The following is a 230,686-nucleotide window of genomic DNA, read 5'->3' on the forward strand; positions in this document are numbered from 1 at the left end:
AGCCCTCGAGCTCGCTCGCCGCGACCGGTGGCACCGCCGAACGCCCGGCGGGCACGCAGCTGCTCGCGTTCGAGGGAGAGATCGCGCTGGTGATCGGCACCGCTGCGCGCTGGGTGAGCGAGGCGGATGCCTGGGCGCACGTCGCCTGGATCACCGCCGCCAACGACCTGGGCCTCTACGACCTGCGCGGCAATGACAAAGGGTCGAACCTGCGCAACAAGGGCCGCGACGGCTACACGCCGCTCGGGCCCGAACTGATCGACGCCCGCACGGTCGACCCCGCCGCGCTGCGGGTGCGCACGTGGCTCAACGGGCGCCTCGTGCAGGACGACACGACGGCCGGCCTCATCTTTCCCTTCGCGCAGATCATCGCCGACCTGTCGCAGCACGTGACGCTCGAGCCGGGCGACGTGATCCTGACCGGAACACCGGCCGGGTCGAGTGTCGCGGTCCCCGGCGACGTCATGGAGATCGAGGTGGATGCCCCGACCGCGCCCGGCTCGCCGACGAGTGGCCGTCTCGTCACGACGGTCGTCGAGGGCCGGGGCGATTTCGACCCCGCGCTCGGGTCGCTGCCCTCGGTCGACGAGCTGCAGCTCGAAGAGGCGTGGGGCTCGCGCGAGGCCGCCGGCCTGCCTGCCACGGTCGTTGAGGAGCCCGCGGAGCCTGCGGCCCTTCGAGACGCGGCGCTTCGCGGCGCTCCTCAGGAACCGCGCGCGTCTCGAAACGACGAGTCTCCTTCCCAGGCATCCCCCGCCCTCTCCCCCGAACTTCGCGCCAAGCTGCTCACAGCGCCGGTCGCCGGAATCTCGCAGCAGCTGCGCAAGCGCGGCTTCGACGCGGTCTCGATCGACGGGGTTCTTCCGGCGAAGCCCGGCATGAAGCTCGTCGGCACGGCGAAGACGCTGCGGTTCATCCCGGCCCGCCCCGACCTCTTCGCCGAGCACGGCGGTGGCTTCAACGCCCAGAAGCGCGCCTTCGACACGGTGGCCGAGGGCGAGGTCATCGTCATCGAAGCCCGCGGCGAGCGCGGCTCAGGGACGGTCGGCGATGTGCTGGCCCTGCGCGCTAAGGTCCGCGGCGCGGCCGGCGTCGTCACCGACGGCGGCGTGCGCGACTTCGCCACGGTGGCCGAGCTCGGCCTGCCGGTCTTCAGCCAGGGGCCGCACCCGGCGGTGCTCGGCCGCAAGCACGTCCCGTGGGAGACCGACGTGACGATCGCGTGCGGCGGGGCATCCGTTCAGCCGGGCGACGTGATCGTCGGCGACGACGACGGCGTCGTGGTGATCCCGCCGGCGCTCGTCGAGGAGGTCGTCGACGCGGCGCTCGCGCAGGAGGACGAGGATGCCTGGGTCGCAGACCAGGTCAGGAACGGCGCCGCCGTCGACGGGCTCTTCCCGATGAACGCCGAGTGGCGCGTGAGGTATGAGGCGAGCGGCGCCGAGCAGGGCGCCGGCGAGACAGGGCAGCACCTGTGACCGACACGCAACCCCGGGTGAGCAAGTCCACGCTCGCCTACGACTGGATCCACCGCCGCATCACCGCCCGCGAGTTCGGGCCGGGCTACCGGCTGGTGCTCGGCGACATCGCGCGCGAGCTCGACATGAGCGTGGTGCCCGTGCGCGAGGCGATCCGCCGCCTCGAGGCCGAGGGGCTCGTCACCTTCGAGCACAACGTCGGCGCGCGGGTGGCCCTCGTCGACCAGAGCGAGTATGTCTTCGCGATGCAGACCCTCGGCGTCGTCGAGGGCGCAGCCACCGGCCTCGCTGCCCCGCACCTCACCGAGGAGGACCTGCTGAGGGCCGAAGAGGTCAACCAGCGCCTGACCGCCCTGCTCGACCACTTCGACCCGCACCAGTTCACGCGGGTGAACCAGGAGTTCCACGCCGTGCTCTTCGAGCGCTGCGAGAACCCGCACCTGCTCGACCTCGTGCACCGGGGCTGGACCCGCCTGTCAGGCCTGCGCGACTCGACCTTCGACTTCGTGCCAGACCGCTCACGCGAGTCCGTCAAAGAGCACGCCGACATCATCCGCCTCATCCGCGACGGCGCCGACCCGCTCGAGGTCGAGCTCGCCGCCCGAAACCACCGCTGGCGAACGGTGAACGCCTACCTCGCCAGGCCGCACCACGAATAACCGAACCGACCGACCGATCAGACCGCTTCACTCGACGCAGAGGACGAAGAGATGACAGACACCGACACCCGGCTCGCCCACCGAGCCGCCCCCGAGAACCTTCCGAGCGCGATCCGCCATTACATCGACGGCGAGTTCGTCGACTCGGCCGACGGCGACACCTTCGACGTGCTCGACCCGGTCACCAACGAGACCTACATCCGGGCCGCGGCCGGCAAGCAGGCCGACATCGAGCGCGCGGTCGCCGCCGCACGCCGGGCCTTCACCGAAGGGCCGTGGCCCAAGATGCTGCCGCGCGAGCGCAGCCGGGTGCTGCACCGCATCGCCGACATCGTCGAGTCCCGCGACCAGCAGCTCGCCGAGCTCGAGTCCTACGACTCCGGCCTGCCGATCACCCAGGCGCTCGGCCAGGCGCGCCGCGCCGCCGAGAACTTCCGCTTCTTCGCCGACCTGATCGTCGCCCAGGCCGATGACACCTTCAAGGTTCCCGGCCGCCAGATCAACTACGTGAACCGCAAGCCGATCGGCGTCGCGGGTCTCATCACGCCGTGGAACACCCCGTTCATGCTCGAGTCGTGGAAACTCGGCCCCGCTCTCGCGACCGGCAACACCGTCGTGCTGAAGCCGGCCGAGTTCACCCCGCTGTCGGCGTCGCTGTGGCCGGGCATCTTCGAAGAGGCCGGCCTGCCGCAGGGCGTCTTCAACCTCGTGAACGGGCTCGGTGAGGATGCGGGCGATGCGCTGGTGAAGCATCCGGATGTCCCCCTGATCTCCTTCACGGGCGAGAGCCGCACCGGCCAGATCATCTTCGGGAACGCCGCGCCGTTCCTTAAGGGTCTGTCGATGGAGCTCGGCGGCAAGTCCCCCGCCGTCGTCTTCGCCGACGCCGACCTCGACGCCGCGATCGACGCGACGATCTTCGGCGTGTTCTCGCTGAACGGCGAGCGCTGCACGGCGGGCTCGCGCATCCTGGTGCAGCGCGAGGTGTACGACGAGTTCGTCTCGCGGTATGCCGAGCAGGCGAAGCGCGTGAAGGTCGGCTACCCGCACGACCCCGCGACCGAGGTCGGCGCGCTGGTGCACCCCGAGCACTTCGAGAAAGTCATGAGCTATGTCGAGCTCGGGAAGACCGAGGGGCGTCTGGTCGCCGGCGGCGGCCGGCCGGAGGGCTTCCCCGAGGGCAACTTCGTCGCCCCGACGGTCTTCGCCGATGTGAAGCCCGACGCCCGCATCTTCCAGGAGGAGATCTTCGGCCCCGTCGTCGCGATCACCCCGTTCGACACCGACGACGAGGCGCTGGCGCTCGCGAACAACACGAAGTACGGCCTCGCCGCCTACATCTGGACCAACGACCTGAAGCGTGCCCACAACTTCGCACAGGCGGTCGAGGCGGGCATGGTGTGGCTCAACTCGAACAACGTGCGCGATCTGCGCACGCCGTTCGGCGGAGTGAAGGCCTCGGGCCTCGGGCACGAGGGCGGCTACCGCTCGATCGACTTCTACACCGACCAGCAGGCCGTGCACATCACGCTCGGCGCGGTCCACAACCCCACCTTCGGCAAGAACTAGCCGCCGAGTTTCGACAAGGACGTCACCCATGACTGAAGAACGCATCAAATCCAGCTCGGGCTTCTACATCACGAAGGAAGCTCCGATCGAGGCATCCAACCCGATCACCACGCCGAGCGCGCCCGCGCCCGACATCCTGCGCTGCGCCTATATGGAGCTGGTCGTGACCGACCTCGCCGCCTCGCGCGCGTTCTATGTCGACGTGCTCGGCCTCACCGTGACGGAAGAGGACGAGAGCACGGTCTACCTGCGCTCGCTCGAGGAGTTCATCCACCACAATCTCGTGCTGCGCCAGGGCCCGGTCGCGGCCGTGGCCGCGTTCTCGTATCGCGTGCGCACGCCTGAGGATCTCGACAAGGCCGTCGCGTTCTATGAAGAGCTGGGATGCCGCGTCGAGCGCCGGGCCGAGGGGTTCACCAAGGGCATCGGCGACTCGGTGCGCGTCGAGGACCCGCTCGGCTTCCCCTACGAGTTCTTCCACGAGGTCGAGCACGTCGAGCGGCTCGCGTGGCGCTACGACCTCTACACGCCGGGCGCGCTCGTGCGCCTCGACCACTTCAACCAGGTCACGCCGGATGTGCCGCGCGCGGTGCGCCACTATCAGGACCTGGGATTCCGCGTCACCGAGGACATCCAGGACGACGACGGCGTCGTCTACGCCGCATGGATGCGCCGCAAGCCGACCGTGCACGACACGGCGACGACGGGCGGCGACGGCCCGCGCATGCACCACGTCGCGTTCTCGACGCACGAGAAGCACAACATCCTCGCGATCTGCGACAAGCTCGGGGCGCTGCGTCAGTCCGACCGCATCGAGCGCGGCCCCGGCCGGCACGGCGTCTCGAACGCGTTCTACCTCTACCTGCGCGACCCCGACGGCCACCGCGTCGAGATCTACACGCAGGACTACTACACCGGCGATCCCGACAACCCCGTCATCACGTGGGATGTGCACGACAACCAGCGCCGCGACTGGTGGGGGAACCCCGTCGTGCCGAGCTGGTACACCGAGGCATCCCTCGTGCTCGACCTCGACGGCAACCCGCAGCCCGTCATCGCCCGCACCGATGCGAGCGAGATGGCCGTGACGATCGGCGCCGACGGTTTCTCGTACACGAAGGACGCCGGGGATGCTTCACAGCTGCCCTCGTGGAAGGCCGGCGAGTACAAGCTGGGGCACCAGCTGTGAGCGCCGGAGGCGCCACTCAAAGGCGCAGCGAGTACAAGCTGGGGAACCAGCTATGAGTCTTTCCGCGGAGCAGATCACCGCCATCGCCGACGAGCTGGCGGCCGCCGAGCGCTCACGCACGATGGTGCCGCTGCTCACCAAGCGCTACCCCGACATGACCGTCGAGGACTCGTACGCGGTGCAGAACGAGTGGCGCCGCCGCGGCATCGAGTCGGGGCGGCGGCCGGTGGGCCGCAAGATCGGCCTCACGTCGAAGGTCATGCAGGCCGCGACCGGCATCACCGAGCCCGACTACGGCGCGATCTTCGCCGACCAGGTCTTCGAGAGCGGCGCCGTCATCGAGCACGCGCAGTACTCCAACGTGCGCATCGAGGTGGAGCTCGCGTTCGTGCTCGGCGAGGCGATCGACGGGCCGAACGCCACGGTCTTCGATGTCATGCGCGCGACGGAATATGTCGTGCCTGCGCTCGAGATCCTCTCGAGCCGTATCGAGCTTGAGGGCCGCACGATCGTCGACACCATCAGCGACAACGCGGCGCTCGGCGCCATGGTCTACGGCGGGAACCCCACGGACCCGCACTCCGTCGACCTGCGCTGGGTCTCCGCCCTGCTCTACCGCAACGAGGTCATCGAGGAGACGGGCGTGGCCGCCGCGGTTCTCAACCACCCGGCGATGGGTGTCGCCTGGCTCGCCAACAAGCTCGCGCAGCACGGCGACCGGCTCGAGGCCGGCGAGATCGTGCTCGCCGGCTCGTTCACGCGCCCGATGTGGGTGCACCGGGGCGACACGGTGCTCGCCGACTACGCAGACCTGGGGACCCTCACATGCCGCTTCAGCTGAAACCGCACCTCGGCGACCGTCTGGCCGACCCGGCCCGCGACCGCCCCCTCTTCGGTGGCTGGGTGTGCTCGGGCTCCCCCGTCATGGCCGAGCTCATCGCCGGCAGCGGCCTCGACTGGCTGATGATCGACATGGAGCACGCGCCGAACGGGCTCGAGTCCGTGCTCGCGCAGCTCTATGCGGCATCCGGCTATGACGCCACCGCGATCGTGCGCGTGCCCGCGAACGATCCCGTGCACATCAAGCAGGTGCTCGACCTGGGCGCGCAGACGATCATGGTGCCCATGGTCTCGACCGTCGCTGAGGCCGAGGCGGCGGCACGAGCCGCGCACTACCCGCCCGCCGGCATCCGCGGCGTCGGCAGCGCGCTCGCCCGCTCTGCGCGCTGGAACCGCGTGCCGGGCTACCTCGAGAACGGCGCAGACCACGTCGCCGTCATCGTGCAGATCGAGACGCCGGAGGGCGTCGAGAACGCCGAAGCGCTGGCATCCGTGCCCGGCATCGCCGGCGTCTTCGTCGGCCCCAGCGACCTCGCCGCCTCGATGGGCCTCATCGGGCAGCAGACGCACCCCGACGTCGTCGCGGCGGTGAAGCGCGCCTTCGCCGGCGTCACGCGCGCCGGCAAGCCGGTCGGAGTGAACGCGTTCGACCCGGCGGCGGCGCGTGACTATGCGGACTCCGGGGCATCATTCGTACTGGTCGGCGCAGACGTCGCGATCGTCGCCCGCGCGTCCGAGAAGCTGGCACAGGATTTCATCGAGAAGAGGGACTGAAACATGAACGAACGTGAGAGCGCGCTGCTCGCCTCTGTCGAGAACCGCCTGTTCATCGGGGGCCAGTGGCAGGATGCCTCAGGCGGCGCCACCTTCGACGTGCGCGACCCCGCGACCGGCGAGGTCATCCATCGGATCGCCGACGCGACGCCCGATGACGGCGTGCGCGCGCTCGACGCCGCCGTCGCCGCGCAGGACGAATGGGCGAACACGGCCCCGCGGAAGCGCAGCGAGATCCTGCGCCGTGCGTGGGAGCTCGTGCAGGAGCGCAAAGAGGATCTCGCGCTCGTCATGACGCTCGAGATGGGCAAGCCCTACGCTGAGGCGCTCGGCGAGGTCACCTACGGCGGCGAGTTCCTGCGCTGGTTCTCGGAGGAGGCGGTGCGCATCACGGGCCGCTACGGCCTGAACCCGGAAGGCACCGGCCGCATCATCGTCGCGCAGCGCCCCGTCGGCCCGTCGTTCTTCATCACGCCGTGGAACTTCCCGCTCGCGATGGCCACGCGCAAGATCGCGCCGGCGCTCGCGGCCGGCTGCACCGTGGTCGTGAAGCCGGCGCAGCTCACCCCGCTCACGACCCTGCTGTTCACGCAGCTGCTCGTCGAGGCCGGGTTGCCGGCGGGCGTGGTGAACGTCATCACCTCGTCGTCGTCGAGCAAGGTCGCGGCGCCGATCATCGCCGACCCGCGGCTGCGCAAGCTGTCGTTCACCGGCTCGACCGAGGTCGGTCGCAAGCTGATCGCACAAGCGGCCGACGGAGTGCTGCGCGTCTCGATGGAGCTCGGCGGCAACGCGCCGTTCGTGGTCTTCGACGACGCCGACCTCGACAAGGCGGTCGACGGAGCCATGGCGGCCAAGTTCCGCAACATCGGCGAGGCGTGCACGGCCGCGAACCGCTTCATCGTGCACGAGTCCGTCGCCGACGAGTTCGCGCGCCGCGTCACCGAGCGCGTGCAGGCGATGAAGATCGGGCGCGGCACCGAGGATGGCGTCACGATCGGGCCGCTGATCGACGACGACGCCGTTGCGAAGGCGGAGGAGCTGGTGACGGATGCCGCAGCCCGCGGCGCCACCGTCACCACCGGTGGTCACCGCCTCGACGGCCCCGGCACGTTCTACGAGCCGACGGTCATCACGGGCGTCAAGCCCGGCAGCGCGATCCTGCGCGAGGAGATCTTCGGCCCGGTGCTCGCGATCGCGACGTTCTCGACCGAGGACGACGCCGTGCGCCTCGCGAACGACACCGAGTACGGCCTCGTGTCGTACGTCTTCACCCAGGACCTCGCCCGCGGCCACCGCATGATCGACCGCCTCGAGACCGGCATGATGGGCCTCAACGTCGGTGTGCTGTCGAACGCGGCCGCCCCGTTCGGCGGCGTGAAGCAGTCGGGCGTCGGCCGCGAGGGCGGCTTCGAGGGCATCCACGAGTACCTGTCGACGAAGTACACGCTGCTGCCGGTCGACTGAGACAGCTCGCGTGCGCACCCAGCGCCTGTGCGCCCGGTTGCGCCACCAGCTTCCGCTGTGCGCTACTCGGATCCGAGTAGCGCACAGCGGATCGCAGTGGCGCAACCACACTTCGCATTCCGTCAAGAACTCGCTTTCTTGCGAGCGGATTCTTGCTCGAAGCATCCGTTCACCCGCCTAGCGTCACAGGCATGACGCTTCTTATCGACCAGGCCAAGGCCGGCGACGGCCAGCTGCTCACCCCAGACCGCAACCTCGCGATGGAGCTCGTGCGCGCCACCGAGGCGGCCGCCATCGCATCGTCCGGCTGGGTCGGCCGCGGCCAGAAGGAGCGCGCGGACGGCGCCGCCGTCGACGCCATGCGCGCTTTCCTCGGCACCGTCGCCTTCGACGGAACGGTCGTGATCGGCGAAGGCGAGAAGGACCACGCTCCGATGCTCTTCAACGGCGAGCGCGTCGGCACCGGCGACGGCCCCGCCTGCGACATCGCCGTCGACCCGATCGACGGCACCACCCTCACCGCGACGGGGCGCCCCGGCGCCCTGAGCGTCATCGCGGTCAGCGACCGCGGCTCGATGTACGACCCGAGCGCCGTGTTCTACATGGACAAGCTCGCCGCCGGCCCCGAGGCCCGCGGCGTCGTCGACCTCGGCCAGTCGATCGGCGACAACATCCGCGAGCTCGCTCGGGCGCTGCGGAAGCCGACGAGCGACATCCGCGTCGCGGTGCTCGACCGGCCGCGCCATGAGGGGCTGATCGACGAGATCCGCACGGCCGGCGCCGGTACGCGCCTGCTTTCAGACGGCGACGTCTACGGCGGCATCAGCGCCGCCTACCGCGGCTCGCCCATCGACCTGTGTGTCGGCATCGGCGGCACGCCAGAGGGCATCATCACGGCGTGCGCGATCAAGGCGCTGGGCGGGGTTCTGCAGGGGCGGCTCGCGCCGCGCGACGCGGCAGAGGCGAAGAGGGCGACGGATGCCGGGCACGATGTCACCCGCATCCTCGGGCTCGACGACCTGGTCGCCGGCGACAACACCTACTTCGTGGCCACGGGCGTCACGGGTGGCGACCTGCTGCGCGGCGTCGAGCGTACTCCCGACGTCATCCGCACCGAGTCGGTGGTGCTGCGCTCGGCGAGCGGCACGATCCGCCGCGTTTCGGCCGAGCACCTCCCCGAGAAGTGGTAGCCCCGCCCCTTGGCGCGATGCGCCACTAGGTTCCGCTTTGCGCTACTCGGATCCGAGTGGCGCAAAGCGGAAGCTGGTGGCGCGACCGGTTACTCAGCCGCGGAGTGCCGCTCGAGGAAGTCGTAGAGCTCGGCGTCGTCGACGCCCGGGAAGTTCCCTGACGGCAGCGGCGACAGGATGTGGGCGTGCGCCCGCGCCGAGGGCCAGGCGGCGTCCTTCCACCGATCCTCGAGGTCGGCCGGCGGGTTCTGGCAGCACCGCGGGTCGGGACAGGTCGACGCACGCCTGACGGTCGTCTCGCGCCCGCGGAACCACTTCGCGTCGTCGAACGGCACCCCGAAGGTGATCGAGAACCGGCCGTCGTCGCCCGACCCGACCTGGGTCTCGCACCAGAACGTTCCGGCTGGGGTGTCGGTGTACTGCGCCAGCGTCGTGGTGTGCTGGCTCGACGACAGCGCGGCCCGCGCGCCGAAGTTGCGGCAGGCGAACTGCCCCTCGACCGCCCCCGTGACATCCGCCGGCAACGGCAGCCCGTCGTTCTCGTAGACGCGGTAGATCGCGCCGTCATACCCCACGCGCAGGAAGTGCACCTTGAGGTCGAGATGCGCCGTCGCGAGATTCGTCAGGCGCATCGCCGCCGACTCGTGAGTCGTGCCGAAGGCATCCCGGAAATCATCGACAGCGAGTTCGCGGCGCTTCTTCGCCGCCTGGAGGTACGCGACGGCGGCCGAGCGCGGCATCAGGCAGGCGGCGGCGAAGTAGTTGATCTCGAGCCGCTGCTTGAGGAAGGTTGCGTAGTCGCCGGGCGCCTCGTGGCCGAGCACGCGGTGCGCGATCGCCTGGAGCGCCATCGAGCGCAGCCCGTGGCCGCCGGGAATCGACGCCGGCGGCAGGAAGATGCGGCCGTTCGCGAGGTCGGTGATCGACCGCGTCGAGCGGGGCAGGTCATCGACATAGAGCAGCTCGAAGCCGAGCTGCTCGGCCATCAGCGCCACCTCGCGGTGGGTCAGCGCACCCTGCGTGTGGCCGGTCGCCTTCACCCGCTCCTCGGCCTCCTGCTCGATGTCGGGCAGGTAGTTGTCGCGCGCGCGCATCCACTCGCGCTGCTCGGTGTTCGCACGCCTGGCCTGCTCGGGCGTCGCGATCTGCTCGCGCGTGCGCCGCGCGAGTTCGCGGTGCATGCCGACGAGCGCTTCGAGCACCTCGGTCGGCGTGCCCCGGGTCGGGCGCACGACGGGCAGGCCCGTCGATGCATACAGGGGGGATGCCTGCGCGCGCGTCAGCTCGATCTCGAGCGCGCTGCGCGGATCGGGCGCCTCGTCGGCGAGCAGCTCTGAGAGCTCGACGCCCAGCGCACCGGCGAGCGCGCGCAGCAGCGACAGCTTCGGCTCGCGCCGGCCGTTCTCGACCAGCGAGAGCTGGCTCGGCGCCGCGCCCACCTTCGCCCCGAGCTGGTCGAGGGTGAGCCCCCGGGTCGTGCGGAAGTGACGGATTCGACGGCCGACGGTGACCAGGTCGGCGTTGCCCTGTGCCATGCCTTGACCTTACGTCAAGAATCCTCGATCTTCACGACACTTTCTCTCGCACTCGGCCGAATTCCTCGTCAACAGTGGAATCACGGCACGAAATTGCTGCCGGCCAGCCCAGCCAGCCCCGACCCGCGGCACCGACCGCAGAACCGAAGGAGCCCGCCGCCATGACGATCCTGGAAGCCCGCCCCGAGCGCACCGTCGCCGCAGCCGCCCCCGGCTCCGCGCCCATTCCCGAGGCAGCCGCCGATGTTCGCGCCTGGGTCGACCAGGTCGCCGCGCTCACCCAGCCCGACCGCGTCGTGTGGTGCGACGGCAGCGACCGCGAGCGCCACGAGCTCACCCAGGTGCTGCTCGACGAGGGCAAGCTCATCCGGCTCAACGGCGAGTACCGGCCCGGCAGCTACCTCGCGCGCAGCGACCCCGACGACGTCGCGCGTGTCGAGAGCCGCACCTTCATCTGCTCCCGCGACCGCGACGACGCGGGCCCGACCAACAACTGGGTCGCCCCCGATGAGATGAAGTCCGAGCTGCTCGAGCGCTTCGAGGGCTCGATGCGCGGCCGCACGCTCTACGTCGTGCCGTTCTCGATGGGCCCGGTCGGCGGGCGCCTGTCGAAGCTCGGCGTGCAGCTGACCGACAGCGCCTACGTCGTGCTCAGCATGCACATCATGACGCGCGTCGGCACCGCTCCCCTGGCGCTCGTCGAGGCCGGGCAGCCGTGGGTCAAAGCGCTGCACTCGGTGGGCTGCCCTCTCGTCGACGCCGATGGCACCCGGCATCCGGACTCCGAATGGCCCTGCAACCCCGAGAAGTACATCGCGCACTTCCCCGAGACGCGCGAGATCTGGTCGTTCGGATCCGGCTACGGCGGCAACGCGCTGCTCGGGAAGAAGTCGTTCGCCCTGCGCATCGCGAGCGTCATCGCCCGCGACGAGGGCTGGCTCGCCGAGCACATGCTGCTCATCAAACTGACGAGCCCGGCCGGCCGCCGGTTCCACATCGCCGCGGCCTTCCCGTCGGCGTGCGGCAAGACGAACCTCGCCATGCTGCGCTCGACGCTGCCCGGCTGGAGCGTCGAGACCCTCGGCGACGACATCGCCTGGCTGCGGCAGGGCGAGGACGGGCGCCTGTGGGCGATCAACCCGGAGGCCGGATTCTTCGGCGTCGCACCGGGCACCGGCGAGGCCACCAACCCCAACGCGATCGAGACGATCTGGGGCAACACGATCTTCACCAACGCGGCCCTCACCGACGACGGCGATGTGTGGTGGGAGGGCATGACCGAGACGGCGCCCACGCACCTCGTCGACTGGAAGGGCGAGGACTGGACCCCGGGCCTCGGCCGCCCCGCCGCGCACCCGAACGCCCGCTTCACGGTGTCCGCGGCGCAGTGCCCGTCCATCGCCGACGACTGGGAGGCCCACGACGGCGTCCCGCTCGACGCGATCATCTTCGGCGGCCGCCGCGCGAGCAACGTGCCGCTCGTCGTCGAGGCGCGCGACTGGGAGCACGGCGTCTTCCTCGGCGCGACCATCGCCAGCGAGCAGACGGCCGCAGCAGAGGGCGCCGTCGGCGCACTGCGCCGCGACCCGTTCGCGATGCTGCCGTTCTGCGGCTACAACATGGCCGACTACTGGGCGCACTGGGTCTCGGTGGGCCGCCGGCTCGGCGCGAAGGCGCCCAAGGTCTTCCAGGTGAACTGGTTCCGCAAGGGCGACGACGGGCGCTACCTGTGGCCGGGTTTCGGAGACAACATCCGGGTGCTCGCGTGGATCGCTGCGCGGCTTGAGGGCGCGGATGCCTCAGCAGAAGACGGCCCCCTGGGCCGCGTCCCGGCCCCCGGCGCCCTCGACGTCTCCGGGCTCGACCTGACCGACGCAGACCTCGACGAGCTCTTCGCGATCGACGCCGCCGCCTGGCAGGCAGAGGCCGATCTCACCGAGGAGTTCTTCGACGGCTTCGGCTCGCGGGTACCGGCTGAGTTGCACGCCCAGCTCGCGGAGCTGCGCTCGCGCCTCGCTGCCGCTGCGGGCTCGGCGGGCTCGGCGGGCTTGGCCGCGACGGTCGCCGCACCGGAGGTCGAGGCGTGAGGGTCGCGCTCGTCACGGGCGTCACCAGCCGCCTGCGCCCGGGGTTCGCCCAGGCTCGCGAGCTCGGGAAGCAGGGCTATCACGTCATCATCGGGTCGAGCGAGCGCGGCTCGGCTGAGCTGCTGTCAGCCGAGTTGCGCGCTGAGGGCCTGTCGGCGACGCCGATGCGCCTCGACCTCGGTGATACGGCCGGTTACACCGAGATCGCCGCCGAGGTGCACCGCCGCTTCGGCCGACTCGACGCTCTCGTCATCGAAGACGGCCGGCACGTCAAGGCCCTGCGCGCCGCGCTGAGCCCCCTTCTCGACGCGGTTCCCGTCGCCTGAGAACACTGCGGCCGCCTCCTCGATTGTTCGGGTTTCGAGGGGCGGCCGCAGTCGTTTTCTTGGGGGGTGAGGGCGACGGATGCTCCGTCTGAAATGATCATGACTCACTTGTCCACATGGTGAGCACAGCCTCGGCTCAAGACCGCCTCAACCTTGCCTCGGCTCGCACCGCCGCGGCGCCGGGCCGCTCACCTCGAGGGGCACCGACGCAGCCGCAGCCGCGGGAGTCGAGCCGCCGCACCGTCGGCCACGTAGGCTGAGGGAGGTGCGCCGGGAAGTCTGGTCGGCAGAATCGCTCTGACTGAGCGACTTCGCGCCGTAGGAAGGACCCGTGTGGCCGCCACTGACCCGTTCGACCTCATCGTCACCGTCGTCGCCGGGGTGATCGCTCTCGCGGTGCTCTCGCAGCTGCTCAGCCAGCGAGTGCGCATTCCGGCACCGGCTTTCTTCCTGGTGGCCGCCGCGCTGGCCGCGCTGTTCCTGCCGCCGGTGTCCGCGCACACCAGGCTGCTCGATGAGCGGATCGTGAGCATCGCCCTCGCGGTCATCCTGTTCGACGGCGGCATGCACATCGGGTGGCGGCGCTTCCGGGCCGCGGCCGCGCCGATCGTCTGGCTCGGGATCCTGGGCACCGCCCTGACGGCGGCCGCAGTCGCGGCATCCGCTCACTTCATCTTCGGCTTCGGCATCACCGCGGCGCTGCTTCTCGGTGCCGCACTCTCGCCGACCGACCCGGCCGTCGTCTTCTCGGTGCTCGGCCGCAAAGAGATCGGCGGCCGCAGCGGCACGATTCTCGAGGGCGAGTCCGGGGCCAACGACCCGGTCGGCATTGCGATCATGGCGAGCCTGCTCGCCGCGTCGGGAACCGGCTGGGCGGCCGTCGGCAGCGGCGCGCTCGAGTTCCTGCTGCAGCTCGGCATCGGCGCTGCCGTCGGCATCGTCGGCGGGTTCGGTCTCCGGCTGCTGCTGCACAGGCTGGTGCTGCCGAATGAGGCGCTCGCGTCGGTGATCGCGATCGCGTGCGGCGTGTTCCTCTACGGCGCCGGTGCCGTCGCCCACGGCTCCGGCTTCCTCGCGATCTTCGTCGCGGGCATCCTGGTGGGCGATCTGCGCGCGCCGTACAAGACCGAGATCACCCGCTTCTCGTCGGGCGCGGCGAGCCTTGCCGAGATCGTCGCCTTCACAGTGCTCGGGCTCACCGTGCAGCTGGACTACGTGCTGCGACCCGAAGTCTGGCTGACCGGTCTCGGCATCGCTGCATTGCTGGTCTTCGTGATCCGGCCCGTGCTCGTCGGCCTGGTGGCCCTCCCGATTCGGATCGACTGGGGTGAGCGCGCGTTCGTGCTCTGGGCCGGCCTGAAGGGTGCCGTGCCGATTCTGCTCGGCCTGCTGGTGGTCAGCGCCGGTGCGCCGGGCGCTCACGAGCTCTATGCCGTGGTGTTCGTCGTCGTGCTGGTCTCGGTGGTGCTGCAGGGCGGCCTCGTGCCGCTGCTCGGCCGTGTGCTGCGGGTGCCGATGCGCGAGCTCGAGACGCGGCCCTGGGCCCTCGATGTGCGCTTCGCGTCGCCGCCGCAGAACCTCGAGCGGCACACCGTCGAAGCCGGATCACCGGCCGACGGCGCAGCGGCGGGCCAGCTCATCGCAGGCGATTCGGCATGGATCGCCATGGTCAGCCGCGCGGGCGAGATGGTGCCGGTGCGCAACAGCACGCGCCTCCAGGCAGGCGACGTCGTGCTCACCGACATCGACGACGACAACGACGTCAGCGCGCTGTTCGAGGGCCCGCGGGACTGACCAACCTAGAAGCGAGACGGCTCCCTCCCTTCCACGGGATCGGAGCCGCTCTGTTCTGGGGCCGTGAGGGGCCCGTGACCTCAGCAGGCGGAGCGAGCCGTCGTGCGCAACTGGTCACGTTGCGGGTGACGGATGCCTGAGGCATCCGTCACCCGTTGAAAATCGGCAGAATGAGACGGCACGCGGTTCTTGCACCGCGTGCCGTTATTGAGTTCGCGGTCGAAGGAGACGGGAATGGCCGAGCAGGTCGTCGTGGTGGTCGGAGTCGGAGGCATGGGCGAACTCATCGCCGAGCGGCAGGGCGCGGGAAAGCGGGTGCTGCTGGCCGACTTCAGCGAGGCCTCGCTCACGCGCGTGGCCGAGCGGCTGACGGGCAACGGCTTCGACGTCCTCACGCACCCCGTCGATGTCAGCGACGCGGATTCGGTGGCAGCGCTCGCCGCAGCCGCGGCCGAGGCGGGTGAGATCGTGCAGTTCGTGCACACGGCCGGCCTCTCGCCGGCGCAGGCACCGACCGAGGCGGTGCTGCGCGTCGACCTCGCCGGCGTGGCGCTCGCGCTTGAGGAGTTCGGCAGGGTCATCGCCCCCGGCGGCGCAGGCGTCGTGATCGCGAGCATGGCCGGTCACTTCGCGGCAGGGCGCTTCCCGGCAGAACTCGAGCAGTCGCTCACCACGACTCCGGCCCGCGAGCTGCTGTCGCTGCCGATCGCTCAGCCCGGCGCGCTGCCCGACGCAGGGGCCGCGTACTCGCTCGCGAAGCGCGCCAATCAACTGCGCGTCGCCGCGGCGAGCCTGGCGTGGGGCGAGCGCGGCGCGCGCGTGAACTCGATCAGCCCCGGCGTGATCTCGACGCCGATGGGTCAGCAGGAGCTCGCGAGCGAGAGCGGCGCCGGCATGCGCGCCATGATCCAGGCCTCGGGCACCGGCCGGATCGGCACCCCGAGCGACATCGCCGCCGCGGCCGCATTCCTGCTCGGCCCGGAGTCCTCGTTCATCACCGGCACGGATCTGCTCGTCGACGGCGGCGTCGTCGCGGCGGTGCGCAACGGCAGGCTCAATCTGGGGTGAGTGACGGATGCCTCAGGCATCCGTCGCACGACCTCATCGGTCCCCGAACCGCGCCACGAGTCGCCCGGTCACCTTCCCTGCCTTGAGCCGGTCGAGTCCCTCGCCGATGCGGTCGAAGGCGATCTCCTCGTAGGCGGGCCGGATTTCGCCCTTCAGCATGAGCGCGTAAAGCTCTTCGATGTCTTCGACGGTGCCACCGAGCGAGCCCTCGATCGTCTTCCCGAGGATCGACGAGGTGGCGATCGTGAACGTCGGCCTGCCGAGGCCGACCTGGACGACCTTGCCGCCGCGCTTGATGGCCGTCAGCGCCTTCTGGGTGGTGTCGAAGCCCGCGTAGTCGACGATCAGGTCGAAGCTGCCACCTGCCATCGGGTTGCCGCCGACTGTCGCCCACTCGTCGGCATCGCGAACGCAGTCGACGGCGCCGGCCGCCTGGGCGAGCGGCCAGACGTCTTCCTTCGTCTCGGCGACGTGCACCTCGGCCCCAGCGAGAACCGCCGCACGGGCGCCGATCTGGCCGAGGCCGCCGAACCCGATGACGCCGACCTTCATGCCGGCCGTCGCCTCGCCGACCTTGATCATCGCGTGATAGCTCGTCATGCCGGCATCGGTCGCCAACGCGGCCAGGGACAGGTCGAGGCCCTCTGGAACGCGGGCGAGGTCGCGGTAGTCGGCGGCCAGCTTGTCGGCGAATCCTCCGGGCGTGAACATGCCCGTCGGCAGCTGCACACCGGAGGGGCAGACGCCGACGACGTCGCCGACCTGGAAACCGGTGACCTCTGAACCGAGGGCGGAGATGACGCCCGCGTTCTCGTGCCCCTGCGTCATCGGCAGGAACGGCATCGCGCGGTCGCCGGTCTCCATGTACATGATGTCCGAGTGACACAGCCCCGCCGCGCGCATGTCGATGATCACCTGGGTCGGCGACGGCTCCGGGTCCGGAACCTCATTCACCTGGATCGGGGCGTGGTCGCCCATGTACTGCCATGCCTTCACTGCGGACTCCTTCGTCTCTCGTGTGATTGTGCGGGCGTGATGAGCTGCTGGATCGCCGCGCCGTAGAGCTCGGCGACGCGCGTTCGCTCGGCGGCCGTCACGCGGCCACCATCGATCGCATCCCATGAGTGGGTCAGCCCGAGCAGTTGGGCGGAGACAAGCCACGCGCGCGTCGTGCGGTCTTCCCCCTCGAGGCGTGCCGACAAGGTGTCGACGAGCAGTCGCTGCATGATGCCCTGCAGGTCGGTGCGCACGACGTCGTGGTCGCTGGCGTAGAGGAGAGCGGTCAGCGTGCGCCGCATCTGCGCGTGACGCGGGTCGAGCAGGTATGCCGCGAGCCGTTCGCCGATCGTCTCGAGTGGTCCGTCAAGGCGCGGTGCGAAGTGCTCGTCGAAGCCGATGACGCGCACGAAGAGCTCCTCCTTCGACCCGTAGTGCCGCATAACCAGCGCCGGATCGACGCCGGCGGCGGTGCCGATCTCACGGATCGAGACGCGCTCGTAGCCCTTCTCTTCGAACAGGGCCCGCGCCGCCCTGGCGATCGCCTGCTGGGTCGGCGTGCCCTCCCCGGCCCGGCTCCTGCCCGCTGCGGGGGTTGCGCTGACAGCACTCATGAATCCGAGTCAACACTGTTGACATTCTGGTGTCAACAGTGTTGACTCTGCAGTGTCAACACTGTTGACAGATCTTGGCACCCAAGTGTTCGGTCGGAAGGAATGGCATGAGAGTCGAAGAAGCAGAGTCCGAGCTGCGGCTCGAGAGCGAAGCCGAGCAGGTCTCCGGTGGGAAAGCAACGCTCTGGCTCGTGATCATCGGCCTCGCGGCCCTGGTCGTCTCACTCTCGCAGTCGCTCCTGATCCCCGTGCTGGCCAAGCTGCCGGCGCAACTGCACTCGAGCACCGAGACCATCCAGTGGCTGCTGACCTCGACACTGCTCGTGGGCGCCGTCGCCGTGCCGCTGCTCGGCCGGCTCGGCGACATGTGGGGCAAGCGCCTGATGCTGCTCGTCGCCGTCGGCGCGATGGCGGTCGGCTCACTCGTCACCGCGGTCTCCGACAACGTCAGCGTCCTTATCGTCGGCCGCGCGATCCAGGGCGTTGCGGCGGGCGCGATCCCGCTCGGCATCAGTCTGCTGGCGACCCTGCTTCCCAAGAAGCGCCGTGCCAGCGCCATGGCGACGATCTCGGCCATGCTCGGCGTCGGCGGCGCGCTCGGCCTGCCGTTCGCCGGTCTGATCGCCGAGCACGGCGACTTCCACACCCTGTTCTGGGTGACCACCATCGCGGCCGCTGTCGCCTTTGCCGCCATCATCATCTTCGTCCCCGAGTCGCACGACCCCGCGGGCGGCCGCATCGACCCCGTCGGTGCCGTCCTGCTGGCAGGTGCTCTCGTCGCCCTGCTCCTCCCGCTGTCCGAAGGCTCCAGCTGGGGTTGGAGCTCGGCACGGGTCATCTGGTTGTTCGTGGCCTCCGCAGTCCTGTTCGCGGCGTTCGGGTTCTGGGAGGCGCGGCACAAGAGCCCCCTCGTCGACCTCTCCTCGCTCGGCCGCCGGCCGATCCTGCTGACCAACATCGCCTCGCTGTTCATCGGCTTCGCTCTGTTCGCCTCGCTCATCGGCACGGCCACCTACGTCGAGATGCCGAAGGAGACCGGGTACGGCTTCGCCACCACGACCCTCGTTGCCGGCTTCACGATGCTTCCCAGCGGCCTCGCGATGCTGGTCTTCGCCCCGGTGGCGGCGCGCCTCATCAACAGCATCGGCGCCGGCCGCACCCTCGCCATCGGCGCGACCATTGTCGCGATCGGCTGGGTGCTGCGCATCACCATCACGGGCGAGCTGTGGGAGATCATCGTCGGCAGCGCGGTGGTCGGCATCGGCACCGGCATCGGCTACGCCGCGATGCCCGCCCTGATCAGCGCGAACACGCCGCACAACGAGCTCGCCTCGGCCAACGGCGTCAACACCGTGGTCCGCTCACTCGGCAGCTCGCTCGCCTCGGCGCTCGGCGGCTCCATCCTCGCAAGCTTCACGATCACCCTCGGCACGGTCGCCATGCCGTCGCTGACCGGCTACCGCGTGCTGTTCGCGATCTGCGGCGGCGCAGCACTGGTTGCCGCCGTCCTCGCACTGCTCGTCTCGAACACGAAGGCGTCCGTCGCCCGCTAGGCCTCACGGTGAGGCACGGTCATTCCCCCGGCGACCGATGCTCAGCTGTCGCCGCCGACGTGGCTCGCTCGCCCAGGACATCGCGAATCGCCGCGACGCCCTGGGCGAGCGCCTTCAGGTCGGCCAGCGGCAATTGCTCGAGCACATCATCACCGAACTCGGGCCGTGAGAACACGAGGCCGCGCAAGACGTCTCTGCCTTGAGCCGTCGCGTGGACGCGCGTCACTCGCCCATCCGCTGCGTCCTGGCCGCGTTCCGCCATCCCCTGGGCGACCAGCCGATCGAGAAGCCCGGACATCGAGGCCATGGAGACGCCGAAGGCCTCGGCCAGACCCTTACCCGTAGCGCCCGCGTCCGATGAAACCAGCACCGCGAGCACTTTCAGCTGCCGGATCGTGAGCTGCACCGACAGCACTGAGCTCCACATCGGCGGCAGGATGCTCGACTCGAGCTCCTCGAAGAGCGACCGGATCCGCCTAGTGAGCAGCGCACGTTCACGGGCAGCGTCATCCATGCGTTCACCGTAGATGCTTCCCAGCGCACAGGAAGTTCACTTAGCCTCATCCTAAGCTTTTGCTTGTCCCCCGAACGGGGGCAGAGGGAGAAGCGGGGAACACATGACGAACGACCAGCTCGCGGGCATCGATGTCGAGGCGCTGCGCGCCAAGTACGCAAGCGAGCGGCAGCGGCGAATCCGCCCGGACGGCGCGAGCCAGTACCAGCCGACGACCGGCGCGTTCGGCTACTACGCGACCGACCCGTACACGGAGCGCACCGAACGCGAACCGCTGACCGACTCGGTCGAGGTGCTCGTCGTCGGCGCCGGGTTCGGCGGCCTCGTCACGGCGGCGCGGCTACGCCAGGCGGGGTTCGAGTCGATCCGCCTGATGGACGAGGGCGGCGACGTCGGCGGCACCTGGTACTGGAACCGCTACCCCGGCATCCACTGCGACATCCAGTCCTACGTGTACATGCCCCTGCTCGAAGAGGTCGGCACCGTGCCCAACTGGCGCTACGCACCCGGCGAAGAGATTCGGCAGCACGCCGTCAAGATCGCCGAGACCTTCGACCTGTATCGCGACGCGGTCTTCCACACGCGCGTCACGTCGCTGACCTGGCAGGAAGACGACGCGCAGTGGCTGGTGGAGACCGACCGCGGCGACCGCATGCGCGCGACATACGTGATCACCTCCTCCGGCACGCTTTCGCAGCCGAAGCTTCCCGGCATTCCCGGCATCGAGTCGTTCCGCGGTCACACCTTCCACACCAGCCGGTGGGACTACGGCTACACCGGCGGCGACCAGTTCGGCGGCCTCACCGGGCTCGCCGACAAGCGCGTCGCCGTTGTCGGCACCGGCGCGACCGGCATCCAGGTCATTCCGTTCGTCGCCGAGGACGCCGAGCATCTCTTCGTCTTCCAGCGCACACCGTCATCGGTGGACGTGCGTGACAACGCACCGACGGATCCCGAGTGGGCAGCCGCCCTGCAGCCCGGGTGGCAGCGCGAACGACAGGACAACTTCATCAGGATGGTCTCGGGCGAACCTGTCGAGCGAGATATGACGCAGGACGGCTGGACATCGACCGCGCAGCTGCAGCGCAAGATGATCACCGGTGCGCTCGACACCTCGCTCGATGAGGACGAGCGCGAACGCATCGACGAGCTCGTCGACTTCGCGAAGATGAACGAGATCCGCGAACGCGTCGACCGCATCGTGCGCGACCCGGCAACGGCCGAGAAGCTCAAGCCCTGGTACCGCTACATGTGCAAGCGGCCAACCTTCAGCGACCGATACCTACCGACGTTCAACCGCGACAACGTCACCCTGGTCGACACGGCCGACTTCGGTGGAATCACACGGATGACCGAGACGGCGGTCGTCGTGGGCGAGACCGAGTACGAGGTCGACTGCGTCATTTTCGCCACGGGTTTCGAGGTCGGGCGATCCGGAATCGTGTCAGGCACCATGCCGGTCGCCGGCCGCGGAGGCGTCCAGCTGCTTGAGAGCTGGCGGAATGGGCCGCGCACACTGCACGGCCTCTACAGCCACGGGTTCCCGAACCTCTTCAACCTCGGCTCGCTGCAGAACGCCAACTCGGTCAACTTCGTCCAGATCCTTCAGGACCAGGCCGAGCACATCGCCGCCGTCTTGTCCGCCGCGCGCGCGGCTCGCGCACGCTACGTGGAGCCGACGATTGAAGCCGAGGATGCCTGGCTCGACGTGCTGCGTCTGACCGCTCGTGACAACAGCAAGTTCCTGACCGAATGCACCCCGAGCTACTACAACGGCGAGGGCACCCGCAGGTCGACCGCGGGCTCGTCGTATACGCCAGGGCCGGTGGCCTTCCAGCAGCTGCTGAGCGATTGGCGCGAGAACGCCATGGACGAGGTCCTCGTGATGAGCTCCCCGGTCACGAGGGACTGAGCGAAACGTCCGGAAGCCGGTGCCGCGGGCTCGGCCTGAATCGATGGCCACGGCTGCTCTCGAGCTCGACCGCCTCGCGGCGCCTGATGGGTGTTGGCGACCGGGCGAGGTCACATCCCCGGACGCGGGATTCTTCTTGTGGAGCCGCCTAAGGGAATCGAACCCTTGACCTATTCATTACGAGAGCCAGGTACCCGGCCGGAGCGCCTTTTCTCGCGTTTCTGACGTTTCACCTTTTGCCCAAAACGGCTGCGATGTAGTCCTGCCAGGGACACCACGGGGACACGAGCGACTCAACTGTCCGCCGGGAACGAGCGCCAACTTGGCAGGGTCTAGGAACCGCCCGTGGCGTGCATTTCTGGGATTCAGCCGCACCGAGATTGACCGCACGCACGCGTCGTAAATGAATGCAACCGTCCCCTCACCGTCCTGAAACCGAACTCGTCGATACCTGGCCATACCAGACTTTCGACCGCGTGGCCCAGCGCGCGGGCGATACAGAGCCGTTCGGGTTACAGGAAGTGCCAAGCCTGCCAGCGAAGTAAGTCTGTGGACATCGGCAGAGTGCCCGACAGAGCTTCAGATCGTCCTCATCGAGCGGCGCGCTGGCCGGGCCGCACAATGCGCTGCTCGCCGCGACCGCGATCCGACCCCGCCACCCCGGCTCCGTCACAGGGCCGGCGACCCAGCTTGCCTACCGCACCAGCTCGATCCGCGCCTTACTTGAAAGCCCCGTGGAGTCGCGATAGGTCGGCGTGGCCCGCCCACGAGCGGATGTACTCGGCCGCGTCGGTCCTGTCGCGGAGAATCGACCGCAGTCTGCCACTGTGTACGTTCGCCACCAGCCAAACCCACTGCGGGTGGTTCGCGGTCGGCCGTGCAGCGATCCACACACGATTGTCCCCGTGGGAGACGCCTCACGCACCCGATCTCGATCCACGCTCGATATTTCATAAAGGTCGCCCGCGGCCTCGCACCAGACCCCCAGCGATCAGATTGGAAGACTCCGACAGCCGACAGTCGAATGCCCGGAAGCAGCGCGTCCCTGCCGGAGCCTCTAGCCAATTGCATCAACGCCTTCCGGCTTCCCAAGCCGAATGACATGACGAAGACTGCGGAGGCGGGGAAACGGCTTTGAAGGGCGTGAACACGGCCGGCGCGCACGGCCGCAACCGGGACCAGGCAGAGTGCAGGAACTGCCCACGCTAAAACCACCGCGCCAACGCCACCGGGAACGTCAGAGAGCACCCACGGCGGCGGATCGATGATAAGTAAGGCCTCTCCCAAGAGCAGAAGCGTCGTCACCATGAGGCATGCGAACCACGTTGCAACCTTCGAAGCGCTTCCGAAGCGAGCCAAGCGGGAACCGACGAATACCGCTCCTTCGGGCCGCGCCTGTCCAACGCTCATCTCGGGTACCCCACGTCAGATTCGTCGCGTTCCATACCCGCGACCCAGGCTAACAACAGAGCTCAGAATATCTGCCGACGACCCAAACCGCTGCCGAAGGCGTCGAGCGCCTCCCACAAATCTCGAGCGAGCGCTGGCTTCAGCAATCGGACGACGGAGCTGGGCATGCCCAAAACCGCCATTGCAACTCCAATAGTTCAGATCACGTATTTCCGCGACTGCCGCTCGTAGTACTCGGCCGCGTCCGCATAGAAGCCAACTAGAAAAGAGCTTATCGAACGATCGAACGCCTCAATCGACGGGAAGTCGGATCCGTTACTCGCCATCGAGAACCCGTACTTTCCCTCCAGCCACGTCGGAAGACGCGGAGTCGGCCCCGTTAGCCATTCAATGTCGAAGCTGTTCTCTCCAGGCGCCCGTTGCGTTACACGAAACCGCTGTCCTCGAAACGTATGCTCAAACTCTCGGTTCTCGTCGCTAGTGTCCACGAACGCTCCTTTTCGCCGCACAATTAAACACGGCATGGAAGTGTGTCGGGTGCCGATTTCGCGTCCACACTGCCGCTCCATAGTCCGGGAATGACTGAAAATGCATAACCGCGCCATTTGGTGTCTCGACCATTGATGCAGATCGCTCTGGCTGTTGCTCGCTTTCCTTTGCCACTACCGGCACGGACTTGATGATTTCGATCAGAGTCGATCTTGTACCAGACTCCGGCGATGTCCTCCTCCAGCACAACTGTGACTCTCGCAAATCGATATTTCGTAGGAACATCTTCTCGCGTCCACCATCCATGAACGGACACCTCCTTGTAGCCAGTGACGGTCGTGGAAATGTGCGGGTAGTCGACGTACGTAAACCAGTGATAGAAGCCGAAGAAGGTGAATATACTTCGACCCGTAATGTCATTCGAGTTGATCGGATCGTTTGGGTAGTTGTACGAGTTCTCATTTCCCCCGGCGACCGGGTCGACGCTGGTGAATCTCCCCGTAGTGGAGTTGTATAAGCGCGCGCCCATTAGCACGAGACTTGCACCACCCTTGGCTCGCTGCTGCGCACCAAGCCACGCATAGGCCTCGATGCCCGTGCTGGTGTCCGCGCCTTCAGTGTTCCCATATTCATCGTAGACCGAGTACCCATCGACTTGCGTTGCATTCTCGCCAGGCGAGACCGCGATTGCTGCAACCACAGCGCCACTCAGATCCGTGAGGTCGAGACTCGCCGTTGTCGTGCCAGCTTCGGTTGTTGAAGCGGCGGAGAGGCCGCCTGCGATTGAAGTCGTATATGCGGTCTCTGCTGAGCCAGTCTGATCACCCGTAGAGACCCACGCCGGGCTGTCAGACGCATCGCTGTAGTGATCAGTGACCGTACTCGCGCTAGCTCCACTTGTGGCGGTGGTCACGCGCCTGCCCGTTGGATCGATCGAGTACGTCGTGATAGTGCCGCCTTCGGTAATCGTATGTGCCGCGTCGGTGTCGTAGTAGCTCAGCGTGACGTCGCCGGCGGTGGCGTCGGGCGCATCGGCGCCGGGGAGCGTCGTCTGGCGTCCGAATGCGTCGTAGCTGTAGGTGCCGGACCCGTTGGCGCCGGTGAGCTGGCGGGAGTCGGCGTCGTAGGTCCAGGTTTTGCTCGTCTGGGTAACGTCGTCGGCGGCGTTGTCGGTGGTGCATCCGTCGGAGTCCCTTGTAGAGGTCAGGGTCGTGCGGTTGCCGTGCTGGTCGAAAGAGTATTGCACGCCACGTCCGGGAGCCTGACGATGAAGACCCAGTTCAGGGAACTTACGCGCGTGTGCTGGGACTCACCGGACTCCGGTGGGGCGAGCTGAGCGCCCTGCGCGTCCGCGACGTGCAACTACTCCCCTATCCGGCGTTCCGAGTGTCTCGAAGCGGTCCGAGCGGGCACGCCATTCGCACACAGACGAAGGGCGGTGCGGCGCGCACTGTGCCGTTGCCGCCACAGGTCGTCGAGATCGTCAAGCCGCTGCTGGACAGGCCAGCTCAGGCGCTCCTCTTCACGTCAGCGACCGGCGAGCGACTTCACGGGTCCAACTGGAAGCGCGACGTGAAGTGGGCCGTGCACGCCGAAGGCCGGCGTGTCCATGACCTGCGGCACACAGCGGCGACGCTGTGGCTGTCCAACGGCATCGACCTCAAGACGGTGCAGCACTGGCTCGGGCACGCGTCGGCCCAAATGACTGCAAATGTCTACACGCACTGGATGGGTGCCGATGCAGACGCCGCAGCATTGGCCAAGTTCACTCAGGTTCTCGAGACCGCCGGGGACACCACGGGGACACAGCCCGTTCCTCTGAAACGAAAGCCGAAGACCTCGTGATGCAGAAAATCCCCGGCGTACCGGGGATTCTTCTTGTGGAGCCGCCTAAGGGAATCGAACCCTTGACCTATTCATTACGAGTGAATCGCTCTGCCGACTGAGCTAAGGCGGCGTGGGCGGCGAACCGCACACGATCAATGAGTTTACAGGACGCAGACGGATGCTTGCGACCGCGCGCCCTCGCTAGACGTTGACCTGCGACGACAGTTGGTGCAACTGCTCGAACGAGCGCTGCACGCACTCGGCGAGGCGCCCCTTGCCCCCGGCATCCACCCAGCTCGCCCACGCATTGCGAAGCCCGGCGAACGAGACGAACACGACCAGCCGCGCCCGCTCACGCAACTCGGCGGGGTCCGCGCCGAGCGCGGGATCGAGCACCACGAGGCGGCGAGAGACGAGCTCGATCATCTTGCCGGTGAGCTCTTCCATGGTCTCCATGCGCAGCCGGAACAGCTGCGGGTGACGCAGCATCAGAAGCATCCGCTGCTCCTGAAGCTCGTGCGCCGCCCGGGTCTGCTCGTCGCTCTTGCTGTCGATCACGGTGGCGAGCAGGTTGCGGATGCCGTCGAGGATCGGCTGGTCGGCCGAGGCACTGAGGAACGCCTCGATCTCGTCGGGGTCGGGGCCGTGCGGGCCGTGACCGACGACCGCGGCCTCTTTGGAGGGGAAGTAGTTGAAGAACGTGCGGGGCGAGACATCCGCAGACTCGGCGATCTCGTCGATCGTGACGTTCTCGTAGCCCTTGTCGAGCGACAGGTCGAGGGCTGCGCGCTCGATGGCATGCCGGGTGGCGACGCGCTTGCGCTCTCTCAGGCCGGGTTCCTTGAGATCTGTCACCCCTCCATTATCGTTGCAGTGCCTGCAAAGTTGCACCACATGTCAGCAGTCGGGGTCCTGTGGAGGCACGGATCCCTTCACGAAGTAGTCGTCGACGGTGTTCGAGACGCAGGAGTTCGAGCGGCCATAGGCGGTGTGGCCCGAGCCGTTCCAGGTCACCAGGTGGCCGTTGTCGAGGCTCTTCGCGAGATTCACGGACTGCTGGTACGGCGTCGCCGGGTCATTCGTCGTGCCGAGCACTAGGATCGGCGCCGAGCCCGTCGCATGGACCGGAGCCGGCGTGCGCACGGGCTTCGCCGGCCAGTTCCAGCAGGTGATGCCCCCATAGCTGAAGAACGGGCCCATCACCGGCGCAACCTGCGCGACGCGGCGGGCTTCGGACTGCATGTGCGCGAGGTCGGTGTCGAAGGTGTAGTCGAGGCAGTCGATCGCTTGAAACGCCACCGCGGTGTTGGTGGTGTACTTCCCCTGCTGATTGCGGTCGTTGTACTGGTCGGCGAGGATGAACGCCACCTTCGCGCTGCCGGCGTTGACATCTTTGAACAGAATGTCGAGCTCGGGCCAGTTCGCCGTCGTGTAGAGCGGCATGATGATCGCGAGCAACATCGTGCTCGCCCCCAGCATCCGGCCGTCGGCGTTCTTGATCGGGTTCTGCTGCACCTTGTCGAGCAGGCCCGAGATCGCCGTCATGACGCCATCGACGCTGCCTTCGAAGGGGCAGGTCTTGTCTTTCGTGAGGCACCACTGCGCGTAGGCCCTGAGGTTCGACTCGAAGCCCTTCGCCTGCAGCTCGGTGAGGTCGTCGTAGCTGGACGCCGGGTCGACCACGCCGTCGAGCGTCATGCGCCCGACATTCTTCGGGAAGAGGTCGGCGTAGATCGCGCCGATCATGGTGCCGTAGCTGAAGCCGAGGTAGTTGAGTTTCGCATCACCCACGTTCGCGCGCAGCATGTCGAGGTCGCGCGCGGTGCTCACGGTGTCGACGTGGCCGAGCAGCGCGCCCGTGTTCTGCGCGCAGGCCTGGCCGAGCGACGTGGTCGCCTGCTTGCTGGCGGCGAGCCATTCGGGGCTGCCGCGCTCGCCGGGCAGGATGCCGTACAGGAAGCCATCGAGGCCCTTGTCGTCGTAGCACTTCACCGCCGAAGAGCGGCCGACGCCCCGTGGGTCCCAGCCGATCACGTCGAAGTTCTTCTGCAGCGTGGCCGAGGTGGCGCCGACGCTGTTGCGCACGAAGTCGACACCCGAGACGCCAGGGCCCCCGGGGTTCACGAACAGCGAGCCCTGTTTCGCGCCGGTCGCCGGCTTGCGGATCAGGGCGAGGCTGATCGGCGCGCCCTCAGACGGATGCTGCCAGTCGAGCGGCGCCTTCGCCGTCGCGCAGAGGAAGCCGCCGCTGCAGTCGCTCCAGACCAGCCGCTGGGTATAGAAGCCCTGCACCGCCTCCGCGTCGGCCGGCGACATACCCTCGACGGATGCCGTTGGCGAGGCCACGGGCGTCGAGGTCTGGGTGGGCAGCTTGTGCTGTGAGGTGGTGCACCCGACCAACAGCACCGCCGCGACCACCGCCGCAGCGACCGCCCGCAGGCTCTGCACTCCGGTCAGGCGGCGGGTCATGCGGCGGCCTGCACAACCGCCGTGGCCAGCATCGCCTCGAGCGCGAGCGTCGGGTTCACGTTGGCGTCGATGCGGGAGCGGGATTCCGCGATGGCATCCATCATCTTCAGCGTGTGCGCCGGGCTGGTCGCCCGCGCGATCTCGCCGAGCGCCGCCTCGCGCTCGCGATTCACGAGCGGGGCCTCGCTGCCGAGCTGCAGCATCAGCACGTCGCGGTAGAGCGACAGCAGATCGACGAGAATCCGATCGAGTCCGTCGCGCAGGCTGCGCGTCGCCCGCCGCTTCTGGTCTTCCTCGAGCGCACGCAGTTGCGCGCGCAGCGCCGGCGGAATCGTGCCGCCCGGCTCGACGCCGAGCGATCTGAGCGCGTGCTCGCGCTCTTCCGCGTCGCGCTCTGCGGTGATCGCCTTGCCGTCTTCCGTGGCGATCTGCACCAGCCGCGCCGCGCCGAGCACCGCGGCCGAGATCGAGCGGATGCCGAGGACGAGGTCGAGCGTCTCGTCTCGGCGCGCCCGCGCATCGGCGTTCGTCGCGAGGCGCCTGGCCATGCCGATGTGCGACTGCGCATGTCGGGCCGCTTGCTCGGCGAGCCCCGGCTCGATGCCGTCGCGATGCACGAGAAGCTCGGCGACGTCGGCAATGGTGGGAACCGTGAGCCGCACGGTGCGCACCCGCGAGCGGATCGTCGGCAGCAGATCGGCGTCGCTCGGCGCGCACAGCACCCAGACCGTGCGCTCGGGCGGCTCTTCGAGCGACTTGAGCAGCAGGTTGCTGGTGCGCTCGGTCATGCGGTCGGCGTCTTCGATGACGAGCACGCGGTAGCGGCCGGCCGACGGCGAGTACTGCGCAGAGCGCACCAGCTCGCGCACCTCGTCGATCGTGATGATGACCTTCTCGGTCGCGAGCACAGAGAGGTCGGGGTGGGTGCGCGCCTGCACCTGACGGTCGGTCAGCTCGTCACCGTCGGGACCCGCATGGCTGAGCAGCGCGCTCGCGAACGCGAACGCGAGGTTCGAACGGCCGGAGCCGGGCGGCCCGGTCAAGAGCCAGGCGTGGGTCATCGAGTTGCCCTGACCGGGGTCGGCGCCCGCTGCGGCGCGCAGCACCGCGATCGCTTCCCGCTGCCCCGTCAGCTCAGCCCACACGCTCATCGCGACTCAGGCTACCCGGCGCCGCCGACAGTCCCCGAAGTTCCCAACAGACCCGTAACCCGCTCTCGGATCGCCGCCGCGAGCTCGTCGGCCGGCCGCGTCGCGTCGAGCACCAGCCAGCGCTCGGGCTGCGCCGCCGCGATTTCCAGGTATGCCTCGCGAATGCGCCTGCTGAACTCGACCGCCTCTGCCTCGATGCGGTCGAAGACCTTCTGCGCGGCGTCGATGCGCTCGCGCGCGACCCCGGGGTCGAGGTCGAGCAGCACGGTCAGCTCGGGGTAGAGACCCTCGGTCGCCCACTCAGACAGGCGGCGCACCTCGACCGGGTCGAGCACCCGCCCCGCGCCCTGAAACGCCACCGACGAGTCGATGTAGCGATCTTGGATCACGATCTCGCCGCGCTCGAGCGCAGGGCGCACCTTCGTCGCGATGTGGTGAGCACGGTCGGCGGCGAAGAGCAGAGCCTCGGCGCGCGGCGCGATGTCACCGCGGTGGTGCAGCACGATGTCGCGCACGAGCTGCCCGACCTCGGTGCCGCCGGGTTCTCTCGTCGCGACGACCGTGTGTCCGGCATCCGTCAGCCACTCGGCCAGAGCCTCGAGCTGCGTGGTCTTGCCCGACCCGTCGAGGCCCTCGATCGTGAGGTACAGCCCGCTCACTTCTTGGCTCGGCTGCGCGCGGTCGTGGTCTTCTTCGGCGCGGTCGACGAGGTGCGCCGCGCGGGCTTCTTCGCGGGGCCCTTTGCGCGCTTGTCGGCGAGCAGCTGCACGGCGCGGGCGAAGTCGACCGCTTCCACGTCTTCGCCGCGCGGGATCGTGGCGTTCGTCTCGCCATCGGTGACGTAGGGCCCGAAGCGGCCGTCGCGCACGCGGATCGGCTTGCCGCTGACCGGGTCTGCCTCGAACTCCTTCAGCGCGCTCGATGCGCGGCGGGCGCCGTACTTCGGCTGCGCGAACAGCTCGAGCGCCTCGGGAAGGGTGATCTCGAAGATCTGGTCCTCGCCGTTCGGCAGGCTGCGCGTGTCGGTGCCCTTCTTGAGGTACGCGCCGTAGCGGCCGTTCGCCGCGAGGATCTCTTCGCCCGACTCCGGGTCGTTGCCCACGACTCGTGGCAGCGAGAGCAGCTTGAGGGCCGTGTCGAGGTCGATCGTGTCGACGCTCATACTCTTGAAGAGCGAAGCGGTACGCGGTTTGGGCGCGGCCCCCTTCTTGGTCGCGCGCTTCTTGGGCTTCGCCTCATCGGATGCCTCGGCGACGGTCTCGTCCGAAGTCGCCTCTTCCGGCATCACCTCAGTGACGTACGGGCCGTAGCGCCCGTCCTTCGCGACGATCTGCTTGCCATCCGCCAGCGTGCCGAGCACTCGATCGGACTGCTCGGGCGCCTCGGCCAGCTCGCGCGCCTTCTCGGGCGTCAGCTCGTCGGGTGCGAGACCTTCCGGGATGTTGACGCGACGGGGTGCTGCGTCGGGCCCGGCGTTCGGGTCGACGACCTCCAGGTACGGGCCGTACTTGCCGATGCGCAGCGTGATCTGGTCGTCAATGCGCACCGAGTTGATCTCGCGCGCGTCGATCTCGCCGAGGTTGTCGACGACACCCCGCAGCCCCTTGTGGGCATCCGTGCCGAAATAGAAGCCCTTGAGCCATTCGCGGCCCTCGTCCGCGCCGTTCGCGATGTTGTCGAGGTCGTTCTCGAGGTCGGCGGTGAAGTCGTATTCGACCAGGTCGCCGAAGTGGTCCTCGAGCAGCTTCACGACCGAGAACGCGATCCAGTTCGGCACCAGCGCCTGCCCGCGCAGGGTCACGTAGCCGCGGTCGATGATCGTCGAGATGATCTGCGCGTACGTCGACGGGCGGCCGACGCCCAGCTCTTCGAGCGCCTTGACGAGGGATGCCTCGGTATAGCGCGGCGGCGGCGTGGTCTCGTGGCCCTTGGCCTCGACCCCAGCGTTCTCGAGCGCCTGTCCGACCGCGAGAGGCGGCAGCTTCGCCTCGGCGGCGTTGTCGCTGTTGCGCTCCTCGTCGCGGCCCTCTTCGTAGGCGTGCAGGAAGCCGCGGAAGGTGATGACGGTTCCCGACGCCGCGAACTCGGCGACGGTGCCGTCGAGTTCGCCGCCCGAGACCTTCGCCTCGATGGCGACCGACGCCGTCGAGCCCTTCGCATCGGCCATCTGGCTCGCGACCGTGCGCTTCCAGATCAGGTCGTAGAGCTTGAAGTCGTTGGCCGAGAGCGCCGAGCGCACCTGGTCTGGCGTGCGGAACGTCTCGCCGGAGGGGCGGATCGCCTCGTGCGCCTCTTGCGCGTTCTTGGATTTGCCGGTGTACACCCGCGGCTTCTCGGGCACGGTGTCGGCGCCGTAGAGCGACGCCGCCTGCGCGCGCGCAGCCTTCGTCGCCTGCTGAGAGAGCGAGGGCGAGTCGGTGCGCATGTAGGTGATGTAGCCGTTCTCGTACAGAGACTGCGCGACGCTCATCGTCTGGCGCGCGCTGAAGCGCAGCTTGCGCGCGGCTTCCTGCTGCAGCGTCGAGGTGGTGAACGGCGCGGCGGGCCGGCGCGAGTACGGCTTCGACTCGACCTTCGACACCGTGACGGTCGTCGAGTCGGCGCGAAGAGCCTCCGCGAGCGCGGTGGCCGTCTGCTCATTGAGCTGCGTGACCTTGCCGGTGAGCTTGCCGGAGTCGTCGAAGTCGCGCCCCTGCGCGATGCGGGTGCCGTCGAGGCGCTGCAGGCGCGCCTCGAACGGCGCCGTCGCCTCGTCGGGCGTGAACTGCGCGGTCAGGTCCCAGTAGCTCGCGGCGACGAACGCCAGGCGCTCACGCTCACGGTCGACCACGAGGCGCGTGGCGGGCGACTGCACGCGGCCGGCCGACAGCCCTGGGGCGACCTTGCGCCACAGCACGGGGCTCACCTCGTAGCCGTAGAGACGGTCGAGCACCCGCCGCGTCTCCTGCGCGTCGACGAGCTCCATGTTGAGGTCGCGGGTGTGGTCGCGCGCTGCCTCGATGGCCTCGCGGGTGATCTCGTGGAAGACCATGCGCTTGACCGGAACCTTGGGGTTCAGCACTTCGCGCAGGTGCCACGCGATGGCCTCCCCCTCGCGGTCTTCATCTGTTGCGAGGATGAGCTCGTCGGCGTTCTTGAGCTCGCGCTTCAGATCGCTGACGACCTTGGCCTTGCCGCCCGAGACGACGTAGATCGGCTTGAAGCCGTTGTCGACGTCGACGCCGAACTTGCCGAGCGCGCCCTTCTTCTGGTCCGCCGGCAGGTCCTTCGGTTCGATCAGGTCGCGGATGTGCCCGACGGAAGCCATCACCGTGTAGCCGTCGCCGAGGTACTGCGCGATCGACTTGACCTTCGTCGGCGACTCGACGATGACCAGCTTCTTGTTGCTCGGCAAGAGACTCCCTTTTCCCATCTGCGGGGGTTGTTCCTATATATAGGCGCGCCGTTGAGCCTTTGCAGGCTGAGGATACACACACCCTGTGCGCACGATCCTCGTAATTCGCCGTTTGCCATGGGGGTTGCCGCTTCCGCCGTGCTGAGCACAATGGGCCCCATGGGTACAGCAACGGCAGGCGGCACCTACACCGCGAAACTGCTCGACGGCCCGCTTGAGGGCAGGACCGTCGCGGCGAAGTTCCTCGACAACGGCACACCGCAGGGGCGCATCGTGCTCCCCGCGAATGACCGCGGCAAGAAGTATGTCTACCGCCGCAACGGCGACATCAGCGAATTCGCCGATGGCACCGGCGCGCCGGGTGCCGTCGACTACGCGTATTTCGGCGCCGAGTTCGACTAGCACGAGCGGGGCTCGCGGCCGCGTGGTCACGGCGTGCCGGGCGGCCCGGCGCGGGCGCGAGCCGTGAGCTCGAACCGTGACCAGTTGCGTGAGACGCTGACGACGGCAACGAGGCCGTCCGTCTCGCAGGACGCGAGGGATGCCTGATCGAGCGCCGCCGCCCGCTCGGCGTTCTCGCACGCGAAGCCCGCAGCGCGCCCTGAGAGCGTGTCGGCCGCGGCGAGCGCCGCCGCGTCCGCCGCGGACTGCGCTGTCTGTTGCGCTGCGAGAGCGCCGAGCGCGACCAGCCCGGCCCCGGTGACGAGCGTGACCGCACCGAGCACGGCTACGCCGAGTACGGTGCCGGAGCCGCGCTCGTTCGCGATGACGCTCCCCCGGCACCCCCGGCGGCTCACCCGCCCGGCCCCGGGGTCGATGCGAGCGCGCAGTCGCGCGCCGACGGCGCGAATGATCCGAGGCCGACCGGCCCGAACCGGGCGGGGCGCGTGAGCGCGACGCACACGAACGCTCCGTCGGTGCTCTGCGCGAGCGCGGCGCCCGGCGCCGCCGAGACCACCTGCGCCCGGACGGCGCCAGGGTCGTCGCCCCGGGCAAGCATCCGCGCCCCGCTCGCCGCCAGCGAGCCGAGTGCGACCTGCTGACCGATCACGTTCACCGCCCCCAGGCAGAGCGCCAGCACGAGCATCACGCTGGGCAGCACGACGGCGAACTCGGCGGTCACCGTGCCGCGCTCGCCGTCGTGCAGCGCGTAGCCTGCTGCCTCAGCTTCCGACCGTGAGCGCACGGTGCACCAGGTCGGTGAGCATGCCGCGCACCTCGTCACCCTTGAGGATGACGACGAGCAGCCCGGCGAAGCCGACGGCTGCCATGGTGGCGACGACGTACTCGGCGGTGGCGGAGCCGGCCTCGTCGGTGAGCCGGCGCGCACGTGCCCAGATGATGCGGATGAAATCCATCAGTTCTTCCCTCTCGATTCCCGGCGCGGGTGAGTCGATGCTGGCGCGGACGGCCGACCGCGCGCGGCACCGCGCGCTCCGAACCCGGGACAACGGCGGCCGGCTTCGGCCTGTGGACGGCGAGTTCCCTCATGCATCACCCGAAATGGATGCCCGTGCCGGACAGCAGCGCCACCAGCACCGGCACCACCCCCAGCAGCATGAACGCCGGCAGCACGCAGACCGCGAGCGGCACGACCAGGCGCACGGCGACGGATGCCGCCGCCGCACGACCCGCCGCATCGGCATCCGCCCGGCGGCGCTCGGCTTCGGCGACGAGCAGCCCGATGGTCGGCGCTCCCGCGCGCGCAGCGAGCTCGAGCACACCGTCGACCGCCTCCTCGTCGGCGTCGAGCGCCTCGCCGCCGAGGAACGGCGCGTGCTCGCGCAGTGCGGATGCCGCAAGCTGACGTGCCCGACCGACCGGCGCCCCCGACCCCATCGCCACGGCCACCAGCTCGGGCAGGAGGCCGGGCACGAGCTCCTGCGGCTCGGCGGCCGCGAGCAGCCGGCCGCTCCAGCGCCGCGCACCGACCATGAGCGCGATGCCGCCGCCGAGGCAAGCCCACCCGACCGGAGTCGCCGCCAGCACATGCACTGTGTCGAACCCCAGCATTGCGCCGAACCCGAGCGCCACGAGCGGTAGAAGCCCGACGAGCCGCGCCGTCGCGCGCGGCCCGGCGAAGGCGACTCCCAGTTCGCGATGCAGGGCGGCTGCGCGGCGGATGCCCGCGGCGAAGCTCTGCAGCGCCGCAGCCGGTGGAGCGCCTGAGCTCATCGCCACCGACCAGGTCGCGGCGAACAGCCCCCAGGCGACGGCTCGGTGCCGTGCCGCCCCGAACGGTGGCGTCTGGGTGCACTCGGCCGTGATCGCCGCGGCGACATCGCCCGCGCGCTGAGCCGTCACTGCGGCGGCGGAGAGGACGGCGTCGGAGAGCTCCTTTCGAGACGCGCGCTCCGCAGGCTTCGCGCGCTCCTCAAGGAGCGGGGTCGCCGCGCGCTCCGCAGGCTCCGCGCGCTCCCCAGGCTTCGCGCGCGGCTCGAGAGTCCGAGGGCCCAGGAATCCCCACGCACGCTCGGGCGTCACGCCCGCCGCGAGCAGCACGGCGAGTCGCTGCGCGATCGCGGCGACCTCATCGAGAGCATCGGCGACGCCCGTCATACGCTCTCCATGCGCAAGCGGCCCGCAGCATCCGTCGTCAGCCTGCCCATGGCGGCGATCGCGCGCCGCCCCTCGAACCTCGCCACGTGCACGACCAGATGGATCGCACTCGCCGCCTGCCGGGCGACCGCCTCCGCCGAGAGGCCGGCGAGCGCCCCAAGCGCCTCGATGCGAGCCGGCACATCGGCCAGCGAGTTGGCGTGCAGGGTGCCCGCTCCGCCCTCGTGCCCCGTGTTGAGCGCGGCGAACAGCTCGCGCACCTCTGCGCCGCGGCACTCACCGACGACGAGCCGATCGGGGCGCATCCGCAGTGCCTCGCGCACCAGCCTCGCGAGACCGATCTCACCCGCCCCCTCCAGGTTCGCGTGCCGAGCTTCGAGCGACACGACGTGGGGATGCCTCACCTGAAGCTCGGCCAGATCCTCGACGACCACGATCCGCTCGTCTGGCGGTGCGAGCGCCAGCAGCGCCGCGAGCAGGGTCGTCTTGCCAGACCCCGTGGCTCCGGTGATCAGCAGGTTCCGGCGCGCACCGACCGCGCCGGCCAGCGCCGCGCGCTGAGCTTCGGTGGCCATGCCGGCGGCCGCGAGCTCATCGAGCGACAGCCCGACGGTGCGCGGCACCCGGATCGAGATGACCGTGCCGCCGACCGAGACCGGCGGCAGCGCCGCATGCACCCGGATTCCCCCGCCGATGCGCACATCACCGAGCGGAACAGCTTCGTCCAGGTGGCGGCCGCCGAGCGCGATCAGCCGCACAGCGAGGGCGCGCACCTCCGCCTCGGGCAGCGCTCGCGACGCGTCACGCCGCAGCCCGGCCCCTTCGTCGAGCCAGATCGCTCCGCCGGGCGCCACAAGCACGTCTGTGACGGTGGCCAGCGCGAGGTACGGCGCGAGCGGCCCGAAGGCGTCGGCCAGCTCGGGCGCGATCGCGGCCAGAGGCGCGGCCGTGGCCGCGGGGCCGCCCGCCGTCCCAGCCACGTCGGTCACGGCCCGCCGGGCCAGCTCCGACTCCGCGACCGCCGTCGCCAGCGTGAGCGGCGGCCCGACCGCTCCCCGGTCCCGCCCCGCGCCTTGCTCGATTCCGGGGGCGTCGCCGTCGGGCCGCCGCGCGACCGGCCCCCGGACTCGCGGCGCCGCGGCACGAAGGGGTCGGGCGGCGCGGGCGCGGGAACATCGATCACGCGAGCACGCTAGGAGCGACCGCAGACGGCGTGGGTCGCCCTCTGCTCTGAACCGGGGACGAAGCATCCGCCCCTCACCCTGTGAACGGGAAGAGGCGCCGAACGCGCCTCGAAAAACCGCCGATGCGACGACCCGGCCGTTAAACAGAAGGGGGCGGCACCAATTGGGGGGAACTGGTGCCGCCACAGCGACGCGATAGTTGGGGGGAACCACGCACGCCGCGAGCTCGTTGACCGAGCCAGCATCAGTGTACGCGATAGCGCACCAGGTGCAACATATTCAATCGTCGAGGTTCACGCAGGCCGTGGCGTAGGGTCAAAATCATCGTGCCTCGCCGGCAACCCCAAGGTTCAGAACCGCCCGAAACTGTCTCGCAAAGGAGCGAACACGCATGGTCGACACCATCGACAACCTGCTGCACGAGTCCCGGCGCTTCCCGCCCGACGAGGCCTTCACCGCCCAGGCCGTGGCCACTCCCGCGCTGTATGAGCAGGCCGCCGAAGACCGCCTCGCTTTCTGGGCCGAGCAGTCGAAGACCCTGCTGCACTGGTCGAAGCCGTTCACGCGCACCCTCGATTGGTCGAACCCGCCGTTCGCGAAATGGTTCGATGACGGCGAGCTGAATGTCGCCTACAACTGCCTCGACCGCCACGTGCTCGCCGGCAACGGCGACCGGGTCGCGCTCTATTGGGAGGGCGAGCCGGGCGACAGCCGCGCCGTCACCTACGCGGAGCTCACCGCCGAGGTGAAGAAGGCCGCGAACCTGCTGACCGCGCTCGGCGTCGGGGCCGGCGACCGCGTCGCGATCTATCTGCCGATGATCCCCGAGGCGATCGTCGCGATGCTCGCCGTCGCCCGCATCGGCGCCGTGCACTCCGTCGTCTTCGGCGGTTTCTCGGCCGAGAGCCTCCGCGCCCGCATCGACGACGCGCAGGCGAAGCTCGTCATCACCGCCGACGGCGGATGGCGCAAGGGCAAGGTGGCGCCGCTCAAGCCCGCTGTCGACGAGGCGATCGCCCTCGACCACGGCGATGGGCCCGCGGCATCCGTCGAACACGTCCTCGTCATCAAGCGCGGCGAGAACCCCGTCGACTGGACGCCGGGCCGCGACCTGTGGTGGCACGACGAGATCGCGCAGGTCTCTGACGAGCACATGGCGAAGCCGTTCCCGGCCGAGCATCCGCTCTTCATCCTCTACACGAGCGGCACGACCGGGAAGCCGAAGGGCATCCTGCACACGAGTGGCGGCTACCTGACGCAGGCCGCCTACACCCACAAGAACGTGTTCGACCTGCACGCAGAGACCGACGTGTACTGGTCGACCGCCGACATCGGATGGATCACCGGGCATACCTACGTCGTCTACGGCCCGCTCGCCAACGGCACGACCGAAGTGATCTACGAGGGCACGCCCGAGACGCCCGAGCCCGGCCGCTGGTGGGACATCATCGAGAAGTACAAGGTGTCCCTCTTCTACGCGGCGCCCACCGCGATCCGCGGCTTCATGAAGCAGGGACGCCAGATCCCGCAGGCCCGCGACCTGTCGTCGCTGCGGCTGCTCGGCTCGGTCGGCGAGCCGATCAACCCCGAGGCGTGGATCTGGTACCGCGAGATCATCGGCGCGGGTCGCACGCCCGTCGTCGACACCTGGTGGCAGACCGAGACCGGCGCGATCATGGTCAGCGCACTGCCGGGCATCACGACGCTGAAGCCGGGAAGCGCGCAGCTTCCGTTGCCGGGCATTTCCGTCGATGTGGTGACGGATGCCGGCGAGCCGGTCGGTCCCGACGAGGGTGGTCTGCTCGTCGTGACCGAGCCCTGGCCGTCGATGGCCCGCGGTATCTGGGGCGACCCCGACCGCTTCGTCTCGACCTATTGGGAGATGTTCAAGGACAAGGGCTACTACTTCGCCGGCGACGGCGCCCGGAAGGACAAGGACGGCGAGATCTGGCTGCTCGGCCGTGTCGACGACGTCATGAACGTCTCGGGCCACCGCCTGTCGACGGCTGAGATCGAGTCGGCGCTGGTGTCGCACCCGCTCACTGCGGAGGCTGCCGTGGTCGGCGCGTCGGACGAGACGACGGGCCAGGCCGTGGTCGCGTTCGTGATCATCAAGGACTCCCAGCGCGCGAACACCGGCACGCCCGAAGAGGTCGCGCAGGAGCTGCGCACCCACGTCGCCCAGCAGATCGGCCCGATCGCCCGGCCGCGGCAGGTGTTCGTGGTCAACGAGCTGCCCAAGACGCGCTCGGGGAAGATCATGCGCCGACTGCTGCGCGACGTCGCCGAGGGCCGCGAGGTCGGTGACACGACCACCCTCGCCGACACCGCGGTGATGCAGGTGATCGCCAAGGCCGTGAAGTAGCTCGGCGCCGAGCGGCACCCAACAGCCCGACGGGCACACGGGAGTCAGGCTCCCGTGTGCCCCTCGCGGGCTGATGTGCCGCAGAACTTGCCGCTCACAGGCTGATTCCATCCACAATTCGGCCGCTACGGCGCCATGGCCGGAGCGCTGCCGTCATGCTTCCGGCCATGGACCTCAGATCTGTTCTCAATACAGAGCTCGGCTTCGCGACACGTACGCGGCTGCGTGAGTACGGAATCACGAAGCATGAGCTGGCCCGGGCACTCGAACAGCACCGCGTCATGGCGATAGGGCGATCCCTCATCGCGCATCGGACCGCAGACCCCGAATATGTGCGTGCCGTTCGGATGGGCGGACGACTCGCGTGCCTGACTGCGGCAAAGAAGCGCAAGCTCTGGGTCATCGACGACGGCCGCTTCCACATCGCACCCCGCGTGCTGAACTCCCACTTCATCTCGGACGCCGAAGCGCCGCCGGTGCGGGTGCATCGCACGAGGCATCGCATAGACGCCGCTGCCGATCTGATCCCGATCGAATCTGGCCGCAACATGCTCATGCACGTGGCGCGGTGCCAGCCGCTGGAACAGGCGGTCGTAGTTTTCGATTCCGCGGTCAATCAGAAGCTGATTCAGATCGAGGAGCTCCGAATGCTGGCATCCGTTCACGGCGGCCCGCTCGCGAAAGTCGTGCCATACGTGAGCGGTCTGGCCGACTCCGGGCTCGAGTCGCTCACGCGCCTGAGGCTGCAGCGCGCGCGGATCCCGTGTCGGCAACAGGTAAAGATCCGCGGGCATCGAGTCGATCTGCTGATCGGTGAACGGCTCGTCGTGCAGCTCGACGGGAAGCAGCACCTGAGCGACCCCAAGCAGCTCGCGATGGACCGCGAGTACGACCGGTTTCTTCGGCGGCTCGGCTATACCGTGCTGCGGTTCAGCTATGCCGACGTCGTCCACAACTGGGATCGGACCTTCGGCGAGATCACCGCACTGATCGCACAGCGCGCGCATCTGTGGCCTTGAGCGGCACACGTCGTCGCCAGCGGCACCTTAAACCGCCGTTTCGAGGTGCCCTCCGAGCCGAAGTGTGCCCGGCCCAGCGGCGGGGCGGCTACGCGAACTCGAGGATGAGCTCCACCTCGACGGGCGAGTCGAGCGGCAGAACCGCCACACCGACGGCCGATCGGGCGTGCGCGCCGATCTCGGCGCCAAAGACCTCGCCGAGCAGCTCCGAGGCGCCGTTGATGACGCCGGGCTGACCGGTGAAGGACGGGTCGGATGCCACGAACCCGACCACCTTCACCACGCGGGTCACCCGGTCGAGCGACCCGAGCACCGAGCGCGCCGCGGCCAGCGCGTTGATGGCAGAAAGACGGGCATACGCCTTCGCCTCGTCGGCGGAAACGAGCCCGTCACCTGCCCCGACCTTGCCGGTCGCAGGCAGCTCACCGGAGACGAACGGCAGCTGGCCGGCCGTGAAGACGAGCGACCCTGACACGAGGGCGGGCACGTAGGCGCCCGCGGGGGCCGGAACGGCGGGAAGGGTGATGCCCAGCTCTGCGAGGCGCGCTTCGGCAGACATCCGCTCTCAGTCCTCGGAAACCGGGCGCTTGAAGAACGCGATCATGCCGCCCTCTGCGCCGGTGACGACCTGCACGAGCTCCCAGCCCTCAGACCCCCAGTTGTTGAGGATCGCGGTCTCGCGATGCAGCAGAAGGGGCGTGGTGACGTACTCCCAGCGGGGCAATTGGACTCCTGACGAGTTGGCCGTTAAAGCACAGCGAAGCGCCGCGGGCAAGCCGCTTGCCAGCTTCGCGCCTGTACTCTGCATCCTATGTCTGCCCGAAAACTCACTGCCAGAGGTGTGATCGGCGGGCTTCTCGGATTCGTCGCGATGAGCGCGATCGCCGGGCTGCTCGTCGCCGCAGCGGTCACCCCCGCCGTCGCAGTGACCGGCATGGCCACGAACAACAGCATCGGCGTGTTCCAGGGTCTGCCCGAGTCGTTGAAGATCGATCCGCTCGCGACGCGGTCGGTGATGTACGCGTACAAGGACGGCAAGCCCGTTCCGATTGCCACGTTCTACTCCCAGAACCGCATCGTGGATTCCTGGGACCAGATCAACCAGCTCGTGAAAGACGCCGCGGTCAGCACCGAGGACCCGCGCTTCTACTCCCACGGTGCCATCGACGTACAGGGCACCCTGCGCGCGTTCATCAACGACGCGCTGCACAAGAGCGGCCAGACCCAGGGTGGTTCCTCGATCACCCAGCAGTACGTCAAGAACGTGCGCGTGCAGACCTGCGAGAAGTACAACGTCGTCGCCCAGCCGACGGGTAACCAGACCCAGCAGCAGGCGCAGAAGGCGATGAACGAGAAGTACCAGAGCTGCTACAACTCCTACACCGACGCGAGCGGGCAAGACGGCATCTCGCGCAAGATCCAGGAGATGAAGCTCGCCATCGGCGTCGAGAAGAAGTACAACAAGCAGCAGATCCTGCAGGGTTACCTCAACATCGCCGGCTTCGGCGGCCAGGTCTACGGTATCGAGTCGGCCGCCCGGTACTACTACGGCATCACGGCGGCGCAGCTCAACCTCACGCAGGCCGCGACGCTCATCGCGATCGTCAACAACCCGAACAACCTGCGCATCGACGAGCCGAACAACAAGGTGAACGGCGCGAAGGACGGCTACTCGCTGACGAAGGCCCGCCGCGACTACGTGCTGCGCTCGATGCTCAAGGCGAAGAAGATCACGCAGGCGCAGTACGACGCCGCAGTGAAGACCCCGATCACGCCCAAGATCACGCCGCAGGCATCCGGCTGCGCACAGGCCGCAAACCAGGACGCCGCGTTCTACTGCAACGCCGTCATGTCCGAGCTGCAGCACAATCCGGTCTTCGGCAAGACCCAGGACGATCGTGATGCGCTGCTCAACCACGGCGGCCTCAACATCTACACGGCACTGAACCTGAACCTGCAGGCGCAGGCGCAGCAGTCGCTCAGCACCTACATCGCGCCGACGAGCCCGAGCTTCAACATGGGTGCCGCTGACGTCTCGGTCGAACTCAACACCGGGCGCGTCGTGCTCGCAGTGCAGAACCGGCCGTACAACACGACGAACACGCTGCAAGCGGGCTCCACCCAGATCGCCTACACCTTCGACTACAACCATGGCGGCTCGGCCGGCTTCCAGACGGGATCGACGTACAAGGCGTTCAGCCTGGTCGAGTGGCTCAAGTCGGGCCACGCGCTCAATGACGTGGTGAACGCCCCGGTGACGCGTGCCACCATCCCGCAGAGCAAATTCCACAGCTCGTGCGACCAGTACTACGGCACGTGGCAGCTCAAGAACGACGCCGCCGGCGAGGGCGGCCCCATGTCGGTCATGAAGGCGACTGCTCTGTCGATCAACACCGCCTTCGCCGTCATGGGCGAGCAGTTCGACCTGTGCCAGCTGCGAGACGACGCCGCCGCGCTCGGCGTGAAGCCTGCATACCCGTACAAGCAGAAGTACGACTCCAAGGGCAACCTCGTCAACGTGACCGACGCGAGCGGCAAGCCGGTGCCGTCTGAACTGGACGACAACCCCTCGTCGATCCTCGGCACGAACTACATCGCGCCGGTCGACATGGCGGTCGCCTACGCCGGCATCGCGAACGGCGGCAAGACCTGCTCCCCCGTCTATATCGACAAGGTGACGGATGCCTCAGGCAAGTCGCTTCCCGTCCCGCAGACGACCTGCAAGCAGGCCATCGACCCGAAGGTCGCCGCGGGTGTGACCTACGCCCTCGCCAACGGCCCGCTGATCGGCAACGGCACGGGTGTCAAGGCGAACCCGCATGACGGCGTGCCGATCATGGGCAAGACCGGTACCGCCAACGGCCCGGACGGCGAGGCCGGCGTGCAGAACTGGCTGGTGACCTCGACGACCAAGGTCGCGAACGCGGTCTGGGTCGGCAACGTGACTGGGCACTTCAGCTTCCAGAATCTGAACTTCAACGGCTGGGCGGGCCGCGACGTGAAGTTCGCGGTCGACAAGCCGATCCTGCAGATGCTCAACGCCACCTATCACGGATCGGCCTTCCCGACGCCCGACAGCAAGAGCGTCAACGGCGTTCAGGTGGCCGTGCCCGATCTCACCGGCAAGACCGTCGACGAGGCGAAGTCGGTGCTCGCGGGTCTCGGCTTCGTCTATCAGGACGGCGGCGAGAAGGACTCCGACCAGGCCAAGGGCAGCGTGGCGGGAACCGACCCGCCCGCGAACACGAAGCTGAGCAAGGGCTCGGCCATCAAGGTGTTCACCTCGAAGGGCAACCAGGTGAAGGTGCCCGACGTGACCGGCAAGCCGCTCACCGAAGCCGTGGCGGCGCTCATGGCTGCGGGGCTGAACCCACAGATCCCCGGCGGCGTTCCTGACCCGAGCGCGACCGTGAAGTCGACGAACCCGGCGGCGAACACGCCGGTCAACAAGGGCACGACGGTCGGCATCACGCTCAACGATTCGAAGGGCGCAGGCGGCGGAAGCACCGCACCACCCGGCCCCGGCAAGAAACCCTGACATGGCAGCTAGCCCGTTGCGCACCGTCGGCGCCGCCGCACTCGCGGTCGGTGCCGTCGGCGCGGCAACCCTCGCTTACGCGTCGCTGATCGAGCGCACGCAGTTCACGCTGCGCGAGTTCACGGTGCCGGCGCTGCCGGTGGGCGCAGAGCCCATCCGGGTGCTGCACCTCTCCGACCTGCACATGGCGCCGTGGCAGCGTGAGAAGCAGCTGTGGGTCGCCCAACTCGCGCAACTGCAGCCCGATCTGATCGTCGACACCGGCGACAACCTCGGCCACGAGGACGGGCTGAGTGGCATCCGCGCGGCCCTCGAGCCGTTCCGTGGCACGCCCGGCGTCTACGTGTGGGGCTCGAACGACTACTTCGGGCCGTCGCCGAAGAATCCGCTCAAGTACTTCACCGGCCCAAGCCGCCTACATCCCGCGCCCCGCAAGCTCGACATCGGCGGGCTGGGCCGGTACCTGGACGAGCTCGGTCTCACCGACCTCAACAACACGGCCGCCGCGCTCGAGATCAAGGGCACGCGGCTCGAGTTCTTCGGCGTCGACGACCCGCATCGCAAGTACGACCGGCTTGATGCGATGACGGATGCTGTGGCCGGCCTGGCTCGTGCAGAAGAGGGTCTCGATACGGTCGCAGAGCGACCTACTCGACCAGCCGCCGACGGCACCGTCCGCATCGGCGTCGCCCACGCCCCTTACCAGCGCGTGCTCAATGAGTTCGTCGACCAGGGCGCGCGCATGATCTTCGCCGGGCACACGCACGGCGGCCAGGTGTGCGTGCCGGGATTCGGCGCCCTCGTCACCAACTGCGACATCCCGCGGAAGCAGGTGAAGGGTCTGAGCATGTGGCGGCACGCGTTGCGCTCCGCCTATCTGCACGTCAGCGCGGGGCTCGGCACCTCGATCTACGCGCCCGTGCGGTTCGCGTGCAGGCCAGAGGCCAGCCTCATCACTCTGGTACCCGAAGGCCACGCATCCGTCTAGCCCCTAGGCCGCTCTAGGGAACCTTTGATGCGCCCGGGCTAGCCTGAAAGCGTGTCATTGTCTGGGTCGGAGCCGGGTCGTCGGAGCAGGCTGTTCAAGGCCCTGAGCGCATTCCTCGGAATGAGCGTGATCGCAGGTGTTCTCGTCGGCATCCTGGCGGCGCCCGCGGCGATCGCCGGAACCACCGTGACGAAGTCGGGCATCGACTCGTTCAACGCGCTGCCCGATTATCTGAAGATCGACCCGCCCGACCAGTACACGACGTTCTACGCGACGCAGGGCGGGAAGCCCGTCAAGATCGCGCAGTTCTACTTCCAGAACCGCATCGACGTGCCGTGGGACAAAGTGTCGCAGTCCGTGAAGGACGCCGCCGTGGCCACCGAGGATCCGCGCTTCTACACCGAGGGCGGCATCGACGTGCTCGGCATCCTGCGCGGTGCGGCGAGCACCGTGTCTGGCAACGGCACCCAGGGTGGATCGTCGATCACCCAGCAGTACGTGAAGAACGTGCTCGTGCAGCGCTGCGAGGCCGACAACCCGGTCGACGGGAACGCGACTGCGAAGGTGCAGGCCGCGCAGCGAAAGGCACTGAAGGAGTGCTACGACAACGCCGCCGGCATCTCGGTTCCCCGCAAGATCCAAGAGATCCGCTACGCCACCGGCGTCTCGAAGCAGTACACGAAGCAGCAGATCCTGCTCGGGTACCTGAACCTCGTCGGCTTCGGCGGCCAGGTCTACGGCGTCGAGGCGGCGGCCAACTACTACTTCAACACCACCGCCGCGAAACTCGACCTCAACCAGTCAGCGACCCTCGTCGCGATCCTGAACAACCCGGCGAATCTGCGCATCGACCTGAACGAGAAGCAGAACCCGGGCAACAACCCCAAGAACGGCTTCCAGGCCACCAAGGACCGCCGCGACTACGTGCTCGACCGCATGGCGAAGAACGGCAAGATCACGCAGAAGCAGGCCGACGAGACCAAGAAGCAGCCGATCACGCCGCACATCACGCCGACGCCTTCCGGCTGCACCACGGCGCAGCAGTTCGACGCGGGCTTCTTCTGCGACTACGTGCAAGACGTCATCCTGAACGACACGACCTTCGGCAAGACGGCCGCCGACCGCGAGCGGTTCTTCCGCCAGGGCGGCATCAACGTCTACACGACGCTGAACCTCGACCTGCAGAACACGGCGCAGCAGTCGATGGACGCCTACATCCCGCACTCCGACCCCAACTACAAGCTCGGCGCCGCCCAGACCTCGATGGAGGTGGGCACGGGCCGCGTCGTCACCATGGTCCAGAACAAGACGTACACCGACGGAGCGACGAGCGACCCGGGCGCGACTGCCGTCAATTACACAACTCCCTATCAATACGGAAGCTCAGGCGGGTTCCAGATGGGCTCGAGCTTCAAGCCGTTCGTGCTGGCCGAATGGCTTGAGCAAGGACACACGCTCTCCGAGGGCATCAACGGCTCGAGCACGTGGTTCAACGATGCCGAATTCCACACGAAGTGCGGCTCTGACGAGCCGTACGGCAGCGCGAGCAATCGCTGGCAGATCTACAACGACTCCTCCTGGGAGAACGGGTACCACTCGGTGCTGAGCGGCACGACCGAGTCGATCAACACGATCTACATGGGCATGGCCAAGCAGCTCAACCTCTGCGAGGTCGGCAAGCTCGCGAACAAGATGGGCGTCAACACGTCGAACCCGAAGGTGCAGTGGAAGTCGGTGCCGGGAAGCGCGATCGGTACGGGCAACTACGTGTCGCCCCTGCAGGTGGCGCAGGCGTACGCCGCCTTCGCCAACAACGGCATCAGCTGCACCCCGGTCGTGATCAACAAGATCACCCGCACGGACACCAACAAGAGCATCGCGGTGCCGAAGACGACCTGCACGCAGGCGATCCCGGCAGATGTCGCGGCCACCGTTCTCTACGCGCTGCAAACCGTCATGAGGGGCGGCGGCACCGGCGCGGCCGCCAACCCGTACGACGGCATCCCGCTCGCGGGCAAGACCGGCACCGCGGGCGCGAAGGGCAACGCGGGCACCGAGAACTGGCTCGCGACGACGACCTCGAAGGTCGCCCAGGTGACCTGGGTCGGCGACATCGATGACCACTTCGGCCTGCGCAACACGACCTTCACGGATTCCCAGACGGGCCGGGTCGTGGTCGGCAGCGACGCCAAGCTGTACATCGCCAAGCCGATCATCGCGGCGCTCAACTCGACCTACGGCGGAGACGACTTCCCCACTGCACCGTCGAGCATGGTGTACGGCAAGTACTACCAGGCACCGACCACTCCGGCGACGCCGAACACCCAGCCGACGCAGCCGGCGCAGCAACCGACCCAGCCGGCAAAGCAGCCGACGCAGCCAGCGCAGCAGCCGACCCAACCGGCGCAGCAACCCACGCAGCCGACGCTGCCCACCGTCCCGCCGTCGGCCGGCCCGTAGACCACGACGGTTCGAACCCCGGTCACGAATCAGGTAGACTGGCTGAGGCCTTCGGGCGACTCGGGGTGTGGCGCAGTTTGGTAGCGCGCTTCGTTCGGGACGAAGAGGTCGTGGGTTCAAATCCCGCTACCCCGACAAAATTTGCACAACACGGCGGAAGCCCCCTCTGCGGAGGGGGCTTCTTCCGTCCCCGGCGCTCGGCCCAGGCATCCAGTTGCCTCGATGCAACAAAAGCCCCTGATGACGGCGCACGAAATACGGCCGTGCGTGGTGCATTGCAACCCCGCACGCACTAGGTTCGTGCCATGGCACGGCCGAAGTCCTCCCGAGCGCAGCTGCTTGACACGATCTTCGAAGAGATCAACGTCGTCACCCGACGCGGAACGGCCCGAGCGCGGCGGCTGGCCGCACCGCTCAGCTACGTCGAGCACTCGCTGCTGCAGTTCATCGGGGCGACGAAGGGGTGCCGCGCGACGGACATCGCCGCTTCCTTCCACCTGAACCGCTCGACCGTCTCGCGCCAGGTCGCCTCGCTGCTCGAGCACGGGCTCGTCGAATACGCGGCGCGCAATCAGGACTCGCACCACCGCGGGCGCGAGCTGCAGCTGACGGATGCCGGCAAGAGCCGCCTCACCTCGGCCCGCGGCGAGCAGCGCAAGGCGTCATTCGAGCGGCTCGCCGACTGGACCGACGACGAGCTCGCGACGTTCGCCGAGCTGCTCGACCGCTACAACTCGAAGGAACCTCGCGTTTAGCGCATCCGAGCGTCACGAAGCCGCCTGACAGGGGTCTTAACCAATAGCGGGCCAACGCCCGCTCTCTCCTCAACCCGATTCGGAGAGGAGCCCCCACCGGTCACGCGGTGGGGGCTCGCGCTGCCGCGACAGCGACGACAGTCAGTGAGTCGCCGGGCCTTCGCTGGAAGTCGCGGAATCGACCAGCGAACGCACGATCTCGAGTGAGCGCTTGCGCCCCTCGAGCGTGGCCCCCGAGGGCTGCAGCATCAGTTCATCGACGCCTGTCGACTCGAGCAGGGACTCGAGCTGAGCGCGCACCACCTCGGGCGTGCCGATCGCCTGGCGTGCGTTGCGGTGAGCGATGAACTCCTCTTCGAGCGGCGAGAACTCGTAGGCAAGCGCCTCGTCGATCGAGATGGGCGAGGGCTTCTGGCCCTGCCGCATGCGAATGAAGGTGATCGCGCCTGGCAGCATCTCGCGGCGAACGGCTTCGGCCGTGTCGTCCGAGATGACCGAGACGGCGACCATCGAGTGCGGCGCCTCCAGGAATCCGCCCTCGCGGAAGGAATCGCGGTAGATCTCGAGCGCGCGCTCCGTGTTCTCTCCCGAGAAGTGGTGGGCGAACGCGAAGGGCAGGCCGAGCGTTCCCGCGAGCTCCGCCGAGAACCCCGACGAGCCGAGCAGCCAGATCTCGGGGGCGTCACCGAGCCCGGGAACGGCCAGCAGCTGCGCCATGGGGTTGTTCGGCGACATGCCGTGGAAGAACCCGATCAGATCCATCAGCTCGCGCGGGAACGCGGAGGCGTCGAGCCCCTCCTGCGTGCGCCGCAGCGCGAACGCCGTCACGCCGTCGGTGCCGGGGGCACGCCCGATGCCGAGGTCGATGCGGTCGCCGTAGAGTGCCCGCAGGGTGCCGAACTGCTCTGCGACGACCAGCGGCGAGTGGTTCGGCAGCATGACGCCGCCCGAGCCGACGCGCAGCCGAGACGTCGCGGCCGCGACCGCCCCGATGAGGATCGCCGGCGACGAGGACGCGATGCCCGGCATGCCGTGGTGCTCGGCGAACCAGTACCGCCCGTAGCCGAGGGCCTCCGCATGCTTCGCGAGCTCGATCGAGCCGGCGACGGCGTCGGCGTTGGTCTGCCCGAACCCGCGCCAGGCGAGGTCGAGCACATTCAGGGGCACATCAGCGAGCGCAGTCATCTTTCACGACAACACCCGCAGGGGGCGACGGATTCCTGGCGCCGCCGCCCCGAGAAGAAATCAGCGGGTGCGCCTGCGCACGCGCGACAGGACCCACAGCACGATGCCCGCAGCGATCGCCGCTCCCGCACCCCACAGCACACCCATGTCGATCGTGGTGCCGGTGCGTGCAAGCGACGAGGGATCTGCCGGATCGGCCGCGACGGCCGCCGCCGACTTCGCCGGGATCACCGTGACGACGCCGTACGAGACACGGTCGGTGCCGGGCTGCGAGACGGTGACGTCGTACACGCCGTGCGTGTCGGCGCCGAAGTCGAGCTTCACCACTGCGCCTCCCCCATGGCAGTCGCTCGTCAGAGCGCCCGTGAGCTGCGAGGCGGCGAAGGTGGCGAGAGTGGGCGACGGCGACTCGCTCGTCACGCTCACCTGCAGCGCCGCGCAGGGGTCGAAGGTCTCATTCGGGATCGTGTGCCTGACTGAGGTCTGCGGCACGATCGTGCGCGCCCAGCTGTCGGGCCTGTGCGGGGTGTACGCCGGGGTTGCTGATGCACTCAGCGGAGCGGCGATCGCGAGAAGCGTCGCGGCAGCGGCGCCGGCGAGCACTTTGGCAAGAAATGACATTCGGGTCTCATCTCTGCGTTGTTGAAGATATCTCACTTGTGAAGATATCTCACTTTAGCTGTGCGCAGACAGGTTCGGACTCCCCCGAACAAGGGGCCGCTCGACGCTCGTGGAAGGACCCGTTACGGACGGACCATGAGACGCGTGGTCAGCGCGTGCGACGACGCGCAGAGGCGATGAGCACGGCGATGATGCCGATGAGCACGAGGATGCCCGGCGAGCCATACGATCCACATCGCGATGTTCGACCCGGTGAGCGCCAGCGGGCCCGTGGCGGCCGCCGGCAACGTTACGGACCCCGAAACGCTGTGCCCGTCCGGTGTCGAGAGCGACACGTTGTAGACGCCGGATGCCTCGCGCGGGAACACCAGCGTGAAAGTGACCGCGCCCGAGGCATCCGTGGTGCCCACCTCGAGATCGGCGGTCTCTGCACGCACCCCGGCGCGGAAGTCGGCGACCGTGGGGGCGGCCCCGCGGCCGGTGATGAGCGCGGTGGCCGGCTGCTTCGCGCCGAGGCCGCCGACGGTGATCGTATTCGCGCCGACGTGGCCGGTCACCGCGAAGGTGCCGGTCGTGGCCGGAGGATACGACGCGGCCTGCGCCGCCGACGAGGCGCCCACGGCGAGCGCCGCCGCCGCCGCGAGCCCAACGATGGCGGCGAGCGCTTTCGCCAGCATCCGCCTCACTTCAGCACCTGCCCGCAGGTGAAGGTGCCCTTGGAGATCGAGACGCGGTTGACCTGAGGCGTGACGTCCGCTGCGATGCGGCCGCTCTTGCCCTTCTTCGGGTTGTAGACGAGCCGCACCGTCGAGCTCTGCCCCGGCTTCAGATCGACGACGTACTGCGCAGCGCTGCGGTCGCCGTCTTTGACGAACTTCACCGGCTCGGCGGAGCCATCGGAGTCGAGTGCGCTGCCGAACTCGGTGTCGGGCGTGCCGTAGGCGGTGACCTGGGTGCGAATCGTGCCGACGGCGACCCCGAACTCTCCCCCACCGCTCACGTAGGCGGGCAACTTCGCCGCCTGCGCGGCGGTGATCCCGTTGGTTAGAGTGACCTGCACGACATACAGCGGCCCGACCTTCGAACACACCGGCTGGCCGAGCTCGACCTTGGTGTGCAGGTAGTAGTCCATCTTCGAGCCGGTGCCGTCGGCGAGGTAGACGCCGAAGCGCTGCTCGCCGGGCGCCGACTTGGCGGGGCCGCCGGAGAGCGTGGTGTCGGCGAGCTCCGCGCGCTCCTTCGCGTCGGCGCTCCACACGTTGAGGCGCCGCTCATCGCCGATGCGCGCGAAGGCGCTCAGCATCGCGGACGGCGAGAAGTCGCCCCTCGCGAGCTTGGTGAAGATCGTGGCGGATGCCGCGTCGAAGAAGGCGTCTTGCTGGGCAGGCGCGCTGAAGCGCGCGTAGACGTCGGAGAGCAGTGCCTTGACGACGTTGTTCGAGCTGAGCTCGGTCTGCTCGGGCGTTCCGGCGCCGACGGTCACCGGGCCGGTGGCCGCGAGGATGTACTTGAGCGCGACCGGGTCGAGGCTGATGACGCCGCTCACGGACTGGCCGAAGCGCTGCTTCCACATGGCGGCGGCGAGCTGCGCGGACTGGTCGAAGCGCGGCGTCAGCGTCACGTCCTGCATGTATTCGCCGGTGATCTCGCCGAAGAGCTGGTTCGTCGGGTCGGCGAGCTTGGTCACGGGGGCGTTGTACGGGCCGAAGCTGCTGCCCGAATACTGGTCGTCGAAGGTGATCTTGCCGTGGTCGGCCGTGACGTGCACGACCGATCCGGGGATGCCGCCTGAGGAGCGCAGCTCGGCGTTGTTGAGCACGAGCACGAGGTAGGTGCGCGGTCCCGAGTCGCCCAGCATGCCGGGCAGCAGCGTGGCCGCCCTGCTCGCGGCATCCGTGAAGGTCGAGATCTCGGTGATCTTCGACTTGTAGTCGTTGACGGCGCTCGCGAGCGGGCCGATGACGCCCGCGGTGGAGACACCCCGAGACAGCCGCTCGCCTGACTGCATGGCCGCGTCGGCCTTCGCGAGCGCCGGCGCCGCGGAGGCGAGCGGCGCGACGTCGATGGCGCCGCCCTTGACCTTGAAGGTGTCTGCGCTGAGCTTTCCGGCGAGCCCGGCGATCGAGCTCAAGCCGTGGTCGGTGATGGATGCCGCGCTGGCGGATACTCCGCCGAGAGCGGTGAGGTTCGGGCCGATGCCCGGAACATGCGCGACGAGGTTCCAGACGGGGTCGGAGGTCAGGCTGTGCGCCTTGTCTGCGTGAGAGCGCAGCTGGGTGATCGCGCTCGCGGCGCCTGTGGTGTCGCCGCTCATGACGGAGGACTGCACGCGGCTCGCGACAGGCAGCGCCTGGCGCAGCTCGTTCGCTGCGAGCATTCCCCTCACCCCCACCCACGCGGCGACAGCGATGATGACGAGGAGCACGGCGGCGATCAGCCACGCGATCCACGACCGGCGCCCGCGCCCGCGGCGCGTCAGACGGTCGGCAGCGGCTGACGACATGCGCTCCATCTAAGCAGAGGCCTTTTCCGGCCAGGCTGTACGTTCCCGCAGTGTGACGGGGGCCGCCCTGAACCAGGACGACCCCCGTCAACCGGAGGACGCTATGCCTTGGCTCGATCCTTGCGGCGGGTGACCGACCGCATCGTCACGAAGCCGGCGCCGAGGGCCAGCAGGCCGACGGCACCCCAGACGGTAGCCAGCGAGATGTACGAACCGGTCGACGCGAGCGAGCTCGGGTCGGCGGCCGTCACCGAAGAAGCACCCTTGGTGGTAGCAGCGCTCTTCGCAGCGTCAGCAGGAACCGAGACGGTCTGCGTCACGGAGGTGCCGGAGCTGTCGGTCACGGTGGCGTTCAGCTTCTGGCCCGCGAGGTTCTGAGACCCGCTTGCCTTCAGCTGAGCGGTCAGCGACCCGTCAGCAGCCGCGGTTCCGAGGTTGATGCTGCCCGACTCATCGGCAGTGAACGTGCCGAAGAACGAGAAGCCCCCGAAACCGGTGATGGTGATGTGGACGATCTCGCCCGGGTGGAACGTGTGAGCCGGGAAGAAGAACGGGAACCACCAGAATCCGCCCCACCAGAAGGGGTGCGGGTGATGGTGGTGCGGCTTCGGCGGCTTCGTCGGCGGGTATGCCGGCTTGGTCGGCTTCGGGTGGTGGTTGTACCCCACCGCCTTGCCGTGATCCTTGCCCTGACCACTGTCGTGGTGAGAGAGGGCCACGGGGGCCGAGTTGACAGTCACGGAGCTGGTGGTTGCGACCGGAGTCGCGCTCGCTGCGAGCGGAACGCCCAGTGCGAGAGCGGTTCCCACCGCGAGGGCCAGCGCCGTTTTTGTGATCTTGTGCATCGTGTGTCCTATCCGCAGGTCGGTGTGGATTTGGGCAATGCGTTGGCGTGGGTTTTCGTTCTGGTCCCACTAGCGGACCTTCCCGGAGGTCGGTCCGGACTCAAGCCACGTTATCTATGAATCGGATAAACGCAAGGCTTGTTTACTTGATTTTCATATCCCTCGGATGGGGGACATGGCTTCCGTGCCCTGGTGAGCGCGGAACCACTCGACGGTGGAGCGGATGCCGTCCGGGAGGCCGATTCGGGCCCTCCAGCCGGCGTCTGCGAGCTTGGATACGTCGAGCAGCTTCTGAGGCGTCCCGTCAGGCTTCGACGCGTCCCACAGGGTGTCGCCGTCGAACCCGACAGCCGCCGCGACGATCTCGGCGAGCTCGCGGATCGTGACGTCGGTGCCTGTGCCGACGTTGACCTGCTGCGGCCCGTCGTAGTTCTCGAGGAGGTGCAGGCAGGCATCCGCCATGTCATCGACATGCAGGAATTCGCGACGCGGCGATCCGGTGCCCCAGTTGGTGACGTGGGATGCCCCGGCCGCACGCGCCTCGTCGTAGCGGCGGATCAGCGCCGGCAGTACATGAGAGCCCTGCGGCGAGAAGTTGTCGCCGGGGCCGTAGAGGTTCGTCGGCATCGCGGAGATCCACGGCAGGCCGTATTCGCGACGGATCGCCTGCACCTGCATGATGCCGGCGATCTTCGCGATCGCGTACGCATCGTTGGTCTCTTCCAGCGGGCCGGTCAGGAGCGCGTCCTCGGTGATCGGCTGGGGCGCGAGCCTCGGGTAGATGCACGAGGAACCGAGGAACAGCAGCCGCTCGACCCGCGTGGCGAGCGCCGCGTCCATCACGTTGACCTGGATCTGCAGGTTTTCACTCAGGAACTCCTGCGGGTAGGTGCTGTTGGCGAGGATGCCGCCGACCTTCGCCGCCGCCACGGCCACGTAGCGCGGCCGCGTCTCGGCGAAGAAGTCGAACACCGCCGCCCGGTCTGTGAGGTCGAGCTCGGCAGACGGCAGGCCGACGAGGCCGCGGAAGCCCGCCCGCTCGAGTCTGCGCCAGATCGCCGAGCCGACCAGGCCCCGGTGGCCCGCGACATAGAACGTCTCGTCGCGGTCGAGGGGGCCGGGCCGGAAGTCGTCGAGGGTCACGCCGGCACCGCCGCCTTCGTGCCCCAGCTGCCCAGGCGCACGGTGTCGATCCACGGCCGCCCCTCGCAGGCGAGCTCTTCTATGTCCGCGTCGACCATGAGGCGCGCGAGTGCCATGGGGTCGACCTCCGGCACCCAGCCGAGCTTGTCGCGGGCCTTGGAGGCATCGCCGATCAGAGCGTCGACCTCTGCCGGCCGCAGGTAGCGCTCGTCGAAGCGCACGTGCTCGCGCCAGTCCAGCCCGGCGTGCGCGAAGGAGGTCTCGACGAAGTCCCGCACGGTGTAGCCGGTGCCCGTCGCGAGGACGTAGTCGTCGGGCTCGTCGGCTTGAAGCATCCGCCACATGCCCTCGACATACTCGGCCGCGTAACCCCAGTCGCGCACCGCGTCCAGATTTCCGAGGTAGACGTGCTTCTGCTTGCCGGCCTTGATGGCCGCGACGGCTCGGGTGACCTTGCGCGTCAGGAACGTCTCGCCTCGCCGCGGCGACTCGTGATTGAAGAGGATGCCGTTGACGGCGAACATGTCGTACGCCTCGCGGTAGTTCTTCGTGATCCAGTACGAGTAGACCTTCGCCGCGCCATAGGGCGAGCGGGGGTGGAAGGCCGTCGTCTCGCTCTGCGGCGGCGGCGTCGCACCGAACATCTCCGAAGACGACGCCTGGTAGAACCGCGTCGTGATGCCCGACATGCGCACCGCCTCGAGCATGCGCACCGAGCCGACGCCGGTGGTGTCGCCCGTGTGCTCCGGCTCGTCGAAGCTGACGCGCACGTGCGACTGCGCCGCGAGGTTGTAGACCTCGTCGGGCTGCAGGTGCGCGAGCAGACTCACGAGCCGGGCGCCATCGCTCAGGTCGCCGTAGTGCAGGAAGAGCTTCGCCCCGGGCTCGTGCGGGTCGACATAGAGGTGGTCGATGCGCGAGGTGTTGAAGGTCGAGGCGCGACGGATGAGCCCGTGCACCTCGTAGCCCTTCGACAGCAGCAGCTCGGCGAGATAGGAGCCGTCTTGGCCGGTGATGCCCGTGATGAAAGCACGCTTTGCACTCATGCTGAGGTCCCTTTCAGTGCGTGGTTGTCGACGAGTTGCTGCAGCCACTGCTCGTAGCTGTCGATCGCGGCGTCTTCGGCGAGGTAGGCGTCGCGGAACTTGCGCCCGGCCATGCCGAGCCGGGCCCGTAGTGCCGAGTCGGCGCCGAGCCGGGTGACCGCCTCGAACAGCGCGGCCGGGTCGCCGGGGTCGACGCGCACGCCGCCCCCGGAGACGTCCACTTCCGCGGCGCTGATGCTTGCGGCATCCGTCGCAGCCACAACGGGAAGCCCCGTGCTGAAATACGTCGTCAGCTTGCTCGGCACCGCCATCTCGGCGACCCCGGGCTTCTCATTGAGCAGCAGGATGTCGGCGCTGTTCAGCGCCTCTTCGAACTCGCCGTCGGGCAGCGAGTCGAGGAACTGCACATTGCTGAGACCTGCGGCCAGCTCGACGAGCCGCTCCTTCTGGCTGCCGCCGCCCGTGAACACGACGCGCACCGGGTACTGCGTCGCCTCGGCGATGCGCGCCATCTCGACGATGTTCTCGAGGCCCTGCTTCACGCCCATGTTGCCGGTGTGCATGAGCACGAGCTCGTCGGGCGACCAGCCGAGGCGCAGCCGCACGGCCTGGCGGTCGATCGCGCGGTCGACGGCGCCCACCGAGGTCCAGTTCCTGATCACGCCGACGCGGCCCGGCTCGACGCGCAGCTTGTCGACGACCTGATCGCGGAAGCGCGAGTGGATGAGTGCGACGCCGTCTGCCGCGCCGAGGGTGGCCGACTCGACGCGGGAGAGCGCCTGCACCGCTGCGCCCGTGCCGCCCTGAGTCTCGGCCGCGCCGAGGCTGTAGAGATCCTGCACCCACACCACGGTGGCGGCGCGGCGGGTGAAGAGCCGCGCCCGCAGCAGTACCAGCGAGCAGGCGAACAGCGCCGGCGAGGGCAGCACGACGACGTCGGGCCGGCCCCACGAGGTGAGCAGCGCGCGAACCCCGAAGGTGAGCTCGCTGATCGCCCGAGGGATCCAGCTGGGGCGCTTCGGCACGTAGTGCCGCAGCCGGCGCACCGGCACGTCGTCGACGAGCTCGTCGCGGCGCCATTGGCCGTAGCCCTCGTGGATGCTCCACTCGGGGTAGTGCGGGTGGGTGGTGATCACCTGAACCCGGTGGCCACGCTTGTGCAGCCCCTGCGCAAGAGAGGACGTGTATCTCGCGATACCCGTGCGCTCCGGCGCGTAGTTCAACGAAATGATCGCCACACGGAGCGGTTGGTCGGTCACCGCAAACCTCCTAGGTCGGTAGGAAGGTCTCCTTGTGTCGTGTGGGCAATGTAACAAGATTCGTACCCCCCGTATAGGGGTAGAGCGAAAAGCAACACGTCGTTTACACGCCGTCTTCGCGCCGCTAATAGGCGGCCTCAGCCTCGTCTGCCGCGGCTTCGCGCGCCGGCGCGCGCCGACCATCATGGCCGGCTTCGACGGGCGCTGCGGATGCCTCGGCCGCACGCAGCTCGCGTGAGGCGTCACGCTGCCGGGAGTTCAGGAAGTGCCGCTCGACGAGGAAGAACATGAGCCAGCTGACGCCCAGCGCGAGCGGCACGGCGACGAAGGTCAGCACGAGGTAGTTCGCGACGAGCGGCAGATCCAGCGGCAGCAGCACGAGGTTCGCCAGGCCGATCAGCGGGCTGTGCACGAGGTAGATGCTGTACGACGTCAGGCCGAGGAAGAGCATCGGCCGCGAGCCGAAGAAGCCCGTCACGATGTTGCGGCGACCGGCGATGGCGAGGCGGCCCAGCGCGACGAGGGCGGCCGCGGTCAGGCATCCCATCACCAGCTCGATCAACCAGCCGTGCTCGCGGACGACGGGCAGCGCGCGATACGCGACCGCGACGACGACGAGTCCCGCGGCGAGCGCGGCGGGCTCGATCCAGCGCCTGCTCGGCACGACGAACGTGAGGCGTGCGGCGAGCATGCCGATCGCGAACAGTCCGAGCAGCCACGGGTGGGCGAAGGTGGCGACGCCGAAGAGAGCGGGAACGATGCTTGCAGCGACCGTGATGCCGACGGCGACCCAGGCGCCGCAGAACCGCCACAGCAACAGGATGAGCGGCATCAGGAAGTAGATCTGGAACTCGACGGCCACCGACCACATGGGGCCGTTGATCTGCTCGATCCAGTCGTGGTTCAGATCCTGCAGCATGAACAGGTGGCTCGCGACCCCGCCGAACGTCACGGGAATCTTGGAGTCCCACTGGGTGTCGTGCGGCGCGCGCATCAGCGGGATGGCGGCGATCAGCACGACCGTGAAGGCGAGGGCGGCGTAGTACGGCGGCAGAATGCGCTTGGCGCGCCGGAAGATGTAGCTCCCGAAGCCCCTCGAGTACCAGCTGGAGCCGTTGCGGGCCATCGGCAGCATGAGCACGTAGCCGGACAGCACGATGAATACCGGCACGCCGAGGTAGCCGTGGCCGATGATCAGGCGCGGGATCGCGAGGTCTGAGCTCGCGACCGCCTGACCGCTGAGGCCGGTGAAGAGCCACGCGTGATAGAGCACCACGACGACGGCCGCGAGGCCGCGGATTCCGTCGAGGTAGGGGAACTCGATGCGTGTGCCTGCTCGCGCAGGCGCGGACGTAGACATAGAGGGCATCACCGCCGTGGGAAGAGTTGGTCGGAACTCATCCCCCGTTCGGGGGCGTAGCGGCCATGCTACGGAGGACACCTGACAATCGGTAGCCCAGGTTTTACATTCGCAGGGTGTCCCCCGTTTACGGGACATGGGTAACCTGCACTCGTGACGGATGCCGACAACCCGCCCGTGATTCCTCTTGCTTCCGCGCCTGGGGCGCGCGAGTCGTGGGACCGCCCGCTGTGGGTGGTTCTGCTCTGGGCCGTGTGCGAGCTGCTGTTCGTGTCATCGGCGTGGCAGTTGAGCTCACGGCTGCGCATCGCCGTGCTGCGGGCGTTCGGGGCCGAGATCGGCTCGGGGGTCATCATGCGGCCGCGCATCCGCGTGCGCTTCCCGTGGAAGCTGCACATCGGAGCCGACAGCTGGATCGGCGAGGGCGTGTGGCTGCACAACCAGAACCACATCTACATCGGCAATGACGTCGTCATCTCGCAGGAGACGCTGCTGACGACCGGCTCGCATCGGCACCGCCGCGACATGGCGCTCGTCACCCGGCCGATCGTGATCGAGCCGGGCGTGTGGATCACCTCGCGCTGCATGGTGCTCGGCGGCGCACACGTCGGGCGCTCGGCGCTCGCGCGGCCGATGACCGTCGTCTCCGGCACGGTGCCGCCGAACGCCGTCGTCGCCGGTCGTGACGGCGAGGTCGTCGGAACGCGGTTCCCCGCCGAGGCGGAGGAGCGCCGCCGGTGAGGATCGCGCATGTCGTGACCTACGTGTCGGAGGACGGCGCGTTCGGCGGCCCCGTCGCCGTCGCGGTGGCCCAGACAGCCGAGCTCGCGCGCCGTGGTCACCAGGTCGAGCTGCTCGCCGGGTGGGATGGGAAAGCGCAGCTGGCCGTGCCCGGCGTCGCCGTGCGGCTGTTCCCGGTGAGCGCGCTGCCCGTCGGCGGCTTCAGCGGGCTGCGGGCACCCGAGTTGGCGCGCCGGCTGCTACCCCGCGCGGGATCGCTCGACGCCGTCCACCTGCACCTCGCACGCGACCTGATCACACTGCCGCTGGCCGCGCGCCTCGCGCGCTCAGGGCGCCCGTTCATCGTGCAGCCGCACGGCATGGTGATGCCGGACGCGCGCCCGAAGACCCGCCTCTTCGATGCCGTGTGGACGAAACGCACCCTGCGCGCAGCATCGACCGCTTTCGCGCTGACCGATCGGGAAGAGGCCGGTCTCGCCGCCGTCGGCGGCGACGGCGTGCGGGTCGAGAGGATCGCCAACGGCATCGATGCGCGACCGACGGCGGATGCCGCACGCGATGCCGCTCACCCCGAGGTGCTGTTCCTCGCCCGGCTGCACCCGCGCAAGCGCGTGATGGCGTTCGCGCGGGCGGCCGCGCTGCTGGCGGAGCGCGGCAGTCCTGCCCGGTTCACCGTGGTCGGCCCCGATGAGGGCGATCTCGCCGAGCTGCAGCGCTTCATCGCCGAGCACCCCGCGGTTCCGTTGCGCTACGAGGGCGCGATCTCGCAGGGCGCCGCGCGGGGGCGCATCGCGCAGGCATCCGTCTATGTCCTGCCCTCGTTCGGCGAGGTGTTCCCGATGACGGTGCTCGAGGCGCTTTCGGCCGGAACGCCGGTGGTGCTCACGAGCGACTGCGGAATCGCGGACGAGCTCGCTCAGCGCGGGGCGGGGCACGTCACCGACGGCAGCCCAGGGGAGCTGGCGGACGCCGTCTCTGCTCTGCTCTCAGACGCGAGCGCCTGGTCGGCTGCGGTCGCGGCCGGCTCGGCGAGCATCACCGAGGTCTTCGGGATCGGGGCCGTGGCCGATCGACTCGAGGCGGCATACGCCGACGCGGGCGCCCGGGTCGCTCTCGCCGTGCGCTGATCGGCCACGCCGCGAGCTGTTTCGGGTTCGGAATCGCCGCCGTCTGCCGCGGCTCGGGCGCGCCACGTCGCGTTCGAGACCGCGATCAGCGACGACAGCAGCAAGAACGTGGGGAACCCGCGGTTCTCGGGCGGGAAGCCGTTCACCAGGGTGACGAGCGTCAGCACCGTCACGATGGCGGCGAAGGTGCGGCCGAACGCCGTGCTGCCGGTCTCGGGGCGGGCGAGCTTCCACAGGGCGATGAAGAACAGCAGCAGCGCGAGCACCAGCACGGCGGTGCCGAAGACACCGAACTTCTCGAGCGGCACGAGCGGCGAGTCCAGCGTGAACACGTTCGCGCCGATCTGGCCGGTCGCGACATTGATCATGTCGTGGCCGAAGCCCCAGCCGAAGGTGGGCTTGAGCTGCCACTGCTGGTGCAGCCACGTCAGTGCGCGCAGGCGCGCCTGCGCCGACTGGTCATTCGTGATCGCCGAGAACCCGTCGGTGAGGAAGCGCTGGAAGAACGCGTAGCGGCCGACGGCAGTGTCGTTAGAGCTGGCGCTGTAGTTCAGCACGACGATGAAGCCGATCACGGCCGCGGCGACCGCCGTGAGCACCCGTGCGGTCTTCGCGAAGAACCCCCCGCCGCCGACGGCGACGGCGACGAGCAGCGCGATGACGCACTGCACGATCGTCTGACGGCCGCCCGCGACGACCATGATGCCCATCAGGGCGAGTGCAGCCACGAGCCAGGCCACGCCGCGCAGCCGGCCGGAGGTGAAGCGGGCGAGGCACAGGGCGAGCGTGGCGAAGACCACGAACGACGACGCCAGCCCGAACTGCTGGCTGTCACCGCCCTGCTCGGCCGCGCGGCGCCCGAGCCAGGCGACCGAGAACGAATAGGCGCCGATGACCCCTGCGAGCAGCGCGAGGACCGAGACTGCCCGTGGGGCGAGGCGGAAACCGGCCTCGACGCCGATGAGCACGGCCATGGGCAGCAGCAGGTAGTTGAGCGCATCGCGCATCCATGCGTCGATCGCCACGCTGTTCCAGCTCAGCGCGATGAGCTGCCACAGCAGGAAGGCCGAAAGGATGCCGACCGCGCAGAAGACGAGCCGGACCCCCGATCGCGCCCGGGCGGTGAGGTCAGGCATCCGTCTGATCAGCGACAGCAGCGCCCAGATGGCGAGCACGCCCGCGACCCCGATGAATGCTGCTTTCACCCCCGTCGGGATCGTGGCGACCTGAAACAGGAAGATCGACCCGAAGACGATGACCGACGACCACGTGAGTGCGACGTCGAAGCGCACGAGCACCAGCGCGACGCACACGCCGATGAGGACGAAGGGCAGGATACCTGCTTCGAGCCCGACGAAGACGAGCACCGCCACCGCTGCGGCACCGGCCAGCGCCGCGATCAGGGTCAGTTGAAAGCTCCCCCGCTGCGTCATGCGCGGCAGGTTTTCAAGCGTTCCTGACAATTGGAGGGGTTGACAGCTCGGGGCCGGGATCGGCAGTCCGCCGCGTACAGAGCCAGGTGAAGAGCACCAGCGTGACGAGTCCGGCCATGGACTGCAGCAGCGATCCGCGCAGCACGATCAGCTGGTATGCCGCGACCAAGGGGACGAGCATCGAGACGAAGCTCGACTGAGAGAGTGCATCGCGCGAGCGCCGTTCGAAGCGCCCGGTGACGACTCCGAGAATCAGGAAGACAATCACGACCAACGGGAATCCGCCGTCGATGTATGCCTCGGCCTGCAGCGGTGACGACAGGTTCGTGAAGACGTAGCCCTGATGAGTCGCGACGAGAACCCCGGTATCGAGAGACTTCCCGGACCAGAGCGACCGCGGCACGAAGAACAGCAGCGAGCTCAGCAGTTGACGCCCGCCGGTGTGACCGAGGTCGCCGACGTACAGCGTCGTGTTCGCGATCTGCTGGAACGCGTCATAGTCGCCGCTGCGCAGAGAGTCGACAACGCTGCCCCTGACTGAGAAGGCGCCTCCGGTGCGGCGGAAGGCGTTGAGCGCGGGGAAGAGAAACGCGATGCCGGCGAGGATGCCGGCGCCGAGGTACATCATGCGGGCGCGCCCCAGCGGCCACACGACGGCCAGCACGAGCCCCGAGGCGACGGCCGCAACGCGGTAGCGCGCGGTCGAGGTCGGGTTCGAGACGAGCACCGTCAGGGCAACGAGCAGCAGTAGCCAGAGCCAGCCTCGCGACAGCATCCCCAGGCGCTTCGCCCTGATGAAGAGGTAGGCGACGACGAAGACGGTCGTGACCATGAGCGCGGTGTTGATGGCGGCGGTGACGTTGTCCACGGCGCCGGCGTTGCCGAGCGCGATGGCCTGGGAGCGCTCCTGCCGACCGTTGACGAGGCTCGCGACGCCGACGCGGGCGATCTCGATGACGCAGATCACGATCGCGAGCGGCGCCGCCAGCCGCAGACGTGCGGTGGAGAGGACGTAGCGGGCCGGCCGCAGCGGCTTCGTGTCGGTGCGCCAGGAGGTCAGCACGCCGAGGTCGTAGCAGACGAACGAGACCAGGATCAGGCTGCACACCGTGACCATGGTCGGCTCGGGGATGCTGCCCGGCCACGGCCATTTGCCTGCGCTCAACTGCGCGAACGGGGCCAGGCCGAAGAAGACCCAACTGAAGATCCAGAAGAAGAGCTGCAGGATCTGGTCACGGCCGTTGAACAGCACCATCGTCATACGCACGCCTGCGTAGGCATTGACGAGCAGCAGCAGGAAGGTGCCCGAGTTCAAGAACACGAGCGAGCTGAGGTAGGCGGGCACACCTATGCCGATGAGCAGCAGGGCGCCCGGGAAGAGACCGTAGACGACCGCGATCGAGCGGTCAGAGCCGGCGGCGGTCGGCGCCGGTGCCGTGAGCTTCGACGCCGGCCGGTTCGCCGGCGGGCTCGGCACGCGCGCCGTCGTGCTCATCAGCTCAGCGCGCCTTCGGTTCGCGGCCTCACGACGGCGATTCCCGCAAGCAGCGCGGCGATGCGGAAGCCCAGCGCTCCTCGCACGGACGGGAGTCCGCCGTCACCGGCGATGGCGAGAGACCCGATGCCCTCGTTGAGCAGCACGCGGCGCCAGCGCCACGGACCGATCAGTGCGCCGAGCAGCAGGCGAGCCCGCCCACGCGAGTCGGTGACGCTGAAGCTGCGCGTCACCAGAATCGGCTGCGCCCCCGCCTTGACCGCCTGCCGGTACTGATCTTGGTGCGACACCAGCACGAAGTCCGCTGCCGCGAGCAGCTCGCGAGGAATCCGATCGACGTCGCCTGCCCTCGGCAGCGCGAGCGCGCGAACCTGACGCTGCTGCGCCGGTGCGGGCATCGTCGCCGCGCTCATGACGCCACCCACTGTGCGCGCCACGCGTCGATCTCTACGCGGGGCAGGTGCAGCGTCTTCGGCTGAGGCGAGTCGAGCAGTGCCGCGATGCGGTCGAGCGCGTGCCGCGACGGCGCGACCAGGCCCACCGAGCGCGCGATCTCGCGTGCGCGGTTGTCGATGCTCAGGATGAGCGTCGGGACGCCCTGCTGCATCGCGCGAATCCCGCCGTGCAGCCGCAGGCCGACGTAGGCGGTCGACGGCTCGCGCAACTCGGCGTCGAAGGCTGCGAGCTCCGGCGGAATGAGTCGGACCTCGTCGCCGGCGATGCTGCGCAGGTAGCGCTCATCGCCCGGTCCCTGCGGCCAGTAGAGAACCTCCTCGAATCGCGTTTCGAGCAGGTCGATCAGGCGGCGGTCGGCGAGCGGGTCCTGGTTGTAGTCCGTGAACGTCGCGATCACGCGGCGCTGACCACCCGGCAGGTTCTGGCGAGTGACGCCCCACAGCGTGGGGCAGCTCGTGTGCAGGGCGCGTACCTTCGCCGCCGCCAGCCGCCTCGCCGAGTACTCGTCGCGCACCGCCCAGGGGCGGCCGGAGCTCAGCGACCGCAGCCAGCGCGCACTGAACGGATCGATGCCACCGGTCTGGTACTGCCACCACCCGACGCCGAAGGTCGTCAGCTTCCCGCGCGTCAGCTCGATGTCCTTCTTCGCCCACTGCCATGGCGAGCGGAAGCGCATGTTGTCGGCGAGCAGGTTGGTGCCCGAGACCACGACCTCGTCCGCCTCTCGCAGCAGCGCCCTGCTGTCGTCGCTCAGGTGCCCGTGCATCGGGATCGTCTGCACGTCGACACCCGCCGCGCGCAGCGGGTTCACGAACTCGCGGTGCACGGCATCGGAGATGATCTGGTCACCGAGGTTGGTGGATTTCAGCCCGGGGTCGACAAGGACGATCATCAGGCGCTCCCTTCGACGGCAGAGGCGGGGGCAGAGGCGGCGACCGGCTCGCGCGTCGGCGCGGCGAGCGCGCGCAGCTGAGCGGCGAACTCGCGGCCGACGGCGCCCCAGTTGCCCTCTGTCCGCGCCCATTCCCGCGCGGCCTGGCCGACGGCCGCGTTGCGGTCGATCGCGGCGAGCGCCGCGCCGGCATCCACGCTCGCATCGTCGAATCGCACCGCCTGCAGAACGCCGCGCGGCGCGAGCTCGTCGGCCGCGTGGATGGTCGCCGAGATCAGCGACGGCACGCCGCTCGCCGCCATCTCGAGCAGCGCGATGCTGCACGACTCCCAGCGCGACGGGTGCAGGTATGCACGGCAGCCGGCGATCAGCTCGGCCTTCCTAGCGCCGCTCACCCGCCGGCCGATCTCGACGGTGCCGCGCAAGCCGAGCCGTGCGAGCTGGTCGGCGACGCGCTGCCGGCCGCCCAGGAAGTCCGGGCCGGCAAGCACCAGCTTGGGCCGCGGTGCGGGCAAGCGCGACCAGAAGTCGACGAGGTGGTCGAGGCCCTTGTGGTACGGGTCGAAGCGCCCGATCCACAGGAAGTAGTCGCCGTCGCCGCGCCACTCGGGCACGGAGGTCGCGTCAGGCGTGCCGTTGGGTGCGGTGATGAAGCGACGGAGGCCTGGCTCGAAGGCTCTGAGCACGCGCTCCTCCCCCGGGTAGAACACGTGCACGGCATCCGCGCTGCGCAGCATCCACCGCTCCGCTCGCGCGCGCAGGCCGAGCAGATCGCGCTGGGTCTCGACCAGCTGCGGTTCATATACCCCGTGCGGCATGACCACGACGCGCGCGCCGGCCCTCTTGGCAGCGCGCACCGCGGCGAGGTTCGAAAGCACCCACCCCTCGTGCACGTACAGCACGTCGTCGGGCGTGAGCAGTTCGCCGAGCCCCGTGGGCACCCACGTCGTGCGGCTGTTGCCGCGATGCGGAATCACCTTAACGTCATCAAGCCGCGCGAACTCGTTGCCCACTCCCCCGGGCGGCTCGGCCGCGAGGATCTTCGTGTCATAGCCGGCGTCGAGGCACGCCTGCACCCAGTGGTCGAGCGCGTCGGTCACCCCAGAGGGGTGCGCGAGGTACCTCGCGTAGTAGTGATAGACGGTCATCGCGCTGCCTCCCGAGTCTCGAGCGTGTGCAAGATGACGGAGCTGATCGCCGCGGCCGCGCCCTCGATCGTCGGCAGCGAGTCCGACGGGCCCTCCGTGCGCGGCACCGCCCAGCCCAGCCAAGCGCGGGCGAGCGCGTCGGAGTCTGCGTCGACCGTGACCACGTCCTTCCCCTCTGCCAGGTATTCGGTCTCTGGGGCGTTGAGGTCGTTGCGCGCGGCCAGGATCGGCAGGCCCATGACCAGCGCGTCCACCGCGACGAGCCCGATGCGCCCCGGGTTCACCAGCAGACGGGCCACGCGCGCGGCCGGGGCGTAGTCAGCGGGGCCGGCCTGCCCGAGCAGCACGACGCGGCCCGTGCGGTCGGCGAGGGTCTTGAGCTGAGGCAGGTGCTCGCCGCTTCCCGCCACGACGAGCCACCAGTCGGGATCGGCGGCGAAGACGCGCTCTGCCGCGTCGATGAGCAGGTCGATGCGCTTGTGCCGGTTGACCGCGCCGAGATACAGGGCGATCTTGGCGTTCGCGGGGATGCCGTGGGCGAGCTCGAACGCGGCGGTGTCGGTCGGCGTCGTCGCCTCGAGAATGCGACGCAGTGCCGTGGTATCCGTCGTGTTGCGGAACGCCGTGACCGCGGCCGGTGAGCGGCCCGTGCGCTCGAGCACCGCCTCGCGGCCCGCCTCGGTATAGGTCAGCACGTGACGCGCGCGCCGATTGAGAGCGGTCTCGACGCGCATCGACAGGCCGCCCTCATCGCTCGTGTAAGAGCGGCCGTGGCCGAAGGTGATGAAGGGCTTCCGCCCCGCGGCGGCCGCCCAGGCGTTGAGGTTGGCGCCCTCCATCTCGGTGACGAGCAGCGCGTGCTGCCAGTCGCGCGGCAGTCGCCGCAGCCTGAGCTTGGGCAATCGGTTCGAGACGGCGACGGTCTTCACCGCCACCTGCTCGGCCCAGGGCGCCTCCACTCCGTCACCGCGCTCGGCTCTGAGCGCCAGTTGGGCAGCGTCGCCCCCGAAGAAGATGCGAGTCTCGACGCCCTGGTCGGCGAGCGTCGAGACCACTAGGTCCCACAAGGGGAAGCGATAGGCAGGTACGTACGGCTGCGTGATGGCCACGCGGCGGGGCTCGGTCATCGCACGCGCTCCGTCTCGCTCGGTGTCGCGGCTTCTTCCGCGGCGGCCGCGTCTGCGACATCCGTATTCATCTCGGTGTCGCTGGATGATTTCGACACGCTCAATCCGACGGCCTCGGGCCGCACCAACCGCGCACGCAGCCGCCAGTGCCCCAGCGCCCACACGGCCGCGACGACGACGGCCAGGCCGAGCCACACGTAGCTCACCGCGCCGCTCGTGAGCGCGCCCGCGCACAGCGCGGCGGTGCCCACGGCGAGTGGAACGGTGAGCGCGATGCGGCCCCACACGCTCGCTCCGCGCAGGACGATCCAGGTGCGGGCGATGCCGAGTGCGATCTTCCAGGCGGTGAGCGCCGTGGCGAGCACCGTGATGCTGCCGGTGAGCAGCGTCAGCGCGGCGAGCGCGGTGCCGATCGTGTCGGCCGCGTTGAACGCGGTGCTCTGCCACCAGCGGTTCTGCGACTGCTGATAGGCGTCCATCACGGGCGTCATCATGCGGATCGGCAGACTCGCCACCAGGATCACGGTCGCCGGGATCGCCGCGAGCCACTGGTGCGAGATGAAGGGCGTGATCGGCGCCGCGAGCATCGCCCCGAGCGCGCAGACGACGAGCAGGGCTGCGCCGAAGAAGCTGCTGAGGTCGAGCGCGAGGCCTGTGCGGTCCCGTTCGCCTGCGCGACCGAGGGTCGACAGGCTGACCTTCGCGAGCGGGCCGGAGAGCACGCCCGAGATGCCCATCGTGATCTGGAAGCTGAAGAAGTAGAGGCCGACCAGGTGCGGGCTCGCGACGAACTGGCCGACGACGAAGCCGACCTGCAGGGGCAGCGTCATCATCCACGAGTTGACGGCCCACGAGAACCGCTGGCTGCGGGTGATCTCGGCGCCGCGACTCTCGGGCTCTGAGCGGGCCTGCTTCCCGACGACGCGGTACAGCCAGACATCCATGATCAGCGAATACGCGAACGTCGAGATCGCGATCGCGAGGGCCGAGTGGGTGATCACCGCGACGACCACGCCGAGCGCGACCTTCGAGACGGCCGCGCCGAACTGGGCCGTGACCGCCTTGCGGAACCGGTTGTGCTTGACGCTCGCGCTGTAAAGCAGGTCGCTCTCGCCCTGGAACGGGATAGTCACGGCGACGATCGCGCCGAGGATCGCGACCTCCCACCGGCCGGAGAGCGCGTAGGCGCCGGCGATAACCAGGCCGGCGAGCGTCAGCACCGAGTTGAGGCGCCGGGTGACCCCGCGGGCGATCGCGAAGTGCGCGCCGTGGCCCGACAGGTAGCCGTTCACCTCGCCGAAGTTCGCGAGGCCGGCGACGAACGCGAGGATCGAGTTGGCCGAGGCCCAGAACCCGAACTCCGTCGGCGTCAGCCAGAACGCCAGCAGGATCTGGCCGACGGCAGCCAGGCCGCGCGTTCCGATCGTGCCGATCGAGAGGCCGAAGACGCCCTTGAGCGCCGTGCCGACGCCCGCGCCCTGGGCCTGGCTGGGCCTCTGGCCGCCGGCGGCCGTGCCGTTGGCGGCCGCGGTCGGGGCCGCGCTCACCGGGCACCCACCAGTTCGACGTTCGGCAGTTCGGCGAGCGAGCGCTCGTAGACGCCCTGCAGCTTGTGATAGCCCGCCTCGACGAGCACGACCCGCTTGCCGAGGATCGCCGCGGGCAGCCCCACGTGCAGCCGGTCGGTGACGACCGCGTCGGCATTCCGCAGCACGCGACGGTACTCGTCGTAGGTCGCGTACTGCACGGCGCTCAGGTCGACATCGCGGCGGCGCCCGGCGTGCTCGAGCTCGGCGCGCGTCTCGGCCGGCAGCCGCCCGAGCAGCCGGTCGGCAGCGGCCGCGAGCTGCGCGCGGCGCGCACGGCGCACCGCCGCCGTGTACCAGGGTCCGTAGGGCACGGCCTTTTTCAGGCGGGCAAGAAGGCGAGCGGATGCCTGACCCGACGCACGTGCGCCGTGGGTCGACCCCGACCCGGCCGACCGCAGGTCGGCGGCCTCTTTGTCACGCCGCCCCGCCACGAGCAGCCCGCCCCCGCTGCCGGCCCCGCCGAGCAGCTCTGGGACGAACTCGTGGCCTGAGGCGACCACGTCGTGGTCGAGCGCGAGGGTGACGCCGACATCCGCGAGCGACAGCCCCCACTGCTCGTCGAGGTGGTCGAACGAGTACTTCTCGCGCGTGATCCACAGCGTCTCGGCACTGCGCCCGCGGAACATGAACGCCGGGTCGCGCGTCGGGAACAGCGTCGACGACGGGAAGATCACGAGCGGCACCCCCTCGGCGCCACGCAGGCGCTCGGCGAGCAGCTCGGGGAACCCGTACACCTCGAGCAGCGCGCCGTTCGGCGGCACGATCACGACATCGGCCGCCGCCGGAGCCGCGACGGCACGGATGTCGAGCCGCTCGAGGATGCGGTGGAACACGGCATGCATGATGCGGTCGCCGTTGTTGCCGAGCATCGTGCGGCCGTCGGCCGCCGTCATCGGGATCAGGTACGCGCTCGCCCCGCGATAGCCGTCGAGCAGCCGCTCGAGCCCCTCGAGGCCCGGCATCGTTCCGGTCACGGCGCCGTCGAGCGTCACGCGGCGGGCTCTTCCGCTCGGCGGGTGGCGGCGGTCACGGGCGCCGCTGAGGTCACAAGGCGCGCGGACGTCGCAGGATCGGCAACGGCGACGTGGGCAGCGCCCCGCGGGCGCCGCCCGATGCCCTCGAGATAGGCCGCGGCGACGGCACGGCTGCCGAAGTGCGCGTGCGCAAAGTCGGCCGCCCGCCGCGAGTACTCGGCCCACGCGCCGTCGTCGAGAATCCGCTCGACCGCCTCGGCGATGCGCTCGCCGTCGGGCGTCACGACGAGCCCGCCGCCCGAGGCGATCACGGTGTCCCCCATCGCGCCCACGTCGGTCACGACGGCGGGCAGTCCCGTCATCATCGCCTCGGCGAGCGCCCCCGGCATTCCCTCTGAGGACGACGGCAGCACGAACACATCGATCTCGGCGCGCAGTACGGATGCCACGTCCGACCGCATCCCCGCGATCACGACGTGCTCGTCGAGACCCAGCTCGGCCACCCGCTTGCGGAACCCGCCCTCGAACTCGGCCGACGCGAACGGCCCCACGAACACCGCGGACGCGTCGACGCCTCGCTCGCGCAGCATCGCGACCGCGTCGAGCAGAAGCTGCGGCCGCTTGATCGGCCCGAGCTTCCCGACGAAGCCGATCCGCACCGCGTCGGCGCCGGGCACGGCACGCCCTTCACTCGTGAACACGCTCTCGTCGACGGCGTTGCCGAGCGGCACGATGCGGTCTTCCGGCATCCCCAGTGCGCGCAGCTCGCGCTCGATGCCGCACGTGATCGCGAAGCCCACGCGCGCGCGGCGGACGACACGTCGCAGCAGCCGGGACTTGAGCGCCGCGAGCGGCTTCGCGCCGGCCGGCACGAGGTCACCGCGCTCGAGCACGGGCAGCAGCACGGCCCGGCCGGGCGGCACGGCATAGGCCGCGACGAGGTTCGCCAGGTACAGCCCCTGCAGGTGCACGAGCACCTCCGAGCCAGCGCGCTGGCGCACGGCCCGTGCTGCCCGGACTCCCCACGCGAGCTGCTCACGCAGGCCGAAGTGCGCGCGCCGCGACAGCGCGGTCGCGTCGGTCGCCCAGGCCGGCACCTCTTCGCCGCCGCGGTCGCGATACAGCACGTCGATGCGCGCATCGGGCTCCTCGGCGCAGACCGCGCTGAACAGCCGGCCGAGGAATGTCACCGGCCCGCTGTAGCCGCCGCCGACGCCCCACGGGGTGAGGACGACTTCGGTGAAAGCATCCGTGCCCATCAATACGCTCCGTCCCGGCCCCATCAATACGCTCCGTCCCGCGCGAGCACGGCCTTGGCCGTGCGCCACAGAATCGCGAGATCGCCGGTCATCGACCAGTTCTCGACGTAGTAGAGGTCGAGGCGCACGGATTCCTCCCACGTGAGGTTCGAGCGGCCGCTCACCTGCCACAGCCCCGTGATGCCGGGCTTCACGAGGAACCGGCGGTGCGTGTGCTCCTCGTACTGCGTGAGTTCGCGCTCGAGCGAGGGCCGGGGGCCGATGAGCGACATCGAACCGCCGATCACGTTGAACAGCTGCGGCAGTTCGTCGAGGCTGTAGCGGCGCAGCACGTGCCCGACGCGCGTGATGCGCGGGTCGTCCTTCATCTTGAACAGCACGCTGTTGCCCTCGTCGTGCGGGGCGCCGCGCAGCGTGGCGAGCTTCGCCTCCGCGTCGGGCACCATCGAGCGGAACTTGAGCATGCGGAACGGACGCCCGTTGAGGCCGATGCGCTGCTGCTTGAACAGCACGGGCCCGGCCGAATCCACCCGCACCGCCAGCGCGATCGCGAGCAGCACGGGCGACAGCAGCACGACGAGCAACCCCGCGACGACGAGGTCGAAAGCCCGCTTCGCGACGAGCTTCGCGCCCTCGTAGCGCGGCGTCTCGACGTGCATCAGCGGCAGGCCGGCGACCGGGCGCGTGTGGATGCGCGGGCCGCCGACGTCGATGATGCTCGGCGCCACGACGAGGTGCTGACGGCCGGGCTGCAGCCCCCAGCTGATGCGCCGCACCCGGTCGTTCGGCAGTTCATCGCTGCTGGTGATGATGACGGTGTCGGCCTCGGTGAGCTCCATCGCCTCGTGGACGCCGTCGAAGTCGCCGACCACGGGAATCGCATGCTCGGCGAGCGGTGCGACATGGTCGTTCGGCGACAGGCAGGCGCCGACCACGCGGTAGCCCGCGTTGCGCTGGTGGATCAGCTCGGCCGCCGTCTGGGCGACGGACGCCGCCGATCCGACGAGCAGCACCCGGGAGGAATACCGGCCGCCCTCGCGCTGCACATGCAGCCACTGCCGCCACATCCAGCGGATCGCGAGCAGCACGAGCGCGCCCACCGGCAGCGCGATCAGGATGTAGCCGCGCGCCAGGTCGATCTTGAACAGGAACGCGACGATGGCAACCAGCCCGAACAGCCGCACAGAGGCGTTGACGACGCGCGTGTACTCGGCGCTGCCGGTGCCGATCGTGCGTGCGCTGCGAGTGTCGTAGAGACCGAGCGCCGCGACCCACAGCACCACGATCAGCAGCGAGATCAGCGAATAGCTGATGCCCATGTGATCGCCGAACTGCTCGCGCGTCTGCACCTGCGTGTCGATTCCGAGCCAGAGGATCTGCACGCCGAAGACCACCCACACGAGCGCCAGCGCGTCGGTGATCAGCAGGCGCCGGGCATAGCCCTTTCGCCAGTCCCCTGTCATGCGTTTGGTCGACGCCATAGGTTCGACGCCGACCAGCACGTGGTCAGCCATGTCTTTTCCGCCTCTGTGTGGTCGGTCACAGTGGTGGGGAGAGCCGTGCCCCCCTTTGTGGGGACAGCCTATGACAGAAGCCGATGCAGAATCCATGTGCCCGGGTTACGTGGAGGTTTAAGTTGCGAGGCCCGCGCGTCACAGCCTGCGGAACGCGAACGAGAGCTGGGGGCCGGTTTTTTCCGACGCGATGACGGATGATTTCGACACGCTCAATCCGGCGGCCCGTGCCGGCGCCTCCCTCGTCAGAAGCAGCGCCTCGGCCGCCACTCGCGCCGCGTCGGCGATCTCGCCGCCCACCTCGTCGTAGATCTCTTGCGGCAGTCCGATGGGGTCACGGATGTCGTCGTCTTCTGCCGCCGCGGGCGAGCTGCCGCCGCGCAGCGCCGCGAGCTCGCCGATCAGTTCCGCCGGGGTCCGCGCCCCCGACTCTGCGGGCCCGAGGTCGCCCACGAGCCGCGCGAACTCGCGCAGCGTGAAGCTGTAGCGCAGCGCCCGGGGGTGCAGTTCGACGGCCGCAGCCCGATGCTCGCGGGTCAGGCCGAGCACCAGCCCCGCCGAGGCGACGGCCGCCTCGTCGAGTCGGCGAGCGCGGTGCTCACGGGCATCCGACTCTGAGATCCCGTGCGCCTGCGCGACCGTCACCATCTCGTCGGTCATGCGCATGCGCGGCCGCGCGATCGTGCCGGCGCTCGAAGCGGCGAGGTCGCTGCGGCCCGCGAAGGCGCGGGCGAGCAGCAGCTCGAGGAACGGCGAACGGCACACGTTCCCCGAGCACACCGCGAGCACCCCGAACGGCAGGCCGACGGGTGCCGCGGCGCTCATGCGCTGGCGGTGTGCCCGGCCGCCTCGGCGTTCTTCCGCCCCTTCGAGCCCGAGCGCGAACGGCGCTTGCGCTCGTCGCCCTGCTCTTCGCCGTAGTAGCCGTAGCCGTAGCGGCCGTAGGCGTACGCATCGGGGCCCTTGGTCGGCACCATCGTCATCACGATGCCGCCGACGCGGCTGCCCACCTGCTCAATCGCCGCGACGGCCGACTTGAGCTGGTTCTTGTGCGTGCGCCCCGCGGCGACCACCACGAGCGAGCCCGTCGTCGACTTGCTGAGCACGGCGGCGTCGGTGACGGGAAGCAGCGGCGGCGCGTCGTAGAGCACGTAGTCGAACTGCTCTTCGAGCACCGAGATCAGCTTGCGCATGCGGCCGCTGCCGAGCAGCTCGCTGGGGTTCGGAGGGATGCGGCCGGCCGGCAGCACGTAGAGGTTCGTCTTGCCCCACCGCTGCACCACGTCGCCGACGTCGACCCTGCCGAGCAGCACGTCGGTGAGGCCCACAGCGCCCTCGAGGCCGAGGTAGCCGGCGAGCTTCGGGCGGCGCAGGTCGGCATCGACGACCAGGATGTTGCTCGACGTGCTCGCAAGCGCGAGGCCGAGGTTCGCCGTGGTCGTGCTCTTGCCCTCCTGCGCGAGCGAGCTCGTCACGACGAAGCTGCGGCCCTTGCGCGGTGCGCCCTCATCGAGCCCGTCTGCGACGTCGGCCGGGTCGAGGTCGAGCTGCTCGACGTCATCGCCGATGTTCAGGAACTGCAGGTTCGTGCGCAGCGTGCGGAACGCCTCTGCCCGGTTGGAGTACGGGTCGTCGGCCACGATCAGCGGTCGCACCGTCGCCTTCGGATCGAAGGTGATGCCGCCGACGATCGGCGCCGGGCTGATCGCCTCGACATCGTGCTCGGTGCGCACCCGGGTGTCGAGCGTCTCGCGCAGCACCGCGACGGCGACGCCGAGCGCGAGGCCGACGAGCAAGCCGAGCAGGACGTTGAGCTGGATGTTCGGGCTGCTCGGCCGCAGCGGCACCACGGCGTCCTGCACGCGGCTGAGCTTCACCGGCGAGACGTTGTCGTCGGCGTCCGTCGTCTCGAGCTGCTGCACCACCGTGCTCAGGCTCTCGGCCGTCGCGTTGGCGAGGTCGGCCGCCATCTTGGGGTCCTGGTCGGTCGCCTCGATCTGCAGCAGCGTCGTGTTGGTCGGCGCGGTCGCCGAGATCTGCCGCGACAGTGACGCGGGTGTCGCCTTGAGGTGCAGCCCGACGATCACCGGCTGCAGCACCGCCGGCGTGCCGACGAGGCCCGCGTACGTGGTGATGCGGTCTTGCGAGTACGCCTGCCCCTGCACGAGGTCTGAGGCGTTGCCGCCGACCTGGGTGTTGATGAACACCTTGGAGTCGGCGGTGTAGGTCGGCGCCTTGACGGCGGAGAAGAGCGCCGCCACGCCGACACCAACGACCACGCAGGCCAGGATGATGAGCCAGCCTTTGCGCAGCACTCGGATGTAATCGCGTAGTTCCACGTACCTGCCTTTGGTCGGAGGGGCAGTAATGGCGTACCCCGAAAGGGGGCCGTGCGCACCATGGTGCACGGTTCCGTCGCGCGCTGACAAGGGGGTGGCCTAGCGTGGTCGGCATGACGCAGGCCTCCCGACGGTCCTCTCGCGCCCTGGTTCTGGCGGTCGTCGCGCTCGCCATCGCGGTCGCTCTCGCCCTGAGTTTCCCGGCCTGGCGGGGGCAGCTGCCCTACGGCTGGTCGCTCGCCGCGAGCTACCTCGTCACCTGGGGGCCGCTCGTCATCGCGCTCATCGCCGGGTTCGCGTTTTGGTGGCGTTTCCTCAGGTTCCGCGCCGTCGACCTCGTGGTCGGACTGGGTATCGGGCTGGTCGCACGCGCGGTCGGCATCATCGCGCAGTATGCGTCAACGGGCCGGATGCCGAGCGCAGGCGTCATGCTCGGCGGGATCTCCGGCACCTACGTCTTCACAACGGTCATCGCGCCGGTTGTGCTCGCGCCCCTCATCGAGGAGCCGTTCTTCCGCGGTCTTCTGCAGGGGTCGCTCAGCAGAGGCATCCGCCCATGGCCCGCTCTGATCGTCACGTCCGTCGCGTTCGCGCTCGTGCACACGATCGCCGACGGCTGGTCCACGACCCTCATCGTGACGATGCTCGCGTTCGGCCTGCTCGCGGGTTACGCGGTGCTGCGCACGAAGCGCCTCGGCCCGGCGATCATCGGCCACGCGGTCTTCAACGGACTCGCGGCCCTGATCACCTGGCCCTGGTGATCAGAGCGCGCGCAGCAGCGGCGCGAGATCCTCTTCGAACTGCGTGAGGAACCGGCGCTGGTCCTGCCCCGGCGCGTGGAAGACCAGGTGGGTGAATCCGGCGTCGACGTACTGCTTGATCTCGGCGACGGTCTGCTCAGGGTCGCTGCCGACGATCCAGCGCTTGGCGATCTGCTCGATGGGCAGGGCGTCGGCCGCCTTCTCCATCTCGATCGGGTCGGTGATGTCGTGCTTCTGCTGCTTGTCGAGCGACAACGGCGACCAGAACCGCGTGTTCTCGAGCGCCTGCTCGTGGTCACGGTCGTAGCTCAGCTTGATCTCGATCATGTGTTCGACATCGGATGCCTGGCGGCCGCCTGCGGCGGCTCCTTCCTGGACGGCGGGGATCAACTCGTCGGTGTAGAGCCCCATGCCCTTGCCGCTCGTGCAGATGAAGCCGTCGCCGGCGCGGCCGGCGTACTTCGCGACCGTCGGACCGCCGGCGGCGATGTAGACGGGGATGGGCGTCTCCGGCTTGTCGTAGATCGACGCGTCGTGGGTCGAGTAGTAGTCGCCTTCGAAGGTGACCCGCTCGTCCTTCCAGAGCGCACGGATCAGGCGCACCGACTCGCGCAGCCGCGCGAAGCGCTCCTTGAAGTCGGGCCAGCCCTGGTTGCCGGCGCCCTGCCAGCCCGTCGCGACCTCGTTGAGTGCCTCGCCCGTGCCGACGCCGAGAATGATGCGGCCCGGGTACAGCACCCCCAGCGAGCCGAAGGCCTGCGCGACGACCGCCGGGTTGTAGCGGTAGTGCGGGGTCATGACGCTCGTGCCGAGCACGATGTCGTGGGTGCGCTCGCCCGCGGCCGCCAGCCAGGTCAGCGCGAAGGGTGCGTGACCGCCCTCATGCCGCCACGGCTGGAAGTGGTCGGAGATGAACGCACTCTCCATTCCGTGCGCTTCGGCGGCGACGGTGAGTTCGACCAGTTCGCGCGCGCCGAACTGCTCTGCGGATGCCTTGTACCCGAGCTTCAGAGTCATATCGATTCGACTCTACGGCTGGTGAACCGGTTCAGGCATCCGTGTCGGAAATCGTCACGCGAGCAGGGGGCATTTCACCCGCGCCGGTATTAGTGCCGGGACTATTTCCCGCGCTTTGCGGCAGACAGATCTGTCTAGCGCTGAGATTCTGTCATCAGCCGCGCAGCGCCCGAGCCACCCGAACTGCTCGAGTGCAGCACCTGAGTCACCCGAAGACACAGGTGCGCCGTGCGGCGGGACCCGACCCACCCACTCCCGCGACAGGCTCGCGTGCTCTTCAGCGCGCCCTGACGCGGGTTCCGAAAGGAATCAACCCGAAATGAACAAGCTCATCAGGGGCGCCGTCACGGGCGCCGCCGGCATCGCCCTGCTGCTCGGCGGGGCGGGCTCTTTCGCCGCCTGGAACAACTCCGCCACCGTCCTCGCCGGCGGCGGCGCCAAGATCAGCACGGGCACGCTGAGCGTCACGGCCGACCCCACCAAGGGAACGTGGAAGTCGCTCAGCACGGGCACCATCGACCCGGCTACGTACCAGGTCGTCCCCGGCGAGACCATCGAGTACTCGCAGCCCGTCGTGCTCACGGCCGCAGGCGCCGCGATGACCGCGACCCTCGGGTTCACCAATCCGACCCTCTCGAACAAGGGCGTCGCCGACGGGAACTTCACGGCCGTCACGAAGATCGCCTCCACGCTTCCCGCCGGGATCGTCGACAACGGCGACAAGACCTACACGATCACGCCGACGGCCGCGACCGCCGCCGGCACCACGCTGACCGTCGTGCTCGACATCACCTTCAACGCCAACGCGACCGGTGACCAGCTGCAGACGATCAACCTCACCGACACGACCCTCACCGTGTCGGAGACCACCCCGGCTTCCGCGAAGTAATTCCGCGGACAACAGCCCCCACCGGGCGCCGGCCCCTTGGCTGTTCCCCCACCCGGCGTCCACCGTTCCCCCACGGCCGCTCAGGAGGCACGATGGCTGGCAGGCACCGCACGGCACGCGCGTCGAACCCGCGTCGCGCTGTGACGAACCTGCTGATAGCAGTCGCCATCGCTGCCGCCTGGGTGGCCGTCGGCCTTACCGGCACGGGCGGCACCTTCGCCGCCTGGAGTTCGAGCGTCACGCTGCCCGACGCGACGCTGCACACGGGCTCCGCCGGCCTGCGGCTCGACGGGTTCGACCAGCTCGGCGCGACCTTCGCGACCGGCGCGCTCACGGCCGGGCCCGACAAGGTGACGCTCACGAACACCGGCACCGCCACCCTGCGCGGATTCACCGCGTCGACGGCCCTCGCCGGCACCGGCGCCTCGACACTGGCCACCGCGCTGACCGTCACGTTCTGGCCGATCGCGAACGGGACAGCGTGTGGCACCGCGCCGCAGTCGGCGATCACCGGAAAGTGGAGCTCGGTTCCGAACTGGCTCGCGAATCAGGGCCCGCTGGCACCCGGCGCCGTGAGCACGTACTGCGTGACGACGACCTCGACCTCGGCGGCGACGACGAGCTACGCGGGCAAGTCCGTCACGCCGACGGTCACGGTCACGGCCGCGACGCAGATCGGCGGCGGCTGGTCGGCGACCGCCCAGGGCGCGCCGTTCACCTTCTCGACGCCCGCGCCGTGGACCAAGGTGACCAACCCCACCCAGTACGGCATCAGCGCAGGCAACGGCACGGCCATCACCGTCACCTCGCAATCCCAGACCATCGACGGCGACGACTACCTCTGCTTCGACATCGCCGCGTCGGGCGGCTATGGGGGCCGGAACGGCTCCGGCTGGCAGGTGCTGATCAACACCACGAAGTCGCCGTTCCGGGGCGTCGCGGTGGGCGACTGGGTGTGGCCCGCGGGAAGTGCCGCGAGGGCAGGTGTCGACGTGACCTCGTCCGGCTACGGCACCCAGCTTCTGACCGACACGAACTCGCGCTCCAACTCGCGAGAGTTCCAGCTCTGCGTACCCACGGACTGAGTGAGCACACGATGACCCAGTTGAAGGACGTTTTCACTCCGGATGCCTTGGCCGAGGCATCCCCCACAGAAATCCCCTCGGCCCCCGCGCCGCGCGCGCCCCGCGCGAGCCTGCTGCGCGCCATCGGCACCGGGCTCAGCGCCGGCCTGCTCGCGCTCATCATCTGCCTCGCCCTCGCGGTGATCGTCGTGCCCCGCCTCACGGGCTCGACCACGCTGACGGTGCTCACCGGGTCGATGGAGCCGAAGCTGCCACCGGGGACGCTGCTGGTGGTGAAACCCGAGCCGATCGACCGGATCCACGTCGGCGATGTCGTCACTTACGAGCCGAACCCGAACGACGCGACGACGGTGATCTCGCACCGTGTCACCGCGATCCGGGTCGGGACTGACGGCAGCCGCGTCTTCACCGTGAAGGGCGACGCGAACAACACCGCGGACGCGCCCGTGCAGTCGAAGCAGGTCGTCGCGGTGCTCTGGTACTCGGTGCCGCTGCTCGGCTGGGTGAACACCTGGGTCGGCGGCATCGGAAGCGGGTGGCTCATTCCCGCCGCGGCCGCACTGCTGCTCAGCTACGCCGCGTGGAACCTCATCGCCGGCGCCCGCGAGCAGGCGCGCCGCCGCCGCGGCCACGGGCGGGGACGCCGGCGCGCGGCATCCGCCTGACGCCGCTCGTTCACTTGCGCCACCAGCTTCCGCTGTGCGCTACGCGGATCCGAGTGGCGCACAGCGGATCGTGGTGGCGCAACCCGCGCGGGCAGTGCCGCTAGATCAGACCGCGGTCGCGCGCGAGCGCGATGGCGCTGTCGCGCCCGTCGACCGCGAGTTTCTTGTAGATCGCGTGATTGTGCACCTTGAGGGTGTTGACCGAGACGTGCAGCCGCGCGGCCACCTCCGCCAGCGCACCGCCGCGAGCGAGCTCGCGCAGCACGCTCAGCTCACGCGGCGAGAGCTTCACCGCCTCGCGCCGCGGCGGTGCGAACACGAGCGGGGTGCGCGCGAGCGTGTCGAGCTGCGGGTCGTCGAGCCGCTCTCCGGCGAGCGTGAGCAGTTGCGCGAAGTCCGCGTGCGGGATGACCACGAGCGAGGCGAGCAGCTTCTTCTCGAGGGCGAGGCCGCAGGCATCCGTGAATGCCGAGATGGCAGCCGTGCTGTCCCGCGCCTGCAGCGCGATCGTCGCCTTCACGAGCAACGCGGGCACGAGCTGGCGCGGGCACTGGCCGTACCGGCTGATGACCTCATCGGCGTCGCGCTCGGCCTCGGCCTTCGCGCCGATCGCGAGCTGAACCGCCGAGCGCAGACCCAGAACGTAGGGCAGCGCTCGATCGGTGCCGAGTTGCGCGAGCAGCTCGAGCGAGCGGTCCGGGCGGTCGGCATAGAGGTGCACGAGCGCCTCGACGTAGCCGAGCATGAGCGAGTTCTCACTGGGCTCGGCAAGCAGCGAGAGGTCGGTGGTCGAGGCGTGCTGCAGCTCGGCGAGCAGCAGCGTCGTGCTCGAGCGGCCGGCAGAGAGGCGGAACAGCGCCGACTGCGCCATCGTCGTGAGCCGGTGCTCGTCGATCGAGCCGCCGCCGCTGCGGGCGGTGAGCTGCTCGAGGGCGGCGTCGGGGTGCATCCGGTCGGCGGTGCGCACGGCGGCGGCCAGCAGATCGGTGCGCCGCCACGCGCCGGACGAGCGGCTCGAGGCGGCGAGCGTTCGGGCCTTCTCGATCCAGTCATCGGCAGTGAGTCCTCGACCGGCGATGGAGTGGATCCAGGCGAGCTCGCCTGCGGCATCCGTCGCCACCCGCATGTTCTCGAATGCGATGCCGAGGTCGTACGCCCGCTCGAGGCTCGTGAGCGCCTCGCGCTCGAGCGCCGCGAACTCGAACGAGAGCCCCCACTGCAGATACCCGTCGGCGAGGCGGTGCTGAATCGCCTCACGCTCGGATTCCCTCGCCTCGTTGAGGCGATCCAGGGCGCCGCGTGCGATCTGCACCGCCTCGCTGAAGCGCCCGGCGGTGCGCGCGGCGATGCTGCGGGTGGTCAGGGTGAGCAGCGTGTCGGCGAGGCCACGAGGCGGGTGCGGCAGCGCCGACTCGACGTAGGCGCTCGGGCGCAGCGACGACTCGATCATCAGGAAGCCGAGGTAGCGGCGGATGCGATCCCACGCCGGCCGCTCGGCGAGCTCGGCCGCCGACAGCTGATCGGCGACCGCGCGCAACGCTGCGACGTTGTGGCTGATCAGCACGGGCCAGTTCGCCTCGGCGAGCTCGACCGCGTCGTCGTGGCGCCGTTCCGACAGCGCGAGATAGATCAGGGATGCGACCCGATCGTGCTCTTCGCGTTGCGACACCTCGACCCCTCGACCTCAGCGAGCGAGCTCAGCGGGTGATCTCTTCGACGCCCTTGTAGCGCTCCCCGCCGACCAGTTCCACCCACCGGGAGTAGTCGTGGTCACGGCCGATCGGGCACGCGCACGACACTTCGATGCGCTGGCCGTCTCGGCCGAGGTACACCTCCACATGGGATTTGAACGGCATGGGACTCCTCGGGCTTCGTGAGCGAATGCGGCGCGGGTGGACCGCCCGGTCTATTCAGCCGGAAGAGTGGGAAGGGGTCAATACTGAAAATGCGCCCAGTTCAGGGGTTTTGCCGCGTGTCGCGCGGCCCCGTTGTGGGGCTGGTCTGCCGCGCGACAGTGCGATCGTCTAGCTTCGTGGCACCGCGCGGCGGCCTGGTCACATGAAGTCGGCGTCGGGCGCGTCGGCGTAGGCCGGCGCCGCGCCGCCGGGCCAGTGGCGGCGGCCGTTGTTGAGCGTGCCGTGCGATTCCTGCAGATAGCAGAGACCGCAGAGGGATTCATAGGTGACGGATGCCTGAGCCTGCGCGCCTTCGTCGATGGCCACCTGCGCCCCATCGAAGACGTACTCGCCGCCCACGACGCGGGCGTTGAAGATGGCCTTCCGGCCGCAGCGGCAGATGGTCTTGAGCTCTTCGATCGAGTGCGCGATCTCGAGCAGGCGGCGGCTACCGGGGAAGGCCACCGTCTGGAAGTCGGTGCGGATGCCGTAGGCGAGCACCGGAACGTCTTCGAGCAGAGCGATGCGCAGCAGGTCGTCGATCTGAGCCTCGGTGAAGAACTGCGCCTCGTCGATGAGGAGCGCGCTCACGTCGTGCCCGCTCGTGTTGAGCGAACGGCTGCGGTGCTGCTGGAACCGCAGGTAGATGTCGTCGGTCTCGTCGACGGTGAAGTCGACCGCGCGCGTGAGCCCGAGGCGGCTGACGATCTGGTCATCGCCCTTGGTGTCGAGAGCGGGCTTCGCGATCAGGACGGTGTGGCCGCGCTCCTCGTAGTTGAACGCCGCCTGGAGCAGCGCGGTGCTCTTGCCGCTGTTCATCGCCCCGTAGCGGAAATACAGTTTGGCCATTTCTTCATCGTATGGGCGGGGCGCGCCTGGGCGTCTGCCGCGAGGCGGTGCGGCGCGCCTCATCGCGACGTATCGTGCGGACATGGGCGTGCGCTCATCGCCTCGGCATCGCGCCGAGGGGTTCCATAACGGGGTTTTCCGCACCGAGAAGGCCGTTTCGGCCCCCCTCGGCGGGGGTCAGTTGCGGCTCGGCGGGGGTGCGCTGCGCGTCGGCCGCGGGGCGCTGCGTCTCGGCGCGGCAGCACTCGTCGCGGGCACCGCCATTGCGGTGGCGTCGGTGACGGGGGTCGCGTTCGCCGACGTGCTCGCGCACGGCGGCGGTGACGAGAACGGCACGAACGCGCTCGTCGTTCCCGGTGGCTTCGCCCCCGGCGATCCCGCCCACGCGCCGACCGCGACGGGCCTCGCCGTCGCACGACTCGCACTGGCACAGCTCGGGCAGGACCTCGACGGCCCGAACTCGGTCGACGGCCGCGACTTCGGCGCCAGCAGTTCGCTGCCGGGCGCATGGTGCGCCGCGTTCGCCTCGTGGGTGTGGGCCGAAGAGGGTCTCGACACCGCGGGCCTGAACGGCTGGGCGGGCAGCTTCCTGAGCTATGGGATCGCGCACGGCACCTATCGCACGACCGAGCCGCGCGTGGGGGACGCGGCGCTGTTCGCTCTCAACTCCGCGGCCGCGGCATCCGCTGCAGAGGGAAGGCTCGGCAACACGCACCGCATCTCGCACGTGGGGATCGTCGTGGCCGTCTCCGACACGACGGTGACGGTGGTCAACGGCGACTGGGGCGACGGGGCCGGTGGCACGAGGCGCGTGCGGCTGTCGGCGTTCCCGCTGGCGCGATCGGATGCCGGCGACTTCGCGCCCGAGATGAGGCAGTACCTCGCCGGTTACGTGGCGGCCGCGGCAACCGCACCGGCGTCACGGTAGGGCGGCACCGCGGCAGAGGAAAACCGGGCAGACTGTGCTCATGCCCGCTAACCCCATCGGTCGAGCCCTGCGCGGCCGCCGCGCCGGTCAACACACTCTGGTCTGGGCGCGGCCCGAGCTGAGCGCCCCGGAGGGCTTCGCCCTCACGAGCCCGGCGTTCGAGCACAATGGAGCGATCCCCGAAGAGTTCCGCGGCAAGGTGTTCGGGCCGAACGTGTCGCCGGCGATCGAATGGACCGAGCCGCCCGCCGACACCATCGAGCTCGTCTTGATCGTGCAGGACCCCGACGTGCCGTTCGGCAAAGCGGCGACGCACGCATTGGCCGTCGGCATCGACCCCGCTCTCGGCGGCATTCCCGAGAACGGCCTCGCGAACCCTAGCCCCGTGAAGGGCCTCGTGTTCGGCAAGGGCGCCTTCGGCAAGCTCGGCTGGATGGGACCGATGCCGCCGCGCTCGCACGGCCCGCACGCCTATGTCTTCCAGCTGTTCGCGCTCGACCGCCCCCTCTCGCTCGCCGAGGGCTTCGCGCTCGAGGACGCGCTGCACGCCATGGACGGCCACGTCATCGCCCGCGCCCGCCTCGACGGCATCTACGAGAGCGTGTAGCGCCGACGCTCGCGGTCGTTGATGGCCGCTGCGAACCGTCGCTCCTCGAAACGATCGCCACCACCGGCCTGCGTCAGAACAGCGTCGGCTCGGGAGTGACGCTCGCAGCATCCGTCTCTTCGAAGAAGACGAGGGGCGTGCGCCGCTCGCCGTCTGCATCGATGCTGCTCGCGCGCCCTCGACGCGGTCTGCCGGCGCGCGGCAGTTGCGTTGTGGAGCCGTCGATCGCGTCGCTCGCAGCGAGCGCCGACGACTCGATGCCGCCGGTCACCAGATCCTCGCGACCGCGCACGAGGCCGTGCTTCGCGATCAGCGGCTTGATGCGGCGCGCGAGCCACTGGCGGTACTCCTTCGGCGCATAGGTGCGCCCCTCGGGGTAGAGCTCGGCATACTTCCCCATCAGCTCGGGGTGCTCGCGCTCGAGCCAGAAGCGGAACCACTCCTTCACACCGGGCTTCAGATGCAGCGCGGTGTAGAGCACGCTCGTGGCACCCGAGGCCTTCACCTGGCTCAGCGCGTGGTCGAGGTGCTCGGTCGTGTCGGTCAGGAACGGCAGGATCGGCATCATGAACACGCTGCAGTCGAGCCCCGCGTTGCGCACGGCCGTCACCGTCGCGAGCCGCTCCTTCGCGCGCGGCGTTCCCGGTTCGACCGACTGCTGCAGCTCGTCGTCGTAGATCGCGATCGACATCGCGACGTCGACCGGAACGTGCTCCGACGCCTCTTTCAGTAACGGCAGGTCGCGACGCAGCAGCGTGCCCTTGGTCAGGATCGAGAACGGCGTGCGCGCCTCGGTCAGCGCCCTGATGATGTCGGGCATCAGCTTGTAGCGCCCTTCCGCGCGCTGATACGGATCGGTGTTGGTTCCCAGCGCGACCGGATGCCTGTTCGCCTGCCATTTGGGCCGGGCGAGCTCCCGCCGCAGCACCTCGGCGACGTTCACCTTCACGATGATCTGCGAGTCGAAGTCGCGCCCCACGTTGAGCTCGAGGTACTTATGCGTCGGCCGAGCGAAGCAATAAAAGCAGGCATGGCTGCAGCCCCTGTAGGGGTTGATCGTCCACGCGTAGGGCATCACCTTCGAGCCGCCCGGCACCTGGTTGAGAGCGGACTTCGCCAGGATCTCGTGGAAGACGATTCCGTCGAATTCGGGCGTGCGCACCGTGCGCACCAGGTTGTTCAGCTTCGCAAGCCCGGGTAGCGCGTCATCGGACTCGACCCCGAGCTCTTGATTCTCCCACCGCATCCATCCATTAGAACACCGATTCGACATCAGCGGCGCTCATTTTCGAACGTGTGTATAACTCGCGGAAACCGAACTGACGCGCGCCGGGACTCTCCGGGCGGGGCCTCAGTCAGCCGAGCTCGGACCCCACGGAGCGCCGCCGAGCAGCTGCAGCGGGCCGGCCAGCGAGCCGCCGTCGACCGGCAGCGTGACTCCTGTGATCCACGACGCGTCGGACGACGCGAGAAACGCGATCGCCGCCGCGATGTCGGCCGGCTCGCCGACGCGACCAAGGGGGTAAAGACCGCGAAGCCTGTCGGCGCCGCCGTCCTGGCCATCCCACACGCGCGTGCGGACAGTGCCAGGCGCGACGACGTTGATGCGCACCCCCTGCGGCCCGAGCTCGACCGCGAGGTTCCGCGCCAGCAGCGACAGTCCCGCCTTCGCGCTCGAATAAGCCGGCTCTCCGTACGCCGCCACGCCGTTCACCGAGCTCACCAGCACGACCGCCCCGCGGCTCGCGATCAGCGCCTCACGGCACGCGCGCACGATGCGCATCGGCCCGTGCAGGTTGAGATCGACGGTGGAGAGCCAGTGCTCCTCGTCGAGCCCATCGCGCGCAGGCAGGTCGCCGCCGGCGACCTGCGCCAGCACGTCGACGCGGCCGAAGCTCTCGAGCACGGCACCGACGGCGTGATCGACGGATGCCGCATCGAGCAGATCGCAGGCGAAAACGGCGGCGCGCGAAGCATCCGCTCGCTCTGAAATCCACTCTTCTGCAGCGGCGGGCTCGCAATCGAGAACGGCGACCGCGGCGCCCTCGTCGAGCAGGCGCTCTGCGGTCGCGCGCCCGATGCCGTTGGCTCCGCCAGAGACGATGGCGACCTTGTCGGTGAACCTCATGTGGTCACCGTAGTAAGGAACGGGTCTCGATACGCACGGCTTCGCGCGGGCTACTCGACCACCGTGTTCCGGGCTAGTGCAGGAGGCCGAGCACCTTCGCGGTGCGCTCCATCGTGGCCCGCGCGAGCTCGGGGTCGTTGTCGAGACTCTCGCCCAGCGTCGGAATCAGGTCCTTGAGCTTCGGCTGCCACTCCCCCGCGAACTCCGTCGGGAAGCACGTCTTCAGCACGTCGAGCATGATCGACACGGCGGTCGAGGCGCCCGGCGAGGCGCCGAGCAGACCGACGATCGTGCCGTCCTTGTGAGCGATGACCTCGGTGCCGAACTGCAGGACGCCGCCCTTCTTGGCATCCTTCTTGATCACCTGCGCGCGCTGGCCCGCAGTGATCAGCTCCCAATCGTCGGGCTTGGCGCTCGGCATGAACTTGCGCAGTTCGGCGAACTTGCCCTTCTTCGTCAGCAGCAACTGGCTGATCAGGTATTTGAGCAGCACGAGGTTGTCGAGCGCGACTCGCAGGTACGGTCCGATGTTCGACAGGCGGATGCCGGCGGGCAGGTCGAGCACGCTGCCGTACTTGAGGAACTTCGGGTCGGCGCCCGCGTAAGGACCGAAGAGCAGCGACGCCTGGCCGTCGACGACGCGCTTGTCGAGGTGCGGCACGCTCATCGGCGGGGCGCCGGCCTCTGCCTGCGCGTACACCTTCACCGCGTGCTGACCGACGACGTCGGGGTTGGTCGTCTTGTAGAACTGGCCCGAGATCGGGAAGGTGCCGTAGCCCTTCGCCTCGGGAATGCCCGCGCCCTGCAGCACCTTGAGCGCCCAGCCGCCCGCGCCGACGAAGACGAACTTTGCGTCGATCGTGCTGGTGCGCTGCTCGACGAGCTGGCGCACCTTGAGGCGCCACGTGCCGTCGGAGCGCTTCTTGATGCCGCGCACCTCGGAGTTGAGCTTGAGCTCGGCGCCGGATGCGGTGAGGTTGTCGATGAGCTTCTTGGTCAGCGCGCCGAAGTTCACGTCGGTGCCCGCGATCGAGCGCGTCGCCGCGAACTTCTCGCCCTTGCTGCGCCCACGCATCAGCAGCGGCGCCCACTTCATGACCTCGGCGCGATCCTCGCTGTACTCGAGCTCTTCGAAGAGCACGTGCTTCTTGAGCGTCTCGTGCCGCGTGCGCAGATATTCGATGTCGCCGGGCTTGCGCACGAACGTCATGTGCGGAGCAGGATTGATGAAATCGGATGCCTGCCCGAGCGTTCCCTCTTCCACGAGCTTCGCCCAGAACTGGCGGCTCTGCTGGAACTGCTCGTTGATCTGCAGCGCCTTGCCCGGGTCAGCCGGGTTCGGCATGTAGTTGAGCTCGCACAGCGCGCTGTGGCCGGTGCCCGCGTTGTTCCACGGGTTCGAGCTCTCTTCGGCGACCGCCCCAAGGCGCTCGACGATGACAACCGACCAGTCTGGCCTCACCCGCTTCAGGAAGGTTCCGAGAGTGGCGGACATGATGCCGCCACCGATCAAGACCACGTCAACGGGGGCTGTGTCGCTCACCCGTTCATCCTATCTGTCTCGAGATCGAGAGACTTTGAGGCCAGCTCAGGCCCCCGATCGTTGAGGAGCTCGCGGAGCTTGCGGAGCGCGCGTCTCGAAACGCTCAGGCTGCGACCGCGCGCTTGGCCGCCACCAGCTCGGCGATCTGCACCGCGTTGAGCGCAGCGCCCTTGCGCAGGTTGTCGTTCGAGACGAAGAACGCGAGGCCGCGACCGGCGGGCGCACCCTCGTCGGCGCGGATGCGGCCGACGAACGACGGGTCCTGACCGGCGGCCTGAAGCGGCGTCGGGATGTCGGTGAGCACCACTCCCGCAGCATCCGCCAGCAACTCGGTCGCGCGCTGGGGCGTGAGCTCGCGCTCGAACTCGGCGTTCACGGAAAGCGAGTGGCCGGTGAACACCGGCACGCGCACGCAGGTGCCCGACACGAGCAGCTCGGGCAACTCGAGGATCTTGCGGCTCTCGTTGCGCAGCTTCTTCTCTTCGTCGGTCTCGTTCAGTCCGTCGTCGACGAGGTTGCCGGCGAACGGGATCACGTCGAACGCGATGGGGCGCTTGTAGACGCCCGGCTCGGGCAACGTGACGGCGCCGCCGTCGTGGACAAGCTCGAGAAGGTGATCGGATGCCACGGCCACGCGCGCCTGGTCGGCGAGCTCCTCTGCGCCCTTGAGCCCCGAACCGGAGACGGCCTGGTAGGTCGAGACGATGAGGCGGCGCAGGCCGGCCTCGCGGTCGAGCACCTTGAGCACGGGCATGATCGCCATGGTCGTGCAGTTCGGGTTCGCGATGATGCCCTTCGCGGCCTCGTCGATCGCGTGCGGGTTCACCTCAGACACCACGAGCGGCACCTCGGGGTCCATGCGCCACGCGCTCGAGTTGTCGATGACGACGGCGCCGGCCGCGGCGAAGCGCGGGGCCGCGGCGCGCGACCCGGTGGCGCCGGCCGAGAACAGCGCGATGTCGATGCCGCTCGGGTCGGCCGTCTCGACGTCTTCGACGACGATCTGCTCGCCCTTGAACTCGATGGTCGAGCCGGCAGAGCGCGCGGTCGCGAAGAAGCGGATGCTCGCGATCGGGAACTCGCGCTCGGCGAGCAGCTTGCGCATGACGGCGCCGACCTGACCGGTGGCGCCGACGACGGCGACGTGGAATCCGTTGCTCATGGGTTTCTCAATCTCTGAGGTGGCCTGATTGTTTCCATTCGGCGCTTCTGCGCCCGGTGCAGCGGCCGCACCTGCGCCGAACGGGCACAGCGCGCGGCCGTGCGGACGCAGTTAGCGGCCGGTGCCGGCGTAGACGACCGCGGCGTCCGAGCCGTCGAGGCCGAAGGCGGTGTGCACGACGCGGGCCGCCTCGGCCAGCACGTCGGCGCGGGTGACGACCGAGATGCGGATCTCAGAGGTCGAGATCATTCCGATGTTGATGCCGGCGTCGGCCAGGCAGCGGAACAGTCGGGCGGAGACACCGGTGTTGGTGCGCATTCCCGCACCGACCAGCGCGAGCTTGCCGATCTGGTCGTCGTACTGCAGCGACTGGAATCCGATCACGCTCTGCTCGGCGCGCAGCGCCTGCAGCACCTTCTGGCCGTCGGCCTTGGGCAGCGTGAACGAGATGTCCGTCAGCCCGGTGGCCGCGGCCGACACGTTCTGCACGATCATGTCGACGTTCGCGCTCGCCTTCGCCACCGTGTCGAAGATGGCCGCGGCCTTGCCGAGCGTGTCGGGCACGCCGACGACGGTGATCTTGGCCTCGGAAAGGTCGGTGGCGACACCGGAGATGATGGGCTCTTCCACTGTTCCGTTCTCCTGCATTTCGCGCTGGAAGCGCTCGGCGGTCTCTTCTGCCGTCTCGTTGACGACCAGGGTGCCCTCGCTGTTGTTGAACGAGGAGCGCACGTGCAGCGTCACGCCATGACGCCGCGCGTACTCGACGGCGCGGATGTGCAGCACCTTCGCACCGGCGGCCGCGAGCTCGAGCATCTCTTCGCTCGAGATCGTGTCGATCTTCTTCGCCAGAGGCACGATGCGCGGGTCTGAGGTGAAGATGCCGTCGACGTCGGTGTAGATCTCGCAGACCGTCGCCCCGAGGGCCGCCGCCAGCGCCACCGCCGTGGTGTCGCTGCCGCCGCGGCCGAGCGTCGTGGTGTCGCCGGTCTCGGTGTTGAAGCCCTGGAAGCCGGCGACGATCGCGATCGCGCCCTCGTCGAGAGCCTCGCGGATGCGGCTCGGCGTCACGTCGACGATGCGCGCCGCGCCGAAGCGGTTGTCGGTGATCATGCCGGCCTGGTAGCCGGTGAAGCTGCGGGCGTCGTAGCCCATCGTGCCGATCGCCATCGCGAGCAGTGCCATCGAGATGCGCTCACCGCTCGTGAGCAGGATGTCGAGCTCGCGCGGCTCGGGCAGCGGAGTGACCTCGTGCGCCAGATCGAGCAGCTCGTCGGTCGTGTCACCCATCGCGCTGACCGCCACGACGACCTCGTTGCCGGCCTTGCGCGTCTCGACGATGCGCTTGGCGACGCGCTTGATGCTCTCTGCGTCGGCGACAGAGCTGCCGCCGTACTTCTGCACGATCAGCGCCACGGGCTCTCCTATAGGGCTTGCGAGCGGGCTCGGGTGTTGAGGGATTCCGACTATTCTACGGCCCGTTTCGGGGGTGTTTCGCCGGGGCGGCGCGCCCATCGGAGCGCCTCGTTTCCCCACGCCGATTCGGGGTTACCGTCAGGCCATGAGCGCATCACGCGTGGTGGTTCTGGGCTCCGGCGTGGCCGGGGCGGCGACGGCGTTCGGGCTGGCCCGGCGAGGCGCGCAGGTGGTCGTCGTCGACGCGGGATTCGAAGGGCGGGCGACGGATGCCGGCGCAGGCATCATCCAGCCGTGGTCGGTGGCCCGTGAGGGCGACTTCTATGACCTCTACGCCGACAGCGCCGCCTTCTACCCGCCGTTCGTCTCGGCGCTGGTCGGGCACGGCTCCCCCGACATCGGCTTCCGGCGGGTCGGCTCGCTCGTCGTGTCCGCGGACGCGGCGGAACTGGACGCCGTCGAAGAGCGGCTCGCCGCGCGGGCGCCCGCCGCCCCCGCGATGGGCGAGGTGCGCCGACTCGGCCCGGGCGAGGCACTCGAGCGCTTCCCGCTGCTCGACCCGGGCGTCTCGGCGATCTCGATCGAGGGCGGCGGCCGCGTCGACGGCCGCCTGCTGCGCGAGGGCTTGCTCGCCGCCGTGCGCAAGCTGGACGGCATGGTGGTGACGGACGCCGCGACCCTCGAGCCCGTCGATGACGGGTTCCGCGTCGTGGTCGGCGTCGGCGAGGCGCTGGCCGCCGATGCCGTCGTCGTGGCGTGCGGCGCCTGGACGAATGACGTGCTCGCGCCCCTGGGATTCTCCGTTCCGGTCGAGCCGCAGAAGGGGCAGATCCTGCACCTGCGGGTTTCCGCCGACACGTCTTCGTGGCCGGTCATCCATCGACTGGGGTCCTCGCACTATCTGCTCGCGTTCGACGAAGGGCGCATCGTGGCCGGTGCCACGCGCGAGTTCGGCAGCGGATTCGACACCCGCGTGACCGCCTTCGGCGTCGAAGAGCTGCTGCGCAACGCGCTCGTCGTCGCCCCGGGGCTCGCGAACGCCGAGGTCATCGAGACCCGCGTCGGGTTGCGCCCCCTGCCGCTGTCGAACGACCAGCTGCCCGTCGTGCACCGGCTGGACATCGGCGGGTCGGTGCCGCTCTGGGTGAACGCCGGCTTCGGCGCCGCGGGGCTCACCATGGGCCCTCTGGTCGGCGACCGTCTCGCCGCCGAGATCGTCGGCGCCATTTAGCGGCGCGCCCGCCCCGCTGGTCGACTCGGCGAAGCCGAATCGAGAGCAGACCGTGACCAGGACGCCTGGTACGGCGCGCCGCAGCGCGGAATGCTCGCCGCATGGGATGGACGCATCACCCCGAGTCCAGATCGCCCAAGTCGGGGCGTCTTGTACGAATCGCGGGGCCCCTGATCGCCCTAGTCGTGGCAGCCGGAGCCTTCACCGCGTTCGCGGCTCTCAACGCGACCGCGTCGCGCGGCACCGATCACGCAGACGAGTGGGGCTGCGGTGTCGCACGGCCGACGGTCTCGCCCTCGCCGGTCACTCGCGGACAGGCGATCACGGTCACGGCGGGGTCGGCGCATTGCGCGAAGTCACTGCCCGCCGGAACGACGTTCGACGTGAGCGTCAGCCCGAGTGACGGCTCCGACGCGCGCGAGTCAGAGCAGGCATCCGTTCATCACGATGGGTCGTTCACGGTGACGCTGACGATCCCGGGTGACTTTCCGATCGGCGAGGCCGTGGTGTGGGTCGACGACACCGCCTACGTCCCCTGCCACGACACCGGTGCAGGCACACTGGACGGCATGGCTCTGGTGTCGTGCGCCGCGTCCGAAACCGAGTTCGAGGTCGCGGGCTGAAGTCGTCGCCAGATATTGCGGTCTCGCGGCCGCAGATGCCGCGCCAAGTGGCGACGACTTGAGCGGGCCTAGCCGGCGACGACGCGGCGGCCCTCGAAGGCACGGCCGAGGGTGACCTCGTCGGCGTACTCGAGGTCGCCGCCGACCGGAAGGCCGGAAGCCAGGCGGCTGACGCGGATCTCGAGCGTCTTCAGCAGCCGGCTCAGGTAGGTCGCCGTCGCCTCGCCCTCGAGGTTGGGGTCGGTCGCGATGATGACCTCTTCGACGGTGCCATCGGCGAGGCGCTGCATGAGCTGGCGGATGCGCAGATCGTCAGGCCCGATGCCGTCGATCGGGCTGATGGCGCCGCCGAGCACGTGGTAGAGACCGCGGAACTCGCGGGTGCGCTCGATGGCGACGACGTCTTTCGCCTCTTCGACCACGCAGATCAGCGCCTGGTTGCGGCGCGGGTCACGGCAGATCGAGCACAGCTCTTGCTCCGAGACGTTGCCGCACTGCTCGCAGAACCGCACCTTGTCGCGCACCGCGAGCAGCGTCTCGGCGAGCTTGGTGACGTCGAACGACTCGGTCTGCAGGATGTGGAACGCGATGCGCTGCGCCGACTTCGGCCCGATGCCGGGCAGTCGGCCGAGCTCATCGATCAGGTCCTGGACGATCCCCTCGTACATCAGCGGCCCCCGTTGTTGTCAGGCAGCTGCTGCTCTTCGATGAACCTCGCGTTCAGGATCTCGCGCACGACCGCCTCGCCGTAGCGCTGCGGCGCCGGTGCGGCCGAGAAGCTCGGCCCCTTCCGCGCTGCGGTGGGCGCGCCAGGCGCCCCCGGCGCGGTTGGAGCGGGAGCCTCCGTCGGTCGAGTGGGTCGCTCAGCGACCGTATCGAGATGGCCTTCTGCGCGAGGCGCTGCCGGCTCGGCGAGGTCGCTTCGAGACGCGCGCTCTGCAGGGTTCGGGGCTTCCGTGGCGATCACGTTGACGGCGACGGGCCCGGCGTCCGGGTCTTCTTCGAAGCTCGGCGCGTCGTCGTCAGACGGCGCGACCGTCGACCAGCCCTCGTCGTCCACCGCGGATGCAGGGGCGGCGGATGCTTCGGCGTGCACCTCTTCCTTTGGAAGCGGAGGCACTGCCTGCAGCCGCGGCCGCTCCTGAGGAGCAGGCGCTTCGGAGGGCTGCGGCGCCGCGGCCGCTCCCCCGCCGCCGCCCGGAATGGCAACGGTGGCCCATGAGGTGACCGGCCCGGAATCCTGCGGGGGGTTCGGGACCGCGCTGAGGCGCGGCGCCTCGTTCCGCGGCGCAGCCGGTGCGCTGGGCGCGGTCTCGAGACGCGGCTCCACGCGCTCGGGCGTCGGCGACGCGGACGGCGTCGAAGGCGCGGGAGACCCGGAAACCCCCGCGGAAGGCCCACCCGACGCACTCGGCGCGGTCACCCCGAAGCCCTCGGCCTTGAGGCTCTGCGCGAAGTCGGTCGCGGTCTTCGCGACGAACTTGACCCGCACGCCGAGCACCTTCTGGATCGCCTCGCGCAGCACATCGCTCACGTTCTGCGTCGCGCCGGGCTGCGGCCGGAAGCTCGCGATGTCGTTCTCGCTCGGGAAGGTCAGCGTCAGCACGTCGTTCTCGTACTTGCGCACCGTCGCCGTCACGACGACCAGCCACGCGTTCATCTTCACGGCCTTCACCGCGTCGAGGATCTGCGGCCACGCGTCTTTCACGAGTTGCAGTGTCACGGGCCCGACAGGTGCGGTCTGCGCAGCCGAAGATGCGGGCGCCGGGGATGCCGCAGCCTGCGGCACCTCGCCTGGCCGACCGGCTCCCTCTGCGCGCTTCGACTGCTCGGGCGCCGGCGCGGCCGCCGCGGGAGCCGCCGCAGGCTCGTCTTCGACGCCGGTGACGCCGGGGGTCGCCCAGCCGCCTGGGGCGGGCGCCGCGCCCGCGGCCGGGCGTACGGGAGCGGCCGGCGTGGGGGTTTCCTTCGCGGGGAGATCGTTTCGAGACGCGGGCTCCGCAGGCTCCGCGCGCTCCTCAACGATCGGAGCCGTCGCAGGCGCGGAAGGAGCCGCGGGCGCAGCGGGCTGAGCCTCGCGAGGCGCCGCCGGCGCAGCATCCGTCACGCCAACGCGACGCTCCAACCGCTCGACGCGCGCCAGCGAACCGGCCTCGTCGGCGGACGGCACCAGGGCGCGCGCGATCATCAGCTCGAGGTGCAAGCGGGGCGAGGTCGCACCGGACATCTCGGTCAGCGCGGCGTTCACGATGTCGGCGATGCGCGACAGCTCGGCGGCCCCGAACGCGCGCGCCTCGGTGCCCATGCGCTCGAGCTCGTCGGCGGGGGTGCCGCGCAGCACGGCCGCCGCCTTGTCAGGGCCGGCCGCGGCGATGATGATCAGGTCGCGCAGGCGCTCGAGCAGGTCCTCGACGAAGCGGCGAGGGTCCTGCCCGGTCTGGATCACCCGGTCGATCGCGGCGAATGCCGTTGCCGAGTCGCGCGCCGCCAGCGCCTCGACGACCTCGTCGAGCAGCGCGGAGTGCGTGTAGCCGAGCAGGGCGACCGCCCGCTCGTAGCCGATCTCGTCGCCCTCGGACCCCGCGATCAGCTGGTCGAGCAGCGAAAGCGTGTCACGCGGTGAGCCGCCACCGGCGCGCACGACGAGCGGCAGCACGCCTGGGGCCACTTTCATGCCCTCTTCGTCGGTCAGCTTCTGGACGTAGTCAAGCATCATCGCCGGCGGCACCAGCCGGAACGGATAGTGGTGCGTGCGCGAGCGGATCGTGCCGATGACCTTCTCGGGCTCGGTCGTCGCGAAGATGAACTTCACATGCTCCGGCGGCTCTTCCACGATCTTGAGCAGCGCGTTGAACCCCGCCGAGGTCACCATGTGCGCCTCGTCGAGGATGAAGATCTTGTAGCGGTCGCGCGCCGGCGCGAACACCGCGCGCTCGCGGATGTCACGCGCGTCGTCGACGCCGTTGTGGCTCGCAGCGTCGATCTCGACGACGTCGAGCGAGCCCTGGCCGCCGCGGCCCAGCTCGATGCAGCTCGGGCACTTTCCGCACGGGGTGTCGGTCGGCCCCTCTGCGCAGTTCAGGCAGCGCGCCAGGATGCGCGCGCTCGTCGTCTTGCCGCAGCCGCGCGGGCCCGAGAACAGATAGGCGTGGTTCACGCGGTTCGTGCGAAGCGCCGTCATCAGCGGCTCGGTCACCTGCGACTGGCCGATCATCTCGGCAAAGGTCTCAGGCCGGTAGCGGCGATAGAGGGCGGTAACCACGCCCCAATCGTAACCGTGGGGTCTGACATCACGCCGGGCCCAGAGCAGGGGTGTGGACAGTGATGCGAGATCGGATGCCTGACCCTGAGCTACCCCTCCCGACGGCGGCGCCCCAGCAGCACCCCGACGCCCGCCAGGGCCGCGCCGATGGCGAGGACGAGCCCGCCCAGCCACAGGTTCTGGCCGGTCGTCGCCAGCGCCGCCGGACCTTCGCCGACCCCAGCCGCCTCGACGTAGGTGAAGGTCGGGTCCGCCGTGCCGCACGGCCCCGTCAGCACGATGTCGACGGTGCCGGCCGCGTGCGGCGGCGAGACGGAGATGATCTCGGTGTCGCTCACCACGGTGAACGATGCGGCGGGGGTATCTCCGTACATCAGCGACTGGGTCCCGGTGAACCCGGAGCCGGTGATCTTGCTCGTCGTCCCGCCCGAGGTCGGGCCGAGGTCGGGGTCGATCGCCAGCATGGTCGGGGCCGCGGTGCAGACATCCGCCACGACATACTCGAAGCTCATCGGATCGCTGGTGCCGCCCGCGGTCGTGACCACGACGTCGACCGTTCCCGCCGCGTGCGCCGGCATCGTGATCGACAGCGTGCCATCGGGGTTCAGGGTGAAGGCGACGCTTCGGCCGTCCACCGTCACGTCGGTCGCGTTCTGGAGTCCTGTGCCCGAAACGGTGACGGGCGTGCCGCCCGAAGTCGGGCCGCTGCTCGGGCTCAGGCCTGTGACGACGGGCGCGCTGATCACGACCGTGAAAAATGTCGGCGCGGATGCCGGTGAGACGTTCCCTGACCGGTCGGCCTGCGTGGCACTGATGCTGTTCGCACCGGCCGGGAGCGGGGTGGCCGGCGTGCAGGACCAGGTCCCGTCGGCCTGCACCGTGGCCGTGCACAGGGCCGTGCCGCTGCCCTCCACGACCGTCACCGTGTTGCCGGGCGTGCCGGTCCCGCTGATGAGCGGAGTCGCATCGTCGACCGTCGACCCGTCAGCCGGCCCTGTGATCGTGGGCGCAGGGGGCAGTACGGTCACGGTGATCGGCACCGAGGGCGCCGAGGTCGCCCCGGAGCCGGGGTCCGTCTGCGTGGCGGTCAGGGTGTTGGATCCTTCGGGCAGCGGCGCACTCGCGGTGCACGACCAGGTGCCGTCGGCCTGCACCGTGGCCGTGCACACCGTGTCGCCGTTGCCGTCGCTGACCGTCACGGCGTCGCCGGCCGTGCCGGTGCCGCTGACGGTGGGAGTGCTGTCAGTGCTCGACGATCCGTCCGTCGGCGACGTGATGACGGGCGCCGGCGGGACGACCGACACGGAAACCGGGTCCGAGGGCGCAGAGGTGGTGCCCGAGACCGGATCCGTCTGCGTCGCGGTCAGCGTGGTCGTGCCGAGCGGCAGATCGGACGCGGGCGTACACGACCAGGTGCCGTCGGCCTGCACCGTCGCGGTGCAGACGGTGTTGCCGCCGCCGTCGGTGACCGTCACGGTGTCGCCTGCGGTTCCGGTGCCGCTGATCGTCGGCGTCGCGTCGGTGGTCGACGACCCGTCCGCCGGGGCGGTGATCGTCGGGGCCGCCGGCACGACGGTCACCGAGACCGCCGCCGACGGCTCAGAGGTCGTTCCCGTCGCCGGGTCGGTTTGCGTTGCCGTCAACGTGGTCGTACCGAGCGGCAGATCGGACGTGGGGGTGCACGACCAGCTGCCGTCGGCCTGCACCGTCGCCGTGCAGACGGTATTACCGTCACCGTCGGTGACCGTCACCGAGTCGCCGGGCGTGCCGGTGCCCGAGATCGTCGGCGTCGCATCGCTGGTCGATGAGCCATCGGTGGGCGAGGTGATCGTCGGGGCCGCCGGCAGCACCGTCACGGCGACCGGCGCCGACGGACCAGAGGTCGTTCCCGACGCCGGATCGGTCTGCGTCGCAGTGAGGGTGTTCGGGCCCACCGGCAGAGCCGTGGTCGGCGTGCACGACCAGGTGCCGTCGGCCTGTACCGTCGCGGTGCAGACCGTGTCGCCGTTGCCGTCGGCCACCGTGACGGTGTCACCGGCCGCTCCGGTGCCCGAGATCGTGGGCGTCGCGTCGCTCGTCGACGAGCCGTCTGCCGGTGACGTGATCGCCGGCGCCGCCGGAACGACAGTCACCGTGACGGACGCAGAGGGCTCAGAGGTCGTGCCGGATGCCGGATCCGTCTGCGTCGCCGTGAGAGTCGTAGGCCCGAGTGGCAGATCGGTGGTCGGCGTGCACGACCAGGTGCCATCCGCCTGCACCGTCGCGGTGCACACCGTGTCGCCGTTGTCGTCTGCGACAGTCACCGTGTCGCCGGCCGTCCCGGTGCCGGCAATCGTCGGCGTCGCGTCGGGCGTCGACAGCCCGTCCGCCGGGGACGTGATCACCGGCGCGGCCGGTACGACCGTCACGTCGACCGCTGCGGACGGCGCCGACGCCGTTCCGGATGCCGGGTCGGTTTGCGCCGCCGTCAGCGTGGTCGTGCCGAGCGGCAGATCGGTCGTCGGGGTGCACGACCACGTGCCGTCCGCCTGCACCGTCGCCGTGCAGATCGTGTTGCCGTCACCGTCGCTGACCGTCACCGAGTCGCCGGCCGTGCCGGTGCCCGAGATCGTCGGCGTCGCGTCGCTCGTCGATGAGCCGTCGGTCGGCGAGGTGATCGCCGGAGCCGTCGGAACAATGGTGAAGGTGTCCGGGGCCGACGCGGCAGACGTCGTTCCCGATGCCGGGTCCGTCTGCGTCGCCGTCAACGTGACGGAGCCGAACGGAAGCGCCGTCGTCGGCGTGCACGACCAGGTGCCGTCCGCCTGGACCGTCGCGGTGCAGACCGTGTTGCCGTCAGCGTCGGCGACGGTCACCGTGTCGCCCGCTGTGCCGGTGCCCGAGATCGTGGGGGTCGTGTCCGTCGTCGAGGAACCGGCCGCAGGAGCGGTGATGGCGGGCGCGACCGGGACGATCGTGAAGGTGTTCGCGGCCGAGGGAGCCGAGACGGCTCCCGCCGGCGAGGTCTGCGTGGCCGTGATCGTGTGATCGCCCAGCGCCATCGCGGTTGATGGCGTGCAGGTCCAGCTGCCGTCGGCCTGGACGGTCGCCGTACACACCGTGGCTCCGGTGCTGTCGGTGACGGTCACCGTGTCGTCGGCAGCACCGGTGCCGGTGATAGCGGGGGTGGTGTCCGTCGTCGTCGAGCCGTCGGCCGGTGTCGTGATGACGGGCGCGTCAGGCGTATTCGGGCCGACCTGCGCGGTGGCCAGGTTCAACTGCGCTGCCGTGCCGCCCAGCAGGCTGACCTGCAGTGCGGTCTCGGTGTAGACCCCGGTGGTGGCGTCCCCTGTCTGGTGGTTGAGCGTGAGGCCGACCAGGCCGCTCAGCCCGCTGAGCGCCGGGTCGAGTGCGGTGGTGAGGTTTTGGATGAGTCCGTCGCTGCCCGTGATCGAGTCGGTGACGGTTCCGATCAGATCGTTGACCACGCCGCCCACCAGGGTGTCGAGCGGCCCGCTCAACGCGGTCAGGATCAGCCCGGAGAGCCCGCTGATCAGCCCGAAGGCGCCCGTGCTGCCGCTGGTGTCGATCGGCAGCGCGTTGCCGGCGGTGAGGTCGCCGAGGGTGGTGTCGATGCTGAGGTCGAAGGCTCCGGTGAGAGCGTTGCCCGTGTCGAGCGTGCTGGTGATGTGTACCGCGACATCGTCGATGGCCTGGTTGACCGCGTCGACGAGGTTGGTGCCGAGCTGATCGAGCAGCTCGTTGACGTCCTGCACGAGCGTGTTGAGGGTGTCGGCCGACAGCACCTGCGTCTCGGGGTCCCGGTTGTTCAGGCCGCCGGCGATCGCCGCCAGGTCGACGTCGATCGTGCCGGTCGCCGGGTTCAGGGTGACCGCGCCATCGTCGCTCGTGAGGGACTGATTGAGCACCGTGTCGGCCGCGGTGCCGATACCGTCCACACCCGTGAGCGAGACATTGGTGTCGAAGTCGGAGCCGGCGACCGCCGTGAGCAGACTGACCGTGTCGAGCGCGGTGTTGACAGTGCTGGTGATCGTGCTCGTGAGGCCGTTGATGGTCGGTGTCACGGTGTTGGTGATGAGGTCGTCGACGTCCCCGCTCAGCCCTGCGACGAGCTGCGAGTGCAAATGCGCGTCGAGCGACGCGACGCTGTACGTGCGATCGAGCGTCGTCGCGTCGGTGAGGCTGGCGTCGGAGGTCACGGCGCCGACCGACACGGATGCCTGGTCGAGCGCGCTGGAAAGCCCAGCCTGAGCGAGCAGCGGGCCGAGGTTGATCAGCGCCGCGGTCGGGGCGGTCGTCGTCGCGTCGCCGACGGTCAGACCGCCCTCGTTCTCGGCTACGCCGGAGTTGGCGCTCGAGGTGCCCCCGGCCTCGGCCTGCGCGAGCTGCGTGACCGCGCCGAGCTGGATGAGGTTTCCGAGCGGCAGCGTGACGGTTCCGACGTTGACGCCGATGGCATTCAACGCGGTCACGTCGAGCCCGGCGCTGTTCGGACCAGGGGCAGAGGGGTACCCCGCGGTGGCACCGCTGATGCCGGCGACGTCGCTTTCGGAAATGGCGCTCAGAAGCGAGCCGCTCAGCACCTGCGCCGCGGAGTTCGAGGTATCGCCAGGAGCGGCGACTGCGGGGCCGGTCGTGAGACCGACGATCCCGAGCGCCAGTACCGCTGACACTCCGAACGCGAGCGGCGCGAGGCCATCACGCTTGACGGCCGAATCCTTGCGCATGGCTTTTCTCCCCAAAGCTCACACGGAATGGCGCGCGCACGCCGATGTGCGCGGCCCCCCACGCCCGGCTCGAACCGCCGGGCGATGCCAGTTGCTGATTTCAGTTGTGCTTCCTGCGTCGCCCGTGTCTCCCGAACGGACGAAACAAGTTGGAAACGGACACTACCTGACACTTGTCGACCAACGACAGTCCATTGGTTAACTTTTCGTTGCCACATGCGAAGAATCCCCGCGCGCAGAACCCCGCCGCCCGCCGCGTCAGCGCGCCTGCATTGGCCAGCACCCGCCCTGCCGCCGTGGGTTCAGTCGCGAAACTACCCCCGAACTGGGGTCACCACAACGGGCGAGACATACCGGTTGAGCGCCTGGCACCGGTGCCGGCTCGGCGCTACGCCGAGACGACCTTGAAGGTCTGCCGCGCGATCTCGAGCTCTTCGTTGGTGGGCACCACGAGAACGGTCACCGGTGAAGCATCCGTTGAGATCACGCTGATGTCCGAGCCGACCGCCGCGTTGCGCGCGTGGTCGAGCTCGATGCCGACTCCGCTGAGCCCCGTCAGCGCCGCCTCGCGCACCTCGACGCTGTGCTCGCCGATGCCGGCGGTGAACGAGATCACGTCGACGCCGCCGAGCAGCGCCTGATAGGCGCCGATGTAGAACTTGAGCCGGTGAGCGACGACGGATGCCGTCAGCTGCGCTCGCTCGTCGCCGTCGGCCGCCCGCGCCTGCACATCGCGCGAGTCACCGAAGCCTGACATGCCGAGCAGGCCGCTGCGCTTGTTCAGCAGCTCGTCGAGGTCGTCGATCGACATGCCGGCCCGCCGCGCCAGGTGGAACAGCACAGAGGCGTCGATGTCGCCGGAGCGCGTGCCCATCACGAGCCCGGCGAGCGGCGTCATGCCCATGCTCGTCTCGACCGAGCGGCCCCCGTCGATCGCGCAGACGCTCGCCCCGTTGCCGAGGTGCAGCACGATCTGCTTGAGCTCTTCGAGCGGCCGACCGAGGAATTCTGCGGCGGCGCCGGAGACGTAGCGGTGCGAGGTCCCGTGAAAGCCGTACTTGCGCACCCGGTATTTCTGTGCCACGTCGTAGTCGATCGCATAGGTATATGCCTCTGCCGGCATGGTCTGGTGGAAGGCCGTGTCGAACACCGCCACCATCGGCAGACCGGGGAACGACTGCTCCGCCGCCGAGATGCCCTGCACCGCTCCCGGGTTGTGCAACGGGGCGAGCTCTGACAGGTCCTCGATCTGGATCTTGACCACGCGATCGATCACCGTCGGTTCGAAGAACCGCGCGCCGCCGTGCACCACGCGGTGGCCGATGGCGATCAGATCGGATGCCTCAAGCGACGGCCCGTGGTGATCGAAGCCACCCCGCATCACACGGCATGCCTCGGTGTGATCGGGTACCGGCAGCTCGATATCGAAGCTCTCGCCGCCGACCTTGTGCGTCGCCTTGCCGTCGGGCTCGCCGATGCGCTCGATCAGCCCGCTGGCCAGCGTCTGCTCGGAGTCCATGTCGATGAGCTGGTACTTCAGCGACGACGACCCGCTGTTGATGACGAGGATGCTGGGCACTTCGGTTGCCTCTCTCTGCTTCGTTTCGAGACGCGCGCTTCGCGGGCTCCTCAACGATCGGACGTTTGAGCCTGGATGGCCGTGATGGCGATCGTGTTCACGATGTCGTCGACGAGCGCTCCGCGCGACAGGTCGTTGACCGGCTTGTTGAGGCCCTGCAGCACCGGGCCGATCGCGACGGCGCCGGACGAGCGCTGCACCGCCTTGTACGTGTTGTTCCCCGTATTCAGATCCGGGAATATGAACACGGTCGCGCGACCGGCGACCGGCGAGCCGGGCAGCTTCGCGGCGGCGACGACGGCATCGGCCGCTGCGTCGTATTGCAGCGGCCCCTCCACCAGCAGCTCAGGCGCCCGCTCGTGCACGAGCGCCGTCGCGGCGCGCACCTTCTCGACGTCGGCGCCCGACCCGGAATCCCCGGTCGAATACGACAGCATCGCCACGCGCGGCTCGATGCCGAACTGCGCGGCGGTCGCCGCCGACGAGATTGCGATGTCGGCGAGCTGCGTGTCGGTCGGGTCGGGAATCACGGCGCAGTCGCCATAGACCAGCACCCGATCCGACAGCGCCATCAGGAACACCGACGACACCACCCCGACGCCGGGCTTCGTCTTGATGATCTCGAACGCCGGCCGGATCGTGTGCGCCGTCGTGTGCGCGGCGCCCGACACCATGCCGTCGGCGAGCCCGAGGTGCACCATCATCGTGCCGAAGTAGGAGACATCCGTCACGGTGTCCAAAGCCCGCTCGAGCGTCATGCCCTTCGCCTTGCGGATCTCGGCGTATTCGGCTCCGAACCGCTCGCGCAGCTCCGGGTCCGTCGGCGACAGCACGGCGGCGGCCGAGAGGTCGAGCCCCAGCGACGACGCCCGCCCCCGCACCGCCTGCTCGTCGCCGAGCAGGGTCAGCTGGGCGATGTCGCGTTCGAGCACGAGGGATGCCGCGCGAAGAATCCGATCGTCATCGCCCTCCGGCAGCACGATGTGCTTGCGCGCCGACCGGGCCCGCTCGAGCAGCCGGTATTCGAACATCAGCGGCGTGATCACCGGCGACGGCTCGACGTCGAGCGCGTCGAGCAGCGCGATGTGGTTGACGTTCCGGTCGAAGAGGGCGATCGCGCGCTCGGTCTTGCCGGGCGAATCCGCCCCCATGCGCGTGCGGGCGCTGTTGACGCGCACCGTCGTCTCGAACGTGCCGTACGGAGTCGAGATGATCGGCAGCGCCGGGTTCATGCCGGTGATGAGCCGGGTGATCGGCTCGGACAGCGCGAAGCCGCCGTTCAGTACGATCGCCGAGACCGACGGGAAGGTGCCCGCCTGATAGGCCGCGAGCACGGCGAGCAGCGTCTCGGTGCGATCGCCGGGGACCACCACGACGGCGCCGTCGATGAGCCGGGTCAGCACGTTCTCCATCGACATGCCCGCAACGACCACCCCGAGCACCTCGCGGTCGAGCAGCGCGCGGTCGCCGAACTTCAGCTCGCCGTCGACCGCGTCGAGCACCGAACTGACGGTCGGGGCCACGAGCACCGGGTCCTCGGGCAGCACCCACACGGGCCGCTCGAGCGCGCCCGCCACGTTCGCCGCGCCCCCCGAGGTCAGCGAGTTGACGGATGCCTGCACCTGCCGGTGGATCGCCGGGAGTGCCTCGGGGTCCGCGCGGTTGACGACGACGCCGAGCAGCGTGGCATGCTCGGCGCGCAGCTCGTCGATCGCGAGCGACGCCAGCTGGCGCACCTGCTCGACCGAGCGGCCGGGCGAGGAGCCGAGCTGACGACGCAGGTCTCCCCCGTCATCCCCCGCGCGGCCGCTGACGACCAGCAGAACGGGTGCGCCGAGGTTCGCCGCGATGCGGGCGTTGAACGAGAGCTCGGTCGGCGCCCCGACGTCGGTGTAGTCGCTGCCGACGATGACGACGGCGTCGCACTGACCCGAGATGCGCTGGAAGCGCTCGATGATGCGAGAGAGCGCCGCGTCGGCATCCGTATGCACCTCGTCATACGTGACCCCGACGGCATCTTCATACGACAGGCCGGCCGTCTGATTCGCGAGCAGCCACTCGAGGATGTAGTCGCGCTGCGCGGTGCTGCGGGCGATGGGGCGGAAGACTCCGACGCGGCCCACCTGGCGCGAGAGCGTGCGCAGCACACCGAGGGCGATCGTGGACTTCCCCGTCTGCCCCTCGGCGGAGGTGACGTAGACCTGCTTCACGTCTTCGACGCTAGCGACAGTTGCTTAGGGCCGCGCTCAGTTCGCGCCCGCTCAGTCGTTGTCGCCGCCGGTGTCGTTGATGTTCGCCTTCGCGCCGCCCTTCCAGGCCCACTTCGCGACCTCGGGAATGTCCTCGCCGTTCTCATAGGCGTAGAGGCGCGCGTTGAGGCGGGCGTCCACCATCTCCTGGCGCAGGCTCGCGTAGCGCTGCGCGAGCCCCGGCACCCGGTCGATCGCGTCGATGACGAGGTGATAGCGGTCGAGATCGTTGCGCATGACCATGTCGAACGGCGTGGTCGTCGTGCCCTCTTCCTTGTAGCCGCGCACGTGCAGGTGCAGGTGGCCGTTGCGGCGGTAGGTGAGGCGGTGGATGAGCCACGGGTAGCCGTGGTACGCGAAGATCACCGGCTTGTCTGCGGTGAAGATGGCGTCGTAGTCGCGGTCGCTGAGGCCGTGGGGGTGCTCGTCCTCCGGCTGCAGCTTCATCAGGTCGACGACATTCACGACGCGGATCTTGAGCTCGGGAATCCGGTCCTGCAGGATCTCGGACGCCGCGAGCACCTCGAGGGTCGGGATGTCGCCGGCTGCGGCCAGCACCACGTCGGGCAGCTCGCCCGGAACCTCGGAGCCGGCCCAGTCGAAGATGCCGAGGCCACGCGTCATGTGGCGCACCGCCTCGTCCACGGTCAGCAGGTTCGGCTGCGGCTGCTTGCCGGCCACGACCACGTTCACGTAGTCGACCGAGCGCAGGCAGTGGTCATAGGTGGACAGCAGCGTGTTCGCGTCGAATGGCAGATAGACGCGCACGACGTCGGCCGACTTGTTGACGACGTGGTCGATGAAGCCCGGGTCCTGGTGCGAGAAGCCGTTGTGGTCCTGTCGCCAGACGTGGCTCGACAGCAGATAGTTCAGGCTCGAGATCGAGCGGCGCCACGGGATGTGCCGCGTCACCTTCAGCCACTTCGCGTGCTGATTGAACATCGAGTCGATGATGTGGATGAACGCCTCGTAGCTGGTGAACAGGCCGTGGCGCCCGGTGAGCAGGTAGCCCTCGAGCCACCCCTCGCACTGGTGCTCGGAGAGCACCTCCATGACCCGCCCCACGCGCGCGAGGTTGGTGTCGCCCTCGCGGATCTCGCCGGCGAATTGCTTGGCCGTTGCGTCATAGACCGGCGGAGCGAGGCGATTGGATGCCGTCTCGTCGGGCCCGAAGATGCGGAAGTTCGTCGGGTTGTCCTCGATCACGGTTGCGAGCCACTGGCCGAGCACACGGGTCGCCTCGCTGCTCGAGCCACCGGGCCGCGGCACGTCGACACCGAACTCACGCCAGTCGCGCAGCTTCAGCTCGGTGCGCACGAGACCGCCGTTGGCGATGGGGTTCGCGCTCATGCGCCGGTCGCCCTTCGGGGCGATCGCCACCGCGTCCGGCACCGGCGCCCCGTTCTCGTCGAACAGCTCGTCGGGCTTGTACGACTTGAGCCACGCCTCGAGCAGCTCGGTGTGCTCCTTCGTGTCGCGGGCGTTGGCGAGCGGCACCTGGTGCGCGCGATAGGTGTTCTCGACCTGCAGGCCGTCGATCACCGGCGGGCAGGTCCACCCTTTGGGCGTGCGCAGGATGATCATCGGCCACTTGGCGCGCCCCTCGAGCTCGCCCGCGGCGGCCTTCGCCTTGATGTCGGCGATCTGGTTCAGCGCCTGGTCGAGCACTGCGGCGTAGCGCTTGTGCACCTCGATGGGGTCTTCGCCGTCGAATCCGCCCTCGACCAGGTACGGGGTGTGACCGTAGCCGCGCATCAGGTCGAGCAGCTCGTCCTGAGGAATCCGGTCGAGCACGGTCGGGTTCGCGATCTTGTAGCCGTTCAGGTGCAGGATCGGCAGCACGACGCCGTCTTGCACCGGGTCGAGGAACTTGTTGGAGTGCCAGCTCGTGGCCAGCGGGCCGGTCTCGGCCTCGCCGTCGCCGACGACCGCCATGACCAGCAGGTCGGGGTTGTCGAACGCGGCGCCATAGGCGTGGCTCAAGGCATACCCGAGCTCCCCGCCCTCGTGGATGGAGCCGGGCGTCTCAGGCGCCACGTGGCTCGGGATTCCGCCCGGGAACGAGAACTGCTTGAAGAGGCGCTTGAGGCCCGCTTCGTCCTGCTCGATGTCGTGGTAGATCTCGGAGTAGGTGCCGTCGAGGTAGGCGCTCGCGACGAGGCCGGGGCCGCCGTGGCCGGGGCCGATGATGTAGATCGTGTTGAGGTCGCGCTCTTGAATCGCGCGGTTCATGTGCGCGTACATGAAGTTGAGGCCCGGGGTCGTGCCCCAGTGGCCCAGCAGTCGCGGCTTGATGTCGTCGACCTCGAGCGGCTTGCGCAGCAGCGGGTTGTCGAGCAGATAGATCTGGCCGACGCTCAGATAGTTCGCCGCCCGCCAGTAGGTGTCGATCAGGCGGATCGTCTCGTCGGAGACCGGAGTCTCATCGCGGCGCTTCCAGGCTTCTGCGGTCGTTACGTCAGTCGACATCGGCTGCCCTCCCCATGCGGAAATTCCGTCAAATGGCGGTTCTATCGCCAGCCTAGGGAGGCGCGGTTCCGCGGCGCTAGGGCTTTTCGTCGACGATCGTTGAGGAGCACGCGGAGCCTGCGGAGCGCGCGTCTCGAAACGCTGGCCCGTGCAACGAAAAGACCCCCCGCGCACCCGCCAGAGCCCGGTTACCCTTGCTGCGTTTCCGCCCTGGGGGAGTTGGCCTGGATGGCGCCACGCGGGGAGCCGGCTTCCATTGTACGGGAGGTGTTTGAGGACGATGTACGGATGCCTGTGCCGGCGCACTCTCCGTCGGCAAGACATCCGGTCACACCGCTCACGATCGTTGAGGAGCACGCGGAGCTTGCGGAGCGCGCGTCTCGAAACGCGACCCAACGATCGTTGGGGAGCACGCGGAGCTTGCGGAGCGCGCGTCTCGAAACGCGGCGACCGGTCCCCCAGCTTCCGTCCGGTAGACTTCTCAAGTTGCGCCGCGGCGCAGCGCCTGGAGGATTCGCCTAGTGGCCTATGGCGCACGCTTGGAAAGCGTGTTGGGTGAAAGCCCTCGGGGGTTCGAATCCCCCATCCTCCGCCAAAGAGTTGCATGACGCAACGCTCTCGATTCCGCCACGCCCCAGCTGCTCTCCCTTGCTCTGGGGGACGCTTCGAGCCGGCGCCTTCATTAGCGTCATTCACGTGGGGGACGAGACAGCCGGCGAGCATACGGATGCCCAACGTGTCGACTTTGCAGGCATCAGCGCGCTCTCATCTCGCGCACCGGGTTACGCAGTCGCACTGAAATGCCTTGAAGTGCAGGCCGACGCCGAAAGACTCGATCCCACGCTGAGCACCGGAGATCAGGTGCGCCTTCATCCGGACGCGTGGTCCTGGTACCAGGGGGCGCTCGGTGAGATCCACGTCGGCAAGTGGCTGGCCACGCTCGGGCCAGGCTGGTTCGTACGGCACTCCGTTCCCATCGGTTCCGGCACCAAAGATGTCGATCATCTCGTAATCGGCCCTGGCGGCGTCTTCGCCATCAACACCAAGCACCACGCAGGCGCTTCGGTGTGGGTGGGCGACTATGTGCTCCGCGTGAACGGCGGCAACACCTCGCACCTGAAGGCTGGTCGCGGCGACGCAGCTGACGTCTCTCGCCGACTCTCCGCCGTGGTCGGCTTTCCGGTACCTGTGACACCGGTGATCGCCGTGGTGAACGCGTCGTCAATCAGCGACCGGCGGCCAGGGCACAATCGCCCCGTGCAGGTTGTCGACGCATCGCGCATTGTCGCCTGGATTCGATCTCAGCCGGCGCACCTGAGCCCTGCCAAGATCGAGCTCGTCAAGCTCGCGGCGGAAGAACCCGGGACGTGGCATGTCGACCCGCACGCCGCCGACACGTTCCGCGTGATGCAGCGGTTCGAACGACTGGTCGACCGTGTCTCCACGGCGAGCGCCGAGAGAGCTCGGCCGCGGACCGCCGGTGCCGCTGGGCGCGCGGCCCGCTTGCCGAGGCCCACCCGTGCGAGCAGACCGCACCTTTCGCGGCCTCGGCGGCCGGCATCCACATCGCGAAGCGCGCGGAAGGGTGCCACTGCTGAGAAGAACGTCGCTCAGATCTGGCTGCTCGGCGCCCTCTTTTTCGGTGCGGTCATTTATGGCACACACGCAGCGGACCGGTGTTCGGCGGCATCCGCAGCGACGCACACCGGGGTCGAGTGCGCTGTCGTAGAGGCGCTCATCCCCCTGTATCCCGTGGGCTGGTGGATTGCGGGTGGCACGCTACTACTCGCGTTGATTGCGACCGTCGTCTACGCTCGTCGGCCCTGAGAAGGACGGCGTCCAAGTCCGCCGTCGGGCGCCGAGCGCGCCGCGAAGCCGCTCGCGCAACATCCCGTCCGCGACGTACACATACGTCCCACGAATCCCGCGCGTCAGCAGCACCGCATAGATGTTGCGGACGAAGGCGAGCACCTCGTCGTCGGTGTACGTGTGGCCAGTGAATCCGTTGCTCTCCACACCCTTCTTGTCGAAGTAGTGCGCGCGATCGAAAACGATGCGGCCTGAGGCCTCATCGAGCCGCAGATCCGGCCCGATGATCACCCCCGCATAGTTCAGGTCGTAGCCCTGCACCGTGTGGATCGACCCCACCTCGTCGACCGAACCGGGAGAGTTGATCCAGTCTTTATCCGTCCGGTTCCATTGCAGCCGGCATCCGTCGAGCTCGATATCGAACGCGTTGCGGTCCTTCTTGCTCTTCCACTCCCACGCGTAACCGGCCACGAGCCGCGACAGGCCGACCTCCGCATCGCGCGCGCGGATCTCGGCGTGCATCTCGGCGAGGCTGTCGAACATCCGCAGGTCGTATCCCTCGAAGCGCTGCGGCGCGGGCGGGTCATCGCTCAGCACGCGCCGCACATAGTCGACGTAATCGAGACCATGCGCGCCCGCTTTCGCGCGCACGCGCATCTGTGAGGCGAGCGGATGCCAGCGCTCGCCGGCCTTCGCGTCGCTGATCAGCTCGCGCTGAACCTCAGCGGGCAGATCGGCCGGGCGCACGCTCTGCGCCGAGTCGATGAGGAACAGCTGGTGCGTGCTCTGGGCGCGGATCCAGTCGAGCTGGCTGCGGTTCGCGCCGTCGGGCCCGAAGAGCCGCTCGTTGATCGCGGCGAATTTCTGGTTCTGCATGCCCGAGGGCTGGTTGGCGCGCTGGCTCAGGCGGTGGGTCTCGTCGACGATGAGCAGGTCCCACTTCGCGCCGGTATTCGCGCCGACGTCGAACGGCGTGAGCACCATCTTCGGGTCGAGCGCCGGCACGTGCCGGAAGACGTTGCGCACCGACGCGCGCAGCGACTGCTGCGGAATGACGAGCCCGACCTTGAAGTCGCGCAGCAGCTCGCGGTTCTGCTCGGTGAACAGGTCGGAGAAGACGGAGTCTGCGTCGATGAGATCGTCGGGGTCGCTCGTGGCGATGTCCTGCAGAAGCTTCAGCAGGTAGACGCCGACGATCGTCTTGCCCGTGCCCGGGTCGCCCTGGATCACGGCGGTGCTGCCGACGCCGGCGACGAGGTCGTGGAAGAGCTTCTCCAGGATCGCCTCGACCGCGACCGCCTGGCCCGTGTTGAGCTGCTTGAACGGCGAGAGCTTGAAGAGGTCGCTGTTCTCGATCTCGGGGATCGACCGCTCGAACAGCTTCTCGTCGCGTAACCGCTCGAAGATCGCATTGAACGCTGCGCGGTAGTCGGCGCGCTCGTAGTAGTCCGAATCGATCATGCGGTCGTTGTAGTTGAGGACCTCATACTTTCCCTCACCGGCGAACAGCGAGGTCAGGTACGCCTCGAGATCGAGGCAGACCGACTTGTTGAAGGTCTCGTCGAGGATGACGCGCGCGACTTCAAGCGATTTCTTCGCGGGGGATGTCAGATGCTGGCGCATCCTCGCGACGAAGTTGCGCGACTCCCCCACATAGACCTGACGCGTGCCATTGAGCACGTACACGACCGGCCAGTTCGTGAAGCGTCCGCCGAGCGCTTCACGCACCTTGAGCTCGGCCGGGGACATCACCAGCCGCTCGACCTCAAAGCTGGTCATACTTCGCGCTCGTGCCGCGGGATTTCTCGACCGGGTACTTTGCCTTCGTGGTGGCGAGCTTGTCGAGAACGATCTGGTCGGCGTCGACGCCGAGCTTGTCGGCGAGCAGATAGCAGTAGGTGAGGACGTCGGCGAGTTCTTCGGCGACGCGCTCTGCGTTGAAGTCGGGGCCCCACTGGAAGCACTCGAGGAGTTCGCCGGCCTCGATCGACACACTCTTCGCGAGGTTCTCGGGCGAGTGGAACTGAGCCCAGTCGCGCTCGGCGACGAACTCTCGCAGTGCGTGCAGAACAGCGTCGTTGGTCACGTGGTCAAGCTAACAGCGTTCCCAAGACTCAGCGGCAGGAGCGAAACGCATACGCATCTGTGCACGCTGAGCACCTGTACCCCAGTTCGAGAGGCAACGGGGCATTTGGTCGTTTAGCCGAGTCGGAGGTACCCGGTATGCCGTTGACCATCCCGGATGGAAGTCCGTCAGTTCGTTAGTGACGAGTCTCCCTGATCTACGTCGCGCTCGTGCGCGGGAAGTATCGGCCTGTCGTTCTGGGCGCGACCGTCCCCACCGAAATTTGACCCATACTGGGGTCTCTCTGCCGGGCCCGGCCCGTATTTACTGGCAGTTGGCGCATCGACGCCGTCCAATTGCCAGCAGTCGGGAGCACGAGTGGACAACGAGATTCAGCTGATCAGCGACGGCGAGGGCCTTGCCGTTATCGGCGAGCCAACGGCTGTCGAGCTGTTCTTGTCGTCAGAGGGCTTGAAGTCGAAAGAACTGGACCTTCGCGGTTTCAGTTCCGCGCTCGGCGATGCTGCCAGTGCGACTCAGGCGTGGGCCGACTTTTCGGCAAACTCCGGTCGATGGGTCAAGCTCACCAAGGAGTCTGCGCAGCTGATCAGCAAGCACGGGCTTCGGACGAGCAAGGCGACGGGGCTGAGCACGGGTGTGCTAGCGGGCCCGAAGGGACAGATTGCGGGCTTCGTACAGTTCGCCCAGACTCCCGCCCAACTTGCGAACCCGGCGATTCTCTCTGGGCTCGGGGCGATGATGGCCCAGCGAGCGATGCAACAGAAGCTCGACGAGATCACCGATTACCTCGAAGAGATCGACGCCAAGGTCGATGAAATCTTGCGGGCGCAAAAGGATTCGGTGCTTGCCGACATGATCGGCGTCGACCTCGTGATCAACGAAGCGATGATGATTCGGCGCGAGGTGGGCCGGGTGTCCGAGGTGACTTGGTCGAAGGTACAGGCGACCACACTGACCATCGCCCGTACTCAGGCATATGCACTGCGCCAGCTCGACGCGCTCGCAGAGAAAGTCGAGCACCAGGCCAATGTGGGTGACCTCGCCGAGTCACTAGCTGAAGTCCAGAACAAGGTTCACGAATGGCTCGCTGTCCTGGCCCGATGTTTTCAACTGCAGGAGGCGACCGGGATTCTGGAACTCGACCGTGTTGTTGATTCGTCGCCAGAGGAGCTCGATAAGCACCGTCTCGGGTTGAAGGCTGCACGACAACAGCGCCTCGAGGTCATTTCTCGGACCACTCATCATTTGCTAGAGCGCATGGACCTCGCCGCCGCCCAGGGCCGGGCGAATTCGAACGTGCTTCTGCACCCATCAACCTCGCGCAACGTGGTGCGCGCCACTAACGGAGTTGGCGCCGCTGTCGACACGTTTCACGACCGCATCGGCATCGACAGCGACCGCGCGGAAGTCGGCGCGCGCCGATGGCTGGAAGCCGCCGCCGACGTACGTGACAAGGCGCTTGAGGCTGGCGCGGACGGCGTTGGCGCCGCACGCCGCGCTGGCGACGAGGCTGTGGACCGCGCCCGTTTGGTTACCGGCAGGATCGCCAGCAACATCGCCGAGCGCGCGCTGCGTAAGCGCGACGACGACCCGTCGGAATGATCGCAGCACCACACCCTACGAGCGCCGCGGGTGCCAAAGCGCTTGTCCGCGACTTCCTCGGCGATCACAGCGTTCGACTCACTGCACGGCGCGTGCCGGAGATTCCTGGAGCCTGGTCGGTCGTCGAAGCCACTGACCTTGTGACCTGCGGCGGCCCGGTCTGGGTAGCGCTCCCGGCGCGGCAACTGGTCTACGAGGAATCCGGCAGTGAGTTTCCCGGTCTTTGGGGCGCACGAATACTCAACGACCTTCGAGCCGACAACGGAGGCTCGCTCAGCCAATAGACGGCGTTGGACGACGGTTCAAAGCACCTCAGCCACCCGAGTCATTCCGGGGTGTCGATACCTGCGGCGTCGCTCTTGACCTCATCTGACGCTGCGTCGGTTGGCGGAGCGGAATCAGAGGAGGGGCCACCAGGCTCGGATTGAGGCGTAGCGTCCTGCCCACCAGGCGCCTCCTCGCCGACATCGGGCGTATCGACCACCCCAATTCCGACCGCCTCGTGGTCTACCTCTTCTGGCTCGGGCTCGGCCGCCTTCGGCTCCTCGCCCGGGTCCTTCTCGGTGCTCGGCTCTTCCAGCTGCTCGTCGGCCGGCATCTTGTCGGCGTCGGGCTCAACATCGTCACTCATCGGGACTCCTTCGCTCTTGCGACTAGCCTCCGGCTCAGGCATCCGTCAGACAACCGGGGTGCGCCTGCCGACGAAATGTGCAAGCTCCCCGCAATCAGCCCAACGGCTGCCGCCCATAGTCGACCGCCTCGCGCACCTCGGTCGGCAACGTCGCCACGAACTGCCCGTCGGGCCTCGCGCCCAGCGCGTCGTTGACCGTCGAGAACGCGATGCGCAACGCGACGAACGCCGTGATCGCGAAGATCTGCGCGTCGTCGAAGCCCGCGGCCCGCAGCCGCTCGACGTCGGCGGGCGTCGTGGAGTTCGGGTCGCGGGCGACGAGCCGCGCCCAGGCGGCCATCGCGGCCTCTTGCTCGGTCAGCCCCGCGTCCGTCCCGGTGAGCACGGCCGCTGGGATCGCCGGGTCGTCGGCGAACTTCGCCAGCTTGCCGCCCCACGCGAGGGAGCAATACGAGTCGCCGAGCGTCGAGGCCGCCGCAGTGACGAGGATTCCCCGCTGCCGCTTGCTCAGCCCGCTCGACGCGATTGCGTCGCCCATGAGATCGAAGAGCTTCTGCTGCGTCTCGGGTTGGTACGCCCAGAGCCGGCTCAGGTTCCAGACGAAGCCGTCGTCGGCGAGGTCTTCGTCATACAGCGCCTGCGCCGCAGGCGTCAGCGGGGGCTCGGGCAGGAAGCTTCCGCCCGACTCGAGAGCGGGCTCGTCTTCTGGCACGGGCGCCTCGGCTGAGGCATCCGGTATCTCATCGATTGAGTAGTAGACCGGAATGCCTCGACTGCGTGCGATCGCGACGTCTTGGTCTGCCCCACGCGATTCGCCGGTAAGTCGTAGCACCGCGTCGCAGTGCTGCAGCAGCCGCTCCGCGGTGGGGTACATGACCTCGGCCGCGAGCGGGTCGGTAGGGCCCGACGCACCGGCGCTCGAGAGCACGGGCAGCGCCACCCATTCGCCGATCATCGGCACGTGGCCGGCGCGGAAGATCGGCCAGGCGGCTTCTTCGAGGCGCCTGAGGTTCTGCGCCATCAGCTCGGGGTCGCCATTGGTTCCGGAGGCATAGGGACCCGCGATGAGGATCAGCAAGGGCTTCGTCATGGGCGATACGCTACTGCAGAAACGTGCAACAACGGGAAGGAATGTGATGCTGCCCGCCTCACGCAAAGAGCTTCTGCTGCAGCGTCTGCGCCACGACGGCCGCATCGTCGCGAAAGAGATCGCGGACGAACTGGGCCTGTCCGAGGACAGCATCCGACGCGACCTGCGCGAACTCGACGAGGCCGGTCTCGCCGTGCGGGTCTATGGCGGCGCGCTGCCGGCGTCACCCGCGGTCGCGGACTACGCCGCCCGCACGGCCGTGGCCCCCGAGAGCAAGCGGCGCGTCGCGGCCACCGCCGCGGCGCTCATCAAGCCCGGCGCGACCGTCATCCTCGACGGCGGCACGACCACCCTCGCGATGGTCGACGCCATTCCGCGAACGTTCCAGGGCACGATCATCACGCACAGCCCGACGGTCGCGGCAGCCCTTCTCAACCATGAGGCCGAGGTGCTCCTCATCGGCGGGCAGCTATTCAAGCACTCGGCGGTGGCGTGCGGGGCCGCCGCTGTCGAGGCGGCGAACCGGATCAGCGCCGACCTCTTCTTCCTCGGGGTGACCGGCGTGCACGCCACGACGGGGTTGACCACCGGCGACGCCGACGAAGCAGCGATGAAGCGCACGCTCGCCTCGCGGGCCGCCGAGACTTTCGTACTGGCCAGTGAAGAGAAGATCGGGGCCGCGTCGCGCTACGGCGTGCTGCCGTTCGCCGAGGTCGCCGGCATCGTCACCGACGTGGCGACGAGCGATCCCACGGCGCGTGAGCTGGTCGCCGCCGGAGCCAGGCTGGTGCACGCGCAGCGAAAGCGCGCAGCGAAGGCATGATGACGGATGCTGAAGGGCTGACGGCACACCACGACAGCCAACGGCCCGGGCGCTGCGCCTCAGTCGGCTAGCCTTCCCCATCGCCCCACCGCGCGAGCGCCTCAATCGCCTCGCTTAGGGCGAGCCCGCGATCGGTCAGCGCGTAAGCGCGGGTGTTGTGTTTGAGGGGCAGGCGGCGCAGGACTCCGGCGGCCTCGAGCTCACGCAGACGGGTCGCGAGGACGTTCGTCGGCACCCCGAGCTCGCGCTGCAGATCGCCGTAGCGCTGCGGCCCGTCGAGCAGCCGCTCCGCGATAAGCAGCGCCCATCGTGCGCCGACGACCTCGAGGGCTGCGCCGAGACCGCTCGCGCGGGCGTCGTCACTCCCCTGGTCGACACCGGCCCCGTCACTCGCGCCGTCGCCGCCGCTCACGCGGTCGCGGCGGCTGCGTCGGCCGGAACCTCCGGCTTCATCCAGAACGGCGAGTAGTGGTAGCCGTCCGGGTCGTCGAACTGGCGCTGGTACATGAACGGGTAGTCGTCGGTGTCGCCGATGCGCCCACCGGCCACGCGCGCCCGCTCGACCAGCTCGTCGACCGCCTCGCGACTCGGCAAGTCGAACGAGACCGTGACCTTCGAGGGCGTGTCGGGGCCGCCGATCAGGTCCTCGGTGCCGCCGACGCTGGCATACGCCTCGCGGGTGCCGAGCATGACGTACTGCTCGGGCGCGATCGCGAAGCACGACACGTTGTGATCGGACATCTCGGCGTTCAGAGTCCAGCCGAGAGCCGTGTAGAAGGCGGTCGCGCGCTCGACGCTGTCGACCGGGCAGGTGATGAAGAGGCTCATGCGCGAACACTTGCAAAAAACAAGTGCGGCGTCAAGAGGCCCCGCAAAATCACCCCAAAACCACGCCCAAGCGCCTACGGCGCGAACACCCGGAAGTAGTCGAACTGCGCCGTCACCGCCGGCGACGACCCACCGAGCGCCACGAGCCCGATGCGCGGCTGCGAGCCCTGCGGGAACGTCCACGTGCCGCCGAGGGTCCAGTGCACCCCGTCGACGCTGCTCGCACCCCGGAACGTCAGTTCGCCCGTCGACGGATTCGTCCGCTTGATCAGCCGCAGCCAGACGGTGTCGGCGGTCGTTCCCACCGTCACTCCCCCGAACTGCAGCTGCCCCTGATACGACAGCTCGCGCGCGTACTCGACCTGCCGCGTGTTCCAGATCGCCACCGAGTGCAGCGACGCGTAGTCGTCGTTCAGATACGCCACGAGCCCCGCCTGCTGGTAGTTGCGCACCGTGTTCTCGCCGAGCGGCAGCGTCAGCTTCGTCTCGACCGTGTAGTCGCCGGCCGGCGCATCGCGCAGCAGCACCCCAACGTGGTTCCCGGCCCCCGCGAGATCCCCGTCGGGAACCGGCCAGTTGAGCGACCCGCCAGACACGGTCACCGACGCGTCGGGCCGCACCCAGGTCCATGCCGGGCTCAAAGAAGAGCCATTGAATTCATCGGATGCCTGCAGCTGGCCGACCTCGGGGGTGGGCACCGCCTTCGTCACGGGTGTGAACAGACGGTTGGCGCTGAAGTTCGCGGTCTCGGCGTCGCCGGTCACCCGGGTGCGCACGACTCCCCGGGCATCCCCCGGCGGCACCGCCAACTGCACCGAGACGATCGGGCCGCTCTCGCGCGCCTCGGTGAGCGCGACCGACACGGCACCGTGCCGCACCTCGACCGCCAGGTTGTGCCAGGTCGACCAGTCGAGGTCGGCGGGCAGCGAGGCGACGGCCGGGTGACCGTTCCGGTCGGCGACGATGAGCTTGCCGGCATCCGCATCGATTATCGCCCTGACGTCGCCCACGACGACCGCGGCAGACCCGCCCGCGCCCGCACGCACGTCGGCCTCGACGCGCACGTCGCCGGTCACGCGGCCGCCCGCGCGCACGCCGCGCGAGGTGACGGGCGCGAGCTGCGGCGTGTCAGACGGGCCGGCGCCGGCGCGCACGACGGGCCAGCCGCCGATCCAGTCGAGACGATCGATGAGCATCGGGCGCCGGTTCACCCCGCCGACTGCGTCGAGGTACGGCACGTTGTGGTCGATCGCGTGGTAGACGAGGTAGTCCTGCCCAGACAGGTCGGTGACGACGCCGTTGTGGCCCGGCCCTACCCAGCGGTTGCCGTTCTGGGTGACGACCGGGGTGCCGCCGACCTTCGAGGTCAGCAGCGAGATGCCGTTCGCATCGGTGAATGGGCCGAGCGGGCTGGTCGCGCGGCCGACCGACACCGCGTAGCCCGTCGTCGGCCCCGCGCAGCAGTTCGACGACGACGCGAAGAGGTAGTAGTAGCCGCCGTGGTGCACGACGAAGCTGCCCTCGCACTTGTTGTCGATCGCCACCTGGGTCGGGACGCCGACCGCGTGCAGCCCGTCGGCGCTCAGCTGCGTGACCCACAGCCCGCCGAAGTAGCTGCCGTAATAGAGGTAGCGCGTGCCGTCGCTCGCGGTGAGCTCGGCGGGGTCGATCGTCGCGAGGTAGCCGCCGCCGGGCGCCGGTCGCGGGGCGATCACGGGGGCGTCGGCCTGGGTCCACGGGCCGGTGGGGCTCGGTGCCGTGGCGACGCCGATCGCGCTGTCGTCGGTGCCGGGGCTCGTAGTGGTGTCGGTGGCGACGTAGTACATGACGTACTGCCCGTTGATGAAGCGCACGTCGGGCGCGAAGTACGTGCTCTCGGGCGAGATGTAAGCGGGTCTCGTTGCCTGCGTGAGCGCGTCGCCGACGAACGACCAGTTGATGAGATCGGATGACTTCGCCGTCGGTATCAGCTCACGCTGGCCGCCCGACTTCAGCGGGTCGGCGGTCGCATAGGCGTACCAGAAGCCGTCGTTGCCGCGCACGATCGTCGGGTCGGCGAAGGTGTCGGCGAAGTCCTGCGAGATGGGGTTCGTGTAGGTCGCCGGGTGCGCGCGCTGCACGCTGTCCGCCGGGCTCGCGTGCGTCTGCGCGCTCGCGATGGCGGGCGATCCGATGACGAGAGCGGATGCCGCGACGGCAGCGGCAACCAGTGCGGTGGTGCGTCGGAACACGGTGGAGCCTCCCCTGCGGCTCCGGCCCCTCTGTCGGAGCCCGCTCTCTTAGCTTGGCCCTCGTTCGGGGGCGGCACCAGGGGTGTCACACCCATGCGGCGTGCCTGGTCAGAACTGACGTGACCCGCGCAGCGGCCGAGTCGCGAGATCAGAGCGGGAACACCGGGTTTCAGGCGGTCCGGGTGCGAGCATCCGGGCAGGCGCCAAGCAGAGCGCGGCTGGTCCCTCCCGCCGCCGCCGCGCGGGTCATGGCGTTCACCGCCGGGCAGATTGGCCAAGTTGTCCAGATTTGTCCAAGTTGCCCGATTTGCGTGGCGGTGAATGTGCCCGGCTCGCGCGCGCAGAGCACGCAGAGCACTGAGTACTGGCGCTGGGCGCTGGGCGCCATGGCGTGCGCACGGAATAAGGCCAGTGCCGAACGGCCCTGGCCTTATCCGCTTCTCGCCGGCGGTCAGCGCCGCGCGCCGCCGACCGGCTCGAAACCGTCCTCGACGAACGCCCGCCGCGGGTGCGCCACGTCTTCGAGCGAGACGATGTCGCGCCCGAACAGGAACGCCGTGATCCACACCGCGAGCACGCGCACCTTGCGCTCCCACGACGGCACGACCAGCACGTGGTAGCCGCGGTGCATGATCCAGCTGAGGACGCCCGTGATGACGAGCTTCTTGTACTCGAACAGGCCGAGGCCGATGCCCAGCGTCGCCACCACCCCGAGGCTCGCGTGCCGATACTCCTTCACCGGCCGCCCGTTCAGCGCCGCCGCGATGTTGCGGGCGAGCAGGCGTCCCTGGCGCACCGCGTGCTGCGCGTTCGGCACGGTGAGCGCACCGGGAACCGGCGAGGCGAGGTCTGGCACCGCGGCGTCGTCACCGGCCGCCCAGGCATCCTCGACCACCTGATCTCGTGTGCCGACACGCAGGTCGGCGCGCACGACGATCGAGCCGCGCGCGTTCGTCGGCAGGTCGGTGTTCTTCGCGACGACGCGGGTCGCGCCGTTGCCGGCCGTCCAGACGATGGTGTGCGCGTCGATCGCCTCGCCGGTCGAGAGCACCAGGTGACCGCCCTCGGCCGACACCAGCTGAGTCGACAGATGCACCCGGGCACCGCGCTTCTCGAGATGGCGCACGACCCACTCGCCTGACGCGCGCGAGACCTCCGGAAGAATCCGATCCATCGCGTCGACCAGGTGGAACGAGACCTCGCTCGCCGAGATCTCGGGGTACCGCTTCAGCAGTGCCCGCGCGAGCGACAGCAGTTCGCCGAACAGCTCGACACCCGAGAAGCCGCCGCCGATGACGGCGACCGTGAGCAGCTTCGCGCGCTCGGGTCCCGGCGCAAGCGTCGCGGCGCGGTCGAACGCGGTGAGGATCTTGTCGCGGATCGCGGCCGCCTCCTCCACGTGCTTCAGGCCGATCGCCACCTGCTCAAGCCCGGGAATCGGGAACGTGCGGGTGACCGCGCCCGCCGTCACCACGATCTGGTCGTAGCCCAGCTCGTACGGCTGCCCGTCGCGCGGCGCGACGGTCACCGCTTTCGACGCGTGATCGATGCGGGTGACGGATGCCGTCACGATGCGCGTCCTTGTCAGGTGACGGCGCTGCGACACCGCCGCATGCCGTGCCTCGATCGACCCCGCCGCGACCTCGGGAAGGAACGGCTGATAGGTCATGTACGGGCGCGGGTCGATCACGACGACCTCGGCCTGACCCGGCCGCAGCTTCTTCTCGAGACCCCACGCGGTGTAGAAGCCCGTGTAGCCGCCGCCGACGATGACGATGCGTGTCATGTTCGTGCGCTCACTCCCAGAACTGCGCGGCGAGCCATTCGTCGAACGTGAGGCTGCCCGAGAAGTGCTCGGTGATGGCGGGGTCATGGCCCGGCGTGAGCGAGGTGTCGTCGACCTTGCCGCCGTAGTAGCCGGCGGCCTCATCAGCGACCACCGGGGTGTCGTCGCCGCGCGAGCGCAGCAGCCGGCCGCCGAGCTCGGAGAGGCGGATGGCCTCGGGCCCGGCCAACTCGACCGTGTCGTTCTTCGGCTCACGGTTCGCGACCTTGGCGAGCGCCGCCGAGACGTCGGCGGCAGCGATCGGCTGCATGAGCACGGGTGACAGCGTCGCGACGCCGTCCTCGGTGCCGCCGGCGACGAGAGCCGGGATGAATTCGAAGAACTGGGTCGCACGCACGATCGTGAACGGCACGCCGCCGCTCTTCGCGAGTTCCTCCTGCGCGACCTTCGCGCGCATGTAGCCGATGTCAGGCGTCCGATCGACGCCCACGATCGACAGCACGATGTGGTGCTTCACGCCCGCCTTCTTCGCCTCGGCGACGATGTTCCCGGTCGACTTCTGGAAGAACTCGAGCACATCGGCGTCGGCCCATGAGGGCGAGTTGGGGATGTCGTAGACGATGTCCGCCCCGGCGAACGCCTCGGCGAGACCCTCGCCCGTGACGCTGTTGATGCCGTTGCTCGGCGACGCGGCGATCACCTCGTGGCCCGCCTCGCGCAGGTTCTCGACCAGGCGGCCACCGATGAGTCCGGTTCCCCCGACGACGACGATCTTCATAGCTGTGCCTCTCGCTTCGCGGCGCTACCGCCGGGTGCGGAGCGCTCGCTAGTAGTGACCGAATGGCCCGCCTGGTTGTGACATGCCGGCCACTCCCCCGAACTTCTCGGGGTTGAGCACGGCCCACAGCTCGCCGATGAGACCGTCGCGCGCCGCGGCGACGATGACGCCGACGACCGCCCCTCGGGCTCGAATCACGAGGCCCGGCGCGCCGTTGAGCTCCTCGACGGTGACGACCACAGACACCGCGGGGTCGGCTGCGGGCTCGGCTGCCCCGAGCGCGATGCGCACGAGCTCGCCGGCGCACGCGCACCGCCCCTGCGCGCGCGAAGCGACGGCGCGCGCGCCTTCACCGCTGTCTACGGTCAGAACGACGTCGGAGTGCAGCAGACTCGCCACACCGGGGTGGTTCGCCGACCGCAGGTGGTCGGCCAACTCCAAGATCAGTGCGCCGTGATCATGGGCCGCCCTCATGCCACGTGCTGCAGCTTGTCGGGGCTCATGACCCAGAGGAGTCGCGAGATCCCGTCTTCAGAGGCCGCAATGGTCAGCGTGGTCGTGACGACGCCGTTCTCGCTGAGCGTGAGCGCCGGCTGCCCGTTCAGCTCGACCCAGCCGATCTGCTTCCCCGTCCAGAAGTGGCTCGAGAACGCGGCGATGAACTTCGCCACGCGCGCGACGCCTGCCACCGGAATCCGCGCCGCCAGCTTCACGCCGTTGCCGTCGGTGTAGCTCACGATGTCTTCCGCGAACAGCGCCTCGAGCTCGGCGGTGGCGCCTCGCCGGGCGGCGTCGAGGAACGTCTCGAGCAGGCGGCGCTGCGCGGGCGCGGGCGCCTCGACGTGCCGCTCCGACGCGATGTGCTTGCGGGCGCGGCTCACGAGCTGGCGCGCGGCCGCTGGCGAGCTGCCCACGATCTCGGCGATGTGCTCGTAGGGGTAGTCGAACGCCTCGCGCAGAACGTAGGCCGCCCGCTCGGTGGGCGTGAGCTTCTCGAGCAGCAGCAGCATCGCGAACGACAGCGCCTCGGCCTTCTCGGCGCCTAGCGACGGGTCCTCTTCGGTGTTCACCGGTTCGGGCAGCCAGGGCCCGATGTAGGTCTCGCGCCGCGAGTGCGCCGACTGCAGCGAGTTGATCGCGAGCCGCGTCGTGATCGTCGCCAGGAACGCGGCGGGCTCGTCGACCTCGGCGCGGTCGGTGCGCTGCCACCTGATCCAGGTCTCCTGCAGGATGTCCTCAGCATCGGCGACACTGCCCAGCATCCGGTAGGCGATGCCGAACAGCCGCCTGCGCACCTGCTGGAAAATCTCACTCGCCGACTGCATTGCGTCGTCACTCACGAGCTCAGCCACCTGCGCCTCCATGGTCTCGGTCACTCTGCTTCGACCAGGCAGGTCCCCGATGTGTGACAGATTCCCAGAAAAATCCGTCACACATCGGGTTTCCGTCACGCGTGCGCGGCGCCGGTCGCTTCCCGAGCGGCCTCGACGGCAGCGATCGCCTCGGCGATCACCTCGGCGACTGCCGCAGGTTGCGACACCGAGATCGCGTGCGATGCGCCCGCGATCTCACGGATGCCTCGAGCGCCGGCCCGACGCGCACCCGCCCGATGCTCCTCGACCGGAATGTTGAGGTCGGCATTGCCGAACACGCACCAGCTCGGAATCGTCTTCCACGCCGGCACCTCGGCGGCCACCGGTTCGGTCAGTGCCGCCTGCGTCACCGGCCGCTGCGTGCGCGCCATCAGCGCTGCCTGCTCGACGGGGACATCGGCCGCGAACTGCGCCCGGAACTTCGGCAGCGCGATCGACAACTCGACGGTGCCGTCGGCGAGCTCGCGTGGCTCGAGCGTGTCCGGCAGCGTGCTGCCCGGGAACTCGGTCGACAGGTCGAACGCGTTCTGCCCGTGTTCGGGCACGAAGGCGTTGACGTAGACGAGCGCGACGACGTTCTCGAGACCTGCGGCGGCCTGCGAGATCACGAGGCCGCCGTAGGAGTGCCCGACCAACACCACCGGGCGCCCGGCCGAGACGACCACGTCGCGCACGTACGCCGCGTCGCCCGACAGGCTGCGCAGCGGGTTCGCGACGGCGACTGCGTCGATGCCGCGCGCGTTCAACTCGGCGATCACGCCGTTCCAGCTCGCGGACTCGGCGAACGCCCCGTGCACGAGCAGAGCGAGAGGATGCGTGTCAGCCACGGTCACGCCTCCGTCCACAGCGCCTTGCGCAGCACGTGCCCGGCCTGCTCGACCGCGGCGGTCGTCGCGGCGCTCGCGCGCAGCGGGTTCAGCATCATGAAGTCGTGGAAGATGCCGTTGTATCCGACGCTCGTGACGCGCACGCCGGCCTGGGTCAGCTTCCGGCCGAGGGCGACGCCCTCGTCCCGCAGCACGTCGTTCTCGTCGACGATGAGGAACGTCTCGGGCAGCCCCGCGAGCTGCTCGAGCGATGCGCGCAGCGGTGATGCGGTGATCTCGCCGCGGCGTTCGACCTCGGGAAGATAGGAATCCCAGAACCACGCCATGCCCTTGGCCGTGAGGAACGGCCCGTCGGCGAAGTCGCGGTAGCTCTCGGTGTCCTGCGCGGCATCCGTCACGGGGTAGTACATCGACTGGTGCAGGAAGTGCACGTCGCCGCGCTGCTTCGCCAGCAGCGACAGCGCGATCGTCATGTTGCCGCCGACCGAGTCGCCCGCGACCGCGAGGCGGCTGGGGTCGATGCCGTGCTCGGCGCCGTGCTCACCGATCCACTTGGCGGTGGCATAGCCCTGCTCGATCGCGACCGGGTAGTGCGCCTCAGGCGAGCGGTCGTACTCGACGAACACGACCGCGGCGTTCGCGCCGACCGCCAGCTCACGCACGAGACGGTCGTGGGTGAGCGCGTTGCCGATCACCCAGCCGCCACCGTGCATGTAGAGCACGGCCGGCAGCGCCGGCGCGGCGTCGACCGGCTTCACAATGCGCACGCGCACGTCGCCGACCTCGGCGGGAACCGTGACCCACTCGTCGGCGACGTCGGGCTTGGCGATGGGCTGCGACTGCAGGTCGTCGAGCACCTTGCGGGCACCCTCGGCGCCCAACTGGTAGAGGTACGGCGGGTTGGCGGTGGCGTCGGCGAGGTCTTGCGCCACGCCTTCCAGAATCGGCTTGGTCATCTCACTACTCACTTCTGTGACTGGGGGTCGCGGTCGGCGGTCGCCGGCCGTTGTGCAAGCGATGACCGCGCGTCGGGCGCGGATGTGACAGCAGGGGCGACGGATGCCTCAGCCGAGTCGGCCCCCGCGTAGCGCCAGCGCTCGTACACCGGCACCTCCTGATGCACCTCGACGAACCGGCCGCCGGGCATCCGCACGATGCGCCCCGTCTCGAAGCCGTGCACGAGGATCTCGCGGTCTTTGCGCTGCAGCCCGAGGCAGACGCGCCGGGTCAATTCGAAAGCCGCGACCGGACCGAGCAGCACGAGCGTCTGAAAGAAATGCACCACCCCCTCGATCGAGAGCATGAAGTGGGTCGCCATGATGTCGGCGCTGCCCGCGCCCCAGAGAGCCGCATAGAAGGTGATCGCCGCGGCGCCGACGCCGGTGCGCACCGCGTTGTTGCGGGGCCGCTCGCGCAAGTGGTGCGGGGCGCGGTCGCCGGTGAGCCGCTCGGCGATGAAGGGATACACGAGCCCCGCGAGCAGGAAGACACCGGTCGCCGCGAGCGGCACGAGCAGCGCGGGTGACCAGGTGCGGCCGAGCCACTCGAACTCCCACCCCGGCGGAATAAGGCGAAGCGCGCCGTCGAGGAAGCCGGTGTACCAGTCGGGCTGGCTGCCGGCTGAGGCATCCCCCGGTGATGACGGCCCAAATACCCAGATCGGCGCGATCGTGACCAGCGCACCCATCGCGGCGATTACGCCGATCACGACAGAGAACAGGCCGCTCGCGCGCACCGCGGCGGTGGGCCAGACCGGCACGTCGTCGTTCGAGCGCCCCGGTCGCGCGAAGCGCGGCGCGGGTCGCCGGAGCCCGGCACGCGCGAGCAGCGCCACGAGCACCACGAGCGCGAGCGGTACGAGAGCCACGTGCAGCGGGTAGAGGTGCTCGATGATCTGGCCCGGAAACCCGCCGCCGAACAGCAGGTTCGCCAGTTGCGTGCCGACGAACGGGATCGACAGCGCGACGCCCTGCGCGATGCGCAACCCGGTGCCCGCCAGCAGGTCGTCGGGCAGTGCGTAGCCGCTCCAGCCGCCGGCGAGCACGGCGAGGAACAGCAGGTAGAGCAGCACCCAGCTCGCGCGGCGCGGGCGGCGGAAGGCGCCGGTGAAGAACGCGGTGAGCAGTTGCATGATGACGGATGCCGGCAGCAGCAGCGCCGCCCAGTGATGCGCCTGCCGCAGCAGCAGCCCGCCACGCACCTCGAGCGAGATGCGCATCGTCGAGGCATACGCCTTCGACACGTGCTGGCCGACCAGGGGCAGCCACGGGCCGTCGTAGACGACCTGGTCGCTCGACGGCACGTACACGAACATCAGCAGGATGCCGGTGAGGAAGAGCACCGCGAGGCTGGCGACGGTGGTGATGCCGAAGATGTCCGTCCAGTGCGGCTGGACGCGGCGTCGGCGCAGGCCCGCGCTGAAGGCCGTCGCGCGGCGCCCTGCCCGCGTCTCGGCAAATCGGGCGGAGATGCGGTCGGTGATCGAGTGCGACATGGGGCCTCCTGACTCATCAGCTACGACTGATCAGGAGGCCCGTTTGTGACGCTCAGCCCCAGAAGGCGGTGAGGCGCGCGGCGAGCGCCGCGCCCTGCGCGAAGCCCGCGCGGGCCGCCGCAGGGCGGGTCGCGAGATTCATCATGTTGCCGCCGAACGCGGCGAGGGATGCCTCGTCAGGCAGCACCGTCTCGACGGCGCTCCCTCCGGCCCGCAGCTCGTCGACCTGCGCCGAAAGCTGCATGCCCCACTCGAGCGGATGCATCGTGCGGCCGCCGAGCGGCGAGAGCACCAGCACCGTGGCGCAGCCCGCCGCGAGGTCGGCGTTCTCGTTGCGCCGGTAGCCGCCGTCGATGAAGGCTCGGTCGCCGACGCGGTAGGCCGGGGTGCTGAACCCGTTCGAGGTGCTCGCGGCGACGGCATCCGCCAGGCTCACGCCACTGTCGCGATCGAGCGCGATGCCCTCGCCGGTGACCGGGTCGACGGCCGTGATGAGCAGGCGCCGGTCGGGCCAGTCCTGGCTCGGAAGCCGGGCGGCGACGGTCGTGCGCCACTTCTGCGACCAGGTGCCGTCGCCCGCGGCATCCGCTTCGAGCGCGACCGCGCCGATCTTGCGGCGCATGTCGGCCGCATCGCCCGCCGACGCGATGACGGCGCGCATGCGGTCGAGGTGGGCGTTCTGGTCGAAGCCGCCGGGGCGGCCCGCGGGCCGCGCGTGTTGCGGAACCGGCGCCTGGGTCGCCGCGTAGAGCTCGGCGATGGGTGCGCCGGTGATCTGCGCGGCGGCGGTCGCGCCGGCCGAGGTGCCGACGATCAGGTCGGCGTCGGTGACGTCGACGCCGCCGTCGGCGAGCCCGGCGAGGACGCCGATGAGCCAGGCGTTGCCCGCGGCACCTCCGCCGCCGAGGACGAGCGCGTGCTCAGTGGGTGTGTGCGACGAGTTCGTGTTCATGGGAGTGCCTTTCGCGATGCGAGGCGGATGCTCCCGATGACGGTGTCGTCAGTGCGTGATCGTGTGCGGCGAGGGAGCACCCATTGCGGATACTGCGTTCATGGGTCTCACCTCCTGACGACGAGTCGCGATCGAGTCGACGATACCGCGCCGCGGCGGCACATCACGTCGTCCGCAATTTGTACAAATTGCGCGGCCGACAACGCGCACCTGCGACGCGCTATGCCAGCCGCGGCTTGAGCTCCTCCGCGAAGAACGTCATGAACCCGTCCGGGTCGGGGCCGCCGTTGTGCAGCACGAGGTTCTCGAACCCCGCGTCGCGGAACTGCCCGATCACCTCGAGGTGCCGCTCGACGTCGGGGCCGCACGCGAACTGCTTCAGCACGTCCTCCTCCCGCACGGTCGCCGACGCCGCCTGGAAGTTCTTCGGGTTCGGCAGCTCGCTCATCACGGGCCAGCCGGTGGCGAACCACGGCTCCTTCTCAAGCACTGCGGCCGCGGCATCCCCCGCGCTCGATGCATACGCAAGCGGAACCTCGGCGAAGCGCGGCCCGTCGCCGCCGCGACCCACGTAACCCTCGACCAGCTCGGCGCGCGGCTCGGTCGCCATCAGCCCGTCGCCCAGCTCGGCGGCGATCGAGACGGATGCCTGCCCGCCCGCCGCGACGACAATGCGCGGCAGCGTCTCGGGCAGGTCGAACACCTGGGCATCCTCGAGGCTCAAGAACTCGCCGTCGTAGCTCTGATAGCCGCCCTTCCAGAGCAGGCGGATGATCTCGAGCGCCTCGCGCAGCATGCGATGACGGATGCGTGCCGCCGGCCACCCCTCGCCGGTGATGTGCTCGTTGAGGTTCTCGCCGGCGCCGACCCCGAGCGTGAAGCGCCCGTCTGAGATCAGGGCCATGGTGGCCGCCGCCTGGGCGATGATCGCCGGGTGGTAGCGCATGGTCGGGCAGGTCACGCCGGTCATCAGTCCGATGCGCTCGGTCTGCGCGGCGATCGAGCCGAGGATCGACCACGTGAATCCGCTGTGCCCCTGGTTGTCGAGCCACGGGTGGAAGTGGTCGCTGATCTCGAGGAAGTCAAAGCCCGCCTGCTCGGCGGCGACGGCTTGGCGGATGATCTCCTTCGGGCCGAAGCCTTCGGTCGAGAGCTTGTAGCCGAACTGCATCGCGAACCTCCCTGGGCGTGGGCCGGCCTTGCCGGCATCCGTTGCTTACGAAGGCGCTGTACCCACCCGCGCCCGATCGCCCTCGATCAGGCGCCGCGCCCGCGTCGGCACCCGGCCGATCAGGAATGCCCCGAGGCCGAGCGCCACACATAGCGCCGCGGGGAACGGCGTCACGTGCGGGCCGCCGAGCCCGATCGCGAGGTTGCCCACCGGCGGCGAAAGCGCGATGCCGACGTACATGGCGGTCGAGTTCCACGACATCGTGACGGTCACGTTCTGCGGGTCGAGCTCGACGAGCTGGTGCTGCACGGGCACGCTCATGCCGGCCGCCATGAAGCCCCAGACCCCGAACACGACCGCCGTCAGAGGGTAGGAGGCGACGACGAACGGCAGCGCCGCGAGCAGCGCGATCGCCGCCCCGAGGGCGGTGACCGCGATGTGCTTGCTGCCGTAGCGGTCGGTCAACCTGCCGACGAACTGGTTCCCAACGAGGCCCGAGCAGCCGTAGATCATCAGCAGCACCGCGAGCAGCGTGCCAGAGCCGCCCGTGGCGCCGGCGGTCAGCGTCGCGCTGAAGATGAAGACGACGTTGCCCGAGACGACGACGAAGAGCGTGGTCAGAACGGTCGCCACGATCTGCCGGTCGGCCAGCGGGGCGAGACGCTGGCGGAACGGCACGGCATCCGGTGTCGGGGCGCGCCGCAGCCCGACGACGATCGACACGCCGACGATGATTCCGACTCCGGCAAGCACCCACATGGGCAGGCGCCAGGTCGCCGCGCTGCCCAGCGCAGTCCCGAACGGCGTGCCGAGCGCGCCCGACAGCGTGAAGCCCATTGCGACCAGCGCGAGCGCGCGGCCACGGCGTTCGTGAGGCACAAGGGATGTCGCGACCGCACTCGCCGTCGGCACGAGCGCCGCCCCGCCCAGCGCGGCGACGGCGCGGCCGCCGAAGAATCCGGCAGGGTCTGAGCTCAGCGACGTCACGATCGTGCCGATCGAGAACAGTGCCGCGCCGCCCGCCATGAGCGCCGCGCGCGAGGTGCGGGCGAGCGTGATCGACGCGACCGGAGCGGCGATCGCGACGATCACCGAATAGAGCGTGATCGAGTAGCTGACCGTGGACTCGGTCGACCCGAGGCTGCTCGCGATGCGCGGCAGCAGGCCCGCGATGATCGACGCGTTCGTGCCGACCATGAACATCGCGGCAGCGAGCAGCAAGAGCTTGGCGGTCGCGCCACGGTGGGCGATGGCAGCGTCGACGGGCTCGTCGGCGTGCCCCGAGATGCAAACGGATGCTCCGCCGGATTCACCTGCGGCCGTCACTGTGCCCCCTTCCGGAACCACGTGGTCGCTCACCCGGCGTCGGCGCCGGGTAACAGAATCCAATTCTAGAACTGCGTTCGCTCGAGAGTCGAGGGCGTCGTCCCCACCCAAACGCGAATCGCCGGCCCGCGCGTATGCGCGAACCGGCGACTACGACGCGTCTACGTATTACTTGGTGAAGATCGCGTCGTCGTGCAGGAAGTCGCTGATGGCGAAATCGAGCGTGAGGTCGTTGGGGTCCTTGACCGAGTAGGCGGCCTTCCAAGAAAGGCTCTGCCCAGGAAGAAGCTTGGCAGACGACAACGGGTACTCGTTGATGTCACCCTGCGGGCCCGCGACCTCAACAATGTTGGAGCCCGCGACGCCACCCGAGTTCAAATCACCGCCCGCGAAGGCCGGGTCAACCGGCTGGGTCGTGCCGTTCTTCAGCGTGATGGTGAAGATCACGTTCGCCTGGCCAGGCACCACGCCGGATGCATACTGGCTCGGCGTGTAGGCCGCGGGAGCAGAGATGGTGACCGCAAGGCCATCCGACCACTTGTAGGTCTGCCCGAACTTGGGGTTCTCCTTGGCCGCAGGCTTGGCGGCCGCCGACGGCGCCGCGCTGGCTGCCGCCCCCTTGCTGCTCGACTTGAGGCTGTGCTCGACAGCGCCCGAGCCTGCCGAGAAGATGGCCGCCCACATGATCGAGGCGATGACCGCGAGGACAAGGCCAACGCCACCAAAGATCAGACCGGTGATCGCAAGACCAGTACCACGACGCTTGATCAGCGAGAAGACGCCCAGCACAACGGCTGCAACGCCAAGGAACAGTGCGACCCATGACCAGATCGGGATGAACGCAGTGGCGAACGCGACGATACCGAGCACGAGACTGGTGATCGCGAGGCCCTTGCTTGGAGCCGAGGCGCCCTGCTGCGGGGCGTACGGCGCAACAGGCGCCTGCTGCGCGTGAGGCGGAGCGGAGGCCGCTTCCGCATACGGCGGGATCGGCGTCTGCGCGAACGCCGGAGGCGCCGGGGTCGTCGGGTCAACGGGATTGGTCATGCGTGATCGGTTCCTTTGGTGATACCAGGGGAGATGTGCGCCGCCATCGCCCGCCGATGCACCTATCGGGGACAGAACCGGCAATGACAGACGATTGTCTAGCGCTTCGTTAAATGAAGCTAAAGAACCCACAGTGATTTCATAACACCCACTGCGGGGGTGCCTCATTCGGGGATAGGCCGCCCCGAGCACTGATCAACCCGCACCAACCGAACGGTTGATTGCGCCGCGCGACTTCTGAGCTACCCTCACCGCATGGTCCGCCTCACTCCGGCAGACACCCTTCCCACCCACCGCCCGAGCACCGCCCCGGTCTGGTGGATCCTCACGCCCAGCATCGTCGTGGCCGTCGCGCTCGCCGGGGTGCACCTCGTCGTGATCCCGCTCTTCCCCGTGGTCGCGCAGTACTACTTCTCTCAACAGGCGAAGACCTTCGACGAGGAATCCGTCGCACTCTCCATCCACATCTTCTTCGGCGCCGTCGCGCTCATTGCGGGCGCCGTCAACATCGTCACGGCCGGCCGCGATCGCCGGCTGCGCAGCCACCGCGCGGTCGGCTGGGTCTATAGCGCGTCGGTCGCGACCTCGGCCGCGTTCGGCATCGTGGTCGCCTTCCACGCGTACGCCGGCACTCTGCCCGGCGGCCGCGCGATCGTGACGAGCGGATTCCTCGCCCTCGCCGCCACGTGGGTGATCACCCTGACGCTGGCGGTCGAGGCGATGGCCTTTCGCGGCGACGTGCGCGCGCACCGGTTCTGGATGACCGTCAACTTCTCGCTGACCTTCGCCGCCGTCGTCCTGCGCGCGTGGGTGGGGCTGCTGCTCGCATTCGGCAACGGCGCGTTCGAGCTGCTGTACCCGACGCTCGGCTGGGTCGGCTGGGTGCCGAATCTCATCGTCGGCATCCTGATCGCGCGGCGCCTGCGCGCCACCGGGAAGCTGCGCCCGCGGGCGAAATTCCCCGCCCCCTAGACCGTTTTGTCTACCCAGGCCGGGAAATGCCTATGAGGGTCTCCCCTGCGAGCCTTCCGAGCCGATAGCTTGTGCGCGTCAGTTACCGCAATGACGCGTCTCTCACCCATACACGAAAGGAACCGCACACCATGGCTGGTATCGCCGCCAAGCTCGACAAGGCCTACGAGAACCTCAGCGTCGAAGAGCTCGCGAAGGCCCCCGTCGCCGCCCTGCAGGGCGTCAGCGACTCGGACGCCGAGCACCTGAAGGCCGCCTTCAACATCACCACCATCGGCGACCTCGGCACCAACAAGCACTTCCTCTGGGCAGAGGCGATCGCGAAGCTCGCCGAGTAGTCACGCCCTGCTCGAAGCGGCCCCGCACCCGGCGTCGGAGTGCGGGGCCGTTCTCTATCTCTAACGACGAGATCTCTAACGACGAGCCCTCTAGATGACGAGCGGCAGCTCGCGGGTGCGATCCCACGGCTCTGTCCAGCCGAGGCGGTCGAACAGCGCGTCGAGCAGCATCGCGGTGAAGCCCCAGAGCGTGCGCTCGCCGCCCTCGGTGCGAATCAGAAAGGCCGGCCCGCGCCACACGTGGCCTTCGCGGCGGATCACCGTCACCCCGCGGTTCGCCGGGTCGAGCAGCTCTGCGACCGGCAGCCGGAAGACGGCCGCGCTCTCCGCTTCGTCGACGACCCGCACGGGCGAGGGCTTCTGCCACCATGCGAGCACCGGCGTCACGAGATGACCTGACCGCTCGAGTGGCACCTCGCCCAGCGCGCCGAGCACCTCGACGCCCGTCGGGTCGAGGCCGGTCTCCTCCTGCGCCTCGCGCAGCGCAGCATCCGTCGCGCTCGCATCACCCGGGTCGATGCGCCCGCCAGGGAACGCGATCTGGCCCGGGTGCGCCCGCAACGTCGACGCGCGTTCCACCAGCAGCACGTCGAGATCGCGCGAGACGACGGATGCCTCGGCCGAACGGTCCGCGGGCAGATCGTCCAGCTTCCCGAACAGCATGAGGACGGCGGCGGCTCGACCTTCGGCGGTGAGCGGTGGACGCAGCGCGGCGAAGGCGGCGGCACCCGAGTCGGCGATGGCTGCGAGTTCTGCACGGGCGGTCACCGGCGACCACCGCCCGCGAGCAGGGCGTAGCCGAGCGGCAGCGCCGAGACGCACATCAGGACGATGCCGGCCGGCAACGCCGACGGCACGAGCAGGACGCCGCCGATCAGGAATCCCGCGAACAGCACCGCGCCGACGGCGCGACGGATCAGTCGCTCGAGGCGGGACAGGCGGATGTCGAGTGCGGGCGTCGCGACGGTGACGACGCCGTCGTTGACGCGGGTGATCAGCGTGTCGATGCGGCCGGGCAGCCGCGCGAACACGCCGGCCGCCGACACGATCTCGCGCGCCGCGGATGCGACGACGTTGCCGCCCTCTTCGCGCAGCAGGCGCTGCGCGAAGGGCTCGATCGCGTCCCAGATGTTGAACTCGGGGTCGAGCGCGCTGCAGACACCGGAAGTCAGCGACATCGAGCGGATCACGAGCAGGAAGTTCTCGGGCAACTGGAACGGCAGTGAGCGCACGACGCGGCCGAACTCCTGCCCGAAGTCGCGGAACTCGCGCGGGTCGACGCGGCGCAGCTGCGCGAAGCCCATGCCGCCGAAGCGATCGAAGAGCCTCGTCATCGCCCGTTCGAGCTCGGCGGTGTCTGCGGAGGGCAGCAGGATGCCGACCTGCTGGATGCTCTCGATCAGCTGCTGCCCGTTGCGTGCCGCGACCGCCACGAGCAGTCGCCGCAGGCCCGCCCGCAGCTCGTCGGTGATCTCGCCCATCATGCCGAAGTCGATGAAGGTGAGGGTGAACGCCTGACCGTCTGACGTGCGCCGCCCGGGCGTGACGAAGATGTTGCCCGGGTGCGGGTCGGCGTGGAAGTACCCCTGCCCCAGCAGCTGCTCGAACATCACCTCGGCGAAGACGTTCGCGACCTCGTGCGGGTCGATGCTCGCGGCGCGCAGCGCGTCGACGTCGTTGATCTTGATCGCGCTGACGTCGGCGAGGGTGAGCACGCGGCGGGTGGTGCGCTCCCACACGACCTCGGGCACTTTCACGCGGGGGTCGTTCGCGAAGAGCGCCGCGAACCGCTCCGCTCCGACGGCTTCGTGCAGGTAGTCGATCTCTTCGAGGCTCGTCTTCGCGAACTCGGCGACGAGCGCGTGCGGGTCCACGTGCCGGGACACGACGCTCAGGCGGCTGAGCCACCCGGCGACGCGGCGCAGCGCAGCGAGGTCGACATCGACGATGGCCTGGATGCCGGGCCGCTGCACCTTGACGACGACGCCGTCCTGACCGAGCAGCTCGGCGTCTTGCGCGCCGAGGCGCGCGCGATGCGCCTGACCGAGGGATGCCGCAGCCACCGGCACCTCGTCGACGTGGGCGAACGCCCGCGCCAGCGGCACGCCGAGCTCGCTCTCGGCCAGCTCGCGAACCGCAGGAAACGCCGCGGCGGGCACCTCGTCCTGCAAGCCGGCGAGCTCGCGCGTGATCTCGGGCGGCAGCACGTCGAGCCGAGACGACAGGAACTGCCCGACCTTGATCATCAGTCCGCCGAGCTCGACGGCGAGCGCGTGGAAGCGCTGCGCGATGCGGGTCAGCCGGGCCGCGCGGCCCCGGTCGCTGAGTCGCTCGAGACCCAGCCGCGGCAGCACCAGCTCGAACCACCACGTCTGCACGAGGTAGGTCGCCGCGAAGCGCAGGATGCGGCGGTAGCGCGCCCGCTCGAGGCCCGCACGCCGGCCGGACGGCACGCCGTAGGGTCCGCTCGCAGGCGGCATCCGATCAGCCCCGTGCGTCACTCCTGCGCGAGGATCGCGTACAGCTTGCGCCGCACCTCGTCGAGCAGCTTCGCTGCTTCTTTCTGCTGCTCTGGCGTGCCCGAGCGCTGCACCTGGGCGGCGGCCTGCGCGAGCTCCATGCCTGACTTCGGCAGCGGGCCGATGCCGAACAGGTCGCGCTTGCCCGATTCCTGCCAGGAGGCACGCGCCGCAGCTGCCTCCGCTTCGGCCTTTCCGGCCTCGGTGAGCGAGTAGGTCTTGCGGCCGTCGGTCGTGGTCGCGGTGACGACGCCCTCGTCGGCGAGCAGCTGCAGCGTCGGGTAGACCTCGCCGGCGCTCGGCTTCCAGCCGCCACTGCGCTCGCCGATCTCGGCGATGAGCTCGTAGCCGTGGCGCGGCTTCTCGGCGAGCAGCGCGATCACGGCGGCGCGCACATCGCCGTGGCCGCCGTGGCCGCCGCCGCGCGGGCCGAGCCGGTGCTCGACCGCGGAGCGCAGCTGGTCGAACGCATCTGAGAGGGACGGGCCGGCGCCAGGGCGCCCGCCTGCGAAACCGCGCGAGCTGGTGCCCGCGCCCGTGAACGACGTGCTCATGACGACCTCCCGGTCTGACGTGGCGCGGCGGGGTTGTCGCCGCACTTTCACGATATGCGGCTGGGGATGCTTTGTCTTCTGTTCCCCGCGTCGTCACAGCCCCAGCACGGCCGCGAACCGCGCCGCTGTGGCCGGCTGCCCGGGACATCTACCCAGCACCGAGACCATCGCGGCCTTCTCAGCAGGCTCGACCCACAGGCCGTACGCGGCCTTCACCGAAACCTGCCGAGCGACATACGCGCAGCGATACGACGCCAACGCAGGCAGCCACGCCGCAGCATCCTTGTCGCCCTTCGACTCGTTGGAGTGCTCATCGACCGCCAGCAGGTTGCCGGGGTCGTTCGCGAACTCCTCGCGCTTCTGCTGCGTCCACGCCTGCGCCCCGGTCTGCCAGGCATCGCCGAGCGCGACGACATGGTCGATCTGCACCAGCGCCGACGTCTTCTCGCCACGCTGGAACGCGATGGTCTGCCCGGTGTACGGGTCGGCGAGCGTGCCCGTCAGCACCTCGCAGTAGCTGTTGCGCGTGATCCCGCGCAGATCGCGCGCCAGGATGTCGTTGCGCGTGTCGCACCCGTTGCGATCCATGTCGAGCCACGCCTCACCGAAGTCGGTCGTGCGCTGGTACTTCACGCCGCCCTGCGCATTCTTGACGGGCAGCGCGTCGAGCAGCGCGAGCGCTGTTCCCGACGCGGGCGAAGGGGCCGGGGATGCCTGCACCGGCGGCGCCGCAGAGGGAGTGACCAGAGTCGCGCTCGGGGTAGGGCCGAACCCGCGATCAGCAGTCTGGGCGTGCGAGGACCGTCCGTTCGCCATCGCCCCCGAGATCAGCCCGGCTGCGACGACCGCAGCCACGACGAGCCAGGTGACGCGCGTTCTTCCCACAGTTGCATCAGCCTACGAAGCGAGCCCGCGATGGGGCGGCTCCCACTCCGCGGGTCGGACGGGTCAGGCATCCGCTCGCCCTCATCGCGCCCGTCTCGGTACGAAATCCGCATGCGGTGACCAGCCGCACGAGAAGTGGGTACTTCTCGGCTATGAGAACCAAGAGAGCGGCCCTGACAGCCGTAGCACTCACCGCGGCCGCCGTGATCCTGGCCGGCTGCTCGGGCGGCGGCAGCACCGACAGCAGCAAGTCGACCAACTTCAGCACCAAGGTCTCGGGCACGCTGAACGCCTGGGGCTTCAACAGCCCCGACGAGGTGGGCAAGGCCCGTCTCGCCTACGCCAAGAAGCAGCTCGGCGGCGTCAAGATCAAGATGGACGAGACCGCGTTCGACGCGCAGAAGTTCACGACGCGTGTCGCGAGCGGCAATGTGCCCGATGTGGTGCAGATGGATGCCAACCTGGTCGCCACCTACGCGGCACAGGGCCTCATCGAGCCGCTCGACAAATGCTTCAGCGCCCACAAGATCGACCCGAGCTCGTACTTCTACCAGTCCGTCAATGACGACGTGACCTACAAGGGCAAGATCTACGCGGTGCCGCAGTTCTATCAGCCGCCGGCCATCCTGCTGAACAAGAAGGTACTGGATGCCGCGGGCGTCACCCCCTCGCAGATCAACACGTCGAAGCCCGACGAGCTCATCGCCGCAGCGAAGAAGATGTACAAGGAGTCGGGCGGCAACCCGACCGTGCTCGGCTTCAACCCGGTCGCGAGCGGGCAGCCGGGGCTGTGGATCCTCGGCTACGGCGGCCAGCTCACCGATGAGAACGGCAAGCCGACCCTGGACAACCCGAAGAACGAGAAGGGCCTCGAGGTGCTCAAGCAGATCACCGACGCCCAGGGCGGCTACGCCAAGATCAAGAGCTTCTCGGACTCGTTCGACATGTTCGGCGCCGACAACGAGTTCACCAAGGGCCAGGTCGGGGCGGAGGTCGACAACCAGTGGTACGTCAACGTGTTGACGCCTTACGCAGACAAGATCGACCTCGCCGCCGTCCCGTTCTATGCCTCTGACGGCAAGCCGTTCACGGTCGCGAACGGCACCTCGTTCGTCATCCCGACCGCGGCGAAGAACAAGGACGCCGCGTGTGCGTGGGCGACCTCGTTGGTGAGTGAGGGCGCGTGGGATGCCGCGGGCCAGGCTCGCGCGAAGACGATCGCCGGCACCCCCGGCGGCATCAACACGGGTCTGTTCACCGGCAGCCCGAGCATCGACAAGAAGCTTCGCTCGCAGTATGTGAAGCCGAGCGGCAACGCCGGGTTCGATCAGGCGATCTCGACCTACTACGACATCGTCGGCGATGGGAAGTCGTTCGGGGCGTCACCCGCGGGCCAGCAGATCAACACCGAGCTGCAGAACGTCATCTCGTCGGTGCTGCTCGGGAAGGCGACACCGGCGGACGCCCTGAAGAAGGCGCAGGCCTCTGCTTTGCGGGCATACCAGCAGGCGACGAAGTAGGGGGCTCTGCTTGCGCGTCCCGCGCCGACGTTTGCGTCTCCCGTTCCGGACGCGGACGTCGGCGCGGGCCACTAAAGGCACTCGCCTCAGCCGAAGATCGCCTCGACCTCGGCTGCCAGCTTCTCGTTCCAGTCGAGGGCGAGGCCATCGAGGATGCCTGCCCAGTGATGCTCTTTGCTCACCCCGACGATCGGGGCGGTGACGAGGGGGTGGTGGAACAGCCAGGCCATCGCGAGCGCCGCCTGCGAGACGGCATGGGCGGCGGCGAGCTCGTCGAACGCGCGCACCTTCGCCATCGCGGTCTCGTAGTCGAGGAACGGTGCGGCGGACGAAGCGACACTGGCACGGTCACCGGTCTGCGGTCGCTCGCCGTTGCTGTAGCGGCCGGCTAGGAGCCCGTTCGCGAGCGGCGAGAAGGGGGTGTAGGCGAGGCCCTCGCTCGCGACGATCGGGAGAACCTCCGCATCGTCCGCGCGAGCGAGCAGGGAGTATTGGTTCTGCACCACCTCTGGGCGCGCGAGACCCAGCCGGTCGGCGGTCTCGAGCGCGGCGGCGAGTGTGGGGCCGTCGACGTTCGAGAGGCCGTACGCCTTGATCGTTCCGCGCTCGACGGCGTCGCTGAAGACAGGAAGCGACTCGGCCCATGGGGTGTTCGGGTCGACGGTGTGAGCGACATACAGGTCGACGCGGCCGATGACGTCGATGCTGTGCTGCAGCTGGCGGCCGATGCGCTCGGGGTTCAGGTTCGGCCCGGCCGCGGTCATGCCGGTCTTGGTCTGGATCAGCACGTCGGCGTCCGGGTGGCTGCGGTTCCACACGCCGACGACGCGCTCACTCTCGCCACCCGTGTAGACGTCGGCCGTGTCGATGACCTTCACGCCCTCGGCGACAGCGCGGTCGATGAGTGCGAGCCCAGCTGCCTCGTCGAGCCCGAGGCCGGGGCCGGTCGCGACGGCGATGCCGCCGATTCCGCCGGTGCCGAGCAGGAACCGCCCGAGCTGAGCGCGGCGCTCTGTTGCCGATGATGCGATCCAGGTCATGTGGATTCCTTCCGAACGGTTGTCGGTCTCAGAATCGAACCGACTGCGCTGACCCACCGTAACAGAGTAAGTCAGGAATCCGAACTTAGTCGGCACGCGTGGCAGCAGCTGCGTTCAGTCGGCCTCAGCCGACCTTCCGCACGAGCGGGGTCGCGTGGCGTTCGCCCCACGTGCGCAGCCCGGCGAGCACCGGGCCGAGCTCTTCGCCGGCAGCGGTCAGGAAGTATTCGTCGCGTGGCGGTCGCTCGGAGTACCGGTGGCGCTCGATGACCCCAGCCTCTTCCAGCTTCCGCAGGCGCTGAGCGAGCGTCTCGCGCGGGGTGCCGGTGTTGATCTGGATGTCCGTGAAGCGCCGCACCCCGAACCCGAGCTCGCGCAGTATGAGCAGCGACCAGCGCTCACCCACGAGCTCAAGCGCGTCGGCGATCGAGCAGACGCGCGCATGTCCGAGATTGGTCGGTTCGTTTGGCTGACTCACCGTCGCACTCTACCTCCGGCATGTGAAGAACCGGCTGTCGCAATGCCCCCTGTTGATCGAATCTTTGTGCGTTTTTTGAGGCGCTTTTTCCGACTGCTTTTCCGGTTTATTCGAATATTTGTTACACTCGGTCTAGCGTTGATCGGGGGGCACATGGCGTCAGACAGGCAGAGCGGGTGCGAGGCGTTCGCGCGCGTGAGCGCGCTGCTGCCGGTGTCGCTTGCTGTGCTGACCGATGACCCGCTGGTCGGGTTCGCACAGGCCGTCGAGGAGGCCGGGCGGGTGCTGGACGGGCTGCGACTCGGGGTGGCGCGCGAGTTCGACAATCGCACCGACGAGACGCTGGGTGAGGACTCGCTGGCTAGGAAGCTCGGGGCGAAGAGGCCCTGGGGTGCGCTGGAGACCGTGACCCGCACTTCGGCCAAAGATGCCCGGGAGCGGGTGGCCGAGGCGCGCCGGCTGGCGAAGTTCGCGGTGCTTGAGGCTGCGGTCGAAGCCGGGGTGCTGGGGCGGGCGCAGGCGGTCGCGATCATGGAGCCGCTGCTGCCGGCCGCGGACCGCGCCGACACCGCACTGGTGGAAGCCGCGTGCGAGAACCTCGTGGACCTCTCGAAGGTGCTCCCGGCGACCGCGGTCGTGGAAGCCGCCGAAGCGTGGGCGCTGGTGCTGGACCCGGACGGGGTCGAACCCGTCGAGAAAGCCGCCGTCGAGAAACGGTTCTTCCGCCTCGGACGCGCCAAAGACGGCCTCGTGAAGTTCTCCGGCGCCCTCCCAGTGGAGCAGGCCGCCGCCGTGCGGGCGCTGCTGGATGCGTACGTGAACCCCCGCGCCGGAGCATCGGTGATGTTCACCCCGAACGCTGCCGACGACTCGAACGACGTGGAAGACGGCCGGCAGAAGCCGATGCTGACCGCCACGGAAACCGAGCCCCCGACGGACACGCGCACCCCGGACCAGAAGCGCGCCGACGTGATGCACGCCGTGTTCGCCGCCGCCGCCCGCGCCCCCGAGACTCCCACCATGGGCGGCTCGCACCCCACGGTGTTGGTCGTGGTGCCGAAGGACGACTTCGAGACCGGACACGGGGCCGCCCGCATCGACGGGGAAGACGAACCCGTCAGCGCGAAGACCGCCAAGCGGATCGCCGAGACCGGCGGATACCAGGAAGTCCAGATCGACTCGGCCGGGAAGATCCTCAACCTCGGAGACACGAAACGATGCGCCACCGTCTGGCAGCGCAAAGCCCTCGCGGTCAGAGACAAAGGCTGCATCATCCCCGGCTGCACCATGCCCGCCAGGTGGTGCGAGGTCCACCACATACGGCCCGACCGCGACGGCGGACCCACCGACATCCTCAACCTCACCCTCCTGTGCTGGTTTCATCACAACGACATCGACACCGGCCCCTACCAACTCCGCATGGGCGACGACCGAACACCAGAAATCCGCTGGACCTTCGGAAGCCACGCCACCGAATGGATCAAGGCCATCCACACCCCGAAACGCGACCTCAGCACCGCCACCTGAAACGAGTGGCAGAGCTCTGCCCTGACAGCGGAATCTTCCTGGCGCGGTCGACCCGTCCGTTGGCCGGGGGCGCTAACCCTTGCGGCCCTGAGTCGCGACGCCCTCGACGAAGTAGCGCTGGCCGAAGGCGAAGATGATCAGCATCGGCAGCGTGACGAGCAGGGCCGCGACCATGACGTACTGATAGTCGCCGTGGCCGCCGTTGGTGGGGCTGAACAGGGTCATGGCATACGAGATCCCCAAGGGCACCGTGAACTGGTGCACGCTGCCGGCGTTCAAGTAGATGAGCGCGGCCTGCAGGTTGTTCCAGCTGGCCTGGAACTCGAAGATGAACACGATGATGAACGACGGGATCGACAGGGGCATCGCGATCCTTCTGAACAGGCCCCAGTAAGACGCGCCATCGATCCGCGCGGCTTCGAACAGCTCCCGGGGCAGGCCAAGAAAGAACTGCCGCTGCAGGAAGATGTAGAACGCCGAGCCGAATAGGTTCATCCCGAACAGCGGAACCCAGGTGCCGAGCAGGCCGAGGTACTTCCAGATCAGGTACTGCGGCACCATCGTCACGGCGCCCGGAAGCATCATCGTGGCGAGGACCAGCCCGAACAGGAATCCGCGCCCCGGGAACTTGAAATATGCGAATCCGAACGCCACGACGGAACTCGAGACCGCGACGAGCCCCGCCGCCAGCAGCGCGATGACGATGCTGTTCAGCAGCCACGACAGCAGCGGCAGCTGGTTCCAGACCTCGACGTAGTTCGACAGGGTGATGGTGCGCGGAATCAGCCGGTTGTCGAACACGTCGCCACGGGGTTTGAAGCTCGCCGCGAGCAGCCACGCGAAGGGGTACAGGAACAGCAGCCCGAATGCGGCGATCACGATCCAGAGGATCACCTTGCCGATGGTGCTGCGCCCTCGATAGAACCCGGCGCCGCGACGGTCGCGGCGCTTCTCGGACTCGGCCGCGTCCGAATACTCGGCGGCCAGAGACGCCGCCTGGGGTGCGTGCGTGACCGACATCAGTTGTCCCCCTCGTAGTAGACGAAGCGGTTGCTGAACTTCACCTGCACCAGCGTGATGATCAGGATGATCACGAACAGCAGCCACGCCATCGCCGCCGCGAAGCCGAAGTTGAACTGCCGGAACGCCTGCTGGAAGAGGTAGATGCCGTAGAACAGCGAGGCATCCGTCGAGGCGTTCGTCTGGTCGCGCCAGAACAGCAGGTATGCCTGATCGAAGATCTGCAGGGCGGCGATCGTCAGCACGATGACGTTGAAGAAGATCGCGCCGGAGATCATCGGCAGCGTGATGTTGAAGAACTGCCGCACCGGCCCTGCGCCATCGATCGAGGCCACCTCATAGAGGTCGCGGGGAACGTTCTTGAGCGCCGCGAGGAAGATCACCATGGTGCCGGAGACGCCCCACAGCGTCATCAGCACGATGGACGGCTTCACCCAGTTCGGGTCGACGAGCCATTGCGGGCCGGGGATGCCGAAGAACCCCAGTGCCTTGTTGATCGCCCCGGTGTTGCCGTTCAGCAGCAGCAGGAACACCGACGCCGTGGCCACCGCCGGCGTCATCTTCGGCAGGTAGAAGATCGTGCGCATCACGCTCGAGCCGCGGCCCACCTTCGCCAGCAGGATCGCGAGGAACAGGGCGAAGATGATCTCGAGCGGCACCGCCAGCACCGCATAGAACAGGGTGTTCCCGAGCGACATCATCACATTGGGGTCCTGCAGCAGCTGCGCGTAGTTGCCGAAGCCCGCCGGCGTGGCCCGGTTCGTCGCCAGGTTGTAGTCGCTGAACGAGATCACCAGGCTGTAGACCATCGCGCCGAGCGTGAACACGAGGAATCCCACGATCCACGGGCTGATGAAGAGGTAGCCCGCGATCGCCTCACGCTTGTTGTACTTGCGCACGCGCCGCGAGCGCGACGCTGTGGCCGTGCCCAGGCTCGTCGCAGATGTCATGCCGGTTCGGTTCCCCGGTGCGAAGAAGAGAAACGCTTCTGGTCTCCATTCGGCTTCGCCGAGTCGACCGGTGCGGCTTCGCCGAGTCGACCGGTGCGGCTTCGCCGAGCCAACCCGCGCCTCCCCCGTCATGGGGTCAAACGTTCACGAGCAGGTCGGTTTGCCGTTTCCTGACCTCGCCAGGGTCGGAAGGGTGACTGACACCATCTCCTCCACGTCGAAGGGCCTCGACTTCTCTCGTCGCAGCCTGCTTGCCGCCCTCGGCGCCTCGGGCGCCGCCGCCGTCGCCGGCGTCGCCATCGGCTCCCCCGCCAACGCCGCCACCCCCGCCTCGTCCGCCGCAGTGTTCGGCTCGTCGTCGAAGCCCGGCACGAAGCCCGCCGGCGCGATCGTGCCCGCCGTCGCCGGGCTGCACGTCACGTTCGGCGCCGATGCCGCGACCGAGGCCACGGTGTCGTGGCAGACGATCGTTCCCGTTCAGAACCCGAAGGTGCTGATCGCCAAGGACGGCGGCCAGTTCGAGCGTGCCACCGCCGCCGTCACCACGCAGTACACCGACGCCAAGTCCGGCCAGGTCGTCTACGTCTTCCACGGCCGCCTGCGCAACCTGAAGCCGGGCACCGACTACGTCTACCTCGCCGTGCACGACGGCGCGAAGCCCGAGTTCGGCACCTTCCGCACTGCGCCCTCCGGCCGCACCGCGTTCCGATTCACGAGCTTCGGCGACCAGGGCACGCCCACCACGGGCAAGCAGGTCAATGGAACCTGGGTCAACGACAACCTCGGGTCGCCGTCTGCAGGCGACACGACCGCCGGCGTGGAATCCCTCGAGCCTCTGCTCCACCTCTTCAACGGCGACCTCTGCTACGCGAACCTCGCCACCGACCGCGTGCGCACGTGGTCCGATTTCTGGAACAACAACTCGCGCTCCGCGCGGCACCGCGCGTGGATGCCTGCGCCGGGCAATCACGAGAACGAGAAGGGCAACGGCGCCATCGGCTACCAGGCCTTCCAGACCTACTTCGACACCCCTCGCCAGCCCGGTCAGACCGACACGACCGCGGGGCTCTGGTACGACCTCACCGTCGGAAGCGTGAAGTTCATCTTCCTCGCCAACGACGACATCACGTATCAGGACGCCGGCGACGAGAACGTGCTCGGCTACTCGCACGGCGCGCAGAAGGCCTGGCTCGAGGCAACGCTGAAGGCCGCCCGTGCCGACTCGTCTATCGACTGGATCGTCGTGTGCATGCACCAGGTCGCGATCTCGACCGCGTCGAACTTCAACGGGGCCGACCTCGGCATTCGCGAGCAGTGGCTGCCGCTGTTCGACAAGTACGGCGTCGATCTCGTCGTCGGCGGCCACGAGCACCACTACGAGCGCTCGCTCGCGATCCGGGGCCAGCAGGCGAACCAGACCAAGACGCCGATCCCCGTCTCGAACGAGCTCAGCACCATCGACACCACCAAGGGCACCGTGCACATGGTGATCGGCGGCGGCGGCACCTCTGCGCCGTCGAACCAGCTGCTCTACCCGGGCACACCGCTCGCGACCGACCCGGCGGACCTGCCGACCTCGCGCGTCGTCGTCGGCCGAGACACCACGGTCGACCGCGCCACGGCTGGCCACTACCCGCCGATCTATGTCGAAGAGAAGGCGACCTGGGCGGGTGTGCGCGACGTCGGCCACAGCTACGGCTTCGCCGCGTTCGACGTCGACCCCGGCCAGCACGCCGGCGACCTGACGAAGATCACCGTGACGTACTACGAGGTCGGCGGCCCCTACGGCACGCTGACCCCGTTCGAGACGTTCACGCTGCAGCGCCCCCGCTCGGACGCGCACCGTCGCTGAGCCCGCTCGCGCCGCACCCGCGACGACAGCAGATGCCGGATTCCGCGTGGATTCCGGCATCTGCTGTCGTCGCACGCATTCAGGAGCGCTGAGCGAGATCCGCGCCCACGCTCACATTGAGTGTTTTTGATCAGATTTGCTCTTGCCCGATCACCATTGAGCAAGTAGCGTCCGAGCTATGAAGACGTCTGCGCTCTCCCGGGTCGTGCTCGCGGCCGCACTGACGGCCGTCGGAGTCATGGTTGGCGCGACGCCCGCGCTGGCCCACTCCACCCCGGCTCACGCGAGCGGCGGCCAGCACGCGCCTGCCGCCAGCTCACCGATCGCCCAGAAGCTCGCTGCCGCGGCCTACATCTCGCCGACCGATGCTGCGTGGCCCCGCCTGATCACGACGGGCCCCTCTCTCGGCTTCGTCGTGGTCAACGTCTCGAACGGGCCCGGCTCCGCCGCGGTCGATTCTTGGAAGACCGTCATTGACCAGGCCCACGCCGCCGGCGTGAAGGTGCTTGGCTACGTCGACACCGGCTATCTCGGTGGCTCGGTCCCTGTGCGCACGACCCGCCTCGGCGACACCGATGCCACCTCCTGGATGGTCCAGGCCGAGCAGGACGTCGACCGCTGGTACAGCTTCTACGGCGGCTCGATCGATGGCATCTTCTTCGACGACGGCATGAACACTTGCGGCCCGACAGCCGGGAGCACCGCATTCTCCGACGACTACCGCTACCTGACCGGCGTGCTTCACGACCAGCACCTCGGCGCTCTGTCCGTTCTGAACCCGGGCATCACCGTGCCGCAGTGCTACGAGGATTCGGCCGATGTGCTCGCGACCTTCGAAGGGCCGGCGTCGAGCTATCTGGCGCCGACCGCCGACCTCGCGCCTCTGCCATGGCAGGCGAAAGCGGACCCGGACAAGTTCTGGAACATCGTCTACGACGTCGACCAGTCGCAGCTGCCGGCCGTCATGGCGGCTTCGAAGGCGAACAACGCCGGTTACATCTACGCCACCGACGACGACCTGCCGAACCCCTACGACACCATCCCGGCCGCCGACTACTGGGCCCAGGAATCCGCTCTCGCAACACCTCAGCACACCGTGGCGCCGCACGCCGCGGTCGGCGCAGCGGTGCGCAGCCGCACCGCCACATCGGTCACTCTCGATTGGCAGCCCTCATCGAAAGCGGACGCCGTCGCGTATGACATCTACGAGAACGGCACCAAGATCGCATCGATCGGCACCGACCACGCGACCCGGCGAGGTCTGCAGACCACAGTGACCGGCCTCACGCCGTCGCACGCGTACTCCTTTCAAGTCCGCGCCCGCAGCGCCTCGGGTGCCCAGGCGCCTGCGCGAACGCTGCGCACTTTCACCCGCGCCGCCACCGGTGTCGCACCGGGAACTCCGACCGGCGTCACTGTGACGGGCATCGCCGCGGGGTCCGCGACGCTCAGCTGGCACGCCGGTCGCGGGGGCAGCGTGGCGGGTTATGAGGTGACGGTGAACGGTGCTCCGACGCTGACGCTGCCGGCATCCGTCACCTCCGTGCACATCGGCGGACTGGCGCTCGGCGCTGACGCGACGTTCACTGTCACGGCCGTCGGCGACGACGGGAAGTCCTCGCCGCCGTCGGCGCCGGTGACCGCCGCCATCCCGAGTCCGACACCGATCACGAACGCGGCCGTCGACTTCGGCGCCGTGACGACGACGCTCTCCGCCGATTACAACGTCGCCTTCTCGTTCGATCACGTCTTCATCGATACCGACTCCTCCACGGCGACCGGCTACCAGACGAGCGGAGTCGGGGCTGAGTTCATGATCGAGAACGGCACCCTGTACCGCGATGCTGACGACTCGAACAGCTGGAACTGGGCACCTGTCGCGCTCGACGCCGGCCCGCTCATCTCAAGCACCGGCGGCCATTACGTCTGGCAGGTTCCGTCATCGGTGTTGGGCTCGACGACCAGCATCACCGTCGTGTTCAGCGGTACCGGGTCGTACCCCGACTACACGCTCGCGCCGATCACCGCGCAGCAGCACGGTTAAGGCCGTAGCACCCCCGTCGGCGCGAACCACCGGCGGCCGGAGCGCCAGACCTCGGCGACGACGCGCTGCAGCGCCGTCGCCGGGGTCACCGCGCGGCGATCGAGCTGTGCGAGCGGCACCCCGAACACGAACTTGGCGACGTCGGCATCCCCCTCGTCGCGGTCCTCCCCCTCCGAATCCACGCCAGCGACCAGTTCGAACCGACGCTGGAACCGCACGATGTTGCTGTCGCCGCCGAGCGCGACCAGCCGCGGGTCGAGCAGCCACGACGTGCAGGCGAACCCCGCCCTGTCGGCGAAGAAGCGACGCGCCTGCTCGAGCGAGTCATCGACCAGCTCAGGCGTGAGCGGGCCGAGCTCAGGAATGTGCACGGCTCTGCCCTGCGGCCCCACCGCGCGCTCGAACTGCAGCCTGCCGAGCTGCAGCACGTCGCCACGAAGCAGCGTCACGAGCCACTCGCGGATGCCGTTGTCGCCGTACGCACGCACCTTGCGCCCGACATCCGCCCAGAAATCCGCTCGAACCCGGTCGGGAACGCCGAGCACGACCAGCCTCTGGGACGCCTCGGGCACGAGCTCCGCGAGCGCGCCCAGGAAGCCGGCGAATTCGAGGGCGCTCAGCGCGCGCTCGTGCGCCGGTGTCAGTTCGGGCGCGTGCAGCGCCGCGCGCACCACGTCGAGCTCGGCAGTGCGCGGCGGCCGGATGCCTGCCCCGAGGCCGTCGAGCCCGAGCGCCTCGAGCTCGGGCACCTCAAGCCGACCCGACCCGTGCCCATCACCCGGCAGCGTGTCGCCCACAGCAGCCGCCGGCGCTACTTCAGCCCCGAGGTCGCGAGTCCGTCGATGACCCTGCGCTGCATCACGATGAATGCGATCAGCACCGGCGCCATCGCGAGCAGGCTCGCGGCCATCAGCACCGGGTAGTTGATCGTCACGTCCCCGGCGATCGTCGCGAGTCCCGCGGCCAGCGGCATCTGCGATGAGTCGGTCGACACCACGAGCGGCCACAGCAGCTCGTTCCACGAGAACAGCACGGTCGTGATCGCGAGCGCGCTGATCGACGGTCGCGCCAGCGGAAGCATCACGCGCCAGAAGATCTGAATCGGGTTGGCGCCGTCGATGCGCGCGGCCTCTTCCAGCTCCCGGGGCATGTTGATGAAGGCCGTGCGCATGAGGAACGTGCCGAAGGCGCTGAACAGGCCAGGCGCGACGAGCCCGAGCACCGTGTTCAGCCACCCGAGGCTCTGCACGATCTGGTACTGCGAGATCAGGTACGCCTGCGACGGCACCAGCAGGATCGACAGCACGATTCCGAGCAGGACGCCTTTGAACGGGAACCGCATACGCGCGAACGCGTAGCCCGCCAGCGTGCACAGCACGATCTGGGCGAAGGTGCGGATGACGGTGATGACCACCGACGTGCGCAGCTGCGACAGGAAAGGCATCCGCTCGAACACCTGCACATAGTTGCCCCATTGCAGATGCGCGGGCCAGAAGACGGGCGTGACCGACTGCACCTCGGCGTTCGTCGAGAGCGACATGATGATCTGCCACAGGAACGGCAGCGCCATGATGAGGCCGCCGATGGCGAGGATCACGTGGATCCACACGTGCGAGGGCCGGCGGCTGCGTGAGCGCTGGCGAGATCGGATGCCTGCGGAGGCGACGTCCGTCGAACGGAGTGCCGTGCCCCGAGCGCTCGCTGAGACCTCAGTCATTGTGAACCCACCGTCGCTGGAAGCGGAACTGGAAGAGAGTGATCAGCCCGATGAGCGCGAAGATGAAGATCGCGATCGCCGCGGCGAAGCCCTTGTCGTTGCTGATGAAGCCCGACTGGTAGAAGTAGAAGACCAGCGACATGGTCTTCGGCATGACCGCGTTGTGCGTGCCGAGCATCGCATAGAGCAGGTCGAAGAGCTGGAAACTCGAGATGATCGTCACGATGAGCACGAAGAAGATGCTCGGCGTCAGCAGCGGCACGGTGATCGACCGGAACTGCCTGCTGCGCGAGGCGCCGTCGAGCTCTGCTGCCTCATAGAGCTCCGGCGGGATGTTCTTGAGGCCCGAGCCGAGCAGGATCATCGAGAACCCGAGTGACGACCAGAGGCCGACGATCGAGACCGCGATGAGCGCGAACCACTGCGTCGTCAGCCAGTACGGGCCGTCGATGCCGAACAGCCCGAGGAACCAGTTCAGGACACCGAAGTCGCCGTTGAAGATCATGCGCCACACGAGCGAGATCGCCGTCGGCATCGCGACATACGGCAGGAAGAACAGGACGCGATAGAACTGCGCGAAGCGCAGGCCCGGCGTGTTGAGCAAGCTCGCGAACCACACCGAGATCGGCACGCCGAGCAGGACGATCGCGGTGTAGATCACCGTGTTGAGCAGAGAGCGGTACAGCTGCGGGTCGGTGAACAGCTGCGCGTAGTTCGCACCGCCCACCCAGGTCGACCCGCCGAACACGCCCCACGTGGTGAACGAGAAGTAGGCGGTCTGGATGATCGGCCAGAGGTAGAAGCCCGCCACGCCGATGAGCAGCGGAAGGACGAACAGCCAGGGCCACGCCCCGTCATATCGTCGCCGCTTGCGCGAGGCATCCGCTCGCAATGTGGTCATCGTGTTCCTTCCCGCTCGCCGTCGCCGGCCGGCTGCGCCCGTGCACAACCGGCCGGCGTGGTGCCGATCATCGCTGATTCAGCGACGAGCTCACTTCTCTTTGGCGAGTGCTGCGTTCATCTGGTCGGCGAGGTCCTTGCCGACGTCGCTGACGGACTTGGTGCCGTCGAAGGCGTCGGGAAGGAGGTTCGTCTCGAGCGTGTTCCACGCCGCGGTGTTCTTCGACACCGGCAGCGGCTTCGCGACCTTGACCTCGTCGAGGAACAGCTGCAGGTTCACGCCGGGCATCGAGTCCGCGAAGGCGGTCTGCGTTCCGTTGTAGGCGGGGATGACCGCGCCCATGTCGCCCTGCTGCTGCTGCGCTTCCTTGCTGGCGAGGTAGACCTGCAGAGCCTGGGCCGCGCCCTTGTTCTTCGAGTTCGCGGCGACCACGTTGGCGACGCCGTGGATGACGTTGGCGTCGACCTTGCCCTTCGGCAGGCGGTACACGGCGACGTCCTTCGCAATCGGCGCCGCGGCGATCTCGCTGCGGGCCCAGTCACCGCCCTGGTACATCGCGGACTTGCCGGAGACGAACCACTGGTCGCCCGCGGTCTCGGTGAGCTGCTTCATGTTCGGCGACGCGCCCGACTTGATCAGGTCGGCCCAGAACTGCAGGCCGGCTTCGGTCGCGGGGTCGTCGTAACCCGACTTCGTGCCGTCGGGCGACACGACGTAGCCGCCTGCCTGGAAGATCGTCGGGTAATAGGTGGTCTGCCCGTCCATGCCGGCCGAGACGCCGTAGATGCCCTTCGACTTGAGCTTCTGCGAGATCTCCGTCGCGGTCTTCTGGAAGTCATCCCACGTCCAGTCGTCGCTCGGAAGGGCGACGCCCGCCTCTTGGAACAGCGCCTTGTTGACCCAGACGCCGATCGTGTCGAAATCCTTCGGCACGCCGTACTCGACCTTGTTGTAGGTGTACAGCTCATCCAGCGACGACGAGTAGTTCTTGGGGTCGATCGCGCCCGCCTTCACCTCGCCGGTGATCGGGGCGAGCTTCCCGTTGGCCGCGTAGAGCTGGAAGTTGGGCCCGTTCATCCAGAACAGATCAGGGAGCGAGTTGCTGGATGCCTCGGTCTGCAGCTTCGTCCAGTAGTCCGCGAACGGCGTGACGCTCACGGTCACCTTGATGTTGGGGTACTGCTCGTTGAAGCCCTTGAGGTTCGCGTCGATCGCCTTGACCTGGGTCTGATCCCAGACGGCATAGGTCAGGTTCGCCTTGGTGTCTTTGGCGACCGCCTTGTAGGTGGTGTCGTTCGCTGCGCCCGTGGACGAGGCGCCCTGGCTGCAGCCCGCGAGCAGGGCGGCGGCGCTCAGCGCGCTGACGATGCCGACGAGCGCACGGCGGCCGCGCATCACGCGCGTGTGTGTGGCAGGCATGCTCGATCTCTTTTCTTGGGGGTAGGCCGTCACTGGGCGACGGCGGTGGGTGATGCAGGTGATGCAGTGGGTGATGCAGGTGATGCAAGGGGAAGAAAGGCGAAGTAGTCGCTGATGGCGCGCGGCAGCTCGGGAACGTCGATCGGGCGCGAGCCCTCGCGCAGCGAGGTGGTGGCCAGGGCGCCGGCAGCGACCGCCTCGCGCGCCGCGATCGGCGACAGCTCCGGTGCCTCGCCGACGAGGCTGCGCAGGAACTCGGTCACGGTCAGCTGGTCGGCATCCTCATGCCCCTCTGCATTGCCGGCGATCGCGTACTCTGCGTCGCCCGCGAGGTCCCATGAGCGGCGCTTGTTCCAGACGCGCACGACGCCGTCGGCCGTGTCACCGAAGTTCTCGAGCCTGCCCTCAGTGCCGATCACCGTGTAGTTGCGCCAGTAGTCCGGCGTGTAGTGGCACTGCTCGTAGCTGGCCATGACGCCGTTGTCGAGCGTCATCAGCACCATGGAGATGTCCTCGACGTCGATCGTCGGGTTGAGCCCCGTCTGGGCCAGGGGCGGCCAGCTGTCGTACGAGAACCAGTCGGTCATCAGCTCGCCCTCGTGCGTCGAGCGGTCGGCAACGTCGCCGTAGAGGCTGAGCTGACCCATGCCGACCACGCGCCGCGTGTAGCCGCCCGCGAGCATGTGGATGATGTCGAGGTCGTGGCTCGCCTTCTGCAGCAGCAGCGAGTTCACGCGATCGCGCTCGGCATGCCAGTCCTTGAAGTAGTAGTCGCCGCCGTTTCCGACGAAGTGCCGGCACCAGACCGCCTTCACCTCGCCGATGTCGCCGCGGCGGACGAGCGAGCCCATGAGGCGCGCGACGGCGGAGTGGCGGAAGTTGTGACCGACGTAGAGCGGGGTGCGCGACTGCGCTGCGGCCGCCATGACGGCGTCCGCCTCGTCGAGCGTGATCGCCATCGGCTTCTCGAGGTAGACGGCGATGCCGGCGCGGAGCAGGTCGACGGCGATCTCGGCGTGCGTCCAGTCCGGCGAGGTCACGATGGCCGCGTCGATCGCGCCCGCATCGATCAGCTCGCGGTGACTGCTGGCGACGAGGAGGTCGGCGCCGAAGAGCTCGCGGGCGCGTCTGCGCCCGACTTCAGACGGGTCGGATGCCGCGACCACCACCGCATCGACACCGGATGCCGCGACATGACGGGCGATGACCGCGCGCTGGCCGATGCCGATCACACCGACTCGGATGGTTCGGGCAGTGTTCACCGTCATCAGTCCGTCCTCGCTCCTTCGCGCACTTGTGATCTATATGATGCCGAATCGCTCATAACTGCACAATATGGGGACGCAAGAATGATCACACGATCAATCGAGAAGCTTTTACAAACCTGAAACGTCGCGGCGTCGGCGTCGGCGTCGGCTTAGGCGCCACCGGCGTCGGCGTCGTGCGACGGGCCGGCTGTCCTGGCCCGCCCGAGTCGCCAGGCGCTAGTCGGCGACGACGAGCTCGACGCCGGCGCTCTGCAGCTCGGCCGCGAACCCCGGGGCCACCTGCTGGTCGGTCACGAGCAGATCGATGCGGTCGAGTGGGCAGATGCGCGCGAAGGTCGACCGCGCGAGCTTGGTGGCGTCGGCGACCACGATGACCTTGCGAGCGACGGCGGTGAAGTATCGGCTCACAGCGGCCTCACCTTCGTGCAGGGTCGTCGCGCCGTACTGCGCACTCAGCCCGTCGACCCCCAGCACGGCCACGTCCAGCGCGAACTCGGCGAGGGCGTCCTCCACGAGCGAGCCGATCAGCTCGTAGGACTGGCGCCGCGCGACCCCGCCGGTCACCACGATCTTCACGTTGGACCGCACCGACAGCTCATAGGCGATGTTGAGCGCGTTGGTGACGATCGTGATGCCGTTCTCGCCGTCCGACCGGATGAACCGATCGCTCTTTCCGAGTTCGCGCGCCACTTCCGTCGTGGTCGTGCCGCCGTTCACTCCGACCGTCTGGCCGGGTTGGATGAGACGGGCGGTCGCACGCGCGATGGCGGTCTTGGCCTCCGCCTGGCGCGCGATCTTGTACTGCAGTGGCAGCTCGTAGCCGGCGCCGAGCGCGGCGGCGCCCCCGTGCGTGCGCGTGACCAGCCGCTGGTCGGCGAGCGTCGTGAGGTCGCGACGCGCCGTCGCCGGGGAGATGTCGAGGGCCTCGCCGATGTCCGCGATCGTCACGTTCCCGCGCTCGCTCACGAACTCGAGCAGCGCGTTGAGTCGCTGCTGGGGTGTCATGCGTGCCACGACTGTTCTCCTGTCATTCGTTCGCCCATTCTATGGACGTAGGCAAACGTGCAATGATCTAGTTTGATTGACTTCAGCTGTTTCGATCACGAATGATCCGCAATACTGGCTTCACCGCTCAGCGGACCTGCTCAGAACGGAAGGGACCCATGTCCGAGCTCTTCGTCGCCACCGAACTGTCGTCGCAACCGCAGACGTGGCGCACCGCCGCCGCGGCCCTGCCCGATGTGGTGCAGCACCTTCCCCAGCCCGGCGAGCGCGTCGCCGTCGTGGGCTGCGGCACGAGCTGGTTCATCGCGATGAGCTACGCCGTGGCCCGCGAGCGTGCGGGCCACGGCGTCACCGACGCCTTCGCCGGCTCCGAGTACCCGGCCACGCGCGAGTACGACCGTGTCGTTGCGATCTCGCGCTCCGGCACCACCACCGAGATCATCGACGTGCTCTCGCAGGTCGCCGGTCGCACGGTGCTGATCACCGGTGTTCCCGGCTCGCCCGCGACCGAGGTCGCCGACGAGGTCGTCGAGCTCCCCTTCGCCGACGAGCAGTCCGTCGTGCAGACGCGGTTCGCCACGACGACGCTGGCGCTGCTGCGGGCATCCCTCGGCGACGACATCGAGGCGCTCGCATCGCAGGCCGAGCTCGCCCTCGCCGTCCCGGTCGACGCGCTGCTCGACGCGGAGCAGGTGAGCTTCGTCGGCACCGGCCCGGCCGTCGGTCTCGCCTTCGAGGCGGCGCTCAAGACCCGTGAGGCCGCTCAGTTCTGGGCAGAGTCGTACCCCGCGATGGACTATCGCCACGGCCCGATCGCGATCGCACAGCCCGGCCGACTGGTGTGGGCGCTCGGCGACTTCCCCGAGGGCCTCGACGCCGATGTGGCCGCGACGGGAGCGACGTTCGTGCACCACGACCTCGACCCTCTGGCGGCACTCATCGTCGCTCAGCGCTTCGCCATCGGCGTGGCGCTGCGACGCGGGCTCGACCCCGACCACCCTCGTTCGCTCACGCGCTCCGTCATCCTGCGGTGAGTCTGCCCCGCGCCGTCCTCGGCATCGATGTCGGCGGCACCACGATCAAGCTGCGGCTCGAGACCCGCAGTGGCGAGCTGCTCGACGCCCGGCGCGCGCCGACACCGCAGGGCGACGCCGAGGCGCTGCGTCTCGCCGAGCTGGTGGCCGAGCTCGCGGCGGATGCCGCCCAGAAGGGCGAGCTCGACGCGATCGGCCTCGTCGTGCCCGGAATCGTCGACGCAGTGACGGGGCGCTCGGTGCTCGCAGTGAATCTCGGCTGGCGCGATGTGCCGGTCGTCGAGCTGACCCGCGCGGCGCTGACGCGACGCGGCATCCACGCCCCGCTCGCCTTCGGACAGGACGTGCGCGCCGGCGCGCTGGCCGAGGCCACGAGCGGCGCCGCGCGCGACGTCGCGGGGCCCGTCGTCTTCCTGCCGATCGGCACCGGCATCGCCGCCGCGGTCGTCGCGAACGGCGACGTGCAGTTCCCCGATGGCTGGGCGGGCGAGGTCGGGCAGTTGAGGCTGACGGATGCCCGATTCGGCGGTCGCCGCCTCGAAGAGGTCGCCTCGGCCGCGGCCGTCGCGGCCGCTGCCGGCACCCCGGACGCCCGGACGGCCGTCGACCGCGCCGCCGCCGGCGACCCGCGCGCCAGCGCCGCGCTCGATGACGCCGTCGTCGCTCTCGCTGAGGCCGCCGCATGGTACGTCGCGGTCCTCGGATGCTCGCGCATCGTTCTCGGCGGGGGCCTCACGGAAGCCGGAGAGGTGCTGCTGGCTCCGCTGCGCTCCGCGGTCTCGGCCCGGACCGATGGCTTCCCGCCCGTCGAGCTCGTCCGCGCGGTCCACGGTGACGAAGCGGGCGCGATCGGCGCCGCGGTGCTCGCCCGCCGCACCGCGACGGCCGGTGAGGCCGCACGATGAGCATCGTCGTCGTCACGCCGAACCCCGCCATCGACGTCACCTACCGCGTCGACCGGCAGACCATCGGCACCACGCAGCGCGTGCGCGAAGTGCGGCGGATGCCGGGCGGCAAAGGGCTCAACGTCGCACGGGTGCTCGAAGACATCGGCAGCCCGACCGTCTCGGTGCTGCCGCTCGGCGGCGCAGCGGGCTCGTGGGTGCAGCAGCGCCTCGACGCGCTCGGACTCGCGGCGCGCATCGTGCCGATCGCCGACGAAACCCGCTCGACGGTCACGGTCGTCGATGACATCGACCACCCGACGATGTTCGGTGAGCCCGGGCCGCACGTCACCCCGGCCGAGTGGCAGCAGCTGACCGATGTCATCTCAGCCACGGCGGCGAGCGCAGCGCTCGTCGTGATCTCAGGCTCACTGCCGCCGGCCGCGAGCCCCGAGCTCGTCGCCGGCTGGGTGGAGAAGGCGCGGCTCAGCGGGGCGCGCACCATCGTCGATGTGTCGGGGCCGGCTCTGCTGGCGGCGGCCGCCGCGCAGGCATCCGTCGTCAAGCCGAATCGTGACGAACTGCTCGACGCGACGGGCGCGAGCAGCGAGGCCGAAGGCGCGCGAGCGCTGCTCGCGCGCGGCGCAGGCGCCGTCGTCGTGTCACGCGGGTCAGCGGGGATCTGCGCCTATCTGCCCGACGGCCGACTCGAGCTCGCTGCCGTTCCCGGCGTCACGGGCAACCCCACGGGTGCCGGGGATGCCGCGACGGCGGGCCTTGCGCTCGCACTGTCAACCGACCTCGGCATCGACGAGGCCCTGCGCCAGGCGAACGCGCTCGGCGCGGCGGCCGTGCTGCGCCCCGTCGCCGGCGAGATCCATCTCGCCGCGTACCAGCGCTTCCTCACCGAACTGCCCCTGCCTGCGAAGGAGAACCCATGACGCGCGTTGGAATCCGAGACACCGTCGAGGCGGCGCGTTCCAGGGGCGCCGCGGTCGGCGCCTACAACGTCGTGCTGCTCGAGCACGCGGAGGCGATCGTCGCCGGGGCCGAGCGCGCCGGTGCACCCGTCATTCTCCAGATCAGCGAGAACTGCGTGCGCTACCACGGTGCGCTGGCCCCGATCACGCTCGCGACGATCGCGATCGCCCGGGCCGCGTCGGTGCCTGCGTTCGTGCACCTCGATCACATCGAGAGCGCCGAGCTGGTCTTCGAAGGGCTCGAACTCGGCATCGACAGCCTCATGTTCGACGCCTCCCGACTCGACTACGCGGACAACGTCAGCGCGACCCGCGGCATCGTCGAACGCGCGCACGCGCGCGGCGTGGTCGTCGAGGCGGAGCTCGGCGAGGTCGGCGGGAAGGACGGCGTGCACGCGCCCGGTGCCCGCACGGACCCGGGAGAGGCGGCCGCGTTCGTGCAGGCCACGGGCGTCGACCTGCTCGCGGTCGCGGTCGGCACCTCGCACGCGATGCAGGAGCGCACCGGCCACGTCGACCGCGAGCTGATCGCCGCGCTGCGAGCGGCCGTGCCGGTTCCGCTCGTGCTGCACGGCTCGTCAGGTCTCGATGACAGCGAGCTGTCGGGCGCCGTCGCGGCCGGCATGGCCAAGATCAACATCTCGACGCACCTGAACGGGCTGTTCACGGGCCAGGTGCGCCGCGTGCTCGACGGCGGCCCGGCGGTGACCGACCCCCGCACGTACGTGGCGCCCGCACGCGAGGCGGTCGCGGCCGAGGTCGCGCGCCTCACCGCGCTGCTCGCGGCGTGACTGCTACTTGAGCCCGAGGTACGCCTTGTAGGCCTTGTAGTTCGCCGTCATCGCCGCACCCTGGGCGACCGTCGCGTCGGGGTCCATGTAGGAGGTGAACTCCCACTCGGTCAGCGGCACGCCGGCGCCGCCGAGCGCCTTGAGGTACGGCTGCATCTTGCTCACGGGCACCGCCCCGTTGCCGTCACTCACCGGCGTGTAGACGGCAGCCCAGAGCTGCATGCGGCCGGCATCCGTCAGCTTCTTCGCCGCTTGGAAAGCCGCGACCTCCTGCGCGGGCGTCCACGCGGTCATCTCGAAGCCGTCCTGCAGGTCGAGCACGTCGACGTGGGATGCCGCGATCAGCGGCGCGAGCTCAGAGACGAACTGCTGCGCGGTCAGACCCGCCGAGATCGCGGTCGGCATCGACGGCGACACCATGACCGGCTTGCGGCCGTCGTGCGCGTGCAGGTAGTCGCTGACCGCGCCGAGGTACTTCCCGAACTGGGTCGCGCGCGCCGAGGTCGCGACGTTCACCTGAGCCGGCTCCGTCGGGATGTACCAGCCGGAGATCGACGAGCCGTACTTGGCGTAGAGGTCGTCGGCCACCTTCTCCTGCGTGGTGGTGAACGCGTTCAGCCAGGTCTGATTCGTGAAGCGGCTCATGTTGTTGACCGAGTCCGGCGCGACCGCGAGCCCGAGCCACACGTGCATGCCGGCCTTCTTCGCCGCCGCCACGATCTGCGGCACGGCGTCGTTCCACTGCGGGAACCCGAGCGACTTCGCTGCCGGGTAGGCGGCATCCTTCGCGTCGTAGTGCACCGACCACTCGATGATGACGTCGGTGTCGCCCGCCGCCTTCTGGGCGGCCATGGCGGTGGCGATCTGCGCGGCGTCGTTGTAGCCGTCGATGAAATACGGCGACCAGAACGCGGCGCGGAAGCCCGGCGCCGCCGTCTTCATGGTCGACAGGGCGGGCACGGCGGCACGCGTCGCGACCGTCGAGGCGGTTGCGGTTGCAGGCGCAGTCGCAGTCGCAGTTGCGGTGGCCGCGGCAGCCGCAGGGTGCGCGGCCAGGCCCGTCAGAAGGGCGGCGGTCGCGGCGATGACGCCGGCGATGCCGCGTGCAGGCAGAGTGATGCTCATGGACGAATACCCCCGTATCGAGTCCGACACTGGGTGGATTCGTCGCGCACAGACATGACGGCACTGTCGACCGAAGTCGACCGCCGCGTCAATGCGTTGACTCACCGCGCGATGCGTGAGGCGCAGCTATTCGGGTTCTGCCACCTCGGGTGGCATCGCCGCCAGCGCCTGCGACCAGCCGTGGCCGCGGATCACCACGTTAGGCGGTCACGTCTGACGTGAAACTGAGAGATCGTCTGAATAAAAGCTGAGAGCACCCCCTCCTAGGCGACCGCGGCGAAGTCGGCCGCGAGGGCCAGCGGGTGAAAATCCCGCACCCGCGACCCCACGCCGAAGTGGGCGGCGATCGCCGCGACGACGCGCGCGGTCGCGTGGCCGTCGCCGTACGGGCTGACCGCGGCGGCCATCTCCGCATAGGCGAGCCGGTCGTCGAGCAGTCGATCGAGGTGCGAGCGGATGCATGACCTGTCGGTGCCCACGAGGATCGCGGCCCCCGCCTCGATCGCCTCGGGTCGCTCCGTCGTGTCGCGGGTCACGAGCACGGGCTTGCCGAGCGCGGGCGCCTCTTCCTGCACGCCGCCCGAGTCGGTGACGACGATGTGGGCGGCGTTCAGCAGAGCGCAGAACTCCGGGTAGTCCTGGGGCTCGATCAGCAGAGCGTCCTGCCGGTTTCCGAGCACGGGCAGCAGCGCCTCGCGCACTGTGGGGTTGGGGTGCATGGGCAACACCACCGTGATATCGTCGTGTGTGTCGAGCACATCGGCGAGCGCTGCGGCGGTGTTGCCCAGCCCCTGCCCCCAGGACTCGCGACGGTGAGCCGTCACGAGGACTATGCGCCGCCCGGCCTCGACCGCGGTCGCGACCGACGGCGAGAGCCGCCCGGACGCCCGATCGATGGTCTCGAACAGCGCGTCGATGACCGTGTTGCCGGTGACGGCGATCGCCGACTCCGGCACGTTCTCGGCCAGAAGATTTCCGCGGGCGCTCGCCGTCGGCGCGAGGTGCAGCGCGGCGAGCTGGCCGGCGATGCGCCGGTTGCCCTCCTCGGGGAACGGCGACATCAGGTCCCCCGAGCGCAGCCCGGCTTCGAGGTGCATGACCGGGATGCCCTGGTAGTAGGCCGCGAGCGCCGCGAGCGCCGACGACGAGGTGTCGCCGTGCATGAGCACGGCGTCCGGCCGGCGCTCTTCGAACAGGGCGAGCAGCCCCGCGAACATGCGCGAGGTGAGCTCTGCGAAGGACTGGCCAGGTCGAAGCATCCCCAGATCGCAGTCGACGTCGACCCCGAAGAACCGATTCATGCGGTCGAGGATGTCGCCGTGCTGGCCGGTGACCGCGACGGTGGTCTCGAAGCGGCGGTCGGCGCGCAGGGCGCGGATGACCGGGGCGAGCTTGATGGCCTCTGGGCGCGTGCCGTAGACGGCCATGATGTGCGGGGTCTGCTTAGACATGGTGCTTCCTGGAGTGCTGAGTGGTGGTCGCGAGCTCGACGATGAGCACGGCGATGGTCGGAATGAGGAAGAGGGTGACCCAGGCGACGACGTCCGGGCCCGGGGCGGTGCCGGTGACGACGGTCTGCCAGAAGCGCACCGCAGCGGCGGCGATGACGATCAGCACGACGCCCGAGGCGACGCGGCTGCCGAGGCCGATGCGACGGCGCACGAGCACCGAGGTCGCGAGCACGATGGCGGCGAGGTGCACGAGTGCGATCAGCACCGGGACGGCGGCGAAGGCCGGCCCGACCCACGCGGTGTCTGCCGCGACAGCGGCGAGCGCACCGTCGACGGCCGAGACGGGGTCGGTCGACACGGCGCCCGTCGCCCCCGCCCCGGATCGAGCGGCGGCGCTCGCGCCTGTCGCGGCGGCGCCGGCCGCCCCGCTCACCGCGGCGAACATCACCACGACGGTCGTGGCGAACCCCATGAAGAGCAGCGAGGCGGCGCCCCAGACGAGCTCGAGCACCGGCCGGGCGAGGTGCGCGACCCCGGCGACGACGTGCCAGACGGTCAGGGGGTTCGCCCGGCGCCGACGCGGGCGGGGGGACCGCGCATGCGCCGGCGCCGGGCGCGAAGTGGAGGCGACGCCGACGGTGATGCCCGTCATGAGTGCCGTCCACGCTTGGGGGCGCGGCGCGTCGTGGCGACGCGCAGCAGCAGGATGAAGGCCGCGATGAAGCCCGCGATCACGAGCAGCGAGCCGAGATAGCGGTGCACGAGCTCGAATCCGTCATTACCCCAGCCCTGCATCGCGAAGGCGGCGAAGCCGTAGCGCAGCAGGTTGCAGACCGTGACGATGCCGACGCCGACGGCCAGGCCGATGAGCACGCGGCCGAGCGCGAGTGGGCGCACGAGCAGCAGCACGCCGGCGATGGCGAGCAGCGGCGTGACGAGGATCACGGTCGAGCACAGCGTCGTGATCTGGAAGCCGGTCACCTGGTCGGTGCCGAGGCCGAACCAGACGATCGAGCCGGCCGGCGCGGTGCCGCCGTGCACCATCGGGTTCATCAGCACTGCGGCGACCCGCGCCTCGATCTCGCGGAATTGCTGCTGGAGTCCCAGCAGAACGGCGGCGAGCGCGAGCAGGGCGAGAGCGATGAGAACGGATGCTGCGCGGCCCGCGGCACGCACGGGGCGGTTCAGGGCGACGGTGCTCATCGGACCACCTCCAGCTGAGGTGCCGCGACCGGGATCGTCTCTGCGGCTGGCGCCGCGGCAGCGCCGGTCTGGTCCGCGGCTGGCGCCGCATACTCCGCGATGCGCTTCGTCTTCGACCAGCCGTTGCGGCCCAGCACGAGGCGCACGAAGGCGCGGATCACCACGACGTAGCTCTGGTACATGTACAGCCAGTAGCCGAGGGCCCAGCCGAGCGCGGTGAGGATCGAACCGCGCCGCTCGTCGCGCTTCCAATAGATCAGGGCCCAGAGCGCGAAGGGCAGCACCCCGGTGAGCACCATGAGCGGTACGACCCAGACGGTGGCCGCAAGCCAGGCGTCGATGCCGCCGGGGGCCACTGCGCCCTGCGCCGCCGAGATCAGGAAGACGAGCGGCCAGAGGATCGTTCCGGCGAGCTGCAGGAACGGCATGAGCATGAAGTACGCCGCCTCGATCGCCCCGGCGTTCGTGAAGTTGCGCGAGAAGAAGATCTGGCCGAGGTACTTGGTGCACTGCATGCCGCCCTGGCACCACCTGGTGCGCTGGGTGAGCAGTTTGCCGGTGAAGGGCAGCGCCTCCTGCGCGACGTGGGTGTCGTGCAGGTACACGTTGCGATAGCCGGCGAGCATGACGTGGATGCCGAGCTCGTAGTCCTCGAGCAGCGAGCCGTGCCACGGCGTGGCAGCGGCGCCGGCGATGGCGTCGAGCGTGGCGAGGCGCGTGAACTGGCCGTTGCCGCCGAGGCCGACGGAAAGGGTGTGGCCGCGCAGGCACTGCATCGCGGCGATGGTGGTGCGGAACTCGATGTCCTGCATGCGCACCAGGTAGTGGCCCCACCACTGACGCAGCCCGCGCGCGCCGGGGATGGGCCTGTCCTCGTTGCGGTTCGACATCCACACCGCGGCCTGCGCCGCGCCCGTGGTCGGGTCGCCGAAAGCGCGCTGCCCGGCCGCCTGGTGCAGCGCGTTCGGTGCGAGCTGTCCGTCGGCGTCCACCACGATGATGACCGTGTGGTCGCGGTCCGCGTCGGAGGGAAGCCAGCTGTTCAGAGCGCGGTATGCCGCGTTGAGCGCTGCGCCCTTCCCCTGGCGCGCGTCGGGCAGGCGCCGGGCGACCAGGTGGATGCGTGCGTCGGTGCTCGCGCGGCGCGAGACGAGCTCGGCCGTGGCATCCGTCGAGTGGTCATCGACGATCCAGACGTGCGCGAGCGGGAAGTCCGCGACCAGGCGGTCGAGGGTGTCCTCGATGACCGTCTCTTCGTCGCGGCACGGCACGAACACGTGCCAGGCGAACTGCGCCGGGTCCCCATCCGCGTCCTGCTTCCTGCGCAGGAACGGCACGAGGATCATGCAGACGTAGCTCAGGAAGATGACCAGCATCACGAAGGCCAGCGCCTGCAGCGACTCGCTCGCGGTCATCGGTCTGCCTTCCCCGAGCGCTGCCCGCGGCGACCGCGCCGGCCGGCCGAACCCGACCGTTCGGCCGGCGCGACGGGCCCGCCCGTGGCGGCCGGCACGGGGAGCGTGCCGGCCGCCTGGGCGGCGGATCGATCGGCCCCGGAATCCCCCGCGTGCCGCGGGAGACGGCTGCGGGTGAGATAGGCCGAGCGGAGCAGGAGAAGGCCTGCGGCCATCAGGGCCGCCACCGCGATGAAGTCCGCGGCGAACGGCACGCTGGTGCCTGTGGTTGCCAGCACGCCGCCTGTTGCGAGCGTGCCGCCGATCCGTGCATACATGGCGTCGTCCCCCTTGACGCTGTCTGTCGGTTAGTTGCGTGCGGTCTGGACGAGCGCGTTGCGGCGGCGTGCGAGCACCGTCGCGCAGACGATCGCGAGACCCGCGGCCAGTGCGCCGCCGGCGATGCCGGCGCTGGCGGAGTTGACGACGGGCACGGCCACGAGGCCGCCGTTCGGGCCGACGGTCGCGTTGGCGAGGTTGACCTGGCCGAGCGATCCGTCGGGGCCGAGACCCACCTGCAGAGCGGTCTCGGTGAACGAGCCGTCGGTGTGGTGCGTCTGCACGTTGACCTTGAGCTGGGCGACTGCGGTGAGCGCGGTCGACAGCGGCGCGACGACGTTCGTGCTGAGCGCGCTGAGCAGCGGGTTGATCGCCGCCTTGGCCGTCGTGAGCGCGGTCGACAGCGGAAGCCCGACCAGGCCGAGGCCCGAGGCCGCCGTGCTCACCGAGGTCAAGGTGTCGTTGACCATCTCCTTGATCTTGTTCGCGACCGCCTGGGGCACGTACTGCACCAGGTCGGTGCCCGCGGGCAGATCGTTGATGCTCGAGACCCCCGCGACCGCGAGGATGTCGTCCATCGTGACCGTCACGGTGTCACCCGCGATCGGGTCGTCGACGTCGACGCCGAGGCCGTTCGCGACGCCGAGCAGCGTCTTGAGCGGTCCGTCGATCGCGGCGAGCGCGGGGCTCAGCACGGTGCCGCCGACCTGGATGGTCTTCGCCTCAGCCGTGTACGAGCCGGTCTGCGTGCCGTCGACCGTCTGCTTGGCGGATGCCGCCAGCAGCCCCCACTGCACGTCGATCGTCGCCGGGTCGGTCGCCGGGTTGCCGATCTTGACCTCGGCGTTCGAGCCGGGCGCCGGGCTGCCGATGTTGCTCGGCGTGACATCGGTGCCGATCCCGGCGAGGCTGCTCGCCTGCGTGACAGCGCCGGAGAACGCGACCGACGAGCCGTCGCCGTTGGCCTGTGCGAACTGGCCGACGCCGCCGAGCTGGATGATGCCCTGGTTCCCGAACAGGTTCACGCCCTGGATCGGCAGATCCAGCGAGCTGAGCGCGGTCGGGTCGAGCGGCGTGTTGCTCGTGACGGCATCGGTGCCGTCCGAGTTCACCGCCTTCGCGCCGCCGAGCGACGCGATGCTGTCCAGCGCATCGGTCGACAGCAGCGTCGTGTCGATGAGCCGGCCGTTGGCCTGTGAGACCACCGGCGCCGCGTTCGCGCCGGACGGAATGACCAGAGCGAGCGCGAGCCCGATTCCGGTCACTGTGCCGGCGATGCCGATGCGGCGGCCGGCAGGACTAGTGGTGTGCATTTCAACCTCCCCCAAGGGTGTGTTCCGGCGGCGACCTGTCATCGCCGTGTGGACCGGAATGGGTCGAACGTAAGAAGCGCTTCCCCCGGGGGTCTTCGGTAGTGACCACTGAGCCGCTACTGAGCCGCTACTGAAAAGACGAAAGTCTAGGAACCCTCGACTTTAACGACAGTTGTCAGATATCCCCCTGTTGTGGGGCAGACAGATTCGGTATCCCGGATTAGCAATGAGAGGTAACTGAAAACTCCGCACTGATATCGATCTGGGGGGAACGATGGAGGACGGGAAGCTGATCGGGCGCAGCCATGAGCTGCGGTTCGCCCGACAGGCACTCGAGAGCAGCAATGGACTGCTCATCACCGGCGTCGCAGGCGTAGGGAAGACCCGCTTCCTTGCCGCATTGCGCGCCGCACTGAGCGACGGCGGCGCCTCAGTGCTACTGACCAACAGCGCGAACGCGGTCGCCGATCTGGCCGAGCTCGAGGCGAGGCATCCGATCATCATCGTCGACGACGCGCACCGCCTCGATCCGCGCCTGCTCGACCTGCTCTGCACCGACGCGCAGAAGGGCGCGATCACGCTGTGCCTCGCCGGCCTGCCGGTCAGCGAGGTCGAGCCTGCGCAGGCCGCGGCGATCGCACCGATCGTGCACGCCTGGCTCTCGGGCGCCGACGGCCAGCGCCTGCGTCTCGGGCCGCTGTCGGGGAAGTCGACGCAGAAGCTCGCGGCCGCCCTCGCGGCGCCGCAGGCGCTCGGGCCGTTCTGGGGCGAGAAGATCCGGCGCGCGAGCGGCGGCCTTCCCGCGCTGATCAAGATCTATGTGATGGATGCCGTGCGCAAGCACCGCCTCGGGCAGCTTCCAGACCTGCTCGACCTCGAAGCCCGCGAGCTGCCGCCGGCCGAGGCGATCGAGCTGCTGCGTCCTCGCGTCGCACACCGCGACCGCTCGCTGCTCGCGGCGCTGGCTGTTCTCGGGCAGCTCACCGGCGTCTCTCTCGACCGGGCGCGCGAGGTGGTGCGCCGTGGAGACATCACCACCTTGGCGGACGCCGAGCTGCTCGAGCTTCGGGCAGAGGACGACACCCTGCACGTGATCCCCGCGATCGCCGACGTCGCCGCCAGCCTGCTCACCGCAGAAGAGGAGCGCACCGCACTGGAGCGGGCCGCCGAGGCACTGATGTCGTTCGCACCCGACGGCCGGCGCTCCCCGATCGAGTGCGTGTTCCTCGTGCGTACCTGGCTGCGGCTCGACGCCTGCCACGTCGTCCAGGCCTACGAGCCGCGCCAGGTGCTCGAGGTGCTGCACTCTGCCGCTCGCGGCTTCACGCGCGCCGGCCGGGCACAGCAGGCTCTCGCGCTGCTCGCCCGCTGCCCGCACGCGGGCGGCCTCGGCGACGCGATGACGCGCATCGAGAAGGCGCGCGCCTACGCCGCACTGCACGATCACGAGGAGGCGCTCGCGCAATTGCGCGAGGCCGAGCCGCTGGTGCGCACCGAGCGCGAGGCGCGCATGCTGCTCAACCGCTACAACTGCGTGCTCGTCTGGCATCTCGGAGACCCCGCCGCGTTCGCCGAGGTCGCCGCACGCGCGCAGGACTGGCTCGGCGGCTCGCGTCAGTGGGCGCGCGAGCTCGCGCTTCCCGGATTCTTCGCCAGGTCGCGCCCACGCACCCACGGCTCGGCGACCGGCGCCCTTCCGACGTTCGTCGCGGCGCTTCCGAAGCATCGCGGGACGCGCGCGTCGGCGCTCGCCGCCGGGTTCCTCGCACGGGCGCTCGCCGGCGACGCGCAGGAAGCCGAAGAGCTGCTGCGCATGGCGCAGATCGAGGCCGCCGAATACGCCGGCTCGGGCACGCACGCTTCGGCGCTGACGGCGACGTTCTGCGTGCGCGCCTGCCTGCTGATGAACGCACTCATCCGCCGCAGTCCCGCGGATGAGATCGCCGACATGCTGCGCGACGTGGTCGACGCGGCCGTCGCCCTCGGCGGCCAGAGCACGCAGAACCTTGCCTTCGCCAAGTGGTTCGAGGCGCTTCACGCGCTCGCCCAGGGCGACGCCGCCGCGGCGCGGCAGTCGCTCGAGTGCCTCGACACGGACGTCATCCCCGAGCGCCTGCAGACCTGGATCGAGATCGAGTACGCGCGGGCCCTTGCCTGCACCGGCGACCTCGCCGAGGCCCACGCACTCGTGCGGCGCGTGGCGCCGCGCGTGCGCTCCAGCGATGACCGGCGCGCATCGTTCTCGCTCGCCCGCGCCCGCGTGTGGCTCACGGTCGCCGAAGGGCAGCCCACCCGCGCCGCGCTGCTCGCGCGCACGATCGCGCTGCGACTCGAGGCGGCGAGCCCCCTGCTCGCCGAGCTGGTGCGCCGCGAGGCCGAGGGAGGCGAGCGAGCGGATGCCTCGGCCGAGCCGCCGCGCAGCGACGACGGCACCGCTGCACCCGCTGAACCTGCTGCACCCGCAGAGGCCGGCCGGCCCGGCGCGCCCGACGCGCCCAAGCGCTCCGCGGTGATCACGCCGATCGCGCCTGCACTCGAGGCGGCCGCGTCGAAGGTGCTGAGCGGCCGCGAGATCATGATCGCGAAGCTCGCGGCGGCGGGCCGCTCGAACGCGCAGATCGCGAGCGAGCTGTTCCTCTCGATCCGCACGGTCGAGTCGCACCTGCACCACGCGCGCGTGAAGCTCGGTGTGACCGGCCGCGACGGCCTCGCGGCTCTCTTCCGCGACACGGCCGGCGGCTCACCGGTCACCTCGACCCCGGCGCTCGGGGGCGCCGGCTAGCCGAAGGCCACGACGCCGGCCCGGGTGCCGAGGATCAGCGCGCCGCCCGCGAAGGAGGGCGTCGCGAAGTTCGGCACCGGGCCGGTCGCGATGGACTGGCGCCGTTGCCCCGACCTCGTGTCGAGCTCGACGAGTCCGCCCTCGGGATATGAGGTGGCCCACAGGGACGAGCCCACGACAATCGGCGCACTGTTCGCCCCGGCGAAGCGCGGGCCGAGCGTCCACGAGCCGGTCGAGATCACCTGGATGCCTCCCCCGCGGCACGGAATGAAGAGCCGTGCCGTGGCTGCGTCGAATGCCGGGCCGCCGTCGGGGTCGCTGCCGCACACGCCGCGTACCTCGGCCACGCGCGACAGGTCAGAGGCCCGCAGCGCGTACCCCACGTCGGTCTTCCCGACCGCGAAGACGATGCCGCCCGGCAGCAGCATGGGGTTCCCCGTGGCGAGGTCCTCGTCGCCGCCGGCATCCGGATCTTTGAATGCTCGCGCGACCTTCAAGTCGGGCGTGAGCTTCACGACGCTCTCGGTGTACTGCAGCCTGTCCCGCCCAGGCGGGAACGGGTTCGCATTGCCCGTGGTGACATAGACGCTGCCGTCTGCGCCGATGGCGGGCGCCCCGCCCGAGAGCCAGATCGCGCCGCCCTCGCCGTCGGGCGCCACCTTGAAGCTGACGAGGTCGCCCTTCGCCGTCTCCGACGCGCCCACGAGCCACCCGTGGTAGTAGCCGCAGTCGCCGATGTTGCCGCCGTAGCCGATGTAGACGCGCCCGTTTCCGAGCGCGAGGCCGGCGCGTTGCAGCAGGTGAACGGATTTCTCACCCGTGCGCAGCGGAGGGTCGACGTCCTCGCTCAGCATCACGTCCCCGGTGGCGACGGCGAGTCCGACGAGGTGGTGGTGCACCACCCCACGATCGTCGACGACTTCGCCGACTGCGAAGACCTCGCCACGCTGCGGGTCGATCGCGAGCGATGAGGTGATTCCGAGCGGGTCGATGTTCCCGCAGCCGGCCTTCGCCTGCACGTCGCGGAGCGGGGTGCCGAGCGTGTACTGCCAGAGCTTCTTGCCGCTCGTGCGGTCGAGGGCGACGACCTCGTCGGACTCTGTGCCCGCGATGACCCTGGACCCGATCACGACGGGCTGTCCGAAGACTTGGGCGCCGAGGTCCGCCTTCCACAGCTGCCGCACGCTCGCCGGCGACGGCCCGGGCGCGGCGCCTGTGCGCGCCTGGTCGCCGTGATAGCTCGCCCAGAGCGGCGTGGCGGCGATCGGCGCGGTTGCAGTGACCGAAGGCGATGGCATGGGCGAAGCAGGGGCGGATGCCTGCCCCGGTGTCGGGGGCGGAGAGGAGGCGGCCACCTGGCCGCCCCCTCCTGTGCAGCCCGCGAGCAGCAGTGCGAGGACACCGGCCGACGCCAGAAGCGCCGGCCGAGGCATCCGTCGCCCGCGTGCGCGCATGCGTTCAGTCTGCGCCCGCGCGCCCGCCTACGGCAGGTAGTACATCGGGTTCGGCAGCTTGTACTGCTCGCCGTGCGCGGCGCCGGTCAAGTCGGAGTACTGGTCGCCGAAGTCGGCGACGATCGTGTAGCCCTGCGACTCGATGTGCGCGCGCGTGCCCGACTTGTACTCGATCGTCGTGCAGCTCGCGGCGGCGCAGCTCAGGTACGGCGGCGTCGTGGGCTGCTTCAGGAAGAGCTTCGAGTCGTCGATCGTGCCGTAGCCGGTGCTCGCCAGGTTCGCCTCGGTCGCGGCGCGCTGCGCCTCGGGGCGGCCGGTGATGAAGAACACCGTATAGCCGTGCGCCTTGGCGAACTTGTACAGGCCGACCATGCCGGGCACGGCCGGGAACGCGCCCGCGTTCACCCAATAGCCGTTGACCGTCGGGTTGTAGCCGAACGCGTTCGCGACCTCGTAGTCGTAGGTGTTCAGCAGCGTGTCGTCGACGTCGAAGACGACGGCCGGCTTGGTCCCCTTGGGGGCGCGCGCCTGCGGAGAGCTCAAGTACTTCTCGGCGCCCGAGACGATCTTCGCCATCTGCTTGGCGTAATTCGAGGTGCTCGACGGGATCGTCGCCGTGACGTCGTCGCCGACGCCGGGGATGTCGTAGGTGGTCGTCGCCGCACCGTAGTACGCCTTGATCTGATCCTCGACGATGCCGATGTTCGGCTCTGCGTTGCCGTCGGTCGGCACGGCGGCGTTCATGGCGAGCGCGCCCGCCGCCTGGCGATCGACCGCCGTCTGCTTCGCTGCAGACGGCGGGCCGGGGTGGGCGCTGGCGGCGAAGGTGCCGCCGAGCACCAGCCCGCCGGCTGCCAATGCGGCGCCGATGAGGATGGGAAGGCGATTCGAAGTGCGAGTCACGGTGGCCCCCGTTCAGGTGTATGGAAGGTGAACTGCTGGTGAACATAGCAGTCCCACCGTTCCGGGGTGTTGCGGGCTCGCGTCGTCGGGGATCGACCCGACTGCGTCAGTGCTCGATGAGAAACGCGTCCTCGTGGAGCACGGGCGTCTCGGCGACCTCGACGGCGGCGACGCGCGCCGCGCGCGGCCCGCGCTCGAGCCACGCGATCATGCGCTCGACCGCGCCGGACTCGCCTTCGACCTCAGCCTCGACGCGCCCGTCGGGCAGGTTGCGCACCCAGCCGGCGACGCCGAGCTCGCGTGCGTGCTCGGCCGCGGCATAGCGGAACCCCACGCCCTGCACGTCACCGCTGACGACTGCATGCACTCGTCTCACGGCAGTCGCACCCGCCTCATCGCCGTGAAGGAATCGCGCCCTACGATCGGGAGAAGACGTTCATCGGTAGCGCGAACGCGAGCGCGATCGAGACGATGCCGCCGAAGAACACCGCGGCCTGCCAGCCCTGCAGCTCGGGGGCGACAGCGAAGAGCACGAAGCCGCCGACGAAGAAGATTGCGGCGAGCACGAGCTTGATGACAGTCATGGGTCCTCCTGTGCTCCAGCCTACCGGGCAGACTGGGGCACGTGGACGCGACCGCCGCCTATCTCGACGCCTGGCAGCTGACGCCGGATGCCCCGCCGGTCGTCACCCGCTCGAGCGAGGTCACCTTCGTCCGCACCGCCGACGGGACACCGGCCGTGCTGAAGCTCGCGCGCGTGCTCGAAGAGCAGCGCGGCAACGCCCTCATGGCGTGGTGGTCGGACGCGTCGCCGGCCGGCCCCGGCGTCACGGCGTCCGCTCGAGTGCTGCAGCACCTCGGACCGGCGGTGCTGCTCGAGCGCGCGGGCGGACCGCGGTCGCTGACCGAGCTCGCGGGGCGCGACGATGACGCCGCGACGCGGGTGCTCGCCGAGACGGCGCTGCGACTCCACACCGCGCCGGACGACAAGGTGCAGCTGGTGCCGCTTCGCCGCTGGTTCCGAGATCTGCTCCAGGGATCCGATCACCGTCTCACCGCTGCCCGCGAAACGGCGCTGCGGCTGCTCGACGACCCGTGGGACGAGGTGGTGCTGCACGGCGACATCCATCACGGCAACGTGCTCGACTTCGGCGACGACGCTGGGCCGGTCTGGAAGGCGATCGACCCCAAGGCGCTCATCGGCGAGAGCGGCTTCGACTACGCGAATCTGCTGTGCAACCCACACGGCTCGTTCGCGGCGAACCACGAGCCGGCTCGGCTCGCGCGGCGCGTCGAGGTGGTGGCATCCGTCACCGGGATGCCGGCTGAGCGCATCCGCGACTGGCACACGGCCTGGCACGCGCTGAGCGCGCTCTGGGGCTAGTGACCGATGTCCGGCACCGTGCGAGGCCGCACCACGAGCCAGAGGCCGAGCACCGACAGCGTCGAGGTGACCACCATGATCGCGCCCATCGGCAGGCCGCTGGTGAGGTGGAAGAGGCCGACGATCGGCGCGACGACGCCCGCGAGCACGAACTGGAACGCGCCGAGAAGCGACGCCGCGGTCCCCGCCTCGTGCGGGTGCGAATTCATCGTGAGCACGCCGACCGTGGGGAATCCGAAGCCGCACGCGCAGATGAAGAACCAGAGCGGGACCATCACGCCCCACTCGCCGAGACCCGCCGCGCTGTTGATGACGATGACAACGGATGCCGCGAGCATGACGGCCGTCGACCAGGCGAGGATCCACTGCGGGCCGATGCGGTGCGACAGGCGCCCCGCGGTCTGCACGCCGATGATGATGCCGACCGAGTTCACGGCGAACAGCAGGCCGTACTGCTGCGCGGAGAAGCTGTAGAGGTCCTGGAACAGGAAGGTGCTCGCCGAGAGATAGGCGAACAGGCCCGCGAAGTTCATCGAGCCGACGAGCACGATGCCGATGTAGATGCGGTCGGTGAGCACCGCCTTGTAGCGCGCGCGGGTCGTCGAGTGCACCGAGTGGCCCCGGGCCGACTTGGGGCGGGTCTCGACGATCCAGAGTGCGACGCAGCTGACGACGAAGGCGCCGTAGGCCGCGAGTACCCAGAAGATGCCGCGCCACGGCATGATCAGCAGCAGCTGCGACCCGACGACAGGGGCGATGACCGGCGCGAGGCCGTTCACGAGCGCGAGGTTCGAGAGCATGCGCACGAGCGGGCGGCCGCCGAACAGGTCGCGCACCATCGCCTGGGCGACGACACCGCCAGCGGCGGCTCCGAAGCCCTGCAGGAAGCGGAAGACGCTGAGCACCTCGACGTTCGGGGCGAGCGCGGCGCCGAGGCAGGCCACGATGTGCAGGCTCGTCGCGAGGATCAGCGGCAGGCGCCGGCCGACGCGGTCGCTCCACGGACCCACGAGCAGCTGGCCGATGCCGAAGCCGACCGTCGTGGCGGTCAGGGTCAGCTGCGTCAGCGACGTCGTCGTGTTGAGGTCGACCTGGAGCGTCGGCAGCGACGGCAGGTAGGTGTCCATCGTGAACGGGCCGAGCGCCGTGAGCGCGCCGAGGATCAGCACGTAGCTGAGCCGCTGTCGCGCGCTCAGCGCGTCGCCCGGGTGGCGGTGCGGTGCCGGCTCGTCGGAGGCGGACAGGGTCAGGTCGAGAGGTGCGGTGGAGGTCAAGCGAGGTCCTGTGCGAGTGGTGCGGGGCGGAGCGCCGGCCGCGGGTCATCGAATCTCATCGAATCGATTCGAGGGCGCAGGTCAATGCTACGCGACGCTCCCGGTCGTCAGTAAGTCGACAGTGGCACCAAAATGGGCCTTTTTTGTGACACCGTCTGCAGAATGATGCGGCTCGGCCGGGGCCGGCCGTGACCGATGCGGTACTCGGCGGGGACGGCACCGGCGCCGGACCCTTCAGGATCGAACACGTTCGTGCCGACCTGCCAGCGCGGCGACGAGCTCGGAGCGAGATCGACCCGCACCCGGTGACCGGGCAGGAAGGTGTGCGCGGTCGACCACAGGTCGATGACGAACTCTTCGTCGCGACCGGGAGCGAGCGCGCGCCGCGGCCCCGCGCCGGTCACGTCGTCGACCTCGCGTGCGGACCCGCGCTGGATGCCGTCGGCGATGACGACACTGCGTCCGTCGGGGTACTCGTCGCACAGCCGGACCACGACGTCGGCGTCGGTCCCCGTCGTGGCGAGATGGACGACCGCCTGCACGCCGCCGAGCACGGTGAGCTCGCTGTCGAGCGGCTCCGTGCGCCAGGAGAGGACATCGGCACGGCCCTCGATCGCGCGCTGATCAAAGGGGCCCGCGTCGTATGAGCCGAACAGCAGGACCGCGCCGCCGACGGTCGGCACCGGGTCGAAGGGGTCGCTGCGCAGCCGCCGCTCGCCCGCGGACGGCGGGGCGGCCGTCAGACCGCCGCCGGGCTCGAAGAAGAGCTCGACCGACTCGCCACCGGCGGGCGGGAACTCGTCGAGAGCGACCCAGCGATTCGCCCCCATCACGAACACGTGAACCGCCGGCCCTTCCGGCTCCGCGTCACGCAGAGCGGCGTCGAACCAGCGGACGTGCAGCTCGGTCAGGCTGCCGTCGCCCCACAGCTCGCTCGCGGCAGCAGCGGCGCCGAAGTCGACACCGCCGATCACTCCAGACATGTTGCTGTGCGACCACGGGCCGACGATCAGGTGGGGCGCCGGCCCCTCACCCCGCTGCGCACGGCGATGCAGCCGGCGATAGAGCTCGAGCGTCGCGCCGAGGAACACGTCGAACCAGCCGCCGACGAGCAGCACCGGCACGTCGATCTCGTCGATCCGGTCGACCACTTTGCCGATGCGGTGCAGGTCCGAGTCCAGCTCGGCGCGAAGCATCCCCAGTCCCCATGCGACGGCCCCCTCGACTTCCGCGGCGCCAGGCCACCCGGGGCGGAACGCCGCGCCGGTTGAGATCGCGTCCTCGGTCGCGCGCCAGCGACGCTCCTCGTCGTCGCGCGCCGACGGCTCCCCGATCCGCGAGATCCAGTTCGGGGCGATCGCGTAGTGCGTCCAGGCCAGCGAGCTTCCGAGCTCGGGCACTCCCCCGCGGAACCGGAACCCATCGAGCGCCGACATGGACGGCGTGACCGTGGCCGCGATCGCGCGCAGGGCGGTCGCGCCGCCAAGGAGTGCGGAGAACTGCGTGTCGGAGGCATACGACGACCCCCACATGCCCACCGTGCCGTCGCATTCCGGAAGGCCGGCGAGCCACGCGACGGCGTCCGCGCCGTCGTCCAGCTCCTGCACGCAGGGGTCGAAGACGCCCTCCGAGCCGAAGCGACCGCGCACGTCCTGCAGCGCGACCAGGTAGCCCGCCGCGACGAGGCGGGCGACGTCGATCAGGCCCTCGCGCTCGTCGTTCTCGACGTTGTACGGATGCCGCAGCAGCAGCGCCGGCCACGGCCCGTCCCCCGGCGGCGAGAGCAGAACGGTCCGCAGACGCGTCCCGTCTCGTAGCGCGCACATCTCCTCGCGGCGGCGGCCGACCTCACTGCCCTGTGGCATGCGCTTCCCCGGCAGCTCAGCCGAGCGCGATCGCGGTCCACGACACCGGCGGCAGCGTCACCGTCAGCACCCCGTCGGCGAGCGCGGCGCTGTCGTTGGGCGCAGGAGCCACCCGGTTCTGCTCGCTCAGGGTGTTCTTGGCGTACGGGTCGGCATCGGCGAGCGTGACCGCCTCGGTCACGCGCGCCAGCCCGAGGCTGCGCACGTCGATCGTGACCGTCGCGGGCTCGGTGAGGTCGCGGTTGACGAGGAACACGGCGGCGTGGTCGTCGTCGACAGTGGCGACCGCGTCGATGACGGATGCCTGACCGTGACGCGCCGTGTCATAGGTGGGCGATTCGATCACCGGCCTGAGCACGTTCCCCGACGCCAGCCGGCTCGTGATCGAGAACGGGTAGAAGGTCGTCTGACGCCACGCCGGGCCGCCCGGCTCGGTCATGATCGGCGCGATCACGTTGACGAGCTGCGCGAGCGACGCCGAGGTCACCCGGTCGCTGTGCTTCAGCAACGTCATCAGCAGGTTCCCGACGACGACGGCATCCGCCACCGAGTACACGTCCTCGAGAAGTCGCGGAGCGTGACGCCACTCGGCGGAGGCCGCGGCGGCCGGGTCCGGGTTGTCGCCGTCCTCATCCGACTTGTGCAGGTACCACACGTTCCACTCGTCGAACGAGAGCATGATCTTCTTGCTCGACCGCTTCTTGTAACCGACGTGGTCGGCGGTGGCCACCACGGTGTCGATGAAGTAGTCCATGTCGAGAGACGACGCGAGGAATGATCCGAGGTCGCCGTTGTACTCCTGGTAGTACGCGTGGCACGAGACGTAGTCGACGAACTCGTAGCTGTGCTCGAGAACCGTGCGCTCCCAGTCGCCGAAGTGCGGCATGCCCGAGCCCGACGACCCGCAGACGACGAGCTCGAGGTCGGGCTGAGCCGTCTTCATCGCCTGGGCAGTGCGTGCGGCGAGCTTGCCGTAGTCGTCCGCAGACATGAACCCCGTCTGCCAGTTCCCGTCCATCTCGTTGCCGAGGCACCACATGCGCACGTTGTGCGGCTCAGGCGACCCGTTCGCGATCCGCAGATCGGAGAGCGCGGTGCCGGAAGGATGGTTCGCGTATTCGAGGAGGTCGAGGGCTTCGAGGATGCCGCGGGTGCCGAGGTTCACGGCCAGCATCAGCTCGGAGTCGGTGAGCTTCAGCCAGCGGGCGAACTCGTCGAGGCCGACCTGGTTCGTCTCGATCGAGCGCCATGCGAGGTCACGCCGCACGGGGCGCTTGTCGCGGGGGCCGACGGAGTCCTCCCACCGGAACCCCGATACGAAGTTGCCGCCGGGGTACCGGATGGTGGTGCTGCCGAGCTCCTTCACCAGCTCGACCACGTCGAGCCGGAAGCCGTCCTCGTTCGCCGTCTCGTGCCCCGGCTCATAGATGCCGTCGTAGACGCAGCGCCCGAGGTGCTCCACGAAGGATCCGAAGGTGCGGCGGTTGACCGGGGCGATGACGGCCTGCTTGTCGAGCTCGATGTGGGCGCGCGCCAATTAAGGGGTCCTTTCGAAGGAAATTCCGGGTTCTCCTAGCCTTTCACGGCGCCGCCGGGTTCACCGACACTGCGCGCGCAATATGGTGGGCGGCATGTCTCCACGGCCGATCAGCGCCCGACCGACCCTCTCGGCGGTCGCAGAGGCAGCCGGCACCAGCATTCCCACGGTGTCGAAGGTGCTGCGCGGCGGCACCGACGTCTCCGCAGAGACGCGCGCCAAGGTCATGGCAGCCGTGCAGGCGGTCGGCTACGTGCGCAAGGGCATGAAGAGCGCACTCACGGCCGACGCCGCGTCGGGCGACAGCGGGCTGTCGAACCTGCTCGAGCTGGTCGTGACGCACCTCGAGGGCTCGTGGGCGAACCTCGTGCTCGCGGGCATCGGCCACGAGGCGGCGAGCGCGGGGCTCGACGTCGTGCTCACCCTCGCCAAGCCGGACACCGATTGGGCATCCCGCATCCTCCGCCGCCGCAGTGTGGGCATCGTCGGGGTGCTGCTCGACCCCGGCACAGCGCAGTTCAGCACGCTGTGCGCCGCCGGCATTCCCATGGTGCTCATCGAGCCGATGCAGGCCGCGCCCGGGGGCACCGCGGGCATCGGCCTCGCCAACTGGGACGCGGGGCGGCTCGCTGCCGAGCATCTGCTGTCGCTCGGGCACCGCCGCATGGGCGTCATCGCCGGCTCCCCGAAGCACATCTACAGCCGGGCACGCGTCGATGGCTTCCGTTCGGCGGTCGCGGCGGTCGGCGCCCCTGACACCGCCGTCGCCGTGGCGCCCGGCCGGTGGAAAGAGGATCGCGCGGCCGCCGACACCCACGAACTGCTCGACAAGGACCCGACGATCACCGCGATCTTCGCCTGCTCTGACTCGATGGCCCTCGGCGTGTACAGCGCGCTCGCGGAACGCGGCTTGCGCGTCCCCGAGGACGTCAGTGTGGTCGGCTTCGACGACTTGCCCGAGGCGCACTGGATCAGCCCACCGCTCACGACCGTGCGCCAGCCGAGCCGCGAGATGGGCGAGAGCGCTGTGCGGATGCTGCTCGACCTCGCCCGAGCAGAGAATCCCACCGACCGCGCGCGCCCGCGCCTCGAGATGGCGGCGGAGCTGGTGGTGCGGGCGTCGACCGGGCCGGCGCGTTCCGCCTAGGCATCCGTCTCAATATTTCTAGGCATCCGTCTCAATATATTTGCGCAACTTTTGGCTGCGCCGATCGTTGCGCGTCGTGCTTCGCCGTGCAAATAATGACTACAGGGCTCCGCATTCGCGATTCTTTGCGCAACTTCTTGCGGAGGCCCGTCGTTCAGCGCAGAGCGGTGGCAACCGCCGAAGGGGAAACAGCAATGAAGCAGCCTCAGAAGACAGACATCTCACGGCGGGGGCTGCTCACGGCGGCAGCCGGCACGGCGGCGACCATCGCACTGGCGGGGTGCACACGGGCGGGCTCGGACTCGGGTTCGGGCGGCAAGCCGATCGCGTTCTGGAACATGCCATGGGGTGGCACCCAGTTCGCCCCGACCGACAAGAAGATCACCCTGGCCTACAAGCCGAGCGGCTCGCTGCCGCGTGCGACGTACCAGTCGATCGCCTGGGCGAACTTCACGCAGACCTTCGCGTCGGCGATCGCCTCGAACACCGGGCCGGCCGTCAGCAGTGGAAGCGGAACCCAGGCCTTCCAGTTCGCCGAGCAGAACAAGATCGCCTATGCGGATCACCTGCTCGACTCGTGGAAGTCCAATGGGCTCTACGACGACTTCCTGCCCGGGCTTCTCGACACGATGAAGACCCCGAAGGGCTACGTCGCCGTGCCGTACAACCTCGACATGCGCGTGCTCTGGTATCGGAAGTCGCTCCTTGAGAAAGCCGGCGTCGAGCCGCCGACGGACTGGCAGTCGTACCTCGATGCCTGCGCGGCGCTGAAGAAGCTCGGCATCTACGGCTTCGGCGCAGCCTCGGGCACGAACGGCAATGCGTTCCAGGCGCTCGTCAGCATCATGATCAACAACGGCGGCGGCCTCTTCGATGAGGACCAGCAGCCGAACTGCGTGACGAAAGAGAACACCGACGCGCTCGACTGGGTCGTCGAGCTGGTGCGGAAGGGCTACGTCGACCCGCGCACCGCCGGCTACACGACCTCGAACGCCTACGCGCAGTGGAGCGCCGACAAGTTCGCGATGGGGTTCGAAGCGCCTGGCCTCGCACAGCAGGTCTCGGCCGCGGCCCGGAAGGACATGTTCGTCGCAGATCCGCTGACCTCGGCGAACGGAACGAAGGGCACGCTCTCGTTCCCGAACAACATCATGATGTACAAGAACACCCCGAGCCAGAAGGGTTCAGAGGCGTTCCTCACGTACTACTTCAAGAACATGTCGCCGCTGTGGACGAAGAACACCGGCATCGGCCTGCCCGTTCTCAAATCGATCGCCAACACGCCGGAGTTCCAGTCAGACGCCAACGCCGCGAAGATGATCTCGGACTGGCAGCCCATCGCGAAGACGTGGGCCGCGCCCGGCGGCGCCGCCCTCTTCTCGAACGTCACCCTCGTCGACAGCACTCCGGCGATGTCGACGTTCGCGCAGCAGGTCCTGTCGCTGAAGGCGACCCCTCAAGAGGCGCTCAAGACGCTGCAGCAGACGCTGACCTCAGAGATCAAGAAGTAGGCGAGCCGATCGACGCCGGGTCGGTCAGCAGTGGCTCGAACGCGAGCTCGGCGGCGCCGATGAGCAGGATGTCGCTGCCGAGCCGCGTGCGCGTGATCTGCACGCCCTCGAGCGTCTCGGGCAGCGTCGACTGCGCCACTGCCCGGTCGAGCACGGCGCCGTCGGCCTGATAGAGGGTCGCGAGGAATCCGCCGAGCACCACGAGTCGCGGGTTGAAGAGCGTGAGGGCGGTACCGAGCGCGATTCCGAGCAGCCCGAGCTGGCGCCGCACCTCCTCGCGCACGGCCGGGTCCTCGGAGGCCAGCACGGCGGCGGTCAGGCTGTCAGCATCGACCCTCGCGCCCTCGAGGCCGAGCAGGTCGAGCAGGCGCGCGCGGCTGACCTCGGCTTCGAAGGTGCCGGCGAGCCCGCCGGAATCGACCGCGTCCGACGACCCGACGCGCACGTGCCCCAGCTCACCTGCGTGACCGGCCGCACCCGTGAACGCCGCGCCGCCGAGGATCACCCCGCCGCCGATGCCGCTCGAGCCGCCGTTGACGTAGATGAGCTCGCTCACGCCGACGCCGGCGCCGAAGACGTGCTCTGCATAGGCGCCCAGCTGGGCGTCGTTCGATGCGCGGACGGGCATGCCCGTGGCATCCGCCAGCAGCTGTGCGAACGGAACGTCGACCCAGCCGAGATGCGGCGCCCGGCGCACGAGGCCGTCGGCTTGGCGCACGAGGCCCGGCATGGCGACGCCGATGCCGACAACGTGGTCGACGGATGCCGTCTCGACCAGCCCGGCGATCGCGTCGGCCGCCGCGGCGACGGCTTCGTCGGGGCTCGGAACGTGATCGAGCGCGACGCGGCGGCGCTGCTGCACGCGGCCGTCGAGCCCGACAAGACCCACGGTGACGGCGTCGATCTCGGGGTTCACGGCGAGCGCGGCGATGCGCGGGTTCGGCGAGATGACCGGGCTCGGGCGGCCGACGCGCAGGTTCGCGTTGGGGCCGGATTCCGTGACGAGACCCAGCTCGACCAGCTCGCCGACGAGCGCGCCGATGGTCGAGCGGTTGAGGCCGGTCTCGCGCGTGACGTCCGACCGAGACACCGGGCCGACGTGGTGCGCGATCGTCAGCACGGTCGACAGGTTGTGCATGCGCACGCTGTCGAGGTTGTTGCCGCGCCTGGTCGGGCTCACGCGCACCCCTTTCTCGAGCTCGCCGATGGTCGCCTCCGAGCATCCCACGAACTGGGGCGCGGTGCCGCGCACGCAGCGTGCGCCGCGCTCTCGACGCGACCGAGACGCGCGACTAGGTTGAAGCGAATCGCACTCGATCGGAGCAGCATGAACAATCCCATGGTCGGCTTCGCGCTGGCGCCGCTCATCGCCCTCATCCTCTACGTGCTGCTGTTCGGGTTCATCGCGTGGACGCTCTATGCCGTGATCCGAGGCGCCGCCCGCACTGCGCTCGACGATCACTACCGCAAGGTGCAGTGGTACGAGCAGACCGGGCTCTGGTACAGCGGCAGGCCTCCGAAAGGTCTGCCTGATGCGACCCAGCTGAGCCGCGAGGAGCGCAAGGAGCTGCCGAAGGACGCCAGGCCCGAGCGCGGGACGTAGCTCCCTCTTCCTGCGCTTCAGCGCCCTCGCGAGGATGCCGAGCAGGCATTGCCGTTGCGGTTGACTGTGCCCTGCACGGCAGGCTCGACCCCTACGCCTCGGGAATCGTCCCCGTCGCGGCGAGCTTCGCGTACCAGAGTGCGCTGTCCTTCTTCGTGCGCACCTGGGTCTCATAATCGACGTGGACGATGCCGAAGCGCTTCTCGTAGCCGAACGCCCACTCGAAGTTGTCCATCAGCGACCACACGAAGTAGCCGGTCAGCGGAACGCCGGCCTCGATCGCGCGGTGGGCGGCGGCGAAGTGACGCAGCAGGAAGTCGGTGCGCTCCGGGTCGTGCACCCGGCGCTCGCCGCCCTCTTCCACCACGCCGTCGTCGAAGGCGGCGCCGTTCTCGGTGATCACGAGGTCGTACTCGGGGTAGAGCTCGTGCGTCGAGACCAGCAGGTCGTAGAGACCCTTGGGCTGGATGTTCCAGCCCATCGCCGTGACCGGGCCCGGCACGTCGACCCACTCCACGCGCGTCGCGCCCGGGAAGGGCGTGCCCTGGCTCGGGTGCTCCTCAGCACTGCGCTTCACAACGTCGATGTTGTAGTAGTTGATGCCCACGACGTCGACCGGCTGGTGGATCAGCTCGAGGTCGCCGTCCTGCACGAACGACCAGTCGGTGATGTGCTTCGTGTCCTCGAGCAGGTCGGCCGGGTAGACGCCCCGCAGCTGCGGGTCGGTGAAGGCGCGGTTGCGCAGCGCCTCGATCTGGCGCTTGGCGTCGACGTCCTCGGGATTGCTCGGGTCTGCCGCGTAGACGGAGGCCAGGTTGTTGGTCACCGAGTACTTGGCGTCCGGCTTCGTCACCACCTTGCGCAGCTCGATGAGCGCGAGTCCGTGCGCGAGGTTGAGGTGGTGCACCGCCTGCAGGCTGGCGAGCTCGTTCTGGATGCCGGGGGCGTGATGCCCGTTCGCGTAGCCGAGGTAGGCCGCGCACCACGGCTCGTTCAGCGTCGTCCACACCGAGATGCGGTCGCCGAGGCGCTCGCCGACGACGCGGGCGTACTCGGCGAATGCGTAGCTCGTCTCGCGGTTGGTCCAGCCACCGCGGTCCTCGAGGGTCTGCGGCAGGTCCCAGTGGTACAGGGTGACGACCGGCTCGATGTCGCGCGCGATCAACCCGTCGATGACACGCTCGTAGAAGGCGAGGCCCGCCTCGTTCACGTCGCCTGTGCCGTCGGGGATGATGCGGGGCCACGCGATCGAGAGGCGGTATGCCCGCAAGCCCAGGCTCTTGATGAGATCCAGGTCCTCGTCGACGCGGTGGTAGAAGTCGACGGCGACGTCACCGGTGTCGCCGTTCGCGACCTTCCCGGGGGTGTGGCTGAAGGTGTCCCAGATGCTCGGCTTCCGCCCGTCCTCTGCGACGGCGCCCTCGATCTGGTAGGCAGCGGTGGCCGAGCCGAAGGTGAAGCCCTCGGGGAAGGTCAGACCGCTCACGCGGAAGTCGTCGGTGGTGCTCATTACGAACGGAAACCTCTCCATTGATGTCTGGCGTCGCATCGACCCACGATGAGGTGAATCGGTTAAGTGAAACCCTACCGGGAAGCGGGGCTCGTTCTTCCCGGCGGGACACGCGAAACGTAAGCGCTTTCGGTGGTAATCGATGCGTAACACTGTGCTGGGAAGCTCGCGTGTACATCGGCGTACTCGCAGACGGAGGAACAGGAATGCACCAATTCAGACGAGTGGCCGCCGTCGCGGTCGTCGGCACAGCAGCAGCGCTCGTCCTCGCGGCGTGCGGCTCTGGTGGAAGCTCGAACAATTCATCATCCGGTGCCGGCAAGAACCTCGTCGTCGACACGACCTACGACCTGGTCACGCTCGACCCGGGTCGCGACTTCGAGTTCACCGGCAACCTGATCGACGCGCAGCTCTACGAGACCGCCCTGACCTACAAGGGCGACGACCTCTCGAAGCCCGTTCCCGAGATCACCACCTACTCGATCTCCGACGACGACAAGGTCGTCACCCTCAAGCTCAACGGCAAGCACACCTTCTCCGACGGCAAAGCGGTCACGGCCGACGACATCGTCTTTTCGTACCAGCGCCTCCTGGGCCTCGCCGGCAACCCGTCGTTCCTGCTGCAGGACCCCGCAGGCAAGAACATCGAGATCGCGAAGACCGACGACAACACCGTCACGCTGACCAGCTCGGTCGCGAACCCCGCGCTGCCGTTCATCCTGCCGAACCCGTCGCTCGGCATCGTCGAGAAGTCCGTCGTCACCGCGAACGGCGGAACAACCGACGAGAAGGACTCCGCGCAGTCCTACCTCGACGCGCACTCGGCCGGCTCCGGCCCCTACGAGATCAGCTCGAGCGACATCAAGTCCCGGGTCGTGCTGACGGCGAATCCGCACTACGCAGGTGACAAGCCGGTCTACACGAAGGTGGTCGTCCAGAACGCGACGGGCGCGACCCAGAAGGTGAACCTGCAGTCGGGTGCCGCGCAGTTCGCGACCGACGTCTCCCCGCAGGACGCGAAGTCGCTCGAGAGTGCCGGCAAGATCAAGACCACCTCGGGCGCCTCGCTTTACACGCTGTACGCGTGGTTCAACCAGATGCCGCAGTTCGGCGGCCCGGTCGCCAACGAGGACTTCCTCAACGCGGTGCGCCACGGCATCGACTACGACAAGATCCTGAAGCTCGTCGGCCCCGGCTCCGTGCAGCCCGGCGGCGTCGTGCCGCAGGGCGTCTTCGGCTCGCTCAAGTCTGACCCGAGCAACAGCTACGACCCCGCGACGGCGAAGTCCGACCTCGAGAAGTCGGGCTACAAGGGCCAGGCGATCAAGCTGCTCGTCGACAGCGAGGCGACCGCGGGCAACGCGAGCTTCCTGACGATCGCGCAGACGATCCAGGCGCAGCTGAAAGAGATCGGCATCAACCTGCAGCTCGAGCCGCAGCCCGGCGCCACCGCGCTCGCGACATTCCGCTCACACACCTTCCAGGCGGGCTTCGCCGAGTGGGGCGCGGACTTCCCCGACGCCTCTGACTACGTCGCCTTCGGCCCCGACCAGAACGTCGGCCTGCGCGCCGGCTGGGCGACCGGCAAGGGCATCGACAGCGCAGAGACGCTGAAGCCGCTCTTCGACAAGGCGCTGACCACGACCGACAACTCGGCGCGCGAGAAGGCCTGGCAGGACGTGCAGACCGAGATGAACAAGGTCGGCCCGTTCATCCCGATCCTGCAGCCCGGAGCGCTCGAGTCCTACTCGCCGTCGGTGAAGGGCGTCGTCTACAACCCGCTGTGGAACGTCAAGTTCAGTGACCTCAAGTAATACCCGCAGCACGGGTGGGTCCTTCTTCGGGGCCCACCCGCTGCTGCGCTACATCACCATCCGCCTCGGCATCAGCCTGCTGCTGCTGTGGGGCGTCACGTTCATCACCTTCGTCCTGACCAACCTCGTGCCAGCGAACCCGGTCGCGTCGGTGCTCGGCGAGACCGCGATGAACAACCCGCGCATCGTGGCCGCCACCGAGCACCGCCTCGGCCTCGACCGGCCGCTGCCCGTGCAGTACGGCCTATACCTCGTGCGGCTGCTGCACTTCGACTTCGGCACGTCGAACCAGACTCAGATGCCGATCCTCGACGACCTCAAGGTCGCCTTCCCCGCCACGATCGAGCTCGCGCTGTACACGATGGTCCTCTCGGTGATCATCGGCCTCGGCCTGGCGATCTACGCGGCGCTGCACCGGGGCTCGATCGCCGACGTGATCATCCGCCTCGGCAGCCTCGCCGGGCTCTCGGTGCCGCTGTTCTGGCTTGCGATGATCCTCTTCTATCTGCTGTCGGTCGTGTGGGGCGTCCTGCCCGGCTCCGGCCGGCTCAACCCGGTCTTCAATCCCCCTCCGCATGTCACCGGCCTGTACACGGTCGATGCCGCCATCGCCGGCGACTGGTCACTGCTCGGCTCTGCGTTCGCGCACCTGGCCCTTCCGGTGCTCGTGCTCACGCTCTACACGCTCGCGACGCTCGTGAAGTTCTTCCGCTCTGCGTTGCTCGACGTCACGGGCAGCGAGTTCGTGACGGCCGCCCGCGCCAAGGGTCTGCCCGAGCGCCAGGTCGTCTCCGGCTACATCGTTCGCGGTGCGCTGCTGCCGATCCTCACGATGATCGGCCTCGCCTTCGGCTCGCTGCTGTCGGGCGCGGTCATGACCGAGACGGTGTTCTCGTGGCAGGGCCTCGGGCAGTACGCGCTGCAGGCGTCGACCCACCTCGACATGCCGGCGATCATGGGTGTCGGCATCGTGATCGGAACGGTGTACATCACGATCAACTTCGTCATCGACATCCTCTACGGCATCATCGACCCCCGCGTCAGGAGGCGCTGATGAGCGACGCACAGCAGACGCCCGCAGAGGCCCAGGCCCAGGCCCAGGCCCAGGCCCAGACCCACACCGCGACGCAGACCCGGCAGGCCGAGGAATCCGTCGCCCCGCCCGAGCCCACGCAGGACCCGTTCGCCGTCCTGCCGAAGCGCCGCTTCAGGCTCAGCGTGCCCGCGCAGTGGCGCACGCCGTTCGCGATGGTCGGCGCGGTCGTGATCGCGCTCTGGATCCTCGTCGCGATCTTCGCCGACCTCATCGAGCCCTACGACCCGCTGAAGCAGGTGGGCGGCGCGAACGAGCCGCCGAGCGGCGCGCACCTGTTCGGCACCGACCTGCTCGGGCGCGACGTGCTCTCGCGCGTGCTGGCCGGCTCGCACGTGTCGCTGCCGGCGCCGATCGTGCTCGTCATCGCCTCGCTCGTCATCGGCGTCGTTCTCGGCCTGATCGCGGGGTACTTCGGCCGCGCGGTCGATGAGATCATCATGCGCGTCACCGACCTGGTGCTCGCCTTCCCGTCGATCATCCTGGCGATGATCATCGTCGCCGCCACCGGCCCCGGCATCGCCCACGCGATGGTCGCGATCGTGATCGTCAACTGGCCGCAGTACACCCGCGTGACGCGCTCGCTCGTGATCTCGGCGCGCTCGTCGGAGTACGTCATCGCGGGCCGGCTGATGGGCGCGAACTGGTTCACGAGTCTCGGGCGAGACATCCTGCCCAACATCGCCTCGCCCATCCTGGTGCTGGCCACGCTCGATTTCGGCAACCAGATCCTCGCGCTCGCGTCGCTCTCGTTCCTCGGCCTCGGCGCCGTGCCGCCGCAGCCGGAGTGGGGCTCGATGACCTTCGACGGCCTGCAGAACTTCTCGGCGTGGTGGATCTCGGCGTTCCCGTCGCTCGCGATCTTCACGCTCGTGATCGCGTTCAACCTGCTCGGCGACGCGCTGCGCGACGCGCTCGACCCGCGCACGCAGTCGCGGCTGAATGAGGGAGGCGCGCTGTGAGCGACGTGGCTTCGAGATCAGGGGCCGGGGATTCCTCAGGCCGCGGCACCCCGCAGGGGGCCGCCGTCACCGTCGCCGGCCTGCGGCTCACGATCGACGGCAAGCCGATCCTGAACGGAATCGACCTCGAGCTGCCGCGCGGGAAGGTCACGGGCCTCGCGGGTGAGTCCGGCTCCGGGAAGACGATGACCGGCATGACGCTGATCGGGCTGCAGCCCGACAACGCGGTCGTCACCGGGTCTGTGCTCTTCGACGGCCGCGAGCTCGTCGGGCTGCCGGCGCGGGAATGGGGGTCGGTGCGCGGCACCCGCATCGCGATGGTGTTCCAGGACCCGACGGCGAGCCTGCACCCCATGCTGTCGATCGGCCGGCAGCTGACCGACCACCAGCGGCACCACCTCGGGCTCCCGAAGCGCGAGGCTCTCGCGCGCGCCGAGTCGCTGCTCGAGCGCGTCGGGGTGCCGGACCCGGCCGGGGCCCTCAAGAAGTACCCACACGAGTTCTCCGGCGGCCAGTTGCAGCGCATCGCCATCGCGAGCGCGATCGCCTGCGACCCCGAGCTGCTGATCGCGGACGAGCCGACGACCGCCCTCGACGTGACAGTGCAGGCAGGCATCCTCGCCCTCTTGCGCTCGCTCTGCGACGATCTGGGCCTCACCGTGGTGCTGATCACGCACGACTTCGGCGTGCTCTCATCGCTCGCCGACGAGATCGCCGTGATGCGCGGCGGGGTGATCGTCGAGCACGGGTCCCGCTACGACGTGATCCGGCAGCCGACGCACCCGTACACGCGCGAGCTGATCGAGTCGCTGCCGATGCACGAGCTGGCAGAGGCCGGTGCGCTCGGCGCGCCCGGCGCGTCTGAGGGGACGGAATGATGGGCGAACAGCTCACGATCGACGATGTCCGGGTCACCTACAACGTGGCCGGGCGCGCGGCGCTCAACGCGGTCGACGGGGTGTCCTTCACGCTCACGCCCGGGGCGGTGCTGGGGCTCGTCGGCGAGTCGGGCTGCGGCAAGTCGACGCTCGCGCGGGCGATCTGCGGCCTCGTGCCGCTGTCGGGCGGCTCGGTGACGTTCGGCGACGTGCCGGTCGGCTCGATGGGACTCTCGGGGCGCGACCCGCGGCTGCTGCGCATCCAGATGGTGTTCCAGAATCCGTACGCCTCGCTCAACCCGCGCCGCCGCATCGGCAAGCAGATCGAGGACGCGCGCCGGATCCACCCGACGACCGCGCCGACCGTGGGTGAGCTGCTCGACCAGGTCGAGCTGCCGCGGTCGGCGGCCGCGGGCTACCCGTTCCAGTTCTCGGGCGGCCAGCGGCAGCGCATCGCGATCGCGCGCGCGATGGCGACGGGGCCCGACGTGCTGATCGGCGACGAGCCGATCGCGTCGCTGGATGCCTCGCTGCAGTCCCGCGTGGCGCAGCTCATGCGCCGGGTCGCGCTCGAGTCGGGGGCGTCGCTGCTGTTCATCAGCCACGACCTCGCGATCGTGCGCACGATCGCCGACCGGGTGCTCGTGATGAACCGCGGCAAGGTCGTCGAAGAGGGCGAGACCGACGCCATCTGGGGCGCGCCGCAGCACCCCTACACGAAGCGGCTGCTCGGGGCGATCCCCGCGGTGGACGGCCTGGGGCGCATCCCGCTCGTCGCGCAGCCCTAGCCGCCGCCCCGACCCCGGTTGCGCCACTACCTTCCGCTTTGCGCTACTCGGATCCGAGTAGCGCAAAGCGGAACCTGGTGGCGCACGCGATCAGGGGCGAGTGACGACGCGGGCGAAGTTGCGCGCGATCGTGCGGGCGACGGATGCCGCGAGCGGCTCCGCCTCGTCGGCGGCGGCGCGCACCTCCGGAAGGTCGACGCCCTCCTCTGCGACGAAGTCCTCGGGGGTCCAGCGAGCGAGGTCGGCCGCGGCCACCTCAGGGTGGAACTGCAGGCCCCACGCCGCGGCGCCGAGCCGGAAGGCCTGATTCGGGTGGTCGGCGCTGCTGGCGAGCAGCACGGCGTCGGCCGGCAGCGCGGTGATCGAATCCTGGTGGTTCTCGATCATGCGGATGTTCCCGGCGACGCCCTCCAGAAGGGCGTCGCCGGCCGAGGCATCCGTCAAGGAGATCGCGGTGGACCCGCGCTCGGGCCGCCCGTGCCTGCCACGCACCTCGCCGCCGGCGACCTCCGCCAGCAGTTGGCCGCCGAGGCAGATTCCGAGGGTCGGGATGCCTGACGCAAGCGCCTCGGTAGCGAGTGCGCGCTCGCGCGGCAGCCACGGGGCGCGCGCGTCGTCGCTCGGCAGGAAGCCGCCGCCGAGCATCACGAGCCCGTCGTAGCCCGCGAGCTTCTCAGGCAGGCCGTCGGCGCCGGCGCGCACCTCGAGCTCGAGTCCGTCGTCGGCCCACCACGGCCCGAAGCGCCTGACGCCGCTGCCCGAGGAGTTCTGAACGACGAGCACGCGCACCATGTCCCGATCGTATGGGCAGCCGTCGCATAGGGTCGAAAGCATGCCGCTCACCGACATGTCGCTCGCGCAGCTGCGAGCTTTCAGCCCCACCGTCCGCGAGCCCGCGGACTTCGACGATTTCTGGCGTGAGACCCTCGCCGAGGCGCGCACCGCCGCCGACCTCGCTGGCGAGAAGGCGCGCGCCACCCGCACCCCCGCCGACACCCCGATCACCGAGCTGATCGTCGAAGACCTGACCTTCCCCGGGTTCAATGCAGAGCCGGTGAAGGCGTGGGCGATTCGCCCCAAGGGCCGCGAGGGCGAGAAGCTGCCCGTCGTCGTCGAGTTCAACGGCTACAACGGCGGCCGCGGCATCGTGGGCGAGCGGGCGCTGTGGGCGCTCGCGGGCTACGCCTACGTCTTCATGGACACCCGCGGGCAGGGCTCGGGCTGGGGCACCGGCGGCGACACGTCCGACCCGCACGGCTCGAACGCCGCCGTGTCGGGGTGGATGACGCGCGGAATCCTCGACCCGAAGCAGCACTTCTATCGCCGGGTGTTCACCGACGCGGCCCGTCTCATCGACGAGGTGCGCACGTGGGACTTCATCGACCCGACCCGCATCGCCGTCACCGGCGGCAGCCAGGGCGGCGGCATCGCGATCGCAGCCGCGGGCCTCTCCCCCGACGTGTGGGCGCTCATGCCCGACGTCGCGTTCCTGTGCGCGTGGGAGCACGGCACCGACGTCGCGGTCTCCGACCCCTACCAGGAGCTCGCCCGCTACCTCGCGGTGCATCGCGAGCACACCGAGACGGTGTGGAACACCGCCGCGTACTTCGACGGCGTCAACTTCGCGAAGCGCATCACCGTGCCCGCGCTGTTCTCGGTCGCGCTGATGGACGACGTCGTGCCGCCGTCGACCACCTTCGCCGGCTTCAACGCGCTCGCGTCGGCCGACAAGGCGATCGAGGTCTACGCCTACAACGGGCACGAGGGCGGTCAGACCTACCAGTGGCTGAAGCAGGCGGAGTTCCTGGCCGCGCGCCGCTGATCAGGCAGCCGCCCGGCGGTCGCGCCTGCCGCCGGCTGGGCACGGCACCGCGGTCAAATGCGCGAACGGCGCACGTTTTCTGACAAAACGTGCGCCGTTCGAGGCATCCGCCGCAATCGGCAGCGCTATGCGGCCATGGCGCCGGCTACGCTCCGGCGCGCGATGCGCGGCGCTTGTTGAACACGTCGAACGCGACGGCGGCGAGCAGCACGAGGCCCTTGATGAACTCCTGCCACTCGGTGCCGACGCCGAGGATCGTCATGCCGTTGTTGAGGATGCCGATGATGAGACCACCGACGATCGCCCCACCGACCGTGCCGATGCCGCCGGTGACCGCCGCGCCGCCGATGAACACGGCGGCGATGGCGTCGAGCTCGAAGCCGTCACCGGCGCTCGGGCCGGCAAGGTTGAGCTGTGCGGTGAACACGAGGCCGGCGAGAGCCGACAGCACGCCCATGTTGACGAACAGCAGGAAGTTCACCCGCCGTGCGTTCACACCGGAGAGTTCGGCGGCGCGCAGGTTGCCGCCGATGGCGTACACGTGGCGACCGAACACGCTGTTCGCCATGACGGCCGAGTAGCCGACGACGAGCACGCCGAGGATGATCAGCACGATCGGCGTGCCGCGGTAGCTCGCGAGCAGCCAGGCGATCGCGAACAGCAGCACGGCCATGAACGCGGTCTTCACGACGAACCACGGCAGCGGCTCGAGCAGCAGGCCGTTCTTGGCGCGCGAGCGGCGCCCGCGAATCCCCTGCGCCACGAGCGCGATGATCGCGACGATCGCGATGATCATCGTCAGCGGCTCGAGGTACGAGGTGCCGCCGCCGAGGTCGGGCAGGAAGCCCGAACCGATCTTGCGGAAGGCGTCGTCGAAGGGCGAGATCTGCGTGTTGCGCAGCAGGATCTGGGCGAGACCGCGGAACAGCAGCATGCCGCCGAGCGTCACGATGAACGCCGGGATCTTGAAGTACGCGACCCAGAACCCCTGCCAGGCGCCGATCACCGCGCCGCCGATCAAGCAGAGGATGATCGTGAGCCACCACGGCACCCCGAGCTTGTTGTTCAGCACGCCCGCGAGGGCGCCGATCGTCGCGACGACCGAGCCGACCGAGAGGTCGATGTGCCCGGCGACGATGATCATCACCATGCCGATCGCGAGGATCAATACGTAGCTGTTCTGCAGCACGAGGTTCGACACATTGCGGGGGCTGAGCGTGACGCCCTGGGTGAGCACCTGCAGCAGCAGGACGATCACGATCAGGGCGATGAACAGGCCGATCTGGCGCAGCTCTCCGCTCAGGAAAGCGAGCCCGCGCTGCAGAGCGCTCGGGCGAGCAGGTGACGCACTCGTCGTGGTGCTCATACGTGGTCCTCTTCTCGGATTCGGGTCATGTACTGCATGAGTCGCTCGGGCGTCGCCTCGGAGCGAGGGATGTCGGCGGTGATGACGCCCTCCGACAGCGTGTAGATGCGGTCGCAGATGCCGAGCAGCTCCGGCAGCTCGGAGGAGATGACGATGACGCCCTTCCCCTCGTCGGCGAGCCGGTTGATGATCGTGTAGATCTCGTACTTCGCGCCGACGTCGATGCCGCGCGTGGGCTCATCGAGGACCAGCACGTCGGGGTCGGTGTACATCCAGCGCGAGAGCACGACCTTCTGCTGGTTGCCGCCCGACAGCTTGCCGACGAGCGCAGACACCGTCGGCGCCTTGATGTTCATCTCGCGGCGGTACTGCTCCGCCACGACGTGCTCGCGGTTCCGGTCGACCCAGCCGGCGCGTGCCAGCTGCTCGAGGGCGGCCGCCGAGATGTTCCTCGCGATGTCCTCGATCAGGTTGAGGCCGAGCTGCTTGCGGTCCTCAGTGGCATAGGCCAGGCCGTGCTTGATCGCCTTCTGCACGGTGCGCACGTCGATCTCCTGACCGCGCTTCAGCACGGTTCCCGAGATGTCGATGCCCCAGCTGCGGCCGAAGACGCTCATCGCGAGCTCCGTGCGCCCGGCGCCCATGAGCCCCGCGATGCCCACGATCTCGCCCTCGTGCACGACGAGGTTCGCGTGGTCGACGACGACGCGCTCGCGGTCGAGCGGATGGTGCACCGTCCAGTCCGAGATGCGCAGCAGCTCGCCGCCGATCTTCGGTTCGTGCTCGGGGAACCGGTGGGTCAGGTCACGACCCACCATGCCGCGGATGATGCGGTCTTCGGTCACCTCGTCGCTGCGCGCGTCGAGTGTCTCGATCGTGCGGCCGTCGCGGATGATCGTCACCGAGTCCGCGACCTTCTTGATCTCGTTCAGCTTGTGGCTGATGATGATCGCCGTCACGCCCTGGTTCTTGAGCTCGAGGATCAGATCGAGCAGGTGGGCGGAGTCGTCGTCGTTCAGTGCGGCGGTCGGCTCGTCGAGGATCAGCAGCTTGACCTCCTTCGAGAGCGCCTTCGCGATCTCGACGAGCTGCTGCTTCCCGACGCCGATGTCCATGACCTTCGTCGCAGGGTTGTCGTTCAGCCCCACCCGAGACAGGTACTGCGCGGCATCCGTCTCGGTCTTGCTCCAGTCGATCCAGCCGCCCGACGCCCGCTCGTTGCCGATGAAGATGTTCTCGGCGATCGTGAGGTACGGGCTGAGCGCGAGCTCCTGATGGATGATGACGATGCCCGCCTTCTCGGAGTCGCTGATGGACCCGAAGCGCACCACCTCGCCGTCGTAGACGATGTCACCGTCATAGCTGCCATGCGGGTACACGCCCGACAGCACGTTCATCAGCGTCGACTTGCCCGCGCCGTTCTCACCGCAGATGGCGTGCACTTCGCCACGCCGAACGGTGAGGTTGACATCGGAGAGCGCTTTGACGCCGGGGAACTCCTTGGTGATGGCGCGCATCTCGAGGATCGCGTCGTCGACCATTTCTCCTCCTTTATATGGGGCACGGATTATATGGGGCACGGATGCCTGCGCCGCCGCTCTCTGGCATGAGAGTGCAGCCGCAGGCATCCGTGCCCCCTAATCACATGGGCGTGAAAGCGCTACTTGAGGTCGGACTCGGTGTAGTAGCCGCTGTCGAGCAGCTGCTCCTTGTAGTTGTCCTTCGTGACGACCACCGGCGGCAGCAGGTAGGTCGGCACGACCTTCTTGCCGTTGTCGTACGACTTGGTGTCGTTGACGTCGGGCTTCTCGCCCTTGAGCAGCGCCTCGGTCATCTGGGCGGCCTGCTTCGCGAGCTTGCGCGTGTCCTTGAAGATCGTCGAGTACTGCGAGCCGGCGATGATCTGCTTCACGCTCGCGACCTCGGCGTCCTGGCCGGTGATGACGGGCCAGTCGGCGTCGCCGACCTTGTAGCCACCCGACTCGAGGGCCGAGATGATGCCGTCAGAGAGGCCGTCGTAGGGCGACAGCACGCCGTTGAGCTTCACAGAGCCGGTCGAGTAGCTCTTTGCGAGCAGGTCGTCCATGCGCTTCTTGGCGGTCGCCGGGTCCCAGCCCTGGATCGCGATCTGGCTGAAGCCGGTCTGGCCGCTCGTCACCTTGATGGTGCCGTCGGCGATCAGCGGCTTGAGCACGCTCATGGCGCCGTTGTAGAAGAAGGTCGCGTTGTTGTCGTCGGGGCTTCCGGCGAAGAGCTCGACGTTCCACGGGCCCTTCTTGCCGGTCTTGTTCCCGTCCTTGTCGAGGTAGCCGAGGCCCGCGAGCAGCGAGTTCGCCTGCAGCACGCCGACCTTGAAGTTGTCGAAGGTGGCGTAGTAGTCCACGTTCTTGTCGCCCGTGAGCAGGCGGTCATACGCGATGACCTTGACGCCGGCTGCCTTCGCGTCGTCGAGCTGCTGGCCGAGCGCGCCGCCGTCGATCGACGCGATGATGATGACCTTCGCGCCCTTCGTGATCATCGTCTCGATCTGCTGGCCCTGGGTCGGGATGTCGTTGTCGGCGTACTCGAGGTCGGTCTTGTAGCCGGCAGCCTTGAGCTCCTTGACGACATTGGCGCCGTCCTGGATCCAGCGCTGGTCGACCTTCGTCGGCATCGCGATGCCAATGAGCGAACCCTTGCCGCCGTCTTTGGCTGCACCCGAGTCCGAGCCGCCCGTTCCGCCGCGTCCACTGCCCGAGCAGGCGGCGAGCGTCAGCGCGAGGCCGGCGGCTGCCGCCACCGTTGCGATTCTCTTGAGGGGGAACCTCATTGTTTCTCCTTGCCGTGTTTCGTTGTGCCGGTGACGAGAGTCATCGACGGGTGATGGGGCGGCGGAATCTGGCACAGCGCCGCCCCACGTCGAGGCGGCCTGCTCAGATGCCCTGGGCCAGCCGCCAGTACGCGTTGTTCCAGCGGGCGACGTTCTCGACGTCGCGCGCCCGGGTGTGCTCGTCGATCGTGAAGAGCTCGATGCCCAGCATCCGCGCCAGGTCCTCGAACGCCTCAAGGCCGACCGCAGTCGACATCACTGTGTGATGCGCGGCGCCGGCGGTGAGCCAGGCGGTTGCGGACGTCTCGAAATCGGGCCGGGGATGCCACACCGCGCGCCCCACCGGAAGGTGCGGCAGCGGCGCTCGCGGCTCGACCACGTCGACGACGTTGGCGGTCAGCCGGAAGCGGTCGCGCAGATCGGCTAGCGCCACGACGACGGCGGGCCCGGGGTCAGCCGAGAACACCAGCCGCACCGGGTCGTCTTTGCCGCCGATGCCGAGCGGGTGGATCTCGAGGCTCGGCTTCGTCGAGGTCAGCGACGGCGAGACCTCGAGCATGTGCGCACCGAGGATCGCCTCCTTCCCGTCGACGAGATCGTAGGTGTAGTCCTCCATGAGGCTCGCGCCGCCGGGCAGCCCCGCGCCCATCGCGGCGGCCGCGCGTACGAGCACGGCGGTCTTCCAGTCGCCCTCTGCGCCGAAGCCGTAGCCGTCGGCCATGAGGCGCTGCACCGCGAGCCCGGGCAGCTGCTTGAGCGACCCCAGGTCTTCGAAGGTGTCGGTGAAGGCGCCGAAGCCGCCCTCTTCGAGGAAGCCGCGCAAACCGACCTCGATCGCGGCGGCATCGCGCAGCGACTGGTGCCGCTCGCCGGCAGGCAGCAGCTCGTCGACGACGTCGTACGAGGCGAGGTATTCGTCGACGAGGGCGTCGATCTGGGCATCCGTCGCCGCCTCGACGCGCAGGGCCAGCTCGTTCACGCCCCACGTGTTGACCTCGACGCCGAGGCGCGCCTGCGCCTCGGTCTTGTCGCCCTCGGTGACCGCGACCTGGCGCATGTTGTCGCCGAAGCGCGCGACCTTGAGCGTCGCCAGCGCGTGCCGGCCGGCGGCCGCGCGCACCCAGGTGCCGACGCGCGCCTGCACGCGCGGGTTCGAGACGTGGCCGACGACCGTCTTGCGGCGGATGCCGAGGCGGGTCAGCGCGTAGCCGAACTCGCGGTCGCCGTGCGCCGCCTGGTTCAGGTTCATGAAGTCGAAGTCGATCTCGCCGTACGGCAGCTCGATGTTCGCCTGGGTGTGCAGGTGCAGCAGCGGCTTGGCGAGCAGCTGCAGGCCGGCGATCCACATCTTCGCCGGGCTGAAGGTGTGCATCCAGGTGATGACGCCGATGACGCGGTCGTCGGAGTTCGCGTCGAGCATCGCGCGGCGGATGCCGTCTGCGCCGGTCAGCACCGGCTTCCACACGATCTTGACGGGCACGTCTGCGGCGGCGTCGAGCGTGGCGACGAGCGCCTGCGACTGCTCGGCGACCTGCCGCAGCGTCTCTTCGCCGTAGAGGTGCTGGCTGCCGGTGAGGAACCAGACCTCGAAGCTGCCAAAGTCGTTGAACGGCACAGCGTTGGTGAAGGGAGTGGTCACAGTGATCCTTGGGGCTTCTGTCCGTAGACGTTCTGATAGCGGTCGAAGAGGGCGTCGATCTTGTCCTGGGGAATCGGGATCGGCTCGCCGAGCTGGCGCGCGAGGTGCACGGTGCGAGCGACGTCCTCGGTCATCACCGCGGCCTTGACCGCGTCCTTCGCGTCCTTGCCGATCGTGAAGACGCCGTGGTTCTGCATCAGCACGGCGCGCGAGCGGTGGCCGTCGAGGGTCTCGACGATGCCGCGGCCGATCGAGTCGTCGCCGATGATCGCGAACGGCCCGACGGGGATCTCGCCGCCGAACTCGTCGGCCATCGCGGTCAGCACGCACGGGATCGCCTCGCCACGCGCGGCCCAGGCCGCCGCGTAGTCGGAGTGCGTGTGCACGACGCCGCCGACGCCCGGCATATTCCGGTAGACGTATGCGTGCGCGGCGGTGTCGCTCGAGGGCGAGCGGTCGCTTCCCGGGGTGCCCGGGATCACGTTGCCGTCGAGATCGCAGAGGATCATGTTGTCGGCGCTGAGCTCGTCGTACATCACTCCGCTCGGCTTGATCACGAACAGGTCCTCGCCCGGAACGCGGCCCGAGATGTTCCCGCCCGTCCACACCACGAGCCCGTAGCGCACGAGCTCGGCATGCAGCGCGGCCACCTGCTCGCGGATCGTCTGGATCGCAGCCTGCCGGTCATCTTCGGCGCCGTCGGTCATTCGCCTGCCTCCTTGTTCTCGTGCTGAGCGCTGTCGTGCTGAGCGTTGTCGTGCTGCCTGCTGTCGTGCTGAGCGTTGTCGTGCTGAACGGATGCCTCGACCGCGGCGCGCTCGATGGCGAGCCCTGCGCGGAAGCGCTCGAGGAACGTCTCGAACCCGGCGACCTCTGCCGGGTCGGGGTCGACCTCGTTGGCATCCTGCGCGGCGAAGACGCGCTGCTCGAGGAAGTCCGCGAGGCTCAGCTCGGCCGCGGCGTCGAGGTAGGCGGCGAGCAGCGCGATTCCCCACGCCCCGCCCTCGCTCGCCGAGCTGCGCACGGCGACGGGCACCCGCAGAGCCGCAGCGAGAGCGCGCTGCGCGACGCCGGCGGTGCGCAGGATGCCGCCATGGGCAAGCATCCGGTCGACTTGAACGCCCTCGCCTTCGAGTACCGCCATGCCCATGCTCAGCGTCGCGAAGATCGAGCCCAGCTGCGCGCGCATGAAGTTGCCGAGGGTGAGTCGGCTGTCGGGCGTGCGCACAATCAGCGGCCGGCCGGCCTCGAGGCGGGCGATCGGTTCGCCGGAGAGGAAGTTGTAGGCGAGCAGACCGCCGCCGTCGGCGTCGCCGCCCGCGGCCGCGCTGAGCAGCGCGCCGAAGACGGCGTCGCTGTCGACCTGCGTGCCGAGCGCCGAGGCGAACTCGCCGAAGACGCCGGCCCAGGCGGCCAGCTCGCTCGCGCCGTTGTTGCAGTGGACCATTGCGACGGGCGCGCCGTCGGGCGTGGTGACGACATCGATCTCCGGGTGCACTGCCGACAGCGCCCCCTCGAGCACGATCATCGCGAACACGCTCGTGCCGACGCTGACATTTCCGGTGCGCGGGGCGACGGCGCCCGTGGCGACCATGCCGGTGCCCGCGTCGCCCTCAGGAGGGCAGAGGCGGATGCCTGCGCGCAGCGTTCCGGTGGGGTCGAGCAGCTTCGCCCCGGCCTCGGTCAGCGTGCCCGCCTCTGCGCCGGCCGGCAGCACCTCCGGCAGCAGTGCGCTGAGCTTCAGCCCATCGTGGTGGCGGCCGATCAGCTCGTCCGCGATTCGAAGCTTCACCTGGTCGTAGCCACCGGTCGCGGGGTCGATCGGGAACATCCCGGAGGCGTCGCCGACGCCCGCGACGAAGCGGTCGGTGAGCCTCCAGTGGACGTATGCCGCGAGCGTCATGAGCTTGTCGATGCGCCCGACGTGCGGCTCGTCGTCGAGAACCGCCTGGTAGAGGTGGGCGACCGACCAGCGCAGCGGCACGTTGAACTCGAGCGCCTCGGTGAGCTCTGCGGCAGCCACACCCGTGGAGGTGTTCCGCCAGGTGCGGAACGGCACGAGCAGCTCGCCGTCTTCGTCGATCGCGAGATAGCCGTGCATCATGGCCGAGACGCCGATGGCGCTGAGCACCTCGGGGCGCACGCCGTGGCGCTCCTGAGCATCGTCGGCAAGCTCCGCGTAGGCGGCCTGCAGCCCTGCCCAGACGGCATCGAGCGAGTAGCTCCAGCGGCCGTCGACCAGCTCGTTCTCCCACTCGTGGGCGCCCACCGCGAGCACCGCCCCGTCGGGCGCGATCAGGCACGCCTTGATGCGCGTCGAGCCGAATTCGATGCCGAGGCTGGCGGTGCCATCGGCGATCGCGCTGGCTGCTGCCTGCGCGGACTCTGCGGCGGTGTCGTGCGGCGCGTCAGTCGTCATCGACTGCGGTCTCCTCGTCGTCGGGGTCGCTGTTACCGGTAACAACCGTGTTACCGGTAACACAATAAGCACACGCTCGCGCGGGCCGCAAACAGGCCCGATGCGCTCCGGCTACGGGCGTGCGCTCGTGGATTCCCGGACGATCAGCTCAGGGGCCGGCATCGGCTCAGGGGCCGGGCCGCCGCCGAGCTGCGACAGCAGCTCCGCGATGGCGCGGCGCCCGAGCTCGGGAAAGTCCTGGCGGAGGGTGGTCAGCGCGGGCGCGTAGTGCGCCGCCTCGCTGATGTCGTCGTAGCCGATCACGCTCAGTTGCGCCGGCACGTCGACGCCGGCTTCCCGCGCGGCGTGCAGCAGCCCCAGCGCCATCTGGTCGTTGGCGCAGAACACCGCGGTGAAGCCGCCGGCCGCGAGCAGCTCGAGGCCGGCACGGTAGCCGGATTCCGCCGTCCAATCCCCCACGGCAACGCTCACCGGTGCCAGGCCGGCGGCGGCGAGCTCGGCGGCGAACCCGCGCGCCCGCGACTCGGCCTCGAGCCAGCCCGCCGGGCCGGCGATGTGAGCCATCGCGGTGTGCCCGAGCTCGAGCAGGTGGCGCGCCGCACGACGGCCGCCCTCGAACTGGTCGGCCGCCCCTCGGTCGGCACCCTCGGCGGCGTGCATCACCACGAGGGGCACTCCACTCGCCGCCTCGGCGATCGACCCGCTCGCCGTCGTCCCGGGGCCGACCAGGATCAGGCCGATGGCGCCCTGGTCGAGAAGGTGCTCCACCGCGGCCGCCTCGCTTGCGGCATCCGCTGCGTCGATCACGGCGATCATCACCGAGAAGCCCTCGGTGCGCGCCGCATCCTCGATCGCCACGATCGTCGACGCGGGGCCGTGGAAGCGCGCGCCCGTGGCCTCGAGAACGCCGATGACGCGCGACGAGCCGTGCGCGAGGGCGCGCGCCGTGCGGCTGGGGCGGAAGTGCAGGTCGGTGATCGCCTGCTGAACGCGCTCGCGCGTCGCCTCGCTCACGTTCGGGTGCCGGTTGAGCACGCGCGACACCGTCATGTGCGAGACGCCGGCGGCTCGCGCCACGTCGCGGATGCTGGGCGCGGCGGCCCGCGAATGCTCCGAGTCGCCCACCGCGTTCACGCGGGCCATTATTGCGCCTCGCCCGCCATCGTCGACGCGGCACGGCCAGGGCCGGTGAGCGCATCGGCAACGCACATGTGATCAAAATGTGATCACATCGTGTTTCCCGCCATTGACGCTCGACCGCCCTGGATCCGCGAGATTCCGGGGTTCCACGCCCCGCGGCGCACGGATCGCGACCCAGAATCCGCAATAGACATTCCGAGAATGTGAGGGCTAACATCGCCACCGTCGGACCGCGTCCGGCACACCACCGCAAGGTTGCGGGACGGTTCATTTGACAAAGGAGTCACACATGAAGAGGACCTTGGTGATGGCAGCCGCCGCTGCCGCCGCCGTCGCTCTGACCCTCACCGGCTGCTCCGGTAACGCCGCCTCGACCGCCGGTGGCGGCGGGGGCTCGAAGCAGATCAAGGTCGGGTTCGCCCAGGAAGGCGCCGAGAGCGGCTGGCGCACCGCCAACACCAAGTCGCTGCAGGAGGCGCTCGGTTCGAAGAACGGCATCAAGCTGACGTTTTCGGATGCGCAGCAGAAGCAGGAGAACCAGATCGCGGCGATCCGCAGCTTCATCACCCAGGGCGTCGACGCCATCGTCTTCGCCCCGGTGGTCGAGACCGGTTGGACGGACGTGCTCAAGCAGGCCAAGCAGGCGCACATTCCGGTGATCCTCGAGGACCGCGACGTCGACAAGGCCGACCAGCAGTACATCACCTCGCGCGTCGGCGACGACTTCGAGAAGGAAGGCGAGACCTCCTGCAAGTGGATCGCCGACAACTTCAACGGCAAGGGCGCGAACCTGGTCGTGCTCGAGGGCACCGCGGGCTCGAGCGCCGCCAACGACCGCACCACCGGCTGCGCGAAGGCGCTGCAGGGCACTGACATCAAGACGCTCGACCAGCAGGACGGCAACTTCACCCGCGCCCAGGGCAAGACCGTCATGGAGGGCTTCCTGCAGAAGTACGGCAACAAGATCAACATCCTCTACGCACAGAACGACGACATGGGCCTCGGCGCCCTCGACGCGATCAAGGCGGCAGGGCTCACCCCCGGCAAGGACATCCAGATCGTCACGACCGACGGCACGCACGACGGTCTGACCGCCCTGGCCAACGGCGAGTTCAACTACGTGGTCGAGTGCAACCCGCTGCTCGGCGACGATGTGGCGAAGGTCGTCAAGGACGTCGTCGCCGGCAAGAAGGTCGACAAGCTCTACCTCGCGAAGGACCAGGCGTTCGACCAGGCTGCCGCGAAGGCTGCGCTGCCGACCCGCAAATACTGACAGTTCCCGGGAGCGGGCCGTCTCAGTGCGGCCCGCTCCCGGCATCCCCTGTCACGAATTCAGCTACCTAGGGAGCGGCCCTCCCTGCGCCGCACGGCGTGCGGCGCAGCCAGCGGCGCCCAATCAGAGAGGACGAGCATGGCCGGCGAGGTCATCGCAGAGCTCAGGCACATCTCCATCACCTTCCCGGGCGTCAAAGCCCTCGACGACGTCGACCTCGTGCTGCGCGCGGGCGAGGTGCACGCCCTGATGGGCGAGAACGGCGCCGGGAAGTCGACGCTCATCAAGGCGCTCACGGGGGTGTACCGCATCGACGAGGGCTCGATCACCGTGGCCGGCGCCGAGCGCGTCTTCTCGAGCACCGCCGACGCGCAGGCCGCGGGCATCGCGACCGTCTATCAAGAGGTCAATCTCTGCGCGAACCTCACCGTGGGCGAGAACATCATGCTGGGGCGCGAGGCCCGCGGCACCTTCGGCATCAACTGGCGAGCCACCCATGCTGCCGCCGCCGAGGCGATGGCCAGGCTAGGCCTCACCATCGACCCGCGCTCGCAGCTTTCCAGCCACTCGCTCGCCGTGCAGCAGCTGGTGGCCATCGCGCGCGCCACGGTGCTCGACAGCAGCGTGCTCGTGCTCGACGAGCCGACGTCGAGCCTTGACCGCAGCGAGGTGCAGCAGCTGTTCGCGATCGTGAGGAGGTTGCGGGATGCCGGCACCGCGGTGCTCTTCGTCACGCACTTCCTCGAGCAGGTCTACGAGATCTCCGACCGCATCACGGTGCTGCGCAACGGCCGGCTCGTCGGCGAGTACCGCACGGCTGAGCTGCCCAGGTGGGACCTGGTCTCGCGGATGCTGGGCCACGAGCTCTCGCAGCTCGAGGCGATCGGCGCCCGCGCGTCAGAGGTCGGCGACGCCGAGTCCGGTACGCCGGTGCTCACGGCGGAGGGCCTCTACAAAAAGGGGTCGGTCGGGCCGTCCGACCTCGTGCTGTACCCCGGCGAGATCGTGGGCCTCGCGGGGCTGCTCGGCTCGGGCCGCACCGAGCTCGCCAGGCTGATCTACGGCGCGGACCGCGCGGACGCCGGCCGCACTCTGGTGAAGGACTCGCCCCGGCGCCTGACCACCCCGCGCGCCGCGCTCGGGAACCGCATCGCCTTCTCATCTGAAGACCGGCGCAGCGAGGGCATCATCGGCGACTTGAGCGTCAGGCAGAACCTCGTACTTGCGGTGCAGGCAAAGCGCGGCTGGGCGCGGCCGCTGTCTCGGGCGCAGCAGGACGAGCTCGTCGGCAGGTACGTGGCGGCGATGGGGGTCCACCCCGCCGACCCCGAGGTGCCGATCAAGAACCTGTCGGGCGGAAACCAGCAGAAGGTGCTGCTCGGCCGGTGGCTCGCCACCGACCCCGAGCTCATCATCCTCGACGAGCCGACGCGCGGAATCGACGTCGGCGCCAAGGCCGAGATCCAGAAGGCGATCACCGACCTCGCCGCCACCGGCGTGGCAGTACTGTTTATCTCCTCCGAACTGGAGGAAGTCGTTCGCGTCTCGCACCGCATCTACGTGCTGCGCGACCGCCGCGTCATCGCTGAAGTCGTCAATGGAGAGGACACCACAGTGAGCGACATCGTCAACCTCATCGCCGGCGACGCCGACCGGGCCGAGACGAGCGCCGCATGAACGCCTCTCGCATCGTGCACCACCGGCTGTTCTGGCCCGTCGTGGCGCTGGTCGCCCTCATCCTGATCAACACGATCTCGCGTCCGACCTTCCTCAGCATCACCGTGAAAGAGGGCGGCCTCTACGGCTCGCTCATCGACATCCTGCGCAACAGCTCGCAGCTGATGCTGGTCGCCCTCGGCATGACGCTCGTCATCGCGACCCGCGGCATCGACCTCTCGGTCGGCGCCGTGCTCGCCGTGGCGGGCGCCGTCTCGCTCACCTTCATCGGCGGCTCGTCGCACCCCGGCGACCTCGGCACGGTCACGATCGCCGTGCTGCTCGGCCTCGCTGTGACGCTCGTGCTCGGCGCCTGGAACGGGTTCCTCGTCTCGGTGATCAAGATCCAGCCGATCATCGCCACTCTGCTGCTCATGTTCGCCGGGCGCGGCATCGCGATGCTCATCACCAAGGGCCAGATCACCACGATCAACAGCCCTCCCTACGCGCAGTTCGCCTCAGGGCACCTGCTCGGGCTGCCCGTGGCGTTCCTCGTGGCGCTCGCCGTGACGGTGCTCGTCGCCGTGGTCGTGCGCCGCTCCGCCCTCGGCATGCTGATGGAGGCGGTCGGCGTGAACCCCGAGGCGAGCCGCCTCGCCGGCGTTCAGGCGCGCGGCATCATCTGGATCGTCTATGCGCTCTCCGGTCTGCTCGCGGGCATGTCGGGCATCCTCTACAGCTCCAACATCATGGCGGCGGATGCCAACAACGCCGGTCTCAACATCGAACTCGACGCCATCCTCGCGGTGGTCATCGGCGGCACCTCGCTCGCGGGCGGCCGCTTCTCGATCGCCGGCACGGTCGTCGGTGTGCTGATCATCCAGACGCTCACGACGTCGATCACCTTCCTCGGCATCCCGCCCGCCATCACGCCCGTCTTCAAGGCGATCGTCGTGATCGCGATCTGCCTGACGCAGTCGCAGCGCGTGCGCGCGGCGATCGGCTCGAGACACAGACGAACCAGGCAGACCCCCACAGCAGGAGGGCTCGGCACCGAGAGCCCGATCGAGGCAGAGAAGGCGGCGACGGCCTGATGAGCGCTGAATCCCCCGTCCAGTCCGCGGGCTTCCGCGGCATCCAGACCGGCCCTGTTCTGCGCCGCGTGAACGCGTGGCTGCCCGTGATCGCGACCGTCGCGATCCTGCTGCTCATGCTGCTCGCCGGCCAGCTCTACTTCGGCGACTTCGTCACGCCACGGCTGGTCTCGTCGCTGTTCGACAACAACCCGTACCTCATCGTGCTCGCGGTCGGCATGACGTTCGTCATCCTGACCGGCGGCATCGATCTGTCGGTCGGCTCTGTCATCGCCTTCAGCGGCCTGCTCGGCGCGCAGCTGTTCGCCGCGGGCCTGCCCGCCGTCGTCGTGCTGCCGCTGATGGTGCTCTCCGGCACGCTCATCGGGGCGGTGATCGGCATCATGGTGGCGGTCTTCGACATCCAGCCGTTCATCGCGTCGCTCGCGGGCATGTTCCTCGCCCGGGGCCTCGCGTACGTGACGAGCCTCAAGTCGCTGCCGATCAAGAACGACGGCCTCAACTGGCTGCTCGGAACGAGCTGGGGCGGCGGCCAGTGGTACACGACGCCCGGGGTGGTGCTCGCGTTGCTGCTCGTCGCGCTGGCCTTCTGGGTGCTGCACTACACGCGCTTCGGGCGCACGGTCTACGCGATCGGCGGCAACGAGCAGTCCGCGCGCCTGATGGGTCTGCCGGTCGGCCGCACGAAGTTCCTCATCTATGTGATCAGCGGCACGGGAGCCGGCATCGCGGGTGTGCTCTTCGCGTCGTACACGCAGTCGGGGAATCCGCTCGCCGGCCTCGGCATGGAGCTGCAGGCGATCGCCGCGGTTGTCATCGGCGGCACGATCCTGAGCGGCGGCAGCGGCTACGTGCTCGGCTCGCTCGCCGGTGTGCTCGTCTACGGGCTGATCCAGATCGCGATCACCTACATGAGCGTCGATTCCTGGTGGACGTACATCGTGATCGGCGTGCTGCTCTTGGTCTTCGTCGTGTTCCAACGGGCGCTGTCGGCACGACGCCGCGGGTGAGGGGCGAGGCGGTCGCTGCGCGATATCGTGAAGGCGACCCGCCGCAAGGGAGAGCCGTCATGTCCGTCGCGCCTGTGCTGGAGGCGACCGGGCTGACCGTGCGCTACCCCGGCCAGCTCGCCCTCGACGGCGTCGACCTGCGCCTGTTCCCCGGCGAGGTGCACTCGCTCATCGGCGAGAACGGGGCGGGCAAGTCGACGCTGATCAAGGCGCTCACGGGCGCGGTGATACCGGATGCCGGCACGCTGCGGCTCGACGGAGCAGAGGTGTCCTTCGGCAGCCCTGGGGCCGCCGCCGCTGCGGGCATCGCCGTCGTCTACCAAGAGCTCGACCTGCTGCCGAACCTCTCGGTGGCCGAGAACATCATGCTCGGCCGCGAGCCGCACCGCTTCGGCAGCATCGACTGGCGGCGCACCCGCGAGGAAGCCGTCGCGGCGCTCGCGGCGCTCGACATCTTCATCGATCCGGCGAGCCCGCTGCAGCAGCATCCCGCCGCCGTGCAGCAGCTCGTCGCGATCGCGCGAGCCGTCCGCACGCAGCCGCGCGTGCTCATCCTCGACGAGCCGACCTCGAGCCTCGACCAGTCAGAGGTCACCGAGCTGTTCCGCGTGATCCGCACGCTCAAGGAAGCCGGCGTGGCGATCGTGTTCATCACGCACTTCCTCGAGCAGGTCTATGAGGTCTCCGACCGCCTCACCGTGCTGCGCGGTGGCCGGCTGGTCGGCGAGTACCTCACTCGCGAGATCCTGCAGGCAGAGCTCGTCGGGAAGATGCTCGGGCGGCATGTCGAGTCGCTCGACGAGTTCGAGCTGCGCCAGTCAGAGCCCGACGACCGGCAGCCGGTGTTCCTCGAAGCACGGGGGCTCGGGCGCGACGGCGTCGTCGCTCCGTTCGACCTGCGCGTGCGCGAGGGCGAGGTGCTCGGCCTCGCCGGGCTGCTCGGCTCCGGCCGCACCGAGCTCGCGCGGCTCATCAGCGGCGTCGACCGTCATGGCAGCGGGCGGCTCACCGTCGAGGGGGCCGAGCTGCGCCCTGGGGCGATGCGCGCGGCGATCGCGCGCGGAGTGGTCTATTCCGCTGAGGACCGGCGCTACGGCGGCATCATCGAGGACCTGAGCATCGAGGACAACATCCTGCTGGCGCTGCAGGCGCAGCGCGGCTGGATGCGGCGCGCGAGTGCCGCGCGTCGCCGCGAGCTCGCGCAGAGCTGGATCGAGGCGCTCGGCATCGTTCCGGCAGACCCGCAGTTGCGCGCCGGCGCGCTCTCCGGCGGGAACCAGCAGAAGGTGCTGCTGGCGCGCTGGCTCGCCGTGGCTCCGCGGCTGCTGATTCTTGATGAGCCGACCCGAGGCATCGATATCGGGGCGAAGGTCGAGTTGCAGCGCCTCATGCTGTCCCTCGCGCAAGAGGGAATGGCGGTGGTGTTCATCTCGGGGGAACTTGAGGAGCTTCTGCGGGTCAGCGATCGCATCGGGGTCATGCGCGAGCGCCGGCTGGTCGGCGTGCTCGAGAACGACGCGCTCAGCTATGAGGACGTGCTCGCGCTGATCGCGCGCTCGAGTCGCGGTGATGACGATGAGTGAGAAGGTGGCGAGGTCCGCGACCATCTTCGACGTCGCGCGACTGGCGGGCGTCTCGCATCAGACCGTCTCGCGCGTCATCAACAGCCACCCGAGTGTGAAGCCGGAGACGCGCGCGCGGGTCGAAGAGGCGATTCTGCAGCTGCGCTATCAGCCCTCACCCGCCGCACGCAGCCTGGTCACCAAGCGGTCGCGGACGATCGGGCTGATCACGTCGGATGCCGCGGACTACGGCCCCTCGATGGTCGCGAACCAGTTCAGCGACGCCGCTCGCGCCGCTCGCTACGCGGTGATGACCGTGACCGTGCCTGAGGCCCAGCCGTCGGCGGCCCGCGACGCGGTCGAGGCTCTGCTGCGGCAGAACGTCGAGGCGATCGTCATCGTGGTCGTGGACGTGGCCGTGGCAGACCTCGCGAACGCGGTCGAGACCAACACCCCGATCGTCTTCGTCGATGCGCGGCGCTCGTGGGACCCGCGCTCGACGGGCATCGACCAGTACAACGGAGCCCGACTCGCGGTGCGCCACCTGCTGGGGCTCGGCTTCGACACCGTGGCGCACGTGAGCGGCCCGGTGAGGAATCCGGACGCCATCGAGCGCATCCGCGGATGGGCCGACGAGCTGGCAGGCGCCGGCGCGCCGCACGGGCTGCGCCTCGACGGTGACTGGTCGCCGGCGAGCGGCTACGCGGCGGGAATCGAGTTGCCCGTGACCCCCGGAGAGACCGCGGTGTTCGCCGCCAACGACCAGATGGCCCTCGGCCTGATCGCGGCGTTGCGCTCGCGCGGGTTCAGCGTGCCGCGCGACGTGAGCGTGGTGGGCTTCGACGACGTACCGGAGGCGGCCTACTTCCAGCCGCCCCTCACGACGGTGCATCAGAACTTCGCTGCGCTGGGTCGGGCGACCATGGACAGGGTCGTGGCGCTGCTCGACGAGGGCGAAGAGCCGCTCGAGCCGCGGCTGATCGGCGCTCGCCTCAGCATCCGCGACTCGACGACCGCGGCCGTTCCGGTGGAGCACTAGGCGAGAGGGGGATGGCGACATGCTGATTCCTGCCGTCGCGGTCCATCGCCGAGCTGCCCAGGCCGTGGCGGCCGCGGTCATGCTGGCACTGAGCCTGAGCGGGTGCTCGCACGTCGCTGTGCCGAAGACCGGCTCTGTGACCGTCGAGGTGTCGAACGCCGCGTCACCCACGGGGCGCGTGACGATCACCGCCGGGCACGGCTACACGAAGGTGCTCACCCTGTCGGGGACAGAGTCGCGGCGCGTCGATGGCGTGCCACTCGGTCACGTGACGGTCGCACTCGACGGCGCCTGCACGCTGGAGCGCACGCTGAGCAAGGACGACCCGTCTATGAATGTCAGCGTTCGGGGAAAACACTGCAGCGTATGAGAAACCCGTGGTGACGCGTGCTGGGGCAGAACCGGTGAGCCGAATCTATATTCGCTTATTTTTAGAATTTTGTCCCCATTGCATCGAATCCGTGTTACACCGTTCGTAAGTCCCCGCGCCACGTGGATGAGAGTACGAGCACCGATCGCAGGCTTCGCCTGTGCGGTGTTCGGAGTTATGACCGGAAGGGTCGTGCCGTGGCTGCTGTGGGCGGGGGTCTGCGTGAGGCGTTCGAGCGCCTGGATGCGGTGCTGCCGGTCTCGCTGGCGCTGCTGACGGATGACCAGCTGGTGGGGCTCGCGCAGGACGCGGAGGCGCTGATCCGGCAGGCCGACGCACTGGGCGTGGCCGTCGCCCGCGAGTTCGACAACCGCACCGATGAGACCCTGGGTGAGGAGTCTCTGGCCAGGAAGCTTGGGGCGAGGAAGCCCTGGGGTGCGTTGGAGACCGTGACCCGCACCTCCGCGAAAGACGCCCGCGAGCGCATCTTGGAGGCGCGGCGGCTGGCGAAGCTGCCGGTGCTCGAGGCCGCGGTCGACGACGGTGTGCTCGGGCGGGCGCAAGCCGCTGCGATCATCGAACCGCTGCTTCCCGCCTGCGACCGCGCCGACGCCGCCTTGGTTCACTCAGCGTGCGAGAACCTCGTGGACCTCTCCCGGGTACTGCCGGCCACTGCGGTCGTCGAAGCCGCCCAGGCCTGGGCGCTGGTCCTGGACCCGGACGGCATCGAACCGGTGGAGAACGCCGCCGTCGAGAAACGGTTCTTCCGCCTGGGCCGCGCCACAGACGGACTCGTGAAGTTCTCCGGCGCCCTGCCCGTAGAACAGGCCGCGGCCATCCGCGCCGTCCTGGACGCATACCTCAACCCGCGCGCCGGAGCATCGGTGAGGTTCACCCCGGCAGCTGACGACGGTGCCGGGGCCGGGAATGGCGAGGGCGGCGCGAGCGAGACCACCGCGAACGGCGACGCCGCCGGCACTGGCGGCACTGGCGGCACTCGCGGCACCGGTGGGAGTGTGCTGCGCGGCCCGAGCGGCACGCCGCTGCTGACCGCGACCGAGACCCAGCCGCCGGCGGATACCCGCACCCCGGACCAGAAACGCGCCGACATCCTCCACGCCGTATTCGCCGCCGCCCGCGCACCCGAAACACCCACCATGGGCGGAGCCCACCCGACCGTCTTGGTGGTGGTGTCCAAGGACGAGTTCGAGACCGGGCACGGGGCGGCCCGCATCGACGGCGAAACAGAACCCATCTCGGCGAAGACGGCCAAGCGGATCGCCGAGACCGGCGGCTACCAGGAAGTCCAGATCGACTCGGCCGGGAAGATCCTCAACCTCGGAGACACCAAACGATGCGCCACCGTCTGGCAGCGCAAAGCACTCGCCGTCAGAGACAAAGGCTGCATCATCCCCGGCTGCACCATCCCGGCCAGATGGTGCGAAGTGCACCACATCAGACCCGACCGAGACGGCGGACCCACCGACATCCTCAACCTCACCCTCCTGTGCTGGTTCCACCACCACGACATCGACACCGGCCCCTACCAACTGCGCATGGGCGAGGACGGAACCCCCGAAATCCGGTGGATCTTCGGCAGCCACGCCACCGCATGGGTCAAAGCCGTCCACACCCCGAGACAAGCTCTCACCACCGCCGCGTAAACACTCCGCGCTCGAAGCGGCCCAGCGAATCCCCGGGCAGGACTCTGCCCCGCGCACACGGCGCGCACAGGCATCCGCCCGCTAGATCGAGATCCAGCCTGCGGCGAGCGCGATCAGGCCGGCGATCGCGGCGGCGACCGTGAAGGCGGCGAGCGCAGCCTCCCACGGCCGGAAGATCCGGCGGCCGCTGCGGCGGCGCGCCGCAGCGAACAGCAGCGACGCGGGCGCGTAGACGATCGCCGAGATCAGCAGGTAGGTCACGCCCGTCGCGTAGACGAGGAACAGCGTGTAGACGAGGGCAAGCGCCGCGACCGCGATGGGCCCGATCGATGAGCGACCGGATGCCTGCCCCGATCGCCGCCCGACGATCGACTCGCGCAGCGCGAACCCCGCGGTCAGCACATACGGCACCACGGCGAGCGCGGCACACAGCATCAGGCAGAACTGGAACGCATCACTCGAGAACAGAGAGACCACGATGAGCAGCTGCACGGCAAGGGTCGTGAGCAGCAAGGCGCTGCTCGGCACACCGGCGCGGTTCACGCGGGCGAAGATCGCGGGCGCGTCACCGGCGCGGGCGGCGTTGAAGAACACCTCGGCCGCCATGAGCGTCCAGGCGAGGAACGCCCCAAGGACCGACACGAGCAGCCCGATCGAGACGAACACGGCACCCCACGGGCCGACCACGGCGGCGAGCACTCCGGCCATCGAGGGCTGGTGCTCACCCGCGAGGGTCGCGACGGGCAGTGCGGCGTACGCCACGAGCGTCACCAGCATCAGGATCAGCAGCACACTGCCGAAGCCGAGCATCGTCGCCCGGCCGACGTCGCGGCGCTTGCGCGCATAGCGCGAGTACACCGATGCTCCCTCGACGCCGAGGAAGACGAAGACCGCGACGAGCATGCTCGAGCGCACCTGCCCGAACAGCGCGCCGAGGGAGGAGGCATCCCCGGCGCCTACCCACAGGTTCGCCGAGAAGGTGTGCCAGTTCACGCCGACCAGCGCCACGAGCACGATGAAGACCACGATCGGCACGATCTTCGCGATCGTGACGACGGTGTTGATCAGCGCCGCCTGCCGCACGCCGCGCACGATCAGGAAGTGGAACGCCCAAAGAATCGCGGTCGAGAGCAGGGCGGATGCCGGCGTGTTCCCCTCGCCGAGGATCGGGAACACCTGCCCGAGGGTCGAGCCGATCAGCACGACATAGGTGCCGTTGCCTGCGATGGCGCTCGCCCAGTAACCGAACGCCGAGAAGAACCCGACGTAGTCGCCGAACCCTGCCTTCGCATACGCGAAGATGCCGGCATCGAGATCCGGCCGCGTCACGGCGAGGCGCTGGAAGACGAGCGCGAGCATGAGCGTGCCGAGGCCCGAGACGATCCAGGCGATCAGGGCGCCGACCACGCCCGTCGACGCCGCGAAGTCGGCGGGCAGCGAATAGACGCCCGCGCCGACCATGGTGCCGACGACGAGGGTGCTGAGTGCGATGACCGGCAGGGTGCGCTTCGCCGTCGCACCGCTCTCGTGGGCCGAATCGGCTGAGCGAGAGGAGGCGGAAAGGGCGATCGGTGAGGTGGGGACTGGCGAAGACACGACCTTCTATTGTCCCGCGTCCGCCTGGGAGCGCCCTTGAGGCGCCTCCACTGCGCACGGTGCGCGAGGATGGCGGCATGAAGGTCCGCGCCGCCGTCCTCCGCTCCCCCGGCACCCCGCCCGTCGTCGAAGAGGTCGAGCTGGCCGAGCCGCGGGTGGGCGAGATCCTCGTGCGCATCGAGGCCGCGGGGGTCTGCCACAGCGACTACCACTACATGACCGGCGACCTCACCGCGCCGCTGCCACTGGTGCTCGGGCATGAGGGGGCCGGTGTCGTCGAAGCGGTGGGGCCGCAGGCATCCGGTCGCATCAGCGTCGGCGACCGCGTCGCCCTGCTCTGGCGCCCGCGCTGCGGAAGCTGCGAGGCGTGCCTGTCTGGCAACCCGGTGCTGTGCGAGCTCGGCAAGGTGCAGGCGGCGACGGGAGGGCTGCCCGACGGCACCTCGCGCCTCTCGCTTCCCGACGGCGGCGCCCTGCATCACTTGATGGGCGTCTCGTGCTTCGCCGACCACGTCGTCGTGAACGAGAACGCAGCAGTCGTCGTGCCCGACGGGGTACCGGCCGAGATCGCCGCCATCTCGGCCTGCGCCGTCATCACCGGCGTCGGCGCGGTATGGAATGTCGTCTCGCACGCGGCCGGCCGCCCGCTGCTCGTCATCGGCGCGGGCGGCGTCGGGCTCTCGGCGATCATGGGCGCAGCGCTCACGGGCGCGCACCCGATCATCGCGATCGACATCGACGACCACAAGCTCGAACTCGCGCGCGATTTCGGCGCGACCGTCACGGTCAATTCGAGACAGACGGATGCCACGGCCGCGGTGCTGGCTGCGACCGACGGTCGCGGGGTGCCGTGGGCGATCGAGGCGATCGGCCGCCCGGCGACGCTGCGGCAGGCGCTCGACTGCACGGCAGCGGGCGGCACGGTCGTGGCGGTCGGGCTCGGCGCAGTCGACACCGAATTCGCGGTGCCGCTCAACCAGCTCGTGCAGCGGCAGAAGCGCGTCGTGGGGTCGCTCTACGGGTCGAGCAATCCGTTCATCGACCTGCCGCGCATCTTCGCGCTGTACCTGGCGGGCCGCCTTCCCTTAGGCCGGCTGCTGGGCGACCGGATGCCTCTCACCTCGGTCGCCGAGGCGTACGACCGCCTCGTCGGCGGCGCGGTCGGCCGCGGCATCCTGACTCCTTAATCCTGACTACTTAGCCGACCGCCGGAATCCACACCCGCATCGCGCCGGGCTCGCCGTTGCCCCAGGTGGCGTACGGCCGCAGTCTCACCGTGAGCGGTTCGCCGTGCTCGCCCGGAGCACCTGTCCTCGGGCGCCACGGCCGGTACAGCCGGTCGCTCTCGGGCTGGGCGTGCGCGGATGCCTCGAGCACCGGCCCGAGCGGCGTCGATGCGTCGCCCGCCGTGACCGGCTGCGACGGGTCCAGTGCGACCCGGTCGACGTCCACGCCGTTGTCGCTCTGCTCTGCGCAGTAGACGATCGGGCCGCGGCGCACCGCCACCGACCCGCGCACCGCGTCGACGTGCGGGTCGGCGACCAGCACCTGCGGGGTCAGGTCGAGCTCGAGCTCGATCAGGGTGCCCGCGGCGAGCGCGCCGGGAAGGCGCACCGCCCCGTCGCGCACCTCGGCCGGGGCCGCCTGACCGTCGACGGCGATCCGCCGGCCCGACGCCCAGCCGGGAATGCGCAGCGCGAGATCTCCCCCGACGAATCCCTCGATCACTCTGATGGCGACCCGCCCGTCGACCGGGTAGTCCGTGTCGATCTCGAGCACCGTGCGACCCGAGTCGAGCTGCGCCTCGATGCGCCCGCGCGTGAATTGCACGAGCTGCAGCTCGTCACCGCGCGCGGCGGCGATATAGCCCTCGATGCTCGCGAAGGTGCGCATCAGGTTCGGCGGGCAGCACGCGCAGTAGTACCAGTCGAGCCGGCAGGCGGTGGCCTCCTGCTGAGCCGTCGTGTGGTCGGGCCGCAGCTGCAGCGGATTGCTGTAGAAGAACGAGGTGCCGTCCTCTGAGATCCCGTCGGCGACCACGTTGTAGAGCGCCGTCTCGAAGAAGTCGCCGTAGCTCAGGTCGCCCGTCGCGACATACATGCGCCAGGCCCAGTGCATCGCCGCGATGCCCGCGCAGGTCTCGGCATAGGCCCGCTCGCTCGGCAGCTCGTAGGCGTCGCCGAACGCCTCGTCCTTGTGCCGCGACCCCGTGCCGCCCGTGAGGTAGCTGCGCTTGGTGACCATGTCGTCCCACTGCGTCGTGAGCGGCTCGAGCAGCGTCTCGTCGCCGGTCTCGAGATACACGTCGGCCACACCGCTGTTGAGATAGAGCGCCCGCACCGCGTGCCCGCGCATGATGGCGGTCTCACGCACGGGGGTGTCGTCCTGGTAGTAGATCGGGCCGAAGCCGCCGCGCCCGAGCCAGCCGGAGCCCCGGCGGTCGATGAACGCCTTCGCCAGCTCGAGATAGTCGCCGCGGCCCGTCAGCCGAGACAGCTCGACGAGGGCGTATTCCACCTCGGGGTGCCCCGGGTACCCCTGCGCGTCCGGGCCACCGAAGCGGCGCACGAGCAGGTCTGCGATGCGCGTTGCGATGGCGAGCAGGCGATCGTCGTCGAGCGCGCGCTTGGCGGCGACGGATGCCTGAATCAGATGCCCCGCGCAATAGAGTTCGTGCCCGTTCGTGACGTCGCTCCAGCGCTCCTTCTCGCGGTCGGGGCGCTGGAACGCGGAATCCAGGTAGCCGTCGTCCTCCTGCACCCGTGCGAGCAGCGCGACGGCCTCTTCGTAGAAGGCGCGCAGCCGCTCGTCCTCGGCGTGCCCGAGCTCCCATGCGACGGCCTCGAGCGTCTTGTGCAGGTCGCTGTCGGCGAAGACGAGACCGCGGAAGGGGGCATCCGATTCGCCCACGAGCCTGCGCAGATTGTCGAGCACACCGCTCACCTCGAGCTGCTCGATGCCGTGCGGGAGCGTGGCCTCACGATTGCGCCGCTGCCACCGCCCCAGCAGGCCGTCCCCGAGGGTGATCTCGCCGGCGATCGGCGCGACGCGCCCCGTGCGCGCCGCGGCCATGGGCTGTGCTGTCGTCATCGACCGTCCTCTTCCTGCAATTCAGCGGCTTCCTGCAATTCAGCGGCGCCGCCTGCGCGCAGCCCGGCGGCGGCCGTGCCCCACGACTCGAGGGCTGCCCGCACGTCGGCGCGGCGCTCGTCGGCGAGCGCCGCGCGGTACGCATCCTCGAGCACCTCGTCGAGCGTGACGGTGCCCACGCGCTCGGCCGAGCGTACCGCCCCTTCGACCATCGCGAGGCTGAACACGTTCGCGTGCACGTCCCCCGACGGCGTGCGCCCGGTGCGCACCGCGTCGACGAACTCGTCGAGCGCGCCGGCGATCTCGGATCGCGGCTTCGCCGCGCTGCCGGAGCCGTCGGTACCGGAGTCCCCCGCACCGGGCTGCCCTGCGCCGGGCTGCCCTGCGCCGGCCCCGGAGCCGGCGGCAAGCGCTGCCGCTGCGGCGCCGCCCTCCGACACGAATTCGACGCGAGGTCGCCCCTCGCCGTCCCACAGCGCGGTGCCGCCCGCTGCGCTGATGCGCCAGTTGCCGTTCCACGACGTCTCGAAGCCCGGGCTGCACCAGCTGCCCGTGAACGTGTAGCGGGTGCCGCCCTCGAACTCGAACACGGCGCTGGCGGCGGCGTCGCCGCGGTACCAGCTCCAGCTCGGATTGAAGGTGCGGCAGTCGACCGACACCGGGTCCGCGTCCAGCAGATACCGCGCGACATCGAACGCGTGGATCGCCATGTCTACGAGCAGCGGGTGCTCCATCTCGTCGCGGAAACCGCCGAAGTGCGGGGCCTTGAAGAACTCGGTCGTCACGATCCCGACGTCGCCGAGGGCGGGAAGGACGGTCTTCAACTCGGCGAGCGCCGGGTAGTAGCGCCGCGACTGGCTCGTCATGAGCAGTTGACCGGATGCCTCGGCAGCGGCCGCCAGCGAGAGTGCCTGCGCCACGGTCGGCGCGATCGGCTTCTCGCACAGCACGGGCAGGCCGGCGAACAGCGCCTCGGTGTTCACCGCATGGTGGGCGGGCGGAACGGTCACGTCGATGACCGCCTGCGCCCCGGATTCCGCGGCGACCGCGGTGACCGAGTCGCCGATGAGAGGCTCGATGCCCCGCTCGGCCGCCGCCCGCCGGGCGAGGTCGAGGTCGAGGTCGACGAGCCCGACGAGCTCGACCTCGGGCGTCGCACCGATCACGTCCAGCCAGTGCCGGCCCATGCTGCCCGCGCCGACCTGGACGACCTGCAAGGGACCGGGCGCCTCGACGGTGGCGAAGCGGCGGCTCATTCGGCAGCCTCTGCGTGGTTCGCCATCGCGCCCTGATAGCCGCGCCCGTGGAAGAAGTCACCCGTCTCGTAGCGCAGCAGCGTCGGCAGCTCGCGCTTCGGGCGAACGGATGCCGCCCACTGCACGCCGTTCGCGATGACGCGCCGTACGTCCTTGTGGTGATAGACCGGGAAGTCCTGGTCGCCGGGGCTGAAGTAGAAGATCTTGCCGTTGCCGCGGCGGTAGGTGATGCCGCTGCGGAACACTTCGCCGCCCGAGAACGACGAGATGAAGATGATCTCGTCGGGCTTGGGAATGTCGAACTGCTCGCCGTACATCTCCTGCTGCGGGATCTCGATGGGGTGCGGAACGCCCTGCGCGATGGGGTGCGTCGGGTCGACGGTCCACACGAGCTCGCGGTCGTTCTCGCTGCGCCAGCGCAGGGTGCAACTGGTGCCCATCAGCTTCTGGAAGATCTTCGACCAGTGGCCGGAGTGCAGCACGACGAGCCCCATGCCCTCGAGCACGTGGCGGTGCACGCGCTCGACGACCTCGTCCGAGACCTCGCCGTGCGCCGCATGCCCCCACCAGGTGAGCACGTCCGTCTCGGCGAGGCGCTCTTCCGTGAGGCCGTGCTCGGGGTCGTCGAGCAGCGCGGTGGTGACGACCGCGCCCTCACCGAGGTTCTCTTCGATGCCGGACTTGATGGCGTTGTGCATGCCGTCGGGGTACAGCTCGGCGACGTGCGGCTCGACCTGCTCGTGGCGGTTCTCGCCCCAGACGACGACGCGAAGCGGGCGCGCGGTGGCTGCGGAAGATGCGGTGGGGGTCATAGGTTCTCCTTCTGGTTGTGTGCGGCCGAGGCATCCGATCGCCTCATTTGATCGCTCCGCCGAGCGCTCCCGCGGCGATGTACTTCTGCGCGATGATGAGCAGCAGCCCGGCCGGGATCGACGCGATCACGGCCGTGGCCATGACCGGCCCCCATTCCGTCGTGCCGTTCGCCCCCAGGTAGTTGTAGATACCGAGGGTGATCGGGCGCACGGCGGGCGTGCTCGTCAGCGTAAGGGCGAAGAGGAAATCGCCCCACGCGCCGAGGAACGTGAAGAGCGCCGCCGTGATGATCGCGTTCTTGCTGATCGGGATCACGATCGATCGGAACGCGCGGAAGTTGTTGGCGCCGTCGACCAGCGCCGCTTCGACGAGGCTCGTCGGGATCGACACCATGAACGCGCGCATCAGGATGATCGCGAACGGGATCTGCGCCGAGGTGTCCGCCAGGATCAGGCCGAGGTACGAGTTCAGCAGCCCGAGGTGGTTGAACAGCGTGTACAGCGCGTTGGCGATCACGATCGTCGGAATCATCTGCGTGATCAGCAGCACGAACACGAACGCCGTGGTGCCCTTCATCTTGAACCGGGCGAGGCCGTAGGCCGCGGGCGTGGCCACGATCAGCGTCAGGATCACGGTGCTCACCGACACGATCAGGCTCGTGGCGAGGTTCTGCCCCTGCTGGGTGATCGCCGCGCGGTAGCCGGCGAAGGTCAGGTGGAAGGGCAGCCAGTCGGTGGTCGCGGCCCCCGAGTTGGCTTGCAGGCTGCTGTTGATCATCCAGTAGACGGGGAAGACCATGATGGCGAGGAAGATCACGCCGAGCACGGTCATCGGCCACTTGCGCGCAGGCGCCCGCCGGGGCGTGTTCCCGAGGAGGAGTGCGCGGGTCTCGGTCATTCATCGACCTCCTTCCGGTTCATGTAGAGATAGACGATCGCGAAGATGAGCGACACCGCGATCAGCACGTTGCTGATCGCCGCGCCCCGGCCGAACGCGAACTGCACGAACGAGTTCTGGTAGGCCCAGGTCGCGAGCGTCTGGGTCGAGTTCGCGGGGCCGCCGCCGGTGAGGCCGAGGATGATGTCGACGACGCGCAGCGTGTAGACGACGCCGAGGACGATGACGACACTGACGACCGAGCGGATGCTTGGCCAGGTGATGTGCCAGAACGCGCGCCACCCCACCGCGCCGTCGAGCGACGCCGCCTCATAGAGCTCCTCGGGCACGGCCTGCAGCCCGCTGTACAGAATCGTGGTGTTGAACGGGATGCCGAGCCAGATGTTCACGCCGATGACGGCGACGAGCGCGAGGCTCGGGCTCACGAGCCACGGCACCGGCGCGACGCCGAAGACGGCGAGGAACTGGTTCAGCGCCCCGCTGCCCTGGTCGAGGATCCACTTCCACACCGCCGCCGACGCGATCAGCGGCAGCAGCCACGGCAGCAGCAGCAGCGAGCGCAGGAAGCCGCTGAGCGGGAAGTGCCGCTTGAAGAACAGCGCGAGCCCGAGCCCGATCGAGAACTGCAGCACGATCGACCCCACCGTGAAGAGCGCGGTGTTGATGACCGTGGTCACGAAGATCGGGTTGCTGAAGATGTCGGCGTAGTTCGCGAATCCGACGAACGGCGCCTCGCCGGTGTAGAACGTGGTCGTCGTGTAGTTCTGCAGCGACATCACGACGTTCTGCACGATCGGGTAGCCGAAGAAGACCAGCACGAACAGCAGAGCGGGTGCGACGAAAGCCCAGCTGGTGAGGAACCGCCCGACGCGCACCCGGCGTCGGGCGGTTCCGGTCACGGACGTCACTTGTTCTGTGCCTGTCCCTGCTTGAGGGCTTCCTCGGGGCTCGCCTTCCCGGTGAGGGCGAGCTGCACCGCGGTGTAGATGGCGGTCGCGGCGTTCGGCCACTTCGGCCCGAGCTCCGCGGTGCGGGCGCGCGCGGTCTTCACCGTCTCGACGAAGGACTGCACCTGCGGGTGCGATTTGCCCCATTCCGCAGCGGCCGCCTCATCAGACGGCACGTTGCCGGAGAACTTCGCGATCTTGAGCTGCGTCGCCGGCTCATTGAGGCACTGCACGAACTTCGCGGCGACGCCCATCTTGTTCTTGTCGCCGGTCTGCGGAACGTTGAAGGTCTCGCCGCCGAGGGGCGAGGTGATCTTCTGGTCCGGGGTGCGCGTCGGAATCGGCACGCTGTCGAACTTCAGGCCCTTCGTCGAGTTCAGCACCGGCAGCTGCCACGGGCCGTTGATCATCATCGCGGCCTTGCCCGCGATGAACTGGTTGTTGACGTCCTGCTGGCTCCAGTTGACCGAGCTCTTCGACATCGAGCCGTCGTTCTGCAGGTCGACGTCGAACTGCAGCGCCTGCGCGGCCTCCGGGGTGTCGATGTTCTTCTCGTCGCCGCCGTTGGTCCAGAACAGCGGCAGGAACTGCCACGCACCCTCGTAGGTGTTCACGTTGCTCATCGCGAAGCCGTAGACGCCCTTGCTCGGATTCGTCAGCTTCTTCGCGTCGGCCCGCAGCTCGTCCCAGGTCTTGGGTGGCGTGATGTTCGCGGCCTTCAGCATGTCCGCGTTGTAGTAGAGCGCGATCGAGTTGATCACCGGTGCCAGGCCGTAGACCTGCCCTTTGTACGTTCCGGCCTTCACCACGGCGGGCACGTCGCCCTTGGGCGCCGAGATGCCGAAGTTCTTGAGCGGCGCGAGCGCGCCGGTGGCCGCGATCTGCTGCACGTCGGGGTTGTCGAGCATGAGCACGTCGGGCATGGTGCGCGAGGATGCCTGCTGCAGGACCTTCGAGATGAGCGCCGCCCCCGCGATGTGCACGGGTTTGACCGTCGCGCCGACCTTGGTGCCGCACTCCTTGTAGATCGAGTTCCAGCCGCTCATGCCTGGGTCGCTGTTGTAGTAGTCCTCGACGTTGAGCGTGACCTTGCCGCCGCTGGTCGACGCGCTGCCCGAGCCGGAGGAGCAGGCGGTCATGGTGAGGGCGAGGGCGGCCAGTCCGGCGGCCGCGACGAGAGTGCGTGACTTCTTCACGAGTGAGCTCCTTTGCATCACAAGAGATCAAGCAGGGGCCGAGTGCTCGGTTCGGCCGCGAGTCGGCCGAGGGGGTCAAGCGCTTGACTGACGGCAGTCTGACCGCCTTCCCGTGGCCAAGTCAAGCGCTTTACCAAAAAGCATCCGATTCAATGCGATACTTGCCGCACCGCGAACCCGGCCGCGGAAGAAGGGCGTCACTGTGGTCACGATGCAGCAGGTCGCCGATAAGGCGAAGGTGTCGATCTCGACGGTCTCGTTCGTCGTGAACAACACGAAGCCCGTGACGCCGGAGACGCGCGAGCGCGTGCTGCAGGTGATCGAAGAGCTCGGCTATCGCCGCAATCGGATGGCTCGGGCCCTCGCGAGCCGGAAGTCGCACATCCTCGCCCTGATCTACCCGATGCTCGACCACCGCAACCATCACGCGTTCATCGAGTCCGCCGCGACCGCCGCCGAAGAGCACGGCTACAACCTCGTGCTGTGGCCGCTGCACAGCGACAACGTGAGCACCGAGATCACGTCGCTCATCGAAGCGGGGTTCGCTGACGGGGTGCTGCTGATGGAGGTGCAGCTGGACGACGAGCGCGTCGCGCACCTGCAGCAGGCCGCTGCGCCGTTCGCGCTCATCGGCCGCACCCGCGAGCTGAGCGGCATCGACTACGTTGACATCGACTTCGAACGAACCGTCGCGACGGTGATCGAGGACTTCGCGAAGCTCGGCCATCGTGACATCACGCTCGTGCTCGAGGACCTCGGGGGCACTCCCCTCGCGGGTTACGCGCCACCCGTCCGCACGGAGGAGGCATTCCGCGACGCGATCGCGGAACGCGGGCTCAACGGGGCGGTGATCCGGATCTCGCACGATCCGGACGCGGTGGCCGGCGTCGCCGACACGCTGCTCGTGCAGGCGCCGGCAACGACCGCGATCGTCTCGCAGCACGACGCGGCGAGCCTGGCGCTGCTGAGCGCGCTGCCTCGCCGGGGAATCGACGTGCCCCGCGACATGTCGATCGCGACCATCGCGACCGCGACGTCGCTGGCTGCGCTGACCCAGCCGCCGCTCACGACCTACGTCGGCCCAGGTCACGAGCTCGGCCGTGCGGCGGCCGAGGCGCTGATCGCGCGGCTCGAGGGGCGCAACGGCCCGGCGACGCAGGTTCTGGTCGCGTGCAGGTGCCACCCTGGGGCATCCGTCGCTCCCCCACGCGCCACGCCTGACGCGCGCTGACGCGCGCGCAGAACGCACCGGTCGAAACGATCCGACAAGATAGAGGTGGACTCGAAGGAGGGCGCGACGATGCGCAGTCAGGACTGGTACGGCGGCACGGGGCGCGACCCCTTCATTCACCGCGCATGGATGCGACGCGGAGTGCCCGACCACGCCTTCGACGGCCGCCCGCAGATCGCCATCGCCAACACCGCGAGCGACCTCACCCCGTGCAACGCGCACCTGAACGAGGTCGCGGAGTACGTCAAGCAGGGCGTGTGGGAAGCCGGCGGCGTGCCGGTGAACCTGCCCGTGACCTCGCTCGGCGAGACGCTCGTGAAGCCGACCGCGATGCTGTGGCGGAACATGGCCGCGATGACCATCGAAGAGATGCTGCGCGCGAACCCGATCGACGCGGCGGTGCTGCTCGGCGGCTGCGACAAGACGATCCCCGCGCTGCTCATGGGCGCGGCGTCGGTCGACCTGCCCGCGGTCGTCGTCCCGGGCGGCCCGATGCTGAACGGCTACTTCCGCGGCGAGCGCTCGGGCTGCGGCACGGGTGTGTGGGCGCTGTCCGAGGAGGTCCGCGCCGGGAACCTGAGCGAGCAGGAGTTCGAGCGCTTCGACAAGCAGATGGTGCGCTCGAAGGGCCACTGCAACACCATGGGCACCGCCTCGACCATGGGCATCATGGCCGAGGCGCTGGGCATGACGATCCCCGGCGTCGCCGGCACTCCGGCCCCCGACAGCAGGCTGCTCGAGGCCTCCCATGCTTCCGGGCGTCTCGCCGTCGAGCTCGCCCTCGAAGACCGCCGCATCTCGCAGGTCATCACCAAAGAGTCGTTCCACAACGCGATCGTCACCCTCGCCGCGATCGGCGGCTCGACGAACGCCGTCGTGCACCTGCTCGCCATCGCCGGCCGTCTCGGCATCGATCTCACCCTCGAAGACTTCGACCGCATCGGCGGCAAGGTGCCGTTGCTGGTGAACCTGCAGCCCTCCGGCAGCTACCTGATGGAGGACCTGTTCCGCGCCGGCGGGCTGCTCGCCGTGCTCGACCAGGTGCAGGACCTGCTCGACCCTGCAGCCCAGACCGTCGTCGGCGCGCCGCTGACCTCCTTCCTCGGCGAGCACCCCGTGTGGGACCGCGACGTGATCTCGCTGCGCGAGAACCCCCTGCAGGACGAGGCGGGAATCGCAGTGCTGCGCGGGAACCTCGCCCCGCGCGGCGCCGTCATCAAGCCGTCGGCGGCGAGCCCAGAGCTCCTCACACACACGGGCCGCGCCGTCGTCTTCGACTCCATCGAGGACTTCCACGCGCGCATCGACGACCCCGACCTCGACGTGGACGCCGACTCGGTGCTGGTGCTGCGCGGCTGCGGCCCGAAGGGCTACCCCGGCATGCCCGAGGTCGCGAACACGCCACTGCCGCCGAAGCTGCTCAAGCAGGGCGTGCGCGACATGGTGCGCATCTCCGACGGGCGCATGTCGGGAACGGCATACGGCACGGTCGTGCTGCACGTCGCGCCCGAGGCTGCCTCGCCGGGCAGCGTGCTCGCGCTCGTGCAAGACGGCGACCTCATCTCGCTCGACGTGCCGAACCGGAAGCTCGAGCTACTGGTCCCCGAGGAGGAACTCGAGGCCCGCAAGCCCGCGTACCGCGAGGTCTCGTCGTTCGCGAAGGCTGACCGCGGCTGGCAGAAGCTGTACATCGAGCACGTCCAAGGCGCCGACACCGGTGCCGACCTCGACTTCCTGGTGGGGTCGAGCGGATCGATCGTGACGAGGGAGTCGCACTAGCAATGACTGATACGGATGCTTCGACGGGTACGGATGCTTGGGCCGAGCGCCCCGCGCTGGCGCTCGCCCGCCTCGAGGTCGACGGCGACGTGCTCTGGGCCGTGCGCCGCGGCGACGAGTATTCCCCGCTAGGCATGAGCCTCGCCGAGTTGCTGCGGCTGCCCGCCACCGAGGCGCGCGCCGTCGTCGAGGGCGCCGCTGGGCCCGGCATCCCCTCGTCGCGCGTGCTCGCGCCGATCGACCCGCAGCAGGAGGTCTGGGCCGCCGGGGTGACCTATCTGCGCAGCCGCGACGGCCGCATCGAAGAGGCGAGCGACGGCACGCCCTACGACAAGGTCTACGGCGCGGAGCGCCCCGAGCTGTTCTTCAAGTCGACGGGCGTTCGCGTCGTCGGCGACGGCGAGCCGGTCGGCAAGCGCGCCGACTCGACGTGGGACGTTCCGGAGTCCGAGCTCGGCATCGTCGTGAACTCGGCCGGCGAGATCGTCGGCTATGTGCCGGGCAACGACTCATCGAGCCGCTCGATCGAGGGCGAGAACCTACTCTACCTGCCGCAGGCGAAGGTGTTCACCGCCGGCTGCGCGCTCGGGCCCGAGATCGTGCCGGCCTGGACGGTGCAGCCGCCGTTCGGCATCCGCCTGCTCATCGAGCGCGACGGCGTCGCGGTCTTCGACGACCGCACCTCGACCGATCAGCTCGCGCGCCGTCTCGAGGACCTCGCCGACTGGCTCTTCCGCGGCCTCGACTTCCCCGACGGCGTCATCGTGCTCACCGGCACCGGTCTCGTGCCGCCCGGAGAGTTCACGCTGCGCGACGGCGACGAGGTCACGATCGAGATCGAGGGCGTCGGCCGCCTCACGAACCCCGTGGTCACGGTGGGTCGCGCCCGCTAACCGGCGAACGCGGGCAGCGCGACTCCGCGGACACCGGGCTGCACCGCGAAGACTGCGCCCGCCTCCGGCTGGTCGCCGTCGGCGAGGTTCTCGCGCGACGTCGTGATGAAGAGCGTGTCGAGGGATGCCCCGCCGAACGCCGGCGCCGTGACCTGACGCGGGCCCGGGATCTCGACGACCTCCGTGACGTCGCCGGTCTCCGCGTCGAACCGCCGCACCGCGCCGCCGTTGTAGAACGCGACCCACAGGCCGCCCTCTGCGTCGATCGTCATGCCGTCCGGGCCGCCGTCGAAGCCGCTCACGTCTGCGAGCGCGCGCCGGTTGTGGAACGCCCCGGTCTCGAGGTCGTAGTCGAAGACGTCGATGCGCTTGGTCGGGGTGTCGATGTAGTACGCGAGTGCGCCGTCGAGGCTCCACTGCAGGCCGTTCGAGATGGTCACGTTCTCCAGGGCGACGGATGCCGCGCCGTCGGGCTCCAGGCGATAGACGGATGCCGCGCCGGGCGTCTGCGCATAGGCCATCCCGCCGCAGAACAGCCGACCAGCGGGGTCGCAGCCGCCCTCGTTCAGCCGGATCGCCGGGTCGTCGAGAACCTGCGCCAGCTCGCGCTGCAGCCGGAAGCCGTCGTCGAACAGCGAGAAGCCGTGCTCCGTCGCCACGACGAAGCCGCCGCCCCGGCGTGGCCGCACGACTGCCGCCACGGAACTGCCCACGTCATAGCGCGCAGGCGACTCGAGCGATGAGAGATCGACCACCGCCCCGGCGAGCATGTCGACGACCAGCATCCGCTCGCCCACCGGGTCCCAGCAGGGCCCCTCACCGTGATACGTGATCGATCCCGTGAGCTGCTGCGCCTTCATGCTGTCGACGCTATTGCAGGCCGACTACTGAAATCGACTGCGTAATTCGTCCCGAAAGCCCCTGCATAGACCGACCTGTCTGCAAATTGAGCGCGCCTCTAGATAATCTGCGATGGTGACGGATGAGCTTGCAGCGGAGGAGACCCCGCGCGGCGCCGCACCCCGAGCCACCCTTGCCGAGATCGCCGCTCTCGCTCGCGTCTCGATCGCGACCGTCTCGAAGGTGCTGAACGGCCGTGACGGCGTCTCGGAGGAGACACGCAGCCGCGTCGACGCGCTGCTCGGCGAGAACAACTACAGTCGCCGCACCCGCACCCACCTGCCGGCGCCGCTGATCGAGGTGCTCTGCTTCGACATCGCGCACGCCTTCAGCGCCTCGATGATCGCCGCCATCGAGCGCGCCGTGCGCGCGCAGGGCATGGGGCTCGTCGTCACCGGTGCCGATGCCGATCACCGCCCTGCCGCCTCGTGGGCGGACGACGTCATCCATCGGCAACCGCGCGGCGTCATCCTGCTCATGAGCGAGCTCAGCGCCCGCGTTGCGACGCGGCTGCGCAGCCGGGAGCTGCCGATAGTCACCATCAACCCGTTCGGCGCGCCGCCGAAGGAGACCACGACGATCGGCTCCGCGGATTGGGACGGCGGATATGCGGCGACGCGCCACCTGCTCGAACTCGGCCATCGCCGCATCGCGATCATCAAGGGCCCGGAGGGCATGCGTGCCTCGGCGCAGCGGCTCGCCGGCTATCGCACGGCGATGGAGACCGCCGGCATCCGGGTGCGACCCGAGTGGATCAAGCCCGGTCGGTTCATCCACAGCGACGGCTATGAGCAGGGCCGTGCCCTGCTCGAGTTGCCCGACCGGCCGACCGCGATCTTCGGCTCGAGCGACCTGCAGGCGCTCGGCGTCTACGACGCTGCTCGCGCGATGGGCCTCGACGTACCGGGCGACGTCTCGGTCGTCGGCTACGGCGATCTCTCGAACGCCGAATCCGCCAGCCCGCCGATGACCACGGTGCATGTGCCGATCGACGCAATGGCGGAGCAGGCGCTGAGCCTGGTGACGGCGCAGCGCGAACAGCTGGACCTGCCCGCGCGCCGGGTCGACCTGCCGGTGAGCCTGAAGGTTCGGGCGAGCACCGCTCCGCCGGCCGCCGCGCCCTAGCCGCGACTCGGCCGCCGGCGGCGCCGCGCCCTACTTCCGCGGCGCGGCCGTGCTGCTGCGCACGACGAGCTGTGTCGCGAGGTCGATGCGCAGATGCTCGTGGGTCGAGGTGTCGCGCAGGCGCAGCGCCAGGCGGGTCGCCTGCTCCGCCATGTCGGCGGTCGGCTGGCGCACGGTGGTGAGCGGCGGCCCCACCCACGCGGCGACGGGCAGGTCGTCGAATCCGATCACCGACAGCTCATCGGGAATCACGACACCGAGGCTCCGCGCAGCCTCGTAGACCCCGAGCGCCTGCAAGTCGCTCTCGGCGAAGATCGCGGTGGGCGGCTCGGGCAGCGAGAGCAGCGCGAGGCCATGCTCGAGACCGCTCTCGAGCTGGAAGTCGCCGACGCGCACGTACTCGGGCGGCACGGCCACTCCCGCGGCATCGAGCGCCGAGCGGAACCCGGACAGCCGCGCGCGAGACATCAGCATGTCGTCCGGCCCGGCGATCACTGCGACGCGGCGGTGGCCGAGTTCGAGCAGGTGCCGCGCCGCCAGAGTGCCGCCCGACCAGTTCGCGGCGCCGATCGCCGGAACGTCGGGCGGCGGGTCGCCGGCGGGGTCGATGATCACGAACGGGATGTTGCGCACCCGCAGCTGCCGCCGCGAATCCTCCGGCAGGCCCGAGAGCACGAGAACGACGCCGACCGGTCGGCGCTCGAGCGCTCCCTCGATCCAGTCGGGGGCGGGCGCGTGGCGGTCGCCGCTCTCGGTGACGACGACCGAGAGGCCGTGCTCGCGCGCGACCCGCTCGACCCCGCGGATGATCTCGAGCGTCCACTCGGTGCCGAGCTGCCCGAAGACGACCTCGATCAGCGAGCTCGGCTGCGCGGTGCCGCGGCGGTTGTAGCCGTGCTCATAGAGCAGAGCCTCGATCCGGGCGCGCGTCGAGTCAGAGACGCCCGCGCGCCCGTTCAAGACCTTCGAGACGGTCGACAGCGACACCGCGGCTTCGTCGGCGATGCGCGAGAGCGTCGCGCGTTCGCCGCCTGCCGCCGCGGTGCCGTCTGTCGCAGTCATCCAGGCGAGCCTACGGGGTGTCCGAGAGCGGAACGGCCTCCGGGCGCGGAGCGGTGCTCGTCAGCTCGACGATGCGCTTCTCGCGCGCCGCCACGAGGATCGACTCCATGATGTCGAGCACGTGGAACGCGAGCTCGCCCGAGGCGCGGTGCGGCGTTCCCGCCGCAAGCCCGGCCGCGAGGTCGGCGAGGCCGTAGCCGCGCCCGGCGTCGCGATAGCCGGCGGATTCCGGAACCTCGGTCCACTCCTCCGATTCGGCGAGCAGCACCTCGACGGGGTCCGAGAACCGGTTCGGGTCAGGCACGGCGAGCGTGCCCTGCGAGCCGTAGACCTCGAACTTCGGCGCCCGCGTGCCCCACACCTCGAAGCTGACGGTGACGGTCGAGGCGACGCCCGACTCGTGCTGCAGCAGGGCGGTGATGTGCGTGTCGACGTCGACCGGCAGCACCTGGCCGGCGTTCGGCCCCGTGGCGATCTTGCGCTCGCGCGTCGAGCGGCGCGCGGAGCCAGAAACCTGGGTGACGGGCCCGAGCAGGTGCACGAGGCTCGTCAGGTAGTACGGCCCCATGTCATAGAGGGGTCCGCCGCCGGGCTGGTAGTAGAAGGCGGGGGCCGGATGCCAGCGCTCATGCCCCGGCGCAGACCAGTGCACCGCGGCGCCCAGCACCTCGCCGATCGTGCCGTCATCGACGACCTTGCGTGCCGTCTGGATGCCGGTGCCGAGCACCGTGTCGGGGGCGCTGCCGACGCGCAGCCCACGGCCCTGCGGGTCCGTGCCGCTCTGCGCCTCGATCAGCGGCCGCGCCTCCTCCGTCGAGAGCCCGAGGGGCTTCTCGGCGAACACGTGCTTGCCTGCGGCGAGCGCGCGCAGGCCGATCTCGACGTGCGCCGCCGGGATCGTCAGGTTGATGACCGCGTCGATGTCGTCAGAGGCGAGCAGCTCGTCGACGGTACGCGCGACGACGCCCTGCTCTGCGGCGACCTCCGCAGCCCGCTGCTCGTTGAGGTCGGCGACGGCCACGAGCTTGAGGTTCGGCAGCTTCGGCAGGCTCTCGAAGTACTGCTTCGAGATCACGCCGACGCCGATCACGCCGACGCGCAGCACGTCGGTCGCGGCATCCGCGCTCATTCGCTGACCCCCTCGGCCAGCTCAGAGCCGCGCGCCGCCCACAGCAGCCCGCGCTCGATGATCGTGCGCACGTTCGGGTCGTTCACGACCTCGAGCTTGTGCCCGGGCGCCGACACGAAGATGCGGCCCTTGCCCCACTGCCGGGTCCAGATCGCCGGCGCGGTGACCGGGCGGTTCCAGGCATCCCAGGGGCGCACGCTCTGTGTCGTCGTGGCCAGAACGTCGTTGTACTCGTCCGACAGCACCCAGTACTGCTCGGTGACGAGGTCGAAGTCCTCGATGCCCTGCGTGATGGGGTGCGACTTGCCGTATTCGGTGATGTTGACCGTGTACGGCAGGTAGTTGTCGGACTGCTCGCCGGTGCGCAGCGACGGCTCGATGCCGGCGTGGTGGGCGAACTGGCCGCCGACCATGTGCAGGTAGTCGGCGTTGTTGCGGTACGAGTCGGCGATGCCGCCGTGCCAGCCCGCCAGGCCAGTGCCGTTCAGCACGGCGCGGCGAAGGCCCGCGAACTCGCCCTGCTCGATGGTGTTCATCGTGTTGATCTGCACGATCAGGTCGACCGTGTCGAGGTACGCGTCGTCGGTGTAGACCCGCGTGCCCTCTGAGACGCGGACGCGGAAGCCGTGCTCTTCGAGGAACGGGATGAACGATTCGGTGGTCTCGACCGGCTCGTGGCCGTCCCAGCCGCCGCGGACGATGAGCGCATTGCGCTGCGTCATGCTTGCTTCTTCCTTGTGTATATAGGTGGCGTTGCTAGTTCTTGGTGCTGAAGGCCGCGTCGAATGCGGTGGCGGATGCCTCGATCGCGTGTTCCCGCACGAAGGCGAGCGCCTCGGGCGCGCCCTTCAGGCGGTCCATTCCGGCGTCCTCCCACTCGACCGAGAGCGGCCCCTCGTACTGAATCGCGTTGAGCATGCGGAAGGCGTCCTCCCACGGGACGTCGCCGTGACCCGTGTTGATGAAGTCCCAGCCGCGGCGCGGATCCGCCCACGCGAGGTGCGACGACAGCCGGCCGTTGCGGCCGTTCAGGCGCTTCTTCGTGTCCTTGCAGTGCACGTGGTAGATGCGGTCCTGGAAGTCCCAGAGGAACCCGACCGGGTCGAGGTCCTGCCACACCATGTGCGACGGGTCCCAGTTGAGGCCGAACGACTCGCGGTGGCCGATCGCCTCGAGGGTCGCCTTGGTGGTCCAGTAGTCGTAGGCGATCTCGCTGGGGTGCGGCTCGAGTGCGAACTTCACGCCGACCTCGTCGAACACGTCGATGATGGGGTTCCACCGCTCGGCGAAGTCCCGATAGCCGGCATCCACCAGCTCTTGCGAGGCGGGCGGGAACATCGCGACGTACTTCCAGATCGACGACCCGGTGAAGCCGGTGACGACCTTCGCGCCGAGGCGCGCGGCGGCGCGGGCGGTGTTCTTGATCTCTTCCGCGGCGCGCTGGCGCACTCCCTCGGGGTCGCCGTCGCCCCAGACCGAGTCCGGCAGGATGTCGCGGTGGCGCTGGTCGATCGGGTCGTCGCAGACCGCCTGGCCCTTCAGGTGGTTCGAGATCGCGTAGACCTTGAGGCCGTTCTTCTCGAGGATGTCGAGGCGGTTCTGCACGTAGTCGTCGTCGACGGCTGCGCGGTTCGGGTCGAGGTGGTCGCCCCACGAGGCGATCTCGAGGCCGTCGTAGCCCCATTCGCCCGCGAGTCGCGCGACTTCCTCGAACGGCAGGTCGGCCCACTGGCCGGTGAACAGGGTGACAGGTCGTGCCATTGCTCAGCTCTCCTTTGAGACGTGAAAAACCAGTTGAGACGTGAAGCCAGTAGAGGCGTGAAAACGGTCGTCAGGAAACGGCGGTCCAGCGGGCGCTATCCGCCGCGGATCGCTCGACCGCGTCGAGCACCTGCTGCACCTGCAGCCCGTCGTCGAACGACGGCAGCGGCTGGCGTCCTTCCGCGATGTCGAAGACGAAGTCCCGCACCTGGTGCGAGAACGGATGCTCGTACCCGAGCCCGTGGCCGGTGGGCCACCACGCCGCGGCGTACGGGTGCTCGGGCTCGGTGACGAAGATGCGGCGGAAACCCTGCTCGCCCGCGGCGTCGGTGCCGTCGTAGAACTCGAGCTCGTTCATCCTCTCAAGGTCGAAGACGATCGCGCCGCGCGAGCCGAAGATCTCGATCTTGAGCCCGTTCTTGCGGCCGGTCGCATAGCGCGTGGCCTCGAACGAGGCGACGGCGCCGCCCGAGAGCTGCCCCGTGAACCAGGCGGCGTCGTCGACGGTGACCTGGCCGCGCTCCTCAGAGGCGGTGCCCGAGAGACCGACGGTCTCGCCGAGCAGCGGGCGCTCGGTGACGAAGGTGCGCAGGTGGCCGGAGACCTGCTCGACGATCTGGCCGGTGATGAACTGCACGGCGTCGACGGCGTGCGCGCCGATGTCGCCGAGCGATCCGGAGCCCGCGAGCTTCTTGTCGAGGCGCCACGTCATCGGGCCGTTCTCGTCGACGAGCCAGTCCTGCAGGTACGCGGCGCGCGCCTGGCGCACCTCGCCGATGCGGCCGTCCTGTACGAGCTGGCGTGCGAACGTGAGCGCGGGCACGCGGCGATACGAGAACCCGACCATCGATCGGATGCCTCGCGAGGCGGCCTCGCGCGCGGCATCCGCCATCGCCTTCGCCTCCTCGACGGTGTTCGCCAGCGGCTTCTCGCACAGGACGTGCTTGCCCGCGGCGAGGGCGGCGATCGCGATCTCGGCGTGGCTGTCGCCGGGCGAGCAGACGTCGACCAGGTCGATGTCGTCGCGGGCGACGACCTCGCGCCAGTCGGTCGAGGCCTCTGCCCAGCCGAGCTTCTCGGCGGCGGCCTGGGTCTTGGCGGCATCGCGGCCGACGATGACCGTCATCTCGATGCCACGGGGAAGGTCGAAGAATCGCGGCGCGACTCGGAATGCCTGGCTGTGGGCGGCGCCCATGAAGCCGGTGCCGATCAGCGCGACGCGCAGTGGGGTGGTTGCAGTCATCGGACTCCTTCGTCTCGCAAGAAACCTATCGCACAACGCAGCGGTAGTTTTCGCGAATTCGAAGAGAGTTCACCCGCCACGATCGTTGAGGAGCACGCGGAGCTTGCGGAGCGCGCGTCTCGAAACGAGCCGCCGGCGCCTGCCGCGCTCAGCGCTTCGGCGGCGGCGCCGTGCTCTCGCGCACCACCAGGCTCGTCGCCAGGTCGACGCGGGCCGCGCGCAGCGCGCCGTCCTGCGCGTCGAGCGCGAGCAGCGCGGCCTGCTCGCCCATCTCGGCGAGCGGCTGGCGCACCGTGGTGAGCGGCGGTCCCGACCAGTGCGCGATCTCGAGGTCGTCGTAGCCGACGACCGACACGTCGCGGGGCACCGACAGCCCCAGCATCCGCGCCGCTTCGAGCACGCCGAGCGCCATCAGGTCGTTGCCGGCGAAGATCGCGGTCGGCCGGTCCTTCAGCTGCAGCAGCTCGCGGCCGAGCTGCAGGCCGTCCTCGCGCAGGAAGTTCCCCCACCGCAGGGCATCCTCGCGGAACGGGACACCGGCCTCGTCGAGCGCCGCGCGGAAGCCGGAGACACGCGCCCGCGAGCACATCATGTCGTTCGGGCCGCCGATCACCGCTATCGAGCGGTGCCCGAGCTCGATCAGATGGCGCGCTGCCTGCACGCCGCCCGACCAGTTCGCGCTGCCCACCGACGGCACGTCGGGCGCAGGGTCGCCGGCGGGGTCGAGGATGACGAACGGGATGCCGCGCAGCGAGAGCCGCTCCTTCGCCGACACCGGCAGGTCGCTGAAGACCAGCACCACGCCAGACGGTCGCCGCCGCAGCACCTGATCGAGCCATTCCGGGCCGGGCGTGTGACGATTGCCGGTCTCGCTCAATACGAGGCTCAGGCCGCGCGCGACCGCCGCGCGCTGCACACCGCGGATGATCTCGATCGCGAACACGGACTCGACGCGCTCGAAGACGAGCTCGATGAACGGCTGTCGGTGGCGTTCACCCGGCGGGCTGTAACCGTGGCTGCGCAGCGCCTGCTCGACCCGCGCCCGAGTCTTCGCCGAGACGCCGGAGCGCCCGTTCAGCACCTTCGACACCGTCGAGGGCGAGACCTCGGCCGAGCGCGCGACATTGGTCAGGGTGGCGTCCGAGCGGCTCATCGCGGCCAGTCCTCGACGAGCCGGGTCGCCACGCGATAGGCGTTCGCGACGATGGTCAGCGTCGGATTCACGCTGCCGTTGGTCGGGTGCAGCGACGAGTCGCAGACGACGACGCGGTGAGCGCCCCACAGCCGACCGAAGCGATCGGTCGCGCCCGACTCTGGCGAGTCGCTCATGCGCGCGGTGCCGCAGCTGTGCTCGCCCGCCGCCGAGGCGCTGACCTTGCCGGTCTCACTGCCGACCAGGCGGCGCACCTGCTGGGCCCCGGCCGCCTCGAGCCACGTGATGCTTTCACGCGCGAGCCCGGCCTCGACCTCGCGCGACGCGGCGTGCACGTCCTTGCGGATCCGCGCCCCGGGCTTCCCCCAGCGGTCGAGCACGCCAGAGGCGAGCGAGACCCGCGAGGTCGGCAGCGGGATCTCCTGTCCCATGCCGAAGACGCCGAACGAATAGGCGCGCCCGTCGCGCATCCACTCCTTGTGCTTCGCGCCCCAGGTCGAAATCCCCGGCGCCGGCGCGAGCGCACTGGTCAGCGGCAGCAGGCTCATCAGGTCGACGAGCACGCCGCCGCCCCACGGCACACTCGGCGAGTGCACGTGGTCGAGGGTCGCGATCGAGTGGCCGGGGCCGATGAAGTTCTTGACCTTCTGGTCGACCGTGCCGAGCACGGTCGACGCGCGGTGGTCGTGGATGTGCCGCCCGAGGTGGTCGTTCCCCAGTCCGCTGGCGAGCAGCAGGCGCGGTGTCTCGACGGCGCCGGCCGAGACGACGACCACGTCGGCGCGCACCGTCAGTCGGACGGGCTCGGCGCCCGGCGCGGTGGCGTTCGCCATGATGACGACGGATGCCCCGCCTGTGGCATCCGCCACCTCGATCGCCTCTGCGTCATACAGCACCGCGCAGTTGCCGGTGGCGACCGCGCGCGGAATGAAGGTGTTGTGCGCGCCGTTCTTCGCGTTCACCGGGCACGCGTGTCCGACGCACTGGGCGCACCGCACGCACGCCGGCCGGCCGTCGTGCGGAACGCTGTTGAGCGCGAGCGGAATCGGGCCCCAGCCCCAGCCCAGCCGATCGGCCGCCGCCGCGAGCAGGTCGCGCGCGGGCTCCGTGCCGAACGGGGGCATCGGGTAGCCCTTCGTCCGCGGCATCCGCGACGTCAGTGCGCCTTCGACGCCCGCGACTCCGAGCTCCCACTCGGCGCGGGTGTAGAACGGCTCGAGGTCGTCATAACTGATCGGCCAGTCCGCGAGGCTCGCGCCCTCCGGGTTGCCGTAGACCTCGCGCATCCGGAAGTCCTCGGGCATGAACCGCCAGGCCATGCCCTGCCAGATGCGCGTGCCGCCGCCGAACGCGTCGGCGTTCAGACCGTAGCGGTTCGCATCGCCCGTGCCGTCGATGAGCTCGTCGCCGGCATCGGTCTCGTGCACCCGGGGGTGACCAGCGCCGGGCCCGACGCGCACGCTGTAGACCGCGTTGCGCTTGTCGTGCAGGTGATCGCCCCGCAGTTCGCGGTTCGGCACCGCGGGCATGCGCTCGACGAGCAGGACCGACTTCCCGGCCTCGGCAAGCACCTGCGCCGCGACACCGCCACCCGGCCCGCTTCCGATGACGATCGCGTCGTAGTGCGAAGCGACGGATGCCGGTGCCAGACCGGTCGGCAGCGTGGGCTCCACGACCTCCGTACCCTCTGGCACATGCCGGAACCCGATCATGCCGAGCCCGACGGGGTCCTTCCGTCGCGCATCCGCGGCGTAGTACCCCTCGTAGGCGATGCGCAGCAGCGCTGCGAAATCCTCGCCCCCCGGCGCGCCCTCCTCGAGCGCGCCCAGGATCGCATCCTGTTCAGTCGGTGTGAGATCGGCGAAGCCTGCACCCGGCCGCACGTCGCCCGCACTGGCGTCGAGCCGCGCAGCCAGGGGCGCGAGGCCGGGAACCGCGTCCAGCGGCTCCCGGCCCGCAACCCTCAGATACTCGGCGACTCCCCCATCCCAGCCGGCTGGCCAGGAATCCGCAGGGATGATGCGGTCGACCGCGGCGCGAAGCGCCCGGTCTTCGACGATCCCCTCCCGATCGTCGCTGCCCACGTCGTCAACGACCCGCGAGCGACCCACCGATGCCGCCGACGCTGAAGTACCGGTTCAGCGCAGCGAACACGATGATCGGCGGCAGCATCATGATGACGGCGACCGCCATGACGTTGCCCCAGTCAGTGGCGTTCTGTTGGAAGAACGTCTGCAGACCGATCGGCAGGGTGTAGTTGACGTCGCTCTTGAGGAACACGACGGCGATCAGGTAGTCGTTCCATGCGAGCAGGAACGAGAAGATCGCGGTGGAGAGGATGCCGGGCAGCGAGTTGCGCAGCACGACTCGGGTGAACGAGCCGAACACGCTTGCGCCGTCGATCCAGGCAGCCTCCTCGAGGGTGATCGGGATCGAGTCGAAGTAGGCGGCCATCATCCAGATCGCGACCGACATCGTCGAGCCGATGTAGATGATCATGACGCCCGCGAGGTTGTCGTTCAGGTTCAGCTTCACGAACAGGAAGAACAGCGGGATGACCGCGGTCACGACCGGCAGCGACTGGATGACGAACAGGATCAGTGCGTAGCCCGAGATGAGCTTGTTGCGGCCGCGCGAGAGCACGTAGCCGGCCGGGGCGGCGACGGCCACCGCGACGACCACGGTCACGAGCGCGACGAAGAGGCTGTTCTCAAGCCAGTAGCTCAGGTTCGTGGCCGTGAAGATGTGCCCGTAGTTCGCGAAGGTCAGACCGGTCTCGGTCGACCCGAAGGCCGGCGTGAGCGACAGGATGAAGACTGCCACGACCGGCACGATGACGACGGCCGTGATGAACACGATCGCGAGGAAGCGCCACCACTTGCCGCGCTCGCCGAGCTCGCCGAGGCGGCGGCGCCTGCCTGCCACGCCGGCCAGGCGGATGTTTGCGGTTTCGGTGCTCATTCGATGCTGGCCTTTCGAATCTGGCGGTACAGGACCACCGAGACGATCACGAGGACGATCGTCATGATGAACGCGATGGCGACGCCGGGGCCGACCTGCTGGTTGGCGAACACCGTCTGGTATGCCATGACGACGAGTGACTGGGTCGCGTTGACGGGGCCGCCGCCGGTCAGCAGGTAGATCGTCGGGAAGTCGTTGACGCAGAAGATCGTCATGAGGATCCAGCTGACGTACGTGGTGCGCGAGATCATCGGCAGCGTGATGCGGGTGAAGGTCTGCCACGTGCCTGCACCGTCGACGCGGGATGCCTCATAGACGTTGGTGTCCACCGCGGCGAGCGCCGAGCTGAGCATCATCATCATGAACGGGAAGCTGATCCACACCTTGAAGATGCAGACGAGGACCTGGGCGGCGAGCGGGTCGCCGAGGAACGAGACGTCTCCGAAGCCGATGGCCTTGGCGATGACGGGCAGCGGCGCCTGCGGCGTCGCGACGAGCCAGTTCCACGCGGTCGCGGACACGACGGTCGGCACAACCCAGGGAAGGAGCAGCAGCACCTTGAAGACCGGGTTGGCAGGAATCTTGGTGCGCAGCAGAAGCGCGATGCCGAGGCCGATCGCCCAGCTGCCGAACACGCCCACGATCGTGAAGATGACCGTGAAGCGCGCTGCGCGCCAGAAGTCGGCCGTCTGCAGCACCGTCAGGTAGTTGTGCAGGCCGATGAAGTCGCCCGGGTCGATCAGATCGCCGTTGTGGACTGACTGGAAACCCGCGTAGATCACCGGGTACAGGTTCAGCAGCAGCAGCAGGAAGAGCGACGGCAGCGCGAAGAAGAAGAAGGTGGTGCCGTGGTTCAGTGCCTTGTTGCGGCGCTGACGCACCGGCGCGCCGCCGCCACCGACACCCACGCCGTTCCGCGCCCTTTGCAGGCTGCGGGTGACCGACTCGGTCGACATTCGAAAAACTCCTTTGAAACACCCTCGAGGGCAAGTGGGGGAAAGCGAAAACCGGGTGGGCCCCGCGCCCGAAGGCGGCAGGGCCCACCCGGCTCAGGCCTACTTCTTCATCAAGGGCTCGATCTGGTTCTGAAGAGTCTTCAGAGCGTCGGCGGCCTTGACCTTGCCGCCGAGGATCGACTGGGTGAACGTGATCATCGGCTGGGTGCCGTCGACCGTGTACGCGACGTTCGCGAACAGACCGGAGGTGCCGGGGGCGCCCCAGGTGTGGTAGATCGGGTTCCACTTGTCGAGGATCGTCTTGTTGTTCGAGTCGCCCGAGACCTCAGGCGTGTTCGCGATGGACTTGAGCGGCGGAAGGCCGATACCGGTCTTCTTGGTCCACAGCGTCTTCATGTTCTTGTAGTAGTACGTGAGGAACGCCTCCGAGCCCTTCTGGCTGGGGGTGTTCTTGTACATCATGATGTTGTTCGGGAAGTACAGGAAGCCCTGCTTGCCCGAGCGGCTCTTCAGCGGCTCGCCGACGACGAGGTCGGGCGCCACAGGGCCGACGTTGGCGGGAAGGCCCGCGCCGTCCCAGCCGAACGCGAACTTCTTCGCCTTCCACTGCGACTGGACGTTCGCCGACGTGTAGGTCGCCGAGTTCGGGTCCGAGTAGCCCTTGTGCACGAGCTCGAGGATGAAGTCGATGGCTTCCTCGTTCTCGGGGGTGACCAGGTCGGGCTCGAGCTTGTCGTTGAAGATGCCGCCGCCGTTGTTGATCATGAAGCCGGTGAGGATGTGCGAGCCCGTGAACGAGCCGGCACCCGAGCCGAGGCCGAAGCCGTAGTAGCCCTTGGCCTTGAGCTTGGCGCAGGTCTCGAGGTACTCGTCCCACGTGGTGGGGGGCGTGGCGCCCGCCTCCTCCATGAGGGTCTTGTTGTACCAGGAGCAGCGCACGTCCAGGTTGTAGGGGATCGCGGCGTAGCCGTCGTCGGTCTTCATGGTGTCGAGCAGGCCGTCAAGGAAGTCGTCCTTGAGGTCGCCCTCCCACGAGTCGAACAGGTCGTCCGCGTAGGCGATCTTGCCCTGCGCGGCGAACTGGAACGCCTGCGTGCCACCACCGGACGAGACGGCCGGGTTGGTGTTCGAGGCGACCGCCGACTGGAAGGTCTGCGTGAAGTTCGCCCACTGAATCTGCTGGTAGGTGAACGAGGGGAGCCCGGAGTCAGGCTTGTACGCGGCGACGATGCGCTTGTCCTCGGCAAGGAAAGCGTCGCTGCCCCAGGGCATGTTCCAGAACTTGGCGGACTTCGCGCCGCCACCGCCACCCGAGCCGCCGTTGCCGCCTGCGCGGCTGCAGGCTGCGAGCAGGGTGCTTGCCGCGACCCCGCCGGCGACTCCGATGAACGTGCGACGCGTGAACGCGCCGCCTGACTGCTGTGCCATCAGTCGATCCTTCCGTCCCGTCTAAAGCGCGGGACTTTTGCTCTTCCTTGAACAAAAAATTTCCGAGCAGGCCTCGGTGTCAAGAGTGACGTGGCTATTTCTAGCCTGCGGGTGAGGGGATGTCAATTGACCTCGGCGGGGTGTCCACGCGGGCCATCAGAAGGGCGGATTCGCCTTGTTCAGCAAGGAATTCCCCGGTCAGAGCGAGATT

General features: G+C 69.1%; 196 protein-coding genes, 3 tRNA genes and 1 other RNA gene (1 of these 200 running past the window's edge). 71 read left to right on the forward strand and 129 right to left on the reverse strand.

Annotated features, from left to right (window positions below):
- From ABD736_RS15030 to glpX, 8 genes are all read left to right on the forward strand, one after another.
- Positions 1–1,478, forward strand: the 3' portion of a protein-coding gene (locus ABD736_RS15030) for a fumarylacetoacetate hydrolase family protein (RefSeq protein ID WP_344792684.1). Its footprint begins 133 nt before the window's first position; the window shows 1,478 of its 1,611 coding nt (coding positions 134–1,611); the start codon falls outside the window, past its left edge; its stop codon occupies positions 1,476–1,478.
- Positions 1,479–1,495: 17 nt separating this feature from the next.
- Positions 1,496–2,137 (forward strand): GntR family transcriptional regulator, encoded by a 642-nt coding sequence (locus tag ABD736_RS15035; protein WP_344792685.1) that lies wholly within the window; start codon positions 1,496–1,498, stop codon positions 2,135–2,137.
- A 51-nt stretch (positions 2,138–2,188) separates the two neighbouring features.
- Positions 2,189–3,706 (forward strand): 5-carboxymethyl-2-hydroxymuconate semialdehyde dehydrogenase, encoded by a 1,518-nt coding sequence (gene hpaE / locus ABD736_RS15040; RefSeq protein WP_344792686.1) that lies wholly within the window; start codon positions 2,189–2,191, stop codon positions 3,704–3,706.
- Positions 3,707–3,734: 28 nt separating this feature from the next.
- The gene (hpaD, locus tag ABD736_RS15045; RefSeq protein ID WP_344792687.1) at positions 3,735–4,895 is read left to right on the forward strand and encodes a 3,4-dihydroxyphenylacetate 2,3-dioxygenase; all 1,161 of its coding nucleotides are present in this window, start codon (positions 3,735–3,737) and stop codon (positions 4,893–4,895) included.
- A 52-nt stretch (positions 4,896–4,947) separates the two neighbouring features.
- Positions 4,948–5,736: a 2-keto-4-pentenoate hydratase gene (locus ABD736_RS15050; RefSeq protein ID WP_344792688.1), complete on the forward strand. Its 789-nt coding sequence runs from the start codon at positions 4,948–4,950 to the stop codon at positions 5,734–5,736.
- Positions 5,721–6,509, forward strand: a complete 789-nt coding sequence (locus ABD736_RS15055; RefSeq protein ID WP_344792689.1) for an HpcH/HpaI aldolase family protein — start codon at positions 5,721–5,723, stop codon at positions 6,507–6,509. The genes ABD736_RS15050 and ABD736_RS15055 overlap by 16 nt, the downstream gene beginning before the upstream one ends.
- A 3-nt stretch (positions 6,510–6,512) precedes the next feature.
- Positions 6,513–7,976, forward strand: coding sequence for an NAD-dependent succinate-semialdehyde dehydrogenase (locus tag ABD736_RS15060; protein WP_344792690.1), 1,464 nt, complete (start codon positions 6,513–6,515; stop codon positions 7,974–7,976).
- A gap of 191 nt (positions 7,977–8,167) precedes the next feature.
- Entirely contained in the window at positions 8,168–9,166 is a 999-nt protein-coding gene (gene glpX, locus ABD736_RS15065) for a class II fructose-bisphosphatase (RefSeq protein WP_344792691.1), read from the forward strand.
- 89 nt (positions 9,167–9,255) lie between these two features.
- On the opposite strand, the gene ABD736_RS15070 is transcribed toward glpX, so the two are convergent.
- On the reverse strand, positions 9,256–10,701 hold the full coding sequence (locus tag ABD736_RS15070) for a helix-turn-helix domain-containing protein (protein WP_344792692.1): 1,446 nt from the start codon (positions 10,699–10,701) through the stop codon (positions 9,256–9,258).
- A 161-nt stretch (positions 10,702–10,862) separates the two neighbouring features.
- Here ABD736_RS15070 and ABD736_RS15075 point away from each other — a divergent pair, with 161 nt between their 5' ends.
- The 4 genes from ABD736_RS15075 to ABD736_RS15090 all read left to right on the forward strand — a co-directional run bounded on the left by ABD736_RS15075 (position 10,863) and on the right by ABD736_RS15090 (position 15,976).
- A complete protein-coding gene (locus ABD736_RS15075) occupies positions 10,863–12,788 on the forward strand; it encodes a phosphoenolpyruvate carboxykinase (GTP) (protein WP_344792693.1) in 1,926 nt (641 codons plus the stop codon).
- Entirely contained in the window at positions 12,785–13,114 is a 330-nt protein-coding gene (locus ABD736_RS15080; protein WP_344792694.1) for an SDR family NAD(P)-dependent oxidoreductase, read from the forward strand. The genes ABD736_RS15075 and ABD736_RS15080 overlap by 4 nt, the downstream gene beginning before the upstream one ends.
- Before the next feature lie 333 nt (positions 13,115–13,447).
- The gene (locus ABD736_RS15085; RefSeq protein WP_344792695.1) at positions 13,448–14,908 is read left to right on the forward strand and encodes a cation:proton antiporter domain-containing protein; all 1,461 of its coding nucleotides are present in this window, start codon (positions 13,448–13,450) and stop codon (positions 14,906–14,908) included.
- A gap of 234 nt (positions 14,909–15,142) precedes the next feature.
- The gene (locus ABD736_RS15090) at positions 15,143–15,976 is read left to right on the forward strand and encodes an SDR family oxidoreductase (RefSeq protein ID WP_344792696.1); all 834 of its coding nucleotides are present in this window, start codon (positions 15,143–15,145) and stop codon (positions 15,974–15,976) included.
- 33 nt (positions 15,977–16,009) lie between these two features.
- On the opposite strand, the gene ABD736_RS15095 is transcribed toward ABD736_RS15090, so the two are convergent.
- A complete protein-coding gene (locus tag ABD736_RS15095) occupies positions 16,010–16,972 on the reverse strand; it encodes a zinc-binding dehydrogenase (RefSeq protein ID WP_344792697.1) in 963 nt (320 codons plus the stop codon).
- Positions 16,969–17,586, reverse strand: a complete 618-nt coding sequence (locus ABD736_RS15100; RefSeq protein ID WP_344792698.1) for a TetR/AcrR family transcriptional regulator — start codon at positions 17,584–17,586, stop codon at positions 16,969–16,971. Before ABD736_RS15100 ends, ABD736_RS15095 begins: the two co-directional genes overlap by 4 nt.
- 107 nt (positions 17,587–17,693) lie before the next feature.
- Here ABD736_RS15100 and ABD736_RS15105 point away from each other — a divergent pair, with 107 nt between their 5' ends.
- Positions 17,694–19,139, forward strand: a complete 1,446-nt coding sequence (locus ABD736_RS15105; protein ID WP_344792699.1) for an MFS transporter — start codon at positions 17,694–17,696, stop codon at positions 19,137–19,139.
- 19 nt (positions 19,140–19,158) lie between these two features.
- Here ABD736_RS15105 and ABD736_RS15110 read toward each other — a convergent pair whose 3' ends face one another.
- Positions 19,159–19,653 carry a MarR family winged helix-turn-helix transcriptional regulator gene (locus ABD736_RS15110; RefSeq protein WP_344792700.1) on the reverse strand — a complete coding sequence of 165 codons (495 nt, stop codon included), beginning with the start codon at positions 19,651–19,653 and terminating at the stop codon, positions 19,159–19,161.
- 103 nt (positions 19,654–19,756) lie between these two features.
- On the opposite strand from ABD736_RS15110, the gene ABD736_RS15115 reads away from it, so the two are divergent.
- Positions 19,757–21,565 carry a flavin-containing monooxygenase gene (locus tag ABD736_RS15115; RefSeq protein WP_344792701.1) on the forward strand — a complete coding sequence of 603 codons (1,809 nt, stop codon included), beginning with the start codon at positions 19,757–19,759 and terminating at the stop codon, positions 21,563–21,565.
- A 1,607-nt stretch (positions 21,566–23,172) separates the two neighbouring features.
- On the opposite strand, the gene ABD736_RS15120 is transcribed toward ABD736_RS15115, so the two are convergent.
- Together ABD736_RS15120 and ABD736_RS15125 are read right to left on the reverse strand one after the other, a co-directional pair.
- A complete protein-coding gene (locus tag ABD736_RS15120; RefSeq protein ID WP_344792703.1) occupies positions 23,173–23,301 on the reverse strand; it encodes a hypothetical protein in 129 nt (42 codons plus the stop codon).
- Positions 23,302–23,486: 185 nt separating this feature from the next.
- Positions 23,487–24,710, reverse strand: coding sequence for an RHS repeat-associated core domain-containing protein (locus tag ABD736_RS15125; RefSeq protein ID WP_344792704.1), 1,224 nt, complete (start codon positions 24,708–24,710; stop codon positions 23,487–23,489).
- Positions 24,711–24,763: 53 nt separating this feature from the next.
- Between ABD736_RS15125 and ABD736_RS15130 the strand changes: the two genes are divergently transcribed.
- Positions 24,764–25,309: a tyrosine-type recombinase/integrase gene (locus tag ABD736_RS15130; protein ID WP_344792706.1), complete on the forward strand. Its 546-nt coding sequence runs from the start codon at positions 24,764–24,766 to the stop codon at positions 25,307–25,309.
- A gap of 36 nt (positions 25,310–25,345) precedes the next feature.
- Here ABD736_RS15130 and ABD736_RS15135 read toward each other — a convergent pair.
- From ABD736_RS15135 to topA, 6 genes are all read right to left on the reverse strand, one after another.
- A tRNA-Thr gene (locus tag ABD736_RS15135) sits at positions 25,346–25,421 on the reverse strand.
- Positions 25,422–25,492: 71 nt separating this feature from the next.
- Positions 25,493–26,146, reverse strand: a complete 654-nt coding sequence (locus ABD736_RS15140; protein WP_344792707.1) for a TetR family transcriptional regulator — start codon at positions 26,144–26,146, stop codon at positions 25,493–25,495.
- Between the two features lie 42 nt (positions 26,147–26,188).
- Positions 26,189–27,760: an alpha/beta hydrolase gene (locus ABD736_RS15145; protein WP_344792708.1), complete on the reverse strand. Its 1,572-nt coding sequence runs from the start codon at positions 27,758–27,760 to the stop codon at positions 26,189–26,191.
- The gene (locus ABD736_RS15150) at positions 27,757–28,911 is read right to left on the reverse strand and encodes a DNA polymerase III subunit delta' (RefSeq protein ID WP_344792709.1); all 1,155 of its coding nucleotides are present in this window, start codon (positions 28,909–28,911) and stop codon (positions 27,757–27,759) included. Before ABD736_RS15150 ends, ABD736_RS15145 begins: the two co-directional genes overlap by 4 nt.
- Positions 28,912–28,922: 11 nt before the next feature.
- Positions 28,923–29,570 carry a dTMP kinase gene (gene tmk / locus ABD736_RS15155; RefSeq protein WP_344792710.1) on the reverse strand — a complete coding sequence of 216 codons (648 nt, stop codon included), beginning with the start codon at positions 29,568–29,570 and terminating at the stop codon, positions 28,923–28,925.
- Entirely contained in the window at positions 29,567–32,305 is a 2,739-nt protein-coding gene (gene topA / locus ABD736_RS15160) for a type I DNA topoisomerase (RefSeq protein ID WP_344792711.1), read from the reverse strand. The genes tmk and topA overlap by 4 nt, the downstream gene beginning before the upstream one ends.
- Positions 32,306–32,464: 159 nt before the next feature.
- Between topA and ABD736_RS15165 the strand changes: the two genes are divergently transcribed.
- Complete coding sequence (locus ABD736_RS15165) at positions 32,465–32,707, forward strand: hypothetical protein (RefSeq protein WP_344792712.1); 243 nt, start codon at positions 32,465–32,467, stop codon at positions 32,705–32,707.
- A gap of 26 nt (positions 32,708–32,733) precedes the next feature.
- On the opposite strand, the gene ABD736_RS15170 is transcribed toward ABD736_RS15165, so the two are convergent.
- The 5 genes from ABD736_RS15170 to ABD736_RS15190 form a co-directional block, all read right to left on the reverse strand.
- On the reverse strand, positions 32,734–33,102 hold the full coding sequence (locus ABD736_RS15170; protein ID WP_344792713.1) for an Rv3654c family TadE-like protein: 369 nt from the start codon (positions 33,100–33,102) through the stop codon (positions 32,734–32,736).
- Entirely contained in the window at positions 33,099–33,491 is a 393-nt protein-coding gene (locus ABD736_RS15175; protein WP_344792714.1) for a TadE family type IV pilus minor pilin, read from the reverse strand. The genes ABD736_RS15170 and ABD736_RS15175 overlap by 4 nt, the downstream gene beginning before the upstream one ends.
- Positions 33,469–33,663 carry a DUF4244 domain-containing protein gene (locus ABD736_RS15180; RefSeq protein ID WP_344792715.1) on the reverse strand — a complete coding sequence of 65 codons (195 nt, stop codon included), beginning with the start codon at positions 33,661–33,663 and terminating at the stop codon, positions 33,469–33,471. Before ABD736_RS15180 ends, ABD736_RS15175 begins: the two co-directional genes overlap by 23 nt.
- Before the next feature lie 136 nt (positions 33,664–33,799).
- Positions 33,800–34,864 (reverse strand): type II secretion system F family protein, encoded by a 1,065-nt coding sequence (locus ABD736_RS15185; protein WP_344792716.1) that lies wholly within the window; start codon positions 34,862–34,864, stop codon positions 33,800–33,802.
- Positions 34,861–35,946 carry a TadA family conjugal transfer-associated ATPase gene (locus ABD736_RS15190; protein WP_425555042.1) on the reverse strand — a complete coding sequence of 362 codons (1,086 nt, stop codon included), beginning with the start codon at positions 35,944–35,946 and terminating at the stop codon, positions 34,861–34,863. Before ABD736_RS15190 ends, ABD736_RS15185 begins: the two co-directional genes overlap by 4 nt.
- A gap of 493 nt (positions 35,947–36,439) precedes the next feature.
- On the opposite strand from ABD736_RS15190, the gene acs reads away from it, so the two are divergent.
- Positions 36,440–38,413, forward strand: coding sequence for an acetate--CoA ligase (gene acs, locus ABD736_RS15195; RefSeq protein WP_344792718.1), 1,974 nt, complete (start codon positions 36,440–36,442; stop codon positions 38,411–38,413).
- 167 nt (positions 38,414–38,580) lie between these two features.
- Positions 38,581–39,432: an endonuclease domain-containing protein gene (locus ABD736_RS15200; protein ID WP_344792719.1), complete on the forward strand. Its 852-nt coding sequence runs from the start codon at positions 38,581–38,583 to the stop codon at positions 39,430–39,432.
- Positions 39,433–39,520: 88 nt separating this feature from the next.
- Here ABD736_RS15200 and ABD736_RS15205 read toward each other — a convergent pair whose 3' ends face one another.
- Positions 39,521–39,991: a RidA family protein gene (locus ABD736_RS15205; RefSeq protein ID WP_344792720.1), complete on the reverse strand. Its 471-nt coding sequence runs from the start codon at positions 39,989–39,991 to the stop codon at positions 39,521–39,523.
- 6 nt (positions 39,992–39,997) lie between these two features.
- Positions 39,998–40,156, reverse strand: a complete 159-nt coding sequence (gene sp36, locus ABD736_RS15210) for a Sp36 family protein (RefSeq protein WP_344792721.1) — start codon at positions 40,154–40,156, stop codon at positions 39,998–40,000.
- 87 nt (positions 40,157–40,243) lie between these two features.
- Between sp36 and ABD736_RS15215 the strand changes: the two genes are divergently transcribed.
- From ABD736_RS15215 to ABD736_RS15235, 5 genes are all read left to right on the forward strand, one after another.
- Positions 40,244–42,970 carry a transglycosylase domain-containing protein gene (locus ABD736_RS15215; RefSeq protein WP_344792722.1) on the forward strand — a complete coding sequence of 909 codons (2,727 nt, stop codon included), beginning with the start codon at positions 40,244–40,246 and terminating at the stop codon, positions 42,968–42,970.
- Position 42,971: 1 nt separating this feature from the next.
- Positions 42,972–43,958, forward strand: a complete 987-nt coding sequence (locus ABD736_RS15220; RefSeq protein WP_344792723.1) for a metallophosphoesterase — start codon at positions 42,972–42,974, stop codon at positions 43,956–43,958.
- A 120-nt stretch (positions 43,959–44,078) separates the two neighbouring features.
- Positions 44,079–46,418, forward strand: coding sequence for a transglycosylase domain-containing protein (locus ABD736_RS15225; RefSeq protein ID WP_344792724.1), 2,340 nt, complete (start codon positions 44,079–44,081; stop codon positions 46,416–46,418).
- A 61-nt stretch (positions 46,419–46,479) separates the two neighbouring features.
- Positions 46,480–46,553 (forward strand) — tRNA-Pro (locus ABD736_RS15230).
- 170 nt (positions 46,554–46,723) lie between these two features.
- Entirely contained in the window at positions 46,724–47,173 is a 450-nt protein-coding gene (locus tag ABD736_RS15235) for a MarR family winged helix-turn-helix transcriptional regulator (RefSeq protein ID WP_344792725.1), read from the forward strand.
- Positions 47,174–47,314: 141 nt separating this feature from the next.
- Here ABD736_RS15235 and ABD736_RS15240 read toward each other — a convergent pair whose 3' ends face one another.
- The 9 genes from ABD736_RS15240 to ABD736_RS15280 all read right to left on the reverse strand — a co-directional run bounded on the left by ABD736_RS15240 (position 47,315) and on the right by ABD736_RS15280 (position 57,135).
- A complete protein-coding gene (locus tag ABD736_RS15240; RefSeq protein ID WP_344792726.1) occupies positions 47,315–48,358 on the reverse strand; it encodes an LLM class flavin-dependent oxidoreductase in 1,044 nt (347 codons plus the stop codon).
- A 60-nt stretch (positions 48,359–48,418) separates the two neighbouring features.
- The gene (locus ABD736_RS15245; protein ID WP_344792727.1) at positions 48,419–48,979 is read right to left on the reverse strand and encodes a hypothetical protein; all 561 of its coding nucleotides are present in this window, start codon (positions 48,977–48,979) and stop codon (positions 48,419–48,421) included.
- 122 nt (positions 48,980–49,101) lie between these two features.
- A complete protein-coding gene (locus ABD736_RS15250; RefSeq protein WP_344792728.1) occupies positions 49,102–49,656 on the reverse strand; it encodes a hypothetical protein in 555 nt (184 codons plus the stop codon).
- Between the two features lie 5 nt (positions 49,657–49,661).
- Entirely contained in the window at positions 49,662–51,482 is a 1,821-nt protein-coding gene (locus tag ABD736_RS15255; RefSeq protein WP_344792729.1) for a DUF4012 domain-containing protein, read from the reverse strand.
- Positions 51,483–51,583: 101 nt separating this feature from the next.
- Positions 51,584–52,327, reverse strand: a complete 744-nt coding sequence (locus ABD736_RS15260; RefSeq protein WP_344792730.1) for a hypothetical protein — start codon at positions 52,325–52,327, stop codon at positions 51,584–51,586.
- Between the two features lie 153 nt (positions 52,328–52,480).
- Positions 52,481–53,470 (reverse strand): GDP-L-fucose synthase family protein, encoded by a 990-nt coding sequence (locus ABD736_RS15265; protein WP_344792731.1) that lies wholly within the window; start codon positions 53,468–53,470, stop codon positions 52,481–52,483.
- Complete coding sequence (gmd, locus tag ABD736_RS15270; protein ID WP_344792732.1) at positions 53,467–54,516, reverse strand: GDP-mannose 4,6-dehydratase; 1,050 nt, start codon at positions 54,514–54,516, stop codon at positions 53,467–53,469. The genes ABD736_RS15265 and gmd overlap by 4 nt, the downstream gene beginning before the upstream one ends.
- A complete protein-coding gene (locus tag ABD736_RS15275) occupies positions 54,513–55,775 on the reverse strand; it encodes a glycosyltransferase family 4 protein (RefSeq protein WP_344792733.1) in 1,263 nt (420 codons plus the stop codon). Before ABD736_RS15275 ends, gmd begins: the two co-directional genes overlap by 4 nt.
- A gap of 124 nt (positions 55,776–55,899) precedes the next feature.
- The gene (locus ABD736_RS15280; RefSeq protein WP_344792734.1) at positions 55,900–57,135 is read right to left on the reverse strand and encodes an acyltransferase family protein; all 1,236 of its coding nucleotides are present in this window, start codon (positions 57,133–57,135) and stop codon (positions 55,900–55,902) included.
- A gap of 153 nt (positions 57,136–57,288) precedes the next feature.
- Between ABD736_RS15280 and ABD736_RS15285 the strand changes: the two genes are divergently transcribed.
- Positions 57,289–57,876 (forward strand): LbetaH domain-containing protein, encoded by a 588-nt coding sequence (locus ABD736_RS15285; protein ID WP_344792735.1) that lies wholly within the window; start codon positions 57,289–57,291, stop codon positions 57,874–57,876.
- Positions 57,873–59,003: a glycosyltransferase gene (locus tag ABD736_RS15290; protein ID WP_344792736.1), complete on the forward strand. Its 1,131-nt coding sequence runs from the start codon at positions 57,873–57,875 to the stop codon at positions 59,001–59,003. Before ABD736_RS15285 ends, ABD736_RS15290 begins: the two co-directional genes overlap by 4 nt.
- Positions 59,004–60,449: 1,446 nt before the next feature.
- Here ABD736_RS15290 and ABD736_RS15295 read toward each other — a convergent pair.
- From ABD736_RS15295 to ABD736_RS15345, 11 genes are all read right to left on the reverse strand, one after another.
- Complete coding sequence (locus ABD736_RS15295; RefSeq protein WP_344792737.1) at positions 60,450–61,931, reverse strand: hypothetical protein; 1,482 nt, start codon at positions 61,929–61,931, stop codon at positions 60,450–60,452.
- On the reverse strand, positions 61,931–62,368 hold the full coding sequence (locus tag ABD736_RS15300) for a hypothetical protein (RefSeq protein WP_344792738.1): 438 nt from the start codon (positions 62,366–62,368) through the stop codon (positions 61,931–61,933). Before ABD736_RS15300 ends, ABD736_RS15295 begins: the two co-directional genes overlap by 1 nt.
- Positions 62,341–63,279: a polysaccharide pyruvyl transferase family protein gene (locus ABD736_RS15305; RefSeq protein ID WP_344792739.1), complete on the reverse strand. Its 939-nt coding sequence runs from the start codon at positions 63,277–63,279 to the stop codon at positions 62,341–62,343. The genes ABD736_RS15300 and ABD736_RS15305 overlap by 28 nt, the downstream gene beginning before the upstream one ends.
- Positions 63,279–64,427 (reverse strand): glycosyltransferase family 4 protein, encoded by a 1,149-nt coding sequence (locus ABD736_RS15310; protein WP_344792740.1) that lies wholly within the window; start codon positions 64,425–64,427, stop codon positions 63,279–63,281. Before ABD736_RS15310 ends, ABD736_RS15305 begins: the two co-directional genes overlap by 1 nt.
- A complete protein-coding gene (locus ABD736_RS15315) occupies positions 64,424–65,554 on the reverse strand; it encodes a glycosyltransferase (protein ID WP_344792741.1) in 1,131 nt (376 codons plus the stop codon). The genes ABD736_RS15310 and ABD736_RS15315 overlap by 4 nt, the downstream gene beginning before the upstream one ends.
- On the reverse strand, positions 65,551–67,101 hold the full coding sequence (locus ABD736_RS15320; protein WP_344792742.1) for an oligosaccharide flippase family protein: 1,551 nt from the start codon (positions 67,099–67,101) through the stop codon (positions 65,551–65,553). Before ABD736_RS15320 ends, ABD736_RS15315 begins: the two co-directional genes overlap by 4 nt.
- Positions 67,098–68,135 (reverse strand): hypothetical protein, encoded by a 1,038-nt coding sequence (locus ABD736_RS15325; protein ID WP_344792743.1) that lies wholly within the window; start codon positions 68,133–68,135, stop codon positions 67,098–67,100. The genes ABD736_RS15320 and ABD736_RS15325 overlap by 4 nt, the downstream gene beginning before the upstream one ends.
- Positions 68,132–69,376 (reverse strand): glycosyltransferase family 4 protein, encoded by a 1,245-nt coding sequence (locus ABD736_RS15330; protein WP_344792744.1) that lies wholly within the window; start codon positions 69,374–69,376, stop codon positions 68,132–68,134. Before ABD736_RS15330 ends, ABD736_RS15325 begins: the two co-directional genes overlap by 4 nt.
- A gap of 23 nt (positions 69,377–69,399) precedes the next feature.
- On the reverse strand, positions 69,400–70,890 hold the full coding sequence (locus tag ABD736_RS15335; protein ID WP_344792745.1) for a sugar transferase: 1,491 nt from the start codon (positions 70,888–70,890) through the stop codon (positions 69,400–69,402).
- 138 nt (positions 70,891–71,028) lie between these two features.
- The gene (locus ABD736_RS15340) at positions 71,029–71,715 is read right to left on the reverse strand and encodes an arsenate reductase/protein-tyrosine-phosphatase family protein (protein ID WP_344792746.1); all 687 of its coding nucleotides are present in this window, start codon (positions 71,713–71,715) and stop codon (positions 71,029–71,031) included.
- The gene (locus tag ABD736_RS15345; protein ID WP_344792747.1) at positions 71,712–73,229 is read right to left on the reverse strand and encodes a tyrosine-protein kinase domain-containing protein; all 1,518 of its coding nucleotides are present in this window, start codon (positions 73,227–73,229) and stop codon (positions 71,712–71,714) included. Before ABD736_RS15345 ends, ABD736_RS15340 begins: the two co-directional genes overlap by 4 nt.
- Before the next feature lie 113 nt (positions 73,230–73,342).
- Between ABD736_RS15345 and ABD736_RS15350 the strand changes: the two genes are divergently transcribed.
- Positions 73,343–73,990 (forward strand): CPBP family intramembrane glutamic endopeptidase, encoded by a 648-nt coding sequence (locus tag ABD736_RS15350; RefSeq protein WP_344792748.1) that lies wholly within the window; start codon positions 73,343–73,345, stop codon positions 73,988–73,990.
- Here the strand turns inward: ABD736_RS15350 and fgd are convergent, their stop codons facing one another.
- Positions 73,991–75,007: a glucose-6-phosphate dehydrogenase (coenzyme-F420) gene (fgd, locus tag ABD736_RS15355; RefSeq protein WP_344792749.1), complete on the reverse strand. Its 1,017-nt coding sequence runs from the start codon at positions 75,005–75,007 to the stop codon at positions 73,991–73,993.
- A gap of 319 nt (positions 75,008–75,326) precedes the next feature.
- Between fgd and ABD736_RS15360 the strand changes: the two genes are divergently transcribed.
- From ABD736_RS15360 to ABD736_RS15370, 3 genes are all read left to right on the forward strand, one after another.
- Positions 75,327–75,896 carry an alternate-type signal peptide domain-containing protein gene (locus tag ABD736_RS15360; RefSeq protein WP_344792750.1) on the forward strand — a complete coding sequence of 190 codons (570 nt, stop codon included), beginning with the start codon at positions 75,327–75,329 and terminating at the stop codon, positions 75,894–75,896.
- 92 nt (positions 75,897–75,988) lie between these two features.
- Positions 75,989–76,981 (forward strand): hypothetical protein, encoded by a 993-nt coding sequence (locus tag ABD736_RS15365; protein WP_344792751.1) that lies wholly within the window; start codon positions 75,989–75,991, stop codon positions 76,979–76,981.
- 11 nt (positions 76,982–76,992) lie between these two features.
- Positions 76,993–77,646, forward strand: coding sequence for a signal peptidase I (locus ABD736_RS15370; protein ID WP_344792752.1), 654 nt, complete (start codon positions 76,993–76,995; stop codon positions 77,644–77,646).
- A 100-nt stretch (positions 77,647–77,746) separates the two neighbouring features.
- Here ABD736_RS15370 and ABD736_RS15375 read toward each other — a convergent pair whose 3' ends face one another.
- The 3 genes from ABD736_RS15375 to ABD736_RS15385 form a co-directional block, all read right to left on the reverse strand.
- Positions 77,747–79,315: a LuxR C-terminal-related transcriptional regulator gene (locus ABD736_RS15375; RefSeq protein ID WP_344792753.1), complete on the reverse strand. Its 1,569-nt coding sequence runs from the start codon at positions 79,313–79,315 to the stop codon at positions 77,747–77,749.
- Positions 79,316–79,343: 28 nt separating this feature from the next.
- Positions 79,344–79,502, reverse strand: coding sequence for a hypothetical protein (locus ABD736_RS15380; RefSeq protein ID WP_344792754.1), 159 nt, complete (start codon positions 79,500–79,502; stop codon positions 79,344–79,346).
- 198 nt (positions 79,503–79,700) lie between these two features.
- Positions 79,701–80,390 (reverse strand): thymidine kinase, encoded by a 690-nt coding sequence (locus ABD736_RS15385; RefSeq protein WP_344792755.1) that lies wholly within the window; start codon positions 80,388–80,390, stop codon positions 79,701–79,703.
- Positions 80,391–80,472: 82 nt separating this feature from the next.
- On the opposite strand from ABD736_RS15385, the gene ABD736_RS15390 reads away from it, so the two are divergent.
- Together ABD736_RS15390 and ABD736_RS15395 are read left to right on the forward strand one after the other, a co-directional pair.
- On the forward strand, positions 80,473–81,318 hold the full coding sequence (locus ABD736_RS15390) for a CHAP domain-containing protein (RefSeq protein WP_344792756.1): 846 nt from the start codon (positions 80,473–80,475) through the stop codon (positions 81,316–81,318).
- Between the two features lie 40 nt (positions 81,319–81,358).
- The gene (locus ABD736_RS15395) at positions 81,359–81,925 is read left to right on the forward strand and encodes a YbhB/YbcL family Raf kinase inhibitor-like protein (protein WP_344792757.1); all 567 of its coding nucleotides are present in this window, start codon (positions 81,359–81,361) and stop codon (positions 81,923–81,925) included.
- Positions 81,926–81,998: 73 nt separating this feature from the next.
- On the opposite strand, the gene ABD736_RS15400 is transcribed toward ABD736_RS15395, so the two are convergent.
- The 5 genes from ABD736_RS15400 to ABD736_RS15420 all read right to left on the reverse strand — a co-directional run bounded on the left by ABD736_RS15400 (position 81,999) and on the right by ABD736_RS15420 (position 88,174).
- Positions 81,999–83,171 (reverse strand): Rv2578c family radical SAM protein, encoded by a 1,173-nt coding sequence (locus tag ABD736_RS15400; RefSeq protein ID WP_344792758.1) that lies wholly within the window; start codon positions 83,169–83,171, stop codon positions 81,999–82,001.
- A 105-nt stretch (positions 83,172–83,276) separates the two neighbouring features.
- A complete protein-coding gene (locus ABD736_RS15405; RefSeq protein WP_344792759.1) occupies positions 83,277–84,053 on the reverse strand; it encodes an SDR family NAD(P)-dependent oxidoreductase in 777 nt (258 codons plus the stop codon).
- Positions 84,054–84,126: 73 nt separating this feature from the next.
- On the reverse strand, positions 84,127–85,596 hold the full coding sequence (mqo, locus tag ABD736_RS15410) for a malate dehydrogenase (quinone) (RefSeq protein WP_344792760.1): 1,470 nt from the start codon (positions 85,594–85,596) through the stop codon (positions 84,127–84,129).
- Between the two features lie 103 nt (positions 85,597–85,699).
- A complete protein-coding gene (locus ABD736_RS15415) occupies positions 85,700–86,758 on the reverse strand; it encodes an aspartate-semialdehyde dehydrogenase (protein WP_344792761.1) in 1,059 nt (352 codons plus the stop codon).
- Between the two features lie 111 nt (positions 86,759–86,869).
- Positions 86,870–88,174, reverse strand: coding sequence for an aspartate kinase (locus ABD736_RS15420; protein WP_344792762.1), 1,305 nt, complete (start codon positions 88,172–88,174; stop codon positions 86,870–86,872).
- Between the two features lie 145 nt (positions 88,175–88,319).
- Between ABD736_RS15420 and ABD736_RS15425 the strand changes: the two genes are divergently transcribed.
- Positions 88,320–89,405: an NAD(P)/FAD-dependent oxidoreductase gene (locus ABD736_RS15425; protein WP_344792763.1), complete on the forward strand. Its 1,086-nt coding sequence runs from the start codon at positions 88,320–88,322 to the stop codon at positions 89,403–89,405.
- Between the two features lie 185 nt (positions 89,406–89,590).
- Positions 89,591–90,028: a hypothetical protein gene (locus ABD736_RS15430; protein WP_344792764.1), complete on the forward strand. Its 438-nt coding sequence runs from the start codon at positions 89,591–89,593 to the stop codon at positions 90,026–90,028.
- A gap of 68 nt (positions 90,029–90,096) precedes the next feature.
- Here ABD736_RS15430 and recR read toward each other — a convergent pair whose 3' ends face one another.
- The 7 genes from recR to ffs form a co-directional block, all read right to left on the reverse strand.
- Entirely contained in the window at positions 90,097–90,696 is a 600-nt protein-coding gene (recR, locus tag ABD736_RS15435; RefSeq protein ID WP_344792765.1) for a recombination mediator RecR, read from the reverse strand.
- On the reverse strand, positions 90,696–93,290 hold the full coding sequence (locus ABD736_RS15440; RefSeq protein ID WP_344792766.1) for a DNA polymerase III subunit gamma and tau: 2,595 nt from the start codon (positions 93,288–93,290) through the stop codon (positions 90,696–90,698). The genes recR and ABD736_RS15440 overlap by 1 nt, the downstream gene beginning before the upstream one ends.
- An 89-nt stretch (positions 93,291–93,379) precedes the next feature.
- Positions 93,380–98,017 carry an Ig-like domain-containing protein gene (locus ABD736_RS15445; protein WP_344792767.1) on the reverse strand — a complete coding sequence of 1,546 codons (4,638 nt, stop codon included), beginning with the start codon at positions 98,015–98,017 and terminating at the stop codon, positions 93,380–93,382.
- Positions 98,018–98,405: 388 nt separating this feature from the next.
- Positions 98,406–99,596 carry an acetate/propionate family kinase gene (locus tag ABD736_RS15450; RefSeq protein WP_344792768.1) on the reverse strand — a complete coding sequence of 397 codons (1,191 nt, stop codon included), beginning with the start codon at positions 99,594–99,596 and terminating at the stop codon, positions 98,406–98,408.
- 50 nt (positions 99,597–99,646) lie between these two features.
- Complete coding sequence (pta, locus tag ABD736_RS15455) at positions 99,647–101,806, reverse strand: phosphate acetyltransferase (protein WP_344792769.1); 2,160 nt, start codon at positions 101,804–101,806, stop codon at positions 99,647–99,649.
- Between the two features lie 51 nt (positions 101,807–101,857).
- Positions 101,858–104,314 carry a phosphoketolase family protein gene (locus ABD736_RS15460; RefSeq protein WP_344792770.1) on the reverse strand — a complete coding sequence of 819 codons (2,457 nt, stop codon included), beginning with the start codon at positions 104,312–104,314 and terminating at the stop codon, positions 101,858–101,860.
- Positions 104,315–104,468: 154 nt separating this feature from the next.
- Positions 104,469–104,565, reverse strand: an RNA gene (gene ffs, locus ABD736_RS15465) — signal recognition particle sRNA small type.
- A 256-nt stretch (positions 104,566–104,821) separates the two neighbouring features.
- On the opposite strand from ffs, the gene ABD736_RS15470 reads away from it, so the two are divergent.
- Together ABD736_RS15470 and ABD736_RS15475 are read left to right on the forward strand one after the other, a co-directional pair.
- Positions 104,822–104,909 (forward strand) — tRNA-Ser (locus tag ABD736_RS15470).
- Positions 104,910–105,010: 101 nt separating this feature from the next.
- Positions 105,011–106,141 (forward strand): nuclease-related domain-containing protein, encoded by a 1,131-nt coding sequence (locus tag ABD736_RS15475; RefSeq protein WP_344792771.1) that lies wholly within the window; start codon positions 105,011–105,013, stop codon positions 106,139–106,141.
- Here the strand turns inward: ABD736_RS15475 and ABD736_RS15480 are convergent.
- Both ABD736_RS15480 and ABD736_RS15485 read right to left on the reverse strand, forming a co-directional pair.
- A complete protein-coding gene (locus ABD736_RS15480) occupies positions 106,097–107,902 on the reverse strand; it encodes a DNA/RNA helicase domain-containing protein (RefSeq protein WP_344792772.1) in 1,806 nt (601 codons plus the stop codon). The two genes, ABD736_RS15475 and ABD736_RS15480, sit on opposite strands and share 45 nt — an antisense overlap.
- Complete coding sequence (locus tag ABD736_RS15485; protein WP_344792773.1) at positions 107,889–108,209, reverse strand: nucleotide pyrophosphohydrolase; 321 nt, start codon at positions 108,207–108,209, stop codon at positions 107,889–107,891. The genes ABD736_RS15480 and ABD736_RS15485 overlap by 14 nt, the downstream gene beginning before the upstream one ends.
- A gap of 357 nt (positions 108,210–108,566) precedes the next feature.
- On the opposite strand from ABD736_RS15485, the gene ABD736_RS15490 reads away from it, so the two are divergent.
- Complete coding sequence (locus ABD736_RS15490; protein ID WP_344792774.1) at positions 108,567–109,811, forward strand: hypothetical protein; 1,245 nt, start codon at positions 108,567–108,569, stop codon at positions 109,809–109,811.
- 325 nt (positions 109,812–110,136) lie between these two features.
- Here the strand turns inward: ABD736_RS15490 and ABD736_RS15495 are convergent, their stop codons facing one another.
- On the reverse strand, positions 110,137–110,442 hold the full coding sequence (locus ABD736_RS15495; protein ID WP_344792775.1) for a hypothetical protein: 306 nt from the start codon (positions 110,440–110,442) through the stop codon (positions 110,137–110,139).
- A gap of 94 nt (positions 110,443–110,536) precedes the next feature.
- On the reverse strand, positions 110,537–111,532 hold the full coding sequence (locus ABD736_RS15500) for a hypothetical protein (protein WP_344792776.1): 996 nt from the start codon (positions 111,530–111,532) through the stop codon (positions 110,537–110,539).
- On the opposite strand from ABD736_RS15500, the gene ABD736_RS15505 reads away from it, so the two are divergent.
- On the forward strand, positions 111,507–112,355 hold the full coding sequence (locus ABD736_RS15505) for a DeoR/GlpR family DNA-binding transcription regulator (RefSeq protein WP_425555034.1): 849 nt from the start codon (positions 111,507–111,509) through the stop codon (positions 112,353–112,355). The two genes, ABD736_RS15500 and ABD736_RS15505, sit on opposite strands and share 26 nt — an antisense overlap.
- 67 nt (positions 112,356–112,422) lie before the next feature.
- Here the strand turns inward: ABD736_RS15505 and ABD736_RS15510 are convergent, their stop codons facing one another.
- The 14 genes from ABD736_RS15510 to ABD736_RS15575 form a co-directional block, all read right to left on the reverse strand.
- Positions 112,423–112,767: a winged helix-turn-helix transcriptional regulator gene (locus ABD736_RS15510; RefSeq protein WP_344792777.1), complete on the reverse strand. Its 345-nt coding sequence runs from the start codon at positions 112,765–112,767 to the stop codon at positions 112,423–112,425.
- A complete protein-coding gene (locus tag ABD736_RS15515) occupies positions 112,764–113,183 on the reverse strand; it encodes a VOC family protein (protein ID WP_344792778.1) in 420 nt (139 codons plus the stop codon). The genes ABD736_RS15510 and ABD736_RS15515 overlap by 4 nt, the downstream gene beginning before the upstream one ends.
- A 74-nt stretch (positions 113,184–113,257) precedes the next feature.
- A complete protein-coding gene (locus ABD736_RS15520; protein ID WP_344792779.1) occupies positions 113,258–115,414 on the reverse strand; it encodes a glycoside hydrolase family 43 protein in 2,157 nt (718 codons plus the stop codon).
- Positions 115,415–115,865: 451 nt separating this feature from the next.
- Positions 115,866–117,200, reverse strand: coding sequence for an NAD(P)/FAD-dependent oxidoreductase (locus ABD736_RS15525; protein WP_344792780.1), 1,335 nt, complete (start codon positions 117,198–117,200; stop codon positions 115,866–115,868).
- Between the two features lie 10 nt (positions 117,201–117,210).
- On the reverse strand, positions 117,211–117,978 hold the full coding sequence (locus tag ABD736_RS15530; RefSeq protein WP_344792781.1) for an SDR family oxidoreductase: 768 nt from the start codon (positions 117,976–117,978) through the stop codon (positions 117,211–117,213).
- Between the two features lie 48 nt (positions 117,979–118,026).
- A complete protein-coding gene (locus tag ABD736_RS15535; RefSeq protein WP_344792782.1) occupies positions 118,027–118,452 on the reverse strand; it encodes a sigma-70 family RNA polymerase sigma factor family protein in 426 nt (141 codons plus the stop codon).
- Positions 118,449–119,354, reverse strand: coding sequence for an RNA polymerase sigma-70 factor (locus ABD736_RS15540; RefSeq protein ID WP_344792783.1), 906 nt, complete (start codon positions 119,352–119,354; stop codon positions 118,449–118,451). Before ABD736_RS15540 ends, ABD736_RS15535 begins: the two co-directional genes overlap by 4 nt.
- Before the next feature lie 71 nt (positions 119,355–119,425).
- Positions 119,426–120,178: an alpha/beta fold hydrolase gene (locus ABD736_RS15545; protein ID WP_344792784.1), complete on the reverse strand. Its 753-nt coding sequence runs from the start codon at positions 120,176–120,178 to the stop codon at positions 119,426–119,428.
- A gap of 2 nt (positions 120,179–120,180) precedes the next feature.
- Positions 120,181–121,134, reverse strand: coding sequence for an alpha/beta hydrolase (locus tag ABD736_RS15550; RefSeq protein ID WP_344792785.1), 954 nt, complete (start codon positions 121,132–121,134; stop codon positions 120,181–120,183).
- Between the two features lie 8 nt (positions 121,135–121,142).
- On the reverse strand, positions 121,143–122,672 hold the full coding sequence (locus ABD736_RS15555) for a cytochrome b (RefSeq protein ID WP_344792786.1): 1,530 nt from the start codon (positions 122,670–122,672) through the stop codon (positions 121,143–121,145).
- Between the two features lie 52 nt (positions 122,673–122,724).
- Positions 122,725–123,624, reverse strand: a complete 900-nt coding sequence (locus tag ABD736_RS15560) for a patatin-like phospholipase family protein (protein WP_344792788.1) — start codon at positions 123,622–123,624, stop codon at positions 122,725–122,727.
- Positions 123,625–123,844: 220 nt separating this feature from the next.
- Positions 123,845–124,795 carry a TIGR03557 family F420-dependent LLM class oxidoreductase gene (locus ABD736_RS15565; RefSeq protein WP_344792789.1) on the reverse strand — a complete coding sequence of 317 codons (951 nt, stop codon included), beginning with the start codon at positions 124,793–124,795 and terminating at the stop codon, positions 123,845–123,847.
- 45 nt (positions 124,796–124,840) lie between these two features.
- A complete protein-coding gene (locus ABD736_RS15570; protein WP_344792790.1) occupies positions 124,841–126,121 on the reverse strand; it encodes an MFS transporter in 1,281 nt (426 codons plus the stop codon).
- A 168-nt stretch (positions 126,122–126,289) separates the two neighbouring features.
- Positions 126,290–127,168 carry a DUF4190 domain-containing protein gene (locus ABD736_RS15575; protein ID WP_344792792.1) on the reverse strand — a complete coding sequence of 293 codons (879 nt, stop codon included), beginning with the start codon at positions 127,166–127,168 and terminating at the stop codon, positions 126,290–126,292.
- Positions 127,169–127,423: 255 nt separating this feature from the next.
- Between ABD736_RS15575 and ABD736_RS15580 the strand changes: the two genes are divergently transcribed.
- Positions 127,424–128,140, forward strand: coding sequence for a DUF2306 domain-containing protein (locus ABD736_RS15580; RefSeq protein WP_344792794.1), 717 nt, complete (start codon positions 127,424–127,426; stop codon positions 128,138–128,140).
- A 131-nt stretch (positions 128,141–128,271) separates the two neighbouring features.
- Positions 128,272–128,478, forward strand: a complete 207-nt coding sequence (locus tag ABD736_RS15585) for a hypothetical protein (RefSeq protein ID WP_344792796.1) — start codon at positions 128,272–128,274, stop codon at positions 128,476–128,478.
- 90 nt (positions 128,479–128,568) lie between these two features.
- On the opposite strand, the gene ABD736_RS15590 is transcribed toward ABD736_RS15585, so the two are convergent.
- The 4 genes from ABD736_RS15590 to ABD736_RS15605 form a co-directional block, all read right to left on the reverse strand.
- Complete coding sequence (locus ABD736_RS15590) at positions 128,569–129,246, reverse strand: NUDIX hydrolase (RefSeq protein ID WP_425555035.1); 678 nt, start codon at positions 129,244–129,246, stop codon at positions 128,569–128,571.
- Entirely contained in the window at positions 129,243–130,958 is a 1,716-nt protein-coding gene (locus tag ABD736_RS15595) for an ABC1 kinase family protein (protein WP_344792961.1), read from the reverse strand. Before ABD736_RS15595 ends, ABD736_RS15590 begins: the two co-directional genes overlap by 4 nt.
- 17 nt (positions 130,959–130,975) lie before the next feature.
- Positions 130,976–131,551: a PadR family transcriptional regulator gene (locus tag ABD736_RS15600; RefSeq protein ID WP_344792797.1), complete on the reverse strand. Its 576-nt coding sequence runs from the start codon at positions 131,549–131,551 to the stop codon at positions 130,976–130,978.
- A gap of 93 nt (positions 131,552–131,644) precedes the next feature.
- Positions 131,645–132,436, reverse strand: coding sequence for an HNH endonuclease family protein (locus ABD736_RS15605; RefSeq protein ID WP_344792799.1), 792 nt, complete (start codon positions 132,434–132,436; stop codon positions 131,645–131,647).
- Between the two features lie 152 nt (positions 132,437–132,588).
- On the opposite strand from ABD736_RS15605, the gene ABD736_RS15610 reads away from it, so the two are divergent.
- On the forward strand, positions 132,589–133,956 hold the full coding sequence (locus ABD736_RS15610) for an ABC transporter substrate-binding protein (protein WP_344792801.1): 1,368 nt from the start codon (positions 132,589–132,591) through the stop codon (positions 133,954–133,956).
- Positions 133,957–134,042: 86 nt separating this feature from the next.
- On the opposite strand, the gene ABD736_RS15615 is transcribed toward ABD736_RS15610, so the two are convergent.
- Positions 134,043–134,996: an aldo/keto reductase gene (locus tag ABD736_RS15615; protein WP_344792803.1), complete on the reverse strand. Its 954-nt coding sequence runs from the start codon at positions 134,994–134,996 to the stop codon at positions 134,043–134,045.
- A gap of 124 nt (positions 134,997–135,120) precedes the next feature.
- Entirely contained in the window at positions 135,121–135,474 is a 354-nt protein-coding gene (locus ABD736_RS15620; protein ID WP_344792804.1) for a winged helix-turn-helix transcriptional regulator, read from the reverse strand.
- A gap of 195 nt (positions 135,475–135,669) precedes the next feature.
- On the opposite strand from ABD736_RS15620, the gene ABD736_RS15625 reads away from it, so the two are divergent.
- Entirely contained in the window at positions 135,670–137,001 is a 1,332-nt protein-coding gene (locus ABD736_RS15625) for an HNH endonuclease signature motif containing protein (protein WP_344792805.1), read from the forward strand.
- Between the two features lie 72 nt (positions 137,002–137,073).
- Here ABD736_RS15625 and ABD736_RS15630 read toward each other — a convergent pair whose 3' ends face one another.
- Complete coding sequence (locus ABD736_RS15630) at positions 137,074–138,021, reverse strand: carbohydrate ABC transporter permease (RefSeq protein ID WP_344792806.1); 948 nt, start codon at positions 138,019–138,021, stop codon at positions 137,074–137,076.
- Positions 138,021–138,971: a carbohydrate ABC transporter permease gene (locus ABD736_RS15635; RefSeq protein WP_344792807.1), complete on the reverse strand. Its 951-nt coding sequence runs from the start codon at positions 138,969–138,971 to the stop codon at positions 138,021–138,023. Before ABD736_RS15635 ends, ABD736_RS15630 begins: the two co-directional genes overlap by 1 nt.
- Before the next feature lie 193 nt (positions 138,972–139,164).
- Here ABD736_RS15635 and ABD736_RS15640 point away from each other — a divergent pair, with 193 nt between their 5' ends.
- Positions 139,165–140,823 carry a purple acid phosphatase family protein gene (locus ABD736_RS15640; protein ID WP_344792808.1) on the forward strand — a complete coding sequence of 553 codons (1,659 nt, stop codon included), beginning with the start codon at positions 139,165–139,167 and terminating at the stop codon, positions 140,821–140,823.
- A 178-nt stretch (positions 140,824–141,001) separates the two neighbouring features.
- On the forward strand, positions 141,002–142,867 hold the full coding sequence (locus tag ABD736_RS15645; RefSeq protein WP_344792809.1) for a spherulation-specific family 4 protein: 1,866 nt from the start codon (positions 141,002–141,004) through the stop codon (positions 142,865–142,867).
- Here the strand turns inward: ABD736_RS15645 and ABD736_RS15650 are convergent.
- The 6 genes from ABD736_RS15650 to ABD736_RS15675 form a co-directional block, all read right to left on the reverse strand.
- The gene (locus tag ABD736_RS15650) at positions 142,864–143,664 is read right to left on the reverse strand and encodes a hypothetical protein (protein ID WP_344792810.1); all 801 of its coding nucleotides are present in this window, start codon (positions 143,662–143,664) and stop codon (positions 142,864–142,866) included. The two genes, ABD736_RS15645 and ABD736_RS15650, sit on opposite strands and share 4 nt — an antisense overlap.
- A 14-nt stretch (positions 143,665–143,678) precedes the next feature.
- Positions 143,679–144,584, reverse strand: a complete 906-nt coding sequence (locus tag ABD736_RS15655) for a carbohydrate ABC transporter permease (RefSeq protein ID WP_344792811.1) — start codon at positions 144,582–144,584, stop codon at positions 143,679–143,681.
- Complete coding sequence (locus tag ABD736_RS15660; protein WP_344792812.1) at positions 144,577–145,485, reverse strand: carbohydrate ABC transporter permease; 909 nt, start codon at positions 145,483–145,485, stop codon at positions 144,577–144,579. Before ABD736_RS15660 ends, ABD736_RS15655 begins: the two co-directional genes overlap by 8 nt.
- Before the next feature lie 90 nt (positions 145,486–145,575).
- On the reverse strand, positions 145,576–146,904 hold the full coding sequence (locus ABD736_RS15665) for an ABC transporter substrate-binding protein (RefSeq protein WP_344792813.1): 1,329 nt from the start codon (positions 146,902–146,904) through the stop codon (positions 145,576–145,578).
- A gap of 29 nt (positions 146,905–146,933) precedes the next feature.
- Entirely contained in the window at positions 146,934–148,172 is a 1,239-nt protein-coding gene (locus tag ABD736_RS15670) for a Gfo/Idh/MocA family protein (RefSeq protein ID WP_344792814.1), read from the reverse strand.
- A 216-nt stretch (positions 148,173–148,388) separates the two neighbouring features.
- On the reverse strand, positions 148,389–149,177 hold the full coding sequence (locus tag ABD736_RS15675; RefSeq protein ID WP_344792962.1) for a DeoR/GlpR family DNA-binding transcription regulator: 789 nt from the start codon (positions 149,175–149,177) through the stop codon (positions 148,389–148,391).
- A 158-nt stretch (positions 149,178–149,335) separates the two neighbouring features.
- On the opposite strand from ABD736_RS15675, the gene ABD736_RS15680 reads away from it, so the two are divergent.
- From ABD736_RS15680 to ABD736_RS15695, 4 genes are read left to right on the forward strand one after another with little or no spacing between them, the layout of a single operon-like run.
- Positions 149,336–150,211 carry an SIS domain-containing protein gene (locus ABD736_RS15680; protein WP_344792815.1) on the forward strand — a complete coding sequence of 292 codons (876 nt, stop codon included), beginning with the start codon at positions 149,336–149,338 and terminating at the stop codon, positions 150,209–150,211.
- The gene (locus tag ABD736_RS15685; protein WP_344792816.1) at positions 150,208–151,116 is read left to right on the forward strand and encodes an ROK family protein; all 909 of its coding nucleotides are present in this window, start codon (positions 150,208–150,210) and stop codon (positions 151,114–151,116) included. Before ABD736_RS15680 ends, ABD736_RS15685 begins: the two co-directional genes overlap by 4 nt.
- Positions 151,113–152,036: a 1-phosphofructokinase family hexose kinase gene (locus ABD736_RS15690; RefSeq protein WP_344792817.1), complete on the forward strand. Its 924-nt coding sequence runs from the start codon at positions 151,113–151,115 to the stop codon at positions 152,034–152,036. Before ABD736_RS15685 ends, ABD736_RS15690 begins: the two co-directional genes overlap by 4 nt.
- Positions 152,033–152,866, forward strand: coding sequence for a class II fructose-bisphosphate aldolase (locus ABD736_RS15695; protein ID WP_344792818.1), 834 nt, complete (start codon positions 152,033–152,035; stop codon positions 152,864–152,866). The genes ABD736_RS15690 and ABD736_RS15695 overlap by 4 nt, the downstream gene beginning before the upstream one ends.
- Before the next feature lie 3 nt (positions 152,867–152,869).
- Here ABD736_RS15695 and ABD736_RS15700 read toward each other — a convergent pair whose 3' ends face one another.
- The 7 genes from ABD736_RS15700 to ABD736_RS15730 form a co-directional block, all read right to left on the reverse strand.
- Entirely contained in the window at positions 152,870–153,991 is a 1,122-nt protein-coding gene (locus ABD736_RS15700; RefSeq protein ID WP_344792819.1) for a DUF4434 domain-containing protein, read from the reverse strand.
- 263 nt (positions 153,992–154,254) lie between these two features.
- Positions 154,255–155,442, reverse strand: coding sequence for a non-hydrolyzing UDP-N-acetylglucosamine 2-epimerase (wecB, locus tag ABD736_RS15705; RefSeq protein WP_344792820.1), 1,188 nt, complete (start codon positions 155,440–155,442; stop codon positions 154,255–154,257).
- Positions 155,435–156,094 (reverse strand): hypothetical protein, encoded by a 660-nt coding sequence (locus ABD736_RS15710; protein WP_344792821.1) that lies wholly within the window; start codon positions 156,092–156,094, stop codon positions 155,435–155,437. Before ABD736_RS15710 ends, wecB begins: the two co-directional genes overlap by 8 nt.
- On the reverse strand, positions 156,091–156,645 hold the full coding sequence (xrtS, locus tag ABD736_RS15715; RefSeq protein WP_344792822.1) for an exosortase S: 555 nt from the start codon (positions 156,643–156,645) through the stop codon (positions 156,091–156,093). Before xrtS ends, ABD736_RS15710 begins: the two co-directional genes overlap by 4 nt.
- Positions 156,642–158,060, reverse strand: coding sequence for an XrtP-associated glycosyltransferase (locus tag ABD736_RS15720; protein WP_344792823.1), 1,419 nt, complete (start codon positions 158,058–158,060; stop codon positions 156,642–156,644). Before ABD736_RS15720 ends, xrtS begins: the two co-directional genes overlap by 4 nt.
- The gene (locus ABD736_RS15725; protein ID WP_344792824.1) at positions 158,057–158,377 is read right to left on the reverse strand and encodes a hypothetical protein; all 321 of its coding nucleotides are present in this window, start codon (positions 158,375–158,377) and stop codon (positions 158,057–158,059) included. The genes ABD736_RS15720 and ABD736_RS15725 overlap by 4 nt, the downstream gene beginning before the upstream one ends.
- Positions 158,378–158,407: 30 nt before the next feature.
- Positions 158,408–159,691 carry a PVV-CTERM domain-containing choice-of-anchor G protein gene (locus ABD736_RS15730; RefSeq protein ID WP_344792825.1) on the reverse strand — a complete coding sequence of 428 codons (1,284 nt, stop codon included), beginning with the start codon at positions 159,689–159,691 and terminating at the stop codon, positions 158,408–158,410.
- 274 nt (positions 159,692–159,965) lie between these two features.
- Here ABD736_RS15730 and ABD736_RS15735 point away from each other — a divergent pair, with 274 nt between their 5' ends.
- Positions 159,966–162,473: a helix-turn-helix transcriptional regulator gene (locus ABD736_RS15735; protein ID WP_344792826.1), complete on the forward strand. Its 2,508-nt coding sequence runs from the start codon at positions 159,966–159,968 to the stop codon at positions 162,471–162,473.
- On the opposite strand, the gene ABD736_RS15740 is transcribed toward ABD736_RS15735, so the two are convergent.
- The 4 genes from ABD736_RS15740 to ABD736_RS15755 all read right to left on the reverse strand — a co-directional run bounded on the left by ABD736_RS15740 (position 162,470) and on the right by ABD736_RS15755 (position 165,414).
- On the reverse strand, positions 162,470–163,927 hold the full coding sequence (locus tag ABD736_RS15740; RefSeq protein WP_344792827.1) for an outer membrane protein assembly factor BamB family protein: 1,458 nt from the start codon (positions 163,925–163,927) through the stop codon (positions 162,470–162,472). The two genes, ABD736_RS15735 and ABD736_RS15740, sit on opposite strands and share 4 nt — an antisense overlap.
- A gap of 27 nt (positions 163,928–163,954) precedes the next feature.
- The gene (locus ABD736_RS15745; protein WP_344792828.1) at positions 163,955–164,830 is read right to left on the reverse strand and encodes an HAD family acid phosphatase; all 876 of its coding nucleotides are present in this window, start codon (positions 164,828–164,830) and stop codon (positions 163,955–163,957) included.
- A 106-nt stretch (positions 164,831–164,936) separates the two neighbouring features.
- A complete protein-coding gene (locus tag ABD736_RS15750; protein ID WP_344792829.1) occupies positions 164,937–165,197 on the reverse strand; it encodes an acylphosphatase in 261 nt (86 codons plus the stop codon).
- Positions 165,198–165,246: 49 nt separating this feature from the next.
- Positions 165,247–165,414 carry a hypothetical protein gene (locus ABD736_RS15755; protein ID WP_344792830.1) on the reverse strand — a complete coding sequence of 56 codons (168 nt, stop codon included), beginning with the start codon at positions 165,412–165,414 and terminating at the stop codon, positions 165,247–165,249.
- Between the two features lie 41 nt (positions 165,415–165,455).
- Between ABD736_RS15755 and ABD736_RS15760 the strand changes: the two genes are divergently transcribed.
- The gene (locus tag ABD736_RS15760) at positions 165,456–166,214 is read left to right on the forward strand and encodes an aminoglycoside phosphotransferase family protein (RefSeq protein WP_344792831.1); all 759 of its coding nucleotides are present in this window, start codon (positions 165,456–165,458) and stop codon (positions 166,212–166,214) included.
- On the opposite strand, the gene ABD736_RS15765 is transcribed toward ABD736_RS15760, so the two are convergent.
- The 3 genes from ABD736_RS15765 to arfA form a co-directional block, all read right to left on the reverse strand.
- Entirely contained in the window at positions 166,211–167,464 is a 1,254-nt protein-coding gene (locus ABD736_RS15765; RefSeq protein ID WP_425555043.1) for a multidrug effflux MFS transporter, read from the reverse strand. The genes ABD736_RS15760 and ABD736_RS15765 overlap by 4 nt on opposite strands.
- A 131-nt stretch (positions 167,465–167,595) precedes the next feature.
- Entirely contained in the window at positions 167,596–169,353 is a 1,758-nt protein-coding gene (locus ABD736_RS15770) for a CocE/NonD family hydrolase (RefSeq protein WP_344792832.1), read from the reverse strand.
- Positions 169,354–169,369: 16 nt separating this feature from the next.
- Positions 169,370–170,890: an arabinosylfuranosidase ArfA gene (arfA, locus tag ABD736_RS15775; RefSeq protein WP_344792833.1), complete on the reverse strand. Its 1,521-nt coding sequence runs from the start codon at positions 170,888–170,890 to the stop codon at positions 169,370–169,372.
- Between the two features lie 94 nt (positions 170,891–170,984).
- Between arfA and ABD736_RS15780 the strand changes: the two genes are divergently transcribed.
- Positions 170,985–172,037 (forward strand): LacI family DNA-binding transcriptional regulator, encoded by a 1,053-nt coding sequence (locus ABD736_RS15780; RefSeq protein WP_344792834.1) that lies wholly within the window; start codon positions 170,985–170,987, stop codon positions 172,035–172,037.
- 194 nt (positions 172,038–172,231) lie between these two features.
- Positions 172,232–173,548: an ABC transporter substrate-binding protein gene (locus ABD736_RS15785; protein WP_344792836.1), complete on the forward strand. Its 1,317-nt coding sequence runs from the start codon at positions 172,232–172,234 to the stop codon at positions 173,546–173,548.
- Here ABD736_RS15785 and ABD736_RS15790 read toward each other — a convergent pair.
- Entirely contained in the window at positions 173,538–174,728 is a 1,191-nt protein-coding gene (locus tag ABD736_RS15790; RefSeq protein WP_344792837.1) for an ROK family protein, read from the reverse strand. The genes ABD736_RS15785 and ABD736_RS15790 overlap by 11 nt on opposite strands.
- A gap of 147 nt (positions 174,729–174,875) precedes the next feature.
- On the opposite strand from ABD736_RS15790, the gene ABD736_RS15795 reads away from it, so the two are divergent.
- Positions 174,876–175,151 carry a hypothetical protein gene (locus ABD736_RS15795; protein ID WP_344792838.1) on the forward strand — a complete coding sequence of 92 codons (276 nt, stop codon included), beginning with the start codon at positions 174,876–174,878 and terminating at the stop codon, positions 175,149–175,151.
- A gap of 91 nt (positions 175,152–175,242) precedes the next feature.
- On the opposite strand, the gene ABD736_RS15800 is transcribed toward ABD736_RS15795, so the two are convergent.
- Positions 175,243–176,661 carry a GH1 family beta-glucosidase gene (locus ABD736_RS15800; RefSeq protein WP_344792839.1) on the reverse strand — a complete coding sequence of 473 codons (1,419 nt, stop codon included), beginning with the start codon at positions 176,659–176,661 and terminating at the stop codon, positions 175,243–175,245.
- Positions 176,662–176,867: 206 nt separating this feature from the next.
- On the opposite strand from ABD736_RS15800, the gene ABD736_RS15805 reads away from it, so the two are divergent.
- Genes ABD736_RS15805 through ABD736_RS15825 form a run of 5 tightly spaced genes read left to right on the forward strand, consistent with a single transcriptional unit; the run spans position 176,868 to position 182,196 of the window.
- Positions 176,868–178,475 carry an ABC transporter substrate-binding protein gene (locus ABD736_RS15805; protein WP_344792840.1) on the forward strand — a complete coding sequence of 536 codons (1,608 nt, stop codon included), beginning with the start codon at positions 176,868–176,870 and terminating at the stop codon, positions 178,473–178,475.
- Positions 178,462–179,529, forward strand: coding sequence for an ABC transporter permease (locus ABD736_RS15810; RefSeq protein WP_344792841.1), 1,068 nt, complete (start codon positions 178,462–178,464; stop codon positions 179,527–179,529). The genes ABD736_RS15805 and ABD736_RS15810 overlap by 14 nt, the downstream gene beginning before the upstream one ends.
- Complete coding sequence (locus tag ABD736_RS15815; protein WP_344792842.1) at positions 179,529–180,530, forward strand: ABC transporter permease; 1,002 nt, start codon at positions 179,529–179,531, stop codon at positions 180,528–180,530. The genes ABD736_RS15810 and ABD736_RS15815 overlap by 1 nt, the downstream gene beginning before the upstream one ends.
- Positions 180,527–181,408: an ABC transporter ATP-binding protein gene (locus ABD736_RS15820; protein WP_344792843.1), complete on the forward strand. Its 882-nt coding sequence runs from the start codon at positions 180,527–180,529 to the stop codon at positions 181,406–181,408. The genes ABD736_RS15815 and ABD736_RS15820 overlap by 4 nt, the downstream gene beginning before the upstream one ends.
- On the forward strand, positions 181,408–182,196 hold the full coding sequence (locus ABD736_RS15825; protein WP_344792844.1) for an ABC transporter ATP-binding protein: 789 nt from the start codon (positions 181,408–181,410) through the stop codon (positions 182,194–182,196). Before ABD736_RS15820 ends, ABD736_RS15825 begins: the two co-directional genes overlap by 1 nt.
- Positions 182,197–182,286: 90 nt before the next feature.
- On the opposite strand, the gene ABD736_RS15830 is transcribed toward ABD736_RS15825, so the two are convergent.
- Positions 182,287–182,988, reverse strand: coding sequence for a type 1 glutamine amidotransferase (locus ABD736_RS15830; RefSeq protein WP_344792845.1), 702 nt, complete (start codon positions 182,986–182,988; stop codon positions 182,287–182,289).
- A 40-nt stretch (positions 182,989–183,028) separates the two neighbouring features.
- On the opposite strand from ABD736_RS15830, the gene ABD736_RS15835 reads away from it, so the two are divergent.
- Positions 183,029–184,018 (forward strand): acetylxylan esterase, encoded by a 990-nt coding sequence (locus ABD736_RS15835; protein WP_344792846.1) that lies wholly within the window; start codon positions 183,029–183,031, stop codon positions 184,016–184,018.
- A gap of 145 nt (positions 184,019–184,163) precedes the next feature.
- Here the strand turns inward: ABD736_RS15835 and mmsB are convergent, their stop codons facing one another.
- The 7 genes from mmsB to ABD736_RS15870 all read right to left on the reverse strand — a co-directional run bounded on the left by mmsB (position 184,164) and on the right by ABD736_RS15870 (position 193,394).
- Positions 184,164–185,384: a multiple monosaccharide ABC transporter permease gene (gene mmsB / locus ABD736_RS15840; RefSeq protein WP_344792847.1), complete on the reverse strand. Its 1,221-nt coding sequence runs from the start codon at positions 185,382–185,384 to the stop codon at positions 184,164–184,166.
- A complete protein-coding gene (gene mmsA / locus ABD736_RS15845; RefSeq protein WP_344792848.1) occupies positions 185,381–186,925 on the reverse strand; it encodes a multiple monosaccharide ABC transporter ATP-binding protein in 1,545 nt (514 codons plus the stop codon). Before mmsA ends, mmsB begins: the two co-directional genes overlap by 4 nt.
- Positions 186,926–187,044: 119 nt before the next feature.
- Entirely contained in the window at positions 187,045–188,193 is a 1,149-nt protein-coding gene (chvE, locus tag ABD736_RS15850; RefSeq protein ID WP_344792849.1) for a multiple monosaccharide ABC transporter substrate-binding protein, read from the reverse strand.
- A 103-nt stretch (positions 188,194–188,296) separates the two neighbouring features.
- Positions 188,297–189,808, reverse strand: coding sequence for an L-arabinose isomerase (araA, locus tag ABD736_RS15855; protein ID WP_344792964.1), 1,512 nt, complete (start codon positions 189,806–189,808; stop codon positions 188,297–188,299).
- Between the two features lie 20 nt (positions 189,809–189,828).
- The gene (locus ABD736_RS15860; protein ID WP_344792850.1) at positions 189,829–190,539 is read right to left on the reverse strand and encodes an L-ribulose-5-phosphate 4-epimerase; all 711 of its coding nucleotides are present in this window, start codon (positions 190,537–190,539) and stop codon (positions 189,829–189,831) included.
- Entirely contained in the window at positions 190,536–192,251 is a 1,716-nt protein-coding gene (locus ABD736_RS15865; RefSeq protein ID WP_344792851.1) for an FGGY-family carbohydrate kinase, read from the reverse strand. Before ABD736_RS15865 ends, ABD736_RS15860 begins: the two co-directional genes overlap by 4 nt.
- A 111-nt stretch (positions 192,252–192,362) precedes the next feature.
- Entirely contained in the window at positions 192,363–193,394 is a 1,032-nt protein-coding gene (locus ABD736_RS15870) for a LacI family DNA-binding transcriptional regulator (RefSeq protein ID WP_344792852.1), read from the reverse strand.
- Positions 193,395–193,680: 286 nt separating this feature from the next.
- Here ABD736_RS15870 and ABD736_RS15875 point away from each other — a divergent pair, with 286 nt between their 5' ends.
- From ABD736_RS15875 to ABD736_RS15910, 8 genes are all read left to right on the forward strand, one after another.
- Complete coding sequence (locus tag ABD736_RS15875) at positions 193,681–194,664, forward strand: ABC transporter substrate-binding protein (RefSeq protein WP_344792853.1); 984 nt, start codon at positions 193,681–193,683, stop codon at positions 194,662–194,664.
- A 138-nt stretch (positions 194,665–194,802) separates the two neighbouring features.
- Positions 194,803–196,341 (forward strand): sugar ABC transporter ATP-binding protein, encoded by a 1,539-nt coding sequence (locus ABD736_RS15880; RefSeq protein WP_344792854.1) that lies wholly within the window; start codon positions 194,803–194,805, stop codon positions 196,339–196,341.
- Entirely contained in the window at positions 196,338–197,414 is a 1,077-nt protein-coding gene (locus ABD736_RS15885; protein ID WP_344792855.1) for an ABC transporter permease, read from the forward strand. The genes ABD736_RS15880 and ABD736_RS15885 overlap by 4 nt, the downstream gene beginning before the upstream one ends.
- Positions 197,414–198,424 (forward strand): ABC transporter permease subunit, encoded by a 1,011-nt coding sequence (locus ABD736_RS15890; RefSeq protein WP_344792856.1) that lies wholly within the window; start codon positions 197,414–197,416, stop codon positions 198,422–198,424. The genes ABD736_RS15885 and ABD736_RS15890 overlap by 1 nt, the downstream gene beginning before the upstream one ends.
- Before the next feature lie 59 nt (positions 198,425–198,483).
- Positions 198,484–200,007 carry a sugar ABC transporter ATP-binding protein gene (locus ABD736_RS15895; RefSeq protein WP_344792857.1) on the forward strand — a complete coding sequence of 508 codons (1,524 nt, stop codon included), beginning with the start codon at positions 198,484–198,486 and terminating at the stop codon, positions 200,005–200,007.
- Complete coding sequence (locus tag ABD736_RS15900) at positions 199,994–201,025, forward strand: LacI family DNA-binding transcriptional regulator (protein WP_344792858.1); 1,032 nt, start codon at positions 199,994–199,996, stop codon at positions 201,023–201,025. Before ABD736_RS15895 ends, ABD736_RS15900 begins: the two co-directional genes overlap by 14 nt.
- A gap of 19 nt (positions 201,026–201,044) precedes the next feature.
- Positions 201,045–201,395 carry a hypothetical protein gene (locus ABD736_RS15905; protein WP_344792859.1) on the forward strand — a complete coding sequence of 117 codons (351 nt, stop codon included), beginning with the start codon at positions 201,045–201,047 and terminating at the stop codon, positions 201,393–201,395.
- Between the two features lie 197 nt (positions 201,396–201,592).
- The gene (locus tag ABD736_RS15910) at positions 201,593–203,059 is read left to right on the forward strand and encodes an HNH endonuclease signature motif containing protein (RefSeq protein ID WP_344792860.1); all 1,467 of its coding nucleotides are present in this window, start codon (positions 201,593–201,595) and stop codon (positions 203,057–203,059) included.
- Positions 203,060–203,140: 81 nt separating this feature from the next.
- Here ABD736_RS15910 and ABD736_RS15915 read toward each other — a convergent pair whose 3' ends face one another.
- Entirely contained in the window at positions 203,141–204,655 is a 1,515-nt protein-coding gene (locus tag ABD736_RS15915; RefSeq protein WP_344792861.1) for a basic amino acid/polyamine antiporter, read from the reverse strand.
- Positions 204,656–204,732: 77 nt separating this feature from the next.
- Here ABD736_RS15915 and ABD736_RS15920 point away from each other — a divergent pair, with 77 nt between their 5' ends.
- Positions 204,733–205,842 carry a zinc-binding dehydrogenase gene (locus ABD736_RS15920; protein ID WP_344792862.1) on the forward strand — a complete coding sequence of 370 codons (1,110 nt, stop codon included), beginning with the start codon at positions 204,733–204,735 and terminating at the stop codon, positions 205,840–205,842.
- A 10-nt stretch (positions 205,843–205,852) separates the two neighbouring features.
- Here ABD736_RS15920 and ABD736_RS15925 read toward each other — a convergent pair whose 3' ends face one another.
- Genes ABD736_RS15925 through ABD736_RS15950 form a run of 6 tightly spaced genes read right to left on the reverse strand, consistent with a single transcriptional unit; the run spans position 205,853 to position 212,854 of the window.
- Positions 205,853–207,745, reverse strand: coding sequence for a glycoside hydrolase family 127 protein (locus ABD736_RS15925; protein WP_344792863.1), 1,893 nt, complete (start codon positions 207,743–207,745; stop codon positions 205,853–205,855).
- Positions 207,742–209,001, reverse strand: a complete 1,260-nt coding sequence (locus ABD736_RS15930; protein ID WP_344792864.1) for a Gfo/Idh/MocA family protein — start codon at positions 208,999–209,001, stop codon at positions 207,742–207,744. Before ABD736_RS15930 ends, ABD736_RS15925 begins: the two co-directional genes overlap by 4 nt.
- Positions 208,998–209,813 (reverse strand): ThuA domain-containing protein, encoded by an 816-nt coding sequence (locus ABD736_RS15935; RefSeq protein WP_344792865.1) that lies wholly within the window; start codon positions 209,811–209,813, stop codon positions 208,998–209,000. Before ABD736_RS15935 ends, ABD736_RS15930 begins: the two co-directional genes overlap by 4 nt.
- Positions 209,814–209,856: 43 nt before the next feature.
- Positions 209,857–210,711: a carbohydrate ABC transporter permease gene (locus ABD736_RS15940; protein ID WP_425555036.1), complete on the reverse strand. Its 855-nt coding sequence runs from the start codon at positions 210,709–210,711 to the stop codon at positions 209,857–209,859.
- Positions 210,708–211,619, reverse strand: a complete 912-nt coding sequence (locus ABD736_RS15945) for a carbohydrate ABC transporter permease (RefSeq protein WP_425555037.1) — start codon at positions 211,617–211,619, stop codon at positions 210,708–210,710. The genes ABD736_RS15940 and ABD736_RS15945 overlap by 4 nt, the downstream gene beginning before the upstream one ends.
- Positions 211,616–212,854: a sugar ABC transporter substrate-binding protein gene (locus ABD736_RS15950; protein WP_344792867.1), complete on the reverse strand. Its 1,239-nt coding sequence runs from the start codon at positions 212,852–212,854 to the stop codon at positions 211,616–211,618. The genes ABD736_RS15945 and ABD736_RS15950 overlap by 4 nt, the downstream gene beginning before the upstream one ends.
- A gap of 211 nt (positions 212,855–213,065) precedes the next feature.
- On the opposite strand from ABD736_RS15950, the gene ABD736_RS15955 reads away from it, so the two are divergent.
- Genes ABD736_RS15955 through ABD736_RS15965 form a run of 3 tightly spaced genes read left to right on the forward strand, consistent with a single transcriptional unit; the run spans position 213,066 to position 216,757 of the window.
- The gene (locus ABD736_RS15955; RefSeq protein WP_344792966.1) at positions 213,066–214,085 is read left to right on the forward strand and encodes a LacI family DNA-binding transcriptional regulator; all 1,020 of its coding nucleotides are present in this window, start codon (positions 213,066–213,068) and stop codon (positions 214,083–214,085) included.
- 45 nt (positions 214,086–214,130) lie between these two features.
- Positions 214,131–215,864 (forward strand): dihydroxy-acid dehydratase, encoded by a 1,734-nt coding sequence (locus tag ABD736_RS15960; RefSeq protein ID WP_344792868.1) that lies wholly within the window; start codon positions 214,131–214,133, stop codon positions 215,862–215,864.
- A gap of 2 nt (positions 215,865–215,866) precedes the next feature.
- Positions 215,867–216,757 carry a fumarylacetoacetate hydrolase family protein gene (locus ABD736_RS15965; protein ID WP_344792869.1) on the forward strand — a complete coding sequence of 297 codons (891 nt, stop codon included), beginning with the start codon at positions 215,867–215,869 and terminating at the stop codon, positions 216,755–216,757.
- Here the strand turns inward: ABD736_RS15965 and ABD736_RS15970 are convergent.
- A complete protein-coding gene (locus tag ABD736_RS15970) occupies positions 216,754–217,617 on the reverse strand; it encodes an SMP-30/gluconolactonase/LRE family protein (protein ID WP_344792871.1) in 864 nt (287 codons plus the stop codon). The two genes, ABD736_RS15965 and ABD736_RS15970, sit on opposite strands and share 4 nt — an antisense overlap.
- 115 nt (positions 217,618–217,732) lie before the next feature.
- Between ABD736_RS15970 and ABD736_RS15975 the strand changes: the two genes are divergently transcribed.
- Entirely contained in the window at positions 217,733–218,782 is a 1,050-nt protein-coding gene (locus ABD736_RS15975) for a LacI family DNA-binding transcriptional regulator (protein WP_344792872.1), read from the forward strand.
- Positions 218,783–218,812: 30 nt separating this feature from the next.
- On the opposite strand, the gene ABD736_RS15980 is transcribed toward ABD736_RS15975, so the two are convergent.
- The 10 genes from ABD736_RS15980 to ABD736_RS16025 all read right to left on the reverse strand — a co-directional run bounded on the left by ABD736_RS15980 (position 218,813) and on the right by ABD736_RS16025 (position 230,475).
- On the reverse strand, positions 218,813–219,844 hold the full coding sequence (locus ABD736_RS15980; protein ID WP_344792873.1) for a LacI family DNA-binding transcriptional regulator: 1,032 nt from the start codon (positions 219,842–219,844) through the stop codon (positions 218,813–218,815).
- 10 nt (positions 219,845–219,854) lie between these two features.
- Positions 219,855–220,973, reverse strand: a complete 1,119-nt coding sequence (locus ABD736_RS15985) for a Gfo/Idh/MocA family protein (RefSeq protein WP_344792874.1) — start codon at positions 220,971–220,973, stop codon at positions 219,855–219,857.
- Positions 220,970–221,695, reverse strand: coding sequence for a ThuA domain-containing protein (locus ABD736_RS15990; protein WP_344792875.1), 726 nt, complete (start codon positions 221,693–221,695; stop codon positions 220,970–220,972). Before ABD736_RS15990 ends, ABD736_RS15985 begins: the two co-directional genes overlap by 4 nt.
- A gap of 34 nt (positions 221,696–221,729) precedes the next feature.
- Positions 221,730–222,734 carry a sugar phosphate isomerase/epimerase family protein gene (locus ABD736_RS15995; protein WP_344792876.1) on the reverse strand — a complete coding sequence of 335 codons (1,005 nt, stop codon included), beginning with the start codon at positions 222,732–222,734 and terminating at the stop codon, positions 221,730–221,732.
- A 70-nt stretch (positions 222,735–222,804) separates the two neighbouring features.
- Positions 222,805–223,977 (reverse strand): Gfo/Idh/MocA family protein, encoded by a 1,173-nt coding sequence (locus ABD736_RS16000; RefSeq protein WP_344792877.1) that lies wholly within the window; start codon positions 223,975–223,977, stop codon positions 222,805–222,807.
- A 148-nt stretch (positions 223,978–224,125) separates the two neighbouring features.
- Positions 224,126–225,130 (reverse strand): LacI family DNA-binding transcriptional regulator, encoded by a 1,005-nt coding sequence (locus ABD736_RS16005; RefSeq protein ID WP_344792878.1) that lies wholly within the window; start codon positions 225,128–225,130, stop codon positions 224,126–224,128.
- On the reverse strand, positions 225,127–227,241 hold the full coding sequence (locus ABD736_RS16010; RefSeq protein WP_344792879.1) for a GMC family oxidoreductase N-terminal domain-containing protein: 2,115 nt from the start codon (positions 227,239–227,241) through the stop codon (positions 225,127–225,129). Before ABD736_RS16010 ends, ABD736_RS16005 begins: the two co-directional genes overlap by 4 nt.
- Positions 227,219–228,091 (reverse strand): carbohydrate ABC transporter permease, encoded by an 873-nt coding sequence (locus tag ABD736_RS16015; protein ID WP_344792880.1) that lies wholly within the window; start codon positions 228,089–228,091, stop codon positions 227,219–227,221. Before ABD736_RS16015 ends, ABD736_RS16010 begins: the two co-directional genes overlap by 23 nt.
- On the reverse strand, positions 228,088–229,047 hold the full coding sequence (locus ABD736_RS16020; protein WP_344792881.1) for a carbohydrate ABC transporter permease: 960 nt from the start codon (positions 229,045–229,047) through the stop codon (positions 228,088–228,090). The genes ABD736_RS16015 and ABD736_RS16020 overlap by 4 nt, the downstream gene beginning before the upstream one ends.
- 99 nt (positions 229,048–229,146) lie before the next feature.
- Complete coding sequence (locus tag ABD736_RS16025) at positions 229,147–230,475, reverse strand: ABC transporter substrate-binding protein (protein ID WP_344792882.1); 1,329 nt, start codon at positions 230,473–230,475, stop codon at positions 229,147–229,149.
- Positions 230,476–230,686 lie beyond the last annotated feature (211 nt).

Source organism: Gryllotalpicola daejeonensis, assembly GCF_039538145.1.
Classification (GTDB): domain Bacteria; phylum Actinomycetota; class Actinomycetes; order Actinomycetales; family Microbacteriaceae; genus Gryllotalpicola; species Gryllotalpicola daejeonensis.

Coding starts and splice junctions, on each gene's coding strand:
- ABD736_RS15815 (WP_344792842.1), top strand. CDS start 179,529: ATGAGCGACGCACAGCAGACGCCCGCAGAGGCCCAGGCCCAGGCCCAG.
- ABD736_RS15495 (WP_344792775.1), bottom strand. CDS start 110,442: ATGAGTGACGATGTTGAGCCCGACGCCGACAAGATGCCGGCCGACGAG.
- ABD736_RS15050 (WP_344792688.1), top strand. CDS start 4,948: ATGAGTCTTTCCGCGGAGCAGATCACCGCCATCGCCGACGAGCTGGCG.
- ABD736_RS15970 (WP_344792871.1), bottom strand. CDS start 217,617: ATGAAGGCGCAGCAGCTCACGGGATCGATCACGTATCACGGTGAGGGG.
- ABD736_RS15930 (WP_344792864.1), bottom strand. CDS start 209,001: ATGAGCCGCCGCTTCGCCACCGTCGAGGCGCCCGGTCCCTTGCAGGTC.
- ABD736_RS15875 (WP_344792853.1), top strand. CDS start 193,681: ATGAAGAGGACCTTGGTGATGGCAGCCGCCGCTGCCGCCGCCGTCGCT.
- ABD736_RS15695 (WP_344792818.1), top strand. CDS start 152,033: ATGACGCGCGTTGGAATCCGAGACACCGTCGAGGCGGCGCGTTCCAGG.
- ABD736_RS15400 (WP_344792758.1), bottom strand. CDS start 83,171: ATGCGGTGGGAGAATCAAGAGCTCGGGGTCGAGTCCGATGACGCGCTA.
- ABD736_RS15255 (WP_344792729.1), bottom strand. CDS start 51,482: ATGTCGTCAGCCGCTGCCGACCGTCTGACGCGCCGCGGGCGCGGGCGC.
- acs (WP_344792718.1), top strand. CDS start 36,440: ATGGTCGACACCATCGACAACCTGCTGCACGAGTCCCGGCGCTTCCCG.
- ABD736_RS15710 (WP_344792821.1), bottom strand. CDS start 156,094: ATGACGGGCATCACCGTCGGCGTCGCCTCCACTTCGCGCCCGGCGCCG.
- ABD736_RS15340 (WP_344792746.1), bottom strand. CDS start 71,715: ATGAGCGCCGCGGCACCCGTCGGCCTGCCGTTCGGGGTGCTCGCGGTG.
- ABD736_RS15870 (WP_344792852.1), bottom strand. CDS start 193,394: ATGGCCCGCGTGAACGCGGTGGGCGACTCGGAGCATTCGCGGGCCGCC.
- ABD736_RS15240 (WP_344792726.1), bottom strand. CDS start 48,358: ATGACTGCGCTCGCTGATGTGCCCCTGAATGTGCTCGACCTCGCCTGG.
- ABD736_RS15180 (WP_344792715.1), bottom strand. CDS start 33,663: ATGGATTTCATCCGCATCATCTGGGCACGTGCGCGCCGGCTCACCGAC.
- ABD736_RS15090 (WP_344792696.1), top strand. CDS start 15,143: ATGGCCGAGCAGGTCGTCGTGGTGGTCGGAGTCGGAGGCATGGGCGAA.
- ABD736_RS15315 (WP_344792741.1), bottom strand. CDS start 65,554: ATGACCGAGCCCCGCCGCGTGGCCATCACGCAGCCGTACGTACCTGCC.
- ABD736_RS15735 (WP_344792826.1), top strand. CDS start 159,966: ATGGAGGACGGGAAGCTGATCGGGCGCAGCCATGAGCTGCGGTTCGCC.
- ABD736_RS15365 (WP_344792751.1), top strand. CDS start 75,989: ATGGCTGGCAGGCACCGCACGGCACGCGCGTCGAACCCGCGTCGCGCT.
- ABD736_RS15655 (WP_344792811.1), bottom strand. CDS start 144,584: ATGACTGAGGTCTCAGCGAGCGCTCGGGGCACGGCACTCCGTTCGACG.
- ABD736_RS15525 (WP_344792780.1), bottom strand. CDS start 117,200: ATGACACGCATCGTCATCGTCGGCGGCGGCTACACGGGCTTCTACACC.
- ABD736_RS15305 (WP_344792739.1), bottom strand. CDS start 63,279: ATGATCGTCCTTGTCGACCCCGGGCTGAAATCCACCAACCTCGGTGAC.
- ABD736_RS15070 (WP_344792692.1), bottom strand. CDS start 10,701: ATGGCACAGGGCAACGCCGACCTGGTCACCGTCGGCCGTCGAATCCGT.
- chvE (WP_344792849.1), bottom strand. CDS start 188,193: ATGAGGTTCCCCCTCAAGAGAATCGCAACGGTGGCGGCAGCCGCCGGC.
- ABD736_RS15595 (WP_344792961.1), bottom strand. CDS start 130,958: ATGCCGCCTGCGAGCGGACCCTACGGCGTGCCGTCCGGCCGGCGTGCG.
- recR (WP_344792765.1), bottom strand. CDS start 90,696: ATGTACGAGGGGATCGTCCAGGACCTGATCGATGAGCTCGGCCGACTG.
- ABD736_RS15295 (WP_344792737.1), bottom strand. CDS start 61,931: ATGAGCACGACGGCGCGCGTGCCGAGCCCGCCGGCGAACCGGCCGGCG.
- glpX (WP_344792691.1), top strand. CDS start 8,168: ATGACGCTTCTTATCGACCAGGCCAAGGCCGGCGACGGCCAGCTGCTC.
- ABD736_RS15985 (WP_344792874.1), bottom strand. CDS start 220,973: ATGAGCGCGGATGCCGCGACCGACGTGCTGCGCGTCGGCGTGATCGGC.
- ABD736_RS15565 (WP_344792789.1), bottom strand. CDS start 124,795: ATGCAGTTCGGCTACAAGCTCTCGACCGAAGGCTTCGGCCCGAAGGAG.
- ABD736_RS15895 (WP_344792857.1), top strand. CDS start 198,484: ATGTCCGTCGCGCCTGTGCTGGAGGCGACCGGGCTGACCGTGCGCTAC.
- ABD736_RS15445 (WP_344792767.1), bottom strand. CDS start 98,017: ATGCGCAAGGATTCGGCCGTCAAGCGTGATGGCCTCGCGCCGCTCGCG.
- ABD736_RS15575 (WP_344792792.1), bottom strand. CDS start 127,168: ATGACCAATCCCGTTGACCCGACGACCCCGGCGCCTCCGGCGTTCGCG.
- ABD736_RS15405 (WP_344792759.1), bottom strand. CDS start 84,053: ATGAGGTTCACCGACAAGGTCGCCATCGTCTCTGGCGGAGCCAACGGC.
- ABD736_RS15670 (WP_344792814.1), bottom strand. CDS start 148,172: ATGACGGTGAACACTGCCCGAACCATCCGAGTCGGTGTGATCGGCATC.
- ABD736_RS15980 (WP_344792873.1), bottom strand. CDS start 219,844: ATGACTGCGACAGACGGCACCGCGGCGGCAGGCGGCGAACGCGCGACG.
- ABD736_RS15245 (WP_344792727.1), bottom strand. CDS start 48,979: ATGTCATTTCTTGCCAAAGTGCTCGCCGGCGCCGCTGCCGCGACGCTT.
- fgd (WP_344792749.1), bottom strand. CDS start 75,007: ATGACTCTGAAGCTCGGGTACAAGGCATCCGCAGAGCAGTTCGGCGCG.
- ABD736_RS15925 (WP_344792863.1), bottom strand. CDS start 207,745: ATGACGACAGCACAGCCCATGGCCGCGGCGCGCACGGGGCGCGTCGCG.
- ABD736_RS15530 (WP_344792781.1), bottom strand. CDS start 117,978: ATGAAGATCGTCGTCGTCGGGGGAACCGGACTCATCGGTGGCCGCCTG.
- ABD736_RS15860 (WP_344792850.1), bottom strand. CDS start 190,539: ATGACCGACGGCGCCGAAGATGACCGGCAGGCTGCGATCCAGACGATC.
- ABD736_RS15995 (WP_344792876.1), bottom strand. CDS start 222,734: ATGGCACGACCTGTCACCCTGTTCACCGGCCAGTGGGCCGACCTGCCG.
- ABD736_RS15425 (WP_344792763.1), top strand. CDS start 88,320: ATGAGCGCATCACGCGTGGTGGTTCTGGGCTCCGGCGTGGCCGGGGCG.
- ABD736_RS15250 (WP_344792728.1), bottom strand. CDS start 49,656: ATGCTGGCGAAAGCGCTCGCCGCCATCGTTGGGCTCGCGGCGGCGGCG.
- ABD736_RS15965 (WP_344792869.1), top strand. CDS start 215,867: ATGACTGATACGGATGCTTCGACGGGTACGGATGCTTGGGCCGAGCGC.
- ABD736_RS15105 (WP_344792699.1), top strand. CDS start 17,694: ATGAGAGTCGAAGAAGCAGAGTCCGAGCTGCGGCTCGAGAGCGAAGCC.
- ABD736_RS15460 (WP_344792770.1), bottom strand. CDS start 104,314: ATGTCGACTGACGTAACGACCGCAGAAGCCTGGAAGCGCCGCGATGAG.
- ABD736_RS15900 (WP_344792858.1), top strand. CDS start 199,994: ATGACGATGAGTGAGAAGGTGGCGAGGTCCGCGACCATCTTCGACGTC.
- gmd (WP_344792732.1), bottom strand. CDS start 54,516: ATGAGTGCAAAGCGTGCTTTCATCACGGGCATCACCGGCCAAGACGGC.
- ABD736_RS16015 (WP_344792880.1), bottom strand. CDS start 228,091: ATGAGCACCGAAACCGCAAACATCCGCCTGGCCGGCGTGGCAGGCAGG.
- ABD736_RS15825 (WP_344792844.1), top strand. CDS start 181,408: ATGGGCGAACAGCTCACGATCGACGATGTCCGGGTCACCTACAACGTG.
- ABD736_RS15835 (WP_344792846.1), top strand. CDS start 183,029: ATGCCGCTCACCGACATGTCGCTCGCGCAGCTGCGAGCTTTCAGCCCC.
- ABD736_RS15335 (WP_344792745.1), bottom strand. CDS start 70,890: ATGGCTGACCACGTGCTGGTCGGCGTCGAACCTATGGCGTCGACCAAA.
- ABD736_RS15395 (WP_344792757.1), top strand. CDS start 81,359: ATGCCCGCTAACCCCATCGGTCGAGCCCTGCGCGGCCGCCGCGCCGGT.
- ABD736_RS15200 (WP_344792719.1), top strand. CDS start 38,581: ATGGACCTCAGATCTGTTCTCAATACAGAGCTCGGCTTCGCGACACGT.
- ABD736_RS15780 (WP_344792834.1), top strand. CDS start 170,985: ATGTCTCCACGGCCGATCAGCGCCCGACCGACCCTCTCGGCGGTCGCA.
- ABD736_RS15770 (WP_344792832.1), bottom strand. CDS start 169,353: ATGCCACAGGGCAGTGAGGTCGGCCGCCGCCGCGAGGAGATGTGCGCG.
- ABD736_RS15215 (WP_344792722.1), top strand. CDS start 40,244: ATGTCTGCCCGAAAACTCACTGCCAGAGGTGTGATCGGCGGGCTTCTC.
- ABD736_RS15600 (WP_344792797.1), bottom strand. CDS start 131,551: ATGAGCACGTCGTTCACGGGCGCGGGCACCAGCTCGCGCGGTTTCGCA.
- ABD736_RS16025 (WP_344792882.1), bottom strand. CDS start 230,475: ATGGCACAGCAGTCAGGCGGCGCGTTCACGCGTCGCACGTTCATCGGA.
- ABD736_RS15645 (WP_344792809.1), top strand. CDS start 141,002: ATGAAGACGTCTGCGCTCTCCCGGGTCGTGCTCGCGGCCGCACTGACG.
- ABD736_RS15675 (WP_344792962.1), bottom strand. CDS start 149,177: ATGACACCCCAGCAGCGACTCAACGCGCTGCTCGAGTTCGTGAGCGAG.
- ABD736_RS15120 (WP_344792703.1), bottom strand. CDS start 23,301: ATGGCGAGTAACGGATCCGACTTCCCGTCGATTGAGGCGTTCGATCGT.
- ABD736_RS15795 (WP_344792838.1), top strand. CDS start 174,876: ATGAACAATCCCATGGTCGGCTTCGCGCTGGCGCCGCTCATCGCCCTC.
- ABD736_RS15150 (WP_344792709.1), bottom strand. CDS start 28,911: ATGAGCGTGTGGGCTGAGCTGACGGGGCAGCGGGAAGCGATCGCGGTG.
- ABD736_RS15880 (WP_344792854.1), top strand. CDS start 194,803: ATGGCCGGCGAGGTCATCGCAGAGCTCAGGCACATCTCCATCACCTTC.
- ABD736_RS15660 (WP_344792812.1), bottom strand. CDS start 145,485: ATGACCACATTGCGAGCGGATGCCTCGCGCAAGCGGCGACGATATGAC.
- ABD736_RS15515 (WP_344792778.1), bottom strand. CDS start 113,183: ATGAGCCTCTTCATCACCTGCCCGGTCGACAGCGTCGAGCGCGCGACC.
- ABD736_RS15505 (WP_425555034.1), top strand. CDS start 111,507: ATGAGGATCAGCAAGGGCTTCGTCATGGGCGATACGCTACTGCAGAAA.
- ABD736_RS15890 (WP_344792856.1), top strand. CDS start 197,414: ATGAGCGCTGAATCCCCCGTCCAGTCCGCGGGCTTCCGCGGCATCCAG.
- xrtS (WP_344792822.1), bottom strand. CDS start 156,645: ATGAGCACCGTCGCCCTGAACCGCCCCGTGCGTGCCGCGGGCCGCGCA.
- ABD736_RS15390 (WP_344792756.1), top strand. CDS start 80,473: ATGGGCGTGCGCTCATCGCCTCGGCATCGCGCCGAGGGGTTCCATAAC.
- ABD736_RS15260 (WP_344792730.1), bottom strand. CDS start 52,327: ATGCACAAGATCACAAAAACGGCGCTGGCCCTCGCGGTGGGAACCGCT.
- ABD736_RS15535 (WP_344792782.1), bottom strand. CDS start 118,452: ATGAGGGCGGCCCATGATCACGGCGCACTGATCTTGGAGTTGGCCGAC.
- ABD736_RS15185 (WP_344792716.1), bottom strand. CDS start 34,864: ATGACGGGCGTCGCCGATGCTCTCGATGAGGTCGCCGCGATCGCGCAG.
- ABD736_RS15805 (WP_344792840.1), top strand. CDS start 176,868: ATGCACCAATTCAGACGAGTGGCCGCCGTCGCGGTCGTCGGCACAGCA.
- ABD736_RS15555 (WP_344792786.1), bottom strand. CDS start 122,672: ATGTCGCACTCGATCACCGACCGCATCTCCGCCCGATTTGCCGAGACG.
- ABD736_RS15725 (WP_344792824.1), bottom strand. CDS start 158,377: ATGTATGCACGGATCGGCGGCACGCTCGCAACAGGCGGCGTGCTGGCA.
- ABD736_RS15730 (WP_344792825.1), bottom strand. CDS start 159,691: ATGCACACCACTAGTCCTGCCGGCCGCCGCATCGGCATCGCCGGCACA.
- ABD736_RS16000 (WP_344792877.1), bottom strand. CDS start 223,977: ATGACTGCAACCACCCCACTGCGCGTCGCGCTGATCGGCACCGGCTTC.
- ABD736_RS15330 (WP_344792744.1), bottom strand. CDS start 69,376: ATGGGCACGGATGCTTTCACCGAAGTCGTCCTCACCCCGTGGGGCGTC.
- ABD736_RS15865 (WP_344792851.1), bottom strand. CDS start 192,251: ATGACGACTGACGCGCCGCACGACACCGCCGCAGAGTCCGCGCAGGCA.
- mmsA (WP_344792848.1), bottom strand. CDS start 186,925: ATGGTCGACGACGCGATCCTCGAGATGCGCGCCATCACCAAGGAGTTC.
- ABD736_RS15310 (WP_344792740.1), bottom strand. CDS start 64,427: ATGACCGTCTATCACTACTACGCGAGGTACCTCGCGCACCCCTCTGGG.
- ABD736_RS15680 (WP_344792815.1), top strand. CDS start 149,336: ATGTCCGAGCTCTTCGTCGCCACCGAACTGTCGTCGCAACCGCAGACG.
- ABD736_RS15165 (WP_344792712.1), top strand. CDS start 32,465: ATGGGTACAGCAACGGCAGGCGGCACCTACACCGCGAAACTGCTCGAC.
- ABD736_RS15100 (WP_344792698.1), bottom strand. CDS start 17,586: ATGAGTGCTGTCAGCGCAACCCCCGCAGCGGGCAGGAGCCGGGCCGGG.
- ABD736_RS15280 (WP_344792734.1), bottom strand. CDS start 57,135: ATGTCTACGTCCGCGCCTGCGCGAGCAGGCACACGCATCGAGTTCCCC.
- ABD736_RS15940 (WP_425555036.1), bottom strand. CDS start 210,711: ATGACCGAGACCCGCGCACTCCTCCTCGGGAACACGCCCCGGCGGGCG.
- ABD736_RS15055 (WP_344792689.1), top strand. CDS start 5,721: ATGCCGCTTCAGCTGAAACCGCACCTCGGCGACCGTCTGGCCGACCCG.
- ABD736_RS15740 (WP_344792827.1), bottom strand. CDS start 163,927: ATGCGCGCACGCGGGCGACGGATGCCTCGGCCGGCGCTTCTGGCGTCG.
- ABD736_RS15385 (WP_344792755.1), bottom strand. CDS start 80,390: ATGGCCAAACTGTATTTCCGCTACGGGGCGATGAACAGCGGCAAGAGC.
- ABD736_RS15500 (WP_344792776.1), bottom strand. CDS start 111,532: ATGACGAAGCCCTTGCTGATCCTCATCGCGGGTCCCTATGCCTCCGGA.
- ABD736_RS16020 (WP_344792881.1), bottom strand. CDS start 229,047: ATGTCGACCGAGTCGGTCACCCGCAGCCTGCAAAGGGCGCGGAACGGC.
- ABD736_RS15800 (WP_344792839.1), bottom strand. CDS start 176,661: ATGAGCACCACCGACGACTTCCGCGTGAGCGGTCTGACCTTCCCCGAG.
- ABD736_RS15585 (WP_344792796.1), top strand. CDS start 128,272: ATGGCTGGTATCGCCGCCAAGCTCGACAAGGCCTACGAGAACCTCAGC.
- ABD736_RS15690 (WP_344792817.1), top strand. CDS start 151,113: ATGAGCATCGTCGTCGTCACGCCGAACCCCGCCATCGACGTCACCTAC.
- ABD736_RS15060 (WP_344792690.1), top strand. CDS start 6,513: ATGAACGAACGTGAGAGCGCGCTGCTCGCCTCTGTCGAGAACCGCCTG.
- ABD736_RS15480 (WP_344792772.1), bottom strand. CDS start 107,902: ATGACCAGCTTTGAGGTCGAGCGGCTGGTGATGTCCCCGGCCGAGCTC.
- ABD736_RS15610 (WP_344792801.1), top strand. CDS start 132,589: ATGAGAACCAAGAGAGCGGCCCTGACAGCCGTAGCACTCACCGCGGCC.
- ABD736_RS15370 (WP_344792752.1), top strand. CDS start 76,993: ATGACCCAGTTGAAGGACGTTTTCACTCCGGATGCCTTGGCCGAGGCA.
- ABD736_RS15990 (WP_344792875.1), bottom strand. CDS start 221,695: ATGACGCAGCGCAATGCGCTCATCGTCCGCGGCGGCTGGGACGGCCAC.
- ABD736_RS15630 (WP_344792806.1), bottom strand. CDS start 138,021: ATGTCGGTCACGCACGCACCCCAGGCGGCGTCTCTGGCCGCCGAGTAT.
- ABD736_RS15615 (WP_344792803.1), bottom strand. CDS start 134,996: ATGACCTGGATCGCATCATCGGCAACAGAGCGCCGCGCTCAGCTCGGG.
- ABD736_RS15635 (WP_344792807.1), bottom strand. CDS start 138,971: ATGACATCTGCGACGAGCCTGGGCACGGCCACAGCGTCGCGCTCGCGG.
- ABD736_RS15075 (WP_344792693.1), top strand. CDS start 10,863: ATGACGATCCTGGAAGCCCGCCCCGAGCGCACCGTCGCCGCAGCCGCC.
- ABD736_RS15550 (WP_344792785.1), bottom strand. CDS start 121,134: ATGACCAAGCCGATTCTGGAAGGCGTGGCGCAAGACCTCGCCGACGCC.
- mmsB (WP_344792847.1), bottom strand. CDS start 185,384: ATGAGCACCACGACGAGTGCGTCACCTGCTCGCCCGAGCGCTCTGCAG.
- ABD736_RS15115 (WP_344792701.1), top strand. CDS start 19,757: ATGACGAACGACCAGCTCGCGGGCATCGATGTCGAGGCGCTGCGCGCC.
- ABD736_RS15205 (WP_344792720.1), bottom strand. CDS start 39,991: ATGTCTGCCGAAGCGCGCCTCGCAGAGCTGGGCATCACCCTTCCCGCC.
- ABD736_RS15665 (WP_344792813.1), bottom strand. CDS start 146,904: ATGCCTGCCACACACACGCGCGTGATGCGCGGCCGCCGTGCGCTCGTC.
- hpaE (WP_344792686.1), top strand. CDS start 2,189: ATGACAGACACCGACACCCGGCTCGCCCACCGAGCCGCCCCCGAGAAC.
- ABD736_RS15905 (WP_344792859.1), top strand. CDS start 201,045: ATGCTGATTCCTGCCGTCGCGGTCCATCGCCGAGCTGCCCAGGCCGTG.
- wecB (WP_344792820.1), bottom strand. CDS start 155,442: ATGTCTAAGCAGACCCCGCACATCATGGCCGTCTACGGCACGCGCCCA.
- hpaD (WP_344792687.1), top strand. CDS start 3,735: ATGACTGAAGAACGCATCAAATCCAGCTCGGGCTTCTACATCACGAAG.
- ABD736_RS15700 (WP_344792819.1), bottom strand. CDS start 153,991: ATGAGCATCACTCTGCCTGCACGCGGCATCGCCGGCGTCATCGCCGCG.
- ABD736_RS15360 (WP_344792750.1), top strand. CDS start 75,327: ATGAACAAGCTCATCAGGGGCGCCGTCACGGGCGCCGCCGGCATCGCC.
- ABD736_RS15350 (WP_344792748.1), top strand. CDS start 73,343: ATGACGCAGGCCTCCCGACGGTCCTCTCGCGCCCTGGTTCTGGCGGTC.
- ABD736_RS15885 (WP_344792855.1), top strand. CDS start 196,338: ATGAACGCCTCTCGCATCGTGCACCACCGGCTGTTCTGGCCCGTCGTG.
- ABD736_RS15235 (WP_344792725.1), top strand. CDS start 46,724: ATGGCACGGCCGAAGTCCTCCCGAGCGCAGCTGCTTGACACGATCTTC.
- ABD736_RS15220 (WP_344792723.1), top strand. CDS start 42,972: ATGGCAGCTAGCCCGTTGCGCACCGTCGGCGCCGCCGCACTCGCGGTC.
- ABD736_RS15920 (WP_344792862.1), top strand. CDS start 204,733: ATGAAGGTCCGCGCCGCCGTCCTCCGCTCCCCCGGCACCCCGCCCGTC.
- ABD736_RS15560 (WP_344792788.1), bottom strand. CDS start 123,624: ATGAACACGAACTCGTCGCACACACCCACTGAGCACGCGCTCGTCCTC.
- ABD736_RS15110 (WP_344792700.1), bottom strand. CDS start 19,653: ATGGATGACGCTGCCCGTGAACGTGCGCTGCTCACTAGGCGGATCCGG.
- ABD736_RS15720 (WP_344792823.1), bottom strand. CDS start 158,060: ATGACCGCGAGCGAGTCGCTGCAGGCGCTGGCCTTCGTGATGCTGGTC.
- ABD736_RS15145 (WP_344792708.1), bottom strand. CDS start 27,760: ATGACCCGCCGCCTGACCGGAGTGCAGAGCCTGCGGGCGGTCGCTGCG.
- ABD736_RS15225 (WP_344792724.1), top strand. CDS start 44,079: ATGAGCGTGATCGCAGGTGTTCTCGTCGGCATCCTGGCGGCGCCCGCG.
- ABD736_RS15785 (WP_344792836.1), top strand. CDS start 172,232: ATGAAGCAGCCTCAGAAGACAGACATCTCACGGCGGGGGCTGCTCACG.
- ABD736_RS15755 (WP_344792830.1), bottom strand. CDS start 165,414: ATGACTGTCATCAAGCTCGTGCTCGCCGCAATCTTCTTCGTCGGCGGC.
- ABD736_RS15830 (WP_344792845.1), bottom strand. CDS start 182,988: ATGGTGCGCGTGCTCGTCGTTCAGAACTCCTCGGGCAGCGGCGTCAGG.
- ABD736_RS15380 (WP_344792754.1), bottom strand. CDS start 79,502: ATGCCGTTCAAATCCCATGTGGAGGTGTACCTCGGCCGAGACGGCCAG.
- ABD736_RS15415 (WP_344792761.1), bottom strand. CDS start 86,758: ATGAGCAACGGATTCCACGTCGCCGTCGTCGGCGCCACCGGTCAGGTC.
- ABD736_RS15580 (WP_344792794.1), top strand. CDS start 127,424: ATGGTCCGCCTCACTCCGGCAGACACCCTTCCCACCCACCGCCCGAGC.
- ABD736_RS15935 (WP_344792865.1), bottom strand. CDS start 209,813: ATGACCCCCACCGCATCTTCCGCAGCCACCGCGCGCCCGCTTCGCGTC.
- ABD736_RS15955 (WP_344792966.1), top strand. CDS start 213,066: ATGCAGCAGGTCGCCGATAAGGCGAAGGTGTCGATCTCGACGGTCTCG.
- ABD736_RS16005 (WP_344792878.1), bottom strand. CDS start 225,130: ATGAGCCGCTCGGACGCCACCCTGACCAATGTCGCGCGCTCGGCCGAG.